Source organism: Fictibacillus halophilus (assembly GCF_042680145.1).
In the GTDB taxonomy this organism is placed as follows: domain Bacteria; phylum Bacillota; class Bacilli; order Bacillales; family Fictibacillaceae; genus Fictibacillus; species Fictibacillus halophilus_A.
In genome coordinates this window covers 288358-519043 of sequence record NZ_JBHTNQ010000001.1, presented here as the reverse complement: position 1 = coordinate 519043, position 230686 = coordinate 288358, and the positions used below count along the sequence as shown (strand labels likewise).

Sequence of the window (230686 nt, the reverse complement as noted above, 5' to 3'; positions counted from 1 at the left end):
CTACTCCTAACATTGCCATCTGCTCTTTAGCATACCTTGTTCCAGCGACTTTGTCAGCAGGTACAGCCTTTTCGATTCTTTCGAGGTCTCCGTCAGTAAGCTGTAAGTCTAACGCAAAAAACGCATCTTCTAAATGAGATCGTTTACGCGCCCCGATCAATGGAATGATGTCCTCTCCTTGCGATAGTACCCATGCAATGGCGAGCTGTGCCACTGTTGTCCCCTTTTCTTCAGCAATTTCACGCAATGCTTCAACAAGTGTTAAGTTTTGATCCAAGTTCTCACCCATAAAGCGCGGTGCAAATGAACGGAAATCGATTTGTGTTTGACGTTCTTTCGTCCATTTACCGCTTAAAAGTCCTCTCGATAATACTCCGTAAGCAGATAGTGAGATACCTAATTCACGAAGTGTTGGAAGAATTTCCGCTTCAATTCCACGGCTGAATAAGGAATATTCGATTTGCAGCCAGCTGATTGGATGAACGGCATGTGCTTTTCGTACTGTTTCAGCGTTCGCTTCAGAAAGACCAATATGCTTAACATACCCTTGTTTTACTAAGTCAGCCATTGCTCCAATCGTTTCTTCGATCGGTACATTTGGATCAACCCGGGCTGGCTGATAAAGATCGATGTAGTCCGTTCCTAAACGCTGAAGTGTATAAGCAAGTGCATTTTTTATCGCTTGAGGTCTGTTATCCATTCCAATCCAACCACCATCCGGGGATCTTAATACACCTGTCTTTACAGCGATAAATGCATTTTCTCTCTTCGTTCCTTGCAACGCTTCTTTTAATAAAAGTTCGTTGTGCCCTACACCGTAAAAATCACCTGTGTCAAAAAGAGTGACTCCTTTTTCGAGTGCTTCGTGAATTGTTGCGATGCTTTCCATTCTGTCCGCGCTGCCGTAAAGATCAGACATTCCCATGCAGCCTAAACCAATTGATGATACTTCAGAACCGCTGTTTCCCAATTTTCTTGTATTCATAATATTCTCCTCCGCTTTTATCATAATAAATCCATATTATCATCTATAATGACAAATGACAATTATTTAATTTTGTCATTTGTTACTAATAAAAAATCGTATGAAAGAATTCCTTCCTTCATACGATCTCTTTTATCCTATAGTTTTTGGTTTAATACATATTGTACGTATCGTTCAGCACTTTCTTGTACTTGTTCTTCTGATAGGAATCTCACCCCATGCACTGTAAACGGTGTGATGTAACGAGTTCCAATCAGGTTGCTTGTTGCTTGAAGTGGACGCAGCAATTCGCTGATCGTATAGTTGTTGTATCCACCTGCAACATATGAAGTATCTGGACCTGCAGCAGAAAGTGCGATTAATAGCTGTTTACCATGTAAGTTATCTCCTCCAGTACCATATGCCCAGCCATATGTCAGTACTTCATCCATCCATTTTTTTAATAGAGATGGCGTACTGTACCAATAAAGCGGAAATTGGAATACGATTCTGTCATGAGCCAGTAAAAGTTCCTGTTCTTTTTGAACATCCAGCTTTTCATCTGGGTAAACTTCATATAAACGGTGAACAGTTACATCATGCTTTTCCATTTCCTCTGCCCATGCTTTATTGATTACAGATTGTTCGATGTTTGGATGTACTACAATAACTAACGTTTTCATTTCTTAGGTCTCCTCTTTATGTTTATATTTTTTGTTGTTTGTACAAGCAACTATTGTGGGTATAAAAAATCCTAAGCAAGGACGAGCCCTAACAAAGGATTCATTTTTTTACTTTTCTAGCGTATTTCCAGCCTCACGGATAAGGATCGTCAGTTCTTTTCCAGCATCTTCACCGAGTACAGCAGAATAGTTTCGATATAGATCTTTCCACGCTTCTTTAATTTCTTCCTGCGTGTTTTCCCCTGCTTCAGTCGGGAAAATGAAAGATCGCTTCCCTTCTGCTTTCCGCTCGAGTAAGCCTTTGATAACAAGCTTATCTATGAATCGAGTAATAGTAGAAGGCATCATGTGCAGTTCTTCAGCTAACTCAGATTGTGAAATACCAGGCTTATTATTCACTAACATGAGCAAGAAGGCATGCGTTGGAGATAAACCCGTCTTTTTGAACGATTCCTCTGCCATTCTAGTAATCGCACGTGAAAGCTTATTAACTGTAAAATAAAGACAGTTATCTAAAATGCAGTTGTCTAAATTGTTATCGGCCATTAAAAACACCCTTTATTTTTGCTTGTACATACAAATTACATTAGCTTTTGAATTTTGTCAATTTCTTTTACTTAACCTTACTCCCATTAAAAAAACACTCCGATAGTGTATATCGAAGTGTTGATAATCCATTATACTTTTGGTGATAATTGCCCTTGAGTTGCCATAAACTCTTCAATCACTTCTGTATCACGCATGATATCTTTAGAAAGATTTTCGTAACCGTCTTCTGTCACTAAAATATCATCCTCAATTCGGATTCCAATCGATTCTTCTTCAATGTATAATCCTGGCTCGATTGTGATTACCATTCCTGGCTCAAGCACGCGGTCTTTGTACGACCCAACATCATGCGTATCTAGTCCAAGGAAATGCCCTACACTATGATAATAGTAATTGGAGATTTCTGAGTCCTCTTGAATCAAGCCGATTTTTCTGCACTCTTCGGATAAAACCTTTTTTGCATGCTTATCGAGTTCCGCATAAGGAAGGCCCGGTTTGATCATTGCTGTCGTTTCTTTTAGCGCTTTTAACACGATGTCATAAAGCTCTTTCTGACGGTCTGTAAACTTCCCATTTACCGGGAACGTGTAGCTGATGTCGGCATTGTAATAGTCTTTTTGTGCACCAAGATCCAGCAGAACGAGATCACCGTCGTTCGTTTGCGCATTATTGTGCTCATAGTGCAGCACCGTTGCATTTTTGCCGCTTGCCGTAATGGTTTTGAACGCATAATCCCGGATGCCATTGGATTTTAATGTGAAATCAAAATGTGCTTCTAGCTGATATTCCATCATCCCAGGTTTAGCGTTCTTCAAAATATTATAGATTCCCTCTTTTGTTATTGCGATTGCTTCTTTAATCTTCTGGATCTCTTCTGTTGTTTTGAAGACACGCAGTTCACAAATCTCAGGATAGATATTTCTGATCGTAACGTGCGGATAATGCTCACGAATGTGTTTTGCAAAAAGAGAAGTGCTCGTTGGCGCACCTGACCAGCCGCGGCGTTCTAAATCTAAACACACTTGCTTGGCTTGATTCGTAAAGAAGTTTCCTGCTACAAAGGATTCGAAGCTATCTACGTACTTAATGTCATTGATTCCGGAGATGTTTTCAGCTTCTTCTTTTGAAACTGTTTTACCGATCCACTTCTCCATTACAGGATCCGCTTTTTCGATAAAAAGAGTTTCCTCAAACTTTTGGCCGTTCTTCTTCATCAATAGAATCACGTTTGGCTCGTTAATACCTGTTAAGTAATAAAAGTTGCGATTCGGTACGAACGAATAGTGCTCATCCGCTGATTTCTGAGGTGCTTTTCCTGCAAAAAGAATTGTGAGTGATTCATCTGGAAGCAATTCCTTCAATCTGCTGCGATTTCTTTCAAAAAAATAGGACTCCATATAGATCCTCCTCATTTGTGTATGTTTTAAAACCGACTGATTAGTTTATTTATGTAATTATATTATAAATAGTTTAGCAAATTAATGACAGATATTTTTTTGAATTTTTTGATACTTGACTCCCAATAAAAGGTAAAATATGCGATGGATATTAGTTTTTATGTGATGGACCTCTATATTTATGTGATTATGACACTTTTTTATGTGGTTATCCAAGCTCTTGCCAGCTTCATTTATCCTTCATTTATCCTCTGCATCTCTTAAAAAAGCTAACCACTTCATAAAATGGTTAGCTTCAGTCTGTTTATGCTTCCTGTTCGAACAACTGAACGAGTTCGACGATGACTTGAGTCGCTTTGATCATGTTGTCTACCGAGATGTATTCGTGTCTGCCATGATAGTTCTCCCCGCCTGTGAAGATATTCGGTGTCGGCAGTCCCATATAGGATAACTGAGAACCGTCAGTTCCTCCGCGGATCGGTTTAACGATTGGCTCTATTTCTAAGTTTTTCATCGCTTTGTAAGCGAGGTCTACGATTTCTTTAACAGGTTCGATCTTCTCTCTCATGTTGTAATACGTATCTTCCATCTTCAGCTGAATATTGTCTTTGCCGTATTTTTCTCTAAGTTCATCAACGATCGCTTGCATCGTTGATTTTCTTTTCGCAAAAAGCTCTTTATCATGATCACGGATGATGTAATCCATCTCGGTCATTTCAACGTCGCCTTTTAATCCAAGCAGATGGTAAAAACCTTCATATCCTTCTGTGTATTCAGGCGCTTCTTCTGCAGGAAGTTTATTATGAAGCTCCATGGCAATTTTAGCAGAGTTAATCATCTTTCCTTTTGCAGAACCTGGGTGAATGTTCTTGCCTAGAATTCTAATCTTCGCATCTGCCGCATTAAAACTTTCATATTCCAGCTCGCCAAGAGGTCCTCCGTCCATCGTATAAGCAAATTTAGCACCGAATGCTGCAACATCGAACTTATGCGGACCGCGGCCGATCTCCTCATCGGGTGTGAATGCCACTCTGATCTTGCCGTGATTGATTTCTTGATGATCGATCAAATATTTCATGGCAGTCATGATCTCTGCGATACCTGCTTTGTTGTCAGCACCGAGCAGCGTTGTTCCGTCTGTTGTAATTAGCGTATGACCTTTGTAATCTTTTAAACTAGGAAAGTCTTTTGGTGATAGTTCGATATGTAAGTCTTTGTTTAATATGATTGTTTCACCGTCATAGTTTTCAACAATCTGAGGCTTGACGTTCGTTCCTGTAAAATCTGTTGCCGTATCAACATGCGCCAAGAAACCGATGACCGGCACTTCTTTTTCCGTATTAGATGGAAGTGTTGCCATCACGTAGCCGTTATCGTCAATCGCCGCTTCTTCCATTCCGATTTGCTTCAATTCTTCAACGAGCATATTTGCCAATGTCATCTGGCCCGGTGTAGAAGGAGTAGTTTCGCTGCCATAGTCTGATTGTGTGTCGACTTTTACATAAGAAGTAAATCTATCAATTATTTCTTGTTTCAATTTTCAATCAACTCCTCTTATTTTGTTTTATCATAGCATGTTTTGTTAATGGTTACCTATTCAGAAAAACCCCAGCAGATAGTTAACCCATTGAAATAATGTTCAGATTTCAACAGTTAATTTCATTAAATGTATGCATATATTTATAGTTGAGGGGGGCACACCTATGTACAATACTTTATTGTTTTGTGATCCTGGAATTGATGATTCACTCGCGATTATGTATGCATTGCTAGACCCTGATATTAATGTTGTAGGCATTGTTTCAAGTTATGGAAACGTGCCTCAGCAGCAAGCGACACAGAATATCGCGTATCTCTTGAAGCTTGCGAACCGTCAGGACATCCCGATCATTACTGGGGCAAGAAGTCCTTTTAGCGGAGAGATAGCGGTTTATTATCCTGAAATTCATGGGGAAGAAGGTCTTGGTCCTATCCGGCCGCCTGATACGATTCAACGAGAAATTCTTAATTTTGATGAGATCTTTAAAATTATAAAAAAATATGAAAACAACCTTGTAGTGGTGGATGTTGGAAGGTCCACCTCTTTAGCTACCGCCTTTATATTGGGTGGTGATGAGCAGATGAGCAAGGTTTCAGCTTTTTATATTATGGGAGGTGCGTTTCTTGTTCCTGGGAATGTCACCCCGCTTGCGGAAGCAAATTTTCATGGCGATTCGATCGCATCAAATCTAGTACTCAATAAAGCTAGAAACGTCTATATCTTTCCATTGAATGTGACAAACTATGCCCTCATAAAACCTGAAACAATCAATCAAATATCTTCAGCAAACTATAATTCTTTTTCACCTTTAATAAAGCCGATCTTTGATTTCTATAACGAAGCGTATAAAAAGCTGGTACCCGGAATTGAAGGAAGTCCTATACACGATGTTTTGCCATTATTTGCGCTGAACAATCCGGATAAAATGGTTTATGTGGACAGAAAAGCATCGGTTTCTACTAACATGGATCAAACAAAAGGCGAAAGTAAAGCAGACTTTAGACCAAGAGCTCCTCAAGAAGGACCTCCTGATGCTGTTGATCACATCGCAAATTGGTTTGACTATAACGCTTTTTTACAAGATTTTATAAAAATCATGACCACCAGAGGCAATCGTATATTTCACAAAAAATCTTCATCCGTCTAAACAACTTGTCCCCTCCCGCATATGATATAGTACCAGCGCTAAAGTTAAGGTGCTGTGACAATAGCGGGGGTGATTTTAATGGGTTGTTGGAATAAATGTCGGGACAAATGCGAGTCTTCTTCTTCTAGTTACATCTATCTAAAATGCAAAAAATGCAGAAAAAAGAAAAAGAAGTGCGGCTGCAAAGACAAACACTGATTTTAAATCATAAAAAGAAGGAGTCCTTAAAGGGGCTCCTCCTTTTCGCTATTTCTTTTTCTTCTTTACGTTTGATATGACAAGACTAAACACAATTCCAATTCCGATGCCAATGGCAATGTTATCAAGTGCCAGTCCGACCGAAACACCAATTGCAATACCGATTGCCAACCCGCTGTTTGAGAGATTATATGTTTTTTTTTAAAAAAAATTGACCACCATTTTTATTCATCGTTCTATTCTTGCGGATACGTATTTTGTAAAAAGGCAACTGATTGATTGATCAATTCTTTTAACACTTCGACATCAACATCAGCTATTTTATTTATGTATACACAAGCTGCTCCGGTCGTATGCTTGCCAAACTTGTTCAGTAATTCTTCCCGGTTCGGGTCTCCCGGTGCAAAATAGAGACTGATCTTCGCTTTGCGCGGCGAAAAACCAACTAGTGGTGCATCCCCTTCGTGACCAGTTTTGTACTTATAGTGATACGATCCGAACCCGATAATGCTCGGTCCCCACATCTTTGCCTCAAAACCAGTAGTTTCGGTGAAAATATCTAATAGTTTATAAGCATCCTCACGTTTTTTCGGATTATCTACGTTTTCAATAAACTCGATTACACTGTTATCGTTTACTTTTGTTTTCAGTTCGTACATATTTCCTCTCCTTTACCGTTATTTTGGTCTAGGATAAGTCTTCTACATGTAAATTCTTTCTCCTTTTAAAAGTTTGCCTTAATAACGTACAGTTTCGAACCTCGAAACTGGTCATTCCACGGTACACCCAGGGGTATATTCAGCTAACATGTGGCTTGAATCCAAAAGTTTTAGGTAGGAATCCACAAGTTTCGGACCTCAATCCACGAGTTCAACCCTTGAATCCAAAAATTTTGTTCACTTATCGACGAGATGTCATTTCCCGACAATTTCCGCCCTTTTCACACATCTCCCCAACGAAAAAACAGGCGGAATCAACATCCGCCTGATCGCAAAACAGCTAGCACTTATTACAAACGACGAAATTGCTGTACGGGAAGAACAATGCTGGATCTGCCTGCTCAAGACCTGCTTCTTGGAAATTAAATACACTTCCTCCAATAACCGAAATCTCAGCCAACCCGCATAGTACTGTACTTCCGTCCGAACTAACGTTGAAATCACCTTTTGCCGTTACGCGATAAACTGCATTACTTTCATCTTTTCCTAATCCCAAACCACGAGGAATATTTCTCTCAATTCGTGTACACGTATGGGGCTTTAAAGTGAAGTATCCTAATTTAATTTCTTTTTCTTCAATGTTTTTATATACATTTAAGGAACCACTCACAGGTTCTCTTGGTTCTAGACATACACCCAGTGTTACTTTTACTTTGAGATATTTGTCCGTCGGATTTTTCAAGATGATGATGATTCGATCGTTTTCCCTGCCTCCTTGAAGCTCTGAATCTACTTCTTCCGGAACAAGAAACGGACCTGTGGTGATTTTTACTTTACTGCCATTATGTTTATCCTTGGATTTAGATTTATCTTTCGATTCACTCATTTAGAGCCCTCCTAATTTTCTGTTCTCCACTGTCATTAAACCTCAACATATTAAATGCAGTACTCTGCAAAAAGGAATGGGCACTTAGGTAATTTTGTGGTTTTTAATCTGAGGAGTGGCTATGGACTTGGCAAGAACATATACATATGTAAGTACGTATGAATGAGGTGATACATATGAGGATTGGGGTAAATTTGCTCACTCTTTCCCAAGATAGATATGGAGGGGTTGAGCATTATGTTAAACATTTAATCGAGCATCTAAAAAAAGCAGATGAAAACGTAAAATTATTTTTGTTTCTTACAAAACCAAGCAGGGATATCTTCCCTGATTTTCAAAATCGCATTAAAAAAGTCATGTTGAAGGAATCTAAAATTCAAACTGAAGTTCACAGCCGAATTCAAGAAAACCAGATTGATGTTTGGTTTTCACCGGTCCACAAATCGTATATTCCAAATATCCAGGTGCCTTCTGTAGCGACCATTCATGACGTTCTCCATACACGCTACCCGCAATTTGTACCAGGTGAACTGCACGAAAACAACCGTTATTATGAAAAGTTCGCTCCATCCTTCGATGCCGTTTTAACGGTTTCTGAGTTCTCGAAAAAAGCTATATCCAGACACCTTCATATCCCTGAAGATAAAATTACGGCTATCTATCCTGATGCACCTGAAGCTTTCCATCTTTACAGAGATCAGTATCCAAATAACAGGATAATTGCACAGCTGGAAAGTGGATTCGCTCTTTATCCAGCGAGCTATAATCCGCATAAAAATCACCTTAATCTCTTGAAAGCTATCATTTTTCTTCGGAATCACTATAAAAAGCGTTTCCCCCTTGTTCTTACAGGTTTTGCATCGAAAGAAAACCGGACGTATAAGGCTGTCTTAACATTTTTAGAACATCATTCACTCCAGGATCAGGTAAAAATTCTCGGGTATGTTCCAACAGAAGCTATGCCTGATTTGTATGCCAACGCGTCGTTCCTTGTCTTCCCATCCCTTTATGAAGGTTTTGGCATTCCTTTGGTCGAGGCGATGAAATCAAAATGTCCGATCATCTGTTCAGACCGAGCAAGTATTCCAGAAGTTACAGGTGATGCAGCTCTTCATTTCAATCCCGAAAACCCAGAAGACATAGCAAATAAGATGTTGAAACTCCTTCATCCAGAAACAAGGAATGCTCTTATCAGTAAAGGAATGGTCCGGTCAAAGATTTTCTCATGGGATAATTGCGCCAAAGAAACACTCGCTGTGTTTCAGCAAGTTATTAAGAGGAATGATAAGCGGTGAAAAGAATGCTAGTATTAAATCATTTCCCAACCGTATATCCTCCGACCAGCGGGGGCACTTTACGCTATTTTCATATTTATCAGGAGCTCAGCAGCTATTACGATGTTACTCTTCTTTCCCAAACCTTTGGCCATAAAGGAGGTTTGTTTATATATTCTCCTACCTATAGAGAATATAAAGTTGAGAAGGATTCCTTTTATCATGAAGTGGTGGAAAAACTGCAGCACAACGAATTATCCTATGAATTCGGCTTACTCATACAGACTGAACTTTCCAATTATCCTACTCTATTAAAAAAACAGTTTGACTCTCTCTATGATTCTGCCCATCTAATCGTTCACGAATCCCCTTATTTGCTTCAATATGATCAGTATTTTGGTAAGGATCGTAAACTCAGAATCTATAACAGTCATAATCACGAATACAAGCTCGCAGATCAGATTTGGAAAAACAATCTGGCTAGAGACTACCTTCCTATGCTTTTTAACTTGGAAAAAAAGCTAGTAAGAGGTGCGGACCTCGTTTTCTCAACCTCAGAGGACGATAGTAATAGTTTGATAACGATGTACAATCCAAACTCTTCTAAAATTATGGTGGCACCTAATGGTATTCATCCATCTGAATGGCTTCCAAGAATACAGTCATCTAACGAAAAGCACACCGCTGTTTTTATTGGCGCAGATTATCCGCCTAACATTGAATCAGTGGATTATATCATTAATCATCTAGCTGACAGCTGTCCCGAAATTGAATTTGTTGTCGCTGGAGGATGCTGTACTCCGTTTGCAAATTCTAGTAAACCTAATGTGAAACTCTTGGGAAGAGTGCGCCACAAACATAAATTAAGGTTATTGGCAGAAGCTGACCTTGCCATTAATCCTATGTTCACGGGTGCTGGCGTTAATCTGAAGACATTGGAGTTTTTATCTGCAGGACTTCCGTTATTCTCAACGGAATTCGGTGTAAGAGGATTAAATCTGATCCCTATGAAACACTACATTCATGCTGAAAAAAATAACTTCGCTGATACACTAAAGCGATACACAACTGATAAAAACGTTTTACATGGAGTTTCCTTAAATGGGCAAAAATATATAAACAATCATTTTTCATGGAAAAGCATCGCCAAACAAATGAACTTTGAACTAAAAAAATTAATGTCCCATTAACCTCTCGATAGCTTTTATCATAGCCTTACCTGCTTTTTCCCATGTCATTTTCAGCATATCTTGTCTGCCTTGTGCCCCTTTTTGTTTACACAGTCTCGGATTCAAAAAGGCATACCTCATCTGCTGCTTCAGATGCTCAATATCCGCTTCTGCCCATAGCTGACCTTTCTCAGCAAAGCTAGGATAAGTTGTGGATATCGCATTTTCATTGTGCATGCTGATCGAAGGACTCTGCAGTTTATATTTCACCAAAAAGGAATTCTTTTCATTTAAGAAATCCATCTGTCCGCCCCACCCTGTTGCGATCACTGGCAACCCGCTCGATAATGCCTCTATAAAAGGCAGACCAACGCCTTCACCTCTTGTGGGAAGTACAAACGCATCGCCTCCGGTATAAAGTCCTCTTAATTGTTTTTCCTCGCAGATCCCTGTCATTACATAAAAAGGCGCTGTATTTTCACCATACCCAAGCTTTCTTTTATAATTCATAATGGCACTCCTGATCTCTTTACGCGAACTGCCATATGTTTTGATGACAAGCAGGACTTGGTCATCTGAGGTGAACGCTTCCCAGTAAGCACGCAATAGACTTTCCGGATTTTTTCGGTGCTGAAAATCAAAGACTGAAACAAAAACAAACCTTCCCTCTCCTTCAGGAAACGTTATTCGCGGATTGGCAGGATGATACATGGTCGTATCCGCCCCGTGAGGAACCAGGAAAATCGGGATAGAAACGCCGCTGTTTTTCAGTGCCTTTATATTATGGGTACACGGTACACATACGGCGTCAAATGTTCGAATGATCGCATTCCAAGATTCAGGGATTTTATTCGTTTCCCAGACAGTATTTAATAAGCAGTACTCATACTGCTCTCTTTCTTTTTTATCAATAAAAGCTGGAGGAGAATGATAGATTAAGATCTTCGGTTTATCGTTTGATGCAGGTTTTTCTATGAGCTGCTGCAGCCTCTCTTTTTTCTCTCGATTCTCTATAGTAAAAGGGAAATTCCACGTATACGTTTCAATTTTCACGTTAACGCCTTGCCTGTCTAAAGCCAGTGCATATTCCCTGCTTGCTGTTCCGTACCCTGTTGCATCTAGTACAGGTCCACGCCAAATCACTTGATAGTCTTTCATATTAATCTCCTTTTTCATTCGAGAATGAGAGACTTAAAATCTTCTGTATGACAAACGATAGATGATTTTCTTTTCAGTGCGGCATTATTGACATTCCATGTATGATGACCTGACCGGAAAGTGCGTATGCATACGTAATTTCTTTTATCTGCCGAATACAATTTCAAATTATTCTTTACACACTGCTTCAAAAAAACAGTATCTTCTCCAAGGTTCAGAGCAGGAAAATGGATGTTCTCACAGATTTTTTTATTAAAAAACAGAGTAGCTCCTTTCAGACCTTGTCTCACAAACATCTTCTCTCTGCTCGGACTATTAATAGCAAGCAATTTTTCATCTTCAAAGTACATGTAGACTGTTCGTTTCCCAATTACATCCGCTTTTGTTTCTTGCAAAGTATCCCAGGATTGCTGAAGATAATGTGGTGCGTAATAATCGTCGTCATCAAACTTTGCAATATAAGGATAGATGGCTTTTTGAATAGCAGCATTTAAACATTCACCGAGCGTCGTTTCTCCAGGGAGCTGATACACGGATACGTTTTTGAATGATCTTGCCCTTGCTTTCCATTTGGCTAAATGTAAATGATCATTATTTAATATAATGATCATTTCTTTTTCTGACATAAGCTGATTTTCGTAATTCCGAAAAACGTTCTCCATAAATTGTTCTCTCATTGTGCAGCAGATGATTGAGACCATGATCCTCTCCACCTTACGTACATTGTTGAAGTGCCTCATCCCATGAATACGTAATACGCAGTATATCGTTCTCGTTAATCTCAGCTCCAATCTGAACTTCAATAAACTTAAGAGGAGTTAACGCTTTAATTGAATGTTTAATACCTAAAGAAATTTGAATGACGTCCCCCGCTTTAATTGAGTGGAGCTGACCGTTTACAATCACTTCACCTGAACCTGAAAGGATGGTCCAGATCTCCTGTCTATTATGATGTACATGTAAACTAATATTACAGTTCGGCAGTACGTTTACAAATTTTGTAACGGACTGCTGTTCATCAGCCGCGTCTATCTTTTCTAAAACTTTATAGCTGCCCCATCGTTTTTCCACAAAGCGGGGCATTTCTTTTGTATGCTGCAGCTTTACTTCTGCACATCTGCTTTTATCCACTACAAGTATTCCATCAGCGCCAGCCACAATCATGCTATCTGAAATTCCTATCACGTGAACAGGCTGCGATAATTCGTTTACAACATGTGTATTGATTGAGTCGTCCGAGAGCATGCCCCGACCTGTAACCGTTGAAGACATATGTTCACTTATCTTCTTCCACGTACCAATATCTTTCCACTGTCCGCTATAAGGTACGACGATTGAACGCTTGCTATGCTCAGCTACTGCCACATCAAAGCTTAATTTGGGAAGATTTTTATATACGCTAAGCAGCTCATCGTATTGTGTTGGAATTCCTTTTTCCTTTTGCAACTGAAGCATAAAGCTCATATTGAAACCATAAACTCCACAATTCCAAAGAGCTTTTTTCTTTATTAGTTCAGCCGCTTTTTTCATATTCGGCTTTTCAATAAAATGAGTGACCTGAAAATAGTCATTGGACTGTTCTTTGATGTTCGGAACGATATACCCGAGTTGATCGGAAGGAAATTCAGGTTCAACTCCAATGTGCGCAAGTTCAGCCAAGGATTTCGCGAGGATAGAAGGCATCTTATTAATAAGGTGGAAAAAGGATAGGTCCGCAAATGCATCAACGGGGAGAACACAAATCGTTTCATCGAGTCCTGCTTCTTCTTTTGAGTGAAGATAAGCAACAGCTAATGATACAGCTGAAAAGGTACCTTTTTGGCTTGGTTCACTGATGATTGGCATTGGTGCTGCCACCTGGTTTTGAATTAAGTCTTGCTGACCTTGACTCGTAATAATATAAGTGTTTGAAAAAAGACCAGCTTCTTCTAATTGTCTGCATACACGCTGCAGCATGGATTCATTCCTGTTATTCTCTATGCTTAGCAGTTTTAAAAATTGCTTAGCCCTGATCTGATTCGATAACGGCCAAAGTCTTCTTCCGGCACCACCTGATAAAAGAAGAATTTTCATATCAATCCTCCATTGTGTAAAACGGCCTTTGCTATTCTATGAAGATCCATAAGATGATATGCGGTTCTCTAACAACAACCTAAGAACCGACGATTTAAAAAAGAAGATGATTTCTTCTTTTTTCGTTATGATAAAAAGGTAATGAGTAACGAGGATGGGGTGGGCTAGTGAAAGTAGTCATATTAGATGATTGGGAAAAAAGTTTTGCGAAAAATCCAGAAATAGAGCGATTGCGGCAGCACTTTCAAGTTGAGATCTATCACGATAAACCCTCTCATGATGTTCTTCTAAGCCGTATCGAGCATGCAGATGTCATTTTACCGATAAGAGAACGTACGAGGTTTTCTAAAGAAGTGCTCCAGCAACTAAAAAATATTAAGCTTATTGCACAAACAGGTGCTGGTCTTGCTCATATTGATATGGACGAGGCGAACCGGCTGAACATACCTGTAGCCACCACTCCTGGGGGATCTGCCGCTGTTGTGGAATTAATAATCGGCATGATGATCACTCACTCTCGCAATCTTTTGTCATTACATATGCAGATGAAACAAGGACAATGGGCGGAATCATCCGGTTTAGGACTTGAAAACAAAACGGTGGGTATTATCGGTCTTGGTAAAATTGGTTCAGGTGTCGCAAAAATCGCGAGAGCCTTCAATATGAATACAATCGCCTGGGGACCCCGATTAACTGAAGAACGTGCACGAGCTCAGGGTGTTGAATTCAGTGAACTGGAGGATTTGCTGCAGAGATCTCATTTTGTAATGATTACGGTGAGGCTCGTTCCAGAAACAAAACACTTACTTTCAGAAAAACATTTTAAACTTATGAGAAAAGATACTTTCCTTATTAACACGTCCCGGGGAGAAGTAGTGGATGAAGCTGCACTTGTAAGAGCATTAGAAGAGAATTGGATCGGCGGAGCTGGCCTCGATGTATTTAATCATGAGCCAATCGATCAGAATCACCCGCTCTTGAAGCTGAATAACGTAATCTTAACGCCGCATATCGGATGGAAGACAGATAATATGTTTCATCAGTTTTTATCTGTAAGCATCGATAACATCCTTTCTTTTTTAATCGAAGGTAAGCCAGAGCGGATCGTGAATCTTGAAAAAATACATATAAATAAGCCCACCGTTTAATCGGCGGGCTCTCTCTTTCTTTAAAACAGCTTTTGCAGTTCGTTTATTCCGAGGTACGCAAACATAAGGAGGCATCCGATCAAGACTGCGTTCGTCACCCATTTGTTGCGGTACTCCGCGTCCACTTTTTTCGAGTTTAATAAAATGATCAGTGAGATAGCTAAAAATGGCATGAACAATGCTCCGAGAACTCCATAGATGATAATGAGCTGCACTGGTTTCCCCAAAAAGAAAATGAGCATCGGTGGAAATGTCAGCCAAGCGAGATACGCACGGTAAGACTTATCTTTTTCCGAAACAGGTTTAACTTTATGCAAGTCTTCTTTTTTTGTCCGGATCGTTCTTAAGAAGTCTGCGAACAAGTAAGGCACACCGTTCCATACTCCTAGAAGTGAAGTAAAAGCTGCCGACCAAAAAGCAATCAGGAAAAGCCACCGCAATGGCGTTCCGAATTCCTGCCCCAATAATCCGGCAAGGTCCAATAAACCTTGGTCCCCTTCCAGTTTCACATCTGTTCCAAATAAGAATTTAGCACCGATCACAAGTGCTGCCATCGTAAAAATTCCCGTGATCACATAAGCTGCTTTCGAATCCAGCCTCATGATTGGAACAAAAGCCTTTCCTTTCCAGTCCTTTTCCTTCAGCCAGTACCCATAGGACGCCATTGTGATCGTTCCGCCTACACCTCCAATTAATCCTAAAGCGAGCATGAGTGATCCATCAGGCATTCGAGGTACAAAACCTCCTGCAAACTCCCCGATTGAAGGTAAAAAGAGGAGAGATGTTCCGATAATCGTGATAAACATAACGCCAATTAGGACAGTCATGATTCGTTCAAACAGCAAATAACGGCCCGTCCACACAAGAGCGAATCCAACCAGTGAGTGTACGATGGCCCATGCCCAGATCGGCATGATCGGCAGCATAGCGTGCATGCCTAATCCGCAAGTCATCGCTGCGGTTGCTCCATAAATATAACCCCAGATAACAGAGTAGACGCCAAAATAACTCGTTGCCCATTTTCCGAGGGAATGCCAGCCTTGCAGGATCGTTTGTCCTGTTGCGAGGTACCAGCGTCCAACACCTTCATTTAAGTAATATTTTAAAATAGATCCAATAATAATAGCCCATACGAAGGTCATGCCAAACGAGGTACCGATTACTATGGCAGTAATCATATCAGCTGTCCCCACTCCAGTAGCAGCAACAACAAATCCCGGGCCAATCATTTTCAGCTTTTGTCCTATTGTCTGTGGCGGCAATGGACTAGTGTTCGCTGTTGCGTGATGCAGATCATGATTCAAAGATGATTCACTTTTCATGTCTATTCCTCCTTTTGCTCCAATATCAGAAAACGTTTTCAAAATAGTATTTACCCATTATGACATAGTTCAGAAAATTTACTCAACTATAAGTTTAAATTTTTGATAGAAAATAAAAAAGCCCGTGAAAATAATCACAGGCTTTCTAATCTCAATTCAATTGTATTAAAACGTATGTGCTGCGTCTTTTGCTCTGGCAATGGCATTTTCCTTTATTTCACTTGCTTTGTCAGGCATTGCAGCATGTCCTTCAACAAAAATCCCTTCGAAGGAAGGGACCCCGAAAAATTGCATGATGATTCTCAGATAACGATGTCCCATTTCCATTCCTGCTGCAGCCCCTTCAGAATAAAAGCCTCCGCGGGCTTGAATGTGCATAGCCTTTTTATCTGTTAAAAGACCCACAGGACCTTGCTCTGTGTATTTAAATGTTTTTCCGGCAACGGCTACTGAATCAATATATGCTTTCATTACTGGCGGAAACGAAAAATTCCACAATGGCGTAACAAACACATATTTATCTGCTGAAACGAATTGATCACACAACTCTGTGAGTCTTCCTACTTTGGCTTTTTCTTCTGAAGACAGTTCTTCAAACCCTTTACCTGATTGAAGTTTGCCCCATCCACTAAAGACATCCACATCGATTTGAGGAACATCTTCCTTATACAGGTCGACATTCACAATCTCATGATCCGGATTTATTATTTTGTATTCTTCGATAAATACTTTTCCTACAGCCATGCTGTACGACATTGTATCATCATGCGGATGTGCTGTTATGTACAAAACTTTTGTCATATGTTGAACCTGACCTTTCTATTTATTCATTTGCTTCATGTAAGTATGGATTCCCGCGGATCTTTGCTCTTATTTCATCAGTTATTTCAAACGGCTCAGATATCACTTCCGCTTCCACCTCATTGGTTCCATGTAAACTTCCGTCATAATGAATAGGTTTGTTATCCATTTCATCACTCACCTCCCCTCTCTAGTTTAAACCATAATTTTACATATATTCACTTACAATTTATTACAAAAAGGCTACCTGCTTTAACAGATAGCCATAGCCATGTTATTTAATTATTAACGTCCGCCAAGAGCTTGTGCTACAAGACGCTTAGTGATTTCACCACCTACAGATCCGTTTGCACGAGATGTAGAGTCTGGTCCAAGGTTTACACCGAACTCAGAAGCGATTTCATACTTCATTTGGTCAACAGCTTGTTGAGCACCAGGTACTGCTAATTGGTTGTTTCTAGCCATTATTTTCACCTCCTTTTAATTATTAAACTTATAATTCCACTTCGAATTTTTCTTATACGCTTTTGATATAGGTAGTATTTGTTAAGAGAAATAAAAAAGAACGATTGAAAACAATCGTCCCTGTGAAACTAATGGCAAACCTCAAATATTCACACTTGTATTTTTTCCTAATATTTAACTATTATTCTGGCCAATTTCTTAGTAAATAGTCAGTTCATCCATACCGTAAAGTTTTCAAAACCTGATTTCTTTACTGTTTTTGGTGTTAAATCTGGATACCCAATATAGATAAAACCAGCCATTTCCCCTTTTGGTGTCAAACCGAAGAATTCCTTTATTTTATCATGATAGGTTACAGCACCCGTTCTCCAGATTGCGCCAAATCCCAATGAGTGTGATGCAAGCAGCATGTTTTGGATCGCACTGCATACAGCTGCGTATTCTTCCTTCATGATAACGTTTTTCTTATCGCCCGGTTCCACCCCCACAGCAATGATGACCGGTGCTCTTAAAGGATTATTCCTTGCTTTTTCCGCTTTGCGTTCTAACTCATCAGCATTTAAATCAGCATAATCCTTTCGTGTAGTTTCCTCTAAAACAGCTCCTAATCTCTTTCGGCTATCTCCGCTTATAACAAAAAAGCGCCAAGGTTCTGTCCTGTAATGGTTTGGTGCATATGTTCCTGCTTCAAGAATTTTTTCAATGCAGTCAGAAGGAACTGGGTCATCTTTTACTTTTCCGATGCTCCTTCGTGTTTTAATCGCATCTAACACATCCATCTCAAACACTCCCCTCCTTATTACAGATATTCTTACTTTTTGGTATATAGAATGACAAAAATATGCTGTAATCACCATTTCTGTTTAACCATCATAAAATTAATGTAAGGAATTCTAACATCAATGTGATATAATAAATAACAATATTCTGAAAATCATTTATTTGTTAGCTTTCTTTCATACTTTAAATGGAGGTTACTATATGTCTGTTGATAAAACATCCTATAAAGACAAAAAAGTCATGTCCATCGGTATCATCAGTGAGCTGACAGGTTTGTCAGAGAGGAAGATTCGTTATTATGAGGAAAGAAAGCTGATCTTCCCTGAGCGCACCGGACGCGGGACTCGAAAATATTCCTTCTCTGACGTGGAAATATTGATGGAAATTGCAAACCAGATAGAAGATGGTGTACAAACCTTTGAGATAAAAAAAGAAATGACGAAAAGACAGCAGCGGGAAGAACGAAACAAAATGATCCGTGGACAGATCAATGCACAGTTTAATATAAGAAACTAAAACAGCTGGCTCCCCACTTTAGGTTGCCAGCTGTCTTATCTTGAAAGCTTTTCATATACATCACGTAAGGTTTTAATCCCTTGCTGCTGTATTCTCGTTACATATATACTCCAAAGTTCAGCAGTCATCTTTGCATCTCCTAATGCATGATGCCGGTCTTTTACAGGGATACCGCAATGTTCACAGCAATCTTCCAAACGTATTAAGTTTGAATCGGGATCTGCAATTTTCAATATAAAAGACGTATCCACGATTCTGTGTTTGAAATGAGTTCGGAAAAGCTTCCAGTTAAAATGCTGCAGAAAGCTTTTTTCATGGCTCGCATGGTGTGCTACAAGGACATCTCCTTTTACAAATTCATAAAAGTCGATAAGTACTTTCGATAACTCTGGAGCTCCTTCAAAATCTTCTTCCTTTAATCCTGTCAGCTGTTTGATATCAGGAGTAAGTTCCATGCTGCATTTTGCAAGTGAATAAAAACACTCTTCATGCTGCACTTCGTCACCTTTTACTTTTACTGCTCCAATCGATAGGATTTCATTGCCCTGATCAGGAAAGAAACCCGTTGTTTCGAGATCGAACACTACGACATTCAATTCGTTCAGCGGAACCTCCAGACTTTCTTCTACTTTCACTTCTTTTTGCAGCTGTCTTAAAAAAGCGATGTGCTGGGCACTGGACTGTCCTTGCATCGACGCATAGACACTCGAATTGATCTTGCCTTGCATTTGTTTCATAAACTGAATGAGCGGATTAATTCTCACCTTCTCATCAACCCTTTGATGACTGACTGTGTGTAATCCTGCAGCTTCTGTCCATCCTTTAGAATCTGCTTCATTTCTTTTCTTTCATTTTTGTCTAATTCTTTTACATCAAGATAATGTATATCATCATAGTCCTCAGTCATTTTTTTATGATACATAAACCTGTAATGAAGCAGCTTCTCAAAATCACTTTTATAATTTTGCAGTTCGTGGCTATATTTCGGAATCTGGGATAATGCTTCAATCCTCGACAGCGTCGAAGCTGCCTCAACGCTTTCTTTCATGGCTAATAATCGAACAGCATTCACATAAGGAAGGAATCCAGATTGTTTGATATCAATGCTTCCGGCATGAGAACCATGTGTTTCCGGCAAAAACTGCTGAAAGAAACCGACTGCCTTTTTTGTATGGATCGTATTTTCTAAAAAACGTTCTAACAGATCTGGTTTTTCCTTGATGGCGTCGTGTATGTGCTTCTTCAAACGGAAGATGTATTCTTCATCCCCTTGGAGCACCCTCGCATCATAAAAGATCAGCAGATAACGAATACTGTCAAAGCTTTCTTCATTCAGCCATTTTGCAAGCTGGTCATTCCAGCTCACTTTCGATCGGCACCAAACTGGATTAGAACTCATCACATTTCCATCACAATACGGATAGCCTGCTTCATATAAGCCAAAGGCTAATTCTTTCCCAAGTTTTTTAAAGTATCGGCCGCTCTCCTCGTTCTCTTCCTCATAAACGATTCCGTGATCCTGATCACTAATGATTGCCTGTTCAAACCTGCCTGCACTACCCATGACAAACCAGGCATAATGACATGGCGGAGGTCCTGCTTCTTCGCTCACTTTGTTCAGAGCCGTTTCAAAAACCTGCTTCATGATTAAATCATGAAACGCATTTAGATCATATGAACTTTCTTGTTTTTCAATTTCGCTGTCGCGCCATTGTTTTATTTTTATATATGACATCAATAACACATCCAATTGTGTAAAAGCATTGAGGAAATTCCCCAATGCATTCACCACTTAATTAATTTGCAATTCTATTCTTTTCTTCATTTGCGATAAACGCTTCTGGATATCCGTAGTTGCCGTGCTCACTTACGTCTAGACCGATGATTTCTTCTTCCTCACTCACTCGCAATCCTTTCATGACTTTTTTCATGATATATAAAATAGCGAATGAGACGGCGAAAGCATAGATTGCGGAAACAGAAACACCCATAGCCTGCACACCAAGCTGAGAGAATCCTCCTCCATAAAATAATCCAGGCTGACCAACTGATGCGAGTTCTGGTGTTGCGAATAGACCCGTTGATAACGTGCCCCAAACTCCTGCTGCACCATGAACAGACAATGCGTAAATCGGATCATCTATCTTTAATTTATCGAAGAACTTTACACTATAGAATACTAAGATCCCTGCTACAAACCCGATTACAACCGATGCCCACGTTTCAACGAAAGCGCAAGATGCCGTGATGGCAACAAGACCTGCTAGTGCACCGTTTAAAATGGTTGGTATATCTGATTTCCCAAGAACTATCCATGAAATAATGAGAGCAGCTACTGCCCCGGCACCAGCAGCAATATTTGTGTTAAGTGCAACGAATCCAAAAAAACCATCATCTACAACAAACGTGCTGCCGCCGTTGAAGCCAAACCAACCGACCCATAACACGATAACTCCCAGCGCCGTATAGACTTGATTGTGGCCAAAGATGTTATTGGCTGTCCCGTTTTTATTGAACTTACCGATTCTCGGTTTTAGTAAAATTGTTGCAGCGAACGCAGCCATTGCACCTGTTAAGTGAACAACTGTCGAACCGGCGAAATCCTGCTTCCCATGTTCAGCTAACCATCCGCCACCCCAGATCCAATGTGCAACAACTGGATAAACAAGTACAGAAAAGAGTATTGCGAATACGAGATATGCAGATAACTTTGCACGCTCTGCAAAACCGCCGAACGCAATGGTTAATGAGATGCCAGCAAAAGCTAGCTGAAAAAGGAAGAAAGCAGCTGTTGAATAAGGCATGTCGCCTGCTTGTTCACCTGAATAGAAAAAGTCTGACAGACCGATAAAGAAATTTGAGTTTCCGCCAAATATAAAGCCATAACCTACTGCCCAGAACACAATCGATGCCAATCCAAACGTAAAGACCGTTTTCCCGGCAATGTGACCGGCATTTTTCATTCTTGTCGAGCCTGCTTCAAGTAAAATAAATCCACCTTGCATCAAAATAACAAGCAGTGCACCAAGTACTAACCAGACACTGTTTAAAGAAAATATGATTTCTTCCATTTTGAACGCCCCCTGTATGTGATATTTCTTTCATTCTATACAGTTCTGGCGCAGATTCTACTTTCATGTCAGAAAATCTAACATAGTTTTTTAAATGCTTGGAGTCAGCCATATTTTCTTTACTTTTCTATTACAAATACTTGAAGAATAAAGGTACAACGAACTTGAAAAGAGAATTAATTATTATTCTGAAATATGAAGGGGGTTCAATTTTGAATAAAGATCATTTTGAACTGTTTCTAGTTGAAGCTGCCATTGAAAACAGATTGCATCGCGTGATCTATACAGTTCCAACTGTACCTGAAGCCTATGAAAAGTTTATGGGAGAAATAAAGAACAATCAGGATATCCAAAAAATCAAATCACTCTCCGTAAAAAAAGGAACAATACCGCTAGACGTTTTTAAATAATATAATGATGAAGTGAAAGGGAACTTCCTTATCGGAGAGTTCCCTTTTTTAGTATTTTTGCAGGGGAGGTTTTTGTAAAAATTGTGACTTTTGAAAGTAGTTGATTTCCGTTACAGGTTGCTCGCTTTCCGCGGGGCGTGCGGTGAGCCTCCTGCCGCTCCGCACCGTTAGGAGTCTCACCTGTCACACTCGTCCCGCTGGAGTCTCTCACCTTGCACTCCAATCAACTTGCCAATGTAGAGGATGAAAAAAGTGCCCCAAAACAACAATCTTTTTGAAAAGAGTCTAAATAAAAAAAGCCTGACCACCAAATGTAAACTTTCAAGATCAGGCTTTTATTGATTGAATATGAGCATGTTATTTCTATATTAAATAACTTTCGATTTTTCTAGATCTGGATTCTGTAACGTATCTATTTGTTCCTCTTTTTTCCCCCACCATGTCGCAAGCAGCGGACCTGAAATGTTATGCCATACACTGAAAATGGCACTCGGTACAGCAGCCAGCGGCGAAAAGTGAGCAACTGCAAGAGCGGCACCCAGCCCTGAGTTCTGCATACCTACTTCTATCGAGATCGCCTTTTGATCGGCAAAGTTAAGCTTTAGCATTTTTGCTACGAAAAAGCCTAATAACAGACCTAAAACATTATGAAGGACTACGATTGAAAAGATTAATAGACCGGTTTCAGCTATTTTCCCTGCATTAACAGCTACAACAGCAGACGCAACGGCTACAATTCCAACCACAGAAATAAGCGGCAATACGGCAATGCTCTTTTCAACCTGCTTGCGGAATAAAACTTTAACCACAATTCCTAAAACGATAGGAACGAGCACAATTTGTACGATGGATAAAAGCAGATCACCTGCAGATACAGCAAGCCACTTACTCGCAAACACCAGCGTTAGAGCAGGAGTAAGGATGGGGGCTAACAATGTTGATACTGATGTTACCGCAACCGATAGCGCTGTATTTCCTTTAGCTAAGAACGTCATCACATTTGATGCTGTTCCACCTGGACAGCACCCAACTAAGATGACGCCTACTGCCACTTCTGGCTCCAGACGGAAAAGTAAAGCCAGCCCAAAAGCTAAGAGCGGCATGATCGTATATTGTGCGAGCACTCCAATAATTACGCTTTTCGGAGCCTTGAATACAGCTTTGAAATCGTCCAGCGACAGAGTAAGTCCCATTCCGAACATGATAATTCCCAGTAACAGTGCAATGTGGGGAGCGATCCATGTGAATCCTCCTGGAATAAAAAATGCTAAAATGGCGAATAGAATCACCCAAACCGCAAATGTGTTGCCAGCTGCTTTACTTACCTTCTCTAAAAAACTCATGGTCTCACTCTCCTTTTATGAGAGTATAAACTAGTTATCAGAAATTTCAATATATATTAAGTTAAAAGTTGAAATAATGTTTGTTCGGCTGCCTCTAAATGTGAAATTGTTGGTTGGTGGTTATTTTTGTTCGGTCACAGTGGTTTTTTGTACGGTCACGCCTATTTTTTGTACGGTCACATCAGTTTTTGTTCGGTTCCTCCGATTTTTTGTTCAGATCGGAAACAGCATTGGATTCATTTATTCATATTCCATCTCATCTAGCCAGTTATAACGCGGCTTTTTCGCCATATGCTCCTTTCTCTTTTGCACACCAAACATGCCACATAGTGTCCCATAGAAATATTGCACAAAAGTGGTCTTGATTTTACGGTGTTTGTAGTGAAAAACGGTTGTTTTGAAGGCATCGATGACAACGGTGATCATAAATTCAAGAGGCATATCGAAGTTGAACTTATTATAAGCGAGGCGAGCCTTATGCCAAAATCTATAAATCTCTATGGCTCTGTTATAAAAAGGTTTTACTGTTTGTATGAACTCATTTGGAACATTGCCCGGAGTGAAGGTTTCATCGAGGTCTTTAAGAGATGGATTTTCCGGTGTTGTGTTTGTTGGGACGTTTTCCTTACGTATGTTTATCTTTTGATCTTGATGATTTATTAAGAGATTTATAGTTTCCGCAGCTTTTTCCTTGTGTATAGCCTTACTGTCACCAGCGTTCTCATCATTTTCACGGTGGATCACTTTTGTTTCAGAAGGTGGGTCAAATCGCTGAAACACAAAGACGTTATGTGCAAATCCGCCACTTGCACGATATGTTTTATGAACAATTAGAATGCCAGCTTTCTTTGCTTTACGAAGCATACGGATAAATGATGCCCTGGACACTCCATCCCCCTTTTCGCTGCTTTTTTCAACAAGCGTATCGATTTTAGCGTTCGCCACACCTGGCACCACCACACTATATTGACTCAGCAGCTCAAAAGCCATGAACTCAGATTTTGTAAAAAGCTGATGATAATCCTCTAAAAAGTTTTTCTTATGTTCGTTAAACTCTCCCACATTAGTAAACTGGCTAAATCTTGTGAACTGTTTAATATTCCCTGCTCTCATTCTTCTTCCTCCTTAACATTTGACTCACCTATAAGTGTTTTGAAAAAAGGAAAAAGAGCCATGGGAGGATAAACTTTATCATCAAAATTTTCCAATAATAGGTAACTTATGTGATCAAAGGGTTTTTTTATGTGATGAGTGATGTTTTTTTTGTGATCATCACCTATTTTTATGTGATGGATTCACTTTTTTATTATAAAAAGCGACTCTTGTATTATTTTCGATGAAATTATGTTCATTTCAGACGTACAGCACATATATATGTACATGCATGAAATACAAAAAAGCCAGCTCAAAAGTTCATCTTCTGAGCTAGCTTTATTTTTATAATTCTTGCATAAGCTTCTTCTTTCTTTCCATAAAATCTTGCAAGTTCTGGTCGACTTGCAAGTATTCGTCCGTACCTGTTTTACAGAAACTGATCTTACCGAGCAATTCTGTAATTTTATTTTCTACCAGGGCAAGTTCTTCGACCAAATTTTGATGATGTGCTGTGTTTTTCTCTGCCCTCTTTTCTTCATATTCCCTTAATCCCATCTCGAAACGATTAATACGCTTATCCTCAATAATTAGCAGTTTATCGCAAAGCTTCTCGACGAAAAATCTGTCATGCGATACGATGATTAAGGTTCCATTAAACTCACTCAGTGTTTCTTCAAGCTGTTCCCTGCTCGGCAGATCGAGATGGTTGGTTGGCTCATCAAGAATAAGAACGTCATAGTCTTGAAGAATCATCTGCACAAGCTTCACACGTGTGCGCTCCCCTAAACTCAAGTGAGAAATGGGTTTTGATAGTTTCACATCATCAATCCCCATATTGGCAAAGATGGTTCGTGCCTTTGTGATTTGATACCGTTCATCCAACTCTAAATATTGATAGACGTTCTTTTCTTCAGGAAGATCACTGACATCCTGCGACAAATAGGCAATTTTCATCGATTCACTTTTCCAGATGGACCCTTTCGATAACGGCTCTTCTCCAAGCAATATTTTAATAAATGTCGTCTTCCCTGCTCCGTTCGAACCGAGCAGCCCTACCCTCTCACCATGCTTCATGTAAAAGTGACTTTTTTCGAATAAAAGATTGTCTCCGAACTGCTTTGTTAACCCGCGAGCTTCAATCAATCTCTTCCCTCTTTTTCCGGCACCATCGAAATGAAAAAACACGTCTGTCTCTTCTTTTGGCTTATCAACACCCTTTTTGGACAACTCCAAGTTCAACCGCTTCAACTTGGATTTCACTTGGTTATCCTTTTTCTTCGCTTTTGCCCGTTCAAACTGCTTGAGCCCCATCTGCCTATTTTCAGATAGAGAGCCGCCTTTACCCGCTTGTTTGTGTGCTTTTTCAGCAAAGTTCTTGATCGTGCTGACTTGTTGTTCAATCATTGCAACTTTTCTCTGCTGTTTTTCATAATCTCGTTTTTGCTGTTCATAACGGCGGCTTTTCTCTGCACGGTATGCGGAGTAATTCCCATCATATACGGTCAGCTTGCTGTCTTCGATTTCAAAAATTTTATCAACCGTTTGGTCAAGAAAACGGCGGTCATGCGAAATGATGAGAGCTGCTCCTGCATAACGGCATACCTCCTCTGTCAGCCAAGTGATCCCCTGAAGATCCAGATGATTGGTAGGTTCATCTAGAATCAAGAATTCCGGGTGGTTAGCCCAAATCTTCGCGATCGATAATTTCAACCTCTCTCCACCGCTTAGATACTGGAACTCTTCTCTTTCAATAATGTCTTTATGAAGACCAAGCCTTTTACTTGTTTGAAACAATTCTTCTGCTGAATTCGTTAATTCGTTTTCTACATTCAGCGTATAATCAGTTGATTGCGGCAGATAGCCCATTTTCAAGTTTGAAGGCCACGTTGTGATCGATCCCCTATCGTGTTCCACGCTTCCCATCAGCATATTCACAAGCGTCGTTTTCCCGCTTCCGTTCCAGCCGACAAGCCCGATCTTCTCACCTTGTCTTATTTCAAAACTTATATCATTTAAAATTTCTCGTTCTCCAAATTTCTTCTGCAGGTTCTTTACTTGTAATACGATAGCCATGCAGCATCACCTCGTCTTCTGTTATTGAGTGGGAGGTTAAACAAAAAACCTCCCTGGAGACCAGAGAGGTTGTTACCGCAAATTTGCTTTGACACGTATCCAAATAAACACAAAAACAGAACTTTTTTGTGTGAAATCATATTCGGAATGATGGTACTTGTGTACGCAAAATGGGCAGACTGATCCTATTCTCCAGGTCTCACTTTTTATGAGTTAGCCTAAGAAAATAAGATTTTTCCACATCAGCGTAGTACCATTCCCTTCCCGTATGACTTCTTACAATTTATAGTATATTTTGGCATAACCAGATTGTCAATTGGATTTAAAATAAAGGTATTTTAATCTAAATGTCTAATAGGAATACTATTCAAATTTTGTCGAGAGGTGAAAGAACCGTGAACACAGAGGTAAGTTTGTTCGGTTATATGCTGCAAATGCGAAGTCATCTGTTAGCGAATAAAATAACTGAGATTCATCAGCTAAGGAATCATTCACCTGAACCAGACAGGAAAGAAATTATTGAATGGCGCAGCAAGCTCTTCCAGCACCTCGGCTATGCATTAAGTGAAGACTATGAAAATGCCCTAGCAGAAATTCAGGACTGGGCAGACTTAAAGGAGCAAAAAGTTCCGCATGAATACTCGCTAACCTATTATTTAAATTCTGTTTTTTATACCCGCAAACTTATCTTGTGCGTATTAGAAAATGAAATTAAAGATAATACCGTATCACCAGCAGCTCTTCTTGAAATTTTAAAGGTTATTGATCCGTTATTAGATCAGGCAACAAGTTCGTTAACAAATAACTACACAAAAAATACATATAGCACCGAAACAGATGAAGACTTGATTATTACGTTAGAAGAATTGAAGGATTTTAAATTCGCATTAAATGAGGCAACCATTTTCGCGGTAACTGACCAGAACAACACGATTTCCTATGTGAATGATCATTTCTGTAAAATCTCAAAATACTCTCGGGACGAATTAATCGGAAAAGATCATGGAGAAATCTTTAAGTCTGGCTATCATACTGAAGAGTATCTTGATAATATTTTGCACTCCATCCATCAGGGAAAAGTATGGAAGGGCGAAATCTGCAACAAAGCGAAAGACGGGACTCTGTATTGGGTTGATACAACCATTATTCCTTATTTGAATTTCGATGGTAAGACATATAAGCACATCTCAATTCAATATGACATTACAGAACAAAAGAAAACGGAAGAAATGCTGCTCAAATCAGAAAAGCTTTCATTAGTAGGTGAACTGGCAGCCGGACTGGCGCATGAGATCCGAAATCCGCTCACTACGATAAAAGGGTTAGTTCAAGTCCTGCAGGAAACAACCGAAGATAAAAAAGTTTTATACTCAGATATCATTCTCACAGAAATAGACCGTATCAACTATATCGTCAGCGAGTTTATGGTACTGGCTAAGCCACATGCGATTTATTTTAATGAATGTAATTTAACCGACATCCTGAAAAAAGTCATCTATTTGCTTGAAGCTGAAGCAAATTTAAAAAATGTCGTCATCTTAAATGACTTTGCAGAAGAAGATGTGATTTTATACGGAGAAAAGAACCAGCTTACTCAGGTTTTTGTTAATTTATTGAAAAATGCGATGGAAGCATTGCCGAACGGCGGTATTATTCGCGTTTCCACATCTATAGTCAATGACAAAGTCAGAATATCAATCGAGGATAACGGTGTAGGCATGACCGAAGAACAAGTGAAGAAAATCGGTGAACCGTTCTATACGACAAAAGCAACCGGTACAGGTCTAGGACTGATGGTCAGTTACAAAATTATACAGAATCATAAAGGAAGTATTTCTGTTAAAAGCGAACTCAATAAAGGGACAACCTTTGACATCACCCTTCCGTTAATTGAAAACAACGCTATGAATACATACAGTTCTTCAAATAAAAAATGAAGAAGATGTCCCCAACTGGCTAGGGACATCTTTTTTCTTGATGTCTTAAGGATTATGTTCGAAGCATTCTTCACTAAGTTCGCCCCCATTACTTTTTTCAATTATATATTGAAGTGAATACATAAAAAAGGAAAATTTTGGGCTTGTGTCGAAATTTTAGATTAGGGGGATGAACTATGAAAAAAATAGGCTATATGCTAAAACCATTTCTTATTCCATTATTGTTTTTTCTTCTCGTTTTTTCTGTTTTAACCGGGCAGAACCTAGAAAAAGAATTAGAGCTTCCCGCTGAAGGCTGGAGCAGGTCATTGCCCTTAGAAGCAGGACACGTTGGAGAGGTAAAGCCGGTTTTCTATGAGGAGAACGGGCAGCAGTATGTGTATGTTCCGAAAGAAGATGAAGTACTGTCTTTTACCGTTAACAGTGACCTCGAAGTGAAGAATAAAAAGACCACACCTGTTACTATTCCTAGCCCACAAAATTTCTGGGTAAAAGATAATGAATTTGTTTTTGTGAAAAACAAACAGCTCATACATTTTGATGGTAAGAAAGAAAACATTCTTGATCAGGATGTTTACGGTATGGATGCCAATCAAAAGAAAATCGTATATTTTAAAGAACATGAAATTCTAAGTGTTGAACCGGGGTCTTGGAAAATAAAATCGATTGATAAAGTAAAAGAACGTTTAGAAGCTGTAGTAGTAAACGAAAAATCTCAGTCTTTTTTAGCTTCAGGAATAATAGTAGGTGATACGAAAAAAGCAAAAGCCTTTCTTTATCAATTCAATAACTCAGAGTATAAAAAACATACCATTTTAGATGCTGATGAACAGCTAAATCAAAATCACTTTGGATTTTATTTTATAGAAAATGGCCTGGATGTAACCATTTACTATAGCCTGTTTCAAAATGCATCTGGTGGCAAATCGTATTATATTTTTAAGGGAACCAATCAATTGGGTTCTGGTGCCGACTGGACATTTAACAAAATGACATTTCAAGAGACGAATGGGATGAAACTGGAGAATCCGAAATACTTGCAATACGGTGTAGATCAGAATAATCAAGCGAAGGTTCTTTTTACTACAAGAGCCATGAAGTCTCATGAAAAAGAGGCAGTGAATGTTTACGAGGCTTATGAAAGAGGCGACGTTTGGCTGACAGAAAGAAGAAGCACCACAAATAATGGATCCCTTCATTCACATTGGGTAGGTGATGAGTCAATCATCTGGATGAATATGATCTCACAACAAGAATTTACTTTTAGCGGAGCATCTTCAAAATCAGACATTATTGATAAAAGTTTGGTAAAAACAAAGGAAGATTATAAGCAGGCGATTTCAACAACGATTCTATCTTTATTTCAAGGATTAGTACTTGCCATGAGTGCATTGTTTTGGATCACACCAGCAGTACTTTTTGCACTGCTTGTCTATTTGGTTAAGATTTCGCTGATGGAGGACGAAGATAAGCGAGTTATGTTTACGATCCTTGCCCTTTATCTTGGCGTACAGCTTATTTTTATTCAAAAATTATTTAACGAGCATTATTACTATTTTGCACCAGACTTTCTTACGTTCTCTGGAAGTTCGTTTATCATTCCATTACTTCTGGCTGTATTAAGCGGAGCCGCAGTAATGTTCGGTAAAAAGAAAGACTGGAGCATGATCGCTTCAATTTCTTACTTTGTAGTAATAAACATCACATTTTTGTCCCTAACTGTTGGTCCATATATGTTCTAGTAATGGAGGTTCGTTATGAAGATTTTTAACTTTAGTAAAGAGGTCGGCAAACACATAACAAAGTTCGATTCTGACTTTGTTATGTCTCGTATTATACTAACGGATAAGCCCGCAAATATTGGGTGCATGCATCTTGATAAAGATGGCATCATCGGCTATCATCAGGCGGTTGTTCCTCAGTTGCTTCTTGTTGTTAGCGGCGAAGGCTTTGTCCGCGGTGAGGATGAGGCAATCTATCCTATCAAATCCGGAGAAGCTGCATTTTGGGTAAAAGGTGAATTCCATGAAACTACCACAAAAACTGGATTGACTGCGATAGTGATTGAGAGTGAAGAGTTAGAACCTGCTTCGTTTATGGAAGAGAAAGCGAACGTTACATCCATTTAATTATTAAAAAAGGCGTATACAAATACGCCTTTTTATTTATACCCTGCTGTATTTGCTGGTTTCCCTGCCTCCACCACTTCGACTAAATAACGAAAGCAATCAGGCTGTGAACCATCTATATCATAAAAGTTATATTTCTTTGCAAGTTCTCCGCTAGAAAAGGATTGACCGTTCAATTCATGTCGATCTTCATCCCCTGCTAGTGCTGCTACAGCTCTTCCAACAAACCGCGGTGTTTCAGAGATTGCAAAGTGAGGGTCTTTTTCTACTCCTTCTCGCCAGTTTTCCTCGGTTACACCAAATACCTCAAGCATGATTTCTGAACGCATCCAGCCGGGCGATATCGAAACCGCTGTACATTTATATGGTGAAAGTTCATGCGACAAAGCTTTTGCCATCCGGTTCACGGAACTTTTAGCAAGATCATAAAACATGGATACCCTGTAATTCTTATCGTTGTATTCTTTTGTTCCATCCGTCATCTCAACCACTAGTCCGCCTTCATTTTTAATTAATAACGGAAGTGCGTAATGGCTGGTTATAAGATGCGTATCAACAGCGAGACGAAGCATTCGCAACCCTTTTTCAAGTGAATGTTTCCAAACGGGTGTATCCCACTCGATCAAATTTTCTCCACCCCAAATATCATTAACAAGGATGTCTAGCTTGCCTTGTTCATTTTCAATCTTTTCAATCAACGCTTTAACCTGCTCTGGTACTAGATGGTCTACTTGCTCTGGAATTCCGACACCACCTAATTCGTTCACGAGATCGGCTGTTCCTTCGATCGTCTCAGGTCTTCCATATTCAGATATTTCTTTGCGTGTTGTCCTTCCCGTAATATAAACGGTTGCTCCTGCAGCTCCTAACTCCATCGCGATACCGCGTCCAGCCCCTCTTGTTCCGCCAGCTACAAGTGCTACCTTTCCTTCTAGTGGTTTCAATTTGCATCCGCTCCTTTTTTGAATTATCTTTAGTATAACCTTTAAAGTTGACACCTTATGTCATATTAAGAAAATGGGAGAATTTTATGAGAGCAGACCGATTAATCAGTATCTTATTACTTCTGCAAAATCATGAAAAGATGACTACGAAAGCATTAGCCGAAGAATTAGAAGTAACTGAACGGACCATCCATCGTGACATGGAAGCGTTGAGTGCAGCAGGTATTCCGGTACTAGCCGAACGCGGTAAACATGGCGGGTGGCGACTGGTTGATCAATACAGAACAAAACTAACAGGATTAAAAGACAACGAGCTAAAAACGTTGTTTCTTTCCCCTTCTTTTCAGCTGCTTAGTGATCTTGGCTTCACAAAGGACTGGAAAGAAGCGCGGCAAAAGCTTTTGGCATCACTTCCGAACGCTCTTCAATCACAAGCAGATGATATGTGGAACCGCGTCCATATTGATACAAATACTTGGAGACAATCTAGCCAAGAACTTTCCGCATTAAGCACTTTGCAGCAAGCAATCTGGGAAGAAAGAAAAATAAAGATGGGATACGAAAAAGCAAACAAAGAAACGTCAGAGAGAATCGTTGAACCTTTGGGACTAGTCGCAAAAGGACGAACGTGGTATATGATCGCAGTCTCAAACGGTGAACTCAGAAACTTTAGAGTATCTCGGATTAAATCTGCCGAAATGACTGACGAGACATTCACAAGACCACAAGGCTTTCAACTTGCTGAGTATTGGAATCAGTCCAAACAAAGCTTTGTTCAAAATCTTCCTGCTTTTGAAGTGGATGTTGAAGTATCTTCTTCTATCATTTCTCGTTTAACGTTTACTGGCAGATTTGTTCAGGTTCTTAACACGGGTACATCAAATGAGAATGGATGGTTTCCTGTTAAACTTTCATTTGATACCGAACAAGAAGCGAAAGCCTATATTTTAGGGTTCGGCGATCAAATCAGAATTAATCATCCTGTTTCATTAATTGAGTCAATTAAAAATATGGCGGAGTCTGTGCTCTCTCTATACAAATAAGGACTGATCCATTGGTAAAGATCGGTCCCTTCTCTATTTTACAACTCGAACCTAACTGCCAATATCCTCCTTCACTTTTATTCGTGAAGACTTATAAAATTTTTTAAAGACTTACAAAAATATTTGAAGACTTATTAAAAATTTTCAAGACTTATAAATCCATTTTAAGACTTATAAAGCAATCCTTTCAGTTAATTAACAAGAAAAATAAGGAAATTAATCCTTTTTTTTATTATCTGCTGATAACGATTTATCATTGGTAATATACTTAATGTCATCTCTTAGTTCTTGTTCTATTCTTAAACACTTTTGCAAGACGATTTCATCACGTATCGGAATTCCGTTATCTGCTGTAAGAGGTATTTCAGGTTTAATCTTTCTGGCCAGATCAACTGCATTAGCTAATACTTCAACAATCTGGTAACCTCTCTTTTGATAAAAACTTAAAACTAGCAAATTATCGTTTGTCGTAATGACTTTTATTTGTGAAGTTCCTTTTTCAAGTGCGATTTGTTCCACTTTATGAATCAGAGAAGACCCTATTCCGCTTTTTTCCACTAAACTATCTAAGGAGATGATCTCACATATTCCAGCGTGAAATTTATATGTAATGAGCCCTATGATTTCCTCTGATTCATTTAAAACCGCAAAGCCATCTAATTTATTACACTGAAACGTTCCGCTTGAAATAACCATTTCTGGACTTCCCCAATGCTCTATGAAAAAATGATTTATTTTTATTTTATCTATTTTTGAATTTGTTACGATGTTCATAATCAAACTCCTCAAAATGATCTAACAGGTGAAATCAGATGCAGATAGGATGATTTTCCTTCAGAAGATTCAATGACAATGGGTTTCATAGGTCCGAAGAATTTTATCTTAATCTCGGCATCGTTAATTGTTTTTAAGGCTTCCAGCAAGAAGTGACCATCCACGCTGATTCTTAATTCTTGTTCTCCGGCAATGTATTTTATCTCTTGATACTCCTGAATATTTCCCATTTCAGAAGATCCCGAAGAAATGCAAAGTTTATCCCCATAGATGCTTAAAGTCACATTGTTGTTTTTCCACTCTCCTGCAAATAAGCACGCACGGTCGATTCCTTTAATAAATGTTTCTCGGCATAACACGAGCGTCGTTTTTTCTTCTGCAGGAATCAGAGCTGTTGTGTTAGGATAATGCCCAGCAATTAATCTTGAATACAGGGAAATCTCATCTGTTTTAAAATGGATATAGCCTTCCGCTGACTGAATCTCTACCATGCCAGAATAATGGTTTACGAGTTTTGCCAGTTCATCTATGCTCGAGTTAGGAACGACAAAGTTTCCTTCACCTGAGCTTCGAATGTCACTTTTCTTGAATGCCAAGCGTTGTGAGTCTGTGGCAACAGATGTAAAAGAGTTCTCTGCAAATGTAAGATTCACCCCTGTTAGAACGGGTCTTGTTTCATTTTTTGCTGTTGCAAACACCGTTGTTTTCACGGCGTCCTTCAATTCTTCTGCTGGTATATGTATGGATTCGCCATCAATTAACGGAAGAGAAGGATATTCGTCCGCGCTGAAACCGTTGAGTCTGGTGCTGATTGGTCCTGCTTGAATATGTATTTGGTTATTATCAGCTTTAATATGAATTTGTTCGGGCAGCTTTTTAACAAGATCAGCTAGATATTTTGCAGAGACAACCACGCTTCCCGTCTTATGTATCTTAACTTTCTCATCAGTTACCGAAATGGTTCGTTCAATGATAATGTCTGAATTGCTGCCGATCAATGTGATTCGATCTGCTTCTGCAACGATCTTTATGCCAGATAAAATAGGTAGTAATGTCCTTGATGAAACTGCTCTATTAACATCAGAAAGAGCTTTACTGAAGAGACCTTGTGTAATCATAAATTCCATATGCTACTTCCTTCCAAATCATTATGTCTTTTATATAATTCGACAAAAAATAAGAAAGTCTTTTTTAAAAAGAAAAAAGACAGCCAATTGCAGCTGTCTTACTTGAACCTATGCTTTTACTCTTTGTTTTTTCACCGGGATATAGATATCGATCTGCTTTTCATTGCTCATACATCTTTCATCATATAGCTCAAACTCAATCGTCCCTTCTTGCTCATAGCCTGAATTCGGGAACCACTTTGAGTAGATTTCAACCCATGTAGACTGGATCGTTGATGGGAAGTTTTCTTCTATCGCTTTAGGGGTTGTAAAAACAGCATACTCCTTTTCAGGGAAGCTTCTATACACTAAGCCTTCAGGAGCCGGTGTACCCTCAGCCACTTCCATTCCAATTATATATAAGAACTCACCTGTAGTCATGTTGTAGTCTGTACATAAGCCAAGTTCATTTCTGTTAAGAGGATTCGGTATTTTTGCTCCCAAATTGTTTTGAATATAATTCACCCAAAACTTCGGGATATCACGGTTGTTTTCACCATCTGTGTTTCTCGTTTTCAGTTCATATCCGATGAGGTTAAATGCCGGTTTCGTTACTAACTTCATTTCCATAGAAATTCCTCCCGTAAAACTGCTCATATTCAGGCAAGCTTTTTGATGCAGAGACTTTGGTATAAAAGTTGTATTCCGGTACTGTCTTGGAGAGACACCGAAGAACTTTTTAAAAGCACGATTGAACGATTCCTGGTATTGAAAGCCTAGATCCAGTGCGATATCGATCACCTTCTCATCAGAGTTCAGCAGTCTTTGTGCCGCATGTGTAAGTCTTCTTTTCCTCACATAGTCCATGACGGATTCGCCCACTAGAAAATGAAACACTCGATGATAATGAAACGGCGAGAAGCAAGCGAGCTCTGCAAGCTCTTCTAATGTGATTCGTTCCTGCAAGTTCTCCTCAATATAATCCAGTGTCCGCTGAATACAAACTTCATAATCCATCTCCATCACCTACCCTGCTTCTATCATATCCACGAACAGCTATTCGTTCTTAACCTTTTTTGCTAACTTCTTCCTAATATGTATTCTACATGAATTCAATCCAAAAGTTTTATAGTTGATTCCAAAAGTTTTAGGGGTTAATCCACGAGTTTTAGGCTTGAATCCAAAAATTTCAGCTGTTTATCCACGGGTTTACAATTCTGGACACTGTAAACGTACTCATGTACACTTCTCATCAATCAACTACAATAGCTTCCAAACAAAATGAACTAGCACGTTAATGATGTGCTAGTTCAACTTGATTTAGAAGATCTAAGGGACTACATAACTTTGGAAACCCTTGAATATTGTTACTATAATCTTCAGGCAAAAACCAAGTAGCATGATATGCTTTCAACCCTGCTTCAGCTGCGCCGACTAATTCATTAGATCCACCATCGCCAAGGAATATAGATTCTTCTGGAGTTACACCAAGTTTATTACATGCTGTTTGATAGATTTCAGGACTTGGTTTTGCGACCTTTACTTCATAAGAAAAAACAACTTCATCAAAATAGTCTGCTAGTTTGCTTGTACTCCATGAAAAGACTTCTTCAGGCGCACAGTTAGAGATCAGACCTATCTTTATGCCTTTTTCTTTAAGCCGTGCAAGTAATTCTATTACTTCCGAATTTATTTGTTGAAAAGGCACTGTCTTTGCCCATATTCTTTTTTGATGAACTTTTTCAATTACATCAGGATCTGAATACTTGCCATGGGAATTCAGTATATCTATTAAAACACTCTGGTGATCTGGAAAGATTCCGTTCATCCGCAGCTCTCTTCTGTTATCCCACTCTATTTTAAAAACCTTGGGATTCAGTCCAAGCTCATCTGTGGAATATACCGCTTTTTTCTGATTGCCGTTCCACTCTGTTATAAGCGTTTCATAAAGGTCGAACAAAACTGCTTTTATCAAAGAATGCCCCTCCTAATTAAAACACCTTCGCATAAACACTCGTATCTCTTAGTATTGTGGTTGATCCTACTGCAAGGGAGTCGTTCCGATGAATCCCTTCTAATGTAAAGCCTAATCGTTCAGGTATTGCAGCACTTCTTACGTTTTTGGTGTCGCAACGGATTTCGATGCGGCGTGCTTTTAACTCATTAACTGCGAAATCTGTAATGCCCTGAACCGCTTCTGTCATATATCCTTTTCCAGCGTGACGTGAATCAATCCAATAGCCAATCTCAAACTTTGGAATATCCCAGTCAATCCGGTGCAAACCAGATGATGCGATGAGTTCACCCGTTTCTTTTAGGAAAACGAGAAGACGCAGATCTTCTCTCTTCAAAAATTTCAAATGCGCTTCTCGTATATTTACTTCAACATCTTCTTCTGTCTGATCTATATGAGCAAAGGGCAGCCATGGTTTTAGATCTTCAATAGAAGCATTGAGTGCTTCAAACATTGCCTTGCCATCACCAGGCTTCGGCATGCGGATCAGCAGTCTATCTGTTGTAAATTCTGTTGGGAAGTCTAATAGTATCGGTTTCATCGTGTTCCTCCAATTATGTCAGCTGATATGAGATAGTTTATCGGGATTTGCTACCCAATATATTTTTTCAATCAAGTCGTCTTGGACATGAAGTGAAAGCACTCCATAGACCTGGCTTTCTATATACAACACGATACCGGGGTCACCGTTAACTGTTGTAAATTCGAAGGAGAAGTCTTCAGTTGTTTTAGCCAAGATTCCCATATAAAAACGGGAGATTCGTTCTGCACCAAGAATCGGGAATAGAGCCGCTTTTGTTTTCCCTCCCCCGTCTGAAAAAAGGGTAGCATCAACGGCTAACAAGCTTAATAGTTTACTAACGTTTCCTGTAATAATCGCTGAAACAAACTGTTCAGAAAGAGCCTTCGCTTTAGCTGGCGTTAATTGATCAGATCGTCTATGATTCCCAACTGCTTTTTTCGCGCGGTGATAAATCTGCCTGCAGTTTGTACTGCTCTTCCCTACCACATCCGCAATGGCGTCATAGTCATATTGAAGAGCTTCACGCAGAAGAAATACGGCACGCTCGGTTTCTGATAGCTGTTGTAATAAAAGCAAATAAGCAGTGGAAAGAGATTCCTTCATTATATAGTTTTGGGCTGGGTCTTCCTTGGAATCTATTAAAATTGGTTCAGGAAGCCAAGGACCTGTATATGTTTCCCGCTGTTTTTTTGCTGATTTTAGCAAATCGATACAGCGGTTAGTCACAATTTTACAGAGATATGCTTTTGAGTTTAGAACATGTTCGGTTGTTGTCTCACTCAAGGTGATATAGGCTTCTTGAACAATATCCTCTGCATCCTGCACACTTCCTAACATTCGGTATGCCAATGAAAATAACAAAGGACGATGCACCGTAAATAATTGTTCCGTTTCATTCATCGTTAAGCCTCCCTCTGAACCCTCTGAGCTCCATATTTCTCGATTATGGCATGGGCTGCCCTTTTACTGCTGGCAAATGCTGCGTCCACCAACATTTCTCCATGTCCTGTTCCATCTCCTGCAATATAGAGCCCTGGAATCTCAGGAATAGATGGACCAAAATAATGTTTGTCATCGACTGTGATGGTATCATGGACAACAGTCATTTGAGGGAGAAATTGTTGAGCAATTACTTTCTCTCTCCACCCTGGCTGCATAAGATCCATGACTTCTTCAAGCTCTTGTTTATGAATCTTAGCATTGCTATTTTTTTCAGTTCCAAGATATTTAATAAGCTGCAGTACTGCCGATCCATTATTACTTAACGTTGAAGCTCTGGAGTGATTCGAAAATAAAATGTGCTGATCCACAGCTATTGCAAAGTTATGGTTCGGATTGGGAAGATTATTTAATGCTACATCTAAACATGCTGCATAAACTGGTTGTGCCTGTTCCTTCCATTCCTGAAGCAGGGTTTGTTCAGCTCCTCTAACAAGTTTAAACGTTTGTTCTGGACCAGCAGTCACGATAACGTATGGCACTTCGAGCTTTTCTCCATCTGTAAAATGGATATGTTGCATTTCTTTACAGTCTATAGATGCAACGGTTTTGTTTATCAGGATATCCACACCATTTTCTTCAGCTTTCATTCTTAAATGATCTACTATCGTCTGCCATCCGCCGTCTATATACAATACACCTTTCATACCAAGCTGAACTTGTTTAATTACAGCACTTGCTGCTTGCTGATCCGGATCTATGCAATAGGTAGATGTCCTGCATAGTGCATAGAACACATGTCTAACCATTGGATCTTTAATTTCTGTTTCTGCCCATTTTCGCAATGTCATTGGTTTAATGGAAGCTGCATGTATTTTCCGAAGTTTCATCATTAATTTGCCAAGCTCCATTTTTCCAGACCACGATAATAATTTTGTTTTTAACATGCTGCTTAACGAATCTGGCAGTTCTAAGAGTCCATTGCTCCATATGGCATATCCTTTAGTATCGGGAACTTTTCCAGAAACGTTTATCTCAAGTTCCAGTAATATTTCTTCTGCTGGTCCGCCTCTATATAATGCATGACCCCCAAGGTTAAATAGAGCACCGTTTCGATTAACGGTTTGAGCACGACCTCCAAGTTCTTTTCCTTTTTCAAAAACAACAACAGATAATCCGGCTTTAGCCAGGTACACTGCGGCTGTCAATCCTGAAACCCCGCCACCAACGATCGCCACATCATAATTTTTCAATCGAATCACCACTTTCTGATTTTATAAACAAGACGAGAAAGGGTTAGGTTTTGTGACAGAGAACGAGAATTTGTTTACATAAAATTTCAAGGGGTAATGTTTTTATAAGGTAACTATTTTGATAGAAGTTACCAAATCTGCATGAAAGGAGATCACGTGATGTTATATAAAAAGATTCTCATAGCAGTTGACGGTTCAGAAGGAAGCTTTGTTGCACTTCACAATGGCATTGAGCTTGCTAGAAACACTGGTGCTGAATTAACGTTGCTTTACGTGACGAATGAGGTAACTCTTCCCTTGTATGGCGGCGTTTACCCTGTAGGTATGGCTAACACGACTGTTGAAGTGAAAGAAGCCGCCATTACCGAACAAAGTCATGGAGAAGAAATCCTGAATAAAGCGCAAAGAAGAGTCGATCCCACGACAAAGACAACGACAGCCATTCTGCATGGAGACCCGTCTGCGACAATTTGTTCGTATGCGGATACCCATAACATCGATCTCATCGTCATCGGAAACCGAGGCCATAGCGGATTCAAAAAATTATTTCTAGGCAGCGTCAGTCAAAAAGTTGTATCCGACGCACACCAGCCAGTACTTGTAGCAAAATAATTCCAGCAAATATACGAAAGGAGCCCACTTTAGCGAAAGTGCGCTCCTCTTTTTATTCCAGCATTTCTGAAACGGTTTGAAACGTATATCCTTGAGCCTTCAAGTCCTTGATAATTCCTCTTACTGATTTCATTGATTCTTCACGGCTGTCATACATAACGTGCAGGAGTATGATGGACCCTGGTTCTATTCTATCATTTACATGCTTCACGATTTTTTCTGAATCAAAGGCTATATCTGGGTAGGAATCAGGTTCCAAGTTCCATAGAATCGTCTTTCTGTTATGGTTGTCTAAATATCGAGGAAGTCCAATGAGTTTCTTTCCGTAAGGGGGTCTGAAATGGATCGTCCCCTTGTAGCCGGCTTTTCGGATTAATTCGTCTGTTTTCTCGATTTCATTCTTAATAAATGAAGGAGTTTTTAAGACCATCCTTTTGTGGGAATAAGAGTGGTTCCCTAGTTCGTGGCCAGCTTCTGCAAGCTTTTTCGCTTCTTCAAAGTTCTCCTCAATTTCACGTCCTGTAACAAAGAATGTAGCTTTAACATCTTCTTCTTTCAGAATCAATAAAATCTCATCCGTGTTATCTGTAGGTCCATCATCAAACGTGAGTGCAACTACCTTATCTGTCGTTTCCGCTTTTGTAACAAGGCCGCCGTAAAACTGAAAATCTCTTGATCCGCTGATTTTATATAAGCTGTATGCAACCCCTAATATAACCGCGATAGCAATCAGGGTAATGATTATCTTCTTTTTCATTTTTTCTCCTTTAAGTTAAGCATGAATCTTATCAATACTCATACCTTTTCTTAAGCTGTTCGATTTCAACATAATTTACAGTCATAAATTGTTTTACTAGTTTTTGCTTTTCTTTCTCCCACAGTTTTCCTTTTTCTTCAGGATCTTGGACATCTTTTGTAACCTCATGAAACAACTTATTCTCTATTAACTTTCCACGGATCTTTTCATATGCGTAATCTTGATAATACTCCTCAATAGTTAAACCTAAAGCTTTTAGAAGTGATGTAAGTTCTGGTGAATCTATCTTTTTTGCATTCTCAATTTGAAAGTTGATTGTTTTTTGAACTTCTTCATCTAAAACACTCAGCTGCAGTTTCTTTGCCTCTTGTTGAATCGCTTTATCTTTCAATAGAGTATCCATAGCAGTTTGTGTTGCTTCTTTCTTTGATTTATTCATCACATGCTCGTAAAAATAAACGAGCTCCTTGATTTCATGATCAGGAAGAACTTCTTTGTTAGAAATTTTTGTATCCCCAAATGATCGTATGTATTGGGCAAAACTTTGATCACCTCGACTAGCAACCAAAATGAACAGAATAAGTGCAGCTGCTCCAAATAGAACTATCTTTCTATTCTTCATCCACTCGCTCCTCAATAAATCGGCGTCTGCAAAATTTCGACAAAAACATTCAAAACCCTGCTTTTCAAAAGGAAAATAGATCTTTAAGAAGAATAACTAAACAATAGAATTTATGTAAAAGGAGTAAATAATGAAAACATCTGAACACGACATATAAAAACGCTATTTATGCAGAGGGCCTCCGGTTGCTTCTAATAAAACCATAAAAAAATACGGAGGTGCAATAATGTTAAAAGATCAATCATTTAAAAGTTACTTAAAAGATACTGAAAAGCCTTTTTCAGGATGGGATTTTTCCTATATTACAGAAACCGACCGGATGAACTGCAGTTTACTCTCTTGGTCGTATGGCAGTATGGTTTTGCCTCTCATACAGAAATCAACTTCACTGCTTGATATGGGGACTGGCGGAGGCGAACTATTAGCGAAGCTCCAGCCTTTTCCGGAAAAAGTTTGTGCAACAGAAGGCTATCTGCCGAATGTTCCAGTAGCTAGAAAACGGCTTGAACCTTTAGGTGTAGAGGTATATCAGATCGGTGAGGATGACTTGCTGCCATTTGAGGATAATCAATTTGATTTGATTATTAATAAGCATGAATCGTATTCTCCGCAAGAAGTTCGCAGAGTTCTGAATGATGATGGTATCTTTGTAACACAGCAGGTTGGTGGAACCGATTATGTAGATATTAATAAAGCTCTTGGTGCCCCTGTAAATGATGAATTTTCACACTGGGAACTCGCTTATGCCGAGAAAGAATTACGTGAAAATGGATTCGAAGTTATAGAGGCAATAGAAGAATTTCCTGTACAGCGCTTTTATGATATTGGAGCTCTCCTCTATTATTTAAAAGCAATACCGTGGCAGGTTCCTGATTTTAAAAGTGAAAACTATATAGCTCAGCTTTATAAAATTCATGAGATGATCCAATTGAGAGGTTATTTTGACATAAAACAGCATCGTTTCCTATTAAAAGCAAAGAAAAGATAATCAAAAAAGCTGGCTCTTTGATGGGTCCATCCCTATCCGAGCCAGCTATATTTATATTAATCTGTCCAATTACGAAAGCAGACCTTCTTACTTCTCCACGCTCGTTACTTTCCAGCCTTTTTGGTCGACCCACTCAAGGTTTACTGTATACCTTTCACCGGGCTTTCCGTCTGGACTTACTTCTGCGACTGATTTTTGCGGTCCACCGCCGTTAGCGATCTTCCAAACGGTCATGGTTTCATCCAGTCCTGTAGCGAGACGAATAGCTTTTAGTTTCTCATTCCAGTCAACGCTGCCCTCTTCATAACTCGATGTGTGTGTTCCCGTTTGGGAAGTTCCGATCGGCTCGTTAATCTTAGGCTGTCCAGCTGCTTGTTCTTTCTTTTTGGCTTCTGCAGCTTGTTTCTTTTTCTCTTCTTCTGCTTTTTTAGCTTTTTCTTTCTTATCCGCTTCTTTTTCTGGATCTATACCGATCTCTTCAGAAGGTTCTTGCTCTTCTTCTTTCATTGCCTGAGAAGATTCAGAGCTTTTCTCATCATCTTCATATGCACTTTCATTGTCTGGCTGAAGCTTTACAACTTTATGTTTTGGTTCCTTACTTTCTTTTTTAACCGGTTCTTCTTCCTCATTGCCCATTAATAGTGCGTCTTTCGGTAAAAACAAAAGAGCTAGTAAAACTGCACCTAATGCACTGAACAGGACAACATTTCTTTTCTTCGTGCTTTTATCTTTTTGATTATATCTTCTCATCTATAAATCACTCCTTAAAATACCGTTCCCTCAATTACTGAAACAAAACAAAAAGAACTCCAAACAGAGGAGTCCATATAAATAAGAATCTCTTTTTATCACTCAACAAATATTCGTGAAAAAGGAGTAAAAAGATGAGGGTATCAAACACTTTGTAAGAAATTGCTATAGAATGTCTTCTTTCTTTTATTTGCATAGTCACTTGTACAATAAAAAAGACTGCCCAAATTAGGCAGTCGAAAAACTTTATTTGATATCTAAGACAACGGCCATCTCTTTACCGAACCTATCGCCGTTATCAACAAATCCCATACTATTATAAAGCTGATGCGCTCCTAAATTCTCTGGATGATAACCTACTACAATTCTTTTAACATTGGGCAGCGTACTCATTTCTTCAATCATTAATTGTGTTGCGATTTTTCCTATCCCTTTTTGCTGATAGTTCTTATCGATCATGATTCGATAAATCCAATACCCGCCAAGCTCTTCTTCAATCGTATTAAACATGAGAAAGCCCACTGTTTTGCCTTCGAAATGAATAGCGTAAGATTTTAATGTCGGTTCAAATTTAGATTGTGCAATAGAAACGGCATTAGGTTCAATGTGACCTGCTTGCTCTTCAGATACTTCTAACGTGCAGCATTCATACCAATTTTCTGCGTTTAGTTCCACGATCTCTACAATTTTGTTATTCATAAGTTCCCCTTAACTGTAGGCTTTTTTCATAATCATTGTGCTATTAGAAGACGTTGATTTCCACTCCAGGATGCTCGCTTTCCGCGGGGCGTGCGGTGAGCCTCCACGGCGCTTTGCCCCATAGGAGTCTCACCTGTCCCGCTGATCCCGCAGGAGTCTCGCACCTTGCGCTTCAATCAACTATTCAACGATGTACATTTTTAAAAACAGTCTGACTGTAATTATGTATCGTCTTAACAATACCATATATTCTCAAAAAGAAGGCATATCACACAAAGAAAAACAGTGCCTTCCCGTCAATGAAAGCACTGCATTTCTACTATGTTTGATTATGCCACCGACTTCTCTTGTTTTGCGGCTAATCGTTTCATATCAAAGCGTACAAGGATTGATACGATTAGTGCCACAACGAACAGTCCTGAGAAGAATGATAAACTGTTTGCATATGACCCTGTTGTGTCTTTGATCCATGCTGCGAACAGTGGTCCAGCAAGACCAGCCGCTGCCCAAGCTGTTAAGATGTACCCGTGAATCGCACCAACTTGCTTTGTTCCAAACAAGTCGCCGATGTATGCTGGAATCGATGCGAATCCACCACCATAACATGTGTAAACGACCGCAAGCATCACTTGGAAAAGGATTGATGATGTTGTTTGCGGCAGCATGAAAAAGAGTGCAATCTGTAAAACAAAGAATGTCGTGTACGTGTTTGGACGCCCGATGTAATCCGAAATGGAAGCCCAGCCGATACGGCCGAATCCATTGAACAATCCAAGCACCCCAACAAGTGCTGCAGCCTCTGCTGTAGAAAGTCCGATACTTTCTTGCGCAAGAGGTTTTGCAGCGGATAGAATAGCGATTCCGCACGTTACATTAATAAAGAGCATGATCCATAGATAATAAAAACGGCGTGTTTTTACAGCCTCGTTGGCTGTTAGTTGCGAAAGGTCTTTCTTGATCTTCACCTTTCCGCTCTCTACGTTTTCTTTAAACCCTTCCGGCAGCCAGCCTTCTTCTGGTTTTTCTAAATAAAGAGAAGACAATGTCATAATTGCAAAATAAGCGATTCCTAAAATAAAAAACGTGTTAGCTACTCCAACGGACTTTATCAGTGCATCCATAATTGGTGAACTAATCGCAGCGGCAAAACCGAAGCCCATGATTGCAAGTCCAGTCGCAAGACCTCGACGATCAGGGAACCACTTAATAAGTGTTGATACAGGTGCGATGTATCCTACTCCTAATCCTATACCGCCCAGCACCCCGTAAAAGATATAGAGCAGCGGCAAAGAGCCAATATTAACGGCTAGCCCAGATCCGGCAATACCGATCCCAAAGAAAATCGCAGCCAGCATACCTGCTTTTTTCGGACCATGCTTCTCAACAAAATGCCCTAGAAATGCAGCTGATAATCCTAAGAAAAGAATAGCGATACTGAACGTCATCTGTACTTGTGAAGCTGACCAGCCAAACTTATCAATTAGTGGATTGGTGAAGTTACTCCACGCATATACAGATCCAATTGAAATATGAATACCTACAGCTGACAATGCAATAAGCCAACGGTTTTTTGTCTTTTTCATTGTTAAAAATCCCCCCTATAAAAGTTAATTTAGTTAAGCATTATTTCTGGTTACGCCTATTGCAGCAAAATAAAAAGGCAACATCCAAAAGAACTTATACGAAGATAAGTCTTTTAAGAATGTTGCCTAACATCTCTACATACTCGTGCAGAGAGATCATTCATCATTATTTTATAAAATAGAAAACGAGCAGATCATGCAAATTTTCCATTTTCGAGTTTGCAATAGTTGTAAGCGCTTTTAATGTTATCAGATAGAACGGCAAGTCGCAATATAATTTTTTGATTTTTTTGACAAAAGAGATTTAATATGTGTTTCTTCTATTTGCACACATTTTATTTTACAGCGTTTAATTAAGTAACTTGAAAGAAAGGTTTCTCTAGATTGTGTATAATCGTCTGGCTTGTCCCAAAGTTCACGGAACACATCACATAGTATTTTTTCAGAAGCTTTTCGATCACCGGTTATTCGAACGGCAATTTGAAACAGAAGTGTGCTGTATGAATTCACTAATTTTTTAAGAGCTTCAGGATCTTTAAACATTAATCTTTCAAGAAGCTCAATTTCTACATTCTTTTTCAGCTTCATAACAGCATCACCCTTTTCACAGATTTATTTTTACATTACCCCGTAACCACATTGTTAAACCTTTGTATAATCAATGTACATATTAAGCGTTTAACAAAAAAACAGTACTGCTTTTTACACAGCACTGCTTCGATTCTTATTTCTTGCCTTTGTTTTCTATAGAATACTTAACACCAGCGACTGTACCAATTCCAAGCAATGCATACTTTAAACCTTCCAAAGTGGCACCAGGACTTGCTCCTCCTGATTCCCAAAAAGAATATAGAACTCCTAACACGATAGCTACAATAGGGATATACTTATTTGACACTCGTTCCGTTTGACGAATCGCATATAAAATCACAGCTAGACCAACATACGGTGAAAAGTCTGCTGCTAAACTCGTAAAATCCATGACTGTCCCCCCCGTTCAGCGTATTGTACTGCTTATTCACAATATATTTTTATGGTTTAAATAAAAGAACAGCAGCGCAATAAAAAACAGCATCACGATGATGTGATGCTGCCTTAGTTCCATTTAGTTGAGATCTTTGAAATCGTTGTTCTGCATTCTTGTACCAGGCATTCGATTAAATCCTTAGCAGATTGTTTTTTGCTTAATGCGGATGCTTGCCCTGCCCACATAGAGATCATCTCTTTGTTTCCTTGCCTTGCTGCTTCTTTTCGAATGTCTGATGTTAATACGTGTTGAATTGGATAGGGAGGCAAACCGGTTTCCCTCTCTAAGCTCAACATCATCTCATTCTTAAACCCTCGTGCACTTTTTCCAGAAAACGCCTGAGTTATTTTTGTATCTGTATCCTTGCTTGTTAGGATGGCGGACTGGTGAATTTCACTTGCACCACTTTCATGAACGGTTAAAAATGCTGTTCCTAGCTGTACCGCTGATGCTCCGAGCGAAAAGGCCGCAGCCATCCCTCTGCCGTCCATAATCCCTCCGGATGCGATTACAGGACATTGAACAGCATCAACAATTTGTGGAACCAATGCCATCGTGCCGATCAACGCCTCGTCTTCAACATCCAAGAAAGTTCCTCTATGGCCGCCCGCCTCACTCCCTTGTGCGACAATCATATCAACACCGTTTGATTCTAGTTCTTTCGCTTCTTTTACAGTTGTTGCTGTGGCGATCACCGTAATTCCGCTATCATGCAATTTTTCTATTAAACTTACAGAAGGTTTGTTGAAAGTAAAGCTTACAATCTTTACTCCCGCTTCTATCACCACATTAAGCTGCTGTTCAAAGACATCCCTCATATCCGGTACAGAACTGACTTCCGGGATGCCAAGCTGTTTCCGGTACGAGTTCAAATATTTCTGCATGTCCAATATCTGTTGTTCGTTTTTTTCATAGACTTGTGGAAGAAAGAGATTCACGGCAAAAGGTTCTTTCGTTAGCTTCATAATTTGCGAGAGTACATTTCGTATATCCTCTGGTGACATATACCCCGCTCCTAATGTTCCAAGAGCACCTGCATTGCTCACTGCGGCTACTAGCTCCGGAGTTGTCGGACCGCCTGCCATTCCTGCCTGGATAATGGGGTGTTTGATGTTTAGTCTTTTACAGATCATATCTTGCTCTCCCTCCACATGCTTTTTCTAAATCATATCAAAAAGAAAGAGCTTTAGTCTGTTTTGACCAAAGCTCTATTTGTATTACACCGCAATTTTCCTGTTTTCATACATTTCCTGAATCGCTTCCTCACTCTTGCCTTCATCAAATTCATTCTCACTCTTGGAAACTACGATTGTTGCGATTCCGTTTCCGATCAAGTTAACAATTGCACGTGCTTCACTCATGAAACGGTCAACCCCTAATAACAACGCAAGACCTTCAACCGGAATAACCTGCATAGCAGTCAAAGTTGATGCAAGTACGATGAATCCCCCGCCTGTAACAGCTGCCGCACCTTTTGATGTGAGCATCAATACCGCAATGATCGTAAGCTGCTGAGTCAAACTCAGATCGATTCCGAACACCTGCGCCAAGAAAACAACTGCCATTGAGAGATAGATCGATGTTCCATCCAGGTTGAAAGAATATCCTGTAGGAATAACAAGACCAACTACTGACTTCGAGCAGCCGAACTTTTCCATCTTGTTCATCATTCTTGGAAGGACGGATTCTGAAGAGCTTGTTCCGAGAACAATCAGTAGTTCGTCTTTAATAAACTTTAAGTACTTCCACAGACTGAAGCCATACATCTTACAGATTAGATTCAATACGATAAATACAAAACAGAACATCGTCGTATAAACGGCTATCATAAGTTTTCCAAGTGGAACGAGCGATTCTAGTCCGTAGTTCCCGATTGTAAAAGCCATCGCACCGAAAGCACCAAGAGGCGCAGCCTTCATGATATAGCCGACGATTTTGAAAAAGACGTTGAGTAGTTTTTCAAAGAACTCAATAATAATTTTCCCGCTGTTTCCGAGTGCTGTAAGTCCGACACCAAAAAGGATGGAAAAGAACAGCACTTGAAGGATATCACCTTTTGCAAAAGCGTCAACCATGTTGCTGGGAACGATATGTGTAACAAACTCAATCCAGTCGATCTTCCCGCCGCCTTCGGACGTATACTCGGAAACATCTCCTTTTTCAAGTTTATCAAAATCAAGTCCAGCACCTGGCTTTAACACATTAACCACGATCAAACCAATCACTAGAGCAAGTGTTGTTACAACTTCAAAGTAGATAAAAGCTTTTCCTCCGACTTTCCCTACTTTCTTCATGTCACCCATCTTTGCAATTCCAAGTACAATTGTTAAGAAGATGATTGGTGCAATGACCATTTTTACGGCGTTGATAAAGGTATCACCAACAGGTTTCATCTGCTTTCCGACTTCTGGCCAAATCAATCCAACAAGCACACCAACTGCAATCGCAGTTAACACTTGAAACGTTAAGTTCTTAAATATCCTCTTCATGTTTGTTCTTCTCCTTTCGTGATAAGTGACTGAAATTGACTGGGGTCTGTCCCGGGACAGACCCCAGTCAATTCATACACAATTCAAAATAAAAAAGCGCTATCAACATTTGTAATGTAATGATAACGCTTTCAATATTTTGTTAGAATATTATGAACTTATTGGACGTTTTGGTCTTTTTGGTCTCAGATTATCCCTTAACCAACTTGTACATTAGTACATCATCGACGTATTCATTTTCACTGAATTTAAATTCATTGATTTTACGCCCTTCTTCTACAAAGCCAAGCTTTTTATATAGTTCAATTGCTCTTGTGTTCGTCGAGAATGTACCTAATGAAACTTTTTCAATAATAGGATGCTGTTGTGCCCAATGGAGTAATTCGTTGATTAAGAGTTTACCTATTCCTTTATTTCGGTAATCTTTTTTAATCATGACAGCAAACGAACCTGTGTGATGCATTCTCTTTCGCTCTTGTGATTTGAAGACGATCCAACCTGCTACTTTCCCATCCAGTTCTGCTACGAACATGGTTTCTCTTTCGTGCTCAATAATCTTCTGAATCCATTCTTGATGCTCTTCAGTTGTTTTATTAAACTCTTCTGAAACAGCAATAAAATAATCTCTTTCTCCAACGACCTCACGCTGAATGGTTAAAACATCTTCAGCATCTCCAATACGGACCTCTCGAACTACAACTATCTGCTCATTTTTTTCAGACATCATCTAACCCCCTATCATGTATTTCACACAATAGTAAATAATATCCTTTTTTCATTCATTTAACTAGTAAAATGAATCCTATTTTTTTAATAAATAACGATTAACCGGGCGGCCGATTGTGCCATATTGAATGTCCATCTGGATGCTGCCGTTTTTCACGAGATAGTCAAGGTATCTGCGGGCTGTAACACGCGCAATGCCCACTCCTTCTGCCACTTCCTCAGCAGATTTGGATTCTGTTTGTGTATTTAGAAAACCTTCAATTTGTTTTAATGTAAGTTCATTGAGTCCCTTTGGAAGATCAGCAGTATTTGGAGCGTCCCTCTTTTCCGAAAAGAAAAGGTTATCTAGATCTTTCTGGGTAACTGATCCAGAGGGAGAAATAGCAGAATGAAAGTCTTTGTATTTATCAAGCGCTTTTTTTATCCGCTCAAAATTAAACGGCTTAATGATATAATCAAACGCTCCGTTTTGCAGCATAGATCTTATTGTGTCCAGATCGTTTGCCGCGGTAATAACGATGACATCGACTTGAATCTTTTCATTTCTAATCTGCTGGAGGGTTTTTACACCATCCAGTCCAGGCATGTAAATATCGAGAACAACAAGATCAGGCTTTAATTTTCTTACTTGTTCCATGCCTTCCGTCCCGTTGGAAGCGCACGAAATCACTTTGAATCCTTTTACTTTTTCGATAAATGCCTTGTTGATCTCCTGGACCATAGGATCGTCTTCTATAAGTAATACTTTTAATTCACACATACATCTTCACCCCTGTCTCCCATCGGAAACGCAATAACGAAGCTGGTCCCTTGATTCACTTTGGAAGTCACCTCGATTTCACCCTTTCCTTTTTCCACGATCTGTTTTATTAAAAAGAGTCCGATTCCTGAACCGTTGTCCCCTTTTGTCGTGTATCCTCTTTCGAATATGTGCTCTTGAATATCTTCTGTCATCCCAGAACCATTATCTTCTACCAAAATGGCACAGACCTCAGAATCTTGCGCAATACTTACATCAATTCGTCCATTTGAGATTCCTGATAAAGAATCGAAAGCATTCTCGATTAAATTACCTAATATCATGACAAGATCGTGTTGATCGAGATGTTCCGGAAACACTTCAAGACGGCTCTCCTTGTCGATGACAACCTTTATGCCCAGTTCTTTTCCACGACCGACTTTGCTTAACAAAAGTCCTGCTAAACTCTCATTTTTTATACGCTGATTTAAAAATCTAGTAAGCGTTCCTTTTTCTTCAGATACTTGAAAAACATACTCCATCGCTTTTTTTATTTTTCCGAGTTGAAGCAGTCCTGCAATGGTGTGCAGCTTGTTCATATGTTCATGATTCTGAACCCTTAGTGCCTCAACAAACGCTTTTACACCTGTTAGTTCTTCTGCCATTTTGGCGACTTCCGTACGATCTTGGAAAATGGCTACGGCACCGACTATCTGGTCGTTGACTTTGATCGGAACACGGTTACTCATGATAACTTTACCGCTTACCCGAATCTCCTGGTTATAGACAGGTCTGCTCAGCTCAATGATCTCCGGCAACCGTGTATCCGGAATGACTTCTCGGATCGGTTTACCGATTACATCCCCAGAAACCTTAAAAATACGTTTTGCTTTTTCATTAAAAATAGAAATATGCTCCTGATTATCGATCGCAATAACCCCTTCATGCATCGAATGGAAGGTAGCCGTCCTTTCTTCCAGCATGCGGACGATTTCATGCGGTTCCAGATAAAACATTTGCTGCTTCAGATGCCGTGCAAGAAGCCAAGAACCAATGATTCCAAAAGATAGCACAACTAAAAGAATTAGCGTCATCTCATCTTTCAAATCATAAAATACTTCATTAAATCCAGGTATAACGTGACCAACCACCACAACTCCGATCTGCTCGAGGTTTTCATTTTTGATCGGAACGAAAGCTCTTACGGCTGTTCCCATTTCCCCTTTTGCCTTAGAGATAAATGTATGATCTGCAAAAGCAGCACTCTCGTCTTTGCCTTCCGATTTAGTGCCTAGCATACCTTTTACGGGATGGGAATATCGTACACCCTCCATATTCATGACAACAACGTAATCTGCTTCATTAATCACTCGTATTTTCTCAACGACTGGTTCTATTGTCTCCCAACCATCATTTTCTTGGATATGTGTCTTTACCTCGGGAAGCTGTGCAACGGTCCGCGAAGTAATCATCGCGCGTTTGCCAAGCTCCTCTTCCTGAATGTCAAGGATCTTGCCGATAATAACGACTCCGCCAATAAGAATGGCATAAAGTATGATGCCAAAAGTTAGTATCATGATTTTTGTCCGAATCGGCAGTCGTTTCATCTTCATAGCCAAGCTTCCTCCCTTAATCTTGTCCCTATTGTATCATTACGGTTCGCATATGTTAGACTATTTAAAAAATGACGGATTCGGGGTTTATAGGATGAAAGCGTTCATAAGTATTGCGTTATTATTAATCGCTGGCTTGGCTGTATCCATTGGGATTGGTTTTCATACGAAGCTTTCAGAGGATACTCTGCCTTTTGACGATGATCAAAAAGGAATTAATGATCAAGTAGTGATCAAGTTCAGCCATGTTGTTGCTGAGAATACACCTAAAGGGCTTGCGGCTCAGCGCTTTGCAAAGCTTGTAGATAAGAAATCAAATGGACGGATAAAAGTTGAAGTTATTCCAAACGGCGGGCTTTATTCTGATCAAGAAGAACTCGAAGCCTTGGAACGCGGAGATGTTCAGTTGATAGCGCCCGCCACAACGAAACTAAGCGCATTCTCCCCAAAGTTTCAGGTGTTGGATCTCCCTTATGCGATGCCGACCCGTGAAAGTATCATTGAAGCATTAAATGGAGAAATTGGAAAAACACTTCTTCAGTCTATAGAAAAAGGCAACATGAAAGGCCTCACCTTTTGGACAAATGGCTTTAAGCAAATTACAACGAACGATGGACCGGTTAAACAGCCGTCTGATTTAAAAGGACAGACCCTTCGCATCATGCCAAGTCCGGTATTAGAAAAACAGTTTCAACTGCTGGATGCCAATGCGGTTGGATTAGATTTTAATGAGACTTATAGACTGTTAGAATCAGGTGAGCTGAATGGCGAAGAGAACACGATTTCTAACATCTATTCAAAAAAGTTCTTTAACGTTCAAAGCCACTTAACGGTCAGCAACCATGGTTTCTTGGGTTACGCGGTTATCATGAATGAGGATTTTTGGAAGGAGCTTTCAGAAGACCAGCAGACGATCATCAGTGAAGCTTTGAAAGAAACGACAAAGTGGAACCAGACTCACTCTTTTGACATGAATGAAGAGCAGCTTCGGTTGATTGAACAACAATCTGACATTGAAATCTATCGTCTAAATGATGAAGAGAAAGAGAATTGGGCAGATCAATGGGGGCAAGTTTATGATGAATTTGAAGAAGAGATCGGATCAGATTTAATTAACAAGATGAAAAAATTGCGAGTGAAGTTTTCAGATTTATAGATAAAATCAGGGCGATTGCATGATGGAAAACGCCCTGAAATATGTGTGCTCAATAATCATTTCTCATATTTCAAGGTCTGACTTATTAATTGTTTTATATCTTTTATTCGATTTTCACCGCCATGCTGATTGTTAAGCAAACTGCATAGCGCTATTAGGTCTACAAGCTTTGCGATTCGTTTCCATTCTTTATGCAGCTTAATACCGCCGAACTCCAATCCTTCTATAAAAGCAAGCTCAAAGTCAGCATAATATCGGAAATTCTCATAACGCAGCATATTGCCGATATCTACATATACAGGACCAGCAAATGCAAACTCCCAATCAATAATCGCAGTGACTTCACAAGGCTCGTTATTCTTTGAAGCCAAGATATTCAAACCATTATAGTCACTATGTACTAGTGCCGGTTCTACATCAATATCTTTTAAAAAATGCTTGTTCTTTCGCGCATAATCCCAAACTGCAGCCGTCATCTCTTTTTCAATCCAGAGACCGGTTTTACCTTTTATTAAAAATTCTTCCATAAACGCCAGAAAAGTATCTGGTGTTATTTTTACAGGTTCACATACATCTAAATTTTCATTCAAAAAACCTGATTCTGTAAATGTATGTTTCCGTATTTGTGAAAGCCAATAACCAACAGAAAAAGCGGCTTGTTTAACCGCATTCCTTTCTCCTTGATACATCACTTCTTTTAGCTGACTACCTGTTCTCCATTCCATAAATGAAAACGATCTGTCTCCATGAGATTCACTGAAGTAGATTTCAGGGACCGGCAAATTCTGTTGCAATCTGCTATGCAAGCTGTTTTCAAATTTACATAGTTTTTCACTGCTTACTCGAAGAACCAGGGGATCTCCCAAGGTTTCCACCTGCAGTTTATAGTTTGTGTTACTGTAGCCTCCCCCTAATAAATAAAAAGCCTCCAGCTTTTTTCCAGGCATAAAGGACTGCAGCATCCATTCAAGCTCTTGCATTTCCAGCAATTGAACCGGCCGGCTTCTTTCCCAGTTTTCTTTCACGATTCTCCCTCCTGCCAATCCTTTCTCAGATATCCACTTCCATTTCATGATGACAAATCCCTTTAATTTTTTTACCTAGGCAATTATAACTGCTTTTTCTTTATATATAGTTCGTTCCTTTGTAACTAGGTTGATATTTTACAAGTCTGTAAAATGAAGTTAATAGAATGATTGTAAAATAAAAGCAGTTTCAAAACACGTATCTAAAATAAGATAATGGAGGCGTTGATGATGAAAAGACATGGAAACAAGAAGTTTCTTTCTCTTTTTTCAGTAGTTATTGCTTTGGTAATTAGTACCTTGGCATTTATTCCCTCTCTTCAAGCTACTGGTGATGGTTCCTGGTCAAGCCCGTATTCTGTTTCTCAAGCGATAGCAAACCAAAACAACAGCATCAAAACGGTCCAAGGTTTTGTTGTCGGGCAGCCTACTGCTACCAATACTGTCGTGACGAGCAACTATCCGAACGACTATGCGCTCGCACTCGCGGACAGTGCATCTGAAACAAACACTGCAAACATGGTGTATGTTCAAATTCCTTCATCGTACCGTTCAGAATTTGGCTTACAATCGAATCCAAGTTTAAAAGGACAATCGATTAAAGTTACTGGGAACTTAACTGCTTATTTTTCACACGCCGGGTTAAAGAACGCAACTGCGATGGAAAAAGCATCAGGCTCTGATCCCGGAGATCCTGGCGACCCTGGTGATCCAACTGATCCGCCAGCTTATGACGATTCTTATTATGATTCAGCTAGAGGAAAAACAGGTGCAGCTTTAAAAACAGCTCTTCACAATATAATCGACGATCACACTGAACTTTCTTATTCTGAAGTTTGGGAAGCATTAAAAGAGACAGATGAAGATCCAAACAACAGCAGCAACGTAATCTTGTTATACACGGGTCGTTCCCAAAGTAAAACAACGAACGGCGGCAATGTGAACGACTGGAACCGGGAACACGTTTGGGCAAAATCTCACGGTGATTTCGGAACGACGATGGGACCTGGTACAGACATTCACCACCTTCGTCCGACTGACGTAACGGTAAACAGTTCAAGAGGAAACCTTGATTTTGATAATGGAGGCACACAGCACACTGAGGCGATTGGAAACTATTATGACAGTGATTCGTGGGAACCGAGAGATGCTGTAAAAGGTGATGTTGCACGTATGCTGTTCTACATGGCAGTACGTTATGAAGGCGACAGCGGCGAGCCGCAGCTAGAGTTGAACAACAACGTGAACAACGGAACGGCTCCATATCACGGTAAAATGTCTGTGCTGCTTCAGTGGCATTTAGAAGATCCTGTTGATAACTGGGAGCGCAACCGCAATAACATTATCTATAACGATTATCAGCACAACCGAAATCCGTTCATCGACCATCCGGAATGGGTTGAGGAGATTTGGTAAAAGAAAAAAGACAGCGAGAAATCGCTGTCTTTTTTCTGTTTTAAATCTGAAAAACAAACTACATAAACATTTCAAAATAAATCAGGCATATTCCACACGCGGCCCATGACACCATCGCAAATACAGTAACAATCATGTTTTCAGACCAGCCGTACTTTATCCCGTAATGATAATGAATTGGCGTAAAGCGGAACAGTTTCTTTTTCGTCCGTTTAAAATAAGCTACTTGGATGATAACCGATAGCTGTTCGGCAAGATAGATGATAAATAGGATCGGAATCAAGATTTCTACGTTTTCAATGATTGCGAGAAAGGACAAGGTCCCTCCTATCGCTAAAGAGCCTGTATCCCCCATAAACGCTTTTGCCGGATATAAGTTATAGATCAAGAAACCAAGAATAGTTGCAATCATCACCAGACAAAACACTTTCACTTCTGTATTCTCACTAATGACAAAGAAAAAGAAGTATGTAGGAATCGCTACCATGCCCAAAAGCCCGTCCATTCCATCGGTAAAATTGATCGCGTTGGCGGTACCCACGATAAACAGAGTGATAATCACAAGGTAAGGAATGTACGGCAACAAGATGTGATATGACTCCGTCACGCGGATGCTTGTATCAATGTTGAACAGATCGATTCCAATATATAAAAGCAAAATCGTAAATCCAAATTGAAAGATGAGCTTTGTTTTCCCTGATACCCCGCCTGGATCTTGTTTGGACGCTTTCCAAAAATCATCAAGAAAACCGATAAAACTAAAAAGGACAAAGGTACCTACAAGGAAAATCATGATGGGACTTGTGTAATAAAACAAAGCGACTATGATTCCTACGAAGAACACACTTCCCGCCATAAGTGGTGTTCCCTTCTTTTCTTGATGATCTGCAGGAAGTTCCACTCGAATAGGCTGGGTCAGCTTTAATCTTTTAAGACTAAAAATCAATACAGGTGCTATAAGAACCGTTAATAAAAACGTGATAAATGCAGGGGTAAGCTGTAGTAGCATGATAATCTCCTTTCAAGTCCGTCACGTATATAGAATTCGATAAAAGTTAAAATGTTCCTTCAAATTTTAACAAAGGGGTCTGTCCCGGGACAGACCCCCTACAATTCTGACAATTCTATAGGACCTTGTACTGTGGGTCTTCTGAGTGATGGACAGTCCTTTTCTGGATTGATACTGTAATAAAGTGTAAGAATTTTCAGAATAAGGAGATGTACATATGAGAGGAAAACGTGTTTTAGTTTGTACCATGCTAAGTACAGCCATGCTTTTATCCAGTGTAACCCCTGCAATTTTTGCCGAAGATTCTTCAATCAACAATCAAATAAAACCAGGGGATTGGAACCGTCCTGTTCAGTCTTCTGCTGTTCTTCATCCCGGAACTCCTGAAAGCGCTTCACTCAAAAGAGAGCCGCTTCAAAGAATCGATTCTTTTATCGAGAGTGAAATGGAGAAACGGACAATGCCCGGTGCGGTCGTTCTAGTCGCTCGCAGCGGAAGCATCGCAAAGCATGATGCTTATGGATACTCTGCTCTGTATACCGATGATCAGTTTACTGAAATGGACAACCCTGTAGAAATGAAAAAGGATACCATTTTTGATATCGCCTCCATCTCTAAACTTTTTACTACAACTGCCGCGATGCAGCTGTACGAACAAGGGAAATTCAACCTGGATGATCCAGTAGGAAAGTACGTCCCTGAATTCAACGAGAATGGTAAAGAATCCGTAACGATCAGGCAGATCATGACGCATACCTCTGGTTTCACAGCGTGGATCCCGCTTTACAACATGGGAACGAACCGTGAAGACAGGCTGCAGATCGCGTTAAAATACCAGTTGAAAAATCAGCCTGGCACGACTTATACATACAGTGACCTGAATTTAATCACACTTGGCGTTTTAGTTGAAAGATTGTCTGGTCAAAGACTTGATGCGTTTGTAAAAGAAAACATTACTGAGCCGCTCGGAATGAAAGATACGATGTACAACCCTCCTGCTGAACTTCGTGACCGCGTGGCAGCTACAGAATATCAGCCAAATATCGGCCGCGGCATGGTTTGGGGCAGTGTGCATGACGAAAACGCATGGAGCCTTGACGGTGTAGCAGGTCATGCTGGAGTTTTCTCAACCGCTAAAGACCTCGCAGTTTTTGGCCACATGATTTTACAAAAAGGAAAGTATGGTTCGACTCAGATACTCGAACCAGAAACAGTTCGCTTATTAACTGAAAACCAGCTTCCTCAGTTCCCTAGCAACTCACACGGACTCGGCTGGGAGCTGAATCAAGGCTGGTACATGGACTCTTTAGCAAATGAAGAGACTCTTGGTCATACTGGATATACAGGGACATCAATGGTCGTATCGCCGAAAAATCAAATGATCGTTTTAACGTTAACAAATCGGGTCCACCCTTCTCGTGCTACCGTTTCGATGAATCCGATCAGACGTGAAGTGGCTCGTCTTGCAGGAGATTCGATATCCGTCTCTATGGGGCAAAAGGATAAAGCTTGGTTTGCGGGGTATGGCGACAAACTTGCAAAGAATTTAACTTTTAAACTTGAAGAGGGTCAGAATACACTTCACTTCCAAAACTGGCTCAGCATCGAAACTGGCAGTGATAAAGGGCTGGTTCAGGTTTCTGAAGACGGTGAAACATGGACGAACTTACCTGAAGTTTACACGGGTAAGGATGAAAAATGGTCGCACGAAAAAGTGGACCTTCCTGATGGAACACAATTCGTCCGCTTTCTCTATCAAACGGATGGATCTGTAAACGGCAGAGGCTGGTATGTAGATGATGTGTATGCTACTGATTCGGACGGAAATAAAGAGAAATTAGAAGTAACCGAGAGCCAGTGGGAACAGCGCAGCTGGTAAAAAGCATGAAGCAGCTCTGCTCTCTGTAGCAGGACTGCTTTTATTTTTTTTGAAGGGTTAAGTCATCTATTACCGAAATATGTTATTAGAAAAACATAAGGAGGGATAACGATGAGTAAATCATTAATCCATGAGATGCATTACTTTAGGATACCTGTTTTTAATCTTCAAGAGTCAATAACCTGGTACACAGAATGTTTAGGTTTTCAATTAAAGCACAGTGATGGAAAACTTGCTGTTATAGAACTGAAATCTGGTCCATTACTGATATTAGTACAAGGAGATCCGGATTCCAGGGGGCATTTCACCATAAACGGACAAGCCGAATTTTCTATCGGATTTACAACTTCAAATATCAAAGAGCTGCATACATATTTAACAAATCAAAATGTGAAAGTGGATGAAATGCAAGAAGACAGGGGGCACAGCTATTTTCATTTCTTTGATCCTAGCGGAAATAAACTCCAAGTACACAATTAATTCAAAAAAGCAGTCACACCATAACGGTGGACTGCTCATTTCTCTTTACTCTTTTTCCTAATATGCTGTTCTGTCACAATGGCAAGATAGGCTACAGATAGAAATCCGATACCTCCAAAAATAATAGCAATCGTATCTAGTTTTTCAAATTCAAGATTGATAAACATAGAAAAATAGCTAAAACTTAAAATGAAGAGAGCTAACCAGTGAGAGTATCTTTTAAAAAACATTTTCATTCTGAAATAATCCTCTCCGGTCTTGTATACACGTTCATCGAGTCTCCACGGATAAACCCAACCGTCGTAATTCCGAGTTCTTCTGCTGACTGCAGGGCAAATTCGGTCGGGGCGGATTTGGACAGTACGATCTCGCATCCGATTTTCGCTACCTTCAGCAAAATCTCTGATGAAATCCTGCCGCTGAACACGAGGATCTTGTCTCCTATGAAAATATCATTCTTCAGGCAATAGCCGTAGATTTTATCAAGAGCATTATGGCGTCCAATGTCCATCCGGCTCAGCACAATTCCGTTCACATTGCATAGTGCTGCGTTATGCACACCGCCTGTTTCTTGAAAAACACCAGCTGTCCCCTGCATCTCCTTCATTAACCGGAAACAATCCTCAGGCGTTACCTTTACCCGAACCTCGTTCATGTTCTTTGCCGTAAGCGCATCGTTCGCAAACACAAAACCTTGTCTGCTCATCCCGCAGCACGAGGTTATGTATCTCTTATTCTGCAGATTTTGATATAGGGGATTGAGCCGATCCGTCGTCACATGAACATAGCTTCCATCCTCTTGCACCCAGATGTCTTTTATATCTTTATAGTTTCGTATAATTCCTTCTGAGGCGAGATAGCCGACAACCATGTCTTCTATGTATTCGGGACTGCAGACCATTGTCACAAATTCTTCCCCGTTAATTTTGATCGTCACTGGAAGTTCAGTCACGATGGTGTCTTCAACTTGAACAGCCTCGCCATTTTTAAAATGAAGAACTTCGCGCTTTGTAACAACAGGTTTCATGAGTGGTTTCTCCCCTTAAGCGATGGGTTTATCGAAAACGAATACGGAAACTGCCATGTCCTCATCCACTTTAAAATCTGAGAACAGATAAACAAACTTTGCACCCGTCACATCTTCTAATCCTTCTGGCGGTGCTGTTGCATAAATATCCTGGATCAGGCGCGTTCTAGCCGCATGCACCATCTCTTTACCTTCAGATGTTCTCGCGATAAACTTCTCAGTCGGAGTCAAGTTTCCGTACATGGTCGAGATCGCCATATTTTCTATGAACACCGTATGAATCTTCTCAGGACCTTTTCCTAACAGGTTCTTTCGCAGCTTTCGGATAATATCATTGAAGTCGTGTACCTTTTTAGACATTTGAACCATCACCACTGTTTCTCCATTTTTTACTAATCATACATGATGTACTTACTTTTCGCACGTGAAAAATTCTTATTATTGCTATGCAGCTTTTAGTTTTAGACTAGATACTTTTTACGGTACGTGTTCTTTTATTTATTACACGTTCGCCCGGTCGAGGTGGAGTTTCACCCTTCAGAAGGCTCGTTCCACTCCAACATGACTTACTTCCACCCCGTAACTTATCCGTTTTACCCGATGCGCCCTTGTTTTCGCCCCATGGCTCTCTTTACCCGAAAAAACTCCTTTAAAAAATAGTTCAAAGTAATATCATTTCTTAAAAATAACGAGTTTTGAAGATTCATTGTTCTTTTCCTATGAAAACGCTATAATAAGAGAAGAAAAGTTGGATGCAGGAATAACCTTTTGTTCTTCTTCCCTCTTACTGAAATACATAACCCGTATATTTTCACTGGAGAAAATATACTCAATGTTGGATTGGCTCGATAGTATGATCTGCTATTAAACTATTCCACCATGATACACATTTTCTGTACTTCATAGAATCTGTGCATTCGTGGTGGATTTTTGTGTACTTTCATAATTGAAAGGAAGGTCTTAAATGGATAAAATGATTCAAATCAAGATCGACGGGAAGGCGTACGAAGCTCCGTCAGGCACATCTATACTTGATATCATCAACAAAAATGAACTGCCTCATCCGCAAATCTGCTACACCCCTCAAGTGGATCCGATCGAAACGTGTGACACATGTATCGTTGAGGTAGATGGAAAACTGATGCGTTCGTGCTCGACGATGGCACTCGACGGCATGAGCATCGAACGTTCTTCTTCTCGTGCGAAAGATGCGCAAAATCAGGCGATGGACCGCCTCTTGGAAAACCACCTTCTTTATTGCACAGTCTGTGATAACAACAACGGGAACTGCAAATTGCATAATACGGCTGAACTGATGGAGATCGAACATCAGTCTATTCCCTATTCTCCAAAAGAAGAACCGGTTGATATCGATATGTCTCACCCGTTTTACAGATATGATGCGAACCAGTGCATCACGTGTGGACAATGTGTTGAAGTGTGTCAGAACCTCCAGGTGAACGAGACACTTTCGATCGACTGGGAACGTGAACGCCCGCGTGTAATTTGGGACGCTGGATCAAGTATCGATGAATCTTCTTGTGTTGGCTGCGGTCAGTGTGTAACGGTTTGTCCGTGTAACGCACTTATGGAAAAATCCATGCTTGGTGAAGCTGGTTTCATGACGGGATTAAAGGAAGATCTTCTTGAGCCGATGGTGGAACTTGTAAAAGAAGTTGAGCCTGGCTACAGCGGTATTTTCGCTGTATCTGAAGTAGAAGCTGCTATGCGTGAGACGCGTACGAAAAAAACGAAAACGGTTTGCACGTTCTGCGGTGTTGGCTGTTCGTTCGAAGTATGGACAAAAGGCAGAAAAATTTTAAAAGTGGAGCCGAGTGAAGGTCCAGTAAATGCGATTTCTACGTGTGTAAAAGGAAAGTTCGGCTGGGATTTCGTGAACAGCGAGGAACGTCTGACTACACCTCTTATCCGTAAAGACGGCGTATTTGTTGAATCCACTTGGGATGAAGCACTAAGCCTAATTGCCAGCAAGATGGGTCAGATCAAACAAGATTACGGCAGCAACGCGCTTGGGTTCGTGTCGTCATCAAAAATTACGAACGAAGAAAACTACTTGATGCAGAAGTTTGCCCGCCAAGTCATCGGTACGAACAACGTAGATAACTGCTCGCGTTATTGCCAGTCTCCTGCAACAGACGGTTTGTTCCGTACAGTAGGTATGGGTGGTGACGCCGGTACGATTCAAGATATCGCAGAAGCTGGCCTCGTTATCGTTGTTGGTGCGAACCCGACAGAAGGACATCCGGTACTTGCGACTCGTGTAAAACGTGCACACAAACTTCATGGACAAAAGCTAATTGTCGCTGACCTGCGTAAACATGAACTCGCTGAACGGTCCGACATCTTCATGAGCCCAAAACAAGGAACCGACCAAGTGTGGCTCATGGCGGTAACGAAATATATAATCGATCAAGGCTGGCATGACCAGAAGTTTATTGACGAAAACGTTCACTATCTTGATGAATTTAAAGAAGTTTTAGAGAAATACACGTTAGAATACGCCGAAGAAATTACGGGTCTAACTCAAGAGATGATGATTGACGTAGCGAAAATGATTCGCGACGCAGATGGCACATGTGTACTTTGGGGCATGGGTGTTACACAGAACACAGGCGGAAGTGATACATCGGCTGCCATTTCGAACCTCCTTTTAGCAACTGGAAACTATCGACGACCTGGTGCTGGAGCATACCCGCTTCGTGGACACAACAACGTTCAAGGTGCGTGTGACATGGGTACCCTTCCAGCTTGGCTGCCTGGTTATCAGCATATTACCGATGATGTTGCCCGCGCAAAATTTGAAAAAGCGTATGGCGTGACGATCGACAGCAAACCAGGTAAAGACAACATTCAGATGGTTGAAGGAATCGGTAAAGGCGAGATCAAGGCGATGTACTTAATCGGTGAAGACATGGCCTTAGTGGATTCCAACTCTAACCACGTACATGACATGCTTTCTCAGCTGGATTTCTTTGTTGTACAAGATATTTTCCTAACAAAAACAGCGCAATACGCAGATGTCATTTTACCGGCTGCTCCTTCACTAGAAAAAGAAGGGACATTTACGAACACAGAGCGCCGCGTTCAGCGTTTGTATCAAGCACTTCCTACAACAGGAGGATCACGACCAGACTGGGAGATTATTCAGGCAATTGCAATTCGCATGGGTGCTTATTGGAACTATTCACATCCTAGTGAGATTTTTGCAGAGATGGCATCTCTCGCTCCATTGTTTGGTGAAGCGAACTATGATGTTCTTGAAGGCTGGGGCAGCTTCCTTTGGGGAGATTTCAGCGGAAAGAGCACACCGCTTCTTTATACAGAAGGATTTAACTTCCCTGATAAAAAAGCACGCTTTGCACTTTCTGACTGGATGCTGCCAGCAGAGTTTCCTGAAGAGTTCGATCTGCATATAAACAATGGTCGTATGCTTGAACACTTCCATGAAGGTAACCTGACGAACAAATCGAAAGGGATTCAGCATAAAGTGCCTGATGTATTCGTTGAAGTGTCACCTGCTCTTGCTGAAGAGCGCGGTGTAATTGACGGTTCAGTCGTTCGCCTTATCTCTCCATTTGGAGCAGTAAAGCTGAACACACTCGTTACTGACCGTGTTAAAAATAACGAGCTCTATCTGCCTATGAACTCAGTAAACAATGAGACAGCCATCAACTTCCTGACAGGTCCAGCTGTCGATCATCGAACACATACACCAGCTTATAAACAAACAAAAGTAAGGATGGAAATCATCAGCCGTGAAGGTGAAGTGAAGCTTCCTGGCAACAACCCTAGGAACAAGAAACGCCATCCTCAAAATGGTGTAGAAGTACAGCGTAAATGGAACCGTCCGGGCTATGTCCACCTGACGGATGAAGTATAGGAGGGCTGATTCAATATGGCACAACCGATTACAGTCGTTAAAAAAAATGTGAAAACAGAAGAACAGATCCAGCAAGAAAAGCTCGCTGAATTGCAAAAGGCATTAGCTGAAAAAGATGCAGCCTTAACAAAAGCGCTTGATTTTATTGGAGAGCTGGATAAAATCGGTGCGTTGGAAGCAGCGAACGCCATGCTCGAAGCAAAAGACAAAATCGCAAGTATTGCTCTCGGCCAGGTTTCCCGCGAACCGGTCACGAACATGATCAACAACTTGATGGGTGCGGCTGGCGTCCTGACGAGGATGGATCCAGAAGCAACAACAAAACTTCTAGACAGCGTCGTATCCGGTTTGAAGCAAGGCGAAACTTTTGTAGAAAGTGAACAAAAGATTGGCGCTTTCGATTTAGTGAAGTCATTGAAAGACCCAGACATTAACCGTGCTATCGGGTTTGGTCTTCACTTTTTAAAAGGCATGGGGCAGGAATTGAAGAAATAAAGAAGAGATGACCGTCATTATTGGGGGTCATCTCTTTTATTGTGAGTACATGAGGTTAGGATTTGTCCAAAATCGTTTAAACTTTTTTATGTGTGGATAAATTTTGAATTACCCTGTATTAAATATAAATTAACAGCTTAACAATGCAATTAGCCGCTCCCTTTCTATTGAATTAACCAGCAATGGAATGCGAGGACCACTATTGCTGTTCAAAACAAGCTGATAGATGATGGTAAACAACCGTTTTTGGTAGTTTCGTTTCACTTTTGGATCATCTACCTGACAAATATCGTACACTTTTCGCATGAACTCCTCTTCAGAAAGCTCACAACCATCTTCCAGTATTTCCACAAACCTTTTAACCCACCTCTGTTCCTGATCTGTCAAAGTCTCATAATATTTGAGATTCTTCTTATCATTTATCATGATTACTTTCTCTGGACACCAGTTTCGAAGCCAAAATTCTGCTCTCTTACAAACTTCTTGAACTACTTCTATCGTGTAAGCTTCACCTGTCCGATTAAGCACATCTCTAACTAGAAAAGCATCAAAATTCACCAGTGGAAGGATACTCGCAACTTGAGCAAACTTTGGACTTTTTAAAGGTCTCGGTGTAACTACAGACAAGTCTAAAGCAACTTTGATCTCTTCTTTCAAGTGGGCTGGTTCGGCATCTCTAAATCTCTCATATTCCGTATAGTTACGAATCACATCCTCATCCAATCCAATATGAAAAGCAGCGTTCGGATTATATTTCGCAAACATGAAAAGAATGATTTCCGGAGTATAAACACTTAACAACTCTGCAGGTGTAATGTTGTTCCCGGACGAACTGGACATCTTCTCCCCGGTCCCTTTAATACTGATGAAATCATAAGGTTCGTATAGAGGTGCCTCTTGGTTAAAAACTTTTGAAGCCATTTCACTTGAAACCCTAAAGCTGCCTGTCTCGGATGAATGATCTCGACCGCCTGGTTCAAAGACCACATCTTCTGCCATCCATCTCATCGGCCAATCGACTTTCCAGTTTAATTTCACATTGGTGGCTTCCATAACTTCCACAGTGTTTGAATGGCCACACGAACACTTATAACCTAATGTTCCATTTTCAAACCCTGTAACACGTACCGTATCTTTTCGGCAGTTCTCACAATAAATATTCACCGGATAAAACCTTTCCCGCTCCTCCTCACTCGCTTCTCCGGTCTTATATTTCATAAGAATATCGTAAATTCGCACTCTCTCATTCAATGCATGAAGGATGTGTGTATTGTATCTTTTGGATGTGTATTCTTTGTTTTGATAGATGAACTCTGGAACAATACCAAAAGCTTTCAACGATTGCTCAAAATCTCTTTCAAAGTGTTCCGCATAAGAACTATGGCACCGGAATGGACAAGGAATTTCTGAGTATGGCATGCCAATGTATTGTTCGAATGAAGGATCCACATTCTTAGGTACTTTACGAAATCGATCTAAATCATCCCATGAAAAAATAAAGCGTGTTTTCTTACCTAGCTGCTGCAGAGCCCTCACTACAAAATAAGTTGTAACGACTTCACGGAAGTTTCCGATATGAACGGAACCTGATGGACTGATTCCTGAAGCGCAAACAAAGGTTTCTCGCTCAGGATGGTTACTGATTAATTCTTCTGCTATACGATATGCCCAATGCATCTCTCATCACCTCTCAGTATTATTAAGAAAAACAAAAAAGCCCTCACCCCCAAGATTATTCATCTTGAGGACGAGAGCTTATCAGCATTCGCGGTACCACCTCAGTTTGTTAACATGTCGCCATGCCAACCTCTTCAGGTACGGCAATGAAAAATAATCACTTGCATATACCCTATCTCTGTAACGGGAGATCCCGTTGTAGTATCAGCAAGGTTCTCCTCGCATCCGTACAAAGCTCGGAGGCTTTTTTCATTAAGACGATTATTGCTCTTTCACACCAACCAAGAGCTCTCTGGAAATAATACAGCTTAATTACTCGTTCTCTTCATAGCCAATTATTGTTAAATTTTTATTAGTATACGAAGATTTCTTACAGATGTCAAAGGCTTTTTGCAAAATATTGTTCAAGCGTAGATTCCCATCCTATTTGAGAGTTGGATCCGGGCAATTTATTAAGAATAGCAATAACTGCAGAGTCAATCCCTTCGCTCGTATCCACTTCGATATCATAAACCTCACCCTGATTATGCACATAGTTCAGCTGTGATTTTGCTTGTCCAACCGGCCTGTCCCTTCTGTCTTTCTCTCTTTTTTCAAGTTCAGTAAGTGAGCAATGAACACCTACAAATAATACAGGATAATCATTCAATATTTCATAACAATCCTTTATTGTATCTTCGTTATGTAAAATTTGATCAACAACAAGATTAATGCCTTTATCAGAGAACATCGCAATGTTGCGATGAAAAAAATGTTCGGTTGGAACAGGAATCAGATGATCGATATCCCGTTCCTCCATCTTTTCGATAATGGTGTCAAAATCATCAATACTGAAGTGAAAATAATCGGGCAGCTTTTTTACCAATTTTTTTGCTAAAGTAGATTTCCCTGAACTTGATACACCGTTTAATAAAATAATTTTCCCTTTGCGCATTTCATTTCCCCTCTAAAAGTCTTATAAAGATGACTTTTTGTTACTTTGAATAAAATGTTCATTCAATTTTTTAATCTCTTCTGCTTATATAAAATGAAGAGGTGAGCAACTTTCGCTCACCCTCGTTTTAAGAATAAATAACGTTATACGTTGGTTTAATAACTCCGTTGTCAAAGTGCTTTATATCGATTAAATCCAGTATTAAATTAGAGTTAACTCCGTCTAATAAAGGCTTCCCTTCACCTATAATGACTGGATTAACCTTTAAGATGATTTGGTCGATCAGATTTTCCTGGATTAATGATCCCGCCAGCATGGAACCACCGCATAGCCATAGCTTGCCTTTTTCTTTATTCTTTAGGTTTCGAATATACTCGACCGCATTATCTTTTATTAGCTCTACTTTTTCATTTGATTCAAACTGCATTGAGCTCGAAAAGATGTAATGCTTTAAATCTTTAAAAGCACTAGGTTCACCAGGTTTCAGTCCGAATTGAAAACCATATTCGTACGTTTTGCCGCCCATCAGTACAGCATCATACCTGCTAACATCTTCTAAAAAGCCAGTTACATGATCACCTTCGTATAAAAAGACAGATGGACCAGCATTTCCGTCTTTGTCCGAAATAAAACTGTCCACCGTTGTTGCTATATGATAGATAAGTTCAGCCATAAAAGCCACCTCCTTATAATTGTTATTAATCATTTTGAAATTCTTCTCTCAACAGCCCCATCACAATGGTGTCATAGTACTTTCCATCAATAAAAGCATCGTCCCTCAGACGTCCTTCAATGACAAAACCGCATTTTTCATAAGCACGAACCGCGCGCGTGTTACCGCTCCACGTATCCAGTTGAATCCGTCTTAAATTCATCGTTTTAAACAGATAGTCGATCAAAGCTTTTAGGGCATCTGTTCCATAGCCTTTGCCCCACAGCTCTTTTTCTCCAATCCCAAGACCGACAACGCACCGTCGTGCAACAATATCAAGATTTCGATAACCGATTGATCCTATGTGCCGGACATTTTCTCCGAGTGTATAGATCGAAAACTCTCCCACTTCCCGTTTATCAATGGTCCGAATATCTTTCTCATAGCATGCTTCGAGTTGTTCGAGCGGCACATGACTATAGCGATAAAGACCCGAGCCTGCATCCCACCTTGCCGTTTCTTCATCGTTCCGCCAATGGTAAGTCCGCTTATGGTCTTCTAGTGATACCGGACGCAACTCTACTTTTTTTCCTGTAATCATAGGGGTGATCCCTTCCCTTCATTTGTTGTCCAACAAACTGTTCAGAATAAATCCTGTTAACACGTACCATTGGCATCACCCCTCTCACAATCTATCAATTATTTTAGAAAAGGTCTGATTTTCGGAAAAATTTTCACTGCTGTATTATAAAAAACATCCTCATGATGCTCTTCTGGTATGATTTCTTTTACAAAGTCAATGTACGGCTGGATGGGCACAAGCGGCCAGTCTGTTCCGAACAAAAATTTCTCGTAGTTATCCGTAAAAGTAAGTGCATGCTTCAGGTGGTTAAAGAAACGGGGAGAATCTTTGTATCTATTAATATCTTCTCTCGTTCCAACGACCAGCCCGGAGAGGTCTGCATACATGTTGCGATTCTTGTAAACGACCTCTGCCCCGTCAAGCGTCCACGGATCACCGAAATGGGCCATCATAAAATTTACATCACGGTGCATCACAGCTACTTCATCAAGCGTCAACGGATGAGAATACTTCAGCAAACCACGCTCGGAATAGGTGTCACCGGTATGGAAAACAACCGGGAGACCGTACTTTGCGGCAAGTTTATAAACCGGCTGATACACTTCGTCGTACGCATAATATGGATAATAGCCTAAATAGATTTTCAGACCGACTACTTCAGGCTTTTGAATCGATTCTTCGAGTTCTGCCAATTCTTTTTCGCCTAAGTGATAAGGATTGATGCCAGCACAATACACCACATTCTCTGGAACCTTCACATCTAGATCGATTCCCATTGGCGTTGCAGCCAAGGGGTCTGGAAACCCCTCCACCTCCTTCTCGGTCAGCCCCATAGCAATACCGAGCACTACGCCTGCTTCATCGTATTCTTTTATAATTCCGTCATAGGAATAGTCCAGTTTGGACAGATCTCTAGCTGTTTGCTTAAAGCTTTCAATGTTTGAATAATGCATATGTGCGTCGATGATTTTCATGGACTCTCTCCCTTGTTGAAGTTAGCTGAAATAAATCTTTTTTAAATCTTCTAAAGCTGCATCTGGAATTACTTTATTGCCAAACAGATAGAAAACAGGTGACGTAAAGTGCTTAGCCCCATGTTCCAGATTAAGCTTCTCTGCATAGCCAAGCTCAATAACTTCTTTATTAATATAAGAATCTACAAATGTCTTATTTTTATTGGCGACAATCTGCAGCAAATTCTCATGTTCATCGGATCCAAACACTACACTTCGGTCAACTGCCATCTCTTGTTCCCCTTTTCCTCCATAAACCATCGCCCATTCACCCGTTTCAGCTTGGAAGCTAGCCCAGCTCTTCGTGAGTTCAGGTCCTGGATTCAAGAAACAACCCGTATAGAAATTCTTAGCTTGAAGGTAGCTGCCCATGTTTTGAACGATCTCTGTTATGTGGCAAAGAACAGGAACACCCGGCAGCATCAAGAAATACTTGTGGATTTCAATCCCTTTGAAAGTTTCATGCTTTTTGTATTTCGTTGAAACCTTCAATCCTTTCCACAGGTTTCCTTTGCTGTCCTCTTTCTCAACAGACTCTACGAAACTCTTTTCTTTTAAAAGTGAGTTTAGACTCGTACCTTCAATCAGCCCAGCAATCCCGCCAAACCAAGGGTTCCACCAAGATTTTGGAGCTGGCTTCGGAAAAGGTGAATCCATCCAATCATGGTTGTTGTACTCAAGAGAAAACAGACTCGGTGCAAATTGAGCAGATGCAGAAATCTTAATTTCTCCGTTATCGGCAGACAAAACTTCTAAATCCTTCTTTATGCTTTTCTCGAACTGAACCGGTTTATCCTTCATGACAAAAGCCGCAGTTTGACGCGTAATATCAATGGAATCCAGGTTCATTTTTGCTGTTAAGACTTGAACCGCTTCTTTCTCAGGTAACGGGATATCAAAAGAAGCTTCCGTTAACTCCTGGTCTGAAGCAAAGAGATGACTTTGCAGAATTTCGTCATCCATCTTCATTTCGATCATTCCATTGAAGAAGGATGATTTATGATCTTTTACTGCTGCCTTTATTTCATTTCCGCTTACAAAAGGATTACCGTCGTTAACAGAAACCGTCATATGGTTCGTTAAGCTCGGTTTGTCACTTCTTTGAACAGCGTATTGCCTGAAAGACTGCCAGTCATGAAAAGCCCCGATGGAAAGGGTAACAGGATTCGTCTGAACGGTTTGATGACCCTTCAGCTTTCCGAAGTTATGTTCAAAGTACATAAACCAAGCAGCAAAATGGATTTTGTCTTCCTGCGACCACGTAATGCCTCTTGGATTGTTCTGTCCTCTCAAGAAAATCCAATTCTCAGTTACATTGCTGCTTTTCCAGTAGTCTAGGAATGAACCCATAGAGTCATTCAGTTCCATGAATTCTCCTTTGTAAGGAAGTACCGCTCGCTCTAAGAGTCGGCTTAGAATCGGATTGTTCAGCCACACCTCTTCTGTTGTTTCCATGTCATTTGTGTTTGTAATTTCATAATGTTGCTCTACCAAACCTTCGCTGTATAATTTCACAACGGATGTTAATTGGATGCCAGGAAACGCCTTTGAAAGATAGACGGCTTTAAACCCTGCATACCCGGCATCTAAAATAGGTTCAAAACGGTCTGGACGGATGCGTGACAATTCTTCAGAAAACGGTTTTCCAAGCTTCGGCACCATAAAAGCTAACTTAAAATCATGACTGCCTTTACCCGGTGTGATCCAGTTGTTGAACTTATCAACCTTCAGGTGGTATTGACTGTTGTACACATAATAAAACGCTTCACATTCCCCTGAGAATTTTGCACCTATTCCTTTAAATGCGGTTCCTGCTTTTTTAGTAAAGACTACAGAACTGCCATCCTTTTTTATCGCTGTAATCTGAAGATCAGCCGAATAGAATCCATGTTTTAATAAGATGCAATTTACGGGGATCGATCGTTTTGCGTTCGCTGCCAATGTGACACTTACTGCCCGATTCTCTAATTGGATAAGGTCAGACTCTGGCAGTTCAAATGTAAATACAGCTTCTTCATTAAAATTATTTTCCAGATCAAGATAAAAAACGGATGGTTTCCCGGTAAACGTTAACGCATCAGAAGATTTGCAACTCAAGTTCAATGGAAACTTAGGTCTGATCCCTACTTTAAAATGCGCTTTCTTCCCGTTGATTGTCAACAGCGAACTCACAGCTGGATGCGTGCGCCAGACGCTTTGCTCTTCTTCAATCGGATTTAATGTAAACGGAACTTCAACTGTCTCTTCCTTTTGAACCATTGCTTTCTTAGAGACTTGAAATTCTATGTTTTTATCGTTCACACCTTCAATAGCCACCGTTAAGGGTTTGCCAGACTTATTGATGATGTTGTACTTCACTTTATATTCAGATCCAAAAACGAGGTTGAAGTCTTCAACAGTCGCTGAAATCAAGTAATCATCTGTTTCGATCAAACGCAGCCCTCTGCCGAAGCGTTCAAACTCCATTCTTAATTTCTCATTATTTTCGTTTTCCCATGAGTACTCATAATAGTGGAACTCATTCTCTTTATTGCCGTCAGGAACGACCTCTATTTTCCGGGTGCTGTTATCGTACCAGTTCATTTTCTGAAAGTATTCAACAACCGCTTCCGTTTGCATGACTGTCGGCATAAAGTTCATGAGGTGTGTTGTGTCGTCACGCTCTTCCCAAAAGAACCCGCACTTTTTATATAATGGAACTGCTTTTGTGTTACCCGGCCATGTATAGAGATCAAGCCTCGGCCACTTCATTTCAATCGCTCTTTCAAGCGCTTTTAGAACGAGCTTCTTCCCGATCTTTTTGCCGTGATAATCATTTCTTACATTCAATAAGGGAATATAAAGCGCGCCTTCGTCTTCACGATATTCTCCAAGACTGCAATAACCAACGACTTTATCGCCATCAAGCGCCAAGTATAAGTGGAGGTTCGTTGAGTTAGCTTCCTGCTTCATTACTTGTTCTTCGGTCATGATTGTGTTGCCGCCGCCCCAGCCGTCTCGACTTTTATTCCACATCTCAGCAACGGCAGCCGCATAACTCGAGTCATATTCTACAATCGTAATTTGATCTGTTACTTGTTTGTTTAGTACTTCCATTTCCATTACCTCCAGTTGGTTTTTATCTACCTGTGTTTCTGCGATTCCACCTTTTCTTGCGTGATTTTCTGAACTGTATCATCTTTGGCACCCCTTTGGTATTTTTGTTCCATTCTCTTCTTTGACAAGTTGATTGGAGCGCAAGGTGCGAGACTCCTGCGGGATCAGCGTGCCAACCACCTGAGTATACTTCTCAGCAAGGCATGCGACGAGGAAGCACGCTGCGATAGAATTTCTTGCAGACGCAGGAGCACATTTTTGCCTCCAGCCTAGAGGCTCACCGCACGCCCCGCGGAAAGCGAGCATACTGGAGCGGAAATCCACTTTCAAAAAGTTTGCGAAAAAAAAGATCACCCCAAAATTGCTGGATGACCTTTTGTTTAAACCATAAAAAAGCATAAAAAGGCCCCAGAATGCATACACATCCTGAGGCTCCGGTTCACGAATTTAAAAAATTATAAACGGATTCCATAAAGAAGGTTGTGTATTGGACAGTATTTAGTTGTTTTAATAGTTTTTAAGTTAAACTTTATCATGTCCAACGCCTCCTTTTTTCTACTATTTTCCTTACCTACAATATTGTAAAACAGATGGATATAAAAGTAAATATAATTTTCAGAAAAATTTATTATTTTCTTTCTATCCCTCATATGAATAATTCACAGAGCCTCTGATTCCTAATCGAACCTTAAATAACCCTCCTGTTAAGGGATATTCTCTGAGCTGCTCTTCCGTCATGTTTTTTCTGGCAGTAGTTATATAGAGAGTCTTCAAATCAGAGTCGCCAAATGTACATGAGGTAACATTCAGAGCCGGAATCGGAATCGATAGTAGCTGTTCCCCTGTTTCAGGATTCCAGCGTGAGACTCTAGCTCCGCCCCAATGCGCAATCCAAAGCATCCCCTCTTCATCAATCGTCATTCCATCTGGAGCTCCTTCTCCTTCTTTAAACTGGATAACCGCAACTGGATTTGCAATTTTTCCGGTTTCCTCATCATAATCAAATCTAGTAACCTTTTTAGTCGGCGTATCGATTAAGTACATGAATTTATGATCAGGAGACCAAGCCAGACCATTAGATATCGTAAGGTCCCCAACTTTTTTCTCCACTTTCAAATCCGTATGTAAACAGTAAAGAGATCCCCTTCCCTGCTCTTCGCTCAGACTCATCGTACCTGCCCAGAATCGTCCATACGGATCACATTTCCCATCATTAAAACGATTCTCTGGCAGATGATTCTCAGGATCAGTAATTGGTGTGAGCTTCTCAGTATCTAAGTCTAAAAAGTAAAACCCTTTTTCCATGGCCACAACTACTCCGCCTGATTTTCTCGGCACGACAGTCCCCACGAGTTGATCCACCTGAATCTCTTTATTCTCCTTTGTTTCCGGGTCGTATCTATTCACTGTTTTACCTAAAATATTCACCCAGTAAAGTACACCTTTTTGCTTGTCCCAGCATGGCCCCTCGCCTAAATCTGCTTTTGCTGGTATTACTAGTTCTGCTTTTCCCATCAATGTTTTAACCTCCTAATAGAAACAAATTGTCTATCATCTTCATTCCCTAATATCAACATAAATATGATTATGATTATATCATTTTGAAATCAGAAAAAAGTTATGGAAACGCTGTCAAACTTGTTGTAAAATAAAACTTCCGCTCATTTTAAAAATAACAAAATATGTTAGGAGCTGATTTATGGAAACGCTCAAAGCCTCTCATTTATTTAAAGTGTATCTTTGGACATTATCTTTTTTGAAGCCTTATAAATGGCTTTTTTCTCTCGTTATTCTTAGCAGTATTTTTATCACGGGAATTGAACTCTTAATCCCGAAATTCATTCAATATTTTATTGATGTGATCGTGCCAGAAAAGAACACTAAACTATTCTTCTCACTTTTAGGCGCCACAACTGGATTACTCGCGATCATGATCTACCTCAGCACAGTAAGAAATAACCTTCAGCGCATTGTACAAGAAAAAGCTTCAAGAGACATACACTTCAATATTTTTTCGCATCTTAGAAAATTAGGGTTTTCCTATTTCGAAAAGACCCCTATCGGAGAGACCCTTTCCTTAATGAATACAGAAGTAACTGCCGTTCAAAATCTTTACCGTCATTTCATCCCTTTTATGATTCAAGAAGCTATCTTTTCAATTATCGCGATTTTTATTCTTTTTACGATGAATGTAAAACTCGCACTGATCATCATTCCTGCATTTCTCCTTTATTATTTAGTCGGTCCGCGCTTTGAACAAAAAGCATCACTTCTTAGTAAAGAATTAAGTACGAACCGGATTGCACTAAACAAGAAAATCTATGAAACAATCAGCTCATTGCTCGAAGTGCGTGCCTATTCTTCTGAAAACTGGGAGTACGGCCGGCTGAACGATAAAGTACATACCTATAACAAGAGCATGATTAAAGCCTATCTTTATGCTTATATCCGTGGAACCGTCCGGCGCCTATCCTATTATGCAGGGGCTATCGCGATTTTAATCTATGGGTCTATCCTTGTGCGTTCTAACAGTCTGACTGTCGGTGAGTTTTCTGCATTTTTATTATACTATTTTACCGCTATGCACCGCTTAACCGCTGTTATCACCTCAATGACTGAACAAAGGGTACTCATGTATCAAGTGGATAAAATCTATCAAATGGTCAATATTAAACCTGATGTGAACGATCCGGAGCAGCCAGCATTATTATCAGAAGTAAAAGGACACTTAGAGTTTAAAGACGTTCATTTTCGCTATCCTGCTTCAGACGACATTTTAAAAGGATTCAAATTAACTGTTAAACCTGGTGAAAGGATTGCTTTTGTCGGTACGAGCGGAAACGGAAAATCTACCCTTTTAAAACTCCTAGGAAGATTTTATGACCCTAGCAAAGGTGATATTTTACTAGACGGTGTTTCTTTAAGAGATTTGAAGCTTTCTCAAATCCGTGATTCTATCGGCTATGTATTTCAGGAAACGTATCTGTTCGGTTCGAGTGTACGGGAGAATATACGATTCGGTAATCCTGATGCAACGGATGAACAAATTGAAGAGGCTGCCAAAGCGGCATATGCACATGATTTTATCCTGGAACTGGAGAATGGATACGACACCTTGATTGGTGAGCGAGGCATCAAACTTTCTGGCGGACAAAAGCAGCGGATATCGCTTGCGAGAATGTTTTTGAAGGACCCGAAAATTATCCTGTTAGATGAAGCTACGTCTGCTTTAGACAACGTGAGCGAAGTTGAAGTTCAGCGTGCATTGGATACCCTTTTAAAAGGAAAAACAACCTTCACGGTAGCTCACCGCCTTTCAACGGTACAAGATTATGATCAGATTGTTGTCATTGAGCAAGGAGAGGCTGCTGAAAAAGGAACTTATGAAGAATTGATGGCTCGAAAAGGCTACTTTTATCATTTATCTGAAGGGCAGCATGGGACACAGCTGTCTGTTGCTGAAAAAGAAATCGTTTAATTGGAGGGGTTAGATGGATAATATAAAATGGCTTCTTCATTATATTAAAAAGATTAAGTGGTTCTTTCTGCTTTCTCTATTGTTGTTATGTTTAGAATCGATGTCGATCATCGCGACTACAGCACTGCAAAAATACATTATTGATGATGTTTTTATAAACGGGCAATACGAAAAACTCGTTCCGATCTTGCTCATGTTCGCTGGTGCTTTCATAGCGTATGCTCTTCTTTTTACAATCGCACCGCACACCTTTCATCGCATTCAGGCGAGAATCATTGATGTTCTGACAAGAGATTTTATGAACTATATGCAGCGCATTCCCGTTAAGACTTTTCATAATGAGCGTGTGACGAAGTATGTCCATTATTTATCAAATGATGTTTCCCAAGTAGCCGGAATGATAGGAGGATATATCCCAAGGCTTATCCAGTTGTTTGTTACGATTGCAGTGCTTTCGGTCATTATCTTCCTGTCATCCCCTGTTTTGTTAGTTTCGATACTAATGTTTAGTGCTTTATACATCGTGATGGGAAGACATTTTTCACCGTTGATTCGTAAAGCAGGAAAAGAAGCTCAGGACCGTAAAACGGATCTGCTTATACATATCGAAGAAGGTATCTCCTCTACGCGTGAGGTAATGGCGTACAACCGGACTGAGTGGGAAACTTCGATCTATAACCGCCACTTCAAACGATATTTTGATGCAGTCATGAAGCAGGCCAAAATCAACAACAGACAAATCCTCGCCAGTGAACCTTTAAAATGGGGAGCCTCACTAATCGTGTTAGGGTACGGCGGGTATAGCGTTATCCAAGGAAATCTCACGATCGGTATGTTCATCATCGTTTATCAATTTACAGGACAGCTGATGGATTCGCTTCATCGTCTATTTGCTTTTTCGATGGATCTGTCCAACATTTATGCCAACGTTGACAGGCTTCGTTCCGTGATTGAGTCGCCGACCGAAAAAGATGGTTCTCTACCTTTTAATGAAGAAATTGAATCTATTACTTTTAGTGGTGTTTCGTTTTCTTACAATGAGAAATCTGAAAGCAATGTGCTTCATGATCTAAAGTTTACGATTCCATCTGGAAAGAAGGTTGCCTTTGTTGGAACAAGCGGCGGCGGAAAATCAACTATCGCACAGCTTCTTATGCGCTTTTTCAAACCATCAGAAGGAAAGATTTTAGTAAACAGCTATGCCCTTCATGACCTCGTATACTCAGATTGGACGAAGCGAATTGGCTTTGTTACACAAGAACCATACATTTTTCCAGACACAGTAAGGAATAACCTATTATTAGGAAGAGAGATTTCTAATGAGAAAATGATTGAAGCTTGTGAAATGGCTCAAATTCATGAATACATTGAGAGTCTTTCGGAAGGTTATGACACCGAGATCGGAGAAAGAGGCATCACCCTCTCCGGCGGACAGCGGCAGCGCCTTGCTCTTGCACGCGCGATTATTTCAAATCCAGAAGTTTTAATATTAGATGAAGCAACATCTGCACTGGACCTTGAAACAGAAAGGCTGGTTCAATACAACTTTGACCTTGTAAGAGAAGGAAAAACGACTATCGTTATCGCGCACAGACTTTCTACCGTGCAAAACGCGGATATCATCTATGTGATGGATAACGGTTCAATCGTTGAACAAGGAACTCATGATGAGTTAATGAAAGGAAATACCGTTTACAAAAGTTTGGTTTATGCGGAAAAAACGTTAGAACTTGGTGCATAATGAAGAAGTATAAGCTGCTTTTGTTTGATTTAGATGATACCCTTTTAAATTCAGACTGGTTTAAAACAGGATTGATTCAAACAATCAATGAACATCCTTTAACGAAAAATTTAGACGCAGCTCTTTTCCTTGAGAAAAAGCTGCTTGTTCCATCCCGCTTGATCGAAAAGCTTAAAAATCGTGAATTTACCCCTCAGGAATTTCGAAGAGCACGGTGGCAGCATGCCTTTTCTCATTTTGATATGACACCTGACGATGAGATCATCAATGGAATAGAAAATCTGTTTTTACAAAAAGGTTTTTCATGTATTAACCAAGATTCATCTCTGATTCAGCTTCTAATGGATTTGAAGAATCATTATGAACTTAGCATTGTGACGAACGCTCTTTATGATCCACGTCAAAAAGTGTATCGAATGGGATTATCGAAAGTGTTTCCAAACGAAACCATCTTTTGTTCGGAAGAATTAGGGCTAAGGAAGCCAGATTTGGAGCTTTATCATGCACCATTGAATTTTTTTGGCATAAGGCCAGATGAAACGATCTTTATTGGAGACTCTTGGATTCATGATGTAGCAGGAGCCATTGATGCAGGAATCGATGCCATCTGGATTAATTCACGAGGTGCTGTTCCTTCAACCGGTCATTCCCCTTATGCCATTCTGTCAGATGTGAAGGATATAAGAGAATTATTGCTGAAGTAATTCATTAACAAAAAAATTGGGAGGACTAACCATGAACTCTACAAAATCTATCGTCGATAAATTAAATCTTAGAAAATATGCAAGCAAGCTGATTCTTAATCTCCCCGGGGAAATCGATGAATTTAAAGAAATTGATTTTGACGCATCAATTAAAAAAGAAAAATACGACCTGATCTTTGCTTTTGTTTTTAACTTAGAAGAGTTTTCAAATGAACTTCATAAAGTCATTGAGAAACAGCTTCTCAGCGACAAAGGATATCTCTTTTTCGCCTATCCTAAAAAGAATAATCCACAATATAAGGAATACATAGAACGAGATCAGATTTTTCCTTACATAAATGTTGGTGAGGATGGTTTTGTATCCGGCAGTAATTTGAAGTTCTCTAGGATGGTCAGTTTGAACGATGTTTTTACTGTGGTTGGTTTAAAATCCGAGAAAAAGAAGGCAGCTTCTCCCTCGAAAAAAAGCCAATGCGTAGATGACTATATCGTCCATGTCGATGATATTAAAAGGTATTTAGAAAAAAATGCTGAGTTATTAAGTTTTTACACTAGTTTAACATTCGGATACCAAAAAGATTGGGCGCGTTATGTATACAGTGCCCAACGAGAAGAGACACAAGAAAAGCGATTGCTTGAGATGGAAGACATCTTGGGTGAAGGGTATAAATCTAGAGATTTGTATAGAAGAAAAATGAAATAGCGACGAATAGTGACGAGATTACATCCCGTCACTTTTTCAATAGATCGTGATGAAAAATCAATTCAATCCCGTACTCTCCATCGTAATCCTCGCCTTTATAAACAAAACCAGCTTTTTTGTACAAATTTATCGCTGGTGTATTTGTTTCATGAACGGTTAATATTATTTCGTCTTTGTCTTTGTATTGTTGATTCACTAAATTAGGCAATGCTCTCAAAGCCTCAAATGCATAGCCTTTCTTTTGATGACGGACATCAATCGATAAGGATTTTAAAAGAATAGCTCTTTCATTATTCGTGTAAATATTTCCTGATTGATCTGTGTACAATGCAAACCATCCCACTACATGCCCTTCAGAACAAATCACAAACGGCTGGTTAAATTTATCTGCCTGAAAAGTCTCTAAAATAATAGAAGGAATGGATGTATAGATCGCTTGCTCGTCAGGTAAAGTGTACTGGTTAATTGTTTGAAAATCAGCATCTTCACACCGCCTCACTTTAATATTCGGTGTCATTTTGAACACTACTCCCTTTCTAAATCATAACCTCAAGGAATTTTATCTGTATTGAAGAATACCTTTTAATATTCCATTCGAATATAGGAGGCATCTAAATTGAAGAAGAAACTCCTTATAGCAGCTGTTTTATTATTTGGATTCGCTTTTGTATCAACGTTTTTAAGAGGACAAGATTCCCAGGTAAAAAAAGCAGAAACCACAGTAAAGACACAGCACTCAATAAAAGATGGCACTGTCTTATTTAAAGGTGAAAATGACTATTGGGAAGCAGAGTTTACCATTACAAAGAATATGGTGAACCAGCTTAAGCTCAAACATAAACATTCAAAAACCAAACTTCCTCAAGAGCTTTCCTTCACTTTAAGTACAGCTTTTAGCCAAGATAAAAAACAAATTTTAATTGGTTCATTTACCGTTTCATTCGACGCATTTCCAAACGAATTATCACTTCATTTTAAAGAGAATAAGCTCTTAAAACCCATTGGTGAAAATCTGGTGTTAAAGATCAATGGAGATGGTCATTATCAGTTTTTTAATTTATATGTAGTGGAATAATTAAAGACTTCTAATTCCAATTAATATTTTGAAATCATTTCGGTTCTTTTTCGTCCTTTTATATCCCTCTTTGGAGTCCAAAATAAAAACAAATTTCCTAATCCAGATCCTTAAATAAATCGATTGGAGATTTATAGGCAGAACGATTCCTTTTTCTTCAAATTCCGCACCATTGTTTATTTCTGTTTCCGTCCTTATAAACCATTTGTTTCCTAAACCGAATTCAATAAATTTCAAGCTGGGATCTCCTTTTTTAAGGACTTAGAACGTTTTTCTTTTCTTTTCAACTTGCTTCTCTTCTAATTTTTTTACCTTGTCGTAAACTTTGAAAAGCATGGCTGCTGTAAAAGAAAATTGGACCATAAAGAAAAAAGCATATGCAAATTCTCTATCCTCACCGCCCACAAGAGCACCTAATGAAAAAAATACAAGAATGCTGCCAATCATCGTTAAAATAAAAACTACTACCTGATTATCCATAGGATTAAGCCTCCACCACTTACTTATTTTTAATTTCTTCTAAGAGGGAAATTACTTTTTCATTTTGTTCAAAAAATGGTTTGATTTTGTTTCCTGAATTTAGCCATATCAAACATAAATACGAGTAAGATGATAAAAATAAAGAATTCCATAAACCACACTCCTCATCCACTTAATTTTAACATAAATATCCAAATGATTTATTTAAATTAGGTCATAATTACCTCTTCCCTTTTCCTATCTCTACCCATTATTGTTAGAAGTAGAGAAAAACATCTGGATGGAGCTGAATGGAGTATGGAGCGGATTTATAACTTGCTTGAAAAAGAAATAGTTGTAGCTTTGGGGTGTACGGAACCTGTCGCTATTGCGCTGGCCGCTGCTGAAGCTAAAAAATTTACGACTGAAGATATCACATCGATTTCTGTTTCAGCTAGTGGCAATGTCATTAAAAATGCATTGTCTGTAGGGATACCTGGCATGAGTTTTACAGGAATCGATTTTACTGCTGCACTCGGTGTCATTGCTGGAGATGCTACTAAACAGCTTCGAGTATTAGAAGGAGTTACAAAAACAAATGAACAGGCTGCGATCCAACTCGTTCGCGAAGGTAAGGTACAAGTGGATACTGCAGATACACCAGAGAAATTGTATATTGAGGTTAATTTAGAAACTCTAACAGAAAAAATTAAGGTAATCATTTCTGGTGATCACACGAATGTGAGTTACATCTCAGTTAATGGTAATGTCCTGCTGGATCAGTCTGACACAACGAAATCCATACCCCAAAAACAAGAAAAGTTCCCTGAGCTTTCGGTTGATGACCTTTACACTTTTATCTCCGAGGTACCCGTGAACAGATTGGACCTCGTTAAAAGAAGCGTTGAGTTGAACCGGGCGATTTGTGAAGAAGGTCTTTCAAATGATTATGGTTTGAAAGTTGGGAAGACTCTTTATGATCAGACGAAATCAGGTATCCTTACAGACGATCTCGCAACTTACAGCATGGCTCTTTCTGCGGCTGGCTCAGATGCCCGGATGGCTGGGTCGACCATGCCTGTCATGGCGAACTCCGGAAGTGGAAATCAAGGAATCGCCGTTACGATGCCGGTTGTAGCCGCAGCCGAAAAAATCGGAGCAACTGAAGAAAAAATGCTAAGAGCGGTAACATTAAGTCACCTGCTCTCCATCTATATGAAGTCGAAGTTTGGCCGCTTGTCTGCACTGTGCGGAGTTACCGTTGCTGGTGCCAGTGCATCTGCTGCGATCACTTATCTATTAAGTGACGACTTGAATAAAATTAAAGCTGCTATCCAGAACACATTAGGCAATGTTAGCGGAATGGTGTGTGACGGAGCAAAAGCAGGTTGTGCGATGAAGGTTGCCACCTGTTCGAGCGCTGCGGTACAGTCAGCCATTCTCGCATCACAAGGTATATGTATCCCTTCCACAAACGGTTTCATTGAAGAAGACGTTGAACAAACGATCGAAAACTTCTGCCGTCTCGGAAACGAAACATCAGGCACAACAGACAAAGTTCTTCTGGATATGATGGTGAATAAAAATTCCTCACAAAAAGCTAACTCCTAAAATGGGTTAGCTTTTCTTTATGTGTTAAAATTATCCATGCAGTAATTTGTAAATGGGGTTGTGGTTCTCTGATGACAATAGAACAAATAATTGGTGAAGGCAGTACTGCTCAAGTGATTGTTCTGGATGAAAAAACAGTTGCCAAACAGTTCTTTGAACATGTTTCAGACTCTTCAATTGAACATGAATATTTAATGAGCAAAGCAGTGATGGATTGCGGGCTTCCGGTACCAGCAATATTTAAAAAAGTAAAACTTAATGGAACAACCGCCCTTTTATACGAAAGAATAAACGGGTTTCCACTTACAAAGAAAATATCGAAACAACCTTGGACTGCATTTAAACTAATAAATCAGATGGCAAAAATACAAGTGGTGATGCATGATAAGGAAATCTCTGAATCTCCTCAGCAAAAAGACATATTGAAGCAAAAAATAAATTTAGCAAATGAACTTACTTCTGAAGAAAAACGCTTCATAACTGAAATGCTCTCGAAACTTCCAACGGGAAATTCTTTATGTCACGGAGATTTCCATCCAGACAACATATTGGTTACTGAGGCAGGTCCAATAATCATTGATTGGGCAGATGCAACCCAAGGAAACAGATTGGCTGATTTAGCCCGCACTCTGATTATCTTACAATACGGCGGATTGCCTTCAGAAATGAAACCTTTTAAGAGCAAAGCGGTATTATATGTAAGAAATCTATTAGCTAGCCAGTACTTAAGAAGCTATAAAAGGTCCTTTGATTTCCCTATTGATTCTCTTAAAAAATGGATACTCCCAGTAGCAGCAGCTAGATTAAATGAAAACATTCCTGTTCACGAAAAAGAAAAATTAGTCTTGCTTGTTAAGCAATACATAAAAAATAATGAACTCAAATAATGGGAGGTTTCTTATGATCTACGAAATGACGGTACAAGTTCGTGTTTCTGATATAATAGAAGGCCAGCGGTTTTATGAAACACTGCTTAACAGACAGCCAGATTTTACTCCGCATGAAGGATTTGCTGAATGGGAACTGATCCCGAACTGCTGGCTGCAAGTCGCTGAGGGTATTCCAACAGAAGGCAACGGTCCGATTCGTTTGGGTGTCGTTGATCTTGTTGCTGAGAGAAAACGTTTAATGGATATTTTAACAATTGAGGAGTTTGAAATCCATGAACGTGAGGATGTTCCTGTGAAATGGGCTACTTTTTCAGATCCTTGGGGGAACCGGCTAGGTTTGTTTGAATACAAAGATGAAGAAAATAAGAAAGAGAAACTTGAACTAATAGTAAGGAGATAGTCATGAGATTTATCATTGCATCAGTTATATCTGTTCTTTTAGGAGCTCTCGTGTTCTTCGCCCTTCCAGGCGGTGGAAATTTGTTAGAAGTAGAGTGGCAAGGGGTGTTATTCAGCCTGTTTTTTGGGATAATCACAACGCTTCCTTTCTTCCTTTTTTGCACATTGCCGACTGCTTTTATCGTGGAAGGACTCGCAACGAAGTTCTGGATTAGACTTAGAATCCGCCTGATTTTATATATTCTATTAACGGCATTATTCATCATTATTTATCGATTCACACTCTTTTATTGGATGGACTTCGCAGAATCCAACCTTTTTGCCATATTCGGTTACAGCATCGCCTGTTCCGTTGCTTTTTGTTACAGTTATACCCTGCTTAAAAGAAGAAGAAAAATTGAGCCGGAACCCGAAGAGCCTAGTAGTGCTAAGAGGTATAGAGGTTCTCATTAAATTCAAAAAGCTTGAGCGGATGCTCAAGCTTTTTGATTTTTAAGGATTTCTAATTTCTAGACCGTAATTTAAATTTGTAAGCTGTAATTTTTGTTTATAAGCGGTAAATAATTTTTATAAGCCGTAATTCTCATTTCTAAGCCGTAATAGATTTTCCGACAAAAAAACAGCTTGAGCAGCACGCTCAAGCTGTTTTTTATTCTTATCCTATTATCGGTTCCTTACCGAATCTCCTTCAATAAGGCTTACATTGATCCGTTCGTGCTCTGGCTTTTTCTTTTTTATAAGGTTAATCAGAAGTTCTGATGCCAGCGATCCCCATTTGTGCTTGGAATAGTTGATCGTTGCAAGTCTTGGCTGGATATATTGAGACACTTCAATATTATCGAACCCGATGATATGAACGTCCTCTCCGACACGCAAGTTCGTCCGGCTAAAATAGTTATACATGCCGATCGCCATCTCATCGTTCAGACAAAATACTCCAACAGGTTCCGAAAATTCCTGGTGAATCTTCTTTCCGGCAGCCTCACCTGATGGTTTGTTAAAATCTCCATCCAACTCAATATACTCAACCTGAGAATAGCGCTGTACGGCTTTTTGTACGGCCTCTAGTCTTTGACGGGCATCGAAGGATATTTCAGGTCCCTTCAAAACATAGATTTTACGATGACCCTTTTCAGCTAAATGATCGATCGCAAGAGTGGCACCCGCTTTGTTATCGAGCAGAACCTGAGAAATGTTCGGATGGTCCATTCTTCGGTCCATCACCACAAGCTTGTGGCCTCGCTCAGCATGGCTTAGCAATTCCTCCGTCTCATATGTTGCATCTAGAATAATGGCACCGTCAATCATACGCTCCGGCAAGAATCGGTGCGATTCTTTACCGCTGCAGACGATCAATTCATAGCCATTTTTACTGAGAGTCTCCATCATTCCCTGAAGCAGCTCGCCATAAAAAGCACCACTGTAATTCGTCAGATAGATTCCGATAATCTTTGTTTCTCTTTTTTTCAAGGAACGTGCCGCAGCACTAGGGATATAATTTAATTCTTTCGCTATTGCTTGAATTCTTTCAGATGTTTCCTTCGTTACTTTCGGACTTCCGTTTAAGGCATAGGAGACCGTGGATATGGAAACACCTGCTTTTTTCGCAATGTCTTTAATACTTACCAACGAAACTCTCTCCTATCTCTTTCTGTAAACGTTTTCCTTTATTATACCGAATGATTATGAATAAATCTCTACCGTATTCTTCTCTTTAGTCAATTCGCTGGCAAACTCGGAGCGATTCAAGACTAATCCGCCATCACGATAAAGGTTTTGATTGGTTTCTGCTCTCACTTCTTTACCGTTAACAACAAGACGGCTTCCTTCTTCTCCACGCATACGATAGATAAACGTTACAGGTTTTTCATCAAGCATATATTCAAATTCTAATCCGTCCATATCTTCTGGAAGTACAGGGTCAATAATGAGATTTTCGCCATTCGGACGAATCCCTAAACAGTTGGAGATCAACTGGTTCATATAGATTCCTGGTCCTGATGAATAGATGCGCCATCCGCCTTTTACTTTCTCCTTGCCTTCTTTCAGCTCGCCGAAACGTTCCTGCGCTTCGTAACGCGTTTTGAAATCGCCATCTGAACTGCTGAAGTAGGCATTGCTTTGGCGTCTCTCTGCATTAGGAACTGCTTCTTGAATCATGACTGGATTGATCTTCTCAAGACCACTCCAGACTTCGCCAGACTTTCCGAGTTTCGCCATCGCTTCTACAAAACGAATGTGTGCGTGAACGTATTGAAGTCCGATCTCGCGGCCAAAGTTTGATGCTTGTTCAGCGCGCTTAAAGTGTGTGCTGACACCGCCTTTATAATGTGCAGGCTTATCCATCAGCCTCACACCATCCGGACAATAAAACTTGTCCATGATTACGCTTAGATGCTGTTCGGCTTGTTCTGGAGTTAAAAGTTCTGCGATCATACTGCGGGTCATCGGCAGCAATCGATAGTTAATACCTGTTGTATTATCGCTTGGGTGCAGCATGAGCTTTGGCTCTTCTGCATTCTCCATATAGACAAATCCTGGAATCACATCATGGCTCAGCATATATTTTTGATATTCAGACTTAATGTTTTCTGCAAGCTTCCCTAATTCGAGAGACTTCTCTTCGTCCACATTGTTCACCATTCTTGAGAACTGTGTCATCACTTGATACGTTAAAGCGACTGTCCAAGAGCTCACCATGAATTTTTTCAGCTGAGGATTTGCTGGCTGAAGCGTATCATCCCAGTCCCCGTCTCCGTAAGAAGACAAGTGAGTATCATGCAAGAAGTTCGCTTTCATATAGTCGATCTGCTTTTGTATGTGGGCCATCAAAGTAGCTTTTTTCTCGGTAAAACCGAACGAGCTCTCCGTATAAGGGATCTCCTCATTTAAAATCGAAAAATCGTTTGTTGCGGCGAGATAATCAGTCACAGCTTTTAACGGCCAAACGATGATATCTCCATGGGATTCTTCCTGCTGAATCTTGAAATACTGATCAAACATGAACCATTGCGGCCAGTTCCCTGTTTCCTCGTATTGATGTGAGTAAACAGTCAACAAGATCTCTTTTACCGCGTCATAATGCTGTGTCGCCAAGAAAAATTCAGTCGGTCCCTGGCAAACATCGCGTGTACCCCAAGCTGCACCGCCGTACTGCTCCAATCCGTGCGGAACTGAATAATGAATGAGCATGTTATGCGTATACCAGTGTGCTAATGCATTCATTTTCTGAAGTTCTGCTGTTTCTTCTCCGCCTTTTGATAAATGGAAGCCGCGATTCGTGTTTCGGATAAATTCGCGGTATCGCTCAATTTCAATTTCGGCTTCTTTTTCATTAAATGGAATTGCCTGTCCGTCAATGAGTCCTTGAACCGTAACCGTCCATTCACTTGCTGGAGCTAAGTCACATACAACGAGTGAAGCTGACAGAGGCTCAATGTTCTCACCGAAAATCGTCTCATCTGTCATTACCATCTCTGCGCCATTTACTTTCATTCTATAGCTTAAGTTTTTATATGTTTTTGCACTGTCTGATGAAGAATCTGCAGTGAACGTCAGTACATTCTCTTCTTTTTCCACTTTAAACGGCACTTCATATTCCTGGTTGTTCATGGATATTTGATTCGTTACGACGAAACGGTATTTCTTTCCGCTTTGTGTCTTCACTTGCAGCTCTACCTCAGGTGTATCAACCGTTGTGAAGTTTGTGATGATAAACATTTCATCTTCTGTTTTATAGAACCAGCGCGTATAGTTATAGCCCATCTCAAATAGTGAGGGCATCGTCAACAGCTGAAGTTTGCCGGCGAGTTTAACATAGATGCGCTGACCGGAAGTTTTCATCACATTCAATGCATTCCGCGCATTTGTCATCATTTTATGAAACGATGTGTTTCCGACAACTAGCTGGGAGTTGAAGATTCCGTACATATATGAAGTTGTTGAAATCGTATCTTCTTTTAGATGAACATTGTTGCCTGTTACTAGAATGTGCCCGTGCGGACGTTCTACGATTCTTTCTTTCTCTTTTAAAACGATATGTTCATAAGTAGGTGTAAAGAAAGACAGTAACGTGTCTCCTTCATATTCTTCTAAAATTCTTTCCGGGAATAGCAGGTCTACTTCTTCAATCGTTAGATCTTCTGTTTTTAATGTTCCTGCAAACTCTTCATTCATGCTTACTTTTGGAAGAGAAATCGTTTCTTCTACACTTTGAGATTGCACGTCTTTCCAAGCATCAAGCACTTCTGAAGTATATTCAACGGAAGTAATCGCTTCTGGATGGTCCTCTTTAAAGCAGCCATAAAATACAAACTGCTCTTTCCCATGAAGTTCAACCGCTTCTGACTGAAGAGCTATATAAGCAAACTCGTATTGATAGACTTCTTTTGGAAGATTTTCTTTATATAATGCTTCAGGTACATCCGTTTCTTTGTAAGAACGGCCAAAGAATTGGAAACCATCAGTCGCATATCCCATTGCTTTTGTCAGTGAACCTTGCTGAAGGTAAGGAAATGCTGTACCATTCGGCTGGTTTTGCCGTGAACAAACAACATAGCCTAATGTTTCTTTTTCAAAAACGCGATGGTCGATATATTGAGCAATGAACGCCTCATTTGTCCGGACTGCCCCTCTATGCGCAAGTCCAACATCCTGTCCGTAGATGATGTCGGCTTTTACATCCGATCCTTCTAATTCAATGCTCCAGAACCAGATGCCTTTCTCTGATAACGAGAATGTAACAGAATAAGAAACACCTTCAAATGATCCTTTCCAGAATACATGGCTGTCTGTATGAGAAACTGAACTATTTGAACGAACACCTAATAGCGGAGTTACTTTGATGCCATCCTTTTGAAAGAGGCGCAGATATAAGTTATTCAAAGCGCCGTCGATCGGGTTGCTCATCCATTGATTGATCATCGTATCGTTATGAGAAACTTCAAAAATATCGCCAGAGTTCAAAAAAGTAAATCGATAGTCACCGGCTTTAATTTCAAAGTTTCCTTTTGTCATAGTTGTCATAAGTTACCCCTCAATTCTCTATTTGGTAAGTTCAAATGCTGCGCTCAATACATCACGGCTGCTGCCGCCGACAAATACCGTAAATTCCCCTGCATCACTTGTAAAAGCAAGGTCAGCATGGTGATAGCGAAGCTGTTCTTCGGTTAACGTAAATTCAATCGTTTTAGTTTCACCAGGTGCTAGTGTCACCTTCTCAAAAGCTTTCAATTCTTTTAATGGGCGGACCACTTCTCCTGCCATGTCGCGTACGTATAATTGAACGATTTCTTCACCAGCCACATCACCGGAATTTATCACATTTACAGAAACATTCAGTGATTGATCAGATGTCATCGTATTTGATGAGAGTTTCAGTTCACTGTATTTATAGTTTGTATAGCTTAATCCATGGCCAAATGGATATAAGGGCGCATTTGGAATGTCCAGGTATTGAGAGACATAACGAACTTGTGCGTCAGGCGCATCTTTCGGACGTCCTGTATTGTAATTGTTGTAATAAACAGGAACCTGTCCGACTGTATATGGAAACGACATCGTTAGCTTTCCAGATGGATTACGTTCTCCAAATATGATGTCCGCTACAGCATTTCCACCTTCCGTTCCCGGATACCAAGCTTCTAAAATAGCGTCCACTTGCCCTTCAATTCCAGTCAGATCAAGCGGACGGCCATTAAATAAAACGACGGCAACAGGTTTGCCAAGCCCTTTTATTTTTGAAATAAGCTCCAGCTGAATTTCCGGCAAACGAATGTCTGCACGGCATCCTGCTTCACCGCTCATTTCAGAATCCTCTCCAAGCGCGAGAACGATGACATCTGCTTCTTTTGCTGTTGTAATAGCTTGATTAAGGAGTTCTTCAGAACCGGTTTCAACGTCACAGCCTTTTTCTACTAATAGATTTTCGGAGCTGACTTTTTTTGAAATCCCTTCAAACAAAGTAACAGCTTCATCTTTTGAACCTAACCAAGACCACGGCCCTAAAATATCTCCGCTTTTTGCAAATGGTCCGATCAGCGCAATTTTCTTTTCTTTATTTAAAGGGAGAATTCCGTCATTCTTTAACAGCACACTTGATTTTACTGCTAGTTCGTAGGCAGCTTTACGATGCGTTTCAGAAAGCACAATTTCTTTCTCACGCTCTTCATCTGCACCGCGATAAGGATTTTCAAAGAGTCCCAATTTTTCTTTTAGCTCTAAAATACGATAAACTGCTTCATCGATCGTTTTTTCTTCAACTTTTCCTTCTTCTATAAGTGATTGTAAGTGATGTGCGTAGCACGAAGTCATCATTTCGATATCGACTCCAGCCTGGATCGCTTTTTCAGCAGCTTCCTTTTCATCTCTCGCGACACCGTGCGGAATCTGTTCTTTCACAGCTCCCCAGTCGGAGATCAATACACCGTTGAAGCCCATCTCTTCGCGGAGCAGGTCACGCATCAATCTTTTGTTCCCTGTTGCTGGAATACCATCTACTGTATTAAAAGCCGTCATCACCATTTCGCAGCCTTCATCAAGTGCAGCTTTATACGCAGGAAGATATGATTCGCGAAGCTGGCGTTCTGACATATCTACCGTGTTGTAATCACGGCCGCCTTCAGCTGCTCCGTATGCTGCGAAGTGTTTCACACATGCCGCCACACGGTCTGTCTCATTTGAGAGGTCATTCCCTTGAAAGCCTCTAACCAATGCTCTTGCAAACTCGCTGTTCAGGAATGGGTCTTCACCCGTGCTTTCCATAACTCTTCCCCAGCGCGGGTCGCGTACTAAGTCAACCATCGGAGCAAACGTAACGTGAACCCCGCTTACTGACGCTTCTTTTGCAGCGATCTCTGCACTTTTTTCAGCAGCTTCTAAATCCCATGAGCAGCCAATCGCTAAAGGAACGGGGAATATGGTTTTGTAGCCATGAACAATGTCCGCCATCATTAAGAGCGGGATGCCAAGTCTGTTATCCTTTAAATGAACTTCCTGGATGCTCCTCACTTCTTTAGCACCTGATGCCCCTAATACTGATCCGCTATTTATGACATCTTCCTTCTGTATTCCAAGCTCCAGCATCGGTCCAGTAATCTGACCGCCGTTGGCTGCGCCTTCATAGAATGGCGTTGCAAGCTGAATCAGCTGGGAGATCTTTTCGTGAATCGTCATTTTATTTATTAATGATGTAATCCGGTTATTGTTCATTCACCCGCGCTCCTTAAAAAATTTATTGAAAATCTATTGCTTATCCTTTGTTGCTCCTCTAAAGGGTTAATTACCGCTACAGGACTCGCTTTCCGCAGGGTGTGCGGTGAGCCCCCTCGTCGCTTCGCGACATTGAGTGGTCTCACCTGTCCCACTGATCCTGCAGGAGTCTCGTCCTTTCGCTCCAATTAACTATCCAATGAAGAACTTCAAAAGGACTATAGTGATAACAATCTTTTAGAAAAGAACATTCTACATATCATCGAAACGTTTCTATTAATTTCAAGGCGATTATATGATGTATTTGTGAGAGTGTCAATTTCTTCTCACCCAGACACAAAATTAAAATCCACTTAAAAACCCTTTGTTTTCAACAAATAATGGAAGTTTTATATTTTTTTGAATTCTGGTGTTGAAAACGATTTCAACTTGAATTATAATGTGCTTATCGAAACGTTTCAACAATAATTTTCAAAAGAAGTAAAGAAAATAATAATATGAGATTGCTTTTTCAATTAGTTGGGAAATTATTTCTACAGCTAACCAAAAGCTAAAATTAGGGGGAACACTTATGAAAAAACATTGGTTTAAGAAGTCAATGGTTACTTCGATGGTTGGAGCATTAGTACTTTCTGGTGCACTAGCAGGCTGCTCAAAAGGTTCAAGCGAAGGAAAGACTACTTTAACAGTATGGGGTATGGGAGAAGAAGCAAAATCCCTTCCTAAGATCGCAGAAGAATTTGAAAAAGAAAATCCAAAGATCGATGTAAAAGTACAAGCTCTTCCTTGGGATCAAGCACACGATAAACTTTTAACTGCGGTTGCATCTAAAAAAGGGCCAGACGTTCTTCAGATGGGAACAACATGGATTCCTGAATTCGCTTCAGCAGGAGCTTTAAAAGACTTAACGCCTCACGTAAAAGATTATCCTGAATTAGATCCGAAAAACTTCTTTGAAGGTTCTGTTGAAACGACTAAATACGAAGATAAAATGGTTGGTGTACCTTGGTACGTCGATACACGAGTACTTTACTACCGTACAGATCTGCTTGAAGAAGCAGGTTATAAAGAAGCTCCAAAGACTTGGGATGAGCTGAAAGATGCTGCGGACAAGCTTGCTGACCGTGGTGAAGGAAAATATGGTATCTCTATTGATGCTAAAGAACAAAGCTTATCTTTCATGTTCGCTCGCCAAAACGGAGCTGAGCTTTTAGGAGAAAACAATGATCCTAAATTTAACGAACCAAAATTTGTTGAAGCAGTTGAATACCTGAACAGCTTCTATGAAAGCGGAGCTGCACCTAAAGAAGAACTTGGCATGGACATCATCCAAGGTTTCCGTGGAGACGGTATTCTTCCAATGTTTATCAGCGGTCCATGGATGATCAAATTAATCAACGACCAAGCACCTGATTTAGAAGGAAAATGGTCAACAGCTGTACTTCCGGCAAAAGAAAACAATACTTCTGCACTTGGCGGATCTAACTTATCTGTATTTGAACACACAAAACACGAAAAAGAAGCATTGAAATTTGCAGCATTTATGAGTAAACCAGAAACACAATTAAAGTGGATGGAAATGACTAACTCTCTTCCAGCAGCTCAAAAATCTTGGGAAGATGAGTCGCTTACTGGCAACGAATATTACAAAGCATTCGGTGAGCAAATGGAAAACTCACAGCCGATGCCTGTAATTAAACAATGGGAAGAAATCGCTCAAACATACTTGAAGAGCTTCGAAAAAATTTATCGTGGCGGAGCAGATGTTCAAAAAGAAATGGATGCTTTCGACAAAAAGTCTGAGGAGATTCTAAAGAAATAAGTCCGGTCTAACTTAGGTATAACGAGCAGCTAACCCTGCTCGTTACCTTTTTATTGTTACACCCGGGCAACCATGAAGGATGTGAAAAACATGAAAAGCTATTCAAAATCAACTCCTTACCTCTTCATTGGACCGGCACTTATTCTATTGGCTTTATTTTCTCTATTCCCGATCGTTGTTGCATTGGTGATTAGTTTTACAGATATTGACCTGGCTGGTTTAGCTGATTACTCGAACATCAGCTTTATAGGAATTGAAAATTATCTAAATATATTTAAAGATCCGATCTTCTTAAAATCAATCGGCAACACAATTTTTTATGTAGTGTTCGGTGTACCGCTTGTAATAGCATGTTCACTTGGAATTGCCTTATTGATTAACTTTGGTACAGCACGTATTTTCAAAGCTTTTCGACTCGTTTTTTATATGCCTTCAATAACGAACGTAGTCGCTGTAGCTGTTGTTTGGACGTATCTTTACAACCCGCAATTCGGTTTGTTCAATTATCTTTTAGGACTTGTCGGCATTCCGGCGATTCCTTGGCTGCAAGATCCAACGATCGCTAAAGGCTCTTTGATTGCCTTGGCTGTCTGGCGCGCAATCGGAGTTAACATGATTATCTTCCTTGCTGCATTGCAAGGAATTCCGAAAACGTACTATGAAGCAGCACAGCTAGATGGTGCTAACAACTGGAAACAGCTTACAAAAATCACGATTCCATTGTTGCGTTATGCGATCTTCTTCGTATCGATTACGACAATGATAGGCTGGATCCAATTTTTCGAAGAACCATTTGTTATGACAAAGGGCGGTCCATTAGACAGTACGACTTCAGTTGCCCTGTTTATCTACCGTAACGGATTCCAGCTAAGCAACTTTGGTTATGCTGCTGCAGGATCATTTGTCTTATTCATCGCTATTATTATCATTACAATGATTCAGTTCAGGTTGCAAAAGAAAGAAACCGACTTTTAAGATGTGAGGTGAGAACATGAAAACAAAAGTATCTGATGCTAAAAAAGCATACAGAACTCAACAATGGATAGCAGGAATCGTTTTAACACTTGGCGGTCTGTTAGTCGCCATTCCGTTTATCTGGATGATCCTTTCCGCTTTCAAACCTGAAAGTGAAGTACTTCAGCTTACGCCTACCTTGTGGCCTGAAACCTTTACTACGGAAAACTTCATCTATCTGTTTGAGAACATGAACTTTGGTGTTTATTTAAAAAATACAATTATCGTTGTCCTCTGTTCTTTCGTCGGACTTTTCTTTAACGCAATGGCTGGATATGCTTTTGCAAAATACAAGTTCAAAGGCAGAGACAAGCTCTTCTATCTCGTGCTTGCGACAATGATGATCCCTGGTCAGGTTACGATGATTCCTGTCTACTTGATTCTTAACCAGATGGGATTAACGAACACGATGGCTGGTGTCGTACTTCCAGGATTGGTCGGAGCGTTCAGCATTTTCTTGTTCAGACAGTTCATGTCCACGATTCCAGATGAACTGCTTGAAGCTGCACGTCTGGATGGTGCAAGTGAGTTCCGCGTTTTCATGCAGCTTATCCTTCCGATCTCAAAGCCAATTATGGCGGTTCAAGGAATCCTGACATTCATCGCTGGATGGAACAGCTTCCTATGGCCATTGATTATAGCGAACGACGAAAGCCTATATACATTATCCGTTGGTTTGAGTCTATTGAAGGGACAATACGGCGGGAACTTTGCATTGCAGATGGCGGGTTCAACCTTCATGGTCGTGCCGATCGTGATCATCTTTATCATCTTCCAAAAGCACATTATCGAAGGCTATACCATTTCAGGTATGAAATAGAAAGAAGGGCTGGCTAATCAATGTCAGCCCTTCTTTTTATTTTGGAGCTTTTACGGTACGTGTTCTTTTATTTGTTACACGTTCACGCAGAGATTCTTTCGTTCCACGCACGTTCTCATCTTTTCACGCAAAAAGTCTCTCTCTCCACGCAAGAATTCGTACTCTTCACGCACGACCTAGCTCCTTTCACGCACAAGACGATCTCCAACAGCTATTTCATATAAAAAAGCACCCTCATCCACACGGGATCGGGTGCTCACATTGCCTATTGAATCGAAAACACTTCTTTTTCAAGCAATTCTTCTGGTTTTTTACCGATTGGATCTTGGTGGAAATAGTCACGGATTACGCCATCTTTTAAATAGTTAGCGATGGATACCATGATCATCCCCTGATCTAGTGCAAGATACGCCTTTGCTATTTCGCCCGTTTCAACGTTTACTGAATCGTAAAAACCATACGTACTGTAAGTGTCTAATTCTTTTAATACTTTGATGTTTTCACGAACTGCTTCTGCATCATAATCAAGGGCAAGGAACGAAGCATGAGCTGTTACTGTCGCGCCATCTTTATATCCAGATGTACCTAGCGGTGTTGCTGCGAATTCACTGTATCCATCAGGAGTTGCTGCCGGAGAGAATCCCCATGCAGGATACCCTTTTTCTTCTGCAAATGCCTGCTGAAGTTCAACATGACGCTTGTTGTTTAAACCTAATGCATTCTTACCTAAATCCTTCTCTTTTAAAACGATTCCCGGCATAAGGCTTTCAAACATGCTTCCGCCCCAGCTCGGTACAAATTTTACTCCGTTATATTCATAATGTCCTTCAAATATAGTTACTCCATCATATACAGCATCATGTCCCTCTGGAGTTTGAGCCTGCCAATCCCAGCTTGCCGGCATCGTACGGTACATCTTCCACCAGTGCTCACTTGGTACATCGCCTTTTCCGATAGAGATATAACTCGCGACACGCGGTTCTGTATTGAACAATCCATAATGATGATCCGTTAATTTCCCTTGAGCAACATCATATCCACCACGGAACTGACCTACTTCAGGATCGTATAACGTCGTATAGTTCATGTTTTCTACTAACTTGCTCGTTTGAGGATTGAGTTCATCATAGGCTTGACCAACAACGATCAGACCAGCTGATAGCCAGCCGTTATCTACTTGAGAGATGAATTGTCCCCAATCTTTTTTGATTGATCCGTCTTTCGTGTTGTACCAGTTATAAAATAAACCATTCCATTTTTCTAGTTTTTCAAGTGTATTTAACGTGACTTGAATTCTTTTTACTGCCTCATCCTTTGTAATAATCCCTAACTGCTGGGCAGAAACCGTACTCATCATATACATCCCGATGTTAGTTGGAGATGTGTGAGTTGCATCCTTCTTTCCTTCCGCTGTATAACGCGTTTCGTCATACGTCATTCCTGTAGCAGGATCTGTATGGTCCTGATAAAATTTATACGTTTTCTTTGCAATCGCTTTCAATTCAACCTGAAAAGCAAGGTCCTCTCCGAGATCAGCCGCTGTAGCTTTCGGTGTGACAAACAAGTTCGCAAAAAGACTAAACATTAAAAGAAAGCTTATTAACTTTGCTGGTTTCATAAAATGCTGCCCCTTTCAGTTTTTTTAAATCATCGTCAATCGAAACGTTTCACCAACATTTTAACATTTACCAAGAACCAAGATAAGTACTTATCACAAGATTCGGTCATTTGGTGTATATGATTCGGACACTTACAGGTAAAAGGTATTATTAAAATGAAAATATAAGGAAAAATCCTATAAACGAAGCGACTAGAAGGAAAATAAAGGATAAGTGTCATTTTTATAGAAGAGATTATGCAAATATTTTAATAGAAAGGACAACTTCTATGAACTTCAAAATCAATGAAGCTATCGAGATAATGGAACGCACACCTGAAACGCTCTCCCGCCTTTTAACCGGCCTTTCTCCTGGCTGGTTGACGTGCAACGAAGGCGAAGACACATGGAATGCCCTTGAGGTTGTAGCTCACCTTATTGAAGGAGAAAAGGTGAACTGGATCCCTCGTATGAACATGATTCTGACAAAAGGTGAGAATTATACCTTTCCACCCTTTGATCGTTATGCGCACTTATCTGACAGCGAAAATGATATTGATCAGCTATTGCTAGAGTTTAAAAAATGCCGGGAAGAAAGTCTCGTAAGACTCCGAAGTCAGCTCGATTCAATAACCGATTTTGAACAATCTGCTCGTCATCCTGAATTTGGTCCTGTTAGATTAAGAGAATTGCTTTCGACTTGGGCAGTTCATGACTTAACTCACATCTCTCAGATTACAAGAATTATGGCAAAACGTTATAAAGAAGACGTTGGGCCGTGGCAAGCCTATTTAAGTATTTTAAAATAAGAATAACGCTGTCAATTTGGCAGCGTTTTTTTTATAAAACTTAAAAGGTAAATTATGGTTTTTGTCGAAACTTTATTAGATAAAAGAGAGATATAGATAAAAAGATTGAGGGGGAAAATTTCATGGTTGTTTCTGTCCTGCGGCATGGGCTTAATTTCTTGCTGCCTATTATTGGTGTGTTTTTTATTGGAGCATTGCCATATTTGTTTTTCAGCAATGTACAAGGTATTGAAGCTGTAGCTCGGTTATTGCAATCCGGAGCCATAAAAAATGCCCTATTTCTAAATCAAGACCTTGGTTTTTATTTTGATGCTTATCTTCATAAAATTGGTTTATTGATGGGGAAAATTCTTACCATATCGAATGTCGAATATTACGAAAGCCAGCAAATGAAATACATGTTCCCAACCATTCTTCCCTATTTTTACACTTCACTTAAACTTGTTGTCAGCGCGTTTTTTTTAGCCGTAGTTGTAGCGATTCTATTTGCATTGCTTATTAAGAGCTTGCCAGGCAAAATACAAAAACCTATTCGATTTTTCTTTTTCTCAATGGAATCTTTACCTGATATTTTTATCATAGCCATGCTTCAATATATAGTAATTCTTGTTTATCGAAATACAGGTCATCTGCTATTTTCAATCGCTTACAGCAAATTTGAACCGACTTTCTATTTTCCAGTGATCTGTCTTGCTATTTTACCGACGTTGTTTTTAGTAAGAACCTTACTCTTCTTGCTCGATGATGAGGATTCTAAAGTCTATGTCGAATTTGCCCGGGCAAAAGGAATAAAATATTCGCTGATTCTTTATGTTCACATGCTGCGAAATTCACTTGTCAGCCTTTTTTATCATTCTAAGACCATCTACTGGCTGCTTCTTTCTAGTCTTTTTATCGTCGAATACATTATGGGCATTCCTGGAATTACAAAGTTTATGCTAGATAATGGTCCTACAACACCGGATGTGGTTACAGTAAGTGTCCTATTGATGTTTGTGCCTTTTTATATCATATTTACAGCCATCTCGTATACTCTTAATCACAAACTTGGCCGCAAAGAAGAGGAGGTGGCATAATGTCTGTTTGGAAGAGCCCATTGTTTTTAATCGGTTTCCTTATTTTTTTTACTTTCTTTTTCGGCAGTATCATTTATTCAAATTATGTACCAGATGAAAAAAAGCCCGTTTTACAGATTCGGTATGATGTAAATAATAAACCAATTGATTCAGTCCCTATTGCACCATTTGAAGATATGCCTCTTGGAACAGACAGGTTTGGTGTGAGCATGCTTCATAAAGTTATAGATGGTGCGAAATATACACTTGGTTTCGCATTTTTAATAGCTTTTGCCAGGCTGCTCCTAGGTACGTTTCTTGGCCTTTTATTTAGCCAGCTGCCGAATTCGATCTTAAAAATGCTTAACAAACTCTTTGACGCCTTTTATTATGCACCTGCAACGATAATAGCGTATTTGATTCTTTTTCCTGTATTGCAGATTTTCACGTGGTCCCTCCCTCGTGATGAACAAACCATTTTTGCAATAACCATACTTGTTATAATTGCTGTACCACCGCTCATGATTACCGTTGCAAGCGAGACAAAAAAGTTCTTAGAAAATGAATTTATCTCATCTGTAAAAGTACTTGGGGGCGGAAGATTTCATACACTCCTTAAACATGTACTGCCATTTCTAAGACCTCGTCTAGGTATCTTGTACAGTCAGCAATTAATCTCTACTCTTTTGCTTGTAGCCCATTTAGGAGTTTTAAAGGTTTTTATTGGCGGAATGGATATTATCACACTTGAACCACTAAGCAATAATACGCTGCCCGTTTCTATGATTAACGAATGGTCCAGCATGATCGGTGCTTATATATACGAGATTCGAGGTAATCTATGGGTAATTTACACGCCGTTAGCTGCATTTGCCATTTCGATTCTCGCTCTAAACTTCATGGTCGAAGCGATGAAACAACAGTATCTTGCTCAAGGTTCTTATATAAAAACACGCAGTTCCAGCCGTCGTAAAAAGAAGCAGCCTGTTCCTGCAAAAAAGCTTACCCAGGAACAATTTGAAAAAATTATGAAGACCGGGACAGATGGATAAAAAAGAAGTGACTCATGATGTCTGAATTGACCTGCATGAGTCTTTTTTTGTATTCAGATACCGAGTTGTTGTCGAAAATTCGATAAATAAATTTATGTGTGGAATTATTAACTCTATCTGTGGAATTAATTCAATTTACCATATAATAATTATGATTTACCCTGTAATAATTTCTTACCCAATACTTCGTGTCTTTTCAAACTGTATATTAGTTAAGTTTGTCTTTTTCACAGAGACAGTTTCACTACTTACACGTCTGGTTTACAAAAAAAAAAGAATGACTCCAGCCGGAATCATCCTACTTTTATTTATTAATATGCACCATCTGAATAGGTCAGCTCATAGCTGTGGCTATAGATTTCGACCAGGTTGCCAAATGGGTCCTCACAATAAACCATCCGGTACGGCTTTTCACCGGGATAGTATTCGCGGATCGGCATGCGTTGCTTACCTCCATAAGCCACGATTTTTTCAACAAGTCCTTCAACATCCGGATCCTGCACGCAATAATGGAAGATTCCTGTTTTCCAATATTCAAAGTTATTCTCAGGCTTTTCATTGTTTTCGAATTCAAACAGCTCGATTCCGATCTTATCGGATGTAGCCATGTGTGCTATTCGGAACTTCTTCCAGCCTGGACCGAAAACATCGGTACACATTTCACCTATCGGACTGTCATCTTCTTCTATTATTGTCGGCTGCATAATTGTGTACCAGCCCATTACATCTTCATAAAATTTCACTGCTTTTTCTACATCGGGAACTGATAGTCCAATATGTGAAAAAGAACGCGGGTATCTCATCGTATCTCTCCTTTTATTGCTAGTCTGTAAAACAGTCTTCACCTAAGACAGGCTGATTAACCCTCTTTAAGACATGTTCCCTATGATAAGATGGGAGTAAACAAACCGTAAAGAAATCTGCCTTATTTAGGAGGAAACGAAATGTCTGCACTAATAACAATGGCGCTCTACCAGCCGCACGAGGGAAAAGACGAACAGCTTTATGAAATCTTAAAGAACCACATAAAAACGCTAGAAGCAGAAGACCTTATTACTTCACGTGAACCGATCCGTGCTCAAGCAGCTGATGGTACGGTCATTGAAATCTTCGAGTGGAAATCGGAGCAAGCAAAAGATGAAGCTCACGAATCCCCCGTTGTGATGAAGGTCTGGAATGAAATTATGGAAATAGCTGAAATCAAAAGTCTCTCATCTTTAGATGAAGCGAATCATCCGTTTCCTAACTTTGCACCATACTCTGTATAAAAAAGAAAAAGGAGATGACTCAAAAGCATAAAAACTTTTCAGGTCATTTCTATTCTGATTCAACCTTTCTCGAGAACATCCTAATTATAAGATGTAAGTTATCTAAAATTCCTGATAAGGTGCAAATCGAGGTTCTATATTTTTTATTTTGTAAAAATAAAAAATTGGGGCTGCCAAAAGTAAGTTTACCTTACTTTTGGGACAGCCCCTACTTAATTCGGTTCGTGATCTTTCATCCAGTCTACTAGAGCAGCCGTTTCCTTCTCCCCGCCCTCAAACACGTAGTATTTCATCATTCCGTTGTCTTTCCCTTTAAGGATTATATTTTTATGAGCTTCTCTATCGTTCGGATACGGTATGAACAAATCAATGTTTTCATTCTGATCATAAGGATTACTGTAGTAAATATGAATGTATTTTTTCAATGGAAATTTGTTTATTTCATGTGCAGGCGTTAACGTTTCAAGCCATGGATCAGCTAATGTTTGAATTTCATTATACGAATCCTCCACCCAATCAATACTCATATTCTTTAAGTCAAAACCAATTGGCTTACTCCCGATTAATGAATGTACACTTTCAAACACCGCACCCGAGACCTTACCGTCAATAGGTTCTTTTTTGGCAGAACAGCCTGTAAACAGAATTACAGAACATACCATCATCATGATTAATAAAAATCTTTTCTTCATCCCTCAGCACCCCTTTTAACGTTAGACGATATGATTTCCAAATGAGTTTCAAACCAGAAAAACAGAGAGGAATGTTCCTCTCGAAAGTGGAATAAATAGAATACAAAAGGAGTGATTTCTTGCTCAGTGAAGCAGATTTAAACATTATCTTCTATATTTTGTTCCTTGTTTCTGGTCTGCCTCTCAGCTACAAATATGCTGTGTTTATGGTTAAACATACAGGGATGGTTGTGCCTCATTTTTTTATAGGTATGATGTTGAATCTATGCGTTGGAATTCTCGGCATCGTTGGATGGATTTTTTTCGCGCCAAAGATCAGCATTTATTTTACGCTGGGTGGAATCTATCTAGGAGCAGGGATAACCGCTTTAAGCTTACTCCTATTAATAACCATGCTATTGTTAAAACGGAAAAACTTATTAAAAAGCTTTGAGCGCTGGATCGCATCATAAAAACACCTTCCATATAATTCAGGAAGGTGTTTAGTTCATTTTATGCGTTTACTTTTTCTTTTTCCAGATCACTTGCAGGACCGAAGAATTCAAAATGAATGTTTTCCTTTTTGATGTTTAACTCTTGCAGTGCATGGTTGATAGCTTTCATGAAAGGAACTGGACCGCAGAAATAATATTCTGCTTCTTTATTTAATGGCAATACTTTGCGAAGCCATGCTTCATCAATATAACCCGTTTGATCGTACCCAAAATCTTCTTCTAATGGTTTTTCATAAACAAAATAAGTTGAGATGTTTTCAGCATTCTCTGCCACTTTTTTAACTTCATTCTTTAATGCATGTGTCTGGCCGTTGATTGCCGCATGAATGAACGTCATTTCACGCTCAGGCTGCTTTCCTGCCGCTGTTTTCAGCATACTTACCATTGGAGTAAGACCTACTCCCCCGCTGATAAGAACTGCTGGTTTCGCACTCTCTGTGTCTAAGTAAAAATCTCCTGCTGGTGCACTTAAATATAGAACATCTCCTGCTTTTACACCTTCATGTAAATAAACAGATACAATACCGTCTGGAGAATTTAATCCTGTTTCCTTTTTAACAGAAATTCTATAATGCTCTTTTCCAGGTGCGTCAGATAAACTGTACTGGCGAATATGCGTGTTCTTTTCACCTGGGATCTCCATTCTTACGCTTACGTATTGCCCAGGATTGAATTCCGCAATCGGTCCTCCATCTTGAGGTTTTAAGTAGAATGACGTGATTACACTGCTCTCTTCTTTCTTTTCAGCAACAACAAATGCTCTGAATCCTTCCCATCCGCCGTTTTGCTGTTCAGCTGCTTCATACATGTCACGCTCAACTCCGATAAATGCATCAGCGATCACGCCGTATGCTTCGGCCCAAGCGTTGATAATTTCGTCTGTTGCAGCATCACCTAGTACGTCTTTAATCGCTTGCAGCAAGTTTTCCCCAACAACTGGATAATGCTCTGGTTTTACACCTAAACTTCTATGTTTGTGTGCGATTTGCTTTACAACTGGAATGATCATTTCGAGCTTATCGATGTTAGCAGCTGCAGCGTAAACTGCATTTGCAAGTGCTGCTTGCTGGCGTCCTTTTTTCTGATTCGCGTGGTTAAAAATATTCAAAAGTTCTGGATGCTTCGTAAAGAGCAGTTGATAAAAACGGGAAGTAATCGCTTCTCCGTGGACTTCTAGTACAGGTACGGTTGACTTAATGATCTCAATCGTTTTTGCTTGTAACATGTCAATTCCCCCTCAGTTCTTTTTACAACTCTATCGTAAAAGAATTTAAGAAGGAGGAATGTGATTTAAATCACATTTCCTTTGGACGTTTTGTGAACAAAATTTGGTGTTAGTTGTACCACTCAATATGATAAAATTGGAAAAAGACTTACAGCAATTGAAAGGAAAACTCTTATGGAAATTATTAAAACACAAGATTATGAGGCAATTGCAAAACTTAATAAAAACGTTCAGGATATACATGTTGAACTTTTCCCTGAATACTTTACACCATATAACTATGAACCGATTCGAGATTTTTATAAAGAAATCATGAAGGATCCGAAACAAATCTTCTTACTGGTGGAAGAGGATTTTAACCCAATCGGTTATGTATGGATGACACTTCGTGATTCAGCAGAAACACCCTTCAAAAAAACTTCCAGATCCTTATACATACATCAGATCAGCATAGAGAAAAACAGCAGCAACAAAGGCGCTGGTTCACAAGTAATAGCTTATATCGAGCAATTGGGAATAGAGCTTGGTGCCACTAAGCTTGAGCTAGATTATTGGATTGACAATACGATTGCTAGAAACTTCTATAAAAAAATGGGGTTTGTGATTAACCGTGAAGTCGTACATAAAGAAATGATCTAAAAATCAGGAGGTTAGAAAATGGCACATTTGCTTGTCTATCTTTATAAGATAAAACCTGAAGCGAAGGAAAAGTTCCTGGAGATATCTGCGAAAACGAATAAAAAGTTTCAGGAATATGGAGGCGTGACTGAGCAAATCTTTAAATTATCACCCTCTTCAAAAAACTATGGAATTTCATTAATTCCAGAGAAACTTGATGTGAAAGAAGATGAGGAACTCTGGATCGGGCTGCTTCACTTCCAATCAGAAGAACACGCCCGCATTACAATGGAAGACTTTGATTCAGACAAAGAAGTGAATGAGCTATTAAACGAGTTTGTTGCCCATGTCGCACCTCTCGATCATATCTTATTTGGAGAATTTGTTTCAGAACACACAACGGTAAAGAGATTGTGATAGTACCCTTTCGAAGAAATCATTAAAAAACAGACTCCTTATTCAGCAAACCACAACTTCGGTAAGTCCAACCTTGTAATCTTTACCATACATTCTCTGCATTTTAGGTACTCAATAAAAAAGGAACAGGTGTTATACTGAAAATACTATTTTTATTGAAGAGGAGCTATTTGAGATGGAAGATACTCTGAAACTGATCCTTACCGAAATGAAAGAAATTCGAAACGACATTAGCGGTTTTCAAAAAGTACAAGATGATTTCAGCAAACTTCTGGGTACTTTTGCGTCTAATCAAGACGATTTCAGCAAACGTCTGGATACTTTTGCGTTTAATCAAGAAGATTTCAGTAAACGTTTGGATACTTTAACTTCCAATCAAGAGGATTTCAAGAAACAACAATTTGTTTTAATAGCAGGACAAAAACGAATTGAAAACAAGCTTGATAAGCTTAATGCAAATGTCATCACAAGTATGGGAGATTATACAGATAAGATTATTAATCACTTTGATGATACAGCTCAAGTGTTAAACAAACGAATTTTTAAAGTTGAAACCGAAATTGAGGGCAATCGCAGACAGTAAAGACACCTTTCGAGAAAAGTCTTTGCTGTTTTTTATTTAAACAAAATTAAATACTTTGTGCTGATAGTCATAGCATATTAATATAGGAATATTTAAGGGAGGTTCTGTCATGCTTTGGTTCCTTATTTTTATTGGGGTCATTTTATTTTTAGCATTCTTAATAGACTGGCGGCGCAAAAAGAACAACAATCATTCACATCATTCTTCTGCAAATCCTGGTGACCATACAAATTATCAAATGGGTGATAACCGGTTCACAAGCGGAGGCGGAGGAATTGGCGGAGGCGGAGAACAGTAACAAACACCTCTAACAAGAAAAGAGGTGTTTATCCGAACTCTTTTTGATGTGCTTTTTTCATCTTTAAATACTCTTCATCTGTTCTGGCAAGTTTCCACTTCTCTTCAAAGATTGCAGCTGATTTTGCTTTGACAGGATCTATCTGTCTCTCATTGACCTCACCGTTTTCATCATATTTTCTGCCACCCTTGTAATTAGTGTATCGTCTTGCTCGGGTATAACCCATCTGCAGAAACTTCCTTGCCATATCGGCACCAACGAAATCTTTCTTCTTTTTATACTCCAAAAATTGTTTATAAATCTTCTCTGATGATTTTTTTGCTTCGTCCGGTGTTTTAAATCGCCAATGAGGAAGAATCTCACTTTTATATGGCTCCACCAGAAGTACTCCCTGTTCTCCCCGGCCAACTCGATATTTTTCTGGATTCTTTCTAAAGTCGATATGTTCAAAATCAAGATCATAATTAAAAGGCACTGATCTCCCTCCTTCTTTTTTATTATGGTTACCCGTTTATTAGAAGAACAAAAATAAAATCCGCTGCTCAAAGAACAGCGAATTCTTATTTCCAATTATTTGATTTCATAAAGAACTTTTGGAGCGTCCTGGATAAATGGACATGGCAACCCGTTATAAAAGACAGTCAGTTCATGCATCGCACGTGTGCAAACAGTATAAAACAGTTTTCGCTCTCGTTCATTCTGATAGCCTGAAGCGTCGTAAATGGCTGCAGCGTCAAATTCAATACCTTTCGCTAGATACGAAGGAATTACAATAATTCCTTTTTGAAATGCTGCATCTTCATTGACCATGAGTCTAATGTCTATCTTTGCCTTTAGCTTTTCATGTACTTTCATACTTTCTTTTGCAGTCCGGCAAATAATAGCTATTGTTTCATGGCCATCTTTCAGCCATGACTCTATGAGAGTTTCTAATTGTTCATGCAGCAACTCTTCTCCCTCTGCATGAACTACAGCTGGTTTATTACCGTGTCTATTAAAAGGAATAATGGTGCTTCCATCTTTTAAAAGGCTTTTCGTGAACTCAACAATTTCCTTTGTCGAACGGTAGCTTCTAGTAAGTGTTATCTTTTCTGCATTATTCTTGCCCAATAACCTTTGCAGCATGTTAAACGATTCATCGGACGCATGTGCATAGATTGATTGGTTTAAATCACCAAGTACTGTTAAGCTGGCTCTTGGGAAAATCCGCTGAATAAAAGCGAATTGAAAGGGTGAAAAATCTTGTGCTTCGTCGATAAAGACATGTCGTACAGCAGCATTTGATTGAAATCCGATTAATAATTCTTTTACATACAAGAAAGGTGTAGCATCTTCGTTTGATAAATGATTTTGTTTTAGGTTAAATAAAGTTTGATTGCAGATTTTACCCCATACATCGTACTCTTGCAGTAATTTATTATTCTTCTGAAACAGCTTAGCATATAAACTCTTCATGTCTAAAAAAGTGCATTCTTCAACAGTTTTTCGAAGTGATTTAAACGCCAGTCTTGTTAAATATGCTGACAGCACTTTCTGTTCACTGGCTAAATCGTTAAAAGAGTCATCACCATATTTGTTTCGTTTTTGCAGCTGTTCATAAAGCTTTGTGTAGACTGACTTATCTAAAAACTGAATTTCCTTTTCGACCCATGGTTTCTTACGTTCTTTTCTTTCAACTAATTTCAATTCTTTTAAAATCCATTGGGATGTTTGTTTCATGCGATAAGGAATTGTTTCACGTGAATCCAAAGAATAAAAGTACTCACTGATCTGTTTTGCCCGGATCACAGTTTTATCACGAAACTTCACATCTAAAAATTGCATACCGGATTCACTAAGCTTTTCCACGTATTGATGGATGGCATCTAAGAAATCAATAGATGCTTTAAATTTGATCCCTTCAATCCGTGAAGATTCTCCATCTCCGGAGAGAATATCCTCCATTTGTTCAAATGGCGTTTCAACTGAAAATTCCTCTGCTAAATGGTGATCGATATAAGCTTGAAAAGTGGTCTGTTCCATATTTTCTTCCCCAAGTTCAGGAAGGACGTTTGCGACATAGCTATTGAACATGTTATTTGGAGAAAACAAAACAATATGATGGGATTGTAGGGTTTCCCTGTCCCGGTATAAAAGATAGGCTACACGCTGCAATGCAGCAGATGTTTTTCCGCAGCCTGCTGCTCCTTGTACGATAAGCAAATAACTTTCCGTGTTTCGTATAATGGCATTCTGTTCTTTTTGAATGGTCGCTACAATACTTTTCATTTGAGTATTCGCCTGATTGCCAAGGACTTGCTGAAGAAGTTCATCTCCAATCGCTTCCCCTGTATCAAACATACCTTGAATCTGACCATTTTTTATAATGAATTGGCGCTTTAATTGTAAATTGCCTTTTATCGTTCCACTTGGTGCCCGAAAGCTAGCCTCACCAAGGGAGTGATCATAATACAAGCTTGAGATCGGCGCTCTCCAGTCATGAACTAAAAATTCACTTGTCGCTTCGTCATAATAAGAAGCAATACCGAGGTAGACTTCTTCCGTTTCATTTTCACCTTTTTCCTTAAAATCAATTCGTCCAAAGTAAGGTGATCTCTTTAGTTTTTCGTATGTTTTTAATCGGCTTTCCGCTGAAATATGACTTCTCTCGATCTCAGATAAGAGTTCAGATTGCTGTTTGATACTTGCTGCTGTTTCGATGGCATCATCAGCATCATCTAAGTTCACAGTAACGTCCGACCAAAAGTTTTTTCGGATTTGGACCACATCAGCCAGTTTTCCGCCTAAATGCTCTTGAAGTTTAGAAGTAGCATGAGAAAGTTCCTTGATTACTTCATTTACTCGTTCTTGTTCATTCCGCTGCTCCCGATTCCATGTCGTCATCCGATCTCTCCTTAAAAAATTTATTGTTGACACACTCTTCCATTTCGGTGTATAATATAATTGGGTATAATTAAACTTTAAAATAATTCAAAAAGTGCGTCTTTTTTATAATATCATATTCTTTTGCAAGAAGTACATAAATATTTTGTATAATTACGAAACAGTGCGAGCCGGTGAGCTTCCACTGTTTTTTTATTGTAAATTTATAGCTTTTCTCATTACGTTTCTAAAGGGTTTGTTAAAGATTCCAATTTACAATCTTCAACTGTTTGTTTTGTATTACATTAGAGCAGAACATATAGATTGGAGGAAGGTAACGATGAAAAAATGGACTAGCGTTTTATGTTTAGTCTTTAGTTTGCTCTCAATGTCCAATACTGCAGCAACAGCGAAAGAAAATTCTTCCGTTATACCACTTGCGAAAGCACATGCACACAATGATTATGAACATGATTATCCGCTGCAAGATGCATTGAACCATGGATTTACCAGTGTGGAAGCAGATGTTTGGCTCAAAGACGGTAAACTTCTAGTTGCACATGACGAAATTGATGTTAAGCCCGATCGCACATTAGAATCACTTTATTTAAACCCTCTAAAAAAAAGAATAGGTGAAAATCAAGGTGCTGTTTATAAAGATTACAAACAGCAAGATTTTCTTTTGTGGATTGATATAAAATCAGAAGATGCTGCCACCTATAAGGCTATACACGAACAACTTAAAAACTATCAAAACATGCTTACTCGTATTTCTAATGCAGGTGTGAAACAAGGAGCAGTAACTGTTATTATTTCAGGTAATCGTCCACAGGATTTAATGATGGATCAACCTGTTCGATATGCAACATACGATGGAAGAATGAGTGATCTTGGAACTGAAATGCCGAATACCTTTATGCCGGTAATCAGTGATAACTGGACAAAACATTTCACTTGGCAAGGTGTTGGTGAAATGCCTGAATCTGAACGTAAAAAACTTCATTCTATAGTGACAAAAGCACATAATAACGGTCAGATCGTTCGTTTTTGGTCAACTCCTGATGCGTCACTTCCCAATCGGGAAGCAGTTTGGAAAGAATTAATGGCTGCAGGTGTAGATTTAATTAATACAGATGACCTTTCAGGACTTCAAGAATTTTTATTAAAGCAAGATAAATACCCTACAACTCCTCATATTAAATGGTAAAAAAAAATCCGCTAACCTTAATTGGTTAACGGATTTTTTCGTCTAAGGTTGTATAACAGATGTTTTTTCAACGACTATCTTCATCGCATGTATTTGTCCTAAGTGATATGTCTCATGGAATACCGCAAAGTTAAAAAGCTCTCCAAATGTTTTGAAGTCAAAGAACTGCTTTTCCAGCTTTTCTTGCAGGCGTTCTTCTGGCAACTCTTTTATCCTTGCCATTTGATCTTTCAACTGGTCGGTAAGTTCTGCAATTGTGGGAACTTCACCCTTCCAATCAGCAGGGCTAGTTCCTCTGTTAAAGAGCTCTACGTAATTCATTGGCAGGTGAGTTGATTTTTCAGGAAATCCAAACATGAAATATTCAGCCGTTAACAAAACGTGACCAACATGCCACAGAATGTTGTTTTTGAATCCTTCAGGCTGAATGTTTGCGATTTTTTCATCCATCCCTTCTACATTCTTCAAAAAAAAGCTGCGAGAGATTTCAAAGTTTTGAAATGTTAATTTACTCATTCTTACGCCTCCTCATCATTTGTAAAGCGCTTTCATCTCTTATTATACAAATTTAGAATTTACCTGACTATGAAAATGCTACTTACCGGTATTGATTATGAATAGGACTGAACAAATCTTCGCTTGTGTTCCTCACAACTGAAAAATGATCAACATTATAATGACCGTGTAGAATTTTATTATGATGATCTATAATTTGTTGAGCTTTTAACACCGATGAATCTGTTGTTGAGTGGCCATCACCGACCAACGTCACATCCAAGCCATTCACAGTTGCCATTCTGACTGCTGTATCAATGCAGTGTTCGGTCTTGCACCCCATGATGACTAAATGGTCAATTTGCATTTCTTTTAAATGACTTAATAGAGAAGTACCATAAAAAGCATTTGTAGCTTTTTTATCAAAAATACGAACGTCTTTAGGGACTCGTATTTCACTATGAACCTCAAAACCATTCCCTTTCCCTTCAGCAACATCTACATCCCTGACAAAAATCATTTCTGCTTTCACGTCTAACCCTTTTTCAATAACTGCATTAATATTGTTTAATAGAATCTCCTTATTAATTACAGGTTTCTCATCTTTATTACCTTCAATTAGCTCTTGTTGTGCATCAATTACTAGTAGTGCTTGTTTCAATCTAACAGCTCCTTTAATCGTTGTTTCCTTTGAAATTCGTTATTTCAACCCAAAATCCTTTATTAAGAAAAAGAAACCAGGAATTTGGTTAATAATAGAAAAGACGTTATTTATTGTGCTTGCATAAAGTCGTTTTATGTCGAATAATAGAAAAGTTCAATTTTGTGAAATTTTTAGGAGGAAAAACAATGAAGTACTTAATATTCTTAGCAGGTCTGGCTTCTGTGTTTTTATTAGCCTATCTTGTCAGTAATAACCGTAAGAAAATAAAATTTAAACCTATTCTTATCATGCTGGTATTACAGCTTGTTCTTACATATTTTCTTTTGAATACGGGAATCGGATTAATCATTATTAAAGGGATTTCAGCACTATTTGAAAAGCTTTTAAGCTACGCCAGTGATGGTGTTAATTTTGTTTTTGGCGGACTCGCAAACGAAGCGGCAATGCCATTTTTCTTAAATGTACTTTTACCAATCGTATTTATTTCTGTGCTGATTGGTATTGCGCAGCATTTTAGAATCCTGCCTTTTATCATTAAATGGATCGGTTTTGCGTTAAGTAAAGTAAATGGGCTCGGTCGACTTGAATCCTATAACGCCGTCGCTTCTGCTGTCTTTGGTCAATCTGAAGTATTTATCTCTGTAAAAAAGCTTCTCGGTCATCTGCCAAAGCACCGACTGTATACACTTTGTACATCAGCTATGTCAACAGTATCTGCATCTATCCTAGGTGCGTACATGACGATGATCGATCCGAAATATGTCGTAACTGCGCTTGTGCTGAACCTGTTTGGCGGGTTTATCATCGCAAACATCATCAATCCTTACGAAGTGACTGAGGATGATGACATTATTGAAATTGAAGAAGAAAAGCAGACATTCTTTGAAATGCTCGGAGAATACATCATGGACGGTTTTAAAGTAGCGGTAATTGTAGGAGCCATGCTCTTAGGTTTCGTAGCTTTGATTTCATTAATCAACGATGTATTCAATATGGCATTCGGTATGACGTTCCAAAAAATGCTTGGATTTGTTTTTGCCCCAGTTGCCTTTCTTGTTGGTATTCCTTGGTCTGAAGCAGTTTCAGCAGGAACAATCATGGCAACTAAGCTTGTTTCAAACGAATTTGTAGCCATGATGGACCTTGCAAAATATGCAAAGGACATGTCTGATCGTACAATTGGTATTGTTTCCGTATTCCTTGTATCATTCGCTAACTTCTCATCCATCGGAATTATTACTGGTGCTGTTAAAGGGCTGCACGAAGAACAAGGAAACACCGTTGCTCGTTTTGGTTTAAAACTGCTTTATGGTGCTACATTAGTCAGTATCTTATCTGCAGCGCTCGCTGGGTTATTTTTATAATTTACACAAAAAAAAGAAGCCTAGGCTTCTTTTTTTGTTTTATTTCGTACCCATTGCTGTTAACTATTCAAAAGACTTGCGAAGATCATCTATTTTTTTCACCAGTTTCCCTCTTAAGTCTGTCATCCATTCCGGATGTTCGGAAGCGTCCTGGATATCAACAGAACGGAGAAGCTTTGCAAACATAGTAATGTTATGAACCCTCTGAAACATCGGCAATTGCTCCAGCAGTTGATCATCTAAACTGGTTTTAGTTTTATACCCTTTAATAAAATTTACAAAATTGGCGTTCGTCATGTTCTTTTCATCCAAATCCCTTAAAGCAAATGCAATATCAGCGACATACCAGTAGCAGGAACAATCATCAAAATCTAGCATACCGATCTGATCGCCTTCCCAGCGCAAATTATCCAACTCAAAATCATAATGAACGATGCCGAAGTTGTCTTTTGTAACAGGTAAGTTTTCTGCCCAACTTATTAGAATCTGTAATTCTTTTTTTGCAGCAATCTCTTGGTTTGAAAGTATTTGTTCCACTTCATGTAAATGGTCTCTCCAAGTCTTACGATTAACAAGTGAGATCCCATCAAGCTTTTTCATAGATTCATGCAGCTTCCCGAGAGCACTTCCCCATTTAACAAATTGATGAAGTTCAAGCTCTGCGATCTCATATTGTTTACCAGGAAGTGCTTCAAACACAGAGGCATAATACGTACCATACTCTGTTTCAACTGCTTCTACTTCCTTGCCGGTTAAAGATGCAACCGGCTTTGCAATGGGCAAGGATAATCCAGCAAGCGTATTTAATAGTTTCATCTCTTCTTCAAGTGCTTCAACATTTTTTTCTGACTCTTCATTAAATCTAAGAAAATAAGTTTGTTTGTTCCTTTTACAAATAAAAATAAAATTGGCACTGTAGCGAAAAGCGTAGACGCTGCCTTCATCGTATCCCCATCGCTCCAGTATTTTTTCTGCCAGTGGACTTCTCCACTCAGTGTCAACCGTGCTTGCTACTTTTAACATCGTACTCAGTTTCATCATCATGTTTAGCTCCTCGTTAAATAGTTTTTTTCGGTAAAAACTATTCAATAAGCCAGAGGAATTTCAGCAAAATAAAAAGCCAAATGAGCTTATTGCCCGCTTGGCTTTACCGTTCGTTTAATCAGAAAAAGCCTCTGGAAGCCGTGCGAATCCAAAGAGCCAGCGATTAACGATTTATTTCATAGTACCGCAGGGCAAGGACAAGACATGGCTGTACTTATTGAATTCTTCATCATCTTGTCATCACCCCTTTCATAAGTTACCTTCATTATAAACCATTTTTTGTTAAACAGGAATTATTTTTTTCTAGGTATCGTTAACGTTTGCCATTCATCAGACTTAAGCATCTTTGCAATGTAAACAATCTGTCCGATGTGATACGAATAGTGGTACATTTGACTTTCGATTGCATCCAGTACAGAGTGAACTTTGTTCCGGATATAGATTTCACGGAGCAGATCTTCTTCTTTTAATTGATCTAACATTTCAAAAAAAACGCCCCATCCTTTGTTCCAAACCTCCATCATTTCATCACGGGTAGAGAACGTATTAACAAATTCACCGTCCCGGTCGCGATCAGGCTTTTCTCCATCCGAATCAAACATATCTGTCCATCTTGAGACCATATTTCCGCTTAAGTGTTTAACAATGACTGCAATACTGTTCGAATCTTCATTAGGATACCAAAATAATTGTTCCTCAGTAAGCTGTTCAAAAGTCTTCTCCGCATTCGTTTTCGCATCTAAAAAACGTAACTTTATCGAACGCAAATACTCAGAAGAAACATCCGTATTAGAAACACTCATGAAACACACCTTCTTTAACTCTAGATTTCTTTCCTCTTTCTCATTTGTTTTTAAAATCCTATGAAACAGCATTAAAAGCTGGAGGATAGATCACTTTTCCATTAATTCCGCTTAAGGATCCTCCCTTTAGTTCTAAGGCCATGAAAACTTCTTCAGGTACCGGAAAAGGAGATTTAATTCCCATTGTTGCTGACGGTACAAATCCGAATTTCGGATAAAACCCAGGATGGCCTAAAACAACGATATGTTCAAAACCGAGTTCTTTTGCTTTTTTTATACCCTCTTATACTAACAATGATCCCACACCATTGTTTTGATAATCAGGAACTACAGCCATAGGGGCTAACGCTAAGGTCTGTACTTCGATATCTTCAGATTTAATGGAAACAATGCTGAAAAGGATATGCCCTATTAAGTTTCTATCATCCGTTTCTGCTACTAAAGAAAGCTCCGGCACGAAAAGCTCTGAATTTCGAATCGCTTCCACTAATCGGGATTCCTTGTTACCTTTAAATGCCGCATCATTTATTTGACGAATGCCTTCTTGATCCTCACTTCTTTCGGTCCTAATTCGTATCATAAAAATTCCGTCCTCCCTTATATAAAAAGAACTGCTCCCTCATGTGAGAAAGCAGTTCAGTTACTTCTATTATTGTAGTTCGTTGATGAATTTTCCAGGAATTAATTTTAAGTCTTCGTGAATCGTGTTTAACTTCTCTTCAAAAGCTGTGAACAACTCGTCAGCTTCTGTCGCTTTTGCTTCGTCATCTAAACCGGCAACTTTTGCTTCATATGACTTCTTCAGCTCTTCTAAAGCACCTTTAACAGTTGCTTGGTTTTCTTCTGATAATTCAGCTGGAACTTCAACTGATGGAATTTCAGCTACCGCTTTTTCTCCAGCTGCTTTTGCATCAGCTTTCAGCTTATCAAGTTCGTCTTTAGGAAGTGCTTCTTCGCCTTCTTTTTCAAGACCTGCTGCATATGCATTGAATGCAGCATGATATTCTCTAAGCTGTTGCATAAGTTCACCTTCAAAGTTTAGAAGAGTGATCTTTTCTGTATTAGCATTTTCTTTTTTCTCTGTAGCTGCTGCTGGTTTTGCTTCTTCTTTCGGCTTTTCTTCTTCCTTGCTGCAACCTACGCTAAGCGCTAGTACTGCAGCTGCTGTAACTGCTAAGAATTTTTTCATTGAGAATGCCCCCTATATCTATATTTCTATTTTTTGGAACTTTCTCATTTTAATACTTTTTCTTACTATTGTAAATATTAAAGTTTCGACTTTTATAAAAGTTTTTAAAAATCACTCTTAAAGCTTAATATGATTGAATTATCGGACTATTTTAAATAATCTTTATTTATTATTAAAAGTTTTATTACTATAATTATATAGTGATCTTCTTAACTTCCCTTTCGTGATTTAACAGCCATTCTTTTCTCCAAAGTCCACCTGCATAACCCGTTAAACTTCCATTGGAACCTATAATTCTATGACAGGGTATAATAATGCTCAATTTATTTTTGCCGTTAGCGTTTCCTACTGCTCTGATCGCTTTCTCGTTTTGCAGAGAGTTTGCGATGTCACGATAAGATGCCGTCTCTGCAAATGGAATCATAATAAGTTCATTCCAGACGGTTTGCTGAAATAAGGTTCCTTTCTGTTCATGAGGAAACGTAAATATTTGACGCTCTCCTTTAAAATATTCGTCGAGTTGTTTATAGCAATCTCTTAATACCTTTGGGATATCAGGCTGATGCTCAAATGATAAATCTCTATCAACAAACATAATAGATCGGATACTTTCTTCACTGCCTATGATTTCTATGACACCGATAGGAGATTGATAGTCTAGCTTATATCCCTTATTCATATAATGACCTCCAAAGATAAAACGTGGCATAAGCTTCCCAGCCACTCCAATTTTTCGCCAATTCAATAATTTCATCTTGATTCGGTTTAGCAGCCAGATTCAAATGCTTTTTTATCGCATTATGAAGCCCTGCATCCGCGACAGGAAAAGCCGTTGTCTCTAGCAGGCATTTCATCATAACGTAGTCTGCCGTCCATGCGCCAACCCCTTTTAAAGACAGAAGGATTTCATGCTGTTTCTTTGGATCGCGGATATCCATCAACATCCCTTTCGATAACTTTCCTGATGCCATCTCTTTTGCTGCACCGATCACATACTCAGCTTTGCGGCTTGTAAATTGTAATTTCCTTAAATCGTCTGTATTAAGATTTGCGATTTTTTCAGGTGAGGGATAATGCCAATAAGATGTGTTCTCATATTCTCGCTTTTCACCAAAGTTCTCTATAAAACGCTTCTTTAATGTATAGGCAAACTTCAGATTGATCTGCTGACCCATTATTGCCCACGTGATCGCTTCAAACAAATCTGGAATGCCGATGATGCGCAACCCGTAATACTTTTTTGCCAAAAGCTGCAAAATAACATCTTCGGAAGCCATCTTATAAAAATCTGTCAGGTCTCTTTTAAGGTCAAGCCAATCATATATGTAATGAGCAACTTCATCTTTGCTTCTTTCTGAGGGCTCGCCGAACGGAAACTCGATGATAAGACTATTATTCCGGTTGCTTAGCTTCAGTAGCACCTCTTCTTCGCTTGTGTCTACTAGTTTCATCAGATACTGATCATGAATATGATGCAGCTGTTCCAGCTCAGATCTTCCAAGAAAAACAAGGCATTCTCTATAATTAAATGCCTCTGGCAGCATCATCTCGATATGGTTTCCCCTATCAATCCACTGCATTTTTAGACTCCGATAATCCTGCAGATTTCCTGTAGTCGCTCGGCGAGCATTTTTTCACACGGCGAAATGCTTTATAAAAATTGGAGGGACTATGGAACCCTGCCTCAAAACAGATCTCTAAATTCGTTCGATTGGTCTTTTTTAAAAGATATGCAGCTTTATCTACTCGGATTTTCTCGAGATATTCACGCGGAGTTTCGCTCATCTCTTCTTTAAAAAGACGCTCCAAATAAAACGCACTTACACCAACATGGTCAGCTATATTTTGCAGAATGACTTTTTGATTATGGTTGTTTACCAAATAAGCGGTCGTTTTTCGAACCAAATCAATCTGTGGACAGTGTTCAATTTCCGGTTGGCACCTCTTGCATGCGCGGTAACCCGCCTCTATACATTCTGATATTGACTCATAAAACGTTACATTGATTTTTTTCGGTTTACGGGACCTGCAGGATGGCCGGCAAAAAATCTTGGTCGTTTTAACAGCCGTGTAGAACAATCCGTCATACGACCTGTCACATTCCATGATCTTATCCCACATTTCATCAAACAACATTTTTACATGCATGACATACATCCCTCCATCCGCCTTGTTTATCTTTATTTTAACAGTGCACACTTCAAATATCGTCCTCAATCTTGCTGTTATGGTCGTAAGAGAAATGTCATTTCCTTGCTTACTTACTGCGGTTTTACGGTACGTGTTCTTTTATTTATTACACGTTCACGCAAAAAAGATAGAGTTTCACGCATTCAACTATCAGTTTCACGCGGTACACATAGTATTACACGCAGAATATAGCGAGTTTCCCGCGGTAGATATGCAGTTCCACGCAAACATAGCAAAATCTCGCTTAATGACCTCTCATCTTTACTCCCAAAAGGTTGGTTGGCTAGTAAATAAGCGAGATATCCATAAAATAACGAAAAAACTGACTCCATAAAGCCGATTTATGGCCATTAGAGTCAGCATCATTACAAATTATTTTGTTACTGCAACAGGTCCACGCTTATTACGGTTCCCCTTAGCCATATACTGAAATAGAATGACAGATGCGATAATAAACGATGTGATCCCAAACCCGATCACCATGTTAAAGAATCCGATCGTATCCAGGAACAACCCTGTTAAAAGCATCAATGCCTGGAAGATAATATTATCGACCATCCCTTTGATGGAGAAGAATCTTCCATGATAGTCAGATGGTACATCTGTTTGAAAAATCGTTGTAACAACCGGAAAAAGTGTTCCAGCAGAAAGACCGAACAGTCCGAATGAAAGTATTGACATGACCGGATGATCTGCTAAATACAAGGATGTATGTGCTGCCGCGATGATAAACGTAATCGCAAACATGTATGACAGCTTGGGGTTGTCACGGAAGAATTTTTTAGACAAAAACGTTCCGATGAATACACAAACTCCTTCTGTCGTATAAAGAATTCCTTTTACCCCTGGGTTGTCCTGCAAGTCACTGATTTCAATAACCATCAAATTAAATCCTGCCAAAAATAGATAAGCAGGAATCAATAAAAAGATTCCATAAACCACTTTTGGCTGATTCTTCACGATTGGATACAGCTCACCAAGCGTTCTGAAAAAGCTTTCCTTTCGGCCGGTCTTATCTGTTTCTTTCGGCTTTTCCTCTACATTAAGAAAGAAAGTTGAGATTAAAAGAATGACATAGGAAATCAACGTTACCGTGTATACAGCGAAAAGTGACATTCCAACTAGCATAACACCGCCAAGGGCTGTTCCCACGATTCTAGATGCTGTGAAGATATTCATGTTCACGCCGTTTGCATCTAAAAGTTCTTCTTTTTTCACGATCAATGGAAGCATCGTCTGCATAGCAGGCTGCGAAAAAGTACCTGATATACCTATAACGAGCGTATAAACAACCATCCACCATACATTATTGTAGGCAATTGCCAGATACATAAAAAAGATAGCAGCGCATCTCGCAAAACCAGCATAAATAAGGATCTTCCTCTTATTGCTGCGGTCGATAATTCTGCCCGCCATCGGTGCCAGAAAAATCCCTACAAGAAATCCAGCTAGAATAATGAGAGCTTGCAAGAAGGACGACTCCACATTCTTTTGCAAAAATTCAAGATTGCCGATAATACCTACCCACAATCCCGTACTCGATACTGCCAGACCAAACATCAAAATTAAAAAATTCCGGTTTCTCCACATGTTAACTTTCCCCTCTCAGCCCCACCGAAACTGCTTTACAAAACGTCTTTTAAAAGTACTCAACAAAGTTAAGTATTCTTGTTTTAGTATACCAGTATTTTGAAAAATCGGCGTGAAAAATCTACTCATTTCTTTCCTCTTTTTATACTCTGTTATAATGACTAAAGTAGAAGTTGGAAAGGGGTTCACTATGAAACAACTGATTCTTGCTGAAAAGCCGAGTGTGGCGCGTGATCTTGCCCGAGTGCTTGGCTGTAAGCAACAAAATAAAAGTTATATTGAAGGGCCGAAACATATTGTAACGTGGGCACTCGGGCACCTTGTAGAATTGAAAATGCCTGAAGACTATGACAAACAGTATAAACAATGGCGGCTAGAAGATCTGCCGATCATCCCTAAGCATATGGGATTGAAAGTAATCCGGCAGGTTAGTCATCAGTTCCGGGCGATTGAACAGCTTGCCAAAAGAAAAGATCTAAGTGAGCTTGTTATCGCAACTGATGCAGGGCGTGAAGGTGAACTTGTCGCCCGGTGGATCATGGAAAAAGTAAGATGGCAAAAGCCGGTGAAGCGCCTTTGGATATCATCGCAGACGGATAAAGCGATTCGTGATGGATTCAACCTGTTAAAGCCGGCAAAACAATATGACAACTTGTATCAATCCGCGGTCTGCCGTTCTGAGGCCGATTGGCTGATCGGGCTTAATGTGACGCGTGCACTTACAACTAAATATAATGATCCATTGTCTGCTGGCCGAGTACAGACACCTACCCTTGCGATGATTCTAGAACGTGAGCAAGAAATCAACTCATTTCAGCCGAAGGACTTTTGGACAATTGATGCGACAGTCGGTCTCTTGAAGGCGTCGTGGGAAAACAATGGTGAAAAGCGTATTTTTGATGAGAAAAAAGCAAACGACATCGTGAAGAAAGTAAAGGGGCAGACGGCAACTGTTGACTCTCTTATAAAGAAAGAAAAAACAGAAGCTCATCCGATGCCATACGACTTGACAGAACTGCAACGTGATGCGAACCGCCGTTTTGGATTCTCAGCAAAAAAGACATCTTCTGTCCTGCAGAAACTTTATGAACAATACAAACTTGTTACGTATCCAAGAACCGACTCGCGCTACTTAACAAAAGACATGGAAAACACGATGTACGACCGTCTTCAGGGAATGTCTGCAGGATATCGTGAAGAAGTTCAGCCTCTTTTGAAACATAAAGGAAAAGTCGTTGCGAAGAAAGTTTTTAATGATGCAAAAGTTACGGATCACCATGCGATTATTCCGACAGATGAACCGCTTCATCTTGGGGATTTGGATAACGATGAGCGCAAGCTGTATGACCTTATTGCCCGCCGTTTCCTTGCTCTCTTTTACCCTGCATATAAATCAGAAACTCTTACAGCTACGCTAAAGGTTGCGGGCGAATCGTTTACTGCACGCGAAACATTAGTGATCGATCCAGGCTTTAAAGTGCTGTCCGGAAAAGAAGAAGAAAGTCCAAAAGCGTTAGGAAGCTTAAAAGAAGGACAAACGCTAACGGTAAAAGACGTAAACCTTGAGAAAAAGCTCACAGAACCACCTGCTCGTTTTACAGAAGCTGACCTTCTTTCCCGAATGGAAAAATACAGCTTAGGTACTCCTGCTACACGTGCAGATATTATTGAAAGACTTTTAGGTTCAGAGGTGCTCGACCGCAAAAACAACAAGCTTCACCCTACTCCGAAAGGAAAACAGCTCATTGAACTTGTGAACGACGAGTTAAAATCACCAGAGCTGACAGCTAAGTGGGAACAAGAGCTTGAAGCTATTGCGCGCGGCAATGGCAACCCTAAAGAGTTTTTAGAAAATATCCGCAAGCAGACGAAGCAGCTGGTAATGGAAATCAAAACGAGTTCACAGGAATACCGTGCTCATAACTTAACAGGCTCAAAGTGTCCAGAATGCGGCAAGCTTCTTAAAGAAGTTAAAGGGCGTGACGGTAAAGTGCTCGTTTGCTCTGATCGTGAATGTTCATACCGCCGCCGTAAGGATCCGAAGCTGTCTAACCGGCGCTGTCCACAGTGCAAGAAAAAGATGGAGCTGCATAACGGAAAGGCCGGAACGTACTTCCAGTGCAAGCCATGTAACGTGGTTGAAAAAGCAGATGAAATGAAAAAGAAAGTCACAAAGCGTGAAGAACGGCAACTTATGAAAAAGTACAGTGCAAACAGCAAAGAGGAAGAAGGATTCGGAAACAGCTTAGCTGATGCGTTAAAAGCTGCGATGAAAGATAAAAAATAATTAAAAAGCTGACTCGTTCAGAAAAAACAGCCGGTAATTAGCTGTTATGACCTGTTTGAGTCAGCTTTCTTTGATCTATTGAAAGAATCTGTCCATTTACTTTTTATTTGCTGCAGGGGCACCTTCTTTTGTCCTGCCTAGTGCTTTGATAGAGTTAGCACTGATATTGTCAAAAGCATCAAGTGCAAATACTTCAACTTCATAAGTCGTTTTTGGCGATAACCCTTCAAGTTTCAATGTTAATGGATTAGGTACTGGGTCTTTATAAAATTCTGAGAACCCTAAATACTCTTTAGCTACTTTCCCATTTTCTGTGTTTTTCACAATGATCTTATAATCATGAACAAGTAGATTATCTTTTGCCTGCGTGAACATGATCGATAGACTAGTAGCCGTAGTCATTTCGTTATTAACAGAAAGCATAGAGTCTCTAGTAAAGAAAGGAGCCTTTTTATCTCTTCTTGCATCGGTATATTTAAACTTATCTCTTTGTGCAGGATAACTGATTTCAAATGGTTCCCTCGTCCAATCGTTGTTATGTATATCACGAGGTTTGATCAGCACTTTATCCTGATAGACTTCAACAACTAAAGCTTGGTTAAGTATATCAGCTCCTTCAGGAACCTCCCCTTGAATCCTTCCTGCATCGAGCCATAAATATGCTCCTGTAGAAGTACCGATTGTTGTAAAATCCTTTTGGTGAATAATCTTTGGATCATCTAAAGGATAATGCGTGTGTCCAGAAAACGTGATGGCTTGAGGGTATTTCTTCAATGTATCGTAGAAAAGATCTCGATTTACAGTGAAACCCCATTCGCTTCCATAGATCGTGTCTTTAATCGGCTGATGATGGAAAACAAATATTGGCTTGGTCGGATCATCAGCTTTCGCCTGTTTTAACTTTTCAGAGAGCCATTCTATTTGTTTTACTGAAAATGTTCCTTCTGTCTCTCCATCTTCTGTTCCTAAAACAATAAAGTGATAACCCTTGATAACCTTATGGTAGTAAATCGATGGCATGCCTGTTTCCTCTAGGAATCGCTTTTGTGCGTCAGCTTCCGGAAGATCGTTCCAATAGTCATGGTTCCCAATTGCAATTAGTGAAGCTGCACTTTTTTGTTTGTGGGCATGATAAGCTGATTTAAACTTTTCGTATTCTGGCATCAAACCATTATCAGTCAGGTCACCTACGATAACAAACGCATCTTGTCTTGGTACAACATCATTTAATTGTTTAAGTGTCGTTTTAAATTTTTCAAACGTTTGATCAGAGTTTGCATTCATATGTATATCACTAATGACAGGAAAAATTAAAAGCGGCTTTCGACTACTGCTTCCATTTGAGTTTCCAGTGTCTGCAAGAACCTGCAATGATTGCATTGGATTTGCAAACGTTAATCCTAATGACAAACCTGCTACCTTAGTTGTTCGTTCAATAAATGTTCTTCGTGTGATCTTTGGCTTCTGTTCTGCTTGTTGATTATCAAAGGATTTTCTCATTTTGTTCGCTCCCATCAAGATGTTTTTCCACATCCATAATTATAGAGTCGTAATATATAATCCTTATTACATGAGGGTAAATGATTATTAAGATAAATTAAAGAAGCATCCACAATCGTGGATACCTCTTTAACAAGTTATTGTCCAATATTTATTAAATTCTTCTTCATCTGCTTCTCATGCGCTTTTCCATGTGCCAAGTTGCGGTCTTCTTCCACTTCCGCTGAAATCTTCACTCCTGCAGGCACCACATTCGAACCTGCTTGTTTCAACCCTGTCTGATCCTTTTGATACACAAAGGATGCACGAGTTGAAATATCCGCTCCAGGCGAGGTAACAAACGGCAGTACCCGATAGTCTGTACGCCACTCTTCTGGTGTTACCGTACAGCGTACGTATCCGCGATAATCATTAAAGAACTTGATGTGCGGATTTAGTCCCATGATCTTATCTGTATCCGCACGCTTATCGGCACCATTACCACCAGAAGTGATGGAAGTGCCGACGAATTCTGCGCCGATCACTTTTGATGCCGGATCATCATAGTCTGCTTTCAAATCACAGGCCCAGCTCGCATGTACATCCCCTGTTAAGACGATGATGTTATTTAAATTTTTCGATTGAACAAAATCTGTAATTCTTTGTCGTGATGCCGTATATCCGTCCCATGCATCCATGCTGAAACGAGGTGCAGTACTTGTCCCATAGTTTCGCTGTGCAAAAAAGACTTGCTGTGCGAGAATGTTCCAATGGGTTTTTGAGTTGCCTAGATTAGAAATCAGCCAATCTTCTTGCTCTTGACCGGTCAGAGTTCTGTTTGGATCCATTGATTCCTCTGAAGGCGGTTTACTTCCGTCACCATTTGCCTGATCATCACGGTATTGGCGTGTATCCATAACATTAAAAGCTGCTAAATTACCATAAGTAAAATCACGGTATAACAGCATGTCTGCACCATGCGGCAAAGAAGATCGTCGCAGCGGCATATGTTCGTAATAAGCTTGATAGGCAGCCGCACGGCGTTTCACGAATGCTTCGACAGACTGTCCTTTTTCGGGAATCATATTTGCATAGTTGTTTTCCACTTCATGGTCATCCCATGTCACCACCCAAGGAAAAGCAGCATGAGCAGCTTTAAGGTTAGTATCTGAGCGGTATTGCGCATAACGGTTACGGTAGTCTTCTAGTGTGATAATTTCCGGACCGCTATGTGCGCGAACATTTCCTGAAGGAGATACATATTCATTTGGCCCATATTCGTAAATATAATCACCGAGGTGAATAACAAGATCAAGTTCTTCCTCAGCCATGTGCTGAAATGCCGTGTAATAACCGTGTTCATATTGCTGACAGGATGCAAATGCAAAAGTCATGCTGGAAACCTCTGCCCCTTTTTCAGGAAGAGTCTTTGTCTTACCTATCGGACTGTTTTCATTTCCGCTTCTGAAACGATAATAATAAACTTTATTCGGCTTTAATCCCTCTACTTCTACATGAACAGAATGAGCAAGATTCGGTTGTGCTAACTCTGTCCCATGTTGAATTACCTTTGTGAAATTTTCGTCATTAGCTATCTCCCATTTCACAGGAACTGCCTGATTTGGCATTCCTCCGCCATTCTGCGGATCTGGCGCAAGTCTTGTCCAGAGCACAACACTGTCAGATAACGGATCACCAGAGGCAACTCCTAGTGTAAATGGATAGTTTCTGAACCGAGGTGCTGCATTCACTTCAAACGCCCCAATTGATTGTGCAATCGTCAACCCTAATGAGAGACCTGCAATTTTTCCTGCACCTGCTAAAAATTTTCGGCGGTCCAGCTTTCGCTTCTCCAAGCTGTCTTCTGTCAGCTTCTTAATCCATTCATCCATTGGTCTTTCATCTTTCATGATGTTTCCCCTTTCAAAATGAATTTTCAAACATCACTCATTATAAAGATGGTTTGTTAAGAAACTATTTCCTTTGTAAACCGTAAAAAAATATGAAAAAGAAATAGCTGGGACTTTTTCATTACTTTTTTTATAAGAAGAATTGAAAATCGAATGAAAGAATAAGAAATCACCAGTGAAAGATTAAAAAGCATCGACACTTTCTGCTTATTTTTTTTAACAATTCCTTTAAACAAAAAACAAGAGATATTTTCTACAGGAAATTGTTATAATTAGTCATAATACCTTCAAAGGAACAGGTGGTCCGTGATGGCATTTAAGCGAAGGAAAAAGAGAAAAGAACAGTACCAGCATTACACTTGGTTTGACTTCTTATTTGATGTATTGTTCTTTGTTCCAGAGTTGTTGATTGGAATAATCCGATTGCTTGGAAGAGGCATTTGGAGAATGTTTGACGGCATATAAAAGGACCGGATTTCACTTAAGGAATTCGGGTCCTTTTTATTATTAATTAATTTCATCGCGCCATTGCTGTTTCCATGCCTCAACTTTGGCGTTAATTTCTTTTTGTACACGCTCTGCTTCAGCTTGTTTTTCTTCTTTGATTTTCTTAAAATGTTCATTTCTTAATTCTGCGCTGGCGTCTGCAAGATCAATTACTTCATTTCCTATCTCCCTTGGAATAAGGTTATTCTGCTGAAGAAAGTATACAGCATTCCTTATACGATTTCCTTCGTTCGTAGAGATATGAAATAAAGGGTTATAAATATCATTCATTCGTTTTTGTGCATCAATATAGTCCTGGCCGCTTACTCCCTGCGTCCAAACGAGCTGGCCAATGGTCGGGCGCCATTTCTTCAGCACCTGATCTTCGAGAGATGCTTTATCACGAACAGTGGCATACTTTCCATTACCTGCATCCGCTACTTTCATTAGTTGCTGCTGACCTTTATCATCAACGTCAAATCCGATAATGTTCAACTTTGCTTTAATGTTTTTGTCTGACAGCTTGTTTGCCGCTGCAACTGGATCACCGCCGCACGTTTCAACCCCATCACTGACGATATAAACGATATTTTCGTACTCACTCTCAGGATATTTACTTAACAGCTCATTTGCTTTGTCAATTGCTCCTGCTAGAGGTGTCCATCCACTTGCCTTAAAAGAATTCAACGATGCATCAAACGCTGCTTCTTCATATACTTTTAACGGATATGCTTCCTCAATGCCCTCACACGATTTCGCTTTGTCTGAATCATCCCCTGACCCTATGTGTCCATAGGCAAATAGTGAAACACTTGTATCATCTGGAAGGTCATCCGTGAACTTTTTTATCGTTTCTTTTGCGAGGTCCATCTTTACCCCGCCATCAACTTCCGCTTTCATACTTCCGCTGGCATCAACTAGAATGACAACATTCGTTTTCTTAGGTTTCTTTTCTTCTTCAATTTCATCAGGCCCAGATGGCAGTTCGGGCATTTCGTAGCCATGTTCATATGACAACAATTGCTCATAATAAGATTCATACTGGCCAGATGCCAATTGATAGACTAAATAATTGTAAATCTCCTGACTTGATAGGTCTTTATTTTTTGAAAAGTAACTCTTAATCTCTTTTTCTGCTAATGGCTGGAACTCGTCCTTATAGAAATTGATATAGTCATAGCCCGCCCAGCCGCTTAATCCTTCCAGCTTAGGATTCATATATTTTTCCATCAAGACACCCGGATGTTGTTTAATCATGTCCTCCAGCTCTTTTGGCGCTTCGGGAATCTTTTCTGTCGCTTTCTTTTCTGATGTTTTTTCTGTTTTATTATTAATCTCTTTTTCAGCAGCCTTTTCTTCTTTTTCAGAACATCCGGCAAGCATTGCTATTGATAAAAACAAGAGAACGGCCATCATATGTATTTTTCTGTTCATATGAACCCCCTAATTATTCACAAAAATTATACCGTTTCATTCATTCCCCTAAACAGGAAAATCGTAACATATTGTGGAAGACTTTTAAAATGATAAAATGGATTTGAATGGGGTGTGAATCTATGAAACTCGAAGAAGTAATGACTAAACTTGAAGAAATGGGCAATGAACAGACCCGCAGCACTTGGATACGTCATGGAGCACAAGGATCCGTTTACGGTGTGAGGATCGGGGACATGAAGAAACTTGTAAAACATGTGAAAAAGAATCAGGAACTTGCCCTCTCACTATATGAAACTGGTAATTTTGACGCGATGTATTTAGCAGGTCTTACAGTAGACCCTAAAAAGATAGAAAAAGAAACGCTGCAAGAATGGGTAAAGAAAGCGAATTGGTACATGCTGGCTGAATATACGGTTGCAGGTGTTGCTGCTGAAAGTGAATATGCATTGGAACTTGCCCGTGAATGGATAAATGCTAAGGATGAAATGGTTGCCACATGCGGTTGGAGCACCTATGCAAATTATATGACCATTACTCCTGATGACAAACTTGATCTAAAGGAGATTCATAAGCTCCTCCAGCAAGTTGAAGAAACAATCCACACACAGCAAAATCGTGTCCGCTATACGATAAACAGTTTTGTAATGGCTGTAGGAATTTGTACAACACCATTAAGTGAAGAAGCAAGAAGAGTCGCAGAGCATGTAGGCAAAGTGCATGTTGATGTCGGCAATACAGCCTGCAAAGTCCCTTATGCGCCTGACTATATTGAAAAAGCTATAGCTCGAGGCAAACTTGGTCAAAAAAAGAAAACCGCCATCTGTTAGGAAAAAAATAAAGCTGGATTAACCACACTATGGTTACACCAGCTTTTTATTATTTACATTTTTCTTTAATGTGACAGCTACAGTCGTACCTTGACCAGGAATACTTTCCACTTTTAAACTGCCTTGGTGTTCAGTAATAATCTTATTACTGATAGTAAGACCGAGACCGATACCCTTTTCTTTATTTGTAAAGAACGGAACACCAATCGTTTTCAGACGTTCCTCTTCAATGCCGACTCCAGTATCCGCAAAGATAAGTTTAACAGCTCCATCCCTCTCCTCTTCTATCCCGATCGTTAAAACTCCGCCATTGTTCATCGCTTCAATCGCGTTTTTAATGATGTTTATAAACACTTGTTTAATTTGATTTTTTTCACACGCTACAAACAAAGTCTTCTCTTTAAATAAAAGACGAATCTCAACATTGTACAGATTAGCTTCTGTTGCCAGGAGCATGACAGTATCCTGCAGGAGCTGGACAAGATTTACTTCTTTCTCCATTTGAAGAGCATCTGGTTTTGCCAGAGCCATAAATTCATTGACGATTTGCTCAATTCGGTTCAATTCATCATAAATCACTTCTTGATAAAAGTGCTGTTTCTCTTTTTCAATCTCACTATCCTTTAATAAGCTGAATAACCCTTTGATGGATGTGAGCGGATTACGAATCTCGTGAGCTACACCTGCTGCAAGCTCACCTAACACAGCCAGCTTTTCACTGTTGCGAATATATTCTTCTGCCCTTTTCTTTTCCGTGATATCTCTGGAAATAAACACAATCCCTTCAACTATTCCGTTTTCCGAAAGCATCGGCATCCCTTTACCTTCAAGGAGAACTTCCTTCCCGGATGCATGGATTTTCCGATATATAAGCGGCTGCGGATCTTTTGAAGAAGCAAGAAGCTCTATATACTTCTGAACAGAAGCGTGATCTTCACCGTGAATAAACCTAAATGCGTCTTGTCCAATTAAAGTTTGCGGATCGATGCCTAGTATGTCCTGATATGAAAGAGATGCAAACAAATACTTCCCTCTAGAATCAATTAAACAGATTAAATCGTTGCTATGTTCAAGGATAATACGGTGAGTGTGTTCACTCTTTTTCAACGCATACTCTGCTTGTTTACGCTTTGTAATATCCCTTGTAGCCACAACGGCATAGCGGATAGAGTTTTCTTCATTTACTGGAGTTCCTTGTGATTCAAGCCAAATATATGAGCCATCTTTTTTCTGATAACGGTATTCTACAGTCAGAGGGGTTTGTTCAGTTATCATTCTCATAAACTCTGATATCACGTATGAACGGTCTTCAGAATGCACTAAATTAAAAGGAGTTGTTCCGATTGCTTCAGTTTGTGAGTAACCTGTAACCCATTCATAAGAAGGGGTCAGATAAGTAAATACACCTCTGTCGTTGACCAGACCAATGATATCAATCATATTCTCTGTAATTAGGTTTAAGTGATCTAACGTTTCTTTCTTCTCAAGCTTTTGCTTCGTGATATCCCGGATAATGATTTGTGTAGCATCTGATGAAAACATGAGCGGGAATCCAATCACTTCTAAGATAATACGGTTTCCTTTTTGAGTAATCCAAGTCTGTTCGCTAGGCATCGGTGCAACGCCATTTTTACAAGACTGAATTCTTTCTTCGACTAAACCATGTATTTCCGACGGGAGATTGTCCCAGATTGGTTTACCGATGATGTCTTCTTCTGCTTCTAAAATCTTTTTTGCTGCGGGGTTTACATAAATCCACTTACGGTCTTCCTGAATTAGAAAAGGAGTCTCAGATTGCTCAAATTTCTTTGCATATCTTTTAATTTGGCTTATTAGTACGTCTGCTGCTGGATGACCATCTGGAATTCTCATATCCACCCTCCATCGCAAAACGTCTGTTCCAAGAGACGTTTATTTAATTAACTAAATTATAAACATATGTTCTTTTATAAATAAAGAAATTTTTACACGATTATCCTTAATATTGAAAAAATTTACAATCAGAAAATACCGGAGAGTTAACTAAGAACTGGTGGGGTTTTATGTTTCTTTTCATAAAGGATTTTAGTCTGCAGAAAGGAAAAACTAGCAAGTCTTAAGGCTGTTCTTCTGTCTGAACTTGTTTTAGAGACCATAATGATGTGTTCTTGTTTATAATAAAGCATACTGATAACCACTGTAGTTTTGTCGGGATATTGGAATATATCAATGTCTAATAAATCACCTCCTGAAATCACTCGAAAAAAGCGGTAACGCGAAGAACTTTTCATCTTCTTCAACCCCTTTATATTTTCTCAAGCTAGATGCCTTGTATTTAAAAGTTTTATTAATTAAATAATAAAATCCGCTGGTTAAATTGTCAATAAATTCTGTCAATTAAAGTCGATTTCCTGGGAAATTAGTTGTGCTATTTTGTAATATTTTCGATAAAAAAGGAAAAAAGACGGACAATACCCGTCTTTTTTTAATTTTTATTTGGCGGCTTTTCATTGTCAGGTGATGTCTGCCCGCCTGCACCAGATGAATCCTTATCATCTTTAATAGGTGGATTCTCACGTTCTTTATTAGAGGAATGGTGTGACACGGATATAACTTGGAAGCCCGTTCCATACAGCTGCTCGTTAAGTTTTGATTCTACTTCTCGCCCTTCATGCAGTAGTCTTTCATCATATTCAAGCTCGACAGTAATTGATTTCATTGTGTATCTCCTCCTTTTATAGATTCGTACCCGACTCCGAGATTTGTAAACAAAAGGGCTGTCCCAAAAGTAAGTAAATAAGTAATTCCTTCGAATTTCAGCTATCTAATCGATAATTTTGTCTAAAAAGGTTTAAATAGAAAGGAGCTGACTCAAAAGTATAAAAACTTTTGAGTCAGCTCGTTTTAATGTTTAAGCCTCTTTTTCAATTAGTGTATGTTCAGCATCTTCAACTGACGCATCACTTTCTTTATCCACTTCTCTTTTAGAGATTTCAATTTTCTTAACTTGGTGTCCATCGATTTCAATAACTTTGAAATCATAGCCTTCATATATGATAACTTGCTGTTCTTGAATCTCGGAATTCTGAGATAGCACCCATCCGCCAATCGTGTCCAGTTCACTATCATCTATTTGAAGTCCATAAATATCATTTACTTCTGATATCAGCACTTTCCCGTCAAAATGTTTCACATTCGGGCTTATAGCTTGAATCATAGGAGATTCATCTTCGTCAAACTCATCTCGAATTTCACCGACAAGTTCTTCCAAAATATCTTCAATGGTTACGATACCTGCTGTACCTCCATATTCATCAACAAGGACAGCCATATGAAAGCCTTTTTTCTGAAGCTTTAACAATGTTTCTTTAATTGGTGTATTTTCAAAAACGCTAAGTGTTGGTCTTATATAATGCTCAAGAGGATAATCCTTTCCTTTAATCAGATCAAAGAATAATTCTTTTGCATTGACCATACCGAGCACATTATCTTTATCTTCACCCACAACTGGGTAACGTGTATATTTTTCTTCAGCAATGATGTCGATGTTTTCCTGCATAGTATTATGAAGATACATACAAACCATCTCAGTACGAGGGACCATAATCTCTTTTGCAGTTCTGTCATCAAATTCAAATACTTTTTCTACATAGCTGAATTCTGACTTGTTGATTTCACCACTTTTGTAGCTCTCACTTAAAATTAAACGGAGCTCTTCTTCTGTATGTGCCATGTCATGTTCTGAAGCTGGCTTCAAGCCAAACATTCTCACTAGAAGCTGTGCACTTCCATTTAAGAACCAGATGAATGGATACATTACTCTGTAGAAACCAATCAAAGCAGGTGATAGCATCAAGCTAATTGACTCAGCTTTTTGAATCGCTACAGTTTTTGGTGCTAGTTCACCAAGAACCACATGTAAAAAAGTAATAGATGAAAAGGCAATAGCAAATGACAGAGTATGAACAACTGCCGAGCTTAATTCCATGCTTTTAAATACCGGACCGAGTATGGCTTCTACAGTTGGTTCACCCAACCAGCCAAGTCCTAAAGCTGTGATTGTAATCCCTAGCTGACACGCTGATAGTGACCCGTCAAGGTTCTCTATGACCTTCTGGGCGGCAATCGCGCGCTTGTTTCCTTCTTCGGCTAGCTGATCGATCCGTGATTTTCGGATCTTTACGATCGCAAACTCTGCTGCTACGAAAAAAGCTGTTAGTAGAATTAATACGGCTACTGCAAATAATTTCAATAAGGTCAAACTGTCCAAAAAGACTCCTTATACCCCAAACACTCTGGAATATAAGTTGTCACCTCCTAGGGTTTATAAATTTTATTTATTTAGAAAAGTATATCATAAAATACAAGAACTGACTGAAAAAACGACTTTCCATATCTTCCAGCTAAATTTTTCCCGATAAATTAGAGGTTGAATTTTCATTTCTTTTTCTAAAATGTTATATTTACGTTGATTTCTATGATTGAAAGGTGAACTTACATATGGATTTAAAAGAATTATTGATTTACATTTTTTTCGGCATGGTTCAAGGTTTCACTGAACCTATCCCTGTATCTTCAAGCGGCCATCTCGTAATCGTTCAATACTTTATGGGTATTGAAGTAAAGGACTTAAACTTTGAGGTACTTGTTAACTTCGCTTCTCTTCTGGCTGTTCTGCTTGTTTATAAACATGACCTATATGAGCTTATTAAGAATACATTTGCTTTTTTATCCACTCGTAAAGAGGAATATAAATCAGATTTTATGTTCTCGGTTTATTTAGTACTTGCGACCATTCCAGTTGCGGTTCTCGGTATTCTTTTTGAAGAAATGATTGGAGAACATTTAAAAGGAATCCAGCAAGTTGGCTTTGCCCTCCTTACAACAGCAGTTGCATTGTATTTAATCCGAAATTTAAAAGGATATAAAGGAGACAAAAGCCTGACTGTAAAAGATGCTGTTATCGTTGGATTCGCACAAGCTGTTGCGCTGATTCCGGGAATCAGCCGTTCAGGAGCAACGATCGTTGCCTGTATGGCTCTCGGAATGAAACAGGACACAGCTCTTAGATTTTCTTTCTTCTTATATATACCTGTAAGTCTTGGAACATTTTTATTGTCTATAGGAGACATCGCCGGATCATCTAACTTCAGTGAGATGGCATTGCCTTACGCAGGTGCATTTATTGCATCTCTTATCTTCTCCTATTTCTCATTGAAATGGTTCATGGGGATTATGAAACGCGGCAACCTTGGTTATTTTGCTTTATATTGTCTTGTTGCTGGATTGTTTATTGTGTTTTATTTCTAAAGGAAAGTGCTTGAGAAATTGTTCTCAAGCACTTTTTGTTATTCTTCAGTCAATTCTACGGTATCCAGGTTCACATCTCTCATAAGTACCATTTTGTTTTCTTTTTCATTATAGAAATAGACTTTCATTTGATTATCCTCTACCTGTTCAGTATCACCGCTAAACAAACCGAAATACCCATTTCCAAGCGGAACAAGGTTTTTATGAAATTTACTTTCTTGATATGACATATCGTCGTAGTTATGATCAACTGTTACATTGCTGCCGCCCGAAGAGAATACCATAATAATCGCAATTACGATTAATGTAATGCGAATTCTGCGCAGTTCATCACTAAAGTCATAATACATATATGTCCCCTCTTTCTTTGCCCACTTCTAATTTTACCATAAAAAGGAATGTTCGATTAATTCATGACTTTTTAAAATTGATACAATTGATGGAAGACTTACCCATTTAGAAGTGGTATTCTTATTACTGGAAATTAAATACCAGATTTGAAAGGATGCTGACTTCAAGTGGATTTTATTTTGGACAATAAGTGGGCGTTTCTTATTCTAGCGGAAGTCATTTTCTGGGTATCTACTCTTTCGTTTTTGATCGTAAGATACTGGTTTAATCTGAAAAGACTCAGCACCGCCTTCTTTGTATTATTTATCGTAAACGATTTATGGATTGCCACAATGGGTTATTTTGATTATTTGAGGACTGACGAGTTTTCTGCTTATCAAATCATCATTTTAATCGTAATCGCGTATGCATTTCTTTATGGAAAAAGTGATTTTCAAAAACTTGATGGTTTTATACAACGAAAAGTGGCAAATTGGCGCGGGCTGCTAGAACCTGAAATAGCGAGCGTAAAACCACTTTATGGAGTAGAACATGCAAAACAAGAAAGAAAAAATTTGTATGGACACTTACTTATCTTCTCAGCTGTCCAGGTACTGTTCTTTTTTATGTTTGGTTTATCTGAAGCTGTTTCCTCTATTCAGCTAGATACCCTGTTTGAAGATTGGTATGATCAGAAGGAAACAGATTTGTTCTATAAAAATGGTACAGCCAATAACGTTACCCGTATATGGGCTCTCATTCTTGCCATTGATTTCGTCATTTCATTGTCGTATACCATTTTTCCGAAAAAAGAAAAACAACTTACACATTCAGCTTAAAACGCATCTCTTTTGAGGTGTATTTTTTTAGCTGTTTTTGTAAACTTTGTTGTATGTAAGAGGTTAATTTCCGCTACAGGACTCGCTTTCCGCAGGGTGGCCGGTGAGCCCCCTAGTCGCCTCGCGACATTGAGTGGTCTCACCTGTACCACTCATCCTGCAGGAGTCTCGTCCTTTCGCTCCAATTAACTATGCAATGAAGATTTTCGGGCAAAATCTCTCAGATGCAACAATCTTTTAGAAAAGAGTTCAGCCCAGAGTTTTTTTGATCTCATTGTAATATATAATTGACATTTTTAATATATATATTACAATTAAAGTGTATATTTGGAAAGGATTGGTGTTTTTCTTGAGTGAGTTCACAATAAAAAACAAAGTGAAAATCGTCCGAATTGAAAAAGAAAACTTAACTCAAGGTGATTTTGCCAAACTTGTTGGAGTCACACGGCAAACGATGAATTTAATTGAAGCACAGAAGTACAATCCCACGATCCGTGTATGTTTGCTCATAAGCAAGTACTTAGAAACACCAGTAGATGAATTGTTTTGGATTGAAGAATGATGCAAAAAGGGGTGTCTTGTTATGAAGCTAAACTATTTTAACTTTTTTATCTCAGCAGTTGTCTGCTTTAGTTTAATGAGCTTAGTAACATCCGATTTACGCTGGGGCTTTCTTGCAGGTCTAGTTGTTTTAGTTAGCGGGTTAAAATACCTCCGCGTTCAAAAAAGAAACGCAAATGATGAAATCGAGTATGACGAAAGAGTCAATGACAACCTCAGAAAGTTCACCCTTCAATCTTTTGCTTTTTCCAATTTAATTCTTCTTGTTTATTTACTAGTCTCCCAGCTTCTGTTTAAACAACACTTGATTCAAGTTGACTACTTAATTATTTATATCAGTTTAACTTTCATGATTAGCTTTTTTATTGGACCTTCTATTGTTAGAAAACGATAAAAAATGAGGGGGATTAAAAGATGAACAATACTTTATTAATTACTGCCGCTGTTCTGTTGGTATTAGCCTTTCTGATAGGCGTAAAGAAACAAACATGGATTTTATCTGGCTTTAATCAGCGAAGAGTACATGATCAGGACCGATTGGCTAAGCTTGTAGGTTCTTATACTTTCATTATTGGTCTAGCCATGTTAGTGGGTGCATTCATTGATAGCCCTAATACACAAATTCTGTTTCCTGTTATGGTAATCGGTTACGTAATCCTCTTAGGTTATGTAAATACAAAAATGGTTAAATAAATAGGCTATTTTCATAAGCTTTGTTGCTATAAGAAGTGGTTGATTTCCGCTCCAGGATGCTCGCTTTCCGCGGGGCGTGCGGTGAGCCTCCTCGGTGCTTTGCGCCATAGCGAGTCTCACCTGTCCCGCTGGTCCCGCAGGAGTCTCGCACCTTGCGCTCCAGTCAACTCGACTTCGAAAGTTATTCACAAAAACAACAATCTTCTAGAAAAGAGCCAATAAATAAGAAGACGCTTGGTATCGAATCCAAGCGTCATTTTTAATGCTATTCAGATTTTATATTTTCTTTTGCAGAGGTTTTCACTCGCTCATTCCCCATTAACAAAATCACAACGGCAGATATGGCTATCGGAATAAGTGCATACGTGAAAACAGTAGCGATTGAATCTGACACCGAAGCAGTTATACCTTCAAGAATATCGGCAGGTATTTTGGATCTCTCTTCGGGTTGGAATACTTTTTGAGGATCTATGCTGCTAAATGTTCCTTTCGCTGCTTCACCCTGTCCTTGCAGGTTCTCACTTAATTTCTCATAGAAAACGCGGTTCTGAAGTGCTCCAAAGATTGTTACACCTATCGTCATCCCTAAAGAACGAAGAAATGCGTTTGTTGAGTTGGCAGATCCGCGGTGACGGAACTCCATACCGTTGATCGTTGCGGTCGGCAACAATGAAAACGAAAAGCCCATACCAAAACCAACAAGTATCATAAATAAGGTGAGCATCAACCTTGTAGTATCAGGTGTTATTCCACTAAGCAAGTACATCCCTGTGAAATACGCAATGACAGAAACAATCATAAGATTTCGGAAGGTAGTCTTGGTCTGGAAGATACCACCCACCATGCTTCCGGCTACAGACCCCAGCATCATTGGCGTAAGAATCATTCCAGCACTCGTTGCTGACCCGCCATAAACTGCCTGAACAAAGATCGGTATAAATACCGCCAAAATAATAAATGTGCCTCCATATAAAAAACCTAGAATTTGAGACGTTGCAAAAAGGCGTCTTTTAAACATCCAAAAAGATATAATCGGTTCAGTCGCTTTTTGCTCCACTGCAAAGAAAACGATAAAAAAGACGGTGAAGATCGTGAACAAAGCAACGATTGGTGTTGAGTCCCATGCGTATGTCTTCCCGCCAAGTTCAAGGGCGAACATTAAACTAACAACGGCAGCAACAAGAGTGATCGCACCCCACCAGTCAATTTTTTGTTCGCGGTGTTCAAGGGTTTCACTATAATAACGGTAAATGAGATAAAAGGATGCAGCACCAATCGGAACATTAATATAAAACACCCAATGCCAGCTGATGGCATCCGTAATGAACGCTCCTAGCAAAGGACCAAGAACACTTGAAGTTCCAAAAACTGCTCCCAGAAGCCCTGTCATCTTCCCCCTTTTCTCAGGTGGAAAGATGTCAAAAACAATGGTAAAGGCGATCGGCATAAGTGCTCCGCCGCCAATTCCCTGAATAGCACGGAACGCGATCAGCTGCTCCATACTTTGAGCCAGTCCGCAAAGCATAGACCCCATGAGGAATACCACTAGTCCAAAGATAAAGAACCGCTTTCTTCCATACATATCCGAAAGCTTGCCGTAGATCGGCATTCCTGCCATAACAGCAACCATATAAGATCCTGTTACCCAAACAAATTTATCAAAGCCGCCAAGATCTGCAACAATCGTCCCCATCGCGGTAGCAACGATCGTGTTGTCCATTGCAGCCATTAAAATACCCAGCAATAAACCAGCAACAACCAATTTCAGATTGCTTTCCTTATGTACCATCTTGCCATCTCCTAAATTATCCTTAATAAGCTTAAGTATACATGAGGGACTGACCCCCAACAATTTATTTCCCACTCTGGTTTTAAGTTTTTGCTAAGGGTGTTTGCTCCATTTCACACCCATTTCGACCTCAGTTTTATTTTATAACCATACAATCTATAAATTACACGACAAATATTTCTTCATAAACAGCAAATGTGACGTGTCAGTTAATATGCTTTACACTAGAGATATGTTAAAAAGGGTGGGATATCAGATGGCTCAACATATTTTTCATTTAAAAGCACATTGGCCTGGAGGTCGTAATGACACAGGATCGATTGCAACGAAGAATCTTAAAACAATTGTATCGATCCCGCCAGAAATGGACGGTCCTGGAATTGGAACCAACCCGGATGAAATGCTTTTAGGAGCGGCTGCTACTTGCTATATCATCACACTTGCTGCCATGATAGAGCGAAGCAAGGTTGATAAAATAGATTTAACGATGGAATCAGAGGGATTTGTAGATGTTACGGGTGGTGTAATCACTTATGAAAAGATTACTCATAGACCAGTCGTCACCATCAAACAAGAGCAGTCAAAAAAACTTTCGACATTGCTGCAAAAACTCGCTATAAAGGCCGAGCATTCGTGTATGATTTCACGAGCATTGAAAGGTAATGTCGAAGTAGAAGCGATTTTGACGATAAAAACCCAGTAAATCATGAAGAATAGGTCTTGTGTTACCTGTACTTTCCAAATTTATTATGATACCATAAAAGTTAATCAAGGAAAATATTTTATTATTTGGGTTCTTAGGTGATCCCCCATAATAGGAAGGGGACGATGTATCATGAACCAACAAGATGTGAAAACTATACTTTTAAACTTGCAGAACAAACAATATATTGAATCTGATATTACACACACCTTTAGTGAAAACAATAATGCCGTTTTTTCTGTCAAGTACTCCAAGAACGAGAAGACTTTCGAGGTTATTCAGATTGAGACTAACTCCCTAGAGAAGTTTAAAGACGTAGAATCTGCCGTTCAGTCCATTAGCACAATGATTATCAAATAGAAAAGCAGTTGATTCTCCATTTATATTAAAAGAGGTTACCATGATTCATGGCAGCCTCTTTTTTGTTTGTCTTTTTATTTTTTGCGTAAAATCCAGTCATTCCCGTCTATCTTGTTAAAATGGTCTTTTATTGAAGTCATCACATAAACAATTGCTTCTTGTTCTCCTTTTTCCGTTGTAACTTTAGTTATTATCCGCTCATACAAATTATTTGCACCATTCTCTTCATAATCTTCAAGCCTATCGAGTTCTTTTAACTGTTCAGATGATACTCTATAAAGCTCACCTTTCACATGAACTTTACCGCTTTCTAATAATAATGCCGGATAGCCCCAGCCAGTATCATAAAGCTGTCCTTCAATCATACAATTCTCTTCCAAGCACTCCGCTTTGTTCAGGTAATATGAATATTTCTCACCTTTTCGCAAAGTTCCATATACAAATACAAGATGATCTTTCATTTTTATAGGAACCTCCTTGTCCAAATACTATACCCTCATTGGTATTTATCAGCAGAAAAAATATTTTCTAAGCCCTAAATTAAAAGTTATAGACCGTAATAATAATTTATAAGCCGTAATTTTATTTTATAAGCCGTAAATGATCTTTTATAGACTTTTCGACACCAACCCAAATTCTTTTCGTCAAGAATACCCCGCACATACAAAAACCTCAAACACTTTCCATGTTCAAGGTTTCATTTCATTATATTCTATTTAGGCTGTAAAATAGTCCGCTGTGTGGGAACTTCGCCAATCGGTACAGTTCGGTCACTAAATTCATAAAGCTTCCCATATTATGAAATTAGCTCCTCTTCTAGAACTGGAAAATTTCTATTTCACATCAATAATATTTTCATTCTTCTTTTTACGCCCGCCTCGTGCAGCATCCACAAACAATACAAGAGCTGTTACAATATGCATGGCCATACCTAAAAACGGTATAAAACCTACAACAGATGTTATTAATCCTAAAACGCTGCCGTAAAACCTTTCTTTTTGCACCACACAAATAATCAATGTAATCAAGTGGAGAACGAACATAAACTGAAGCGGTGCCCAGCCAGAACCTACAATGATGAGTCCGCCTAAGAACGGAATTCCAAGAAATGCTTCAATTCCGCCTGTTACCCATTTCAAAAGTCTCGATATACCCATGAGACAACCTCCTCGATAATTTCTATCCTATCTTACGGCTTACAACTGAAAAAGTTTCCTTTTGCAAAATTTTAGCAATTACTTTAAAAGTAATCATTCCAATAAATGTTCCTGCAGAGTTTAGGATTAGATCATCTACATCGAAAGAGCGATATCCCATTTTTAATTGGCACAGCTCCATAACAAGTGAAACCAAAAAACCGATTGAAATGCCTTTCCAAAATTTCATCCTATAAAACCTAAGCAATAACGCAAAACCAAAAGGCACAAATAAGAGAATATTCCCGCCTAAATTACGAATCGGAACCATGTAGTAAAAGTGATTGAGGGAATCAACTATACTCTTAAAAGGTATTACATTATGAGACCGTTCTATTCCAGTACCAACAAATTGATATGGATTAAAAAAAGGAAAAGGAAATGCTGTTACAAAATAAATAAGCATAAAGCCAAAAGGTATAGATGCAGCCATTATTTCTCTTTTCATCGAAAACTCTCTTCTCCATGCAAAGATAACTGCCCTTACAAAAATCCAAAGTATTGTAAAAAGCATCATTAATATAAGTAAATCTTTCACATTATCCACTACCCTGTTTTCTTTTAATCGTAACAAAAAACCCCCAACAATTGGAGGTTTTTGTAAAATCTATTTCTTAGTATTACTTGCTGCTTCAATAAAGGTTGTGATGATCGCCATCATGTTTTTATTTTCATGTCTAAGTTCTTCTGGATGCCATTGTGTTCCAAGCAAGAATGTAGCTTCTTCGTCTTCAAGCTCCAGCGCTTCAATTATACCGTCTGCAGCTCTTGCTGCCACGCGCAAGCCTTTACCTACTTCTCCAATTGCCTGGTGGTGGAAGCTATTAACCGCTACTTCCTTCTCACCAACGATTTTATAAAGTTTACTATTTTCATCGATCGTCACAGTGTGAGATGGCTCAGTTCTCGTTGCAGATTTTTGGAAGTGGTTGATGCTGTCCTCGAATTCACTTACGACATCCTGAACAATCGTACCGCCATAAGAGACATTCAATAAGTGATACCCTCGGCACATCGCCAAAATCGCTCTTTCATTTTCGCGTGCTTTTTTTACTAATTCAATTTCAAAATCATCACGATGTTTATTCACTTTTTTTACTTTAGGATGTGGCTCTTCCCCATATGTTATGGAACTGATATCCTCACCGCCTGTAAAAATAATTCCGTCACACAGTTTTGCATAGTAATCAGCTTCCTCAGGTTTTCCCATCGGAATTACGACGGGAACTCCTCCAGCATCTCTGACGGTTTCCGCAAATTTATTATAAACAACGATCGTATCCACATTTTCACTCTGTGTTTCAATTGTATTTATAGACATAACAGTACTTGTAAGTCCTATCAATGGTTTCTTGTTCATCGTTATACTTCCTCTCAATTTGTATTACTTCCTCATATGTATCCCTTTTGACCGATTACTAAACACCCATTATTTATCATTCCAATAGGGAGTATGAAATTATTCCCTTAAAATAATCATTATGAACTTATGTTTTCCTGATGCAGTGTCTTTGAACCGCATAGAAAAACAGCTCACCCGCGTGAGCTGTTTCTTCTTGTTCTTAATATGACCCATTATTGCATGGGAGTCTGCTGTTTATTTGCTGAATATACTAATTCAATGTCACCGTTCTCTTTCACACTTTTGACGATATATGTTTTCTCAACACCTTGTTCGGTATTGTGAAAGGTTATTTTATCGCCCTCTTCAAAATCTGATGTACCAGTATCCCATATCTTCTCGTCATCTTGTTTTCTCATTACCCTTCACCCCTCAATCTTCCGAATAAATAGCCTCTGTAAATATGCAAGACAACATTCTTTTCGCTATTTTCCCTCTTCACAGGAAAAATAACCGTCAAACTTAACATTTAAGTCTTAAGTTGCATAATTTACGTCTCGTTATTGAGAAATCCAGTGTACACTCTCCTTTAGGCACTGGAAATAGAGTCCGGCTCAATATCGGAATAGGTGTGTCGGTGTAACAGAACGAAACTCTCTCACCAACCGGTTTTGACAAGAATTTATGGGTACCTCTTCAAAATTTAAGTACAAAAATAAACAAGAATGTTGTAAAAAAATGGGTACCTTACTCTTTATAGTTCTACTAAGGCTATTAAATACCTTTAAAAACATTTAAATTCTTTAATTATTTACGAACATATATTTATTAAACAGTCAGGAGATCCAATTCCTTAGCTACGAATTCCATTAGTTCCGCTATTGTTTTTGATGAAAAATCAAATTTCACCCCTGCCGCCTCATACACTTCAGGCAGTGATTTAGAACTCCCAAGCTTCAGTGCTTCGATATAATTCTCTATCGTTTTTTCAGGGTTCTCTTTGTATTGTTTATACAATTGCAGTGCTCCAAGCTGAGCGATTGCATATTCAATAAAATAAAAAGGAACCTCAAAAATGTGAAGGATTTTCAACCAGTTCTTTTCTTTCCAATCCTCATAACCATCCCAATTAACAATTGAAGAATCGTATCGTTCCTTTATCTCGCCAAACTTTTTGTTTCGTTCTTTCCAAGAATGATTTGGATTTTTATATAGCCAATGCTGGAATTGATCAACGACCATGATATATGGAAGAAGCATCACTGCTGATTTTAAATGATCCTTTTTTGCACGCTTAAGTTCTTCTTCACTTTTATAGAATTCGTTCCAGCGGTCTGCTGTCAGCAACTCCATACTCATACTAGCGAGTTCAGCTGACTCCATCGGTATTTGTTTGTTCGCATAAACTTCCTGGTCTCTTTTCAGCATATCATGAATGCCATGGCCCATTTCATGCATGAAGACTATTAAATCACTGTCTGTGTTTGACAGGTTCATAAAGATAAAAGAAAGTCCTGTTTCCGGCAAAGATTCACAAAAACCGCCTTGCGTTTTACCCTTTCTGCTCTTTAGATCCAGAAGTCCCTTTTCATTCATTTCATGTACGAGGGAACCAAATGACGGATGAAGTTCACCTAGCACTTTAGCTGATTTGTCTATCAATTCTTCATAAGAGTCTATAGGTTTCAAAGGCTTTTTGCTGTCAGATACACCCGTCACATCCCACGGTCTGTATACCTCAACATTCAGTTCTTTCTTATGCTCCTTTTCTAATTGCAAAGTAAGAGGCACGACATGTTCTCGGATTGATTCAGCAAGCTGATTGCAATCCTCTGGCGTGTAATCAAAACGGTTGTATTTCTTAAACATATACTCTGTAAAGTTTGGAAGGCCTGCGTTCTCAGCTTTTTTCACACGAAGCTGAATCAGTTCATCCAAGATTTTTTGCACCTTTTCTTCTTCCTTTAAGATTGGAGTATATATTGCACCCCAGGCTTTTTCTCTCGTACCCCGATTGGAATCTCTCGCATGCACATAAATATCACTTAACGTTACCTCTTCACCTTCCCAGTTCGCAGTCAAGCTGCCTGCAATCTCGAAATACTGATTGACTAAGATATCTTCCTGCTTTTCAATCTCGAGGTTCGCTTCCTGAAAAAGTGCAAACTGTACGCGCAGCTTCTTTTTAAATTCACCATATTCACTATCCGGAAGATCGCTTAAGAAAGGTGATTCTAACAGCTTCTCATCTAGTATAGATTGATACTTTTTGTACAGCGGCTTTATATGCTGCTGATCGAACTCATATTTCCTTTTGTTCTCCTCATCATCACTCTGACATTGAAAGGCGATATAGTGCCTCATCATCTTTTCTTCAACTTTTTCGTACAATCTCTTTTGATCAGATAAAAAAGTTTTCAAGTCTTCAGCAGAACCGATTTGCACGTTTACAAGGCTATCAAACTCTTCCTTTAAACTTTCAACATTTAACTGGTCCAACCTAATCCCTCCCTAGTCATTCTATCTATCACTTTATCATAGAGCAGGTAAAATATGTAATTCTTAAATATGAAGAAAAGCTAACTCTCTTCAGCATCATTACTGCCTTTTTGAGTTAGCTTTTAATCGTTAATCTAAATACCACGATAAAATCCCGTATTCAAATATGTTTATTTCGTATTGAAAATCAATTTTCTCATCATTTTTATAATCTTCAAACTCTTACCGCTTCTGGAATAGAGCTTCCTTTTTTCTCATTATTATCACTGCATAAGCGAATCACAAAATAATCGCAATGATTGTTATGACAATATAAATGAGTTTTCTCACACATCACACCGTCGTTTTTTTTGCCGCAAATTGTTTTTTCATATAATCCATAAGTACATCTTTTATCATGATATCTTTACCGAGTTCGATCAGTTTGTTGCCTATAACACTCGGATAACCGCAGACCTCTTCATACAAGAGTGGTGTTCCCGTCCCGATTTTATACGTTTTTGTCAAATCGATCTCTTCTCCGTTTACACGTATATCTGACACACCTTCACCCTCGCCGGTCCAGCTTATTCCTGAAAACTGAAGCTTGCCAATTGGAATCCCATGCGGCCGAAAACCGCCTCCGTAAACGCGTTTGTTCGTCACATCCTCTATGTATGTTTCTTTGATGAGACCCGCAATCTGTTTCCCGGTTAGCTCCATGATGATTGGTGTATGCATGCTTTTACAAACGTTCAGAACATTCTCCTTCGTTATTTTCCCGCTGCTTAAGCCATCTGTGAAACCACCGCCATACATGATTCCTGCATCTGCATTCCAATACTCTTTTAAACTATGAGCTGTCATTGTCACAAGCTGTTCGTGTGAAAGGTTATCCACTGATTCTGTAAGGACTTCTGATAAAAATTGTTCCGCTTGTATTCTTCCGTTCTTCAGCACTTCTTCAAAATCAGGATCGCTTTCATCTTCCAAGCTTATCTCTGCTAACTTGCCATCATGATCGGTAACTTTCTTAGTTTCAAGATCCACCGTGATCGTGAGTTCCCCAACATACTGACCATAACAGCCTGCCTGTACGATGATCACATCTGAAACGACCTCTGGCTGCAGCAAAACGTTATGTGTATGGGCACCAACAATTACATCCACCAATCCAGAAAGCTTCTCTGCTAGTTCACGGTCAGCCTCGAGTCCCAAATGAGAAAGAAAAACAATGAGATTCGTTCCTTCATGTCTTAATTTGTCCACTTCATTTTTTATTTCTGTTAAAGTGTCCCGGTTTTTAAAACCATGTTTGCTCTCATATAGATCTTCAAACAGATCAGTCGCACCAAATAAACCGATTTTCAGATGTTCTCCCGCTTCAAGCATGATCGATTTTTTGGTGCCCCCTATTTGTGAGCCATCCGCTTCTCCAAGATTAAGCAATAACCAAGGAACTTTTGAATCTAAGCTTAATTGCCGAATCTTTTCTTTTGGCAGACGAAGCAGTTCGTTATTACCAACTGACATTGCGTCATAGCCCGCAGCTGACACCATATCGAGATGGATGTACCCACCTGTTGCAAGACACTCATTCATGCTCATGTCCATATGATCACCGCCATCCACAACGATAACGTTTTGATTTTGACTCAATAGTTCCTGTTTTCTTTTCTTAATAAAAGCAGACTGTCTTGAAGCTTGGTCATAATGTCCGTGCAAATCATTTGTGTGAAGAATCGTCAGCGTTTCTTTCATAAAACAACCCCCGTTTTTGTTAGCAGTTACATATCATAACAACATTTCCATCAGGATCTTCCACATTGAACCAAGCGACTTCCCCATGCCATTCGATCTCACGGATGATCTTGATGTTTTTTTCTTTTATGTCGGCGTAAGCTGCGTCAATGTCTGGCGCATATAAATTAAACATCGGCCCTGACCCTGGTGTGCGATGAAACGACGGATCAAACGAATGGTCATCAAGTGATAAACCGGTTTGACCAGTGACAGGGATGTTATGAACAGGTGACTGTACTTTATCCATATCAATCGTGATCCCAAGCAGCTTCGCATACCACTCTACTGACTTTTTCAGATCAGACACGTGAACAAAAACATTATTAATGTGACTTTGAATCGGAGCAATGCTTGTTACTTTTTCACTCATAACGAATGCCTCCTAATAATTTGTTATTCCTCATACGTTTTGCGAAAACCATAAAAAGGTCTGAAATTCTTAGCTTCATAGAAAGTATGTGAAGTACTTGATGCGAGCATTTCCATTCTTGTTCGCGGATACAAACTATGCACATACTTTAAAAGCTTTCCGCCTAACCCTTTGCCCCTAAATTCTTCTGAAATAAGCATTTCACAAATATAAATCGTGACATTTTTGTCTGTTAGACCACGAATGTAACCTGCTGCTTTCTCGTCAGGTCCGACTACGACATACGCTGCATTTGAATTTTTCCATGCATCAAATGTTTCTTCATAACGCTCAACAAGCTGATTCCAGCCTTCCTTTTTGTTCAGTTCCTGTATTTCCGAAAAGTATTCTTCAGAAAAAGGTACAATCTTTAGTTCTTCCACTAATCTATCTCCTTATAAAAGTGCTTTAATGTTCAGAACCCCTTTTTCAACTTCCATAAGCGGATTTCCTTCAAAATACTCCTGTTCGATAACGCAGTAATCTATCTTTTCTTCATCCGCAAGCTCTAGAAATCCTCTCATGTCCAAAATACCTGAACCCGCGATCGTGCTTACCTTCTTATCGTCTTTTGTTGTCATATCTTTTAAGTGAAGAGAAACACAGCGATATTTATATTTCTTTAATAATTCTTCCGGTTCAAACCCTGCATATTTTGCCCAGTATGTATCAAGCTCCATTTTTACAAGTTCAGGGTCGGTTTCTTGAAAAATAACATCAAACGGCAGTTTTCCTTCTAACTTATAAAACTCGAAATCATGATTATGATAAGCCACCCGAATTCCGTACTCTTTGCTTCTAACGCCCGCTTCGTTCAGCGTATCAGCTACCCGCTTATAATCATCAATCGACTGTCTCTGTTCTTCTGTTAAATATGGCATGATCATCAAATCGTTGCCCAGCACCATCTGTTCTTCCATATGCCGCTTAAATGCGTCTCCTGAAAAACGGTCCAATGGAATATGCGCACCCGCAACGGTCAGACCTGCTGAATCGAGTACCTTCTTTACTTCTTTCGCTGATATTCCGAAAAGGCCAGCAAACTGAACACTGTCATAGCCCATGTCACTAACTTTTTCCAATGTCCTGAGCAGATCTTTTTCAGCCTCTGATTGTATGGAGTATAGCTGCAATCCGATTTTACGCATGTTTACCCTCTCCTTTTTTATTCGATTACAAAATTTTGTTCATAGAAACAGATGCCTGCTTAAACCCTGATTTCCTATAAAGTTCAATTGCATTTTCGTTGCTACCGAACACATGTAAACCTAGTGACGCTGCACCAAGCTTTCTGGCTTCTTCTTCAAAAAAACGCAGCGCTTCACGGGCAATTCCCTGTTTTCTAAAAGCATTCAGGATGTAAATATGATAGAGAAATGCTTTTTTCTCCTCTTTCATAACATGAAACCAAAGGTAGCCTGCGAGCCTTTTTTCACTCTTAATATGATAAAGATATTGTCCCTCTGTATTCTCTTGATCTGGCAGCAAGCTTTCGATCTGCTTTTCTGCCTTTTCGTTTGCCTCTTCCATCGACATCAGATAGTGCTCAGCCGTATCTTTTGCGTAATCAGGAATCATAAACCCTATGTAGCTCTGAAACTCTTTATTGTTCATTTTTTCAAATGAGATCAATACTTTCAGCTCCTTATTTCATCAAGTATTCAATAATTTCGGGCATTCTTTCACGCCAAGCTGATTCATGATGCTTTCCGCCCTCTGCTACTTCAAAGCGTACTTCTATACCCTTTTCCTTGAGCTTCTCGTATACTTTTTCTGAAGAACTGATGTAATGTCCTGCATCTACTTTTGATGTATCTTCATCTGTTCCTATGTCCATATAAAACTTTTCTACAGCACTCAAGTCACTTTCTTCTATGAAGCTTTCAATTTCCTGCTGGTTAAACCAAAACGCAGACGACAAGCTAGCTATTCTGCTATAAATGTGCGGATAGCGGCATGCGGCATAGGTGGAAATCAGCCCGCCCATTGAACTACCTGCCATTAAAGTAACATCGGGTTTCGTTCGGTACTTTTCATCAATTAACGGCTTTAAGGTATAAAGCAAAAATTCAAGATACGCTTCCCCTTTTCCGCCAAAAACACCTTCGATTTGAAGCAGCTCTGGTCCAACTGAAGGGTTTTCCCAAGGACCATATTCATTAAGGCGTTCAAATCCTTCATGATTGCAGTCAATCCCGACGATAATAAGCGGTATTTTACTTTCTTTCAGATAGTCAGCAAGCCCCCAAGATACGCCATAACTAGCATCTTCATCACGAAAAAGGTTTTGCCCGTCATGCATATACAAAATGGGATAGGTTTCATCAGTTTCCTCATACCCAGCGGGGAGGCAGACCCGGATCTGTCTTTCAATACCACCGAACTGTTCTATCTTAATCTTAAATTCTTGTATCATCTTATTCTCCTAATCTTGATTTTCTTATTGATGTCTTGAAAGTGGTTGGTTTCCGCTCCAGGATGCTCGCTTTCCAGGGGGCGTGCGGTGAGCCTCCTGCCGCTTTGCGCCATTAGGAGTCTCACCTGACCGCTCGTCCCGCAGGAGTCTCGCACCTTGCGCTCCAATTAACTTGTCAATGAAATTTTTCACAAAAGCAGCAGGACCTTTAGAAAAGTTGCTGTAAGTTATTGATATAACTCATAGCCATTCACAAAAAACTGAATCGTCTCGATTTCATCTTCATTCAGTTCCCGGCCGATCCACTCTCTATAGGCTTCTGTAACGGCTTGCTTTTCCCCTTTAAATTTTTCAGTAAGATTCGCCACACTTCTTAATGTCTTTGCCTCTTGGTTATACTCTGATTTTGAAACTGGTTTCCAATGAGATAGAATATACGTTTCTGCATCAAACGTATCTATAACATCCAAAAGTTTAATTGTGTTCGATACCGTATAGTTATTTTGCGGTGCGTACATGTTCGCGTATATGCAATCTGCTAAAAATAAAATCTTTTCTTCTTTTATGTAGACGATTGAAGAATCCGTCGTATGATCTCCCCCCACATGCTGCACGATGCATGTCACACCGCCAAGATCAATTTCTGCTTTTTCATCAAACGTAATTGTTGGAAGCTTAACAGTAATCTCTCGGTGTTCTTGGCCTTGGAATTCGTTCTTGATAGCGGTTGCACAAAATTCAATTTCAATCCCTTGCCTTACCCTCTCATCCAGCGCTTCATCTAACCATGAAAAAGGTATGAGTTCTTTTATTTTAGCTTTCGTTTGGCTGGAGGCAATTGACGGAAAATCTAAGGCTGACATGCCAAAAATATGATCCCAGTGCCAATGCGTAATAACAGCAAGACCCGGCTTGCGTATGCCTTTTTTATGTAATTCTTCTAAAAAGTATTTTGCATGATTTTCTGAGTTCCCAGCATCGATCATCAGCGTCATATCGTCTCCAACAACTGCCCCTAAAATCGGTCTGTCTGTTTCAGAGACAGGTGTTTGATACCAAAATCGCTCACTTAATTTCTCCAGTGTTTGCAATACTTTCATCTCCCCATGAAACGATCTGTATTTTTCTTAATTGTACATTTTTATTATCTTTCTGGGTTAGAAAGATGCACATTCTGCTCTATATGGATTTCTTTCGGCAGACTGGTTGGTGCATTAGGTACTTTTTTTGTTTTCATATTAATCACATCAGAGGAATAGAGCTTTACCATCATACTTCCTCCATATTTTTTAGCCCTGATTAATATAGGCTGATTGTATTGATTCTTAAATTGAAAATCAGGACCGTACCAGCTGACCGTTGCATCTCTGCCAGAAGGAACATACGGAACCCTTTTACTATGAGAATAACGCTGCACGATCTTTAATCCTGCCCGGTCAACCGCATTAAACAGTGTAGAAGACACTTGGCAAATCCCCCCGCCAACACCTTCAGATAATTCACCCCTGACGATAATAGGAGCACGCATATATCCTTTAGCTATTGTTCGATTTCCTACAACTTGATTAAAAGAAAATGTTTCGCCTGGGAAAACAACATGGCTGTCCAATGCTTTTGAAGCCAGTTCAATATTGTTGGAGCGGCTTTTGTTATTAGAATTAAAGTACGTTATGTATTGCCCGATTTGCTGGGTTTTAATATGTGCGAGGAGCTCAGTATCCACCTTTGGATAAATATTAACCTCGGGAACATCTATCTTCGCGGAGCCTTTACTGAAAAAATAGGTGTAAAAGCTTTCTTTAAACATGAGCCGATTTAATTTGTAGCCTACTTCTCCAGGAACGACACTTCCTACATCATTGATTTTGGCGTTAACGGGAGCTTTGAAGGTTTGTTTTTCTAGTTTATCTACAAATCGGTCGTATTTTTCATCATCGATCATGGGTATGCCTGGTATCGGGGCAGAAAATTGAGTGCGATCAACCTCGACGATCGTTTTCCCTTGCTGGTTCACTGTTAAGCTATCAGGCTGAATGACGGGCTGTGCGATTAATAACAATCCAGTTAACCACTTTAGGAACATTTTAGTACTCCTCCACTCTTTTAAATAGGCTGTTTTCGTTGTTGTTTTTGAAAGAAGTTGATCTCCGTTTCAGGATGCTCGCTTTCCGCGGGGTGTGCGGTGAGCCCTCTCGGTGCTTTTGCACCATGAGTGGTCTCACCTGTCCCACTGATCCCGCAGGAGTCTCGCACCTTACACTCCAATCAACGTGCCGATGGAGGCAAATTACAAAAAAACCACCCAAAACAACAATCTTTTAGAAAAGGTTATATAAGTCATACCTAGCGTTTTTTACTTTTTCCTAATTTGCAGTTTTTATTACAGATTTCAATAAAAAAAACGCCTGAATCAAAGTTTGATTCAAGCGTCATTCCTTTATTAAGCTTTTGTATTTAACGGCTTAAGTCTTGCTTCTATTTCTTCACGCTGCGGTTCAAGAAATGGCGGCAGCGCCAGTGATTCTCCAAGATGTTCCATTTCCTCGTCTGTATCAAAACCTGGTCCGTCAGTCGCAAGCTCGAAAAGAATGCGATTAGGCTCCCGGAAATAAAGTGATTTAAAATAGAAGCGATCTACGAAACCAGAGTTAGGGAATCTGGATGTTCTTACTTTTTCAATCCATTCACGCAGTTCATCTTCATTATCTACACGGAACGCGACATGATGCACTCCACCGCGGCCAAGTCGTTCCTGCGGCAGATCTGTCCGTTCTTCAATATGAATTTCAGCACCTGATCCGCCTTCTCCTGTTTCTAAAACAATAATATCTGGCTGACCTGAAACTTCTGCAGAGTAAGTTCCGCTTTTACGGAACCCTAAAAGTTCTTTTAACACTTGTATGGTTGGCTCAGCTGCAGGAACAGTTAATCGAACAGGACCCAGTCCAATAATCGCTGTTTCCTCTGGAGTTGTACTTTTACCCCAAGGAGTTCCGCCTGCTACACCTTTGTTATTTTCATCAGAAACTAAGATAAGACGCTGTCCTTCGAAGTCACGGAACGCGAGAGTCTGCCGTCCCGCACGGTCTTTGATCCCTTCTGTTTCAATTCCATGTTCTTTTAATCGTTTTTCCCAGTATGTTAATGAGGCATTATCTTTTACACGAAGAGAGATTGCAGAAATAGAATTGTTGCCGTCATGATTGCGGCCAGCCATCGGTATCTCAAAAAAAGTGAGCTCCGTTCCCGGATTTCCTTTTTCATCACCATAAAACAAATGATAAACACTCGTGTCATCCTGGTTCACGGTTTTCTTGATCAGTCTAAGCCCCATCACTTCTGTATAAAACTTAAAATTCTCAGGAGCTTTTGCCGTAAGCGCAGAGACATGGTGAATTCCTTTTAGTTCCATCTATAAAACCTTCTTTCACACTTTTTCTATATTATCTGCTTTTTTGTGAAAAATGCCCAATGAAACGGCCCGGTGTTTTAGCATATATACAAAATGTTAACTCCTCGGTGCCCAAAGCATGACAGAGACTCCTATTAAGCAGATACCTGCACCAAGCCAGTCATACATATCTGGAGCTTTTTTATCTATCAGCCATCCCCATAGTACCGCTAATATGATAAACACACCCCCATATGCTGCATAGACCCTTCCGAACGTCGGGAAATTCTGCAAAGTCGGAATCACGCCATACGCGACTAAAATTAAACTTCCAGCTATTCCATATGGAATCGGCTTAGATTCCCGGAGCCAAAGCCATACGAGATATCCTCCGCCAATCTCGGCAATTCCAGCGATTATAAATAAAAAAATTGCTGTAAACATCTTGAACCTCCCTTTAAAGCATTCTCCATTCATTGTAAAAGAAAAAAAGACCGAAAACAAAATTCGGTCTTTTTACCTTTATATGACTTCAAGATAGTGAATGCTGAACCACTGCCTTTCATCGCACCAAACTTTCTTTGGTTTAAATCCGCACATGGCAGCGATCTGGTGGAACTCTTCAATCGTAAATTTATAGGAGTTTTCTGTGTGAATGGTCTCTCCTTCTTGGAAGGCAATCTGTACGTCACCAATTGTAATCACCTGATTCTTCAAGCTTACAAGATGCATCTCAACCCGGCCTTTTTCCGCGTGGTAAAAAGCATGATGACTGAAATCTTCAAGCTTAAAGTTTGCCAGCAGTTCACGGTTTAATCGATTGAGCAAATTCAAATTAAAATCACGTGTAACTCCCTTTTTATCATTGTAAGCAGCATTCAAGACTGCTTGATCTTTTTTCAAGTCCACTCCAATCAATAGACCTCCGCCTGGTTTTAATAGTTCAGCCGTTTGTTTTAAGAACTCCTCCATTTCATGCGGCTCAAAATTTCCAATTGTTGAACCTGGAAAAAATACAACTTTTCGTTCTGATTCAAGTTTTGGCATTTGAAATTTTGCGGTATAATCCGCTGAGACAGCATGAACGTTTAAGCCCGGGTATTCCATTGATAACGCTCTAGCAGATTGATATAGAAAATCTTTTGAGATATCGATCGGTACATATTCTTTCAACTCTGGCATCGCCTCTAAAAGAGTTCTTACCTTTTCGCTGCTGCCGCTTCCAAACTCAATGAGTGCACTATTTGTTCCTGCTGCATTCGCCATTTCGCTTTTATATTTATTTAAGATAAATAATTCTGTGCGTGTCGGATAATATTCCCGCAGCATGGTGATCGATTCAAAAAGCTCGGAACCTTTTTTATCATAGAAGTATTTGGGTGAGATTGTTTTAGGTGATGATTTTAAACCGTGCAAAATTTCACTGTACATATCTGATTCGTTTTCATTCCCGACATGATAATGCACGTTCTGTTTAACGGTTTTCATGATTGGTCCTCCGCTAAACGCAAACCGCTGAACTGCCACCTTTTGTCCGCTTGAAAGAAGTTGCGGTATGTCGGACGAATATGGGACTGTGAGGTTGCACAGGATCCGCCTCGTAAAACAATCTGGTTGCACATGAACTTCGCGTTGTACTCGCCAAGTGCACCATCAAGTGGTTTGCTTCTTGGATAAGAGGTGTACGGGCTGCTCGTCCATTCCCATACATCCCCATAAGCTTGTTTAAACGGAGCAAGAGTCTCTGAACGATCCACAACAGGGTGATAGCACTCACTTTCCGCAAAATTGCCTTCGATTGGAATCGACGCCATCGCATGTTCCCATTCAGCTTCAGTCGGGAGCCTTTTCCCGCTCCATCTTGCAAATGCATCTGCTTCATAAAAACTGATATGACAAACCGGCTCATCCAGGTTGAGTTTCTTTTCACCTGTTAAGGTAAAAGTATACCAGCCATCCTCGGTTTTTCTCCAATACAGGGGGTGCTTCCACTTCTCTTTTTTTACGGTTACCCAGCCATCAGACAGCCAGTGCTCCGGCTGCTCATAACCGCCAGCTTCTATAAACGAGATATATTCACCATTCGTTACAGGATGCGAACTCAAACGGTAAGGCTCAAGCCATACTTTATGACGCGGCCGTTCATTATCGAACGAAAAACCTGCTCCAGAATATCCGATCTCTACAAGACCGCCTTCAATATTGATATACGTTGTTTCGGTATTTGATTGTGGAAGCTGGACAGTCTTAGGTTCAGCAAATTGAGGCAATATGGGATTGCAGGAAAAATTATATTTCACATCTGTTAAAAGAAGTTCCTGATGCTGCTGTTCATGCTGAAGACCGATTTCGATCAGATCGTGTATCTCCTGAGGAAGCTGACTTGCATATTGATTGACAAGGTGAATGATGGCTTCGTCAACATGTTTACGGTATTCATAGACTTCATCCATCGACGGCCTGGATAGCACCCCTCTGGAGTGACGCGGGTGATAGGAACCGATCGTTTCATAATAGGAGTTAAATAGATAATCAAACTGGGGATTATACGGGACATAAAATGAATCGTTTTCTTTTAAAATAAATCGTTCAAAAAACCATGTTGTATGGGCAAGGTGCCATTTTGGAGGACTGACATCAGGCATAGCCTGAATGATCGTGTCTTCATTTTGAAGTTTTGAAGCTAGTTTTTCTGATAAGGACCTGACCTGTTGATATTGTTCGCTTAACTTTTCAACTGCAGCATGCTCAATCGGCATAAGTATCCTCCCTTAACTTTTCATTTCATGACATTGCATCTTGATATATATATTGATGTCGTTCAGTCGTCATTCCACTTGAGTAAAAAGGTTTATCTTGCTTTTTCTTTTAAAGAACATATTAAACTATAAATAACCGAAATATAGGAAATTAAAACAAACTAAACGATTTCTTAACAATATAGGATACTATAAATGGAGAGAAGCTGGATGAGGAAGTGTACATATTGGAGGGACCCGAAAAAAATTTGTTAGGACCATATAAAAAAAGTTAAGCGGACCGAACAAAAAAATTATACTAAATAAAAAGGGAATATCCGCAAATGCAGACATCCCCTCCAATTTAATCTCTTAAAAACTTACGGTCAAAGATAAAAGGACCAAACGGCACTACAGATGAAAGTCCAGCAAGAAACGCTCTCATGAACGGCCATTTTTTAACGTTCCACACATAAAGAATAGCTAATGCATATAGAACAAACAGCAGACCATGCAGTGCACCGACAATCGTTACTGCCATCGGCTGATCCATAAAATACTTTAAAGGCATTGCGATAAATAAAAGGATAAGGAATGACCAGCCTTCTAAAAATCCAATTGTTTTCAGCATTTTAATTGGGTTCATAAAATAAATACCTCCAATATTACAATTCTATCTTTAGTTTTATCATAATTTGTATAAAGATAGACTCCTCAACCCTAACTATTGTGTGAACAAATGAAGGGAAATAAATTGTTTGGGGTCAGTCCCCAAACAATTTATTTCCCTTTTCATTATTGAGTATTTCTATCGGGTGTTTGCTCGATAATACCAAGCACATCTCAGCCATTTTGTTATTATGTCATAAAGCAAATTGCTTTCATTCAAAATAAACATTTAATATATAACATAAAAAAACCGGACGCATATTGCGCCGGTTTAGGTAATTCCTGCATTTTTCTTTAATCTTTCATAAATTTGATAAAAATCTTCCTGCGAGATACCTGGTGCAAACTCTTCTGATATCGACCTTAATTCAGGCATAGGAGCACCTTCTGGAGCACCGATTACGGTTTCCAGCTTCCCTCCTTGCGGATGCTGGCCTGCCCAAATTAATGCAATATCCCTATAATCCGTATCACTGAACGTATAAAGTTTCCGGTGAACACCTTCCGCCTCAAACTTTCTCGTCGTCTCAAATGCGGCGTTTTCGAGATCCGGAACAGGCAGCATTTTCTTGATATCTACACCTGTTACCATTTCAATCGCTTTTGCATAAGCAAGAACGTGAACACCGCCGCGAACGAGCAGATAGCCAATCATTTCACGTGCTACTGGATTGCTGGTCATTTCATATACTCTCATTTTGTGGGTCCGCGCCCCGCATTCCAAGAAAAAATTATGAAGCAGATCCAGCAATAAGTTGCCGCTGCTGAACACATAATCTCCATTCCATGTTTTCCCCATCGAATCAAACGGAAATGAAGTTTGTGCGGTTGCAATAAAATGCTGCGTGTTTCTTTTGTCAGTAGCTGCCGCCATCGGTGCCGAATTCACATCACCCGGCTGCGTCGTACCGTAAATCATTAGATTAATCGTATGGGAAACGAGTTCAACATGGCCAAATTCTTCTGCAGTAATACTTGAAACGAGATCAAAGAACGGCTTAAGCTTTCCCCTTTTTCTAAAATTAAAAGATTGATACATATAGTTATTGAGCGTAGACATCTCTCCGAATCTACCGCCTAATAACTCCTGAACAGCTGCTGCGGCATTCGCATCAGGGTTCACAGGTGTCGGCAATTCGATGGCCAGTCTGTTAAAACGCTTAATCATCAAGTTCCCTCCTCACGATAGCATATCGCTTAAAGGTATGAGAATTGAAGATTGTACTATTCCTGTTTTACAAGAAGCTATCTTGAGCTATTCATTGCCGATTGCGCTCGCAAACTTCCAGAACGGCTCGTAAATCTCGAGAACCGCTCGTAAATCTTAAAAACCGCTCGTAAATCTCAGCAACCGCTCGTAAATCTTAAAAACCGCTCGTAAATCTCGAGAACCGCTCGTAAATCTCAAGAACCGCTCGTAAATCTCAAGAACCGCTCGTAAATCTCAAGAACCGCTCGTAAATCTCGAGAACCGCTAGTAAATCTCAAGAACCGCTCGTAAATCTCAACAACCGCTCGTAAATCTCAACAACCGCTCGTAAACAAAATTTTTTTCAAAAAAAAAGACCCTTTGTCATCAAAGGGTCTCAACTTTGCTTTGGTTTTCCGCCTACTCCCCAGTGTTTGTTCGGAACTTCCTGAATCAGTACACGTACTTGCTCTTTTTTAACATCTAAACTTTCAGCAGCTGCATTGGTTAAGCTTTCCATCAGCTCACTCAGCTGCTCGTCTGTTCTGCCTTCTATAACATGTACGTGAATAATCGGCATCTGCAAATTTCTCCTATTTCACATATCTGGAAGACAGCGTGACAGAACCTAATCCGTCAAATTGAGCAATAATGGTGTCATCCATATCAAATGCAATGGCTTCTGATAATGCTCCGCTCAGTACGATATCTCCTTTTTTCAATCCTTCGCCTCGCTTAGCGAGCTTTTGCACAGCCCATGCAACAGCTTCTGCTGGATGGCCGAGAACGGCTGATCCAGCACCTGTTGCAACCATTTCGCCATTTTTGCTCATAACCATTCCGATGCTTGCCAAATCCAGCTCCTCCGGTTTCACCATCTTGCTACCCAATATCAATTTGGCTGAAGAACAATTATCTGCTACGACATCTGGCAGTGTAAAACGGAAATCCTTATAACGGCTGTCGATCACTTCAATGGCCGCGACAACATACTTTGCAGCTCTCATCACATCATCTGCCGTTACATGTTCCCCCATCAAATCTTCCTTCATAATAAATGCAATCTCTGGTTCTGCTTTTGGATGAATCAGTCTGTGTTGCTGAAGCGGCTCCCACTCGAACGCAAGCATATCACTTAACAGATATCCATAAATCGCCTCATGAACGCCCATCATTTCCTGTTTCGCCTTACTCGTCAGACCAAGTTTGATTCCGAGCCGTTTTGTTTTCGTTTTCTCCATTCTTCTTTCAATCAGCTTTTTTTGCAGATCATACGCTTCATCAATAGACAGATCAGGGTACTGATCGGTTATTTTCACTACTTCTTTCACGTCGCTTTCCGCTCGCAAAAGATAATCGACCACTTCAATATCAGACCTGTTCGTTACTGTCATGCTTTACACCTCCAGTTTCGTTTTCTTTGCTAATTCAGCCGCAACTTCAATAATGAGATCTTCTTGCCCACCGACCGCTTTTCGTTTACCTAATTCTATTAAAATATCTCTTGGGTCTAAACCAAATCGTTTACCCGCGCGTTCAGCATGAAGAAGAAAGCTAGAATAAACGCCTGCGTAACCCATCGCGAGGCTGCCTTTCCGGATTTCCTGCGATCCAGGAAGCATCGGTCCGATCACGTCCTCAGCTAAATCCATCATTTTATATAGATCAATTCCTGTTTCAATCCCCATCCGGTCCAGCACTGCAAGCAGCACTTCAGTCTGAGTATTCCCTGCACCTGCTCCAAGACAGCGAACACTTCCATCGATTCGGGTCGCACCTTCTTCGATTGCCACTAAAGTGTTAGCCACAGCAACAGATAAATTGTTGTGTGCGTGGAATCCGACTTCAATATCAAGTGAGTTTCTTAACGCAGATATCCGCTCCTTCACTTCATGAGGAAGCAAGGCTCCTGCCGAGTCCGTTACATACACACCTTGTGCACCATAAGACTCCATGAGTTTTGCTTGTTCGACCAGTTTTTCTGCCGGAGCAGAATGCGCCATCATCAAAAAGCCCATTACTTCCATGCCAAGTTCCCGTGCCATGTGGATGTGCTGAGCAGAAACATCAGCCTCGGTAACATGAGTAGCCACCCTGACGAGACTGGCACCTAATTTATGTGCTTGCTTTAACTCTGAGACTGTACCGATGCCCGGAAGAAGAAGAACTGCCACTTTTGCCTGTTGGCACGCACCAACCGCAGTTTCGATCAGCTTCATCTCATCAGTAAGCGACCGACCGTATTGAAGCGTTGATCCGCCTAACCCATCACCGTGGCTAACTTCGATATAATGCATACCTGCATCATCAAGAGCTTTAGCTGCATCAAACACTTGTTTTTCCGTGAACTGGTGAGCCATCACATGACTGCCGTCACGAAGGCATACTTCTGTGAATTTCAGCGGCAAAGAACTATTTCGTTTCATGAGTTGCCACCGCCTTGTTCAAATGATTCTCCTGGCCAAGCAGATGCTTAGCTACCATTTCTCCAGCTTGTTTTGCAGCAGCTGTCATGATATCCAGATTGCCTGCGTATTTTGGAAAATAATCTCCAGCTCCTTCTACCTCAACAAAAACAGTTACACGGCTGCCGTCAAATAAGGGTTCTTGTTTTAAGCGGTAACCTGGTACATAACTCTTAACCTTTTTCTCCATTTCAGCGATTGACTGTCTGATCTTCTCTTCATCCAGAGTCTTCACTTCACAGTAGATGGTTGCCCTCATTAAAATTGGAGGGTCTGCAGGGTTTAAGATAATAATCGCTTTACCTTGATCGGCACCGCCGACTTCTTCAATGCCGCGCCGCGTTGTGATGGTGAATTCATCAATGTTCGCACGAGTTCCAGGACCTGCGCTTAATGATGAAATCGTCGCAACAATTTCACCGTACGTCACATCAGCAGCTTCGTTAATCGCATGCACGATTGGAATCGTAGCCTGACCACCGCATGTGATCATATTAATATTACATGGTTCCAGATGATCCCCTAAGTTAACGGGTGGACATACAAACGGACCGACAGCAGCCGGTGTCAGATCGATCACCGTCTTCCCCATATCTTTTAAAATGTCAGCATGTCTTAAATGCGCTTTAGCAGAAGTCGCATCAAACACGATGTCAGCAAGATCCGGTCTTTCAATAAAATCATCGATCCCATTCGTGAATACTCGGTAACCTGCAGAGTTCGCACGTCTTAGACCATCAGACTCTGGATCGATGCCGATCATCGCTGTCAGTTCCAGACAATCACTTTTTTGAAGTTTATACATGAGATCAGTGCCAATGTTACCCGATCCGATTATAGCTGCTTTAATCTTTTTCACTGATTTTAGTCCTTTCTGCACATAATTTTAGTCACGAAACGAGATGGTTACAGAACCTAGCTTTCCGAAAGCTGCGGTTATTTCATCACCTGAATCTACATCGATTGCAGCAGACAAGGCACCTGGAAGAATGAGTTCTCCTGCTTTTAAAGATATATTGTAGTCTGCTAGTTTGTTAGCAAGCCACGCAATTGCATGTGCCGGATGTCCAAGAGCTGCAGCCCCTGATCCCGTCGCGGTTACTTCCCCATTTTTTATGAGTGTCATGCTTAATGTACGAAGATCTATTTGCTCAATCTCATAAAATGGTTCACCGATAACTGCTCTTGCTGATGAACCGTTATCGGCAACCGTATCCACAAGCTGAATCTTCCAATCTTCTATTCTGCTGTCTATGATTTCTAACGTGGGAACTAACGCATCTGTTGCCATTAGAACATCGACATACGTAATATTCGGGCCGCACAAATCTTCTTTTAAAATAAATCCGATCTCTGCTTCCACTTTTGGTTTAATAAAATCCTTTCTCGAAAGCACACTGCTAGTCGTAACTTTCATATGATCAAGAAGGTGCCCATAATCCGGTTCATTGACACCAAGCATGTTCTGCATGGCCTTACTCGTCAGTCCCACCTTTTTCCCGATTACCACACGTCCTTCTTCCAGTTTCTTCTGAACCCATTCCAGCTGAATTTCATATGAGTCTTTTACAGATAATTCAGGATATCGTACGGATAACGGCTCAACAGGGACCAATTTTTCTTCAGCTTCCATTAGTTCTGCTGTTAACTTAGAAATGATTTGCTGTTGCATCTTTATAAATCCTCCCTTCTCTATTCAAAGAGCAAAACGCGACTGGAATCCAATCACGTTTTAAAAAGACTGTATAAGTACTTTGTTTCTATCTAATCGCAATGACAGGTGATTCGATTGTAACTTTCAAAAGTTTTTTTAAAAGCTTCGCTGAAGTTGATTGGAGCGTAAGGTGCGAGATTCCTGCGGGATCAGCGGGACAGGTGAGACCATTCAATGTCGCAAAGCGACGAGTGGGCTCACCGCACGCCCCGCGGAAAGCGAGCATCCTGTAGCGGAGATCAACTCCCCCTCTAAAGCTTCATCGTTATCGTCTTAGCTTCTGAATAAAACTCGAAGCTATGTCTCCCGCCTTCTCGGCCGATTCCGCTCGCTTTTGAACCGCCAAATGGTGTGCGAAGGTCACGGATGTACCAGCAGTTCACCCATAGCAAACCAGAATCGACTGCGGCTGAAACTCGCTGTGCTCTGCGGATATCGTTTGTCCAGACAACTCCTGCCAAACCATACTGTGAGTCGTTTGCAATTCGAATCGCATCTTCCTCTGTTTTAAATGGAATGACGACAAGAACCGGTCCGAAAATTTCCTCCTGTGCCACACGCCACTTATTGTTCACATCATAAAGAACAGTAGGTTCATAGAAGTTTCCTGCTTCGAGTCCTTTAACTCGCTTACCTCCGCATGCGAGTTTTGCACCTTCTTTTAATCCAATATCTACATAGGTTTCAACCGTTTCAAGGTGACTCTTCGATACGAGCGCTCCCATATCGGTATCTTCCTGAGTTGGATCTCCTACCTTTATTTTCTTAACTGCTGCAACAAACTTGTCCAAAAACTCGTCATAGATGCTTTCTTGCAGAAGCAATCTGGATCCTGCCAAGCATATTTCCCCTTGATTCCGATAGATCGCATCAATGGATCCTTTAACCGCTTCATCTAAATCAGCATCTTCAAAAACGATATTTGCAGACTTGCCGCCTAACTCCAGTGATACAGGTATCAAATTTTCAGCAGCGTTTTTCATAATCGTTTTTCCTGTGTTTGATTCTCCGACAAATGAGATACGGCGGACGTTTGGATCAGTCGTCATCGCTGCTCCCATTGTGCTTCCAGGACCTGTAATGATGTTCAGAACACCTGGCGGGAGCCCTGCTTCATTCGCAATTTCTCCAAACATAACGGCAGAAAGAGGCGTATACGAAGCTGGTTTTACAACGACCGTATTTCCAGCAGCAAGTGCCGCTGAAGCTTTCCATGTCATCTGCATAAAAGGAAGATTCCACGGGATGATCAGACTCGTAACCCCTGCAGGACTATACTTGGCGTAGGACATAATGTTGTGTTTGTCATAATGCTCACTAACCATGTATTTTGACATCTCGGCAAAAAATCGGAAATTAGATGCGGCACGGGGAATATCGAATCCTCGGCTTTCTTTAATTGGCTTTCCAACGTCAAGGGTTTCAACCATCGCAAGTTCATCGACATTCTTCATGATGAGATCGGACATCTTGCATAGAATATCTGACCGTTCTTCTACTGGCATCTTGCTCCAGACTCCGCTGTCATAAGCTGTTTTAGCAGATTGAATGGCCCGCTTCGCATCTTGCTCACCGCCGTTTGCTACAAGGGCGAGTTTTTCATTAGTTGCCGGGTTAATGGATTCAAAAGTTTCACCAGAAAGTGCATCGACATATTCTCCATCAATGAACAGTTTCGCATTTTTAACTTTTACCGTCTGTGCAAGGGTTTCTGATTTCACTTCCTAGTCCCCCTTCTCTTCTTCAATCTCAACAATCATCTCTATTTCTATTGCTGTTCCGCCCGGAAGCTGCGCCATTCCAACTGCCGATCTGGCATGCCTTCCTTTTTCGCCAAAAATATTAACTAAAAGATCAGACGCCCCGTTGATAACTTTCGGCTGGTCTGTAAAATCCTCTGTACAGTTCACAAATCCAAGGAGCTTCACAATGCGTTTTACTTTGTTTAAATTTCCGAGTTCATGCTGAACAACAGCCAGCAGATTCAGCATGGACTGCCTTGAAGCCGCGTAACCTTCTTCAAGCGTCAGGTTTTCCCCAAGCTTTCCGTGATATTGATCAACACCCTGTCCGGCTGTAAATAGGAGATTGCCCACTCTCACACAGCTCACATAATTACCGACAGACGGGCGCACTTCTGGCAAAATAAGCCCTAGACTTTCAAGCTTATCCTCCGGTGTTTGAATGACTTGCAACGGCTGCACCCCGCTTTCGTTTTTCGAGATTTAAGAAGGCTGCTGCGTTTCCGCCAAGCATGGCCTTGCGCTGTTCATTTGTCAGTTCCAATGTTTCATCCAGCACTTTTCCTGGATTCACTTCACGCAATAAAAATGGATAATCAGATCCCATAAAAATTTTGTCAGAACCAAAACGCTCCATCATATAACGGATGTTGATCGGATCGTAATTTAGTGAATCAAAATAAAATTGCTTCGCATAATGACTCGGAGGATGTGTAGTCAAACGAAGATGCGGCCACACATGCCATCCCTGATCTAGGCGCGGGATTAAATACGGAAAAGACCCTCCGCCATGAGCAAAACAGATCTTCAGTTTTGGAAACTTCTCCATCATACCGCTCCAGATCAACGAAGCTGCAGCAAGTGCAGTTTCACTTGGCATCCCGATTGTATACATAAAGTTATGGTTTGGCATGCGTTCTTTCCCTAGCGTTTCCCAAGGATGAATGAACAGAGGAACTTCCCACTCCTCAGCTTTTTTAAAGAACTCAATAAACGAAGGATGATCCAGGTTCTGACCGTTCACGTTCGTTCCGATTTCAATACCATGAAGACCGAGTTCGTTCATGCAGCGGTCCATTTCCCTGATTGCGGTATCTGCGTCTTGCATCGGTACGGTCCCAAGTCCAGCAAAGCGGTCAGGATATTCATTCACCGTTTCTGCGATAAAATCGTTCTGGATTCGCGCCATCGCTTCGGCTTGTTCCGGCGGTGCCCAGTAAGAGAACGTCACAGGGATCGGGGATAGAACTTGAATGTCTACCCCTTCACGATCCATGTCATCGATCCGTTTTTTCGGATCCCATACTTGATCTGTTACGTCTCTAAAGTTTTTGCCTCCGACCATAATTGCAGCACCGCATGCACACGTTCTGTTTAGAACCGGCCATCTCTCCCCACCATACTTTTCAGCAAAGTCAGGAAACGACTCTGGAATGATATGTGTGTGAAAGTCGATTCTTAGCACTTCCATTCCTCCACGTTCTCTGGCATCTGATAGCCGCAGTCCTTGCACAAACGGACACGTTCGTTGGAGTTAAAGCTGTGAATCGCTTCTTTAACTTGTTTTTCAATATCACTTAACTGGACCGTTACACGGTGCATCTCAGAGTCACAGCGGTCACAGAACCAGACAAAGTCTTCCAGCTCACCTTCTGCACGTTTTCTCTCAATAACCAAACCAAATGAATCTGCAACACGGTGCGGTGAATGCGGAACCATTGCCGGAAGCATGAATACATCGCCTTCTTTTACTTCAACTACTTCGCGCTTGCCTTGTTTATTGATGATTTCTACATAGCAGCTGCCTTTGATCTGAAAGAAGAATTCATCTGACGGATCCACATGGAAATCACGTCTTTTGTTCGGTCCTCCTAAAATCATCGCGATAAATTCTGAGTCCTGCCAAATCACCTTATTATTTACGGGCGGCTTAAGAAGATCCTTGTTTTCTTCGATCCATTTTAATAGGTTAAAAGATTTTAAAGTTGTCGTTGTACTCATCCTTATTGCCTCCTTTTATTTAGCCAGCTTAGGCTGGTCAGCTACAAGATCATGTGTTACAGAAAGGGCTTCATCAACCATGGAAAACTTAGCTTTTCTTTTATAACCGTTATAGAAGATTGCTCTCTTACGGATTGGATCTCCTGTGTAATAGCGCTCATATTGAACAAGACGCTGTCCGAACGCTTCTCCGCAAAGATCCCATGCAAGCTTAAACAGCTTTACACGTTCGAGCGAATCTACACCTTCACGGCCTAAGTAATACTTATCAATCTCACTTCGAATTTCCGGTGCGTTAAAATCATTTCCTGTTGGTGACATGAGCAACCCGCCAGCTCCGATAATCTGGATTACTTCAATTGCTCTGGGATACATTTTTGGAAGCATGCCGCGAATTGTTTCAAGGGCTGCGGCATTCGGCATCACTTCACCAGAAGCTGTCGTTTCATACTCATACTCTGCTACTCGCAATAACGAGCGGATCACTTCCACGTTCTGCACGAGTTCACCCAAGTCGTTTTGTACATTCAGGTATCCATCAACACCGATAGAGTCTGCTAGTTTACAAGCTACTTCTGTTGCAAACGCCAGTTTCACATAGCCTCTTACACCAGATTGGTGAGCAGGCTGCTGTGCGATCCCTGTCTTAGGGTAAAGAAGATTAGCTGCTTCAACATTGTTATAAAGGAATACACGGTCCCAAGGAACAAGTACGTCATTAAAGACGAGAAGTGCGTCCATCTCTTCAAAGCGTGATGCCAATGGATGGTCAAACTGAGAACGCTTGCCGTCCTGCATCGGCTCACGGCAAATAAGCTTAAGTCCAGGAGTGTCCACCGGCACCGCAAATGCCAGAGCATAACGCTCGTCTCCAGGTGCGAATCCAGGGAACGAATAGATGATTACTTCGTCCGTGATCGGCGCGAGTGTCGCCAGCATTTTTGCTCCGCGGACGACCAGCCCATCTGGAGTTTCTTCAACAGCCCCAAGATGTGTGAACATATCTTTTTGTCCATGAGAGTTTTTGCTGCGGTCATTTTGCGGATTGATGATCGCATGTGTCAAAAACAGATCGTTATCTCTTATGTAGTTATAGTAGTTTTTGATATTTACAGACCATTCGGGATTATACTGATCTAGGAACCATCCATTATGGGCCATGCCTGTTACAACAACGTTTAAAAAGTCAGGCGTACGTCCCATGAGTCCAAAAGTAGATTTTGCATAGATTTCAAACAACTGGCTTCTCGCCATCATTTCTTCATAGCTCGTCGGGTGCAGGAACGCATTGTTTACCCTCTCGCCCGTTTCTTTGCAAATATGTGTAATGGAATCTTGATATTGCGGATCATGCTGCATGTCGTAAAGTTTGGCAATCTCTTGGATCGGCTGTTTAAAAACAGGTTCGTTCACAACATCTGTAACTCTCCTGCCCTCTAACCAAATTTCTGGTGAACGAGATTTCAATGCTTGAATATATTGAGCACCAGTTCTAATTCCCATACCATCTGCCTCCTCTATGAATAGATGTTTGAATTTGTAACCACTATATAAGAAAGCGCTTTCGACTCTCAATACTGAAATTTCATATTATGAAATTATCAGAAAATTAATTTAATATTATGAAAGTTTGTTTTCGCAAACTTTGTCCCTCTTGGAAGTGGTTGATTTCCGTTCCAGGATGCTCGCTTTCCGCGGGGCGTGCGGTGAGCCTCCTCGGTGCTTTGCACCATTAGGAGTCTCACATCAAGGAAGCATTTGTGCTCCTGCATCTTCAAGTAAACCCAGCGAAGCGTGCTTCCTCGTCGCATGCCTTGCAAGAAGTATATTCAGGTGGCTGGCACGCACCTTGCACTCCAATCAACTTGTCAATGATGAAAAAAGAGCCCTCACTCAGAATGGCTCTTTTTTGTTTTAAAGACCGATCATTCTTGGAATCCAAAGAACCGCATCTTCTAAATATGTGATTAAGAACAAAATGGCTATCGCTACTACTAAAAAAGGTCCAGATGCTTTTACAAGCCTTTCAAAACGTACTTCAGCAATAGACGAAACGATAAACAATCCTGTTCCAACTGGCGGTGTTAACAAGCCAATGGTTAAGTTGATACAGATGATTACACCAAAATGGATCGGATCAATTTCAAACGAAGTGACAAGCGGCATAAATACCGGAACTAAAATAATTAAAGCCGCAATTCCATCAAGCAGCATTCCGACAATTAACAACATAATGTTTACGAGTAATAAAAATACAAAAGGATTCTCTGAAATAGATAGCATGCTGTCTGCAAATAGTTGAGGGATTTGCTCAAATGCAATCAGCCAGCCAAAGATATTAGCCATTGCGATTAAGAACGTAACCGTTGCTGTGCTTACTACTGTATTGATCATAATTTGAGGAATAGACTTCCACCTTAATTCCCTATAAAAAAACACCCCTATAAAAAAGGCAATCACACAAGCTACAGCTGCTGATTCTGTTGCTGTAAATGCACCGCTAAGTATTCCAAAAATAATAACAAATGGAACCAAAAGCGCCGGCAATACTTTCACTGTGCTTTTCCACATTTCTTTTCCTGTTGCTCTCTTACTCTTAGGAAAATTATGCTTATAACCCATATAAGCGATTAAGCTGATAAAGCCTGCTCCGTATATCAAACCCGGTACTATTCCGGCCATAAATAGACCGCCTATTGATGTTCCTGAAAGGGTTCCGTATATGATAAAAATCATACTAGGCGGAATGATCGGTGCAATGATGGATGAAGCAAGCGTTAAAGAAGATGAAAACTCTTTTGAATACCCTTCCCTCTCCATTTCAGGAACCATGATTTTACTCATCATTGCTGCTTGTGCGTTCGCAGAGCCTAATATAGAAGCTAAAAACATATTAGCAACCACCGTTACATAAGCCAGACCGCCGCGCACATGACCAACGAAAACTTTTGCGAATTTCACAAGGCGAGTCGTGATTCCTCCGCTGTTCATGAGCTCACCTGCAAGCATAAACAAAGGAATAGCTAGCAAACCAAAATTATCAAGACCAGAATAAAGTCTCATTGGTGTTGAGTCTAACAAGGCGGTATTTCCATTGAGGAAAAAATAAACGACCGTAATCATTCCTAAAACTAAAGAGATTGGAATTCCCATTAATAAAAACAGAATAAAAATACCAATGATGAGAGCAGTTGTCATAGCTCCGCCCCTTTTGTTTTAATAACTTGAACTAATTGAGCCAGTACATGTATGCACGCAAACGTTAAGCCAATCGGAACGGCACTATACGGAATCCACATCGGTAATAAAATAGCCGTAGATTTCTGAAAAGCAACTCCATCCGATAAAATCCATGTGTACGTATACGACAAAATTAAAACAAGAAAGATAATGATAAACACTTGACTGAACACTGCTATCCACATTTTCATCCTTTTCGGACAATAATCGAGTAATAACGTAACAGCAGCCTGAGACTTGTTTTTAAGCCCCAGACTTCCGCCAATAAAACTGATCCAAATCAAAAGAAACACAGCAACTTCCCCCGACCAAGATAAGGGTGCATTCAAAAAATATCGAAATGCCACTGAAATGGCGACGATTATTGCTAAAGCAAACATGAGGATAGCAGCTAGAAATTTTTCAATACGAGATATTCCGTTGCTGAAGCTTTGAATCATGCCGATTCTCTCACCAATCGGAGGTTTTATATTCTGATTAATATTCCTGTCGTAGTTAATCTTCATATCACTTAACCTACTTTCTTACAGAGTCAATAAATTCTTGAATAAGCGGGTCAGTAGGTCCGTATTTTTTATCAAATTCTTCTATATAAGGCTTGAATAATTCTGTATCGATCTCATAGATTTTCATTCCATTGTCAGCTAATTCTTTCTTAAACTCTTCTTCTTGACTAGAACGAGTCTCTACAGCATAGTCAGCTGCTGCTTTCAACGATTCACGCACGATCTTTTGATCTTCTTCTGACATGCCCTCAAATGTCCCTTTGTTCATCATAGCAACCGCAGGCCAAACCATGTGATTCGTTACCGCTCCATATTTAGCAACTTCATAATATTTGTTTGTGATCGCTGCATCCAAATCCATATCCATACCATCAATTACACCTGTCTGAACCGCAGAGTAAACCTCAGGAAGCGGAAGACCTTCGGTGGATGCACCAGCAGATTTGTAGAAATCCTGCATAGGCGGGCTCGGTGTAACACGAAGTTTCAAGCCTTTCATATCTTCAGGCTTCTTTACATGCTTGTCCTTAAATAGCATTACACGCTGTCCTGCAAACAAATAATCCAAACCTGTGATTCCCTGTTCATCAAGTGTTGCGAGAATCTTTTTTGCTGGTTCTGATTCTCTTGCTTTATGTGCTGCTTCTAGATCTTCAAATGCGTATGGAGCGAACCATGCCGCAAATGAAGGAGAACGTGAACTTGTATAAGCTGCTGTAATAAAACCAAAATCAACGGAACCTGATTCAATCTGCTGCATCATGTCTGCTTCACTGCCGAGCTGGGATGATGGATAAATTTCTAGCTCAATTCTTCCATCAGAACGCTTAGAAAGCTCCTCTTTGAATTTTTCAGCAGCTTTATGCCACATGTGTGAAGGCGGTGTAATATGAGCCAGCTTGAATTTATATGTTTTCCCATCAGCTGATGCATCTCCAGAACTTGGTGAATCTTTTGCTCCACTGCTGCATGATGTCAGAAGGATTAATGCTAAAAAAAGAGCAAGAGCTACCTTTAACCTTTTCTTCATATTTAACTCCTCCAATACAAATTTAAAAATGTAAGCGCTGTCATAAAACGCTGATAAAACCTAGTTCTTTTGAAATGGATTCTGCTGTCTTCACGACATGATGAATCATGGAAGGGGTGTCCTGTCCAAGCATATATGACACGGGTCCTACCATATTAAGAGCTGCTATCGTCTGTCCTGTGTACGACTTTATGGGCGCGGCTATACCATACAGCCCCATTTCGTTTTCATTATTACTAATGGCATATCCGTTTGCTCTTATTGCGGCAAGCTCATCTTTTAGTTTTTCAACGCATGTAATGGTGTTAGGTGCACGTCGAAGCAGTCCTCTTGATATAGTGGGTTTAATCATTGAGGTATTGTAAGCAAGCAAGACTTTTCCAGTACTTGTACAATAAGCAGGCTTCGTATCACCAATAAAAGTCGGGACTTGTACTGAATTCGATGATGCAACACGCAGAACAAATCGCACTTCTCCACTATCCAGCATTCCGATATGTACAGTTGTATTGAACCTTCTGACAAGACCTTCACACAGCGGAAGAGCTTCAGTGTTTATGTCTTGCTGATACATGACATGGTTGCTCCATTCTAGAAGCTTCCATCCTAATCTATATTTTTTCTGACTGTCTTGAATTAGTATGCCTTCTGAGCAAAGTGTCCTGACAAGGTGGTGGACAGTACTTGCGTTCATATTTAATTTTTCAGCTATTTGCAAGTTTCCTAGTGCTGGTTCATCCTTGGTGAAGCAATTTAATATCCTTGAAATTTTTTGAACAGATGAGATCACAAATTCTCCCCCTCAAACGGATACGTTATTTAGAATGTCAGCTTAAAGACAACCACCCCTTTCAATATGCGTTCATCGTATTGAAAAAGATAGCTTTATACAATCGTCTAATTTCACAATGTGAAATCTCTTAAAATATTTTTAGAATTATTAGAAAATTTAGCGGACTTTTGAAGGATAGCTTTTGTTAGTAAAGAAGAAGTATAGGTATTGAAGTTCATTTATAGATTTCGTTATAAACTATCAAATTACCTACCTTATTTTTTCCCTTTTCTATGAAAAAATTGTAAACTGTATATAGCATTTTATTCATATTTCAATTACTATATGTAGTAGCGATACTTTTACATAGCAAATAAATTCTCTTCATATTTCATCATTTCATGTTGAAAGAGGTGCGGGCGTTGGACATTACGGAGAGTCTGATTACATATATGGATGAAAATTTGCCTAATTATTTAAACGATTGGCATAAGAAAGTCGTGATCTCTAACCATGATATACATAAGGATAAGGTCATCGAAAATGCTTTGCACATGGTTGAGCTCGTTAAGCTTTCCTTACGCGACCAGCTTTCACCTGAAAAAATTAAGCAGCTCGCACGTGAAGTTGCCATTCAAAGATTAGAAGCAAAAATTAATATTGGCGAATTTGTATATAATGTAAATTTAGGCCGAAGTGAAATTGTCAGGTTCGTCACGGGTTCAGGTATTTCTATTGAACAGCTTCAGCCGGTCATTGAAACGATTAATTCTCTTTTTGATGAGTTTTTATACCACGCAGTTAAAAAGTACACCCAATTAAAAGACGCAGAAATTCAAGAGAAGACACACTTTATCGACCAAAGCCACAAAGAGCGCCTGACCATTCTCGGACAGATGTCATCGAGCTTTGTTCACGAGTTCCGAAATCCGCTAACTGCGGTTATGGGGTTTGTAAAACTCATGCAGCAAGAAAACCCGCGAATGAAGTATATCGACATCATCAGCCATGAGCTAACTCAACTTAATTTCCGTATCTCTCAATTTCTTCATGCTTCTAGAAAAGGGGTTCAGGAAAGAGATGCAGAGGAATTTGCGCTCGAGGATTTATTTTCAGACATACTGGACTTTATGTATCCAAGTCTGGTAGATGCTGATGTGAATGTGGTCCCTCGGATTGACCCGACCATTACGTTGTGGGCACACAAAGATGAGTTGAAACAGGTTCTGCTTAACCTGATCATGAATTCCATAGATGCTCTGCGGCAAAAGAAACACGATCGCCGTATTATGATTTACAGTAAAACCGAGTCAGATTCGAACGTACATATTACGATTTCAAACAACGGTCCTGCTATTCCTCCTGAAACGATTAAAACGATTTTCGAACCGTTTTTCACAACAAAGGAGTTAGGTACCGGAATAGGTCTTTTTGTGTGCAAAAAGATCATAGAAAAGCATAAAGGAACAATCAGTTGTACTTCTGATGAAAACATTACTACATTCACCATTGTCTTGCCGCTGCATGCAAAGGTTGATGAAAAGCAGCAGGCTGAAATAAAAATGACGTAAAGAGCTGAAGCGTTCAGCTCTTTTTTTATTCGCAGCTTGTTAGCGCTCGTAAACTTCAAGAACCGCTCGTAAATCTCGAGAACCGCTCGTAAATCTCGAGAACCGCTCGTAAATCTCGAGAACCGCTCGTAAATCCCGGGAACCGCTCATAAATCTCAAGAATCGCTCGTAATTTCCAAGAATCGCTCATAAATCTCAAGAACCGCTCGTAAATCCCGAGAACCGCTCGTAAATCCCGAGAACCGCTCATAAATCTCAAGAATCGCTCGTAATTTCCAAGAATCACTCATAAATCTCAAGAACCGCTCGGAAATCTAAAGAATCTCTCATAAGGCATAAAAAGCCTCTTCCTATTTGGAAGAGACACTTTTACATCCTTTAATGTACCGATTCCCTGTATAAGGGCATCGAACAGCAGCGAAATGAACCCCCTGATTTAATGATTTCCGAAATATCTACTTCTAGTACTTCATATCCTCGCTCCTGCAAAGCACGATTTACATTTTTGTTGCACGGAAGGCTTAATACTTTTTTGTTTCCGATCGATAAGACGTTTGTTCCCATCGTAAATTGCTCGTCTTTATTTACTTCGATTAATTCAAAATGAGATGCAAGAAGTTTTAAGTCTTTTTCTTCAAACGCGTGCGGATAAACAAGGGCTTCTTTATCAGATAAGATGTTAAACACACAATCTAAATGTAAATAGATGGGGTCAAATGGAACAGCGATAACTTCCATATGCGGAAGCTGAGACTGCAATTCTTGTATGGTTTCTTCTGTAGTCCTTCCGCTTACGCCAATATAAACTTTATGGCCATGAACAATTACATCTCCACCTTCAATTCGGTCTCCTTCTATTAAAGAGAGATTCACTTGATGCTCAAGAAGCCAGTTTCGGAGAATCTTTTCTTCACCATCACGAATGTTACTTCCCATTCTCGAAACAAATACTGTTTCACCAATTGTAAATCCGATATCCCGGGTAAAAACCTGTTCCGGGAATTTTTCCATTGGAGGAAGCTTATAAACATCTACCCCATGATTGGTCATCATTTTCACAAAATCCTGGTGCTGTTTCATCGCACGTTTCATATTAATATTGTCTTTCGCAAAATGACGCTGGGTTTCATTAATAATTTCATCAATCTTCATATATCTAGGTTCACATACAATTACTTTTTTTAATGTTCCATATTCACTGTCACAATTCACGAGCTTATATTCTCCTTTAATTACGGTAGCCATTCATAATCCTCCATTTAAGGTATATATAAGGCTCTTCCCTAAATCATCTGTACCGTAAACGTTTTTTACACCTTCAACTATTCTATTTTCATTTTTTCCAAAAATGGCTAAAAGTTATCTATTTTCACAAAAAAACCACCCGAGCAGACGAATCCACCCGGATGGCTATCACTATTTTGTATTTATTTCACATTATTTATACGTCATTTACTGGTCGGACAAAAGCCATTTTTTCTTTGTATGATTCCAAAAATTCGAGATGAGGATTATGCTTTTCTACAAGAAGGAAAACCTCGTGGATTAAAAGCTCCAACTCTTGCACACTGTTATGTACATCTCCTATAAAAATAGCAGAAAATCTTTCATCCATATTTTCTGGCTTAATGTTAAAAATCTCGCTATATTTGTGCATCCATTTAAATGATGGATGATGAATATACAATTTGTTCAATCCAAATAGCACACCCATTAGCTTTTTCTGGACCGATCCCATCAGATCATACAGCATCAGCCAGTCTTTTCGGTCTAATAATGCTTTGCGATTGTTCCATCTGTACCAAAGGACCAAGTTCTCTTCGATCATCTTTTCAGCAAGTTCATCTGGATAAATTTGAACTTTATTTTTTAATTTATTGATCACTTGATCTCCATATAAACTTTGTCCGTAATAGATAGAAGAAACCATACATTGTTTTCCGTAATCCATATCAAACTCATTCACCACATCGTTAATCAAAGTTTCAGCAGTACTTGTTAAAAAGCTGCTGATTTCCAGCTTCACATTCTCAGGTGTTAAATAGCTTTCTGCCCATTCTTCTTCCTCAAATGCGTGAAAATCAATCACTGAACCACTGATAGCTTGAATGGGATGCATTCGGTCTTCATCTGTTGGCGGTTCAGACCAGAAGATATTCAGCTCGATGTCTGAATATTTATCTTCCCATCCTCTTGAAACGGAACCTGCGAGTAAAACAGCCTCTATTTTAGGATTTTTCTGATAAATTGATGCCATTTTAATAGCCATTTCTTTTAATCTCATAAAAGTAATCTCCCAATTATTAGATAACATTCTATTTCTATTTTAAGAAAAAAAATTATTAAATGATAGGAATTCATTTGTTCCCTATAGAATTCGTTTTTAGAAAGTTTAAGGAGGCTTTTATGATTTCAAAGAAAACCTTATATTATTATGTGCTTCTAATGATTCTTTCTGTCCCCTTGATTATGGCAGCTAAACTTGGCTATCATATTTGGATTAAAGGCTATAATATTGAACAATTCGATTTTAACAAAGCCTATTTTACATCTACTATTATTAGTATCGTTATTTTCATCAGCAATATCAGGTTTTACAAAGATACAAAGAAGAAATTTTCCATATAAAAAGGACTCCAGCAAAAGAGTCCTTTTTTTATATTTCATTTTTATTTATGATGAAACGGACATTTTCCTGTAATCGGTTCTACGTCATCCCCGATGAAGTACTGCTTCCATTCACGATGCTCAGGGTCACCGTAATGGCTGATATTCGGATGCGTCGGCAAGTTATCCCACTTCTCGACACGTTCACGTACTTTTTCTCGTGACATGCTTCCGCCTGGGGATGTTCCTTCTAAGCCTTCGAAAATTCGTCTTGGCTGGAATCCTAAAACTAAGCTGTTTCCGAGATCCCTCGTTTTACGCTGTTTATATGCTGGTGCATTGCCAAACACAAAGTAGGGTTCATTATCCACTGAAAAAGCAAACAAGTGATGATCGGGATCTTTTGGAATATGTTCTGGCCATGGCTGATCATCTGTTTCGTGAAGGTATTTAAGGATGTTCCAGAAATATTCACGATAATGGGGAATGTCTTTTTCTTCTTTTTCAGGCTCGACGAAAACAAACAAACCATGACGAATCAGTTTAGGTGCGTCAAATAGTTTATTGAATTCTTTAATGGCTTCAGGCAGATTTGACCAGTCATCATGAGTCACATAAGCATAGCGAAGCTCACCTTTTTTCTCGGCGGCCATACCAAAGTAACAAGGAAACGTTTTGTCAGTTACTGTTTCATGAAAGGTCTTATACTCTTCAATGACCCAAGCTGGAACTCTATCTGGATTTGTCATATCTTCTTTAGTAAGCAAAGTTAATTGTTTCGTTTCCACTTAACCACTCCTCTGATCTGATAATGAGGAATTTCCCTTAAGCTGAATGATTAAAACGTGATTTGCCTTGCTTATTTTTTCCAAGCTAAAATTTCTTCTAGATTGCCTAAATGTTGTGCCAGCCAGTTCATTTCGTGTGCAAACCTTTTAGGAGGTTCACCTTCATGCTCGATAACTGAGATCCACCACGTACTCTCCATGTACCAAACTAATTTTAGCGAATTAATTAACCTCTCAAGCGATAATTCATTTGTATGGCAATATCCTTCAATAAATGCATGTACCGCTTCTCTATTTAAAGTATCATTATGTAAGCAGGCTGAGATAATAATTCTGCCAATGTCTAATTCAAGGTAGTCATAATTCATCCGGTCAAAATCCAAGATAGCTGTTACGGAGTCCATTGAAAACAATATATTATCCACCCACAAATCCCGATGACACCATCCTGGAGTTAAATTTTCAAAGTCCTCTTTACCTATTTTACTGGTTGCTTCTTTTTGAATATGTATTAGGGATCTTAATTCTGTTAAATTTTTTTCATCGCACTCCAATAAAACAGAATTCCAATAATCAACACGATCTTGGATTGCCGGCATATTAAACATTGTTTCTTTTTTGGGAGGAAGAATTCCATCATTCAATAGTTTGTGAAGCTTTCCTGCAGTTGAGCCTAATGATTTCATCTGTTGTGGGTTAGCTTTTCCAGCCTTTATTAAATTTCCTTCCATAAAACGCATAATCGTATAAAGCTCACCATCCGCAGACTCATGTAAAAGTTCCCCTCCAAGCTCCAGCAGTTCTGGACAGAGAACTCCATGATGAAGACAGCGATTTTGTGTCTGAAGTGCGGTTCGAATGGTATCAAGGTCATATTTTTTAATGCGTTCCCTGTTGTATTGCTTTAAAAGAAAGGTCCCTTTATTCGTTTCTATTTTCCACTTTTGATTTAGCCAGCCGCGTTTAATGGGCATATTTTTATAAATATGCAAATCAAAACGGCATTCTGCATCGTTTTTTAGATGTTCCCATAAAGATTGTTCTGCAGCTCGTTTTTCTAAACTAACGACACCCATCGGTTTACTTCAGCTCCTGCCACTTCACCCACAATGATTCTTCTCTTTTTTTATAAAAGCCTGCGTCTCGATCCATATAACCATTTACAATAAACTCTCTTCGAATTGTACAAAAATCCTCATGGTATTGTTTGATGAATTGATTGATCTGAAGTTCACTGTAAGTTTCGCCCTCTAATTTGCGTACCAAGTACTCTAGTATCACTAACTTTTTCTTCTTCTGTGAAGGTATGTTTTTCAGTTTCCCTTCTTTATTTAAGAAAGCATTTAATACACCTGATTGATAATTCTCTAGTTCTGTCGTCATTTTATTCACAACTCCATCTATATAGATTCTGTTTGTCTATTTCGTTCGAACCCCAGATAACGCGTACCCTGAAAAGTAAGATTACCTTTGTCACCTTCAACCAGCTGTCCATAATCTTGCGGTTTCACCTGCAATTCCATACGGTCTCCGCTTTCCACTTCGAATGTCACAAAATAACTCGTATGCGCTGACGTATCGTTCGCGCCTCCGCTTACATTGCTTCGCTTTGTTTTCACATCAGCAGGAACCGTTAGCTGCGGTTGATTGTTATTGTGGCTCCATTGACTGATACCTTTAAAAATCACGAATATAAACGTCCCTATAACAAGTACAAAGATTACCCCCATGAACATCGGTCCAAAATCAAAAATCCAATCCCCTGAACCTAAACCAGGTTCTTGAAACTCTTGAAAGTCTTCAAAGTCATCCATTATATAGCCCCCCATCACACCTCTTTTACATATTATTACATACGAAAATAAAAAGACAGAAGTTTCAGTTTTATTTTACCGTACGTGTTCTTTAATATGTTACACGTTCACGCAAAAGGAAAGCAGTTACACGCAGAATTCCCCCGGTTTTCACGCAGGTTGACCTTCGTTTCACACGGAGTAAGGAGATTGTAACGCAGGCGGGAAAGATTCCAGTTCAATTTTCGCGGATAATTACGATTGTTTTCTGGCGAAAACACAGGAAAACAGCTCTCAAAAACGGTGATTCTAAAATACTTGAATTCATATACGTGAAAGTGGCTGTTTTAACCTGAGAAAAGGTTGGACAGGGCTATTTTTTATCGGGTAACAGTGATTCCAAAAGTTTGGAAGTTGAATCCAAAAGAATTGGTCTTTAATCCACGAAAAATGGATCTCAATCCAAAAATTTTCAGGGTTTATCCACGAGTCGATACTCGCCGACATTTTTCGTCATCGCCGCCCTTCACCTTCCAACTAAAAAAGACTGCATTCTAAAAAAATGCAGTCCTTTCTTACCTTTTAAACAGTTACTTTGCTTGCGCGGATTCCATGAAGGCATTCTTTACTTTGCCAAATTCAGATGCATGCGGGCGGTCATCTCCATCACCATACCCGTAATCCACCATCCGGTTTCGGTTCAGACATAGTTTTGTCAGCTCTGGCTTAAAGAAATCAAATAGTTTGAAACGTTCTTCTAAGTGAGAGAACCTCTCTTGATACGCTTCAATACTGTCAGCTAGATGTGACCAGAAAGCAGTTTCTTCAATTATTTCATTGCGTACAAGCACATTTGACATGTAGCGGAGATGGCAGATAAAGAGTCCTGTGAAGATAAATTGCGTTAAACCTTCTGGCGGCTCACTGCGCAGAACCTTTCGCAATTCTTCTGTCACTCCCTCTAATTCAGGGAAAGGCTGATCAGAAATGTTCACATCATCCACATAATCTTTTACCGCAAGTCTTTCTGGCTGATAATCTTTTAAAATTAAGATCGTATTCTGCCCATGAGGCGAGAAAACCGTTCCATACTGATACAAGAAGTGCAGCAGCGGCGGCATAACAACGCCAAAGAACTTTTTCACCCATTCGTCCGCACTCATGCCAGACTTTTCGATTAAGCTTTGGACATATGGCTTTCCATTCCCATCAACATGATGAAGAGCAGCTAGTGTAATCGGCTGTTCCCCCGGCTTCAAGTATGTGTAGATGCTTTCACGCCAGATTGTTCCGAGCATTTCTAGATACTGATAAGGAGCACCTTTTAATTCGCTGTAATGCGCGTGATTAACATTAATGCTCGCCACTTCGCCAGGCAGCACTACTTCACACTCATCTTTTAAAAAGCTGTCTCGTTCAAAGATACCTTTAATGTGCTCTGTAACTTGAGGAGCGATCACTGTTCGCTCTGAAGGCAGGCCGCGATACACGAGCGTATTTAAAATACTCATAGGAAGTTTCACATGTGCCTTCAACGGATTCGTTCTGTTCACAAACGTACGAATCGACTGCTGAGGCAAATAGTGATCTGTTCCTTCTTCTAAAGGAACGATCATGCCGTTTGCCAAATCTTCTGGGAAGTTTTGAATCAGAACATTTTTCCACTGCCATTCGTGAACAGGCATGAAATAGTAATCCATCGGCAGTTTTCCATTCTCACGTAAAATTTCATTAAAGCGCTGAACAAGAACACCATCTAGCTCTCTTATGATCAGTTTTTCATAATGTAATGCGCTCACTGATTGAAATTGTGCACGATCACGATGAACGGCGATCCAGAACAGTTTTGTTTCCTGCTGATTTTCAGGTGCATATTTGCTATAGTCATCAAAGCCGAAACCGATGCGCCCTTTGTTGTACGTAATCCATGGGTGTCCTGACATCTCGCCTTCTAACTCCGCATAATCAAGATCCACCAATTCATCAGATGTTTTTTTATGATTGTTTAATAGATTGGCATCAGCGATCAGTGTATGATTCAATTCTTTAATAAGGTGACCGGCGGTTTCGGCAGACATTCCAATCATCGGCTGAATATCCATTAAGAAACGGATCGCACTCCTTGCCGGAATCCACTCACCTTCTTCTAACACTTCAATCGATGCCGCATCTACATCATAGCTGTCAAAAAAACGGCTTTCAGCAGTAAAACGGTATTTACGCTCTTCATTAACGGTGAAAACAAACCCGTCTTCATTTTGTTCAGGAAGAATCATGTCTTCATACATATACTCAGCCAGCATCTTAGCCAGCAAATTTTTGTTTACGGTTTCCCACGTATCTTTTTTAAGAATCGATTCTGTTTCATTTATATAAAGCATGCTTTTCCTCCTTATGTAACTGAAGTTTCCCTCTGTTTCTTTCTCTCGTGAACGTTCCCCATAAGAAAACAATTAAGTGGAGAACGACAAACAAACTTGCATAGATAAACACGTCTGATATCGTACGGGTGTTAACGATTGATGATGCCGCAACAGGTGCGAGCAGGAGTCCTACGTTTTGAATCGCAGAGACCTTGCTGTAATCTCCATGCGAGTTCTGACTCCATTGAAAAATAAACACATCTAATTTTGCGAGACACCAGGCCGCTCCTATTCCAAACATACAGCGGAACAGGATCAAACATACGATGCCCGTATCAATTCCCTGAAAAAACAATCCTGTAATAATCATAACGGTTGCTGCTATATAGCCGTTCCAGCCAAGTCTCTCACTGTATTTACGAATAAGCGGCAAAGATACGATCGCCATAAGACTAGGTATCAAGTACAATACACTGCTCGTCATTGTATCAGTGTTATACACATTTTCGGTGTACGTTGTAAAAAACGGACGAATCATATTTACAGCTAAATGTAAGGTCAGTACGACAATTCCGAACATCAAAAATTGCGGCAGCTGACTGCGCTGACTCTTGTCTTGTAACGATGCATCTATCACTTCACTTGTGTTCACATTTTTTAACATGAAATAACTGACGAGACCCAATAAACATTCCATGGTTCCAACCATCCAAAAGATCAACAGCGGATCTTTCATCTGTATGACCCATCCTGACAATAAGGTCGCCGTTACGATCGCACCTTGCAGAACAGCATGATAGCTTGCAGCAGCACCTGTCGATGCTTTTCGGTTCTCTTGCATCAGTATCGTGTACAGCAAAAAGTAGCTGCTCTTAAATATGAGCAAAAGAACACTCGCTGCGACGAACATCTCAAACGTCTGTGAAACCGCCATCCAGAAGCAGGAAAGTCCTGTTCCCCATTGACCGATGATCAGCAGAGTAGAACTGTTTTGCCATTTGTTAGCGATCAGTCCCCAAATCGGGGTGAAGACCACAACAACTAGCCTGCACGTCATAATGTAAAATCCCGTTAAGTCCGGGTCTGTTATACCAAATACCTTCCTGAAAAATTGCGGATAGAACGGTGATAACAATACTTCTGTACATACGAACAGAAAGACACAGCTTAATAGAAATAGGTTTAGCGTACGGTTGCGGGCTTCCATGCCGGTTCCGTTCCAAAGTTTTGAAACACGTTCCTATGAGTTACAGGATAGATTTCCTGCTCAAAAAGTTTATTGATGATAACTGCGTTTCTGTGTGCACCGAGACCAAGATCTGGAGCACCGACACCGTGAGTGTGAAGCTCACCATTCTGAATAAAGATATGGTTATTCTCAAGGTCTTTCGTCTGCAATCGGTAATCTTGAGTGATCTGGTAGCGGTTCTTGTGATCCCACTGGATTCTTTCTTGCATATCCATCAAGAAGTGCGGGAATGATGGTGCATAGCCTGTTCCTAAAATGACAACATCAGATTCGAGCTCAAAGACTTCCCCCGTAACATTTTGGCGAAGTGAGAGCAGATGTGTATCTGCATCTTTCTCTAAATGAACAAGTTCAGTCATCGCCTGTAAGTGAATTTCAGGTTTTTGTTGCCCAACTGATTTTTCATAAAGCAGATCATAGATATCCGCAATCGTATCCATGCTGATTCCTTTGTATAAAAGGTCTTGCTTTTGCAAAAGCTCGTCCTTCTTGGATGAAGGAAGCTGATAAAAGAAATTCGTATAATCCGGTGAAAAATATTCAAGCCCAAGCTTTGAATACTCCATCGGGAAAAATCCTTTTGAGCGCGTGAACCAATTCAACGAATACGCATCGTTATCCTGAAGCTGAGCAAGATCATAGAACACCTCAGCAGCGCTCTGTCCTGATCCGACCACTGTAATCGATCTAGCATTCAATATCTCTTCTTTGCGTTCTAAATATTGTGAAGAATGGATGATTTTTGCACCAAGTTTCTTCTCAAGATGTGAAGGTATAGAAGGAATAGTCCCGATTCCAACAGCGAGATGCTTCGTGTAATACGTTTCTGTTTCCCCTGTATCTTCAGACCTTACGATGACTTCATAAAGTGGAAACTCTGCAAATTCAACAGGCAGAATCTGTTCCACTGCCATTCCAAATCGGCAAGAGTTAAGCTGACTTGCTGCCCAGCGGCAATAATGATTGTATTCCTTCCTTGGGATATGGAAGTTTTCTAGAAAATAAAAGTGATACAATCTGTTATGTTCCTGAAGATAGTTCAAGAAAGTGTACTTGCTTTTTACATTTACCATACTTACCAAATCTGCGAAGAAAGGAACTTGCAAAGTTGTACCGTCGATCAGCATCCCTTTATGCCAATTGAACTCTGTTTTTTTCTCAAAAAACAGTGCTTCTTTTCCCCCGGTTTCATCGAGCATTGCCGCGAGCCCAAGATTAAATGGACCGATGCCAACACCCATGATGTCATACACTTTTTCAAGTTGTGGCTGTTTCAAAGACATCTTCCCATCTCCTCTTAAACGTTTCTCTATGGCAATACATAAGCATTCCGGTCTTATCCGGCAAATTGATCGGCTTCACTTTTTTAAAGCCGCATTTTTCAAAAACATGAATCATCTTTTCATTTCGTATGTCAGGCTCTGCGATTACTTTCTCAGTTCCATGTGACAGGAACTGAAAATGTACAATGGTCCGCAATAGTGGCAGCGCGCAGCCTTTCCCAAGATAAGCTTCTTCTCCGATTAAAAGGTGAATTCCCTGATCTTCTGGGTGAGGATCATAGCAATCTTCGACGACATCCCCTTTTACCCAATATGCTTCCCAGTAGCTCATTGGAACGCCGTCGATCAAGCCCAAATACAAGGTCTGATGCTTGTCTGCCAAAAATTCCTCTAAATGCTTTTCGTATTTTTCAAAGGAAATATCCAGCTTCCAAAACGGAATAACATAAAGCTGCTGCTGCCACTTATGCAAAAGTGAAACATCCCTCTCCAAATCTACTTTTACAAATGATAGCGTTTTTCCAATCGTTGAGTCGTAGAAACTAAATTCTGGCTGCATCTAAAGTCAACACCTTTTGCAATGGGTTTGGAATGTTCGTATAGACAGACTGAGTTTCAAGTGAACCAACAAGCTCGTCCATGTCATGAAAACGTGTAAGCAGGTTAGCTTTGCATGGCAGATGTTCTGAATCTAGCAAACTTCTTAATAATCCGGATTTGCCGCCAGTCAGATTATCATGATGCAGCAGCCTGTTTCTTAACATTTTCATAAGCTCTGATTCTTCTATTAAGCCTGCTGAACCGAATCCGTTGATCAGTCCGAACAAATGATTCATGAAAAAGTAATAGCGGAACCGTCCTATGGCGACTTCGTCGCTGCAGATCGTAACACTCTTCCGATTCAAGTCTGGCACTTGTTTCACCAATAAATCCGCCTTCGATTCACTATAATAGTAGCCTTGGTTGTCACGATAATAGAATCTGGATGGATAACCGTTTTCGAGCTGAACAATTGAGTTCTGCTGATGAGCTTCAAGTGCTACACCATATGTTTCATACAGCCATAACATAGGATCCATGCAAATCGTTAAGTATTCCGAGAACCAGTCTTTGCTAACTTCTTCAGTTGATCTGTTTTCTTTTTTGGCAAGATCCTGAATGATGGCAGCAATTCGCGAAAGCCCGCCAAATCCATGATCCTGGCAAAGCCCCGCAAGCAAACTAGCATTTTGATCGTTCTCATAGAATGGATTTTCCCTGATTACTACTTCAAAGCCCGACGTTTCTTTTTCCAAAGGTATGTTTAAGAAGGCTGGATCTTCAATGATTTTAAAAGAAGGAAATACTTCTACAAGTTCTTGTCCGATCTGGGACTGCATCAGTCTCGTCACTTCTACTCCTCGATGTAGTTCTTTTTCTAAGTTGACGCGAAGAGAGTTCGTAATCTTCACCGGAACAGAGAACTTGAACATGTATTTAAAATTCCGGCTATACACAGAACGCATAGATGAAGTAGCTGAAAAAGATTCCCCATATGGTCCGATGTAGCTCAGCTTGCCCACTTCTATGTATCTTTGTACGTGCTGATCGTTTAATAAAACGGGTACTTGTAAAGGATGCACGGGTATAAAGACAGACTGGTCATCCTGCTCAATTGTGTTGATAAACTTTTCATCTTGTTTAAGAAGCTCCAGCGTAATCTCTTCTGCTGTCAAATCATGAGCCGAATCTTGAGCAACAATAGAACGGTCTGCTTTAAAGAAATGCAGCTGGAACGTACCTTTTAATTCTGGTGAATAAAGTGCTTCTTGCTCCACATTCATGCCTTGCTTACTCTTTGGTGTCGGATGAAGCAGATGGCCGAATAAAAGAGACTGTTCTGCTTCAATAAACGTAAACTCACTTTTCTCTAACTGATCTGCGTCATCCTCACGTTCTTTTAAATAACGGTGAATGTTTCGGCAACTAAGTATTGTGCGAAGCATCAGCTCATCTTCTGCATCTTCCCGTTCTTGATCAATTAATAATTCTTTAGATAGCAGCGAAACCAATGTGACGTAATCAAGCGGAATCATTTTTTCACTCGTTTTATAATAAATCGGGAAGTGGAATAAATGACGCCCTGTTAATGAATAATGCTTAACTGCTGCAAATATGGATGTATCTTGATTTGTTAATGAGATCTTCAGCCATTTTTCCGGTGTGTCACCGCGCCATTCCACTCCAGCTGGATGATCTTCCGTGAAATTTTGTGTTTCTCTAAGGTAACAGTTTAAAAAACTTTGCATGCTCGCATTTTCTGCTCGTAATTTATGATTTGTCATTGGGTGATCCCCCTGTTTTCGTACTCTGCTGCAAATTGAATAATGCTATGAAGAATATCTTCAATATCCACGATAGTCGTTCGAGGATTCAGCAACGTAAATTTCAAAAATACTTGGTCCTTCACTTTTGTTTTTGCAACCAATGCCGTACCTGTATGAAGAAGTTTTTTATAGATAAAAGTGTTGATATCATTTTGAGTTTCAGGATTGTCATTTTTATAGCGGAATACAACGGCATTAATCTCTGGGTTCTGATTGCACACTTCGAAATTACTTTTTTGACTCATGACTTTAACCGTTTGTTCCGCAAGGTGAAGCGTGTAATCGATCATGCTTGCAAAATTCTTATCACCGACGATTCGAAGTGACATAAAAAGTTTTAATGCGTCAAACCGTCTTGTTGTCTGAACCGATTTGCTTACCAGATGAACGAGACCGTCTTCCTCATCGTTTTCAGGATTTAAATAATCAGCATGATGCGCAACATAACGGAAGTTTTCTTTATTTTTAACGAAGAATGCACCACAGCTGATCGGCTGATAAAACTGCTTATGAAAATCAATGGTGATTGAATCGGCTTGTTCAATACCAGCGAGTTTGTTCGAATGCTTTTTACTCAGCATCAATGCCCCGCCATACGCAGCATCAACGTGCAGCCAAAGGTTCTTCTTAGCCAGTTGTGCAATATCCTGAATCGGATCGATGCTCCCGAAATCAGTCGTTCCCGCTGTTGCAACAACACACATTGGATATAATCCTTCAGATTTTAACCGTTGAATTTCTTCATTTAGGACATTGGCATTCATCTTTTTATTGTGATCGGTTTCGATGGTTACAACTGCCTGTTCCCCAAGCCCTAGCTGAAAAGCTGACTTTTTCACCGTAAAATGAGCATCTTCAGAACAAAGAATGCGCATCTTATTTGCTTCAGGCGGCAGACCTTTCACCTTCACGTTCCAGTTCCACTCTTTATCGCAGAAATGGTCACGTGCTAACAGCAATCCCATATAGTTGGATTGTGTGCCTCCACTCGTAAATGTGCCGTCAGCTGTATGGGGTAGCTTCAGTTTTTCGCTTACCCAATGAATCAGCTTTTCTTCCAGATAAGTTGCTGCTGAACTTTGGTCCCAAGAGTCCATTGACTGATTAAGCGCACCGATAATCAGTTCCGCTGCAATTGCTGGAACAAGTGGAGGGCAATGAAGGTGCCCTATACTTGTCGGGTGTGAAACGTGAATGCTGTTCTTAACAATCATTTCTTGTATGTCTTCAAGAACTGCAAAAGGATCTTCTCCATCATTTGATGTGATTGATAAAGCATTTATTTCTTTTTCAATGTCATGTGGATGCTTGCCGTTAAAGGCATCTGTATTGTTTTTATAAAATTGGCTCAGCAAGTGCTGTGTTTTAAATACGATATGCTGAAAGTTCCGCAGTCCTGCTTCACTGTTATTTAGGAAAAAACGGTCAAAATCAGTTGTGTTCATTCTGCACCCCTACTTGAGCGCGGCTCTTACCGCATCTTTAAATATCGCAATCACATCATCAAGCTGTTCTTCAGTAATGATAAGAGGCGGAAGGAATCTGATGACACTTCCATGTCTGCCTCCGACTTCCAAAATCAAGCCTCTATTAAAGCATTCTCTTTGAATGCGGCTCGCGAGTTCAGGATTTGCAGCAAATGTCCCTTTTTGCCCAGACGGGATTTTGGGATTCACAATTTCTGCTCCAACCATCAATCCACGTCCGCGGACATCACCGATCTCAGGAATTTCATTTTGAAGAATAGATAGTTCAAGCATGAGCTTTTCTCCGAGCTCTTTCGCATGCTGTGACAAGTTATTTTCTTTGATATACTTTAGTGTTGCTGTTCCTGCGGCCATCGCCATCTGGTTGCCCCGGAACGTACCGATATGTGCACCTGGTGCCCATTTATCAAGTTCTCTGTCATAGATCACAACCGATAACGGCAAGCTTCCTCCTATTGCTTTTGATAAAACTACAACATCAGGAATGATGCCTGCATGCTGGAATGCAAACAGTTCACCTGTTCGGCCGATTCCAGTTTGCACCTCGTCGATAATAAGCGGAATGTTGCGCTCTTTCGTGATTCTTCGTATTTCACGAAGCCACTCAACTGGTGCAGGAATGGATCCACCTTCACCTTGTACGACTTCCAAGATCATAGCTGCTGGAGGTAAGATTCCGCTTTCTGGATCATATAAAAGGTTTTCGATATATTTGGCACTGATTTTATGAGTGTCATCTCCACCCATCCCAAATGGACAGCGATATGCATATGGGTATGGCATGAAGTGAACATCTGGCATTAGCCCTTGAACATTCTGTTTCGGCCCTAAGTTACCTGATAAAGCCATCGTTCCGTGTGTTGCCCCGTGATAGCCGCCCTGGAAAGATAGAACGCTTCTTCTTCCAGTTGCAGTTTTTACAAGTTTGATCGCAGCTTCAATTGCATCTCCACCAGTAGGTCCGCAAAATTGAATCTTTGCACGTTTCGCAAACTCTTCTGGTAAACTATCAAATACTTCACTTACGAATTCTTCTTTTACTGGCGTCGTTAAATCCAGTGTATGTAATGGGCGCTTGTCATGAAGCACTTTTTCAATCGCATCGATCACAACCGGATGATTATGACCAAGTGCCAGCGTCCCTGCCCCTGCCAGACAATCTATGAATTTTCTTCCGTCTGCATCTTTTACATAGATTCCTTCAGCTTCTTCTATAGCAATAGGTATGCGTCTAGGATAGGATCTCGCGTTTGATTCCCGTTTTTCCTGCTGCTTCAGATAAAGTTCGTTCATTTCTATTTGTAAGGTGCTCATTTTTGCTCCTCCTTGAGATATTGATTTAATTTACGTTACTGAAAATGATTCTCATTATTAATTACATGTATAACCTTAAATGATAATGATTATCATCGTCAATGATATATTTTCCCTAAGTTCTTTCCATAAATTTTTAAGGCTGGCAATGGAGTATGGGTCTAAAGTCCTTCTGATTGACTTGCAGAGGGGAGCTTGAATACTGTGGACGAGCATAAAATCTCTTGAGCGAGCATAAATCCCCGCGAACGCGCATAAATCTCCGTGAACGCGCATAAATCCCCGCGAACGCGCATAAATCCCCGCGAACGCGCATAAATCTCCGCGAACGCGCATAAATCTTCCTGCGCTATATTCCTCAAATAAAAAAGCCGCCTCTAGGGCGACTTCTCACGTTATTTTTTATCAAAAAATCAAACGAGCACTTCCTCTTTCTTCAATTCAGACTGGATAAGTTTCAAAAATTGAATGGAGCTCCACTGAGCGAGTCTTAAAATAATTTTTATCCTACTTTTCGGGTTAAAAAGACATTTTTTACGACCATACTAAATGCATCAAGTTTATCGGGGTGCTAATATGCTGGATTTTTATCAAGCTCAAGAGAATTTATTGGCGATCGAATGGATTCTAAGGGCAATCGTTGCCTTTTTCTTTATGCTGTTTGCTGTAAAATTGATGGGACAGCGATCTTTTTCACAGCTTCGTTTATTAGATTTCATTATGGCTCTCATCTTTGGAAACATCATTGCCCATCCCCTTTCTGACCAGCACCTTGGTCTTAAAGGTTCCCTTATCACAATGACCGTTCTGGTTATTCTTTATGTGACTACAACCATGACTGGCCTTCATTGGCACTCGCTAAGAAAATTAATAGACCCGGCCCCTATTCCGCTAGTAAAGAATGGACAAATATTATATAAGAACTTAAAAAAAGCTCGAATTTCAATAGACGTTTTATTTTCTGAACTGCGCAAACATAGGGTAATAGATGTTCAAGAAGTCGCACTCGCTTTGTTTGAATCAAATGGTACCATTACTTCATTTTTACAGCCGCAATACCAAACCGTTATTCAAAAGGATATAAACTTGCCTCCAAAGCCTTTCGATTATCCTCAGGTTGTCATTAAAGAAGGAAAAATCAATCAACAAGAGCTTTTGGAAACAGGAAAAAATGAAGCTTGGCTTTTAAATCAAATCCAAAAACAAAATACAAAGCTTCCTGATATTTTACTTGCTACCTTGGATCACCATGAACATCTTCATGTGATGTATTACAAATGATTAAATATTATTTTTACACAACAAACTGAGAAAGCTCTCTGTTCACTTTCTCCCACTCTTCCCAAAAAAGTCCGTGCCCGCTGTTCTCAAACGGAACCAGTTTCGAGTTCCGTATTCCTTTATTCATCGCCAAAGCAAAAGGATATGGACAAACCTGATCATGAACACCATGCAGAATCAGAGTCGGGACTTGAATTTTACCTAGGTCACCAAAAAGCGATTCATCACGTAAAGAGCCTAAGACCGCTGCAGTCGAATATCCTGCAGCTTCTAAACCTAACTGAAAGAACCAGTCGGAAAAAGGAGCCGTTACATATTTAAAGAAAAAAATATCTCCAAACCCCTGAAGCATTTTTGGCCGGTCTTTATACGTATCAGAGATAAAAGTATTCACTTCTTCTCTCGTATGACCATATGGAAAATCGGGACGCTTCGTAAAACTAGGAGCTGCAGCACCAAGCAAAGCAAGCTTTGAAACACCAAAGCCGCCTTGTCTTGCCATATACCTGATCGAAATCGCCCCTCCAACAGAGTGCCCAATAAGTGTGAAATCCTTTAATTTCAATGTCTGAACAACAGCATAAATATCATCTGCTAATCGATCATATGAATAGCCAGAGTACGGTTTATCAGACTTGCCGAATCCTCTAAGGTCAATGCCTATGCATCTAAAACCCATCGATGGCAGCTGATTAAACTGATACTCAAACAGCTTGTGATTTGCAGGCCATCCATGAATAAAAAGGATCGTTTTCTCTGCGCCAGGGTTGACATCTTCCACATAAATTCTGACGTTCTCCTCAACTCTAATATAGAAACCCACAAGATTTCCCCCTAATCAAAAATGTCTTTATTAAAATACTCACATTTTTTTCATAGGTGAATATCTAAAGAAAAACGACCAGCAAGAGCCGGCCGTTTCGTAAATTGTATGTTATTGTTTATCAAGAACTTCGATCATGCGAAGCGCTACACTTCTGCTGGACTGCGGGTTTTGCCCGGTAACAAGATTTCCGTCTGTCACGGCAAAATCTTCCCATTTTCCAGCTCGCTGAAATTCTGCACCAAGTTCGCGAAGTTTTGCTTCGAGCAAGAATGGCACTTCTTTCGTAAGCTGCATTTCTTCTTCCTCTTCATCGGTAAAGGCTGTAACGGTCTTTCCTTTTACTATAGAAGATCCATCTTTCAGTGTCGCTGTTGTAAGTCCAGCAGGTCCGTGACAAACACTGCCGATTACCTTATTGGTCTGCGCCATCTGGCTTACCACTTCCTTTAGAGCTTCACTTTTCGGAAAGTCAAAGACTGTCCCATGTCCGCCTGGCAAGAAGATTGCGTCATAGCTTACTGCATCATCTGCACTAAGTTCAGCTGTATCTTCCAAGAGTGATAATGCCTCCTTATATTGATCTTGTTCGACTCCATCTAAGCTGTTCGGATCTAAAGGAATACTGCCGCCTTTAATACTTTTTACTGTAATGTCATATCCTTTATCGCGAAATTCGTTATAAGGTACTGCAAACTCTTCAAGCCAAAGGCCTGTTTTATTATTTCCGATATTTTGGTGATTTGTTACGACAATCAATATGCGTTTTGACATGTTAGCACTTCCTTTCTGTCATCTACGTATATCATTTTTCCCGTTATTCTTTTTTTAAAACTACGGGCATCGCCTGATCTGATCTTTTTTCTTTTTAATAGGCTATTTTCGCAAACTTTGTTGCTCTTGAAAGGGTTGATTTCCGCTCCAGGATACTCGCTTTCCACGGGGTGTGCGGTGAGCCTCCTAGCGCTTTGCGCTGTCAGGAGCATCACCTGTCCTACTCATCCCATAGGAGTCTCGCACCTTGCACTACAATCAACTTTTCAATGAAGAGAATCGAACAAAAATTCCTATTAAGCAACAATCTTTTAGGGTAGAACCTTTAAATAAGATTTTGGCACCTTTATTAAATAAAAAAACAGTCCTCTCATCTGAGAAAGACTGCTTTTACATCTATTCAAACTGCTTATAAAATTCAGGATCGTCAGGATCAGCACCGTTCCGCTTGTCCTGATTCAGGGCAGAAATCCGCGTCATATCTTCATTCGTCAGCTCAAAATCATAAATATCAATATTTTCTTCAATACGGTGTTGAGTTACCGATTTTGGAATCGTTACAACTCCATTTTGAAGATCCCATCTTAAAATAATCTGCGCAACGGTTTTATTGTGCTTATCAGCAAGTTCCACCAAAGTTGGTTCCTCAAAAATTTCACCTTTTAGCAAGGGACGCCAAGCTTCAAGCTGTATTCCCTGCTGTTTGCAGTATGTTAAAAGATCTTCCTGTGTCAGACGAGGATGATATTCAACCTGATTCACCATCGGCTTAATCTCTGCATCTGCGATCAGATCTTCAAGATGATGCTGCTTGAAGTTACTTACACCAATTGCCTTTGCACGGCCCTCGTTATAAATCTTCTCAATAGCTTTCCATGTTTCCTTATACTTGCCAGGAACAGGCCAGTGTATGAGGTAAAGGTCCACATATTCCAGTCCGAGCCTTTCTAAGCTCGCATCAAAAGCCGCTAGTGTTTCGTCATAACCTTGATCTGTGTTCCAGACCTTTGTCGTGATAAAAAGGTCTTCTCTCGGTACATCTGACTCAGCGATAGCTTGCCCGACTCCTGCTTCATTGTTATAAAGACTGGCTGTGTCGATGCTTCTATACCCTGCATCAAGTGCCCATTTAATGGACTGGATGACTTCATCACCATCTTCTGCTTTATAAACACCTAAACCAACCCAAGGCATCTGAACACCGTTATGCAGAACCGCTCGATCATGAATACTCGTTACCATATATCTGAATCCCTCCTTAGTAATCATTGTGGCACACTTTTTCATACAGATAAAAATATTAGACCGCTCCGAGCATATCTGCTGTTTCAGCTAATCTCTTATGAGCACCATCCTGAATCGTTGACTCACTCCACGTAAACCCGTCATTTTCATACCTTGGAATGACATGCATGTGAAAATGAGTCAGATCACTAAATTTTCCCCCATTTTGATTGATTGTAATCCCATCCGGTTTTAAACAAGTGTTTAACTTTTCAGAGATTAATTTAGCAGCACCCATAACAGCAAGCGTTTCTTCGTGCGTTAATTCAATAAGTTCCCTTACGTGTCTTTTCGGTAATATTAATGTGTGTCCTTCATTAAAAGGATCAATGTCCAGAAAACAGCGGACAAGTTCATCTTCATACACGGTATGTACAGGCAGTTTCGCATTTGCTAAATCGCACCCTAAACAGCTCATTTAGATCAATCCCTTCAATCGTGCAAGCAGCAATCCATGCGCCAGCTCGCTATCTTTCCAGATGCCTTGCTCAATATTACGGAACGCCCGCTCTATAGGAATATGAAAAGCTTGAATAGAAGCTTCTTTTTTCTCTAGTTTCTGCGACCTGTACTCAAGAATGTCTTTCGTAAAATATACATGTGTAACGCAATTACTGTAGCAAGCACTCGGCTGAATGCTGCCTAAAAACATGGCATCCCCGCATACAATACCAGTTTCTTCAAGCAGCTCACGTTTCGCTGCTTCCTCAGGTTCTTCATTAACGTTCATTCCACCGCCAGGAAGCTGGATAATGACTTCTTCCACGGCAGGACGAAACTGACTGATTAATATTAAACTATTATTTTCAACAGCAACCATCACAGCTGCTTCGTGTGGTATCTCTTTTAAAGTAATCTTGCCAAACTCATCTTCAAATACTTCTATCTCTTTATCTTTACTTTGATATACAAGTTCTTTCTTCAATCGGTCCCCCACCTTTTTACAACAGTGTCCTCTTAACATTATCCAAACTTGGAAACATTTACAACTATGAACGAATTGGAAATTTAGACCAGTTAACTATTTTTCTTCTTGTGGGAAAAAACAGGCAGTTTTATACTGTAAATGGATATGTGGGAACTTTTATGAAAACTTATTCGTATTAACCATTAGACAAAATAAAGGAGTTTTCAACAATGAAAAAGAAAACTGGAATTATATTTATCATTCTCTCATTTGTCCTATGGATTTTTATTCCCATTATTCCCTTTTTATCATTTAGTGCTGCTGCCAAGACAGGCATCGTGAGTGGATTATTTATTGGAGGAGAAGTCTTCTTCTGGCTCGGTGCACTTTTAGCTGGGAAGGATATCGTAAAAAAGTTCATTCAAAAATATTGGCGTAAGAAAGAAAAAGAGGATGATCTCTCTTAATTCCATTTAGGAGGCTTTTATATGAAATGGGTGGCTGGAATCGTTACTTTGCTGTTTATGTTCGGTTGTTCATCTCCTTCACCAGAACTTGAAAGTTTAATGAAGAAATACCCTGACATACAAAAAGAAATGCACACTCTTCCAGACGAAGAATTATCACAAGTGAAAATTCCAAGCCATTTGCCCTTCATACCTGATTCCATCTCCTCAACAGTTGAAAAGAATGCCGGATTTCAACCAAGATTTGCAGAAGTCGTATACCATAAAGACAACAATGCCAGTTTATCTGTTGCTACCTATTTTAATAGAGTTGAAAATATTGATCCTGACTTACCCTTGTCATTCAAACTAAAAGATGGCTCGATTGCAGATATGAGAATGAATCATGTGGATACGCGGGAATTAGTCTGGTCGAAAAAGAATCAGAAGCTGACCTACAAGATTACATTGAATGTTGTTCCAGAAACGAACAATCCATGGACAACAGAAGATATGATAAAAATTGCAGAATCAATGAAGTAAGGAGCTAACGATGGAGGGAATACTTCTAGGTTTTATTTATACTTTTTTGATCGTGATATCTTTTGAAACCATTTTTAGCAGAATACTGGCTACCGGATCTAAACACTCAGGAAAGAAAATATTTGTTCTTGCTATACAGAGCTTAGTCATCAGCTTGTTTTTCTTTGCTGTTTTCTGATAGATTTGCTTTTGGATGTTTATTAAACGGTCATCGTTGAATAGTTGATTGGAGCGCAAGGTGCGAGACTCCTGCGGGATCAGCGGGACAGGTGAGACCCTGCAGGCTTGAAGAGCCTAGGGGGCTCACCGCACGCCCCGCGGAAAGCGAGCATCCTGGAGCGGAGATCAATGCCTTCTAATAGCAACAAAGATTACGAAATACGCTTTTTCTTTTATAACTAAAGCCCGGCAGCTTATGGCTGCACGGGCTTTTCTTTCATTTGGTTCTTTAAAATATGATCAGATCTCATTAAGATCACAGCAGATATCAGATATAAGAATGAAGCGATATAAAAAAGGCTTCCAATCGTCAGGAAATCTATTAAATATCCGGTTGCCATTACCGCAGCAGCTCCCCATACACTCGTCCATAAATGGTAGTTTCCTATTTTCTGCCCAGTATGTTCACCTGCAGTTTGTCTTGCAAGTGCTGTCTTTTCAGTGGTTTTCTGTACGGCTCCTAATACACCCATTACAATTTGTAAAAGATAAAGCGCTGAGATGGTTTCAATGATCGGAACAATAATCATTACTCCAGCCATACCCCACGTATATAACAGCAATAATGAACGGTCTCCTATTCTATCTGATAGTCTTCCGATTAAAGGGTGAACTAGTGCCGCTGTAAGAGCGAATAGTCCATATGCCAATCCAAATTGTGAGTAGCTGTCACCGATATTCCTTATAAGAAGCAAATAAAACGGAAACACCATAGAGCTAGCCGTCATTAAAATACTCTGCGATGCTACGAATGTTCGATAATTCATTGTCCATACCTCTCGTAAAACAGATTTTTAAAACGTTCTTCGGGATCGAACTCTCTTTTCTTTTCAAAGAATTCATCAATGCGAGGATATGCTCTTTTTAGCTGTGCATCCGATGGATACGAATAATACGGTAAATAATAGCTTCCATTGTGATCCAAAGTCACATCAATTAATTTTTGCAAGACTCTTTCTGTCTGTTCAATGTCCTGTTTTGATCTACCTTGATTGATTAATAAAACGAGAGCAAACATGTCATCCTTCGCATAAGAGAGGACAGCATCCTCGTCATGCCCTACGTATCTTATTGTTATGTTTAGTAAGTTTAGTTCTTCTTTTTCTAAAACTGCTCTTAAATCAGTGATATACTCAGCAAATTGATCAACAGGGACAAAGTATTCTTGCAGCACTTCTGTCTGGTTAGGGTTTTCGTATTCCATAAATTCGCTGTCTGACCTCATCACATTATTACGAGTTTCATACTTCCCGTCATTATTCATAAAGTATTCTTTTTGCGTTTCCCAAAGCAGACCTTTACCCCAATCACTGTATCTGGACAAACCAAGCATAAATTTAGGCAAAGCCACAATTTCTTCTTTTTTTAATTCCATGTATTTTTCTCGTTTACGCTGATCTTCAGCAAGCACGTAGTCAGTAACATACATCTCTTTTAAGAAAGATTCAGGTGCCACTGATATTCGTGCAAGGTGCATTTTAACTGAATCATCATGTTTCACTTTTTCATTAAAATACATTTCATACTCTTTATAATTCATTGCCGCTGATCGATGCTGATACAGTTCATCATCAGCAAGTTCCAATGTCACATCGAGTATTACACCGAATAAACCGTACCCCCCAATTACATAAGGAAACATATCACTGTTCTCAGTGCGGCTGACATTGATTATTGCTCCATCTGGTTTTAACAATCGGAAAGATTTTACTGAGTCAATTAACGAACCGTATCGAATATCACGCCCGTGAACATTAACACTCAAAGAACCTCCAACGGTAAAAATATTCTGTGACTGCATCACTTTTATCGAGAGACCATACGGGTTTATCTTTTCTTGAATGTCAGCCCATGTCACACCTGATTGTACCGTGATCTTTTTTTCCTTAGGACTAAAATTTAAAATTTTGCTGTACCCTGTCATGTCCAGCAAGGTTCCATTTGGATACAATGTATGACCTCCCTGGCTGTGCTGCATACCTGCAATAGCAATCGTTTCTCCGGTTTCGCGCGCTTCTTTTAACCATTGTTGAATTTGTTTAGTGGAATGAACATCTCGAAAATATTTCATTTTAACCGGCAGAAGTTTGCCTGCATCTTCTGCAGTTTCTTTTGCACTTTGGCGAGAATATACGTGCCAACTTGAGTAAAAGGCAGATCCATAGATTAATAAACAAATTAAAATCCATTTTAATTTCAACTTTGGCACCGCCTTTTTCTCTTTAGTGTAAATTTACACTTTAATTATAAAAGGTCTATTTTTTTCTGGCAAGAATTTTTTTCCAATAAAAGAATCGGCTCATCTGGTCACTTTACGGTACGTGTTCTTATATTTATTACACGTACGCTCAGAAATTCTGATTTACGCTCAGCCTGATACCACATACGCTCAAACTACTCTAGCACCGCTCAAGATTTTCAAGCTACGCTCAAACATCCACTGTTTTCGCTCAAGATGCCTTCTGCTTTTGAGCTTTCACCGTTCCTCCCCTACCCAACGGAAGATAATCAGCATTTTACTAGAGTTATCTCGTAATTTTTTTAAAAAATATAAAAAATAGTGATTCGTACAAGCACTCATCTCCCCCTTTCATATAGTAATAGTGGGGGTGATACTAAATGAGCAAGAAAAGAAAAAAGCGGAACGAAGGATCTCCTAATGGCAAAGGCGCAAATGCTACTGCTGCATCTGCAAATGGTACAGATCTAGGTAATCTTATTGAAAAGAAGTTACGTAAAAAAACCTCTACTACTGGTACGTCTACTCCAGTTGCAGCAGCTGCTGCTAACGGGACAGGCACTGGCGGTGCTGTAGAAGCGCTTCGTGCTTTGTTAGATTCTGGTCTTTCAGAAAAGAAGTCTAAAAAGTCTTCAAAGAAATCTTGTAAGAAGTCTAAGAAGTGTAAGGATAACTCTGACGACAGCTGCTGGGAGTAATCCTTAGTAAATAAAAAAAAGCCCCCTATTGAGGGCTTTTTTACTTATTTTGTAACACCGATTTTTTCTTCTGCATTTTGCTTTAAGTACGTCAGTGTTGCAGCTCCTAATAGATTAGCAGCAATCAATAATGCATCTTCATTAATTTTGAATTTCGGATGATGATGAGGGTATGTTTCATCCCAAGCTGAGTCTTCTGCACCAGTAAAGAAGAATGTACCAGGTACTTTTTCTAAATAATACGCATAATCTTCCCCGCCCATTTGCGGTTCGATCTCTTCAAGCTCCAGCACACCTGGCACCTTTTTCGCCACATCGACTACAAACTCTGTATCTTCTTTATGATTTACGACTGCTGGATAGCCGCGCTTAAATACATATTCATAAGAAGCATCCGCTGCTAAACACGTTCCTTTTGCAATGCGGTCAATTTCCTGTTCGATCGCAACACGTACATCCTCTTTAAAAGTTCGAACTGTACCAGTCAGTTTAGCTGAGTCAGCAATTACGTTAAATGCATTCTTCGCTTCAAATGCACCGACGGATACAACGGCGGCATCGAGAGGATTCACTCGGCGGCTCACAATTTGCTGCAAGTTTGAAACAAGCTGTGCTCCGATCACGATACTGTCTTTCGTTTTATGAGGCTGGGCGCCGTGTCCGCCCTTCCCCTGAACTTTTATTGTAAAAGAGTCGGCGGCTGCCATTACTGGGCCAGTTCTGTACCCGATTGTTCCGGTTGGCATTGTTGCCCAAAGGTGGGTTCCAAAAATGACGTCAACCCCGTCCAGGCAGCCGTCCTCGATCATGACAATCGCTCCGCCTGGTGCTAATTCTTCTGCGTGCTGATGGATAAATACAACATTTCCTTCGAGTTCATCTTTCATTTCATTTAATACTTTTGCCAATACAAGAAGTGTAGCTGTATGGCCATCGTGCCCGCAAGCATGCATGACACCTGGAACATTTGATTTATAAGGAGAATCGTTTTCTTCCTGAATTGGAAGTGCGTCAAAATCAGCTCGCAGTGCGACGGTTTTGCCAGGCTTTCCTCCTCTTAAGGTAGCCACTACACCCCTTCCGCCTACTCCTTTTCGAACGTCTAATCCTAATTTTTCATGATAAGCAGCAATATAAGCTGGTGTTTCCACTTCTTCAAATGATAGTTCAGGATTTTGATGAAGATGTCTACGGATCTCCACCATTTCATCTTGATAGTTTGCCAACCGACTGAATAATTGTTCCAAACCCGCTCACTCCTTCTATATAATTTACTTTTTTATATATTCGCCAGGACCCAATGGAAGTCCTAGCACGTACCAGACAGCAAATAAGATACACCAGAAAATCGTGTAGGCAATCGTGTACGGTAGCAAGGATGAAATGAGAATCCCCATCCCCATATTTTTGTCGAACTTTTTAGCAAAAGAAAGCAATATAGCAAAGTACGCAAGCATCGGAGTGATCATATTTGTAATTTGTTATTATTATTCAGAAAATTGAATTTCTTAACATTCTACAGGCTGTTCGACATGCTTTCAAGGGGGATTTAAGAACACAACTTTTTTACTACAAACCAATACAGGAAAGGGGCGAGAGGAATGTAAGGGCTTTCCTTTACTGAATTTTCTTTCATTTTAAAATTTACCAGTCTGACATCTTTCGCTATAATGAATCTATCATTTTGCTTTTCGAACATATCTTTTTTAAGGAGCGAACTTCATGGATCTTTTGTTAAAAGAAAGTCTGAAAGCAAGCTATAACGAGCAAGCTCATTCAAGAGACAAAGCCGATATAGACGAGTGGAAGATCGTTGAGCTGAAATCTTATATAGATGCTCTTAGCAATGAAGAAATAAGTGCAGTTCTAGATATCGGCGCAGGCTCTGGACAGCACGGGAAATATTTGCTGGATCACGGCTTTGATGTAACGTGTATCGATCTTTCTCCAAGCATGGTCGAAACATGCCGTATGAAAGGATTAAAAGCAGAAGTGATGGATTATTATACGCTGGATTTTGATGCTGAATCCTTTGATGCTGTATGGGCGATGAATACACTGCTTCACGTTCCAAAGGTGAGCTTGCCTGCTGTTCTCAAAAACATTCATACAGTTCTTAAAGACGATGGATTGTTTTACATGGGAGTATACGGCGGAAAAGATTCAGAAGGAGTTTGGGAAGACGATACATATATACCAAAACGATTCTTTTCTTTTTATACAAACGAAGACATTCAAGAGGTAGTATCGCCATTATTTGAAGTGCTGAACTTTCATGTCGTTCCTGAAGCCGGCGGGAGCATGGACTTTCAATCCTTATTGCTGCGTAAAAAAACCGTGGATGAATAACAAAAAAGCTCCTCGATGGAGGGGCTTTTTATATTTTTCTCATATAACGGAATGAAATGTGATGGGTTCGTTTACTTACCTTTTCGGATTGTTTTACAAATCCCCTTGCTTCATAAAAAGGAATTCCTTTTTCATTACCCTTTTGCGCTGAAAGCCATTGCTCTTTTATTCCAAGACTTTTTTGATAATCTGTATAAAAGCTCAATAGTTTACTTCCGATTCCTAATCCTCGCTTATCTGGATCCATGTAAAAGACGAAGATTTCACCTGTTTGGCTGCCCGTTGTTCCGCCCCCAATTGCACCTACTACTTGACCTTCCTCTTCCGCAATAAAGTAGCCGTGCCACTGTTCACTGAACTCCGTGACTTCTTTCAAGACCCTATCCTGGTTAAAATACTCTTCTATAACCTGCTCTACATACGCTTCATCTTCCAAATAACCATATGTTGCTCTCCATCCTTCTGAGCAAACTTTAGCTATTCCTGCCACATGCTCAGTTCCTGCTTTTTTTAATGTAAGACCCGCTAAATCTTTCACTTTTTCCACCTCTTTTATTCACTCTTCACCCCAATTATAATCTATTTTTTGGTAAAATAGAGATATACATCTCAGTCAGTCAGAGGCCTATTTTAACTATGAAAGGCGGACGATTTTTTGACAAAATTGATTACTAAAAATGAACATGTTTATGACATGCTGGACTCGCTTTTACGTGATGAAGGTGCATTCTGGAATTCTTTTTATGAAGATCGAAATAAGAAGATTCCTTTTTTTATTGACGCACCTGACGAAAATCTAGTGAACTATATTGAAAACGGGATGATTAAGCCCGGGCGGGTTCTTGAGCTGGGATGCGGACCTGGACGAAATGCGATCTATCTTGCAGAACTAGGGTTTAAGGTTGATGCTGTTGATCTTTCGAGTGAAGGACTTCAATGGGCACGTGAACGAGCGGAAGAAAAAGGCGTTCAAGTAAATTTCATTCAAGGCAATATCTTTAAACTCGACATCCCTCATGATGAATATGATTTAATCTATGATTCTGGCTGTTTTCACCATGTTCCTCCTCACAGAAGGGTGAGCTATCTTAATCTATTAAACAACTGTTTAAAAACCGGCGGGTATTTTGCGATTACGTGTTTTGATGCAGAAGGCATGGGACTTGATGTACCAGATGAGGCAGTTTATCGTGAGCGGACGATGAAAGGCGGCCTCGGTTATACGTTTGAGAAGATGCGTGACGTGTTTTCAGATTTTGAAGTGCTCGAACTTCGTAAAATGAAAGAAATGAAGCAGCCGGCAGACACATTTGGTCTGCCATTTTTATGGGCTGGCTTATATAAAAAGTAAAAAGAAAGGGGCTGTCCCAAAAGTAAGGTAAACTTACTTTTGGCAGCCCCGAATTTTTTATTTTTCCAAAATAAAAAATAAATAACAACCCCGAAATTCAGCTATTTAATAGGATTTATATCCAATTAAAGTTGCTTGGCCGGTGCCAAGCAACCTAAAATAAGTATGATTTCATTTATGAGCCTTCGAGGAGATTTATGAGCCCTTAAGAAAGTTTATGGTCCTTTAAATTTTTTTATGATCCTTCAAAAATTTTTATGAGCCTTCAAAATGTTTTATAGGCTTTTCGACAAACCACCCGCAAAAATCCTACCCTTTCAGCACAACAAAATCCCGCCATTCTTCAGGCAGCATCTCCACATACTTACGGCTTAAAAACCGGTCATCCACAAGTACGAGCGTTCCGCGATCCTCTTCAGATCTGATTACCCTGCCCCCAGCCTGCAGCACTTTGTTCATGCCCGGGTAAACGTATGCAAAATCATAGCCATTCTTCCCTGCGCTTTGAAAATAATCCTTCATCGTATCGCGCTCTAATCCAACTTGCGGCAATCCGACTCCGATTATTACTGCTCCTGTTAAGCGGTCTCCTTTTAGATCAATTCCCTCTGAAAAAATACCGCCCATGACAGCGAATCCAACAAGCGATTGCTCTCCAGCCGTATCAAAGTTAGCCAGGAATTTCTCACGCTCCTCCTCTGACATAGCAGGGTGCTGAACAATAGGGTGAAATGCTGGATCTTCTTCCAGAAGCCGATCAACCAAATCGGTCATATAACGATATGACGGGAAAAAGACGAGATAATTCCCCGGCCTCTTATCCACAAGATCGATAATCATTTCCTTTATAGGTTCAATTGTCTTTTCTCTATCTCTGAAACGAGTAGAAAGAGGCTGAATAAAAACATCCAGCTGTTCCTTCTCATAAGGTGAAGGCATGCGAATTACATAGTCTTCTTCCCCGCCGCCAAGCATCTCCCGAAAATAGGATAGTGGAGAAAGAGTGGCAGAAAAGAAAATGCGGGACCCATATTTTTTCCCGGTTTGAAAAAGAAGCTGGGACGGATCCATACAGAACAAACGAACCTCTACTTCACTTTTAAAGACATCAATAAATGTAACAAACCGCTCATCATAAAACTCTGATATCTTAACCATTTGATTCGCAGCAAAATAGGCTTCAAGCAATTGTTCATCACTTTCACCGCTTGCCAGGAGCTGTTCTGCCTGAACCAGAAAATCCTCCAAACAGCTGATAAAATCTTCAGGAAGATCAGGAACGGCAACCTGTTTCTCTCCATGTTTTTTTTTAAGTTTCAGCATTTCATCATTTATCGTCTTAGCCGTTCCCCAGAGCCCGTCGTTCTTTCCTTTGTATTCCCGAGACAGCTGCAAGAATGCAGATTTCTGCAATTCTGCAGAATACATACTGCGTGCACGATCTACGAGATTATGCGCTTCATCCATGAGCAGTACCGTACGTTTCTTTTGTTCTTCAAACAAACGTTTAAAAGATACACGTGGATCGAACACGTAGTTATAGTCACAGATCACACCATCTGCCGCATATGCCAGATCAATCGAAAATTCAAACGGACAGACTTTATGTTTTTGGGCATATTGAGAGATGACATCACGATTCATTATCGTTTCATTTTTTAAAATATCTAGTACCGCATCGTTGATTCGATCAAAATATCCATCCGCAAATTCACAGTAAGAAGAATCGCATCGTGTCTCCTCTTTAAAACAAACTTTGTCTTTCGCCGTTATGGTTACACTTTGAAAAAATAGACCTTTCTCATTCATAAGTTGAAGGGCTTCTTCCGCATTCTTTCGATTCAGCGTTTTCGCTGTAAGATAAAAGATCTTTTCTGCCTTTTCCTCTCCCATGGCTTTAACAGCAGGAAAAAGGGTAGAAATCGTCTTCCCAGTCCCCGTTGGCGCATTGGCAAACAGTGTTTTTTTATCAGCGATCGTCTTATAAACGGCTCCTGCAAAATTTCGCTGTCCGTTTCGATATTGATCAAACGGAAATGGAAGTTCTCGGATGCTCTCGTTTCTCTGCTGCAGATTCTCCAATCGAAGTTTCGCATAAGGAGCATAGCTTTTTATGAGATGAAGCATGAACTCCTCTAGATCTGCCATGGTACAGTTTTCCTGAAATCTTTTTTGTTCACCTGACTCCACCTGTACGTATGTGAGCTGAACCTTTACTTCGTCTTTTTCTACTTTTTTCAAGTACATATAAGCGTAGCACTTTGCCTGAGCCCAGTGGACGGGATAAGAATCTTTCTTTATATCATCTAACTGTTTTGCAGTTGATTTGATCTCATCAATCGTTACAAGATCTTCTTCCAGCAAAAGACCATCACAGCGGCCTTCCACCACGTAATCGATCTCTTCATACGCATAGCTCATCTGCAAGAATACTTCCGCAGCATCTGCTTCACCGTATGTTTTTTGTATCGTTTGATGAGCTTTCGTTCCCTCTATTAATGAGGATGTGGTTTTAAATCCTGATTCAATGCTTCCTGAACGGAATACATATTCGACAAGTGTCCGAACGGATATTTTTACAGATTGAGGCATGAATTCACCTACCGATTCCAATCAATAATTTGTAGTTTAATAGTAACATAATGCACCTGAATTTCACTCAACGACTTCCAGTATCTTGTATTTCCATGCTACCGATGTTTAAAAATAGTACTATTCTTTAAAATAGCTATTGCTACTCAATACTTTTATGATAAAATTTAAACTGTTTGAAAGCGATTTCATAAATGTCTGGGGGCTATATTAAATGTCTACACAAACTCAATCACTAGTTAAAACATTAAACCTGAAAAACTTTACACACGGTACTTCTGAACAGCGCAAAGAATTCGCTGCTCAATTTGAAGCAGGTCTGAAAGAAACAGGTTTTATTATTTTAGAAGGTCATGGTGTAAACACTCACCTAATCGAAAGAAACTATGAACTTTGGGAAAAGTTTTTCACACTTGATACAGAAATTAAGCAAAAGTATGAAGGTGTTGAAGGCGGAGCACGCGGATACACTGGATTTGGAAAAGAACATGCAAAGAATCGTTCAGTTGGAGATTTAAAAGAATTCTTCCATGTGGGTCAAGAGCTTCCTGTTGGACACCCGCTTTCAAGTGATTATGCAGCTAACGTTTGGCCTGAAGAAGTGGCAGAGCTTCGTCAATATGCGTTGAACTTCTATCGTGAGTTAGAGCGTGTTGCTCGTAACATGCTTGAAGCACTTGCAATTCAAATGGACCTTCGTCCAAGATTCTTTGCTGACATGATTCAAGACGGAAACAGCATTCTTCGTGCAATCCACTACCCGCCACTTGATGATTCAATGGATAAAGGTGCGATTCGTGCTGGTGAGCATGAAGACATTAATTTGATCACTCTTTTAGTAGAATCAACAGCTTCTGGTTTGGAACTTCTAACTCGTGAAGGAGAATGGGTTCCTGTTAAAGCTGAAAAAGGACAAATTATCGTTGACGCTGGGGACATGCTTTCCCGCATCACGAACGAAGTAATCCCGGCAACTACTCACCGTGTAGTAAATCCTGAAGGCGAGAACACATCTCGTTATTCCATGCCGTTCTTCGTGCATCCATACCCGAATTCATTGTTGGAGACGATTCCTTCATGCATCTCTGAAGATAATCCTGAGAAGTATCCGCCGATCACAGCTGGCGACTTCTTATATGAGCGTCTTGTTGAAATCGGTCTTATCAAAAAATAAGCAAGAAGAAGGCTGGTCCCAATGGGCCAGCCTTTTACTTTACTGCTTGTTTTTTACGGTACGTGTTCTTATTTTTATTACACGTTCGCTCAAAAAGAGTGAGTTTCCACTCCAAATCCGCCTCGTTCCACGCAGACTTACTGGAGTTTCACGCTAAACATACCTAGTTTGACGCAAACTGCATAGAGTTTCACGCGATCAGGAGGAGTTTTGATCAAAGTCCTCTACACTTTTCCTATCAATGTCGGTTCTATCTGTAAATAAAACGTAAAAGTGTTCGAATCTACTAATTTATTGAACAACATGCCCGCTGAAAGCTTTTTCCCAATCTCTTTCATGCATGCTTTGCATCATTCCTATTTTCCACTTATCTCTTTTATTAAACGCTAAATGTACATCTTTATATTTTATTACTTTTCCGTTTTCCACCATCACTAGATCCACATTGCCGGATGGCCAACCGTCATTCGTCCTAATTTTTAAATTCTCGTATGACTTTATATACGTCCCCTCTGTAAACAATTGTTTGTTTCTTTTAATCCAGCTGTTTTTTGCCGCATCCTCCGTTATAGTTACGTCCTCGTCATATGCTCCATTAAAAAAGTAAATTTGATCAAATGCTTTTTCAAAATCTTGATTGGCAGCATGTTTTAAAAACTGTGACGCCTGCTGCTTCGCTTGGAATTTCACCCATAGGTCTGGACCAAAAAGGAAAGAAAAACCGACTAAGAAAAATCCCGTTACTATCCAAATAACTTTTCTGAAGTTCTTCAAAAAAATACCCCTATTCCGTTTTCTTCATATTATCCATTTATTGTAATTAATTCTATGTTAATTCCATGATAGATACATGATATAGAAAACTTTGCTGACGTCTTAAAATGCAAAAAACAGCCCTCTCATTCTGAAGGCTGTCTAACTACTGCATCATCATTTAAATCTGCTGTACAATTTTGACACTTAACTGCTCTTAATGGAATTGTAGTTAAGCAATATTTACATTCTTTCGTATCCGGTTCTTTCACTTCTTCTTTTCTTTTTAAACGATTAATCTGCTTCACAACTAAGAAAATAACAAGAGCAATGATAAAGAAATTTATGAGCGTATTAATAAAAAGTCCATAATTCAGCGTTGCCGCTCCCGCTCTTTTTGCTTCAGCCAAAGAGGAATAATCCCCTTTTCCGAGGTTTATGTATAAGTTGCTAAAATCTACCTTTCCTAGCAATAGACCGATCGGAGGCATAATTACATCTTCAACTAAAGAAGTTACAATCTTTCCGAATGCTGCCCCGATGATTACCCCAATGGCAAGATCCATCACATTGCCGCGCATAATAAAAGTCTTAAATTCGTTCCACATCAATTCGATTCCTTTCTATATGGCTATTTATATGTATAACCATACAATAGATCCTTTAAAACTTCAGCTATCAAATCTCTTTAAATCTACTGTAAAAATATCCTTCATGTCTGTACAAACATCTTCATCAAACACAAGCTCGAGCAATTCTACACTTTCAATTCTGGCAGTGAAAGGCTCCAGATATTTCACCGAGTAATCAAAAGCTTCCACCAGCTTTTCATGTGTCAAATGACTGGCAATTGTACAATGAGGAACCCACTGTGCTGGGGCATATAAAGATTTCGGATCGGTTATTCCCATAAACCGTTCATGATACCTAGAGTGAAAGTCTGTTAAACTTGGATCTTTAGTTGGGGCTGCGTACAATGTACCACTGTTTAAAAACATTCCAATTGACGGTATAAATAACTGCACAGCAGACTGATTTTTAAAGTACTTTTCCATTTCTTTTTTAAATAACTCAACTTCCAGCTCATTGTGAGTCGCAATTGTAACGTGCGGTCTCATCCCATAATCAGTTATACCTGCCTCTTTCATTCCTTGCCTTAATTCATCTATTTTTTCTTCTGTATCACGATCAAAAAAGCCAAGAATTCCATACATCTTATCAGCTCCTGAAAAAAGATTTTATTAAACGTACAAGACGGTTTACGCCGTAGATAATTAATACATCGATTATTAAAAATGCCGCTGCACCACCTAAATCCCCTTCAGGTGTCAGTGATGACGACCAGTAAATATAGAAACCTGCAAAAATCATTGCACCGGCTAATGCTGTCTTCCAGCTGGCGACGTTCAAAAGACCGCCAAAAAGACCTAACAATAAGCTCAAAACCGGAAAGACAAAGAACAGATAAAGCATAATATCTAACATAAAATACCCCCAGAACAAATCCTCTAATCCCACATTAATGTTGTTGTAATTATACCTTAATCCAAATTTCGGTAGATACAACTTTTATCTTTTTCAAGTATGATCACTATTCCGCTCTTGTCCCGAAAAAATGGGCTAATCCCGCCCAAACCTTTAACTTGTACGCTTAATAATCTGTCATTGTAAAGAAGGAGGTGGGTTATATGGGATTTAAGTCACACGGAAACAGCTTTGCTTTGATCGTAGTGCTATTTATCTTGTTAATCATCGTTGGGTGTTGCTGGTGCGGTGGTTACGGCGGCGGTTACGGAGGAGGCTGGTGTTAATCACCACCTTTCTTCCAAGCTGGAAGTAATGCGCTGAATTAATCTAGCAATCAATTGCGTTAAAACCTTTTGCTTAGAACAACCCCTCGTATGAATACAGAGATAGAGAACTAGAGAGAGAAAAGGCCTGTACTCTTAGGAGGGCAGGTCTTTTAAACTTTAGGGTTGTACCAGAAAATAATCATTTTCGTATCTGTGACTCCTAACCTATTAAAATTGGACAACTTTCGCCCTATTGTTTCTAGCAAGTTAGTTTTTTAGTATAACTATATAACATAATTACAAATTAATAACATTAAATTAATATTTTTCCATTATCGTAAACCTGTATGAATAAACTAGCAAGTCCAAAAAAATGTTTACAGGAGGAAGAAATGAAAAATAGTTGGAAAATGAAACTGCTCCCCTCTGCCCTTGCTTTATCAGTCATTAGCAGTACAATCTCACCAGGTTTAACATCAGCTTTAGGAGAGTTCGACTTAACATCTGAAATTGTTCAAACTCCTATTAATGAATACCGTGCAGACCTGGCTCCAGGTGTAAAAGAAAAGCACTATAGTTTTGAAGGAAAAGAAGGTAAAAAGATTGAGAGTTTTGTAGTAGACGTTGATTTACATAATCCTAATGTAGCAATAGAAGCAGGTACACCTAATGATGGAGACGGTTTTGGTCTGCAGCCGGTCCGGGCACAAGCGGATGCTGCAGATGGAGAAAACCACAAAGTAGTTGCAGCTGTAAATGCAGACTTCTATAACATGGCTACAGGTGAACCACATGGAATCGTCCATAAGGATGGAAGAGCCATTAAAGATTACAACGGCCGAACATGGAATTTCTTTGGAATAAAGAAAGACGGCGGCGCAATTATCGGTAACTCCACTGATTATGAAGCAGTAAAAAATGAACTAAAAGAAGCACTTGGCGGCAATGCAGTCCTCGTAAAAAATAGCCAAATCTATCAAACTCCACAAACCGGACAAGATAAAGAACCTAGAACGGCTGTAGGCATTAAAGCAGATGGAGATATTTTCTTCGCAGTTATTGATGGCAGGCAGGAACCTTATTCAGCCGGTATTTCCATGAAAGACTTAGCACAACTAATGATTGATCTCGGCGCAGTTTCCGCTCTTAACCTTGATGGTGGCGGCTCATCTACTTTCACAACACGTCAGCTAGGCGGTGACGATCTTGAAGTCGACAACCAGCCTTCTGACAGAAACGAAAGAAGTGTCGCAAACTCCTGGCTGGTTGTAACAAAAGAACCTTCTGATCACGTTTTCCATTCAGCATATATTGAACCATACGACAAATCTTTTACCCCGGGGTCAACAATAGAATTCAAAGCTAAAGGACGGGACAAGTCTTTTGCCTCTGCTCCGCTCCCTGACAATGGTTTGACTTGGGAGTTATCTGATTCCTCTTTTGGAACAATCGAAAATGGGGAGTTCATTTCAAATGGAAAAACCGGTCAATTTCATATCCTATTAAAACATGATGGTTTAGAGGTAGGCAGAAGTATCATTGAAATTGAAAACCCGGATGAAATGTTTTTTGGTTCAAATGAGCTGACCGTAGCCAGAAACAGCGATACACAATTAGACCTCATGACTCGTTTTCAAAAAAGAAACGTGAAATGGAATATGCAAGATATTGAATTTGAAATACCTGAGGGAATGGGAACTGTTGATGAAAATGGGGTTCTCCATACCGGTAATCAAAATAGCAAAGGCACCATTACAGCTCATTTAAAAGGTTCATCTCTTGAAGCAAGCATAAACGTAACGGTTGGACAGCTCCCGATCGTTTTATATGATTTTGAAAATGGTTTAGGAAACTGGAAAACATCGACTGCCAACCGTGGTGAAAAAGGAACGTTGACTCTTTCTGAGTATCCTGATCCTGTCCGATTCGATGAACAGTCTTTAAGGTTAGATTTTGATTTTACAAATGCCCAAAAAGGAAGCACGTTAGGTGTTTACGCAGGTTCTGGCACACATACAGCAATTGAAGACAATCCTTCAAGCATTGGAATGTGGGTTTATGGAACACCTGAAGCACAAGGATACTGGCTAAGAATGTACATAGTTGATGGCAATGGTAAAAATCAGACGATTAACCTTACCGAAGAAAACCCAGGTGTTGACTGGACTGGCTGGAAATATATCGAGGCAGAAATTCCGTCTTCTTTTACCGGTCCATTTAAAATCTCAGGAACACAAGCAATCAGAATGATGTCTACGAAGTCAGGTATAACGGGACCTATGACGAAAGGATCTATCTATTTTGATAATATCCGGGCAGTATACGGTGAAAAAGTGGATGACCTTTTCCCTCCGGTTATACATTCCGTTAATACGGACGGAAAAGACTTTACAGCTAATGAAGTTACGATCACAGCAAAAGTAAACGAATATGAAGAAGATCCATTTAAGACGGGCATTGACTGGGAGAAAATTCGTTTTCTTGTGGATGGCGAAGACTACGCAAAAGCACAAGGACATTTTTCTTACGACATGGACGGTTCTGTTTCATTAAGCGGCTATAAATGGGCAGACGGCACGCATAAGGTAACTCTAATTGTACCCGATAAGTTTGGTAATCAGGCGATTCATACAAGTTATTTTACAGTGAACACAGGATCTGCAAAAGTTGAAATTCATCACGGACAGGAACAAGCATATTTAGGAGCTGGTTTGAACCTAGTGGTGAATACAGTCCAAAACGATAAGCTCTCAAGTTCTTCTATTCAAATGAAGATCGATAAGCACTATCCTGTAAAAGAAGTTCTTTTCTCAGATCACTTCAAGTCAAGTACTTCAAGTTATAACGATGAAACTGGAATCCTTACATTAGATCTAGTAAATTCAGGTGAAACGGCTGAAAGTGCGGATGCTGCCACGATAAAAGCTGAAATCCCTGCTTCAACGAAGGAAGGCAGTCACTTAACGTACGAACTAGTAAAAGGAGACATTACTTACAGTGCACCAAAGGAAGAAAATTTCATTTCCACTTTTTCAATGAAGCCTGTAAGTATACCAGTTAAAGCAGTATTTGGATTGGATCATGAACCCATATTAATTGGAAAACCAACACTGCTCACAGTTAAAGATAACAATGGCGGACCAGTAGAGAATGCGGAGATATTAGCTGTTATTGAAGGAGAAGAAGATCAGATTTCACTTGGAGCGACAGACTCGAACGGTACGCTTCAAGTTGAATCTCTCACAGATGAAATTAAAAAAATCACTTTATATGCAGTTAAAGACGGAAAGTATTCTTTTAAAATCGAAACACAGTCTTACCCTGCTCTAGTTAGTGAAACAGAATTTAAGAATATCCTTTCTACCACCACAGGCAACCCGTATCAAACAAAAGGATTCACATGGATGTCAAGCCCGCTTGCAATGGATCAATCAGCTTTCGTCCAGTACGCAAAGAAGGATGACTTTGAAAGAAAAGGTGCTTCTATTTTTATAAAGCAAATCGGATCTTCAAGTGATCAGGTTTTCAGTGGTGAACTGGATATTAAGAAAAATGGGATCGTAAGGGTTAATGAAGTATTACTTAAAAAGCTGCAGCAAGACACGACTTATGTTTACCGCGTCGGTGATGGTGAACACTGGTCGGAGTTGAAGGAATTTACTACTTTAAAAAGAAAGCAAACCTTTGATTTTGCTGTGTTAGGAGATACACAGTCCCCTTCTGACTTAAGTCATTTAGACAAAATTCTTGGGGAGTTGGATAAAAAAGAATCAGCGTTCATGATTCATGTTGGAGATATCATTGATGAATCTTCAAAGTTCAATCAATGGGATCAAACGCTAGGGGTATTTAACAAATACGAAAATATTAATTCAACCGACTTAGTTGCTGCTCTGGGTAACCATGAATATATGGGAGATGGCGATGGCTCGCTAGCAAAAGCGATCTTAAACTTTCCAGAGAATGGACCTGAAATCGATAAAGGCGGAACGTATTCTGTTGACTACAATAACATGCACATCAGTGTTTTAGGTTATTCAACGGATGCCAATATTTTAGATCAGCAGCTTCAATGGCTAAAAGAAGATATGATTCATTCGGATAAGCCCTGGAAAATTCTCGTTACACATCAACCTCCTTATTACACCAATCCGTTTGGCGGTAACGAATTGATGAAAGAAAAAATACCGCCTGTAGCTGATGAATTAGGGATTGATATCGTCTTCTCCGGCCATGATCATTCCTATGGGAGAACAAAGAAATTAAAAAATGGACAAGAAGATTCAAATGGAACTGTATATGTCGTTGCAGGAACTACAGGGAACAAGCATTACGATGCTGTGGTTGATGAGAAGTTCGATTTCGTTAACACCGACAATATCGCAGTATCCATGAGTGCACATGTAGATAAAGGTCGTATAACGTTTACAACAACCTCTTCTGATGGAAATTTAATTGATGAATTTACTGTTGTGAATGAGGATTATGTGGATGAAGATTAATAATTAATAATAAAACTGGCTCTATGCATCAATGAGCCAGTTTTTCAATGTTTGTGAATTTTTTTATGTTTATTTGCCTAGATTCACGCTTGTTTATGAAAATTTCTGCGCGTTCTAGGCAATTTATGAGATTTATGCGCGTTCACGAAGTTTTATGCGCGCTCAGAAAGTTTTATGCGCGTTCACGGAGATTTATGCGCGCTCAGGAAGGTTTATGCGCGTTCACGGAGTTTTATGCTCGCCATTCAGGTTTTATGCTTGCCATCAGTACACACAAAACAAAAAAACACTGCAGGAGCCACTCTGCAATGTTTTCAACATCCACTTGATGAAGCATTTATTTTTAAAGATTAATCACTCTTTGAAGCACGAGATCTCTTTCTTCCCCCTTTACTTCCGCTGGTTCCAACTTCCCCGCCACTTCATATACAACAATATCAGAATTTGCTTTTAACGATTCAGCTGTTTCTTCGTGACATCTGATCAACAAATAAACCAAGTCTCCTCTAACATCTTGTTTTAGAAGCTGTATATCATCTGATCCATTAAAACCTACGGATGAACCGATTACGGCGTATTCCCCAACTAATGATCCGACTGATTCACTACTCGAAGAATCAGCTTTCAATACAGACTGCTTCTTTCTCACAGCTGCTCCTGAATTAGATTGAAGCACATAAGTCAAATCTTCAACCATCGCGCTTGCAGTTGGGAGTTTGCCTGCGCCTGCACCTTGAACAGTCACTTTGCCCGCAAGACTTGTTTCTACCATGATCGCGTTTTGTACATCTTCCACACCGTATAGAGGATGCTCCGTATCAACAAGCACCGGCTTTACAGAAGCTGTGAATTGACCGTGGTCACTTCTGATCCGCGCCAAATGCTTCACCTTATAGCCCCAGCGGGTAAACACTTCAATCTGCTCAGACGAAACTTCAGTAATTCCTTTTCTTTCTACCTCATCCCAGTTTGGAGAACTTCCAAAAGACAATTCGCTAAGAATCATGAGCTTATAAAAAGCGTCAAATCCTTCTACATCATTAACGGGATCAGCTTCTGCATACCCAAGATCTTGAGCTGTTTTTAACACATCTTCAAAAGCTGAACCTTTTTCGCGCATGTTAGTCAGAATATAATTAGAGGTACCATTTAATATAGCTTCGACCGATAGAATATTATTTACCTGCAACAGCTGTGAAATGCTGCGGATAATCGGTGTTCCCCCAGCAGTCGTTGCTTCAAAGCCCACTGAAACACCGGCTGTTTCTGCCTTTTCCAGCAATGTTTTACCGTGTCTGGCAAACATCACTTTGTTGGCCGTGATAACGTGGCACCCTTTTTCAATGGCTTTGCTTAAATAAGTAAAGCCTGGTTCTTCTCCCACAATGGCTTCGAAAACAATCTGCAGATCTGGAATGTTTAAAACTTCATCAAAGTTAGTCGTTACAAGGATATGTTCATCAACATCCCGCTTTTTAGCACCATCTTTTACTAAGATGGCTTCGATAATGACTTCCTCACCCAGTACAGATTTCAGTTGTTCCCTGTGAGTCTTCAACGCTTCATAAACACCTTGCCCGACTGTTCCAAAACCAAGCAATGCCGCTTTAATAGGTGCCATATTGCAGCCTCCTCTCCTGATCTAATGCATTCATTACATAAGGTCCCCACTTATCGAACTCTACTAAGAAACCATCATGCCCAAAGTCTGTTTCAATCGAATAAAAAGTTCCATAACGAGTGTGTTTTACAAAGCCCTCAATCACTTCTGGCGGATAAAGCAGGTCGCCTTCGTATCCGAAAGCATGGACTTCCGCTTGAATCTGTGAGGCTGCCCGTTCCCAGCCGCCCAGCTTATCACCGATATCATAAGCATTCATCGCATATAAAAGGGTCAAATAACTATCTACATCAAATCGTTTCGTCAATTTTTCTCCTTGATAATTTAAATAGGAATCCACTTGAAAATAAGGCTTTCCTTCAATATCTGTCTCACGTACTTCCCTTTGAAATCTGTCATTAAAGAGCTTCGGCTGACGATATGTTAGAAGTCCTGCCATCCTTGCAATCTCCAAACCTACTAGTCTTTCTCCTTCAGCACGTCTGCCGCTTCTATAGACAGGATCATTTACAATCGCGTGAATCGCCATCCTGTTAAAACCTACACCATAATCATTTAGGTATGGTGTAGCTGCGAAAATGAATACTTTTTCCATAAAATAAGGATACTGAACGGCCCATTCCATCGATTGCATGCCGCCAAGGGAACCGCCTAAAACAGCAAAAAGCCTTGGTACGCCTAGAACATCTAACGCCTGCCGCTGAGCACGAACCATGTCTCGGACCGTAACAAAGGGAAACGTTTTGTGATAGGGATTTCCTGTTTCCGGATTAACCTTCGCTGGACCTGTTGAACCGCTGCATCCTCCAAGAACATTAAACGTAATAACCTGATAAAGGTTTGTATCAATATATCCTTCGGGTCCGATCAGTCCTCTCCACCAGCCTGGCTCTTCTGCTGAACCGTATGCATGCTGATTTCCAGTAAGAGCATGACATAGCAGGAGCACTGGTCCCTTCGTATTTCCAGTTATCTCAAAAGCCAACTCAGCATCCGTTATTACTTGACCTGACTCTAAGGCAAAATCACCGATTCTTACTTTGCCGATTTTCCGGTTTGGTTCAAGCAAGTTTTTGCAGCTCACGGGCCTTCAGCTCTCTTCGCAAAATTTTTCCGCTGATCTTTGTTTTCGGGAGTTCCTCTACCACTTCGATCTCGCGCGGTGCTGCATGTGCCGCGAGTTCTCCTCTAACATAGACACGGATCTCTTCTAACAGATCACTGCTCTGTGAATAGCCATCTTTCAGCACGATAAACGCTTTAACGATTTCTCCCCGAATCGGATCAGGCTTTCCAATCACTCCTGCTTCAGCCACAGCTTCGTGCTCAATAAGCTTGCTCTCGACTTCAAACGGACCGATTCTTTCACCTGATGAATTGATCATGTCGTCCGAACGTCCTTGGAAAAAGATATAGCCATCGTCATCACGGTAAGCAAGATCACCCGAAACGTACCAGTCACCCCATCCAAAATAAGAATTATACTTCTCGGCGTTCTGCCACACTTCCCTCATAATGGCCGGCCAAGGTGCTTTGATCGCTAAATGGCCAACAGAAAACGGAGGCAGTTCTTTTCCTTCTTCATCTAAAACAGTTGCCGTAATTCCCGGAAATGGTTTTCCCATCGATCCTGGCTTGATCGTTTCATTCGGCAGGTTCACGATAAGCTGTGCACCTGTTTCTGTCATCCACCACGTATCATGAATTCTTTTTCCAAGAATATTTTTGCCCCAAAAAATAACCTCTGGATTTAACGGCTCACCGACACTTAAAAGATGACGCAGTTTCGAAAGATCATATTGTTCAGGAAGCTTATTCCCTTTTGCCATCAGCATCCGATATGCAGTAGGAGCACTATACCAGACTGTTACGCCGGCATTTTGCAGCGTTTCATACCATTGCTCTGCTTTAAAACGCCCGCCGTGGACCACGATCGTCGCTCCATTTAGAAGTGGTGCAAATACGCCATACACTGTTCCTGTAACCCAGCCTGGATGCGCCGTGCACCAATATACATCGTCTTCCTGAATATCAAGCACCCAGCGGCCGGTTAGATATTGCTGTGTCATTGCTCGGTGAGCATGAATGATCCCTTTCGGCTTTCCAGTTGAACCAGACGTATAGTGGATATTCAAACCATGTTCAGGATCGACCCACTCTATCTGGCTCTCAACGTCTCCAATTGCTTTAAGCTCCTCTTGCAGCGAGATCTCTCCGTTTTCACCGTTTCCACCTGTTAAAAAGACAGTATGGAGACTTGGAAGCTCATTCCGTGGCACGCGCTTATAGAGGTCTTGGTCTGTAATTAAAAAAGTTCCTTCACAGTCTGCAATGCGGTCTCTTACCGCATCAGACATAAATGCCTCAAACAAAGGACCTACAACTGCTCCTAGTTTAATAGCCGCTAGCATTGCAATATGGCAATCAGGATGTTTTGGCAAAAAGACAAATACGAAATCTCCTTTTTTTACACCATGCTTAGAAAGTACTGCTGCCCATCTATCTGTTGTTTCCTTGAGTTCTTGGTACGTGATCTTAAACTCTTGTGAATCGTCCAAGTAATACAGGGCTGCCTTTTCTCCGCGTCCCTCTTCCACATGGCGGTCCACACATTCATATGCCATGTTCGTCTTCCCATCATTTCTTCTGTTGAACCTTTCTGTTATGGAGTCCCAAGAAAATGGTGCCCCATCTCTGTCAGTCACTACATTATAGATCCCGCTTACAGGCTCAATGGCTCCTAGTTTTGTCATCGCTGATCACCTGCTGCTTTCTTTTCAACATTTAATAGATTCAATATATGTGCCTTCTGTTTTGAGAGATATGCATCTCCACGCGTCCTCGGTTTTGGTTTCTCAACAGCTACTTCAGCAAAAACTTCTCCAGGCTGCCCTTTTAAGATGAAGATTCGATCGCAAAGGTAGAGAGCTTCATCGATATCATGTGTGACAAGCAGCATCGTCGTTTGCTTCTTTTGCCAGATTGATAGAAGGAGATCTTGCAGCTGCATTTTTGTAAATGCGTCTAGTGCACTGAAGGGTTCATCTAAAAGAAGCACCTCAGGATCTGTGATTAGCGCTCTTGCGATTGCTGTCCGCTGCGCCATCCCGCCAGAGAGATCTTTCGGATAATGATTTTCAAAACCAGTCAATCCTACAAGATCTAAATACGTTTGATATTTGTTTGATTTCCGTTCTTCTTTTACTAAACCGAATGAGATATTATCTTTCACAGACAGCCATGGCAGAAGTCTCGGTTCCTGAAACATCATTCCGATATTGTCGTTTCCATCTTTAGAAGAAATTTTCCCTTCGTAGTTTGGATCGAGTCCTGAAAGTACACGAAGTAAAGTACTTTTACCACAGCCGCTTGTACCTAAGATACCGATGATCTCTCCCTTAGCCACGGAAAAATTAATGTTCTGAAATCCAGCCTGGTTATTGTTAAACGTCCGTTTTAATCGGTTAATCTGAAGCATCTGTTTTCCCTCCTTCTACGCTTGGTTGCTTATGCTGTCCTGCCATCTAAGAGAGCGGTATTCAATCCATTTAAGTATCGCGTCTGTCACTTTCCCTAATACGGCAAAAAGCAGGATACTGGCAATGACCGTGTCAGGTGAATACGTGTTTTGGCCGACCACCAGCAAATACCCTAAGCCTTCACTAGCTCCCATCAGTTCTGCTGCGACAACAAACATCCAGCCAAGTCCAAGGCCGCTTCTCATCCCTGTAATAAAAGATGGCAATGATGCTGGTAAAATGATGCGTTTCGTCAGCTGAAATGGAGATAGCTGATAAATCTTGCCTACTTCTATCAGCTTTCGGTCAACTCCTTGAATGCCTGCTACGATGTTCAAATACACCGGGAAGAAAACGCCGACTGCAATCAATGAGATCTTGGAAGGCTCACCGATTCCCATCCATAAAATAAATAACGGTACCCATGCGAGTGAAGGAATGGAACGAATCGCTTGAAACAATGGGTCAAGAAGCTGTTCAGCAGTTTTGGCATACCCGACGACGGCTCCAATCACAACCGCAGCGCCCGTACCGATCGCAAATCCTAAGAACACGCGTGTTAACGTAATAGAAACATGGCCGAATAGAGAACCATCCTTATACATGCTTAATATCTTCTCTAAAATAACGCTTGGTGCCGGAAGCAGGTGCGGCGCAAGCAATCCAGCTTTCGCAGCCAGCTCCCAAGCAATAAGAAGGACGACTGGCAAAATTGAACCAAGAACGATACCGCGTCCTTTTTTAAATAACCCTTTCGGAGAAGAGAGCTTATCAGTTGCTGCTCTCTGCCCCGCTTTCCATTTTTGAGTTTCTGAAATCACTGGCACTTCCTCCTTCCTTTTTCGTTATTTTTTGATTACTTTTTCAGCAAACTTTGGATTTATTAATTCTTTTACGAGTTTCTCAATGTCTGTATCCTTTTTGACAATCTCTTCTGTCTGAAGTACTTCGCCTGCAGCCGATATAGCTTTTTCGTGCTGTGATCCTGGAACAGGTTCCGAGAAGTTATTTCGTTCGAGTTGTTTTTTAGCGACATCTTCTTTAATCCCCGCCTCCTCAGATAAAAGTTTTGCTGCTTCTTCTGGATTTTCCAGTGTCCATTTTCTTGCTTTTTCGTAAAGCTCAATCACTTGTTCCACTTGCTTTGGATGATTCTTAGCAAAATCTGAACGTACATTCAGCGTTCCGTACGTATTAAAATCAGGATTTCGGTAGATATACTTTCCTCCAGATTCTAACTCTGTTCTTGCCATGTGCGGATCCAGTCCTGCCCATGCATCAACTTGGCCTTTGATTAGAGCGTTTGCACCATCAGCATGCTGAAGGTTTACGATTTGAACATCTTTTGCTGAAAGTCCAGCTTCACTAAGTGCACGTAATAAAAAGATGTGAGGATCTGTTCCGAATGTTGCGGCTACCTTTTTTCCTTTAAGATCTTTTACATCCTTAATTGCGCTTCCATCTTTTGCAACTAATGCTGTCCATTCAGGCTTTGAATAGATATATACAGATTCGATCGGTGCCCCTTTGTCTTTTGCAATAAGTGCAGCTGCCCCCGCAGTGGAACCAAAGTCCACACTATCGGAATTCAGAAACTCCAGCGCTTTGTTGCTTCCCTGACTTTGCACCCATTCTACTTCAATACCATCTTTTTTAAATTCCTCTTCTGCCCAGCCAAACTTTTTCAGTGCCAGACTTGTTGGCGAATAGAACGCATAATCCAATCTGATTTTTTCCGGTTTTTCTCCTTCTTTTGCTGAGCTCGAACAGCCCGCTAATAACAGTGCAGCTGCTAAACTAACGAGCAGCGTTCCTTTCCACCAACTTTTCATATCAATTTCCCTCCACTTTTGTTATCTCTATTTTTTTTATCTCTTTATACTTCACACGCATACGTTGCAATCGTACCTCTTAAACGCTGGGCTTCCTTATAGGTACAGCGGTTATGAACAACATCGATCCCCGCTTCTTTTGCGATCCTCGCTGCTTCCGGTGAGATGACTCCTTCTTGAAGCCAGAATACTTTTGGCTGGGTGATCGCAGCTTCTTTCGCAAGTTCAATAGCTGCTTCAGGACTTCTAAATACTTGAACCACATCGATCGGGAACGGAATGGACTTTAGATCTGGATAAGCTTTTTCATCGAGCACTTCCGTTTCTCTCGGATTTACCGGTACGATCTTATATCCAAGACGCTGCATTTTACGTGCAAGTCTGTGGCTAGGTCTTGCCGGATTGGAACTTAACCCGACGATTGCAAGTGTCTTTGGCCGCTGAATCTCCTGGCCGTTTTCTACTGCTCTGTATAGTGACGACTGCAATGCCCAGCGGATTACTCCTTCATCGTTGATCGTGATCTCTCTATTTTCCGATTCAATTCCCGTTGCCGCCTGAATCGCGCGGTCCAGATCGTTCGTTAAATCTTTTACCGATTCGAGACCGATTGATAAACGGATAAGTTCCTCAGTTACTCCGGTGGCTTTTAACTCTTCATCACTCAATTGCTGATGAGTCGTAGATGCTGGGTGGATGATCAGAGATTTTGCATCACCAACGTTCGCTACATGTGACCATAACGAGATGTTGTTGATTACTTTACGCCCAGCATCACGCCCGCCTTTTATTCCGAAGTTCACGATCGAACCAAAACCGTTGCTTAAATATTTTTTAGCCAGCTCATGACTTGGATGTGCCTCAAGCCCAGGGTATGATACCCAATCGACTGCAGGATGTTTGTCGAGATACTCTGCAACTGCCTGTGCATTTTTCGCATGTTTTTCAACACGAAGATGCAGCGTTTCTAATCCTTGTAAAAGGAGGAATGCATTGTGCGGGCTCAAACAAGCACCAAAATCACGTAAAAGCTGAACCCGAAGTTTTGTAGCGAATGCGAGTGTTCCAAAATCAACAGCATATCTCAAACCGTTATAACTGCGATCCGGTTCAGTGAATCCTGGGAATTTTTCAGAGTTCCAATTAAAGCGTCCGCCATCAACGACCACTCCGCCGATTGCTGTGCCGTGTCCGCCAATCCATTTTGTAGCCGAATGAATAACAATATCTGCTCCCCAGCTTAATGGCTTTGTGACATATGGAGTTGCGAACGTATTGTCGATTAAAAGCGGCACTCCGTTTTCGTGTGCAATATCTGCAACAGCCTCAATATCAAGTACGTTTAAACTAGGATTACCGATTGTTTCAGCAAAGAACGCTTTCGTGTTCGGAGTTACTGCTTTTCTGAAATTCTCTGGATCCTCGGCATCAACAAATTTTACGTTGATACCGTATTTCGGAAGAGTGATAGAAAATAGATTGTAAGTGCCACCATAAAGGTTTGTCGCAGCTACGATCTCATCACCCGCTTCTGCAATATTTAAAATGGCGAGTGCGATCGCTGACATACCTGAGGAAGTTGCGACTGCAGCCACTCCGTCTTCAAGAAGTGCTACTCTTTTTTCAAATACGTCAACTGTCGGATTACCGATTCGGCTGTAAATGTTTCCTGGCTCTTCAAGAGCAAATAAGCTCTGTGCGTGGTCCGTATCCGAAAAAACATAAGACGTTGTTTGGTAGACTGGTACAGCCCGCGAGCCTGTTGTTGGATCAGGCGCTTGCCCTCCGTGTAAAAGCAATGTGTCAATATCGTATCCATCAAAAGATTTTGTCATATAAACCTCTCCTTTTTGTGTTTTATACCGATAAAATGTATAGGAAAACTAGGGATATAAGTTATAACTTTTCCCTTAACCGATATGCAATTTCAAAAATGAAAAATAAAAATTTGAGATGAAGTTGTTGTGAAGTTTAGAAGAGGAAAAAAAGAAAAACCCCCTTCCTAAGAAGAGGGTTTTGGGCCTCCTCTTATCTGCCAGATCAAAAAAATGATCTGTAGGAATTGGCACCTTTCCAAACCTAATGTGGTTTGTTGGTTGCCGGGCTTCATCGGGCCTAGTCCCTCCGCCTCTCTGGATAAGAGATATCAAATTATATTTAACACATTAACGTGTTGATGTTTGTTTTGTTCTTGAATAGGATTATAGTCCATTCGGTTTTTAAAAGTCAACCGTTTTTTGAAAACTTTAAAAAGTCGTACAAAAAGCTTATGGTTCAACTGTCAGTTTTCAAATTAAGAATATGCCTATGCTATGCACGTTATGCCAACTTCGTTCCGCTTTTTTCATCATCCCATTGAAATTCTTCTATTCTTTTAAGAAGTACAGGTATTCTGTTGGCGATCGCAGCTTTTTCTCCGTAACGAATTTTCTGTTCTAACGTCATGTCAGAATGCAAGACTTTATGCTGAAAAGCAGTTAAGCTTGTCAGTTTAATAAACTCCTCTTGTTTGACCCGTCTTCTTACAGCAGCATCACCATTGCAATAGCCTTCCATAAATCCATCAGCTATGGTTTGCAGCTTTTCTTCAAAACGGTCAAACTGATGTTTCGCATAACGGGGTGCATTAAAAAATGCAGGGTACAGTGTATGATAATTGTTTAAAAAGTTACCAGCTAAAGAATCTCCGCTGTATAAAAGCGGAACGGGGTCAATTAGACTTACCCTTCCATCTGCATGAAGCAATATATTTTCAGGAGAAGTATCCTGGTTTGTAAGTACAATGTGTGAATCAATCTCCCTGTTATTCATGCATTCTTCTAAATAAGTCATTGCTGATGGGAGAATCGGCTGATCGTAATTTTGGATAAACTCTTTAAAATCGCATAAGTATTCTTGATTTTCTTCCTTCATAAAATCAGTGACACTCGACTGAAACTGTCCTTCAACGGCTGTACCATTCCACTTCAAGTATCCGAATCCCTTTAAACCGTGCTGGGCCGTGTTCATATTTCGGAAAAATTCACCCATTTCTGCACCAGCCTGAAATGCTTCCATGAACGTAAAGCTCTCAAGTTTTATCGCTTTTCCAGCATACGATTCAACGGTAAACGTCTTATCTTTTTCAACATGATAATGAAAAAACTCCGGACAGATACCAGGTTTCACGCTGTTTGCCAGTTCGTAATAGGCTTTTGTTCCTGCGTATTCTGCAAATGTTGCCGCCTCGTCAAATGCTACCTTCTTCCCGTAAGCTTCCGCCTTTGGAAACCGTACAACAACTGCTTCTCCAACACGCAGCTGAACAAGATATGCCTGATGCCATGCGCCTTCACCTAAGTATTGAACCTGAGTGGTATCTTTAAGAGATTCAAGACCGCTCTTTTGCAGCGCAAAGTCTATTAAATCAAAAGTTTCTTTCATAGATGTTCCTCTTTCTTTATTCATCATACTTTTATCCTGCATATATTCGCTAAATGTCGAAAAAAATCCTTTTTCCATTTTTTTCTGATGAAGATGTCGCTCATAAATCTTAAAAAGCGCTCGTAAATCTTAAAAAGCGCTCGTAAATCTTAAAAAGCGCTCGTAAATCTTAAAAAGCGCTCGTAAATCTTAAAAAGCGCTCGTAAATCTTAAAAAGCGCTCGTAAATCTTAAAAAGCGCTCGTAAATCTTAAAAAGCGCTCGTAAATCTTAAAAAGCGCTCGTTCAGTGAGCATAAATCCTCGCGAACGAGCGCCAATTTCCCTTACAAAACAAAAAACCGGCTGCTCCAGGTCAATAACTAACCCAGATAGCCGGTTTCATATTAATCTACATAGGTTACAATCTCTTCAACTGCTTTTCGAGCCAGTTTTTTCGGCTGGTCTTGCGGATGGCCTAGTGAGATTACCATATTGATCTGCTTTTGAGCAGGAATATCTAAATATTCACGGATGGCGTCCTGTGCGAGCAAAACTGGTCCTGTCATCGGACATGACCCTAGACCACGAGCGTGGGCTGCGAGCATTAAGTTCTGGATAGCAAGGCAGCTGCTCTTGATGCCTTCTTCTTCCCAAACGGACTCTTCTGCAAGCTCGATCGGATCAAAGATTTTATCACGGAATTTAGATTCATACGGAGTTGCTAAACAGATGATTAAAACGGGAGCTCCCGAGAATGCAGTAGCATAAGGGCCAAAGGAACGTGTTAGCAGTTTCGCTTCCTTCGTCTTTCCGTTCTCTTCTGCTTTTGCGGCAAGTTTGTGAATGGCATCCCAAGTCATTTCTTCGATCTTTTTCACTTTATCTCTATTACGGATCACAATAAATTCCCACGTCTGTGAGTTTGTGTCACTAGGTGCATAGCGTGCACAATCCATGATTTCATATAGATCTTCCTCTGCAACACCTTCATCTGTAAACTTACGGACGCTTCTTCTGCCGTGTACAATTTCTTTAAAATCTTCGTATTTCATGTTTGTCTCCTCTGACACAATTAATAGTTAACTACTCGTATTATACAAAAGATTGGTATGACCTACAAAAAACGTTAAAAACAGTGCTTATTTTGCACTGTTTTTAGGAGTTATTGCTTTACTTTTATTACCCTTAATCCTTAATCCGACAGCGATTAGAGACGCTCCTAATAAAACACTGACGATATAAAGTGAATCCGTATTAAAGCTGCCTTGCTGTACTACTGCTTTTTCTGCTTGGTTTCCAATAAAAAATGTGCTGAGAAGAACAATTACGCCAGCTGTGATTAAACCTGCTTTGATCCATGGTTTCATATTTGGAACCACCTTTTCCCTTTTACATTTAACTTATTCGAGGAAAAAAACAGAATACCCTTTTACAACAAAAACAAATCCATTGACCTAGTTCGCTTTTGCGAAGTTCATCTTCTCTTCTACAAATGACCGTACTTCCTCTTCTGCTTTTTTCTTAATAATAAATTCAACGTAACGGCTGCCTGTGTGAAAACGAACAAGCCCCCAGCTTGGATATCCTGGATTTTCTGCTTGAAGTCCCGTGATCCATTCCACAGAATCAACTTGTCTCCACTCATAAAAGTGTTTCGCAGACACAATGCCGTTCTTCCCGATCGCACCGCGCAAAATTTGTGTAAAGTATAAAAGCGTAAGAATTACAATTAAACAAAGCATCATGCTGTTCACAGCTAAAGATAATTTTAAGAAGCCAAATCCTTGTGTAATAATCACAATTATTACAATCTCATTCGTCCAAAAGTTCTTTTGCATATATTCACCGCTATATGATAATCCATACACTGGCTCTGATTTCTTTTTATCATTTATGTTCTTAAAAAAATAATAAATAGCCATTCCCATGCCTGCGAAAATTATAATAGCAAAAACGATATCTAACATCCCCATAAAAATCTCCCCCTATACTCTATACTCCCTATTCTCTCTAGTTTGTTTAACGTTTTCGGAATGGAAAAAGTTTCAAATAAAAAACGCTGAAACAAAATCAGCGTCGGAAGAACAATTTGTATGTTTTAATGCTTAACAGGTTTAAAAATAAACCGCCGGTAATCCCAGCAATCATATCTAGAATATAGTGAATTCCCAGCTTTATACGGCTGACTCCAATCATAATCAAAAAAATGACTGATACTAAAAGAGCCCACAAGTTTCTCCACATTCCTGATAAAAAGAGCAATAATCCATAAAACCCTGCAGCATTCATTGTATGTGCACTTGGATAGCCATACTTGCTTGCTTTAATTAATCTTTCCCATTCCGGAGGCTTTCTTTTAAACAACTGTTTAAAAAGTGCATTCAAAATCCTTATCCCAATCACATTAAAAAGAATTAATTTGCTCTTGTCTCGATTCCCTGTATTTTGATAGCTAAAGAACAGCATTAACCCAAGAGGTACAGTGAAAAATCCTGATCCGATTCGAGAAAAAAACACCATTAATGGATTTGAAAAACTATTCGAGTCATAAATGGAACGACTCCACCTTTTATCAAGTGAACGGTAAGGCTCTTGATTTCTGATCGTTGTTAAAAACGCAAAAAATCCGCCGGTAAATACCAGGCCCAGTAAAGGAAGCAGTGTATAACTTGTTCTTTTTTTCCGCCGTAACATATAGCATCACCCTGCTTAGGTCAAAGTTTGAGTTTATTTTCTCCCTATGCCTGTATTCTATTCGAATAAAAAAGAGCACCCTCTCAAGGCGCCCTTTTCAATGATTTATTTATGTTCGACCATCACGATAATTTTTCCGTCTTCTAAATCCTGCATATAACGTTCTGCTTCATCTTCTGAAACATCCATTTTCACAAGAATTTCTTTCATATCGTTTTCCCCGTCATCAAACATCGCTGCAAAAGGACCTGCGGCAAGAAGCGGTCCTACTCCTGGAACACCCAGCCCAGGAACGGCGATTCCCCCGCCGATGCCAGTTAAGAAACCTGCGATGGTGCCATATGTAGCACTATCAATATCATCATCCAACACTTTTTCTTCATTCACATGTGTTTCATCTGCCACATTGTCAACGATTTCATCATCTTTAGCGACGATCGAAATTTCAGACGGCTTGTAACCTTTTTCAACAAGTGCTTTAATAGCCCCAACTGCCTCTTCTTCTCTTGCATATGTACCGATAATATCTTTTTTCATCTGTTTCCCTCCAAACGGGTTCTTTACAAGTAGGTTCCCCTGTTCAGAGGGTTTTAAACAGTGAGTTAATCCTGTTCAAACCAGCCTTTTTTCTTAAACCATAATGACATCATGACTCCTAATAGGATCATGAACCCCAGCACATAAAAATATCCATTTTCAGATTTCAGTTCTGGCATATAAACAAAGTTCATCCCATAGAGACCCGCGATAAAGGTTAAAGGCATGAAGATTGTTGTGATTACCGTTAATGTTTTCATGATGTTGTTCATCCGGTATGAGTTAAGAGATATATAATTGTCGCGGATATCAGACGTCATCTCACGGGCAGAGGTCATCATATCCGTTAATCTTAAAAGGTGATCATAGATATCATGAAAATAAGATCTTTCTTCTGCATCCAGTCCAACGCGCTTTGACTCCAGCATTCGATAAAGAAGTTCTCTCATCGGTACAACCGTTTTCCGCAATGAAAGCAGATCAGCACGTATATCAAAGATCTGGTTAATCAGCTTAGGTGCTTCATCATCCTCGTTGCTTTCAATCGAGATAACGCGCTCTTCAAGCTTATGCATGATTGGAAAATACATATCTACAAGCTTGTCCATTAATTTATGAATGAGTTCATTTTTCCCAAGTTCAGGCGGAACGGTCTTTAGATCTTTTAAATAGTTCCACACAAAATCAATCTCTGGAACTTCTGTTTTATGAAAAGTGACCACCATGTTTTTTGTCGTAAAGATGTCCACTTCTGTAGCTTCCAGAGTTTCTTCATCCAATGCATGAGCGACGTAAAACAAGTGCTCTTCATAAAACTCTACTTTTGGTCTCTGCAAATTATTTACACAGTCTTCCACAGCCAGTGGGTGGAAATTAAAAAAGGATCTCAGCAGGTTTGTTTCTTTTTTTATCGGACTGTCAAAATCAACCCAAACCCAGTCTGCCTGCATCTCATCTAAGCGCTCTAAAGGAGGATTTATTATTACTTTTTGATCAACTACCGCTAACGTGCGAATCATAGGCAGCCCTTCTCTCATCTCTTTTTATTATCATTACCCTTTTTATCATAATCATTGAGCATTCATTTACAATAATCCAGGAGGGTGAGATTTTCAAGAAAACCAATTGCATGTGCGGGAAATAAATTGTAAGGGGACAGTCCCCATTTCCCATTTTATTCTAATTCTTCTTTTACCATTTATTTTCCTTTGAATTTTGAGTTATAGTGTATATGCTTAGTTGATTATTGTCTTGTTTTGAAATCTATATTTTGTTCGTTAAAGAAGTTACGAGTTTGGAGGATATTCGGATGCTCGACAAAACGTTTTTACAGATGAATACCGTATTTATTAGCATCCTCATTGAAGCACTTCCTTTTGTTCTTATAGGAGTGCTCATTGCCGGAGTTATTCAGATGTTTGTTACCGAAGAAATGGTGGCACGCATCATGCCGAAAAACAAAGTTTTGGCTGTTTTATTTGCAGTTTTTTTAGGTGCTATATTCCCTGCTTGTGAGTGCGGCATTGTCCCCATCACACGCAGGCTGATTGCAAAAGGCGTACCTGTCTTTGCAGCGATTCCATTTATGCTTACAGGTCCTATCATTAACCCTGTTGTCTTATTTTCTACTTTTGTTGCTTTCGGGAATCAGTGGGACGTTATGATTTACAGAGGCGGACTCGCGATGGTTGTTGCTATACTGGTCGGATTTATTCTCGCTGTTCAATTTAAGAATGCAAAAGTCCTTAAAAACGAGATTCGTGATTTGTCCAAGAATCCGGCAGCTAACGAAACGGCTGCAGCAATCGAAGCACAGCCTGTTTCATTTTTCAACAAACTTAAAGGTACGTTTGTACATGCGGTTGAAGAATTTTTCTCAGTTGGAAAGTACCTCGTGATCGGTGCTTTAATTGCTGCAGGAATGCAGACGTATGTGAAGACATCAACACTTTTAGCGATTGGACAAGGGGAAGTGTCTTCATCCCTTGTTATGATGGGCTTAGCTTTCGTATTATCTCTTTGTTCTGAAGCAGATGCATTCATCGCATCCTCATTCCAAAGCACCTTTACAATCGGTTCCATCGTGGCGTTTTTAGTGTACGGACCGATGCTTGATATCAAAAACGTGCTTATGATGCTCGGTGCTTTTCAGAAAAAATTAGTACTAAGCCTTATTGGATATATAACCGTGCTTGTATTGATCGGATCATTATTTTTATAAAAAGGAGGTGCCATTGTTATGATACGCATCCTGATTTTAATCGGATTTACCTTTTTGTTTATGCATCTGCATGCCACAGGTGATATCAGCAAATACATTAACATGAAATATTCGTATATCTCTTTTTCAGCTATCTTTATCTTAGGTTTTCTAACGCTTGTCCAGTTTTATATATATGGAAAAAGCGAAGACGATGATCACCAGCATGACGAAACATGCGCGGTGCCTGATTGCGGTCACGATCATCACAAAAAAACGTCCCGATTAAAAAATATGACGGTTAACAGCCTTCTGATTTTCCCAATCATTTCGGGGTTATTTTTCCCAATCGCTTCTCTGGACTCAGAGACAGTTAAAACGAAAGGATTTCACTTTAAAGGTCTCGAGAATGAAGGTGATTTTGGAGAGCACCAGTTTTTAAAGCCTGACACCAGCGTGTATTACGGGAAAGAAAGCTACAACACCATTATGGACAAAGAGTTAAAGCCTTTTACAAAAGGCGATAAAGTCGTGCTTAACGACAAGAATTATTTAAAAGGAATGGAAAGCATCTACTACAAACCAGGGATTTTCCTTGGCAAAGATGTTCAGTTTAAAGGTTTTACCTATAACGCTGAGGATCAATCGAAAAATAAAAGCAACGAACTCTTTCTTCTTCGTTTTGGTGTGATTCATTGTATTGCAGATTCTGGGGTTTTCGGTATGATGGTTGAATTCCCAAAAGGGACTACCTTCCCGAACGATAAGTGGATCGAAGTCGATGGCACCATTGAAACGATGTATTATCAGCCCTTTAAGGCTGATATCCCTTATGTAAAAGTGGAAAGCTGGAAAGAAATCGACAAGCCTGGAGAGGAATATGTTTATAGAGGGTATTAAAAAAACCGGACCGCTGCGTCCGGTTTTTCTTTATATATTCTGCGATTTTATCAGGTTTACAACAATCTGCCCGAGCTGCCTGCCGAGCGCGAGACCCTCGTCATTATCCACTTTAAAGTGTACTCCTGCATATAGACGGGACATCGCACACTCTTCCATCCATTGATTGATCCGATACCTCTCTTGAGGAAAATAATAACTTAATATTATCTCTGAGCAGCCAGCCATAACAGCATGTGCTGAAGGATAACCCGGAAAACGAGGAGTGAATAAAACGGGTACCAAATTGCGGTCATATTGACAAGGACGCGCCACATCCCAGAGATACTTAAAGTGCCATGCCATTACAAAAGCATCATTAATAGCCGCATGATAAAAACCTAAAAACCTGGCTGCTTTCGTTGAAGCAAGACCATACGTTTCCATCATGTTATAGATGACTGGTAAGACCTGTTTACTTACCTCTCCTGTTCCCCAGCTTTGAGCAATACGAATCTGCTGAGGGGTAATATTTTGAAGTGTTTGTTTGACTATAATTAGCTCACTTTCCCAATTAATCGTATTTGGGTTTTTGATGTTCCATCGTATTTTCTGCCCAAAGGGATCCAGGAAATCTTGACCTCTTCTTGACACGAAAAACATCGGCCACGAACCTGCTTCAGGCGTAACAGCATTCATTGGGGGATATTGCTCTCCTGGATAAGGAATTTGAGACCACCTTAAGTAATTTCTGCCGCTCATTTTACCTCCCCCTCAGAAGTTATTCATCATCCCATCATATGTAGGGAGGCAAATCCTATAGAACATAAGGGAAAATGAACGAAAAATAACAGGGGGGTCTGACCCGGGTCAGACCCCCTACAATTTAGACACAATTCACCCTATTCAACCAGCCTGAAATTTGGTATCATTTTCCTCAAATCTCTCAGAAGGTGCTGATTACATATGAACGCTCTTAAACAATCGTTTAATTTTGTTGCCTCATCCTATGAAAAATATCGTCCGAATTACCCTAATCAACTTTATAAAGATATTTTTCATTACGCTAATTTACAGCCAGATGATCAACTTCTTGAAATCGGCTGCGGAACTGGAAAAGCAACGGAAGGTTTTATCAAACAAAACTTTACGAACATTACATGTATCGAATATGGTGAGAACCTCGCTAAGCTCACACAAGACAAGTTTTCAGCATATCCAAACATTCAAGTCGTTCATTCAGATTTTGAGGACTGGAATTCAGCTGAACATCAGTATTCTCTTGTTTTTTCAGGTACAGCCTTTCATTTTATACCGGCTGAGATTGGTTCTAATTCAAGCGGAACAATCACATATAAAAACAGTTTAATCACATAAATATTACTAATAATCACATAAAAAATCGAATTCATCATATAAAAATGATCCTTCATCACATAATTTACCAATCACTTCTATAAAATAGCAAATCATTTCTCCATCCATTGTCCTGCAATTTGCTTCTCAGTTATTTATCTAGGGAACGAGTACTATTGTTTCGACATTTTGGAGGATTTTTATCGATTAGGCGAGAAATATGGAGAAAACCAAGAAAGGGGGAAAAGAAAAATGAGTGAAGTGATTATTCGAAATCTGGTAAGACGTCATTTCACCAAGAAAAACATCCATGACCCGCAATTGCAGCAGCTGCTCGTTCACTTTCTTCTTTCAGTCAGGAAAGAACGAAATTAGATAAAGGTTACAGCCATACTTTGTAATATTTACTTATACATTCATTTTAACAGAGTATCTGATATATTCAGGTGCTCTTTTTGTTAGACTCTTTTAAAAGATGATTGCTTGAAGACACATCGTTGACCCTAGTTGATTGGATCGCAAGGTGCGAGACTCCTAATGGCGCAAAGCGCTGAGGAATGCGAGCATCCTGTAGCGGAAATCAACCCTTTCAAATAGCAACAAAGGTTACGTAAACAGCAAAAAAAAGAAAACCCAAAAATGGTTTTCAGAAGTTTTGAATGAATTTACTATCATAATACCTTGTTGCTTCTTAATTGCCCCATAGCCCTAGTTAAGATCTTTAGTGAATGAATGACAGTATCCCGTTCAAATTCATTCATTTGTGAAAAAATATCATTTAAATTAGAAATAACCAAGATGTTAATCTCATCTGCAGTCCGCTTCCCTTTTTCCGTTAAAGATAAGAAATAAAATCGTTTATCTGACGGATTGGCACTTTTAATCACAAGTCCCATTTTTATAAGCGTTTGGATCTGCCGGCTGAAAGTTGTAATATCAATTTTAAGCAAATCTGCAATCTGCTGCATGGAAGGTGCGTTATGCTTATCAATTTCGTAGAGAATATGACTATGTACAAGTGAAATACCTGTCCCCTCAATACGGCAGCAATCTTTTTCTAGACGATTATATCTTCTGTTCAGAACATGAAATAAGCTTCTTACATCCTCCATTTATGACACCACCTTTGCTATCACTATAAGTGAAGATCTTTCAAAAAGAAAAGAATATACTTCTTTGATACATTATTTGTGTCCCTATAAATTTTTCCACAAGAATAATTAACGGCTTAACATGTATTTTTGAATAGCAACATTCGAAAAGCCTTTTCTATCAAAGCTTTTTCTTTATCTCTAAAGGAATTCCTGCATCAAATTAAATAATTTTAACCCCTTAGTTTTAGGATTTTTTTACTATAAAATCTTTATCTATTAATCCTAAGCAGTTCCCATTTTAGTTCAAAAGTTGTATAAAATTGCATAAAAAGGTTTATGTTTTTTACAAGCGGGTAACAAATAGTATAGAGAAAAAGGAAAATGACTTGGGGGTATCATCGAAATGAATAGAGTGGAGCAGAAACGCAGTAAGCTTGGCATTTGGCTCGAACGGCATAATAGAGATACTGACTGGTTAACACGAACTTCAGGTTTAGAAAGAAAAACAATAGAAGAATTAGCATCGAATCCTAGAAAAAGTCCAAGAATGATAACCATACGTAAAATCTTATCCGCTGTCAAAAGAGTCGATCCAACCATTAAAGTTAGTGATTTATGGGATATGAACTAAAACGTGCACTCATGAAATATTGAGTGCACGTTTTTTTATCTCCTTTTTCTGTTCATTCATTTTTCTTTGAAAGGCATTCATCAACTTTTAATTTCATGGATGAGATTACTGTTTTTTTATATCTCATTGCTAAGATTAATATCTTTGTTTTTTGAATGTGTGACAAACGTTTGAAACGTGGTTCCTCTTTTAGAAAGGAGCGCAAAATTGAAACACTTTTAGGATTCAAATACCACGATTCGTGTTTATTATTTTTCTCAGAATTCTTTGGATTGAATACTCGATAATACCAATACTTTAGTTCAGCAGTAAATCTGCTTTCATCTATAATACATGGCGCATATTTCGTTTTTGTATGCTTTTGAAGATATTCGAATCTGTCATTTCCGCTAATGATTGTGAAACTGCCATCTTTGTCTTTTTTTACAACTAAAATGTGCATGCAGTCCCACATTATATTTCTGAGCTTTTTAACATGCTCGTTAATTTTTATGGATATGTTTGGCTTTATTTTGTTCATAGGAATATATTGTACATTTAACCTCATTTGAACCCTCCTCCTTATAATAGGTAGGCATATAACCAATATATGAGTAGGAGGTAAGGAATGGTACTTTAATTAAAAAAGAGCCACCTGGGCATCCCGTCTCTTACAACGGATTTCCAGATGACTCAATATCATTTATGCTGTTTTATTTTTACGGATAAAGTTGCGGATATCTCTGTTTCCGATAAACTTCTTCGACTGTTCATCCCACAGCTTAAACGTCAATGACTTTAAGCTTGTTAAAAGCGTTAGTGTTGGAACATCTTGAAGCCTCGGGTCACTTTTATGCGCTTTTTCAAGGTGGTAGTTAGGAACTCGGGAATTCAAGTGATGCACATGGTGGAATCCGATGTTTCCTGTGAACCATTGCAGTACTTTAGGAAGCTTGTAGAACGAACTTCCCTTTAATGCAGCTTCTACATAGTTCCACTTTTCGTTATGCTCAAAATACCCATCTTCAAACTGATGCTGTACATAAAACAGCCAAACGCCAGAAAATGTAGCAATATAAAAGATCGGAAGTTCAACTAGCAAGAATGCTTTCCATCCAATCGCAAAGCCTACTGATAAAACAATTGCTACTAGTGCAACGTTTGTCAGCCAAACATGGATCTTTTCCTTTTTCGAAGCATTTTTCGCATTAAAACGGTAATCGATTAAAAAGATATATAATGGGCCGATCAAGAAAAGAACGATCGGGTTGCGATATGTTCGGTATTGCAATCTTTTAAACCATGAAGCTTCTGCATATTCTTGCAATGTCATCGTCCAGACATCACCGACGCCTCGCTTTTCCAAGTTTCCGTTTGTAGCATGATGAGTTGCATGGCTGTTTTTCCATTGTTCATATGAACAAAAAGTAAATAGCCCTGTGAAGATACCAACGATTTGATTAGCTCGTCGGCTCTTAAAAAATGAATAGTGTGTGCAATCATGAAAAATGATAAATGTGCGGACTAAGAAGCCTGCCGCTGGAACTGCACAAAGAAGTGTCAACCAAAACGATATATTTAAACTCAGATAAGCTAAAACCCATAAGATCAGGAATGGACCTACTGAATTAATTAACTGCCATACGCTTGCTGATATACGCGGGCGCTCAAATGGTGCTAATTTCTTTTTCCATTCACGAATGTCGTACTTCGAATGTTCGCTCATAAAATCAGTCTCCTTTATTTCACATCTTAACTATCTTAACACAGATTATGTGTTTAGCATCTACTTATATTTGTCGAATTATGAACAAATTATATGACCAGGTACTAAACAACACAAAAAAACCGGTTCCCCCTAAAAGAAGGAACCAGCATAATCATTTTTTTTACTAATCTTATTACATTTTCTTCGTATTAATATACAGTTTTCCTGCTGCTCTTTCGTGTGTCTCATTGCCGTAGTCATCAGAAGCGATTACTTCAATTACAGCTCCTGGTGCTTTTACATTGGAAGTTGCTGTGTAGTAACCTTCATAATGTCCTTCTGAAGTTTCACGCATCGGGAGCTCAGTAGCGTTAGCCACTTCCCCTGCATTTGTCAGCGGCATGTGGATTACAAATACTGCATCAAGACCTGGCTCACTGTCAAACTCAATTTTTACAGACTCACCGCTCTTCAGCTCTTTATCTGTATCTGGCATTAAGTTCTCAATGACTGGTGCTTCAAACTTCGCATACACTTTCACAGTCTTCGCATGACGGTTTCCGGCTTTATCAAGCGCTACAACTTTAATTACATTCTCTCCTTCATTCAGGAGCATGCGATGGCTATAGTTGCCTTCTTCATCAACTTGAGCTCTTTGACCATTTACTTTTACCCAGTCAAGGTTAGCTTCATCAACTGTACCTGTTACGGTTACGGATTCACGATTTGTCTTCATATTGTTTTCTGGTGAAGTGATGCTCACTCTTGGTTTTGTCTGATCAAGCGTGATCGTTACTGGAGCCGATTCATCCGTTGAACCTT

General features: G+C 39.9%; 232 protein-coding genes, 2 pseudogenes, 1 riboswitch and 1 other annotated feature (2 of these 236 running past the window's edge). Of the genes and pseudogenes, 67 read left to right on the top strand and 167 right to left on the bottom strand.

Going from position 1 to position 230686, the window contains the following annotated elements:
• From ACFQ4X_RS02650 to pepT, 5 genes are all read right to left on the bottom strand, one after another.
• Positions 1 to 985 carry the 5' portion of an aldo/keto reductase gene (locus tag ACFQ4X_RS02650; protein WP_379833015.1) on the bottom strand. It extends 5 nt beyond the left edge of the window, so the window shows 985 of its 990 coding nt (coding positions 1-985); the start codon lies at positions 983 to 985; its stop codon lies off the left edge, out of view.
• Between the two features lie 137 nt (positions 986 to 1122).
• The gene (locus ACFQ4X_RS02645; RefSeq protein WP_379833014.1) at positions 1123 to 1647 is read right to left on the bottom strand and encodes an NAD(P)H-dependent oxidoreductase; all 525 of its coding nucleotides are present in this window, start codon (positions 1645 to 1647) and stop codon (positions 1123 to 1125) included.
• Positions 1648 to 1755: 108 nt separating this feature from the next.
• Positions 1756 to 2193: a MarR family winged helix-turn-helix transcriptional regulator gene (locus ACFQ4X_RS02640; protein ID WP_379833013.1), complete on the bottom strand. Its 438-nt coding sequence runs from the start codon at positions 2191 to 2193 to the stop codon at positions 1756 to 1758.
• Between the two features lie 131 nt (positions 2194 to 2324).
• The gene (locus tag ACFQ4X_RS02635) at positions 2325 to 3593 is read right to left on the bottom strand and encodes an aminopeptidase P family protein (RefSeq protein WP_379833012.1); all 1269 of its coding nucleotides are present in this window, start codon (positions 3591 to 3593) and stop codon (positions 2325 to 2327) included.
• A gap of 304 nt (positions 3594 to 3897) precedes the next feature.
• On the bottom strand, positions 3898 to 5130 hold the full coding sequence (gene pepT / locus ACFQ4X_RS02630; RefSeq protein ID WP_379833011.1) for a peptidase T: 1233 nt from the start codon (positions 5128 to 5130) through the stop codon (positions 3898 to 3900).
• A 166-nt stretch (positions 5131 to 5296) separates the two neighbouring features.
• Between pepT and ACFQ4X_RS02625 the strand changes: the two genes are divergently transcribed.
• Positions 5297 to 6280, top strand: a complete 984-nt coding sequence (locus ACFQ4X_RS02625) for a nucleoside hydrolase (protein WP_379833010.1) — start codon at positions 5297 to 5299, stop codon at positions 6278 to 6280.
• A gap of 246 nt (positions 6281 to 6526) precedes the next feature.
• Here the strand turns inward: ACFQ4X_RS02625 and ACFQ4X_RS02620 are convergent, their stop codons facing one another.
• The 3 genes from ACFQ4X_RS02620 to ACFQ4X_RS02610 all read right to left on the bottom strand — a co-directional run bounded on the left by ACFQ4X_RS02620 (position 6527) and on the right by ACFQ4X_RS02610 (position 8023).
• On the bottom strand, positions 6527 to 6649 hold the full coding sequence (locus tag ACFQ4X_RS02620) for a hypothetical protein (protein WP_379833009.1): 123 nt from the start codon (positions 6647 to 6649) through the stop codon (positions 6527 to 6529).
• Positions 6650 to 6714: 65 nt separating this feature from the next.
• Entirely contained in the window at positions 6715 to 7137 is a 423-nt protein-coding gene (locus tag ACFQ4X_RS02615; protein WP_379833008.1) for a DUF1801 domain-containing protein, read from the bottom strand.
• A gap of 340 nt (positions 7138 to 7477) precedes the next feature.
• A complete protein-coding gene (locus ACFQ4X_RS02610) occupies positions 7478 to 8023 on the bottom strand; it encodes a hypothetical protein (protein WP_379833007.1) in 546 nt (181 codons plus the stop codon).
• Between the two features lie 176 nt (positions 8024 to 8199).
• Between ACFQ4X_RS02610 and ACFQ4X_RS02605 the strand changes: the two genes are divergently transcribed.
• Together ACFQ4X_RS02605 and ACFQ4X_RS02600 are read left to right on the top strand one after the other, a co-directional pair.
• Positions 8200 to 9318, top strand: coding sequence for a glycosyltransferase family 4 protein (locus tag ACFQ4X_RS02605; protein WP_379833006.1), 1119 nt, complete (start codon positions 8200 to 8202; stop codon positions 9316 to 9318).
• A 5-nt stretch (positions 9319 to 9323) separates the two neighbouring features.
• The gene (locus ACFQ4X_RS02600) at positions 9324 to 10487 is read left to right on the top strand and encodes a glycosyltransferase family 4 protein (RefSeq protein WP_379837004.1); all 1164 of its coding nucleotides are present in this window, start codon (positions 9324 to 9326) and stop codon (positions 10485 to 10487) included.
• Here ACFQ4X_RS02600 and ACFQ4X_RS02595 read toward each other — a convergent pair.
• Genes ACFQ4X_RS02595 through ACFQ4X_RS02585 form a run of 3 tightly spaced genes read right to left on the bottom strand, consistent with a single transcriptional unit; the run spans position 10473 to position 13697 of the window.
• A complete protein-coding gene (locus tag ACFQ4X_RS02595) occupies positions 10473 to 11624 on the bottom strand; it encodes a glycosyltransferase (RefSeq protein WP_379833005.1) in 1152 nt (383 codons plus the stop codon). The two genes, ACFQ4X_RS02600 and ACFQ4X_RS02595, sit on opposite strands and share 15 nt — an antisense overlap.
• A 14-nt stretch (positions 11625 to 11638) precedes the next feature.
• Positions 11639 to 12325: a glycosyltransferase family 2 protein gene (locus ACFQ4X_RS02590; protein WP_379833004.1), complete on the bottom strand. Its 687-nt coding sequence runs from the start codon at positions 12323 to 12325 to the stop codon at positions 11639 to 11641.
• A 13-nt stretch (positions 12326 to 12338) separates the two neighbouring features.
• On the bottom strand, positions 12339 to 13697 hold the full coding sequence (locus ACFQ4X_RS02585; RefSeq protein WP_379833003.1) for a sugar phosphate nucleotidyltransferase: 1359 nt from the start codon (positions 13695 to 13697) through the stop codon (positions 12339 to 12341).
• Between the two features lie 167 nt (positions 13698 to 13864).
• Here ACFQ4X_RS02585 and ACFQ4X_RS02580 point away from each other — a divergent pair, with 167 nt between their 5' ends.
• Complete coding sequence (locus ACFQ4X_RS02580; protein ID WP_379833002.1) at positions 13865 to 14845, top strand: D-2-hydroxyacid dehydrogenase family protein; 981 nt, start codon at positions 13865 to 13867, stop codon at positions 14843 to 14845.
• Positions 14846 to 14865: 20 nt separating this feature from the next.
• Here ACFQ4X_RS02580 and ACFQ4X_RS02575 read toward each other — a convergent pair whose 3' ends face one another.
• From ACFQ4X_RS02575 to ACFQ4X_RS02555, 5 genes are all read right to left on the bottom strand, one after another.
• Positions 14866 to 16167 (bottom strand): Nramp family divalent metal transporter, encoded by a 1302-nt coding sequence (locus tag ACFQ4X_RS02575; RefSeq protein WP_379833001.1) that lies wholly within the window; start codon positions 16165 to 16167, stop codon positions 14866 to 14868.
• Between the two features lie 165 nt (positions 16168 to 16332).
• The gene (locus tag ACFQ4X_RS02570; protein ID WP_379833000.1) at positions 16333 to 16968 is read right to left on the bottom strand and encodes an FMN-dependent NADH-azoreductase; all 636 of its coding nucleotides are present in this window, start codon (positions 16966 to 16968) and stop codon (positions 16333 to 16335) included.
• Positions 16969 to 16990: 22 nt separating this feature from the next.
• Entirely contained in the window at positions 16991 to 17137 is a 147-nt protein-coding gene (locus tag ACFQ4X_RS02565) for a hypothetical protein (protein WP_379832999.1), read from the bottom strand.
• A gap of 116 nt (positions 17138 to 17253) precedes the next feature.
• The gene (locus ACFQ4X_RS02560; protein ID WP_379832998.1) at positions 17254 to 17433 is read right to left on the bottom strand and encodes a small, acid-soluble spore protein, alpha/beta type; all 180 of its coding nucleotides are present in this window, start codon (positions 17431 to 17433) and stop codon (positions 17254 to 17256) included.
• Between the two features lie 209 nt (positions 17434 to 17642).
• Positions 17643 to 18212, bottom strand: coding sequence for a nitroreductase family protein (locus ACFQ4X_RS02555; RefSeq protein ID WP_379832997.1), 570 nt, complete (start codon positions 18210 to 18212; stop codon positions 17643 to 17645).
• A 202-nt stretch (positions 18213 to 18414) separates the two neighbouring features.
• Between ACFQ4X_RS02555 and ACFQ4X_RS02550 the strand changes: the two genes are divergently transcribed.
• Positions 18415 to 18729, top strand: a complete 315-nt coding sequence (locus ACFQ4X_RS02550; protein ID WP_066287352.1) for a MerR family transcriptional regulator — start codon at positions 18415 to 18417, stop codon at positions 18727 to 18729.
• Positions 18730 to 18764: 35 nt separating this feature from the next.
• Here the strand turns inward: ACFQ4X_RS02550 and ACFQ4X_RS02545 are convergent, their stop codons facing one another.
• The 3 genes from ACFQ4X_RS02545 to ACFQ4X_RS02535 form a co-directional block, all read right to left on the bottom strand.
• On the bottom strand, positions 18765 to 19493 hold the full coding sequence (locus tag ACFQ4X_RS02545; protein ID WP_379832996.1) for an exonuclease domain-containing protein: 729 nt from the start codon (positions 19491 to 19493) through the stop codon (positions 18765 to 18767).
• Complete coding sequence (locus ACFQ4X_RS02540; RefSeq protein WP_379832995.1) at positions 19490 to 20464, bottom strand: DUF294 nucleotidyltransferase-like domain-containing protein; 975 nt, start codon at positions 20462 to 20464, stop codon at positions 19490 to 19492. Before ACFQ4X_RS02540 ends, ACFQ4X_RS02545 begins: the two co-directional genes overlap by 4 nt.
• Before the next feature lie 61 nt (positions 20465 to 20525).
• Complete coding sequence (locus ACFQ4X_RS02535) at positions 20526 to 21800, bottom strand: ammonium transporter (RefSeq protein WP_379832994.1); 1275 nt, start codon at positions 21798 to 21800, stop codon at positions 20526 to 20528.
• Between the two features lie 212 nt (positions 21801 to 22012).
• Here ACFQ4X_RS02535 and ACFQ4X_RS02530 point away from each other — a divergent pair, with 212 nt between their 5' ends.
• The gene (locus ACFQ4X_RS02530) at positions 22013 to 22210 is read left to right on the top strand and encodes a hypothetical protein (protein WP_379832993.1); all 198 of its coding nucleotides are present in this window, start codon (positions 22013 to 22015) and stop codon (positions 22208 to 22210) included.
• A 368-nt stretch (positions 22211 to 22578) separates the two neighbouring features.
• Here the strand turns inward: ACFQ4X_RS02530 and ACFQ4X_RS02525 are convergent, their stop codons facing one another.
• The 3 genes from ACFQ4X_RS02525 to abc-f all read right to left on the bottom strand — a co-directional run bounded on the left by ACFQ4X_RS02525 (position 22579) and on the right by abc-f (position 26721).
• Entirely contained in the window at positions 22579 to 23553 is a 975-nt protein-coding gene (locus ACFQ4X_RS02525) for a bile acid:sodium symporter family protein (protein ID WP_379832992.1), read from the bottom strand.
• Between the two features lie 240 nt (positions 23554 to 23793).
• The gene (locus ACFQ4X_RS02520) at positions 23794 to 24666 is read right to left on the bottom strand and encodes a hypothetical protein (RefSeq protein ID WP_379832991.1); all 873 of its coding nucleotides are present in this window, start codon (positions 24664 to 24666) and stop codon (positions 23794 to 23796) included.
• 324 nt (positions 24667 to 24990) lie between these two features.
• Entirely contained in the window at positions 24991 to 26721 is a 1731-nt protein-coding gene (gene abc-f / locus ACFQ4X_RS02515; RefSeq protein ID WP_379832990.1) for a ribosomal protection-like ABC-F family protein, read from the bottom strand.
• Positions 26722 to 27116: 395 nt separating this feature from the next.
• On the opposite strand from abc-f, the gene ACFQ4X_RS02510 reads away from it, so the two are divergent.
• The 3 genes from ACFQ4X_RS02510 (at position 27117) to ACFQ4X_RS02500 (ending at position 30787) form a co-directional block, all read left to right on the top strand.
• Positions 27117 to 28658, top strand: a complete 1542-nt coding sequence (locus ACFQ4X_RS02510) for an ATP-binding protein (RefSeq protein WP_379832989.1) — start codon at positions 27117 to 27119, stop codon at positions 28656 to 28658.
• Between the two features lie 176 nt (positions 28659 to 28834).
• Complete coding sequence (locus ACFQ4X_RS02505; protein ID WP_379832988.1) at positions 28835 to 30400, top strand: hypothetical protein; 1566 nt, start codon at positions 28835 to 28837, stop codon at positions 30398 to 30400.
• Between the two features lie 15 nt (positions 30401 to 30415).
• Positions 30416 to 30787 (top strand): cupin, encoded by a 372-nt coding sequence (locus tag ACFQ4X_RS02500; RefSeq protein ID WP_379832987.1) that lies wholly within the window; start codon positions 30416 to 30418, stop codon positions 30785 to 30787.
• Positions 30788 to 30819: 32 nt separating this feature from the next.
• Here ACFQ4X_RS02500 and ACFQ4X_RS02495 read toward each other — a convergent pair whose 3' ends face one another.
• Positions 30820 to 31731 carry an SDR family oxidoreductase gene (locus tag ACFQ4X_RS02495; RefSeq protein WP_379832986.1) on the bottom strand — a complete coding sequence of 304 codons (912 nt, stop codon included), beginning with the start codon at positions 31729 to 31731 and terminating at the stop codon, positions 30820 to 30822.
• An 86-nt stretch (positions 31732 to 31817) separates the two neighbouring features.
• On the opposite strand from ACFQ4X_RS02495, the gene ACFQ4X_RS02490 reads away from it, so the two are divergent.
• Positions 31818 to 32774: a helix-turn-helix transcriptional regulator gene (locus ACFQ4X_RS02490; protein ID WP_379832985.1), complete on the top strand. Its 957-nt coding sequence runs from the start codon at positions 31818 to 31820 to the stop codon at positions 32772 to 32774.
• 297 nt (positions 32775 to 33071) lie between these two features.
• On the opposite strand, the pseudogene ACFQ4X_RS02485 reads toward ACFQ4X_RS02490, so the two are convergent.
• From ACFQ4X_RS02485 to ACFQ4X_RS02455, 7 genes and pseudogenes are all read right to left on the bottom strand, one after another.
• Positions 33072 to 33548: pseudogene (locus ACFQ4X_RS02485) on the bottom strand (GNAT family N-acetyltransferase); the annotation flags it as partial.
• 11 nt (positions 33549 to 33559) lie between these two features.
• Positions 33560 to 34675: a DNA polymerase III subunit beta gene (gene dnaN, locus ACFQ4X_RS02480; protein ID WP_379832984.1), complete on the bottom strand. Its 1116-nt coding sequence runs from the start codon at positions 34673 to 34675 to the stop codon at positions 33560 to 33562.
• Positions 34676 to 34783: 108 nt separating this feature from the next.
• Positions 34784 to 35671: an AraC family transcriptional regulator gene (locus tag ACFQ4X_RS02475; protein ID WP_379837002.1), complete on the bottom strand. Its 888-nt coding sequence runs from the start codon at positions 35669 to 35671 to the stop codon at positions 34784 to 34786.
• A 277-nt stretch (positions 35672 to 35948) separates the two neighbouring features.
• On the bottom strand, positions 35949 to 36629 hold the full coding sequence (locus ACFQ4X_RS02470; protein WP_379832983.1) for an HAD family hydrolase: 681 nt from the start codon (positions 36627 to 36629) through the stop codon (positions 35949 to 35951).
• A gap of 16 nt (positions 36630 to 36645) precedes the next feature.
• Positions 36646 to 37209: a GNAT family N-acetyltransferase gene (locus tag ACFQ4X_RS02465; protein ID WP_379832982.1), complete on the bottom strand. Its 564-nt coding sequence runs from the start codon at positions 37207 to 37209 to the stop codon at positions 36646 to 36648.
• Positions 37210 to 37227: 18 nt separating this feature from the next.
• Positions 37228 to 38091: an RNA polymerase sigma-70 factor gene (locus ACFQ4X_RS02460; RefSeq protein WP_379832981.1), complete on the bottom strand. Its 864-nt coding sequence runs from the start codon at positions 38089 to 38091 to the stop codon at positions 37228 to 37230.
• A gap of 2 nt (positions 38092 to 38093) precedes the next feature.
• Positions 38094 to 39383 carry a phytoene desaturase family protein gene (locus ACFQ4X_RS02455; protein ID WP_379832980.1) on the bottom strand — a complete coding sequence of 430 codons (1290 nt, stop codon included), beginning with the start codon at positions 39381 to 39383 and terminating at the stop codon, positions 38094 to 38096.
• A gap of 159 nt (positions 39384 to 39542) precedes the next feature.
• On the opposite strand from ACFQ4X_RS02455, the gene ACFQ4X_RS02450 reads away from it, so the two are divergent.
• On the top strand, positions 39543 to 39995 hold the full coding sequence (locus tag ACFQ4X_RS02450) for a universal stress protein (protein ID WP_379832979.1): 453 nt from the start codon (positions 39543 to 39545) through the stop codon (positions 39993 to 39995).
• A gap of 52 nt (positions 39996 to 40047) precedes the next feature.
• Here the strand turns inward: ACFQ4X_RS02450 and ACFQ4X_RS02445 are convergent, their stop codons facing one another.
• Together ACFQ4X_RS02445 and ACFQ4X_RS02440 are read right to left on the bottom strand one after the other, a co-directional pair.
• Positions 40048 to 40752, bottom strand: coding sequence for a polysaccharide deacetylase family protein (locus ACFQ4X_RS02445; RefSeq protein ID WP_379832978.1), 705 nt, complete (start codon positions 40750 to 40752; stop codon positions 40048 to 40050).
• 31 nt (positions 40753 to 40783) lie between these two features.
• Positions 40784 to 41374, bottom strand: a complete 591-nt coding sequence (locus ACFQ4X_RS02440) for a SurA N-terminal domain-containing protein (protein WP_379832977.1) — start codon at positions 41372 to 41374, stop codon at positions 40784 to 40786.
• A 226-nt stretch (positions 41375 to 41600) separates the two neighbouring features.
• On the opposite strand from ACFQ4X_RS02440, the gene ACFQ4X_RS02435 reads away from it, so the two are divergent.
• Complete coding sequence (locus ACFQ4X_RS02435; RefSeq protein WP_379832976.1) at positions 41601 to 42362, top strand: class I SAM-dependent methyltransferase; 762 nt, start codon at positions 41601 to 41603, stop codon at positions 42360 to 42362.
• A gap of 87 nt (positions 42363 to 42449) precedes the next feature.
• On the opposite strand, the gene ACFQ4X_RS02430 is transcribed toward ACFQ4X_RS02435, so the two are convergent.
• The 10 genes from ACFQ4X_RS02430 to ACFQ4X_RS02385 all read right to left on the bottom strand — a co-directional run bounded on the left by ACFQ4X_RS02430 (position 42450) and on the right by ACFQ4X_RS02385 (position 51988).
• Positions 42450 to 43112, bottom strand: coding sequence for a YrrS family protein (locus ACFQ4X_RS02430; protein ID WP_379832975.1), 663 nt, complete (start codon positions 43110 to 43112; stop codon positions 42450 to 42452).
• Positions 43113 to 43358: 246 nt separating this feature from the next.
• Positions 43359 to 43811: a GNAT family N-acetyltransferase gene (locus ACFQ4X_RS02425; RefSeq protein ID WP_379832974.1), complete on the bottom strand. Its 453-nt coding sequence runs from the start codon at positions 43809 to 43811 to the stop codon at positions 43359 to 43361.
• Positions 43812 to 44140: 329 nt separating this feature from the next.
• On the bottom strand, positions 44141 to 45394 hold the full coding sequence (locus ACFQ4X_RS02420; RefSeq protein WP_379832973.1) for an L-lactate MFS transporter: 1254 nt from the start codon (positions 45392 to 45394) through the stop codon (positions 44141 to 44143).
• Between the two features lie 249 nt (positions 45395 to 45643).
• A complete protein-coding gene (locus tag ACFQ4X_RS02415) occupies positions 45644 to 45982 on the bottom strand; it encodes an RNA polymerase sigma factor (protein ID WP_379832972.1) in 339 nt (112 codons plus the stop codon).
• Positions 45983 to 46118: 136 nt separating this feature from the next.
• Positions 46119 to 46376, bottom strand: coding sequence for a hypothetical protein (locus ACFQ4X_RS02410; RefSeq protein WP_379832971.1), 258 nt, complete (start codon positions 46374 to 46376; stop codon positions 46119 to 46121).
• 113 nt (positions 46377 to 46489) lie between these two features.
• Positions 46490 to 47554 carry an NAD(P)H-dependent flavin oxidoreductase gene (locus ACFQ4X_RS02405; RefSeq protein WP_379832970.1) on the bottom strand — a complete coding sequence of 355 codons (1065 nt, stop codon included), beginning with the start codon at positions 47552 to 47554 and terminating at the stop codon, positions 46490 to 46492.
• Between the two features lie 84 nt (positions 47555 to 47638).
• Positions 47639 to 48910, bottom strand: a complete 1272-nt coding sequence (gene dctP / locus ACFQ4X_RS02400; protein ID WP_379832969.1) for a C4-dicarboxylate transporter DctP — start codon at positions 48908 to 48910, stop codon at positions 47639 to 47641.
• A gap of 190 nt (positions 48911 to 49100) precedes the next feature.
• Complete coding sequence (locus ACFQ4X_RS02395; protein WP_379832968.1) at positions 49101 to 49637, bottom strand: GNAT family N-acetyltransferase; 537 nt, start codon at positions 49635 to 49637, stop codon at positions 49101 to 49103.
• 75 nt (positions 49638 to 49712) lie between these two features.
• Entirely contained in the window at positions 49713 to 50396 is a 684-nt protein-coding gene (locus ACFQ4X_RS02390) for a response regulator (protein ID WP_379832967.1), read from the bottom strand.
• Entirely contained in the window at positions 50384 to 51988 is a 1605-nt protein-coding gene (locus tag ACFQ4X_RS02385; protein ID WP_379832966.1) for an ATP-binding protein, read from the bottom strand. Before ACFQ4X_RS02385 ends, ACFQ4X_RS02390 begins: the two co-directional genes overlap by 13 nt.
• Before the next feature lie 94 nt (positions 51989 to 52082).
• Between ACFQ4X_RS02385 and ACFQ4X_RS02380 the strand changes: the two genes are divergently transcribed.
• Complete coding sequence (locus tag ACFQ4X_RS02380; protein ID WP_379832965.1) at positions 52083 to 53144, top strand: DctP family TRAP transporter solute-binding subunit; 1062 nt, start codon at positions 52083 to 52085, stop codon at positions 53142 to 53144.
• A 56-nt stretch (positions 53145 to 53200) separates the two neighbouring features.
• Here the strand turns inward: ACFQ4X_RS02380 and ACFQ4X_RS02375 are convergent, their stop codons facing one another.
• Positions 53201 to 54169 carry a phosphotransferase family protein gene (locus tag ACFQ4X_RS02375; RefSeq protein WP_379832964.1) on the bottom strand — a complete coding sequence of 323 codons (969 nt, stop codon included), beginning with the start codon at positions 54167 to 54169 and terminating at the stop codon, positions 53201 to 53203.
• A gap of 231 nt (positions 54170 to 54400) precedes the next feature.
• Here ACFQ4X_RS02375 and ACFQ4X_RS02370 point away from each other — a divergent pair, with 231 nt between their 5' ends.
• Positions 54401 to 55585, top strand: a complete 1185-nt coding sequence (locus tag ACFQ4X_RS02370; RefSeq protein ID WP_379837000.1) for an endonuclease — start codon at positions 54401 to 54403, stop codon at positions 55583 to 55585.
• A gap of 58 nt (positions 55586 to 55643) precedes the next feature.
• Here ACFQ4X_RS02370 and mraY read toward each other — a convergent pair whose 3' ends face one another.
• The gene (gene mraY, locus ACFQ4X_RS02365) at positions 55644 to 56594 is read right to left on the bottom strand and encodes a phospho-N-acetylmuramoyl-pentapeptide-transferase (protein ID WP_379832963.1); all 951 of its coding nucleotides are present in this window, start codon (positions 56592 to 56594) and stop codon (positions 55644 to 55646) included.
• A gap of 217 nt (positions 56595 to 56811) precedes the next feature.
• Between mraY and ACFQ4X_RS02360 the strand changes: the two genes are divergently transcribed.
• Together ACFQ4X_RS02360 and ACFQ4X_RS02355 are read left to right on the top strand one after the other, a co-directional pair.
• Positions 56812 to 58473: a serine hydrolase gene (locus tag ACFQ4X_RS02360; protein ID WP_379832962.1), complete on the top strand. Its 1662-nt coding sequence runs from the start codon at positions 56812 to 56814 to the stop codon at positions 58471 to 58473.
• Positions 58474 to 58584: 111 nt separating this feature from the next.
• Positions 58585 to 58953, top strand: a complete 369-nt coding sequence (locus tag ACFQ4X_RS02355) for a VOC family protein (RefSeq protein ID WP_379832961.1) — start codon at positions 58585 to 58587, stop codon at positions 58951 to 58953.
• 35 nt (positions 58954 to 58988) lie between these two features.
• Here the strand turns inward: ACFQ4X_RS02355 and ACFQ4X_RS02350 are convergent, their stop codons facing one another.
• Genes ACFQ4X_RS02350 through ACFQ4X_RS02340 form a run of 3 tightly spaced genes read right to left on the bottom strand, consistent with a single transcriptional unit; the run spans position 58989 to position 60340 of the window.
• Complete coding sequence (locus tag ACFQ4X_RS02350; protein ID WP_379832960.1) at positions 58989 to 59189, bottom strand: hypothetical protein; 201 nt, start codon at positions 59187 to 59189, stop codon at positions 58989 to 58991.
• Positions 59186 to 59980 (bottom strand): formate dehydrogenase accessory sulfurtransferase FdhD, encoded by a 795-nt coding sequence (gene fdhD / locus ACFQ4X_RS02345; protein WP_379832959.1) that lies wholly within the window; start codon positions 59978 to 59980, stop codon positions 59186 to 59188. Before fdhD ends, ACFQ4X_RS02350 begins: the two co-directional genes overlap by 4 nt.
• A gap of 15 nt (positions 59981 to 59995) precedes the next feature.
• On the bottom strand, positions 59996 to 60340 hold the full coding sequence (locus tag ACFQ4X_RS02340) for a DUF2294 domain-containing protein (protein WP_066287265.1): 345 nt from the start codon (positions 60338 to 60340) through the stop codon (positions 59996 to 59998).
• Between the two features lie 613 nt (positions 60341 to 60953).
• Between ACFQ4X_RS02340 and fdhF the strand changes: the two genes are divergently transcribed.
• Together fdhF and ACFQ4X_RS02330 are read left to right on the top strand one after the other, a co-directional pair.
• Positions 60954 to 63881 carry a formate dehydrogenase subunit alpha gene (gene fdhF / locus ACFQ4X_RS02335; protein WP_379836998.1) on the top strand — a complete coding sequence of 976 codons (2928 nt, stop codon included), beginning with the start codon at positions 60954 to 60956 and terminating at the stop codon, positions 63879 to 63881.
• 15 nt (positions 63882 to 63896) lie between these two features.
• A complete protein-coding gene (locus tag ACFQ4X_RS02330) occupies positions 63897 to 64376 on the top strand; it encodes a DUF1641 domain-containing protein (RefSeq protein ID WP_379832958.1) in 480 nt (159 codons plus the stop codon).
• Between the two features lie 129 nt (positions 64377 to 64505).
• On the opposite strand, the gene lysS is transcribed toward ACFQ4X_RS02330, so the two are convergent.
• The 7 genes from lysS to ACFQ4X_RS02295 all read right to left on the bottom strand — a co-directional run bounded on the left by lysS (position 64506) and on the right by ACFQ4X_RS02295 (position 73849).
• Entirely contained in the window at positions 64506 to 66053 is a 1548-nt protein-coding gene (gene lysS, locus ACFQ4X_RS02325; protein WP_379832957.1) for a lysine--tRNA ligase, read from the bottom strand.
• Between the two features lie 63 nt (positions 66054 to 66116).
• Positions 66117 to 66391 (bottom strand) — a binding site (T-box leader).
• Between the two features lie 41 nt (positions 66392 to 66432).
• Positions 66433 to 66987, bottom strand: a complete 555-nt coding sequence (locus ACFQ4X_RS02320; RefSeq protein ID WP_379832956.1) for a chloramphenicol phosphotransferase CPT family protein — start codon at positions 66985 to 66987, stop codon at positions 66433 to 66435.
• Positions 66988 to 67114: 127 nt separating this feature from the next.
• A complete protein-coding gene (locus tag ACFQ4X_RS02315) occupies positions 67115 to 67660 on the bottom strand; it encodes a dihydrofolate reductase family protein (protein ID WP_379832955.1) in 546 nt (181 codons plus the stop codon).
• A 25-nt stretch (positions 67661 to 67685) separates the two neighbouring features.
• Positions 67686 to 68240, bottom strand: a complete 555-nt coding sequence (locus tag ACFQ4X_RS02310; RefSeq protein ID WP_379832954.1) for a GNAT family N-acetyltransferase — start codon at positions 68238 to 68240, stop codon at positions 67686 to 67688.
• A 98-nt stretch (positions 68241 to 68338) separates the two neighbouring features.
• Positions 68339 to 69196: an amidohydrolase family protein gene (locus ACFQ4X_RS02305; RefSeq protein WP_379832953.1), complete on the bottom strand. Its 858-nt coding sequence runs from the start codon at positions 69194 to 69196 to the stop codon at positions 68339 to 68341.
• Positions 69197 to 69217: 21 nt separating this feature from the next.
• Positions 69218 to 72331, bottom strand: a complete 3114-nt coding sequence (locus ACFQ4X_RS02300) for a GNAT family N-acetyltransferase (RefSeq protein ID WP_379832952.1) — start codon at positions 72329 to 72331, stop codon at positions 69218 to 69220.
• 639 nt (positions 72332 to 72970) lie between these two features.
• Positions 72971 to 73849: an SMP-30/gluconolactonase/LRE family protein gene (locus ACFQ4X_RS02295; RefSeq protein ID WP_379832951.1), complete on the bottom strand. Its 879-nt coding sequence runs from the start codon at positions 73847 to 73849 to the stop codon at positions 72971 to 72973.
• A gap of 181 nt (positions 73850 to 74030) precedes the next feature.
• Between ACFQ4X_RS02295 and ACFQ4X_RS02290 the strand changes: the two genes are divergently transcribed.
• Genes ACFQ4X_RS02290 through ACFQ4X_RS02275 form a run of 4 tightly spaced genes read left to right on the top strand, consistent with a single transcriptional unit; the run spans position 74031 to position 78957 of the window.
• Positions 74031 to 75809: an ABC transporter ATP-binding protein gene (locus ACFQ4X_RS02290; protein WP_379832950.1), complete on the top strand. Its 1779-nt coding sequence runs from the start codon at positions 74031 to 74033 to the stop codon at positions 75807 to 75809.
• Between the two features lie 13 nt (positions 75810 to 75822).
• Positions 75823 to 77550 (top strand): ABC transporter ATP-binding protein, encoded by a 1728-nt coding sequence (locus tag ACFQ4X_RS02285; protein ID WP_379832949.1) that lies wholly within the window; start codon positions 75823 to 75825, stop codon positions 77548 to 77550.
• Positions 77550 to 78254, top strand: coding sequence for an HAD family hydrolase (locus ACFQ4X_RS02280; RefSeq protein ID WP_379832948.1), 705 nt, complete (start codon positions 77550 to 77552; stop codon positions 78252 to 78254). Before ACFQ4X_RS02285 ends, ACFQ4X_RS02280 begins: the two co-directional genes overlap by 1 nt.
• A 31-nt stretch (positions 78255 to 78285) precedes the next feature.
• A complete protein-coding gene (locus ACFQ4X_RS02275) occupies positions 78286 to 78957 on the top strand; it encodes a YdeI/OmpD-associated family protein (RefSeq protein WP_379832947.1) in 672 nt (223 codons plus the stop codon).
• 28 nt (positions 78958 to 78985) lie between these two features.
• Here the strand turns inward: ACFQ4X_RS02275 and ACFQ4X_RS02270 are convergent, their stop codons facing one another.
• Entirely contained in the window at positions 78986 to 79474 is a 489-nt protein-coding gene (locus ACFQ4X_RS02270; RefSeq protein WP_379832946.1) for a GNAT family N-acetyltransferase, read from the bottom strand.
• A gap of 99 nt (positions 79475 to 79573) precedes the next feature.
• Here ACFQ4X_RS02270 and ACFQ4X_RS02265 point away from each other — a divergent pair, with 99 nt between their 5' ends.
• The gene (locus ACFQ4X_RS02265; RefSeq protein WP_379832945.1) at positions 79574 to 80032 is read left to right on the top strand and encodes a hypothetical protein; all 459 of its coding nucleotides are present in this window, start codon (positions 79574 to 79576) and stop codon (positions 80030 to 80032) included.
• On the opposite strand, the gene ACFQ4X_RS02260 is transcribed toward ACFQ4X_RS02265, so the two are convergent.
• Together ACFQ4X_RS02260 and ACFQ4X_RS02255 are read right to left on the bottom strand one after the other, a co-directional pair.
• On the bottom strand, positions 80033 to 80269 hold the full coding sequence (locus tag ACFQ4X_RS02260) for a DUF3977 family protein (RefSeq protein WP_379832944.1): 237 nt from the start codon (positions 80267 to 80269) through the stop codon (positions 80033 to 80035).
• 24 nt (positions 80270 to 80293) lie between these two features.
• The gene (locus ACFQ4X_RS02255; protein ID WP_379832943.1) at positions 80294 to 80512 is read right to left on the bottom strand and encodes a hypothetical protein; all 219 of its coding nucleotides are present in this window, start codon (positions 80510 to 80512) and stop codon (positions 80294 to 80296) included.
• A gap of 297 nt (positions 80513 to 80809) precedes the next feature.
• Here ACFQ4X_RS02255 and ACFQ4X_RS02250 point away from each other — a divergent pair, with 297 nt between their 5' ends.
• From ACFQ4X_RS02250 to ACFQ4X_RS02235, 4 genes are all read left to right on the top strand, one after another.
• Positions 80810 to 82102, top strand: coding sequence for a serine dehydratase subunit alpha family protein (locus ACFQ4X_RS02250; RefSeq protein WP_379832942.1), 1293 nt, complete (start codon positions 80810 to 80812; stop codon positions 82100 to 82102).
• 71 nt (positions 82103 to 82173) lie between these two features.
• Positions 82174 to 82989, top strand: a complete 816-nt coding sequence (locus ACFQ4X_RS02245; RefSeq protein ID WP_379832941.1) for an aminoglycoside phosphotransferase family protein — start codon at positions 82174 to 82176, stop codon at positions 82987 to 82989.
• 13 nt (positions 82990 to 83002) lie between these two features.
• Positions 83003 to 83392, top strand: coding sequence for a VOC family protein (locus tag ACFQ4X_RS02240; protein WP_379832940.1), 390 nt, complete (start codon positions 83003 to 83005; stop codon positions 83390 to 83392).
• Between the two features lie 2 nt (positions 83393 to 83394).
• Positions 83395 to 83844, top strand: a complete 450-nt coding sequence (locus ACFQ4X_RS02235) for a hypothetical protein (RefSeq protein WP_379832939.1) — start codon at positions 83395 to 83397, stop codon at positions 83842 to 83844.
• 210 nt (positions 83845 to 84054) lie between these two features.
• On the opposite strand, the gene ACFQ4X_RS02230 is transcribed toward ACFQ4X_RS02235, so the two are convergent.
• The 3 genes from ACFQ4X_RS02230 to ACFQ4X_RS02220 are packed head-to-tail and all read right to left on the bottom strand — an operon-like array spanning position 84055 to position 90600.
• A complete protein-coding gene (locus tag ACFQ4X_RS02230) occupies positions 84055 to 85020 on the bottom strand; it encodes a LacI family DNA-binding transcriptional regulator (RefSeq protein ID WP_379832938.1) in 966 nt (321 codons plus the stop codon).
• Between the two features lie 54 nt (positions 85021 to 85074).
• A complete protein-coding gene (locus ACFQ4X_RS02225; protein ID WP_379832937.1) occupies positions 85075 to 88416 on the bottom strand; it encodes a GH36-type glycosyl hydrolase domain-containing protein in 3342 nt (1113 codons plus the stop codon).
• An 18-nt stretch (positions 88417 to 88434) separates the two neighbouring features.
• On the bottom strand, positions 88435 to 90600 hold the full coding sequence (locus tag ACFQ4X_RS02220) for a glycoside hydrolase family 3 N-terminal domain-containing protein (RefSeq protein ID WP_379832936.1): 2166 nt from the start codon (positions 90598 to 90600) through the stop codon (positions 88435 to 88437).
• Positions 90601 to 91171: 571 nt separating this feature from the next.
• Here ACFQ4X_RS02220 and ACFQ4X_RS02215 point away from each other — a divergent pair.
• From ACFQ4X_RS02215 to ACFQ4X_RS02205, 3 genes are all read left to right on the top strand, one after another.
• Positions 91172 to 92422, top strand: coding sequence for a sugar ABC transporter substrate-binding protein (locus ACFQ4X_RS02215; protein WP_379832935.1), 1251 nt, complete (start codon positions 91172 to 91174; stop codon positions 92420 to 92422).
• A gap of 90 nt (positions 92423 to 92512) precedes the next feature.
• Positions 92513 to 93397, top strand: coding sequence for a carbohydrate ABC transporter permease (locus tag ACFQ4X_RS02210; RefSeq protein WP_379832934.1), 885 nt, complete (start codon positions 92513 to 92515; stop codon positions 93395 to 93397).
• A gap of 16 nt (positions 93398 to 93413) precedes the next feature.
• Positions 93414 to 94256: a carbohydrate ABC transporter permease gene (locus ACFQ4X_RS02205; protein WP_066287214.1), complete on the top strand. Its 843-nt coding sequence runs from the start codon at positions 93414 to 93416 to the stop codon at positions 94254 to 94256.
• A gap of 265 nt (positions 94257 to 94521) precedes the next feature.
• Here the strand turns inward: ACFQ4X_RS02205 and ACFQ4X_RS02200 are convergent, their stop codons facing one another.
• Positions 94522 to 95874, bottom strand: coding sequence for a glucoamylase family protein (locus tag ACFQ4X_RS02200; protein ID WP_379832933.1), 1353 nt, complete (start codon positions 95872 to 95874; stop codon positions 94522 to 94524).
• A 269-nt stretch (positions 95875 to 96143) separates the two neighbouring features.
• On the opposite strand from ACFQ4X_RS02200, the gene ACFQ4X_RS02195 reads away from it, so the two are divergent.
• From ACFQ4X_RS02195 to ACFQ4X_RS02185, 3 genes are all read left to right on the top strand, one after another.
• Complete coding sequence (locus ACFQ4X_RS02195; protein WP_379832932.1) at positions 96144 to 96662, top strand: DinB family protein; 519 nt, start codon at positions 96144 to 96146, stop codon at positions 96660 to 96662.
• 122 nt (positions 96663 to 96784) lie between these two features.
• Positions 96785 to 97738, top strand: a complete 954-nt coding sequence (locus ACFQ4X_RS02190) for an ABC transporter permease subunit (RefSeq protein WP_379832931.1) — start codon at positions 96785 to 96787, stop codon at positions 97736 to 97738.
• The gene (locus ACFQ4X_RS02185; RefSeq protein WP_379832930.1) at positions 97738 to 98769 is read left to right on the top strand and encodes a hypothetical protein; all 1032 of its coding nucleotides are present in this window, start codon (positions 97738 to 97740) and stop codon (positions 98767 to 98769) included. The genes ACFQ4X_RS02190 and ACFQ4X_RS02185 overlap by 1 nt, the downstream gene beginning before the upstream one ends.
• Before the next feature lie 311 nt (positions 98770 to 99080).
• Here the strand turns inward: ACFQ4X_RS02185 and ACFQ4X_RS02180 are convergent, their stop codons facing one another.
• A complete protein-coding gene (locus tag ACFQ4X_RS02180) occupies positions 99081 to 99572 on the bottom strand; it encodes a lactoylglutathione lyase family protein (RefSeq protein ID WP_379832929.1) in 492 nt (163 codons plus the stop codon).
• Between the two features lie 141 nt (positions 99573 to 99713).
• Here ACFQ4X_RS02180 and ACFQ4X_RS02175 point away from each other — a divergent pair, with 141 nt between their 5' ends.
• Positions 99714 to 100037, top strand: coding sequence for a hypothetical protein (locus ACFQ4X_RS02175; RefSeq protein ID WP_379832928.1), 324 nt, complete (start codon positions 99714 to 99716; stop codon positions 100035 to 100037).
• A 212-nt stretch (positions 100038 to 100249) separates the two neighbouring features.
• Here the strand turns inward: ACFQ4X_RS02175 and ACFQ4X_RS02170 are convergent, their stop codons facing one another.
• Entirely contained in the window at positions 100250 to 100729 is a 480-nt protein-coding gene (locus tag ACFQ4X_RS02170) for a hypothetical protein (protein ID WP_379832927.1), read from the bottom strand.
• A gap of 119 nt (positions 100730 to 100848) precedes the next feature.
• On the opposite strand from ACFQ4X_RS02170, the gene ACFQ4X_RS02165 reads away from it, so the two are divergent.
• The gene (locus ACFQ4X_RS02165; protein ID WP_379832926.1) at positions 100849 to 101181 is read left to right on the top strand and encodes a hypothetical protein; all 333 of its coding nucleotides are present in this window, start codon (positions 100849 to 100851) and stop codon (positions 101179 to 101181) included.
• A gap of 40 nt (positions 101182 to 101221) precedes the next feature.
• On the opposite strand, the gene hmpA is transcribed toward ACFQ4X_RS02165, so the two are convergent.
• Positions 101222 to 102448, bottom strand: coding sequence for an NO-inducible flavohemoprotein (hmpA, locus tag ACFQ4X_RS02160; protein WP_379832925.1), 1227 nt, complete (start codon positions 102446 to 102448; stop codon positions 101222 to 101224).
• A 174-nt stretch (positions 102449 to 102622) separates the two neighbouring features.
• Between hmpA and ACFQ4X_RS02155 the strand changes: the two genes are divergently transcribed.
• The 4 genes from ACFQ4X_RS02155 to ACFQ4X_RS02140 all read left to right on the top strand — a co-directional run bounded on the left by ACFQ4X_RS02155 (position 102623) and on the right by ACFQ4X_RS02140 (position 104364).
• On the top strand, positions 102623 to 103087 hold the full coding sequence (locus ACFQ4X_RS02155; protein ID WP_379832924.1) for a GNAT family N-acetyltransferase: 465 nt from the start codon (positions 102623 to 102625) through the stop codon (positions 103085 to 103087).
• 18 nt (positions 103088 to 103105) lie between these two features.
• Positions 103106 to 103483 carry a hypothetical protein gene (locus tag ACFQ4X_RS02150; RefSeq protein WP_379832923.1) on the top strand — a complete coding sequence of 126 codons (378 nt, stop codon included), beginning with the start codon at positions 103106 to 103108 and terminating at the stop codon, positions 103481 to 103483.
• Between the two features lie 175 nt (positions 103484 to 103658).
• Positions 103659 to 104066, top strand: coding sequence for a hypothetical protein (locus ACFQ4X_RS02145; RefSeq protein ID WP_379832922.1), 408 nt, complete (start codon positions 103659 to 103661; stop codon positions 104064 to 104066).
• A gap of 109 nt (positions 104067 to 104175) precedes the next feature.
• Positions 104176 to 104364 (top strand): hypothetical protein, encoded by a 189-nt coding sequence (locus tag ACFQ4X_RS02140; protein ID WP_379832921.1) that lies wholly within the window; start codon positions 104176 to 104178, stop codon positions 104362 to 104364.
• A 28-nt stretch (positions 104365 to 104392) separates the two neighbouring features.
• Here ACFQ4X_RS02140 and ACFQ4X_RS02135 read toward each other — a convergent pair whose 3' ends face one another.
• Positions 104393 to 104839, bottom strand: a complete 447-nt coding sequence (locus tag ACFQ4X_RS02135) for a DUF4385 domain-containing protein (protein ID WP_379832920.1) — start codon at positions 104837 to 104839, stop codon at positions 104393 to 104395.
• A gap of 95 nt (positions 104840 to 104934) precedes the next feature.
• A complete protein-coding gene (gene helD / locus ACFQ4X_RS02130) occupies positions 104935 to 107247 on the bottom strand; it encodes an RNA polymerase recycling motor HelD (protein ID WP_379832919.1) in 2313 nt (770 codons plus the stop codon).
• A gap of 319 nt (positions 107248 to 107566) precedes the next feature.
• On the opposite strand from helD, the gene ACFQ4X_RS02125 reads away from it, so the two are divergent.
• Positions 107567 to 108433, top strand: a complete 867-nt coding sequence (locus ACFQ4X_RS02125; protein WP_379832918.1) for a phosphatidylinositol-specific phospholipase C/glycerophosphodiester phosphodiesterase family protein — start codon at positions 107567 to 107569, stop codon at positions 108431 to 108433.
• Positions 108434 to 108475: 42 nt separating this feature from the next.
• Here ACFQ4X_RS02125 and ACFQ4X_RS02120 read toward each other — a convergent pair whose 3' ends face one another.
• Both ACFQ4X_RS02120 and ACFQ4X_RS02115 read right to left on the bottom strand, forming a co-directional pair.
• Positions 108476 to 108949: a DinB family protein gene (locus ACFQ4X_RS02120; protein ID WP_379832917.1), complete on the bottom strand. Its 474-nt coding sequence runs from the start codon at positions 108947 to 108949 to the stop codon at positions 108476 to 108478.
• An 82-nt stretch (positions 108950 to 109031) separates the two neighbouring features.
• The gene (locus ACFQ4X_RS02115) at positions 109032 to 109589 is read right to left on the bottom strand and encodes an isochorismatase family protein (protein ID WP_379832916.1); all 558 of its coding nucleotides are present in this window, start codon (positions 109587 to 109589) and stop codon (positions 109032 to 109034) included.
• Between the two features lie 188 nt (positions 109590 to 109777).
• On the opposite strand from ACFQ4X_RS02115, the gene ACFQ4X_RS02110 reads away from it, so the two are divergent.
• Positions 109778 to 110956, top strand: a complete 1179-nt coding sequence (locus tag ACFQ4X_RS02110) for a NupC/NupG family nucleoside CNT transporter (RefSeq protein WP_379832915.1) — start codon at positions 109778 to 109780, stop codon at positions 110954 to 110956.
• Between the two features lie 63 nt (positions 110957 to 111019).
• Here ACFQ4X_RS02110 and ACFQ4X_RS02105 read toward each other — a convergent pair whose 3' ends face one another.
• The 8 genes from ACFQ4X_RS02105 to ACFQ4X_RS02070 all read right to left on the bottom strand — a co-directional run bounded on the left by ACFQ4X_RS02105 (position 111020) and on the right by ACFQ4X_RS02070 (position 117772).
• On the bottom strand, positions 111020 to 112000 hold the full coding sequence (locus ACFQ4X_RS02105) for a phosphotransferase enzyme family protein (RefSeq protein ID WP_379832914.1): 981 nt from the start codon (positions 111998 to 112000) through the stop codon (positions 111020 to 111022).
• A gap of 293 nt (positions 112001 to 112293) precedes the next feature.
• The gene (locus tag ACFQ4X_RS02100; RefSeq protein WP_379832913.1) at positions 112294 to 112803 is read right to left on the bottom strand and encodes a DUF1572 family protein; all 510 of its coding nucleotides are present in this window, start codon (positions 112801 to 112803) and stop codon (positions 112294 to 112296) included.
• Between the two features lie 283 nt (positions 112804 to 113086).
• Entirely contained in the window at positions 113087 to 113383 is a 297-nt protein-coding gene (locus ACFQ4X_RS02095) for a GNAT family N-acetyltransferase (protein WP_379832912.1), read from the bottom strand.
• Between the two features lie 69 nt (positions 113384 to 113452).
• Positions 113453 to 113992 (bottom strand): hypothetical protein, encoded by a 540-nt coding sequence (locus ACFQ4X_RS02090; protein ID WP_379832911.1) that lies wholly within the window; start codon positions 113990 to 113992, stop codon positions 113453 to 113455.
• A gap of 193 nt (positions 113993 to 114185) precedes the next feature.
• Positions 114186 to 114671 carry a methylated-DNA--[protein]-cysteine S-methyltransferase gene (locus ACFQ4X_RS02085; protein ID WP_379832910.1) on the bottom strand — a complete coding sequence of 162 codons (486 nt, stop codon included), beginning with the start codon at positions 114669 to 114671 and terminating at the stop codon, positions 114186 to 114188.
• A complete protein-coding gene (locus ACFQ4X_RS02080) occupies positions 114664 to 115572 on the bottom strand; it encodes a DNA-3-methyladenine glycosylase family protein (RefSeq protein ID WP_379832909.1) in 909 nt (302 codons plus the stop codon). Before ACFQ4X_RS02080 ends, ACFQ4X_RS02085 begins: the two co-directional genes overlap by 8 nt.
• Complete coding sequence (locus ACFQ4X_RS02075; protein WP_379832908.1) at positions 115559 to 116140, bottom strand: bifunctional transcriptional activator/DNA repair enzyme AdaA; 582 nt, start codon at positions 116138 to 116140, stop codon at positions 115559 to 115561. Before ACFQ4X_RS02075 ends, ACFQ4X_RS02080 begins: the two co-directional genes overlap by 14 nt.
• A gap of 414 nt (positions 116141 to 116554) precedes the next feature.
• Positions 116555 to 117772 (bottom strand): MFS transporter, encoded by a 1218-nt coding sequence (locus ACFQ4X_RS02070; RefSeq protein ID WP_379832907.1) that lies wholly within the window; start codon positions 117770 to 117772, stop codon positions 116555 to 116557.
• Positions 117773 to 117962: 190 nt separating this feature from the next.
• On the opposite strand from ACFQ4X_RS02070, the gene ACFQ4X_RS02065 reads away from it, so the two are divergent.
• Positions 117963 to 120059 carry a DNA topoisomerase III gene (locus ACFQ4X_RS02065; protein WP_379832906.1) on the top strand — a complete coding sequence of 699 codons (2097 nt, stop codon included), beginning with the start codon at positions 117963 to 117965 and terminating at the stop codon, positions 120057 to 120059.
• A gap of 96 nt (positions 120060 to 120155) precedes the next feature.
• Here ACFQ4X_RS02065 and ACFQ4X_RS02060 read toward each other — a convergent pair whose 3' ends face one another.
• Both ACFQ4X_RS02060 and ACFQ4X_RS02055 read right to left on the bottom strand, forming a co-directional pair.
• Positions 120156 to 121559 carry a metallophosphoesterase family protein gene (locus ACFQ4X_RS02060; RefSeq protein ID WP_379832905.1) on the bottom strand — a complete coding sequence of 468 codons (1404 nt, stop codon included), beginning with the start codon at positions 121557 to 121559 and terminating at the stop codon, positions 120156 to 120158.
• Between the two features lie 137 nt (positions 121560 to 121696).
• The gene (locus ACFQ4X_RS02055; RefSeq protein WP_379832904.1) at positions 121697 to 123448 is read right to left on the bottom strand and encodes an alkaline phosphatase D family protein; all 1752 of its coding nucleotides are present in this window, start codon (positions 123446 to 123448) and stop codon (positions 121697 to 121699) included.
• Between the two features lie 309 nt (positions 123449 to 123757).
• Here ACFQ4X_RS02055 and ACFQ4X_RS02050 point away from each other — a divergent pair, with 309 nt between their 5' ends.
• Positions 123758 to 123913, top strand: a complete 156-nt coding sequence (locus ACFQ4X_RS02050) for a hypothetical protein (protein ID WP_379832903.1) — start codon at positions 123758 to 123760, stop codon at positions 123911 to 123913.
• Positions 123914 to 123955: 42 nt separating this feature from the next.
• On the opposite strand, the gene ACFQ4X_RS02045 is transcribed toward ACFQ4X_RS02050, so the two are convergent.
• On the bottom strand, positions 123956 to 125368 hold the full coding sequence (locus ACFQ4X_RS02045; RefSeq protein WP_379832902.1) for a VWA domain-containing protein: 1413 nt from the start codon (positions 125366 to 125368) through the stop codon (positions 123956 to 123958).
• A gap of 122 nt (positions 125369 to 125490) precedes the next feature.
• On the opposite strand from ACFQ4X_RS02045, the gene ACFQ4X_RS02040 reads away from it, so the two are divergent.
• Positions 125491 to 126198 (top strand): DNA alkylation repair protein, encoded by a 708-nt coding sequence (locus tag ACFQ4X_RS02040; protein WP_379832901.1) that lies wholly within the window; start codon positions 125491 to 125493, stop codon positions 126196 to 126198.
• Positions 126199 to 126231: 33 nt separating this feature from the next.
• On the opposite strand, the gene ACFQ4X_RS02035 is transcribed toward ACFQ4X_RS02040, so the two are convergent.
• The 4 genes from ACFQ4X_RS02035 to ACFQ4X_RS02020 form a co-directional block, all read right to left on the bottom strand.
• Positions 126232 to 128070, bottom strand: coding sequence for a PAS domain S-box protein (locus ACFQ4X_RS02035; RefSeq protein ID WP_379832900.1), 1839 nt, complete (start codon positions 128068 to 128070; stop codon positions 126232 to 126234).
• A 146-nt stretch (positions 128071 to 128216) separates the two neighbouring features.
• Positions 128217 to 128468, bottom strand: a complete 252-nt coding sequence (locus ACFQ4X_RS02030; RefSeq protein WP_379832899.1) for a hypothetical protein — start codon at positions 128466 to 128468, stop codon at positions 128217 to 128219.
• 194 nt (positions 128469 to 128662) lie between these two features.
• Complete coding sequence (locus ACFQ4X_RS02025) at positions 128663 to 128896, bottom strand: hypothetical protein (protein ID WP_379832898.1); 234 nt, start codon at positions 128894 to 128896, stop codon at positions 128663 to 128665.
• 192 nt (positions 128897 to 129088) lie between these two features.
• A complete protein-coding gene (locus tag ACFQ4X_RS02020) occupies positions 129089 to 130438 on the bottom strand; it encodes a hemolysin family protein (RefSeq protein ID WP_379836996.1) in 1350 nt (449 codons plus the stop codon).
• A gap of 239 nt (positions 130439 to 130677) precedes the next feature.
• Between ACFQ4X_RS02020 and ACFQ4X_RS02015 the strand changes: the two genes are divergently transcribed.
• On the top strand, positions 130678 to 131487 hold the full coding sequence (locus ACFQ4X_RS02015; RefSeq protein WP_379832897.1) for an undecaprenyl-diphosphate phosphatase: 810 nt from the start codon (positions 130678 to 130680) through the stop codon (positions 131485 to 131487).
• Between the two features lie 38 nt (positions 131488 to 131525).
• Here the strand turns inward: ACFQ4X_RS02015 and ACFQ4X_RS02010 are convergent, their stop codons facing one another.
• Complete coding sequence (locus tag ACFQ4X_RS02010; RefSeq protein WP_379832896.1) at positions 131526 to 131837, bottom strand: hypothetical protein; 312 nt, start codon at positions 131835 to 131837, stop codon at positions 131526 to 131528.
• A 180-nt stretch (positions 131838 to 132017) separates the two neighbouring features.
• On the opposite strand from ACFQ4X_RS02010, the gene ACFQ4X_RS02005 reads away from it, so the two are divergent.
• The 4 genes from ACFQ4X_RS02005 (at position 132018) to ACFQ4X_RS01990 (ending at position 133910) form a co-directional block, all read left to right on the top strand.
• Complete coding sequence (locus tag ACFQ4X_RS02005; protein WP_379832895.1) at positions 132018 to 132656, top strand: hypothetical protein; 639 nt, start codon at positions 132018 to 132020, stop codon at positions 132654 to 132656.
• Between the two features lie 349 nt (positions 132657 to 133005).
• Complete coding sequence (locus tag ACFQ4X_RS02000) at positions 133006 to 133218, top strand: helix-turn-helix transcriptional regulator (RefSeq protein ID WP_172827331.1); 213 nt, start codon at positions 133006 to 133008, stop codon at positions 133216 to 133218.
• Between the two features lie 21 nt (positions 133219 to 133239).
• On the top strand, positions 133240 to 133611 hold the full coding sequence (locus tag ACFQ4X_RS01995) for a hypothetical protein (protein ID WP_379832894.1): 372 nt from the start codon (positions 133240 to 133242) through the stop codon (positions 133609 to 133611).
• 20 nt (positions 133612 to 133631) lie between these two features.
• Positions 133632 to 133910, top strand: coding sequence for a DUF3784 domain-containing protein (locus ACFQ4X_RS01990; RefSeq protein ID WP_379832893.1), 279 nt, complete (start codon positions 133632 to 133634; stop codon positions 133908 to 133910).
• Positions 133911 to 134175: 265 nt separating this feature from the next.
• Here ACFQ4X_RS01990 and ACFQ4X_RS01985 read toward each other — a convergent pair whose 3' ends face one another.
• Positions 134176 to 135699 carry an MDR family MFS transporter gene (locus ACFQ4X_RS01985; protein WP_379832892.1) on the bottom strand — a complete coding sequence of 508 codons (1524 nt, stop codon included), beginning with the start codon at positions 135697 to 135699 and terminating at the stop codon, positions 134176 to 134178.
• Positions 135700 to 135955: 256 nt separating this feature from the next.
• Between ACFQ4X_RS01985 and ACFQ4X_RS01980 the strand changes: the two genes are divergently transcribed.
• Entirely contained in the window at positions 135956 to 136402 is a 447-nt protein-coding gene (locus ACFQ4X_RS01980; protein ID WP_379832891.1) for an OsmC family protein, read from the top strand.
• 132 nt (positions 136403 to 136534) lie between these two features.
• Positions 136535 to 136762, top strand: coding sequence for a hypothetical protein (locus ACFQ4X_RS01975; protein ID WP_379832890.1), 228 nt, complete (start codon positions 136535 to 136537; stop codon positions 136760 to 136762).
• A 74-nt stretch (positions 136763 to 136836) separates the two neighbouring features.
• Here ACFQ4X_RS01975 and ACFQ4X_RS01970 read toward each other — a convergent pair whose 3' ends face one another.
• The 34 genes from ACFQ4X_RS01970 to ACFQ4X_RS01805 all read right to left on the bottom strand — a co-directional run bounded on the left by ACFQ4X_RS01970 (position 136837) and on the right by ACFQ4X_RS01805 (position 167881).
• Complete coding sequence (locus ACFQ4X_RS01970) at positions 136837 to 137223, bottom strand: gamma-glutamylcyclotransferase family protein (protein WP_379832889.1); 387 nt, start codon at positions 137221 to 137223, stop codon at positions 136837 to 136839.
• Positions 137224 to 137595: 372 nt separating this feature from the next.
• Complete coding sequence (locus tag ACFQ4X_RS01965; RefSeq protein ID WP_379832888.1) at positions 137596 to 137919, bottom strand: hypothetical protein; 324 nt, start codon at positions 137917 to 137919, stop codon at positions 137596 to 137598.
• Positions 137920 to 137941: 22 nt separating this feature from the next.
• Positions 137942 to 138532 carry a VanZ family protein gene (locus ACFQ4X_RS01960; protein ID WP_379832887.1) on the bottom strand — a complete coding sequence of 197 codons (591 nt, stop codon included), beginning with the start codon at positions 138530 to 138532 and terminating at the stop codon, positions 137942 to 137944.
• A 33-nt stretch (positions 138533 to 138565) separates the two neighbouring features.
• The gene (locus tag ACFQ4X_RS01955; protein WP_379832886.1) at positions 138566 to 139318 is read right to left on the bottom strand and encodes a gamma-glutamyl-gamma-aminobutyrate hydrolase family protein; all 753 of its coding nucleotides are present in this window, start codon (positions 139316 to 139318) and stop codon (positions 138566 to 138568) included.
• A 215-nt stretch (positions 139319 to 139533) separates the two neighbouring features.
• Positions 139534 to 139719, bottom strand: a complete 186-nt coding sequence (locus tag ACFQ4X_RS01950) for a hypothetical protein (protein WP_379832885.1) — start codon at positions 139717 to 139719, stop codon at positions 139534 to 139536.
• 409 nt (positions 139720 to 140128) lie between these two features.
• Positions 140129 to 141799, bottom strand: a complete 1671-nt coding sequence (locus ACFQ4X_RS01945) for a M3 family oligoendopeptidase (protein ID WP_379832884.1) — start codon at positions 141797 to 141799, stop codon at positions 140129 to 140131.
• A 333-nt stretch (positions 141800 to 142132) separates the two neighbouring features.
• Entirely contained in the window at positions 142133 to 143539 is a 1407-nt protein-coding gene (locus tag ACFQ4X_RS01940) for a bifunctional metallophosphatase/5'-nucleotidase (RefSeq protein ID WP_379832883.1), read from the bottom strand.
• Positions 143540 to 143558: 19 nt separating this feature from the next.
• The gene (locus ACFQ4X_RS01935; protein ID WP_379832882.1) at positions 143559 to 143951 is read right to left on the bottom strand and encodes a VOC family protein; all 393 of its coding nucleotides are present in this window, start codon (positions 143949 to 143951) and stop codon (positions 143559 to 143561) included.
• Positions 143952 to 143974: 23 nt separating this feature from the next.
• Positions 143975 to 144373, bottom strand: a complete 399-nt coding sequence (locus tag ACFQ4X_RS01930; protein WP_379832881.1) for a GNAT family N-acetyltransferase — start codon at positions 144371 to 144373, stop codon at positions 143975 to 143977.
• Between the two features lie 12 nt (positions 144374 to 144385).
• Positions 144386 to 145138 (bottom strand): sugar phosphate isomerase/epimerase family protein, encoded by a 753-nt coding sequence (locus ACFQ4X_RS01925; RefSeq protein ID WP_379832880.1) that lies wholly within the window; start codon positions 145136 to 145138, stop codon positions 144386 to 144388.
• A 25-nt stretch (positions 145139 to 145163) separates the two neighbouring features.
• Positions 145164 to 145622, bottom strand: a complete 459-nt coding sequence (locus ACFQ4X_RS01920; protein ID WP_379832879.1) for a GNAT family N-acetyltransferase — start codon at positions 145620 to 145622, stop codon at positions 145164 to 145166.
• A gap of 13 nt (positions 145623 to 145635) precedes the next feature.
• Positions 145636 to 146406, bottom strand: a complete 771-nt coding sequence (locus ACFQ4X_RS01915; protein WP_379832878.1) for an alpha/beta hydrolase — start codon at positions 146404 to 146406, stop codon at positions 145636 to 145638.
• A 227-nt stretch (positions 146407 to 146633) separates the two neighbouring features.
• Positions 146634 to 147497: an MBL fold metallo-hydrolase gene (locus tag ACFQ4X_RS01910; protein ID WP_379832877.1), complete on the bottom strand. Its 864-nt coding sequence runs from the start codon at positions 147495 to 147497 to the stop codon at positions 146634 to 146636.
• A gap of 53 nt (positions 147498 to 147550) precedes the next feature.
• The gene (locus ACFQ4X_RS01905) at positions 147551 to 148489 is read right to left on the bottom strand and encodes a VanW family protein (RefSeq protein ID WP_379832876.1); all 939 of its coding nucleotides are present in this window, start codon (positions 148487 to 148489) and stop codon (positions 147551 to 147553) included.
• Between the two features lie 357 nt (positions 148490 to 148846).
• Positions 148847 to 149818 (bottom strand): ring-cleaving dioxygenase, encoded by a 972-nt coding sequence (locus ACFQ4X_RS01900; protein ID WP_379832875.1) that lies wholly within the window; start codon positions 149816 to 149818, stop codon positions 148847 to 148849.
• 96 nt (positions 149819 to 149914) lie between these two features.
• Positions 149915 to 150241: a YnfA family protein gene (locus ACFQ4X_RS01895; protein ID WP_379832874.1), complete on the bottom strand. Its 327-nt coding sequence runs from the start codon at positions 150239 to 150241 to the stop codon at positions 149915 to 149917.
• Between the two features lie 78 nt (positions 150242 to 150319).
• Positions 150320 to 151285: an L-histidine N(alpha)-methyltransferase gene (egtD, locus tag ACFQ4X_RS01890; RefSeq protein WP_379832873.1), complete on the bottom strand. Its 966-nt coding sequence runs from the start codon at positions 151283 to 151285 to the stop codon at positions 150320 to 150322.
• On the bottom strand, positions 151282 to 152556 hold the full coding sequence (egtB, locus tag ACFQ4X_RS01885) for an ergothioneine biosynthesis protein EgtB (RefSeq protein ID WP_379832872.1): 1275 nt from the start codon (positions 152554 to 152556) through the stop codon (positions 151282 to 151284). The genes egtD and egtB overlap by 4 nt, the downstream gene beginning before the upstream one ends.
• 343 nt (positions 152557 to 152899) lie before the next feature.
• Positions 152900 to 153181 (bottom strand): DUF3817 domain-containing protein, encoded by a 282-nt coding sequence (locus ACFQ4X_RS01880; protein ID WP_379832871.1) that lies wholly within the window; start codon positions 153179 to 153181, stop codon positions 152900 to 152902.
• A gap of 294 nt (positions 153182 to 153475) precedes the next feature.
• A complete protein-coding gene (locus tag ACFQ4X_RS01875; RefSeq protein ID WP_379832870.1) occupies positions 153476 to 154372 on the bottom strand; it encodes a manganese catalase family protein in 897 nt (298 codons plus the stop codon).
• A 418-nt stretch (positions 154373 to 154790) separates the two neighbouring features.
• Entirely contained in the window at positions 154791 to 154973 is a 183-nt protein-coding gene (locus ACFQ4X_RS01870) for a 4-oxalocrotonate tautomerase (protein WP_379832869.1), read from the bottom strand.
• 13 nt (positions 154974 to 154986) lie between these two features.
• On the bottom strand, positions 154987 to 155787 hold the full coding sequence (locus ACFQ4X_RS01865) for a 2-keto-4-pentenoate hydratase (protein WP_379832868.1): 801 nt from the start codon (positions 155785 to 155787) through the stop codon (positions 154987 to 154989).
• A 3-nt stretch (positions 155788 to 155790) separates the two neighbouring features.
• Positions 155791 to 156819 carry a 4-hydroxy-2-oxovalerate aldolase gene (gene dmpG, locus ACFQ4X_RS01860; protein WP_379832867.1) on the bottom strand — a complete coding sequence of 343 codons (1029 nt, stop codon included), beginning with the start codon at positions 156817 to 156819 and terminating at the stop codon, positions 155791 to 155793.
• Complete coding sequence (locus tag ACFQ4X_RS01855; RefSeq protein ID WP_379832866.1) at positions 156806 to 157717, bottom strand: acetaldehyde dehydrogenase (acetylating); 912 nt, start codon at positions 157715 to 157717, stop codon at positions 156806 to 156808. Before ACFQ4X_RS01855 ends, dmpG begins: the two co-directional genes overlap by 14 nt.
• A 27-nt stretch (positions 157718 to 157744) precedes the next feature.
• A complete protein-coding gene (locus tag ACFQ4X_RS01850) occupies positions 157745 to 158530 on the bottom strand; it encodes a 2-keto-4-pentenoate hydratase (RefSeq protein WP_379832865.1) in 786 nt (261 codons plus the stop codon).
• A 293-nt stretch (positions 158531 to 158823) separates the two neighbouring features.
• The gene (locus tag ACFQ4X_RS01845) at positions 158824 to 160293 is read right to left on the bottom strand and encodes an aldehyde dehydrogenase (protein WP_379832864.1); all 1470 of its coding nucleotides are present in this window, start codon (positions 160291 to 160293) and stop codon (positions 158824 to 158826) included.
• A gap of 3 nt (positions 160294 to 160296) precedes the next feature.
• Entirely contained in the window at positions 160297 to 160767 is a 471-nt protein-coding gene (locus ACFQ4X_RS01840) for a RidA family protein (protein ID WP_379832863.1), read from the bottom strand.
• Entirely contained in the window at positions 160739 to 161785 is a 1047-nt protein-coding gene (locus tag ACFQ4X_RS01835) for an amidohydrolase family protein (RefSeq protein WP_379832862.1), read from the bottom strand. The genes ACFQ4X_RS01840 and ACFQ4X_RS01835 overlap by 29 nt, the downstream gene beginning before the upstream one ends.
• Positions 161773 to 162315, bottom strand: coding sequence for a 3-hydroxyanthranilate 3,4-dioxygenase (locus ACFQ4X_RS01830; RefSeq protein WP_379832861.1), 543 nt, complete (start codon positions 162313 to 162315; stop codon positions 161773 to 161775). The genes ACFQ4X_RS01835 and ACFQ4X_RS01830 overlap by 13 nt, the downstream gene beginning before the upstream one ends.
• Before the next feature lie 15 nt (positions 162316 to 162330).
• Positions 162331 to 163818 carry a 4-hydroxyphenylacetate 3-hydroxylase family protein gene (locus ACFQ4X_RS01825; RefSeq protein WP_379832860.1) on the bottom strand — a complete coding sequence of 496 codons (1488 nt, stop codon included), beginning with the start codon at positions 163816 to 163818 and terminating at the stop codon, positions 162331 to 162333.
• Between the two features lie 411 nt (positions 163819 to 164229).
• Positions 164230 to 165513, bottom strand: a complete 1284-nt coding sequence (locus tag ACFQ4X_RS01820) for a TRAP transporter large permease (protein WP_379832859.1) — start codon at positions 165511 to 165513, stop codon at positions 164230 to 164232.
• A complete protein-coding gene (locus ACFQ4X_RS01815; RefSeq protein ID WP_379832858.1) occupies positions 165510 to 166061 on the bottom strand; it encodes a TRAP transporter small permease in 552 nt (183 codons plus the stop codon). Before ACFQ4X_RS01815 ends, ACFQ4X_RS01820 begins: the two co-directional genes overlap by 4 nt.
• A 10-nt stretch (positions 166062 to 166071) precedes the next feature.
• Positions 166072 to 167091: a TRAP transporter substrate-binding protein gene (locus tag ACFQ4X_RS01810; RefSeq protein ID WP_379832857.1), complete on the bottom strand. Its 1020-nt coding sequence runs from the start codon at positions 167089 to 167091 to the stop codon at positions 166072 to 166074.
• Positions 167092 to 167131: 40 nt separating this feature from the next.
• Entirely contained in the window at positions 167132 to 167881 is a 750-nt protein-coding gene (locus tag ACFQ4X_RS01805; RefSeq protein WP_379832856.1) for an IclR family transcriptional regulator, read from the bottom strand.
• Positions 167882 to 168285: 404 nt separating this feature from the next.
• On the opposite strand from ACFQ4X_RS01805, the gene ACFQ4X_RS01800 reads away from it, so the two are divergent.
• Entirely contained in the window at positions 168286 to 169434 is a 1149-nt protein-coding gene (locus ACFQ4X_RS01800; protein WP_379832855.1) for a histidine kinase N-terminal domain-containing protein, read from the top strand.
• Positions 169435 to 169812: 378 nt separating this feature from the next.
• Here ACFQ4X_RS01800 and ACFQ4X_RS01795 read toward each other — a convergent pair whose 3' ends face one another.
• The gene (locus tag ACFQ4X_RS01795; RefSeq protein WP_379832854.1) at positions 169813 to 170679 is read right to left on the bottom strand and encodes a dimethylarginine dimethylaminohydrolase family protein; all 867 of its coding nucleotides are present in this window, start codon (positions 170677 to 170679) and stop codon (positions 169813 to 169815) included.
• Positions 170680 to 170875: 196 nt separating this feature from the next.
• A complete protein-coding gene (locus tag ACFQ4X_RS01790) occupies positions 170876 to 171718 on the bottom strand; it encodes a DUF4037 domain-containing protein (RefSeq protein WP_379832853.1) in 843 nt (280 codons plus the stop codon).
• Between the two features lie 122 nt (positions 171719 to 171840).
• Here ACFQ4X_RS01790 and ACFQ4X_RS01785 point away from each other — a divergent pair, with 122 nt between their 5' ends.
• On the top strand, positions 171841 to 172062 hold the full coding sequence (locus ACFQ4X_RS01785; protein WP_379832852.1) for a hypothetical protein: 222 nt from the start codon (positions 171841 to 171843) through the stop codon (positions 172060 to 172062).
• Positions 172063 to 172103: 41 nt separating this feature from the next.
• Here ACFQ4X_RS01785 and ACFQ4X_RS01780 read toward each other — a convergent pair whose 3' ends face one another.
• The 11 genes from ACFQ4X_RS01780 to ACFQ4X_RS01730 all read right to left on the bottom strand — a co-directional run bounded on the left by ACFQ4X_RS01780 (position 172104) and on the right by ACFQ4X_RS01730 (position 184684).
• Complete coding sequence (locus ACFQ4X_RS01780; RefSeq protein ID WP_379836994.1) at positions 172104 to 172790, bottom strand: YqcI/YcgG family protein; 687 nt, start codon at positions 172788 to 172790, stop codon at positions 172104 to 172106.
• A 110-nt stretch (positions 172791 to 172900) separates the two neighbouring features.
• Positions 172901 to 173905 (bottom strand): phosphotransferase, encoded by a 1005-nt coding sequence (locus tag ACFQ4X_RS01775; RefSeq protein WP_379832851.1) that lies wholly within the window; start codon positions 173903 to 173905, stop codon positions 172901 to 172903.
• 4 nt (positions 173906 to 173909) lie between these two features.
• Positions 173910 to 174212: a DUF2087 domain-containing protein gene (locus ACFQ4X_RS01770; protein WP_379832850.1), complete on the bottom strand. Its 303-nt coding sequence runs from the start codon at positions 174210 to 174212 to the stop codon at positions 173910 to 173912.
• 17 nt (positions 174213 to 174229) lie between these two features.
• On the bottom strand, positions 174230 to 174643 hold the full coding sequence (locus ACFQ4X_RS01765) for a DUF2500 domain-containing protein (protein WP_379832849.1): 414 nt from the start codon (positions 174641 to 174643) through the stop codon (positions 174230 to 174232).
• 569 nt (positions 174644 to 175212) lie between these two features.
• A complete protein-coding gene (locus ACFQ4X_RS01760; RefSeq protein ID WP_379832848.1) occupies positions 175213 to 177003 on the bottom strand; it encodes an IucA/IucC family protein in 1791 nt (596 codons plus the stop codon).
• A complete protein-coding gene (locus tag ACFQ4X_RS01755) occupies positions 176987 to 178192 on the bottom strand; it encodes an MFS transporter (protein ID WP_379832847.1) in 1206 nt (401 codons plus the stop codon). Before ACFQ4X_RS01755 ends, ACFQ4X_RS01760 begins: the two co-directional genes overlap by 17 nt.
• Positions 178168 to 179517, bottom strand: a complete 1350-nt coding sequence (locus tag ACFQ4X_RS01750) for a lysine N(6)-hydroxylase/L-ornithine N(5)-oxygenase family protein (RefSeq protein WP_379832846.1) — start codon at positions 179515 to 179517, stop codon at positions 178168 to 178170. The genes ACFQ4X_RS01755 and ACFQ4X_RS01750 overlap by 25 nt, the downstream gene beginning before the upstream one ends.
• Positions 179492 to 180076 (bottom strand): GNAT family N-acetyltransferase, encoded by a 585-nt coding sequence (locus ACFQ4X_RS01745; RefSeq protein ID WP_379832845.1) that lies wholly within the window; start codon positions 180074 to 180076, stop codon positions 179492 to 179494. The genes ACFQ4X_RS01750 and ACFQ4X_RS01745 overlap by 26 nt, the downstream gene beginning before the upstream one ends.
• Positions 180060 to 181841, bottom strand: coding sequence for an IucA/IucC family protein (locus tag ACFQ4X_RS01740; protein WP_379832844.1), 1782 nt, complete (start codon positions 181839 to 181841; stop codon positions 180060 to 180062). The genes ACFQ4X_RS01745 and ACFQ4X_RS01740 overlap by 17 nt, the downstream gene beginning before the upstream one ends.
• Positions 181838 to 183328, bottom strand: a complete 1491-nt coding sequence (locus ACFQ4X_RS01735; RefSeq protein WP_379832843.1) for a pyridoxal phosphate-dependent decarboxylase family protein — start codon at positions 183326 to 183328, stop codon at positions 181838 to 181840. The genes ACFQ4X_RS01740 and ACFQ4X_RS01735 overlap by 4 nt, the downstream gene beginning before the upstream one ends.
• Before the next feature lie 9 nt (positions 183329 to 183337).
• Complete coding sequence (locus tag ACFQ4X_RS01730) at positions 183338 to 184684, bottom strand: aspartate aminotransferase family protein (protein ID WP_379832842.1); 1347 nt, start codon at positions 184682 to 184684, stop codon at positions 183338 to 183340.
• Positions 184685 to 185263: 579 nt separating this feature from the next.
• Between ACFQ4X_RS01730 and ACFQ4X_RS01725 the strand changes: the two genes are divergently transcribed.
• Positions 185264 to 185965, top strand: coding sequence for a DUF421 domain-containing protein (locus tag ACFQ4X_RS01725; RefSeq protein ID WP_425589402.1), 702 nt, complete (start codon positions 185264 to 185266; stop codon positions 185963 to 185965).
• A gap of 13 nt (positions 185966 to 185978) precedes the next feature.
• Here ACFQ4X_RS01725 and ACFQ4X_RS01720 read toward each other — a convergent pair whose 3' ends face one another.
• The 5 genes from ACFQ4X_RS01720 to ACFQ4X_RS01700 form a co-directional block, all read right to left on the bottom strand.
• Entirely contained in the window at positions 185979 to 186788 is an 810-nt protein-coding gene (locus ACFQ4X_RS01720; RefSeq protein ID WP_379832840.1) for an alpha/beta fold hydrolase, read from the bottom strand.
• A gap of 111 nt (positions 186789 to 186899) precedes the next feature.
• Positions 186900 to 187562 (bottom strand): type 1 glutamine amidotransferase domain-containing protein, encoded by a 663-nt coding sequence (locus ACFQ4X_RS01715; protein WP_379832839.1) that lies wholly within the window; start codon positions 187560 to 187562, stop codon positions 186900 to 186902.
• A gap of 396 nt (positions 187563 to 187958) precedes the next feature.
• Positions 187959 to 188804, bottom strand: a complete 846-nt coding sequence (locus ACFQ4X_RS01710; RefSeq protein WP_379832838.1) for an aldo/keto reductase — start codon at positions 188802 to 188804, stop codon at positions 187959 to 187961.
• A 58-nt stretch (positions 188805 to 188862) separates the two neighbouring features.
• Positions 188863 to 189264: an HIT family protein gene (locus tag ACFQ4X_RS01705; RefSeq protein ID WP_379832837.1), complete on the bottom strand. Its 402-nt coding sequence runs from the start codon at positions 189262 to 189264 to the stop codon at positions 188863 to 188865.
• Positions 189265 to 189771 (bottom strand): NUDIX hydrolase, encoded by a 507-nt coding sequence (locus tag ACFQ4X_RS01700; protein ID WP_379832836.1) that lies wholly within the window; start codon positions 189769 to 189771, stop codon positions 189265 to 189267. It lies immediately after the preceding gene.
• 212 nt (positions 189772 to 189983) lie between these two features.
• Between ACFQ4X_RS01700 and ACFQ4X_RS01695 the strand changes: the two genes are divergently transcribed.
• Positions 189984 to 190220 carry a transporter suffix domain-containing protein gene (locus ACFQ4X_RS01695; protein ID WP_379832835.1) on the top strand — a complete coding sequence of 79 codons (237 nt, stop codon included), beginning with the start codon at positions 189984 to 189986 and terminating at the stop codon, positions 190218 to 190220.
• A gap of 21 nt (positions 190221 to 190241) precedes the next feature.
• Positions 190242 to 190742 (top strand): hypothetical protein, encoded by a 501-nt coding sequence (locus ACFQ4X_RS01690; RefSeq protein WP_379832834.1) that lies wholly within the window; start codon positions 190242 to 190244, stop codon positions 190740 to 190742.
• Between the two features lie 36 nt (positions 190743 to 190778).
• Here the strand turns inward: ACFQ4X_RS01690 and ACFQ4X_RS01685 are convergent, their stop codons facing one another.
• From ACFQ4X_RS01685 to ACFQ4X_RS01675, 3 genes are all read right to left on the bottom strand, one after another.
• Positions 190779 to 190979: a hypothetical protein gene (locus ACFQ4X_RS01685; RefSeq protein WP_379832833.1), complete on the bottom strand. Its 201-nt coding sequence runs from the start codon at positions 190977 to 190979 to the stop codon at positions 190779 to 190781.
• A gap of 176 nt (positions 190980 to 191155) precedes the next feature.
• Entirely contained in the window at positions 191156 to 191728 is a 573-nt protein-coding gene (locus ACFQ4X_RS01680) for an MFS transporter (protein ID WP_379832832.1), read from the bottom strand.
• Positions 191725 to 193161, bottom strand: a complete 1437-nt coding sequence (locus tag ACFQ4X_RS01675) for an FAD-dependent oxidoreductase (protein ID WP_379832831.1) — start codon at positions 193159 to 193161, stop codon at positions 191725 to 191727. Before ACFQ4X_RS01675 ends, ACFQ4X_RS01680 begins: the two co-directional genes overlap by 4 nt.
• Positions 193162 to 193580: 419 nt before the next feature.
• Between ACFQ4X_RS01675 and ACFQ4X_RS01670 the strand changes: the two genes are divergently transcribed.
• Positions 193581 to 193898 carry a hypothetical protein gene (locus ACFQ4X_RS01670; protein ID WP_379832830.1) on the top strand — a complete coding sequence of 106 codons (318 nt, stop codon included), beginning with the start codon at positions 193581 to 193583 and terminating at the stop codon, positions 193896 to 193898.
• A 44-nt stretch (positions 193899 to 193942) separates the two neighbouring features.
• Here ACFQ4X_RS01670 and ACFQ4X_RS01665 read toward each other — a convergent pair whose 3' ends face one another.
• Positions 193943 to 195103: a M20 family metallopeptidase gene (locus ACFQ4X_RS01665; RefSeq protein WP_379836992.1), complete on the bottom strand. Its 1161-nt coding sequence runs from the start codon at positions 195101 to 195103 to the stop codon at positions 193943 to 193945.
• Positions 195104 to 195169: 66 nt separating this feature from the next.
• Positions 195170 to 195376: pseudogene (locus ACFQ4X_RS01660) on the bottom strand (AbgT family transporter); the annotation flags it as partial.
• A 244-nt stretch (positions 195377 to 195620) separates the two neighbouring features.
• Between ACFQ4X_RS01660 and ACFQ4X_RS01655 the strand changes: the two are divergent.
• Positions 195621 to 196247, top strand: coding sequence for a class I SAM-dependent methyltransferase (locus ACFQ4X_RS01655; RefSeq protein ID WP_379832829.1), 627 nt, complete (start codon positions 195621 to 195623; stop codon positions 196245 to 196247).
• A gap of 28 nt (positions 196248 to 196275) precedes the next feature.
• Here the strand turns inward: ACFQ4X_RS01655 and ACFQ4X_RS01650 are convergent, their stop codons facing one another.
• On the bottom strand, positions 196276 to 196785 hold the full coding sequence (locus ACFQ4X_RS01650) for a GNAT family N-acetyltransferase (protein WP_379832828.1): 510 nt from the start codon (positions 196783 to 196785) through the stop codon (positions 196276 to 196278).
• Positions 196786 to 196902: 117 nt separating this feature from the next.
• Between ACFQ4X_RS01650 and ACFQ4X_RS01645 the strand changes: the two genes are divergently transcribed.
• Positions 196903 to 197598, top strand: a complete 696-nt coding sequence (locus ACFQ4X_RS01645; RefSeq protein ID WP_379832827.1) for a class I SAM-dependent methyltransferase — start codon at positions 196903 to 196905, stop codon at positions 197596 to 197598.
• Between the two features lie 309 nt (positions 197599 to 197907).
• Here the strand turns inward: ACFQ4X_RS01645 and ACFQ4X_RS01640 are convergent, their stop codons facing one another.
• Positions 197908 to 200190, bottom strand: coding sequence for an ATP-dependent DNA helicase (locus ACFQ4X_RS01640; RefSeq protein WP_379832826.1), 2283 nt, complete (start codon positions 200188 to 200190; stop codon positions 197908 to 197910).
• Positions 200191 to 200404: 214 nt separating this feature from the next.
• On the opposite strand from ACFQ4X_RS01640, the gene ACFQ4X_RS01635 reads away from it, so the two are divergent.
• Positions 200405 to 201364 carry an isopenicillin N synthase family dioxygenase gene (locus ACFQ4X_RS01635; protein WP_379832825.1) on the top strand — a complete coding sequence of 320 codons (960 nt, stop codon included), beginning with the start codon at positions 200405 to 200407 and terminating at the stop codon, positions 201362 to 201364.
• Between the two features lie 291 nt (positions 201365 to 201655).
• Here ACFQ4X_RS01635 and ACFQ4X_RS01630 read toward each other — a convergent pair whose 3' ends face one another.
• The 4 genes from ACFQ4X_RS01630 to ACFQ4X_RS01615 form a co-directional block, all read right to left on the bottom strand.
• On the bottom strand, positions 201656 to 202138 hold the full coding sequence (locus ACFQ4X_RS01630; RefSeq protein ID WP_379832824.1) for a hypothetical protein: 483 nt from the start codon (positions 202136 to 202138) through the stop codon (positions 201656 to 201658).
• A 125-nt stretch (positions 202139 to 202263) separates the two neighbouring features.
• A complete protein-coding gene (gene mscL, locus ACFQ4X_RS01625) occupies positions 202264 to 202725 on the bottom strand; it encodes a large conductance mechanosensitive channel protein MscL (RefSeq protein ID WP_379832823.1) in 462 nt (153 codons plus the stop codon).
• Between the two features lie 63 nt (positions 202726 to 202788).
• A complete protein-coding gene (locus tag ACFQ4X_RS01620; protein ID WP_379832822.1) occupies positions 202789 to 203331 on the bottom strand; it encodes a 2'-5' RNA ligase family protein in 543 nt (180 codons plus the stop codon).
• A gap of 4 nt (positions 203332 to 203335) precedes the next feature.
• On the bottom strand, positions 203336 to 203602 hold the full coding sequence (locus ACFQ4X_RS01615; RefSeq protein ID WP_379832821.1) for a hypothetical protein: 267 nt from the start codon (positions 203600 to 203602) through the stop codon (positions 203336 to 203338).
• 203 nt (positions 203603 to 203805) lie between these two features.
• Here ACFQ4X_RS01615 and ACFQ4X_RS01610 point away from each other — a divergent pair, with 203 nt between their 5' ends.
• Both ACFQ4X_RS01610 and ACFQ4X_RS01605 read left to right on the top strand, forming a co-directional pair.
• The gene (locus ACFQ4X_RS01610) at positions 203806 to 203928 is read left to right on the top strand and encodes a YjcZ family sporulation protein (RefSeq protein WP_130296567.1); all 123 of its coding nucleotides are present in this window, start codon (positions 203806 to 203808) and stop codon (positions 203926 to 203928) included.
• A 374-nt stretch (positions 203929 to 204302) separates the two neighbouring features.
• On the top strand, positions 204303 to 208412 hold the full coding sequence (locus ACFQ4X_RS01605; protein ID WP_379832820.1) for a phosphodiester glycosidase family protein: 4110 nt from the start codon (positions 204303 to 204305) through the stop codon (positions 208410 to 208412).
• 343 nt (positions 208413 to 208755) lie between these two features.
• On the opposite strand, the gene ACFQ4X_RS01600 is transcribed toward ACFQ4X_RS01605, so the two are convergent.
• The 14 genes from ACFQ4X_RS01600 to corA form a co-directional block, all read right to left on the bottom strand.
• Positions 208756 to 210033 carry a homoserine dehydrogenase gene (locus ACFQ4X_RS01600; RefSeq protein ID WP_379832819.1) on the bottom strand — a complete coding sequence of 426 codons (1278 nt, stop codon included), beginning with the start codon at positions 210031 to 210033 and terminating at the stop codon, positions 208756 to 208758.
• Positions 210020 to 211117 carry a homoserine O-acetyltransferase MetX gene (gene metX / locus ACFQ4X_RS01595; protein ID WP_379832818.1) on the bottom strand — a complete coding sequence of 366 codons (1098 nt, stop codon included), beginning with the start codon at positions 211115 to 211117 and terminating at the stop codon, positions 210020 to 210022. The genes ACFQ4X_RS01600 and metX overlap by 14 nt, the downstream gene beginning before the upstream one ends.
• Positions 211095 to 212786 carry an acetate--CoA ligase gene (gene acsA, locus ACFQ4X_RS01590; protein WP_379832817.1) on the bottom strand — a complete coding sequence of 564 codons (1692 nt, stop codon included), beginning with the start codon at positions 212784 to 212786 and terminating at the stop codon, positions 211095 to 211097. The genes metX and acsA overlap by 23 nt, the downstream gene beginning before the upstream one ends.
• On the bottom strand, positions 212783 to 213511 hold the full coding sequence (locus ACFQ4X_RS01585; protein ID WP_379832816.1) for an ABC transporter ATP-binding protein: 729 nt from the start codon (positions 213509 to 213511) through the stop codon (positions 212783 to 212785). Before ACFQ4X_RS01585 ends, acsA begins: the two co-directional genes overlap by 4 nt.
• Before the next feature lie 15 nt (positions 213512 to 213526).
• On the bottom strand, positions 213527 to 214372 hold the full coding sequence (locus ACFQ4X_RS01580) for an ABC transporter permease (protein ID WP_379832815.1): 846 nt from the start codon (positions 214370 to 214372) through the stop codon (positions 213527 to 213529).
• 24 nt (positions 214373 to 214396) lie between these two features.
• Positions 214397 to 215383 carry an aliphatic sulfonate ABC transporter substrate-binding protein gene (locus tag ACFQ4X_RS01575; protein WP_379832814.1) on the bottom strand — a complete coding sequence of 329 codons (987 nt, stop codon included), beginning with the start codon at positions 215381 to 215383 and terminating at the stop codon, positions 214397 to 214399.
• A 44-nt stretch (positions 215384 to 215427) separates the two neighbouring features.
• Entirely contained in the window at positions 215428 to 217218 is a 1791-nt protein-coding gene (locus ACFQ4X_RS01570) for a PLP-dependent aspartate aminotransferase family protein (protein WP_379832813.1), read from the bottom strand.
• Between the two features lie 190 nt (positions 217219 to 217408).
• Positions 217409 to 217526: riboswitch (SAM riboswitch) on the bottom strand.
• Positions 217527 to 217702: 176 nt separating this feature from the next.
• Positions 217703 to 218833, bottom strand: a complete 1131-nt coding sequence (locus tag ACFQ4X_RS01565; RefSeq protein WP_379832812.1) for a hypothetical protein — start codon at positions 218831 to 218833, stop codon at positions 217703 to 217705.
• A gap of 357 nt (positions 218834 to 219190) precedes the next feature.
• Positions 219191 to 219838, bottom strand: a complete 648-nt coding sequence (locus tag ACFQ4X_RS01560) for a nitroreductase family protein (RefSeq protein WP_379832811.1) — start codon at positions 219836 to 219838, stop codon at positions 219191 to 219193.
• Positions 219839 to 219925: 87 nt separating this feature from the next.
• Positions 219926 to 220153: a hypothetical protein gene (locus ACFQ4X_RS01555; RefSeq protein WP_379832810.1), complete on the bottom strand. Its 228-nt coding sequence runs from the start codon at positions 220151 to 220153 to the stop codon at positions 219926 to 219928.
• A gap of 87 nt (positions 220154 to 220240) precedes the next feature.
• Entirely contained in the window at positions 220241 to 220759 is a 519-nt protein-coding gene (locus ACFQ4X_RS01550) for a hypothetical protein (RefSeq protein WP_379832809.1), read from the bottom strand.
• Between the two features lie 97 nt (positions 220760 to 220856).
• A complete protein-coding gene (locus tag ACFQ4X_RS01545; RefSeq protein ID WP_379832808.1) occupies positions 220857 to 221480 on the bottom strand; it encodes a phosphatase PAP2 family protein in 624 nt (207 codons plus the stop codon).
• A gap of 105 nt (positions 221481 to 221585) precedes the next feature.
• On the bottom strand, positions 221586 to 222017 hold the full coding sequence (locus ACFQ4X_RS01540) for a general stress protein (protein ID WP_379832807.1): 432 nt from the start codon (positions 222015 to 222017) through the stop codon (positions 221586 to 221588).
• Between the two features lie 65 nt (positions 222018 to 222082).
• Complete coding sequence (gene corA, locus ACFQ4X_RS01535) at positions 222083 to 223036, bottom strand: magnesium/cobalt transporter CorA (RefSeq protein WP_379832806.1); 954 nt, start codon at positions 223034 to 223036, stop codon at positions 222083 to 222085.
• Positions 223037 to 223326: 290 nt separating this feature from the next.
• On the opposite strand from corA, the gene ACFQ4X_RS01530 reads away from it, so the two are divergent.
• Positions 223327 to 224238: a permease gene (locus ACFQ4X_RS01530; RefSeq protein ID WP_379832805.1), complete on the top strand. Its 912-nt coding sequence runs from the start codon at positions 223327 to 223329 to the stop codon at positions 224236 to 224238.
• A gap of 18 nt (positions 224239 to 224256) precedes the next feature.
• On the top strand, positions 224257 to 225117 hold the full coding sequence (locus ACFQ4X_RS01525; RefSeq protein WP_379832804.1) for a TIGR03943 family putative permease subunit: 861 nt from the start codon (positions 224257 to 224259) through the stop codon (positions 225115 to 225117).
• Positions 225118 to 225147: 30 nt separating this feature from the next.
• Here the strand turns inward: ACFQ4X_RS01525 and ACFQ4X_RS01520 are convergent, their stop codons facing one another.
• Positions 225148 to 225858: a vanadium-dependent haloperoxidase gene (locus ACFQ4X_RS01520; protein WP_379832803.1), complete on the bottom strand. Its 711-nt coding sequence runs from the start codon at positions 225856 to 225858 to the stop codon at positions 225148 to 225150.
• Positions 225859 to 226062: 204 nt separating this feature from the next.
• On the opposite strand from ACFQ4X_RS01520, the gene ACFQ4X_RS01515 reads away from it, so the two are divergent.
• Positions 226063 to 226473, top strand: coding sequence for an rRNA adenine N-6-methyltransferase family protein (locus ACFQ4X_RS01515; RefSeq protein WP_379832802.1), 411 nt, complete (start codon positions 226063 to 226065; stop codon positions 226471 to 226473).
• Between the two features lie 231 nt (positions 226474 to 226704).
• Positions 226705 to 226827, top strand: coding sequence for a hypothetical protein (locus ACFQ4X_RS01510; protein ID WP_379832801.1), 123 nt, complete (start codon positions 226705 to 226707; stop codon positions 226825 to 226827).
• Between the two features lie 296 nt (positions 226828 to 227123).
• Here ACFQ4X_RS01510 and ACFQ4X_RS01505 read toward each other — a convergent pair whose 3' ends face one another.
• Entirely contained in the window at positions 227124 to 227564 is a 441-nt protein-coding gene (locus tag ACFQ4X_RS01505; RefSeq protein WP_379832800.1) for a MarR family winged helix-turn-helix transcriptional regulator, read from the bottom strand.
• Between the two features lie 385 nt (positions 227565 to 227949).
• Between ACFQ4X_RS01505 and ACFQ4X_RS01500 the strand changes: the two genes are divergently transcribed.
• A complete protein-coding gene (locus ACFQ4X_RS01500; protein ID WP_066286900.1) occupies positions 227950 to 228177 on the top strand; it encodes a hypothetical protein in 228 nt (75 codons plus the stop codon).
• A gap of 52 nt (positions 228178 to 228229) precedes the next feature.
• Here the strand turns inward: ACFQ4X_RS01500 and ACFQ4X_RS01495 are convergent, their stop codons facing one another.
• The 3 genes from ACFQ4X_RS01495 to ACFQ4X_RS01485 all read right to left on the bottom strand — a co-directional run.
• Positions 228230 to 228724 carry a hypothetical protein gene (locus ACFQ4X_RS01495; RefSeq protein ID WP_379832799.1) on the bottom strand — a complete coding sequence of 165 codons (495 nt, stop codon included), beginning with the start codon at positions 228722 to 228724 and terminating at the stop codon, positions 228230 to 228232.
• Positions 228725 to 228859: 135 nt separating this feature from the next.
• Positions 228860 to 229882 carry a fatty acid desaturase gene (locus ACFQ4X_RS01490; protein WP_226536593.1) on the bottom strand — a complete coding sequence of 341 codons (1023 nt, stop codon included), beginning with the start codon at positions 229880 to 229882 and terminating at the stop codon, positions 228860 to 228862.
• A gap of 175 nt (positions 229883 to 230057) precedes the next feature.
• Positions 230058 to 230686: the 3' end of a S8 family serine peptidase gene (locus tag ACFQ4X_RS01485; protein ID WP_379832798.1), read on the bottom strand. It continues 3718 nt past the right edge of the window; 629 of the gene's 4347 nt are visible here — the last part of the coding sequence; its start codon lies beyond the right edge, outside the window; its stop codon occupies positions 230058 to 230060.

Excerpts from the sequence above, each read along its gene's own strand:
- ACFQ4X_RS02095 (WP_379832912.1), bottom strand. The coding sequence starts at position 113,383 with ATGATACGAATTAGGACCGAAAGAAGTGAGGATCAAGAAGGCATTCGT.
- fdhF (WP_379836998.1), top strand. The coding sequence starts at position 60,954 with ATGATTCAAATCAAGATCGACGGGAAGGCGTACGAAGCTCCGTCAGGC.
- ACFQ4X_RS02595 (WP_379833005.1), bottom strand. The coding sequence starts at position 11,624 with ATGAAAGACTATCAAGTGATTTGGCGTGGACCTGTACTAGATGCAACA.
- acsA (WP_379832817.1), bottom strand. The coding sequence starts at position 212,786 with ATGACAAAACTAGGAGCCATTGAGCCTGTAAGCGGGATCTATAATGTA.
- ACFQ4X_RS01985 (WP_379832892.1), bottom strand. The coding sequence starts at position 135,699 with ATGGTACATAAGGAAAGCAATCTGAAATTGGTTGTTGCTGGTTTATTG.
- ACFQ4X_RS02450 (WP_379832979.1), top strand. The coding sequence starts at position 39,543 with ATGTTATATAAAAAGATTCTCATAGCAGTTGACGGTTCAGAAGGAAGC.
- ACFQ4X_RS02410 (WP_379832971.1), bottom strand. The coding sequence starts at position 46,376 with ATGGATTTTACGAGTTTAGCAGCAGACTTTTCACCGTATGTTGGTCTA.
- ACFQ4X_RS01615 (WP_379832821.1), bottom strand. The coding sequence starts at position 203,602 with ATGTTAGATATTATGCTTTATCTGTTCTTTGTCTTTCCGGTTTTGAGC.
- ACFQ4X_RS02645 (WP_379833014.1), bottom strand. The coding sequence starts at position 1,647 with ATGAAAACGTTAGTTATTGTAGTACATCCAAACATCGAACAATCTGTA.
- ACFQ4X_RS01680 (WP_379832832.1), bottom strand. The coding sequence starts at position 191,728 with ATGAATTATCGAACATTCGTAGCATCGCAGAGTATTTTAATGACGGCT.
- ACFQ4X_RS02525 (WP_379832992.1), bottom strand. The coding sequence starts at position 23,553 with ATGAGTTTTTTAGAGAAGGTAAGTAAAGCAGCTGGCAACACATTTGCG.
- ACFQ4X_RS02015 (WP_379832897.1), top strand. The coding sequence starts at position 130,678 with ATGGATTTAAAAGAATTATTGATTTACATTTTTTTCGGCATGGTTCAA.
- dmpG (WP_379832867.1), bottom strand. The coding sequence starts at position 156,819 with ATGAAACGAAATAGTTCTTTGCCGCTGAAATTCACAGAAGTATGCCTT.
- ACFQ4X_RS01655 (WP_379832829.1), top strand. The coding sequence starts at position 195,621 with ATGGATCTTTTGTTAAAAGAAAGTCTGAAAGCAAGCTATAACGAGCAA.
- abc-f (WP_379832990.1), bottom strand. The coding sequence starts at position 26,721 with ATGGCTATCGTATTACAAGTAAAGAACCTGCAGAAGAAATTTGGAGAA.
- ACFQ4X_RS01555 (WP_379832810.1), bottom strand. The coding sequence starts at position 220,153 with ATGAAACCATGGATCAAAGCAGGTTTAATCACAGCTGGCGTAATTGTT.
- ACFQ4X_RS01705 (WP_379832837.1), bottom strand. The coding sequence starts at position 189,264 with ATGAGCTGTTTAGGGTGCGATTTAGCAAATGCGAAACTGCCTGTACAT.
- ACFQ4X_RS02290 (WP_379832950.1), top strand. The coding sequence starts at position 74,031 with ATGGAAACGCTCAAAGCCTCTCATTTATTTAAAGTGTATCTTTGGACA.
- ACFQ4X_RS01870 (WP_379832869.1), bottom strand. The coding sequence starts at position 154,973 with ATGCCGATTATTCACGTACATGTTATAGAAGGCAGAACAGACGAGCAG.
- ACFQ4X_RS01495 (WP_379832799.1), bottom strand. The coding sequence starts at position 228,724 with ATGAGGTTAAATGTACAATATATTCCTATGAACAAAATAAAGCCAAAC.
- mscL (WP_379832823.1), bottom strand. The coding sequence starts at position 202,725 with ATGTGGAACGAATTTAAGACTTTTATTATGCGCGGCAATGTGATGGAT.
- ACFQ4X_RS02560 (WP_379832998.1), bottom strand. The coding sequence starts at position 17,433 with ATGGCTAGAAACAACCAATTAGCAGTACCTGGTGCTCAACAAGCTGTT.
- ACFQ4X_RS02185 (WP_379832930.1), top strand. The coding sequence starts at position 97,738 with ATGTCTGTTTGGAAGAGCCCATTGTTTTTAATCGGTTTCCTTATTTTT.
- dctP (WP_379832969.1), bottom strand. The coding sequence starts at position 48,910 with ATGAAGAGGATATTTAAGAACTTAACGTTTCAAGTGTTAACTGCGATT.
- hmpA (WP_379832925.1), bottom strand. The coding sequence starts at position 102,448 with ATGTTACAAGCAAAAACGATTGAGATCATTAAGTCAACCGTACCTGTA.
- ACFQ4X_RS02575 (WP_379833001.1), bottom strand. The coding sequence starts at position 16,167 with ATGAAAAGTGAATCATCTTTGAATCATGATCTGCATCACGCAACAGCG.
- ACFQ4X_RS01515 (WP_379832802.1), top strand. The coding sequence starts at position 226,063 with ATGAACGCTCTTAAACAATCGTTTAATTTTGTTGCCTCATCCTATGAA.
- ACFQ4X_RS01765 (WP_379832849.1), bottom strand. The coding sequence starts at position 174,643 with ATGGATGACTTTGAAGACTTTCAAGAGTTTCAAGAACCTGGTTTAGGT.
- ACFQ4X_RS01905 (WP_379832876.1), bottom strand. The coding sequence starts at position 148,489 with ATGTTCCTAAAGTGGTTAACTGGATTGTTATTAATCGCACAGCCCGTC.
- ACFQ4X_RS01510 (WP_379832801.1), top strand. The coding sequence starts at position 226,705 with ATGAGTGAAGTGATTATTCGAAATCTGGTAAGACGTCATTTCACCAAG.
- ACFQ4X_RS01975 (WP_379832890.1), top strand. The coding sequence starts at position 136,535 with ATGAACCAACAAGATGTGAAAACTATACTTTTAAACTTGCAGAACAAA.
- ACFQ4X_RS02220 (WP_379832936.1), bottom strand. The coding sequence starts at position 90,600 with ATGAACAATAACCGGATTACATCATTAATAAATAAAATGACGATTCAC.
- ACFQ4X_RS02625 (WP_379833010.1), top strand. The coding sequence starts at position 5,297 with ATGTACAATACTTTATTGTTTTGTGATCCTGGAATTGATGATTCACTC.
- ACFQ4X_RS02175 (WP_379832928.1), top strand. The coding sequence starts at position 99,714 with ATGTCTGCACTAATAACAATGGCGCTCTACCAGCCGCACGAGGGAAAA.
- ACFQ4X_RS01745 (WP_379832845.1), bottom strand. The coding sequence starts at position 180,076 with ATGCAGCCAGAATTTAGTTTCTACGACTCAACGATTGGAAAAACGCTA.
- fdhD (WP_379832959.1), bottom strand. The coding sequence starts at position 59,980 with ATGAAACCTGTTGTTACAAAGCGCGAAGTTCTTCATTTTAAAAATGGC.
- ACFQ4X_RS01640 (WP_379832826.1), bottom strand. The coding sequence starts at position 200,190 with ATGCCTCAATCTGTAAAAATATCCGTTCGGACACTTGTCGAATATGTA.
- ACFQ4X_RS02105 (WP_379832914.1), bottom strand. The coding sequence starts at position 112,000 with ATGATGATGAAACTGAGTACGATGTTAAAAGTAGCAAGCACGGTTGAC.
- ACFQ4X_RS01995 (WP_379832894.1), top strand. The coding sequence starts at position 133,240 with ATGAAGCTAAACTATTTTAACTTTTTTATCTCAGCAGTTGTCTGCTTT.
- ACFQ4X_RS02125 (WP_379832918.1), top strand. The coding sequence starts at position 107,567 with ATGAAAAAATGGACTAGCGTTTTATGTTTAGTCTTTAGTTTGCTCTCA.
- ACFQ4X_RS02030 (WP_379832899.1), bottom strand. The coding sequence starts at position 128,468 with ATGAAAAGTTCTTCGCGTTACCGCTTTTTTCGAGTGATTTCAGGAGGT.
- ACFQ4X_RS02190 (WP_379832931.1), top strand. The coding sequence starts at position 96,785 with ATGGTTGTTTCTGTCCTGCGGCATGGGCTTAATTTCTTGCTGCCTATT.
- ACFQ4X_RS02550 (WP_066287352.1), top strand. The coding sequence starts at position 18,415 with ATGTCTGTTGATAAAACATCCTATAAAGACAAAAAAGTCATGTCCATC.
- ACFQ4X_RS02340 (WP_066287265.1), bottom strand. The coding sequence starts at position 60,340 with ATGTCTAAAAAGGTACACGACTTCAATGATATTATCCGAAAGCTGCGA.
- ACFQ4X_RS01570 (WP_379832813.1), bottom strand. The coding sequence starts at position 217,218 with ATGACAAAATCTTTTGATGGATACGATATTGACACATTGCTTTTACAC.
- ACFQ4X_RS02520 (WP_379832991.1), bottom strand. The coding sequence starts at position 24,666 with ATGAGAGCAGGGAATATTAAACAGTTCACAAGATTTAGCCAGTTTACT.
- ACFQ4X_RS02415 (WP_379832972.1), bottom strand. The coding sequence starts at position 45,982 with ATGAAGCTGAAAAAGAATGTAGAAATTGAGCTTCTTGAAAGATTAATG.
- dnaN (WP_379832984.1), bottom strand. The coding sequence starts at position 34,675 with ATGGAATTTATGATTACACAAGGTCTCTTCAGTAAAGCTCTTTCTGAT.
- ACFQ4X_RS01525 (WP_379832804.1), top strand. The coding sequence starts at position 224,257 with ATGATACGCATCCTGATTTTAATCGGATTTACCTTTTTGTTTATGCAT.
- ACFQ4X_RS02505 (WP_379832988.1), top strand. The coding sequence starts at position 28,835 with ATGAAAAAAATAGGCTATATGCTAAAACCATTTCTTATTCCATTATTG.
- ACFQ4X_RS01795 (WP_379832854.1), bottom strand. The coding sequence starts at position 170,679 with ATGGCTACCGTAATTAAAGGAGAATATAAGCTCGTGAATTGTGACAGT.
- ACFQ4X_RS02215 (WP_379832935.1), top strand. The coding sequence starts at position 91,172 with ATGAAAAAACATTGGTTTAAGAAGTCAATGGTTACTTCGATGGTTGGA.
- ACFQ4X_RS02600 (WP_379837004.1), top strand. The coding sequence starts at position 9,324 with ATGCTAGTATTAAATCATTTCCCAACCGTATATCCTCCGACCAGCGGG.
- ACFQ4X_RS02050 (WP_379832903.1), top strand. The coding sequence starts at position 123,758 with ATGGCATTTAAGCGAAGGAAAAAGAGAAAAGAACAGTACCAGCATTAC.
- ACFQ4X_RS02065 (WP_379832906.1), top strand. The coding sequence starts at position 117,963 with ATGAAACAACTGATTCTTGCTGAAAAGCCGAGTGTGGCGCGTGATCTT.
- ACFQ4X_RS01740 (WP_379832844.1), bottom strand. The coding sequence starts at position 181,841 with ATGACAAATCATAAATTACGAGCAGAAAATGCGAGCATGCAAAGTTTT.
- ACFQ4X_RS02310 (WP_379832954.1), bottom strand. The coding sequence starts at position 68,240 with ATGATTACAGGAAAAAAAGTAGAGTTGCGTCCGGTATCACTAGAAGAC.
- ACFQ4X_RS01895 (WP_379832874.1), bottom strand. The coding sequence starts at position 150,241 with ATGTTTACAGCAATTTTTTTATTTATAATCGCTGGAATTGCCGAGATT.
- ACFQ4X_RS02635 (WP_379833012.1), bottom strand. The coding sequence starts at position 3,593 with ATGGAGTCCTATTTTTTTGAAAGAAATCGCAGCAGATTGAAGGAATTG.
- egtB (WP_379832872.1), bottom strand. The coding sequence starts at position 152,556 with ATGCCGATTGAGCATGCTGCAGTTGAAAAGTTAAGCGAACAATATCAA.
- ACFQ4X_RS02275 (WP_379832947.1), top strand. The coding sequence starts at position 78,286 with ATGAACTCTACAAAATCTATCGTCGATAAATTAAATCTTAGAAAATAT.
- ACFQ4X_RS01950 (WP_379832885.1), bottom strand. The coding sequence starts at position 139,719 with ATGAGAAAACAAGATGACGAGAAGATATGGGATACTGGTACATCAGAT.
- ACFQ4X_RS01760 (WP_379832848.1), bottom strand. The coding sequence starts at position 177,003 with ATGCTTTATATAAATGAAACAGAATCGATTCTTAAAAAAGATACGTGG.
- ACFQ4X_RS01540 (WP_379832807.1), bottom strand. The coding sequence starts at position 222,017 with ATGAAAAAAGATATTATCGGTACATATGCAAGAGAAGAAGAGGCAGTT.
- ACFQ4X_RS01620 (WP_379832822.1), bottom strand. The coding sequence starts at position 203,331 with ATGTATGGAATTCTTGGCTTTTTTGATCGTGATACAGAAGAAAAAATA.
- ACFQ4X_RS01770 (WP_379832850.1), bottom strand. The coding sequence starts at position 174,212 with ATGACGACAGAACTAGAGAATTATCAATCAGGTGTATTAAATGCTTTC.
- ACFQ4X_RS02315 (WP_379832955.1), bottom strand. The coding sequence starts at position 67,660 with ATGGCTGAACTTATCTATCATATAGCAACAACGGTGGACAGTTTTATT.
- corA (WP_379832806.1), bottom strand. The coding sequence starts at position 223,036 with ATGATTCGCACGTTAGCGGTAGTTGATCAAAAAGTAATAATAAATCCT.
- ACFQ4X_RS02080 (WP_379832909.1), bottom strand. The coding sequence starts at position 115,572 with ATGCAGTGGATTGATAGGGGAAACCATATCGAGATGATGCTGCCAGAG.
- ACFQ4X_RS02555 (WP_379832997.1), bottom strand. The coding sequence starts at position 18,212 with ATGGATGTGTTAGATGCGATTAAAACACGAAGGAGCATCGGAAAAGTA.
- ACFQ4X_RS02010 (WP_379832896.1), bottom strand. The coding sequence starts at position 131,837 with ATGTATTATGACTTTAGTGATGAACTGCGCAGAATTCGCATTACATTA.
- ACFQ4X_RS01900 (WP_379832875.1), bottom strand. The coding sequence starts at position 149,818 with ATGGAACTAAAAGGAATTCACCATGTCTCTGCGCTTACGGCAAAAGCT.
- ACFQ4X_RS01990 (WP_379832893.1), top strand. The coding sequence starts at position 133,632 with ATGAACAATACTTTATTAATTACTGCCGCTGTTCTGTTGGTATTAGCC.
- ACFQ4X_RS02405 (WP_379832970.1), bottom strand. The coding sequence starts at position 47,554 with ATGATCTGTAAAAGACTAAACATCAAACACCCCATTATCCAGGCAGGA.
- ACFQ4X_RS02370 (WP_379837000.1), top strand. The coding sequence starts at position 54,401 with ATGAAAAGACATGGAAACAAGAAGTTTCTTTCTCTTTTTTCAGTAGTT.
- ACFQ4X_RS02140 (WP_379832921.1), top strand. The coding sequence starts at position 104,176 with ATGCTTTGGTTCCTTATTTTTATTGGGGTCATTTTATTTTTAGCATTC.
- ACFQ4X_RS01810 (WP_379832857.1), bottom strand. The coding sequence starts at position 167,091 with ATGAAGAAAAGGTTAAAGGTAGCTCTTGCTCTTTTTTTAGCATTAATC.
- ACFQ4X_RS02110 (WP_379832915.1), top strand. The coding sequence starts at position 109,778 with ATGAAGTACTTAATATTCTTAGCAGGTCTGGCTTCTGTGTTTTTATTA.
- ACFQ4X_RS01970 (WP_379832889.1), bottom strand. The coding sequence starts at position 137,223 with ATGAAAGATCATCTTGTATTTGTATATGGAACTTTGCGAAAAGGTGAG.
- ACFQ4X_RS01865 (WP_379832868.1), bottom strand. The coding sequence starts at position 155,787 with ATGACAGTAACGAACAGGTCTGATATTGAAGTGGTCGATTATCTTTTG.
- ACFQ4X_RS02390 (WP_379832967.1), bottom strand. The coding sequence starts at position 50,396 with ATGTGTGAATTAAAAGTATTACTTATAGAAGACGATCCTATGGTCCAG.
- ACFQ4X_RS01830 (WP_379832861.1), bottom strand. The coding sequence starts at position 162,315 with ATGAGTACAACGACAACTTTAAAATCTTTTAACCTATTAAAATGGATC.
- ACFQ4X_RS02170 (WP_379832927.1), bottom strand. The coding sequence starts at position 100,729 with ATGAAGAAAAGATTTTTATTAATCATGATGATGGTATGTTCTGTAATT.
- ACFQ4X_RS01575 (WP_379832814.1), bottom strand. The coding sequence starts at position 215,383 with ATGAAAAGTTGGTGGAAAGGAACGCTGCTCGTTAGTTTAGCAGCTGCA.
- ACFQ4X_RS01610 (WP_130296567.1), top strand. The coding sequence starts at position 203,806 with ATGGGATTTAAGTCACACGGAAACAGCTTTGCTTTGATCGTAGTGCTA.
- ACFQ4X_RS01690 (WP_379832834.1), top strand. The coding sequence starts at position 190,242 with ATGAAATGGGTGGCTGGAATCGTTACTTTGCTGTTTATGTTCGGTTGT.
- ACFQ4X_RS01585 (WP_379832816.1), bottom strand. The coding sequence starts at position 213,511 with ATGCTTCAGATTAACCGATTAAAACGGACGTTTAACAATAACCAGGCT.
- ACFQ4X_RS02355 (WP_379832961.1), top strand. The coding sequence starts at position 58,585 with ATGAGTAAATCATTAATCCATGAGATGCATTACTTTAGGATACCTGTT.
- ACFQ4X_RS02245 (WP_379832941.1), top strand. The coding sequence starts at position 82,174 with ATGACAATAGAACAAATAATTGGTGAAGGCAGTACTGCTCAAGTGATT.
- ACFQ4X_RS02060 (WP_379832905.1), bottom strand. The coding sequence starts at position 121,559 with ATGAGAAAATCCTTTGATAATCAACAAGCAGAACAGAAGCCAAAGATC.
- ACFQ4X_RS01835 (WP_379832862.1), bottom strand. The coding sequence starts at position 161,785 with ATGGAAGTGCTAAGAATCGACTTTCACACACATATCATTCCAGAGTCG.
- ACFQ4X_RS02460 (WP_379832981.1), bottom strand. The coding sequence starts at position 38,091 with ATGAATGAAACGGAACAATTATTTACGGTGCATCGTCCTTTGTTATTT.
- ACFQ4X_RS01560 (WP_379832811.1), bottom strand. The coding sequence starts at position 219,838 with ATGAAATACGAAGATTTTAAAGAAATTGTACACGGCAGAAGAAGCGTC.
- ACFQ4X_RS01500 (WP_066286900.1), top strand. The coding sequence starts at position 227,950 with ATGAATAGAGTGGAGCAGAAACGCAGTAAGCTTGGCATTTGGCTCGAA.
- ACFQ4X_RS01915 (WP_379832878.1), bottom strand. The coding sequence starts at position 146,406 with ATGATACAAGAATTTAAGATTAAGATAGAACAGTTCGGTGGTATTGAA.
- ACFQ4X_RS01775 (WP_379832851.1), bottom strand. The coding sequence starts at position 173,905 with ATGGGTGTCGTTAGTTTAGAAAAACGAGCTGCAGAACAATCTTTATGG.
- ACFQ4X_RS01605 (WP_379832820.1), top strand. The coding sequence starts at position 204,303 with ATGAAAAATAGTTGGAAAATGAAACTGCTCCCCTCTGCCCTTGCTTTA.
- egtD (WP_379832873.1), bottom strand. The coding sequence starts at position 151,285 with ATGAAAACCGTTAAACAGAACGTGCATTATCATGTCGGGAATGAAAAC.
- ACFQ4X_RS02360 (WP_379832962.1), top strand. The coding sequence starts at position 56,812 with ATGAGAGGAAAACGTGTTTTAGTTTGTACCATGCTAAGTACAGCCATG.
- ACFQ4X_RS01520 (WP_379832803.1), bottom strand. The coding sequence starts at position 225,858 with ATGAGCGGCAGAAATTACTTAAGGTGGTCTCAAATTCCTTATCCAGGA.
- ACFQ4X_RS01715 (WP_379832839.1), bottom strand. The coding sequence starts at position 187,562 with ATGTCAAAACGCATATTGATTGTCGTAACAAATCACCAAAATATCGGA.
- ACFQ4X_RS01550 (WP_379832809.1), bottom strand. The coding sequence starts at position 220,759 with ATGGGGATGTTAGATATCGTTTTTGCTATTATAATTTTCGCAGGCATG.
- lysS (WP_379832957.1), bottom strand. The coding sequence starts at position 66,053 with ATGCATTGGGCATATCGTATAGCAGAAGAATTAATCAGTAACCATCCT.
- ACFQ4X_RS02285 (WP_379832949.1), top strand. The coding sequence starts at position 75,823 with ATGGATAATATAAAATGGCTTCTTCATTATATTAAAAAGATTAAGTGG.
- ACFQ4X_RS02490 (WP_379832985.1), top strand. The coding sequence starts at position 31,818 with ATGAGAGCAGACCGATTAATCAGTATCTTATTACTTCTGCAAAATCAT.
- ACFQ4X_RS01815 (WP_379832858.1), bottom strand. The coding sequence starts at position 166,061 with ATGAAGATTAACTACGACAGGAATATTAATCAGAATATAAAACCTCCG.
- ACFQ4X_RS01850 (WP_379832865.1), bottom strand. The coding sequence starts at position 158,530 with ATGCAACAGCAAATCATTTCTAAGTTAACAGCAGAACTAATGGAAGCT.
- ACFQ4X_RS01880 (WP_379832871.1), bottom strand. The coding sequence starts at position 153,181 with ATGAACCCAATTAAAATGCTGAAAACAATTGGATTTTTAGAAGGCTGG.
- ACFQ4X_RS02615 (WP_379833008.1), bottom strand. The coding sequence starts at position 7,137 with ATGTACGAACTGAAAACAAAAGTAAACGATAACAGTGTAATCGAGTTT.
- ACFQ4X_RS02305 (WP_379832953.1), bottom strand. The coding sequence starts at position 69,196 with ATGAAAATCATCGACGCACATATGCATTATTCAAACATTGAAAGCTTT.
- ACFQ4X_RS02070 (WP_379832907.1), bottom strand. The coding sequence starts at position 117,772 with ATGTGGAGAAACCGGAATTTTTTAATTTTGATGTTTGGTCTGGCAGTA.
- ACFQ4X_RS02090 (WP_379832911.1), bottom strand. The coding sequence starts at position 113,992 with ATGAAAAAATTCTTAGCAGTTACAGCAGCTGCAGTACTAGCGCTTAGC.
- ACFQ4X_RS01755 (WP_379832847.1), bottom strand. The coding sequence starts at position 178,192 with ATGGAAGCCCGCAACCGTACGCTAAACCTATTTCTATTAAGCTGTGTC.
- ACFQ4X_RS02475 (WP_379837002.1), bottom strand. The coding sequence starts at position 35,671 with ATGGATTATGAAGTTTGTATTCAGCGGACACTGGATTATATTGAGGAG.
- ACFQ4X_RS02025 (WP_379832898.1), bottom strand. The coding sequence starts at position 128,896 with ATGAAATCAATTACTGTCGAGCTTGAATATGATGAAAGACTACTGCAT.
- ACFQ4X_RS01875 (WP_379832870.1), bottom strand. The coding sequence starts at position 154,372 with ATGATTAAGCGTTTTAACAGACTGGCCATCGAATTGCCGACACCTGTG.
- ACFQ4X_RS01545 (WP_379832808.1), bottom strand. The coding sequence starts at position 221,480 with ATGTTACGGCGGAAAAAAAGAACAAGTTATACACTGCTTCCTTTACTG.
- ACFQ4X_RS02500 (WP_379832987.1), top strand. The coding sequence starts at position 30,416 with ATGAAGATTTTTAACTTTAGTAAAGAGGTCGGCAAACACATAACAAAG.
- ACFQ4X_RS02085 (WP_379832910.1), bottom strand. The coding sequence starts at position 114,671 with ATGAATAAGGGATATAAGCTAGACTATCAATCTCCTATCGGTGTCATA.
- ACFQ4X_RS01665 (WP_379836992.1), bottom strand. The coding sequence starts at position 195,103 with ATGGTGGAGATCCGTAGACATCTTCATCAAAATCCTGAACTATCATTT.
- ACFQ4X_RS01730 (WP_379832842.1), bottom strand. The coding sequence starts at position 184,684 with ATGAGCACCTTACAAATAGAAATGAACGAACTTTATCTGAAGCAGCAG.
- ACFQ4X_RS01635 (WP_379832825.1), top strand. The coding sequence starts at position 200,405 with ATGTCTACACAAACTCAATCACTAGTTAAAACATTAAACCTGAAAAAC.
- ACFQ4X_RS01965 (WP_379832888.1), bottom strand. The coding sequence starts at position 137,919 with ATGGGTATATCGAGACTTTTGAAATGGGTAACAGGCGGAATTGAAGCA.
- ACFQ4X_RS02040 (WP_379832901.1), top strand. The coding sequence starts at position 125,491 with ATGAAACTCGAAGAAGTAATGACTAAACTTGAAGAAATGGGCAATGAA.
- ACFQ4X_RS02640 (WP_379833013.1), bottom strand. The coding sequence starts at position 2,193 with ATGGCCGATAACAATTTAGACAACTGCATTTTAGATAACTGTCTTTAT.
- ACFQ4X_RS02200 (WP_379832933.1), bottom strand. The coding sequence starts at position 95,874 with ATGAAACCAGCAAAGTTAATAAGCTTTCTTTTAATGTTTAGTCTTTTT.
- ACFQ4X_RS02570 (WP_379833000.1), bottom strand. The coding sequence starts at position 16,968 with ATGACAAAAGTTTTGTACATAACAGCACATCCGCATGATGATACAATG.
- ACFQ4X_RS01670 (WP_379832830.1), top strand. The coding sequence starts at position 193,581 with ATGAGCAAGAAAAGAAAAAAGCGGAACGAAGGATCTCCTAATGGCAAA.
- ACFQ4X_RS02300 (WP_379832952.1), bottom strand. The coding sequence starts at position 72,331 with ATGGAAGTACTAAACAAACAAGTAACAGATCAAATTACGATTGTAGAA.
- ACFQ4X_RS01955 (WP_379832886.1), bottom strand. The coding sequence starts at position 139,318 with ATGAACAAGAAACCATTGATAGGACTTACAAGTACTGTTATGTCTATA.
- ACFQ4X_RS02420 (WP_379832973.1), bottom strand. The coding sequence starts at position 45,394 with ATGAAAAAGACAAAAAACCGTTGGCTTATTGCATTGTCAGCTGTAGGT.
- ACFQ4X_RS01820 (WP_379832859.1), bottom strand. The coding sequence starts at position 165,513 with ATGACAACTGCTCTCATCATTGGTATTTTTATTCTGTTTTTATTAATG.
- ACFQ4X_RS02465 (WP_379832982.1), bottom strand. The coding sequence starts at position 37,209 with ATGAAACCGATACTATTAGACTTCCCAACAGAATTTACAACAGATAGA.
- ACFQ4X_RS01735 (WP_379832843.1), bottom strand. The coding sequence starts at position 183,328 with ATGAACACAACTGATTTTGACCGTTTTTTCCTAAATAACAGTGAAGCA.
- ACFQ4X_RS02100 (WP_379832913.1), bottom strand. The coding sequence starts at position 112,803 with ATGAGTGTTTCTAATACGGATGTTTCTTCTGAGTATTTGCGTTCGATA.
- ACFQ4X_RS01825 (WP_379832860.1), bottom strand. The coding sequence starts at position 163,818 with ATGGGAATTAGAACTGGTGCTCAATATATTCAAGCATTGAAATCTCGT.
- ACFQ4X_RS01940 (WP_379832883.1), bottom strand. The coding sequence starts at position 143,539 with ATGAAAGAAACGCTGACGATTCTTCACACAAATGATTTGCACGGACAT.
- ACFQ4X_RS01780 (WP_379836994.1), bottom strand. The coding sequence starts at position 172,790 with ATGACAAATCCAGATAGAGTTCCAGCTTGGGTCATTGAAGAGTATAAG.
- ACFQ4X_RS02535 (WP_379832994.1), bottom strand. The coding sequence starts at position 21,800 with ATGGAAGAAATCATATTTTCTTTAAACAGTGTCTGGTTAGTACTTGGT.
- ACFQ4X_RS02330 (WP_379832958.1), top strand. The coding sequence starts at position 63,897 with ATGGCACAACCGATTACAGTCGTTAAAAAAAATGTGAAAACAGAAGAA.
- ACFQ4X_RS01785 (WP_379832852.1), top strand. The coding sequence starts at position 171,841 with ATGATTTCAAAGAAAACCTTATATTATTATGTGCTTCTAATGATTCTT.
- ACFQ4X_RS02440 (WP_379832977.1), bottom strand. The coding sequence starts at position 41,374 with ATGAAGAATAGAAAGATAGTTCTATTTGGAGCAGCTGCACTTATTCTG.
- ACFQ4X_RS02180 (WP_379832929.1), bottom strand. The coding sequence starts at position 99,572 with ATGAGATACCCGCGTTCTTTTTCACATATTGGACTATCAGTTCCCGAT.
- ACFQ4X_RS02270 (WP_379832946.1), bottom strand. The coding sequence starts at position 79,474 with ATGACACCGAATATTAAAGTGAGGCGGTGTGAAGATGCTGATTTTCAA.
- ACFQ4X_RS02280 (WP_379832948.1), top strand. The coding sequence starts at position 77,550 with ATGAAGAAGTATAAGCTGCTTTTGTTTGATTTAGATGATACCCTTTTA.
- ACFQ4X_RS02150 (WP_379832923.1), top strand. The coding sequence starts at position 103,106 with ATGGCACATTTGCTTGTCTATCTTTATAAGATAAAACCTGAAGCGAAG.
- ACFQ4X_RS02155 (WP_379832924.1), top strand. The coding sequence starts at position 102,623 with ATGGAAATTATTAAAACACAAGATTATGAGGCAATTGCAAAACTTAAT.
- ACFQ4X_RS01710 (WP_379832838.1), bottom strand. The coding sequence starts at position 188,804 with ATGGTAACGAGTATTCATGATCGAGCGGTTCTGCATAACGGTGTTCAG.
- ACFQ4X_RS02380 (WP_379832965.1), top strand. The coding sequence starts at position 52,083 with ATGAAAGCGTTCATAAGTATTGCGTTATTATTAATCGCTGGCTTGGCT.
- ACFQ4X_RS02565 (WP_379832999.1), bottom strand. The coding sequence starts at position 17,137 with ATGGATAACAAACCTATTCATTATGACGGAAGTTTACATGGAACCAAT.
- ACFQ4X_RS02350 (WP_379832960.1), bottom strand. The coding sequence starts at position 59,189 with ATGAAAATGTTTTTTAAAAGATACTCTCACTGGTTAGCTCTCTTCATT.
- ACFQ4X_RS02225 (WP_379832937.1), bottom strand. The coding sequence starts at position 88,416 with ATGACAACTATGACAAAAGGAAACTTTGAAATTAAAGCCGGTGACTAT.
- ACFQ4X_RS02320 (WP_379832956.1), bottom strand. The coding sequence starts at position 66,987 with ATGCGCAAAGGGAAAATTATTTTATTAAACGGTGTATCAAGTTCAGGG.
- ACFQ4X_RS02585 (WP_379833003.1), bottom strand. The coding sequence starts at position 13,697 with ATGAAAATTCTTCTTTTATCAGGTGGTGCCGGAAGAAGACTTTGGCCG.
- ACFQ4X_RS02145 (WP_379832922.1), top strand. The coding sequence starts at position 103,659 with ATGGAAGATACTCTGAAACTGATCCTTACCGAAATGAAAGAAATTCGA.
- ACFQ4X_RS02250 (WP_379832942.1), top strand. The coding sequence starts at position 80,810 with ATGGAGCGGATTTATAACTTGCTTGAAAAAGAAATAGTTGTAGCTTTG.
- ACFQ4X_RS02235 (WP_379832939.1), top strand. The coding sequence starts at position 83,395 with ATGAGATTTATCATTGCATCAGTTATATCTGTTCTTTTAGGAGCTCTC.
- ACFQ4X_RS02435 (WP_379832976.1), top strand. The coding sequence starts at position 41,601 with ATGTTAAAAGATCAATCATTTAAAAGTTACTTAAAAGATACTGAAAAG.
- ACFQ4X_RS01600 (WP_379832819.1), bottom strand. The coding sequence starts at position 210,033 with ATGGCACCTATTAAAGCGGCATTGCTTGGTTTTGGAACAGTCGGGCAA.
- ACFQ4X_RS01490 (WP_226536593.1), bottom strand. The coding sequence starts at position 229,882 with ATGAGCGAACATTCGAAGTACGACATTCGTGAATGGAAAAAGAAATTA.
- ACFQ4X_RS02045 (WP_379832902.1), bottom strand. The coding sequence starts at position 125,368 with ATGAACAGAAAAATACATATGATGGCCGTTCTCTTGTTTTTATCAATA.
- ACFQ4X_RS01695 (WP_379832835.1), top strand. The coding sequence starts at position 189,984 with ATGAAAAAGAAAACTGGAATTATATTTATCATTCTCTCATTTGTCCTA.
- mraY (WP_379832963.1), bottom strand. The coding sequence starts at position 56,594 with ATGCTACTACAGCTTACCCCTGCATTTATCACGTTTTTATTAACGGTT.
- ACFQ4X_RS01925 (WP_379832880.1), bottom strand. The coding sequence starts at position 145,138 with ATGCGTAAAATCGGATTGCAGCTATACTCCATACAATCAGAGGCTGAA.
- ACFQ4X_RS02055 (WP_379832904.1), bottom strand. The coding sequence starts at position 123,448 with ATGAAAGATGAAAGACCAATGGATGAATGGATTAAGAAGCTGACAGAA.
- ACFQ4X_RS02590 (WP_379833004.1), bottom strand. The coding sequence starts at position 12,325 with ATGGTCTCAATCATCTGCTGCACAATGAGAGAACAATTTATGGAGAAC.
- ACFQ4X_RS01565 (WP_379832812.1), bottom strand. The coding sequence starts at position 218,833 with ATGATGAATAAAGAAAGAGGAACATCTATGAAAGAAACTTTTGATTTA.
- ACFQ4X_RS01750 (WP_379832846.1), bottom strand. The coding sequence starts at position 179,517 with ATGTCTTTGAAACAGCCACAACTTGAAAAAGTGTATGACATCATGGGT.
- ACFQ4X_RS02035 (WP_379832900.1), bottom strand. The coding sequence starts at position 128,070 with ATGAGAATTCCAGATGGTCATCCAGCAGCAGACGTACTAATAAGCCAA.
- ACFQ4X_RS01935 (WP_379832882.1), bottom strand. The coding sequence starts at position 143,951 with ATGAGTGAAAAAGTAACAAGCATTGCTCCGATTCAAAGTCACATTAAT.
- ACFQ4X_RS02210 (WP_379832934.1), top strand. The coding sequence starts at position 92,513 with ATGAAAAGCTATTCAAAATCAACTCCTTACCTCTTCATTGGACCGGCA.
- ACFQ4X_RS02195 (WP_379832932.1), top strand. The coding sequence starts at position 96,144 with ATGAACTTCAAAATCAATGAAGCTATCGAGATAATGGAACGCACACCT.
- helD (WP_379832919.1), bottom strand. The coding sequence starts at position 107,247 with ATGACGACATGGAATCGGGAGCAGCGGAATGAACAAGAACGAGTAAAT.
- ACFQ4X_RS02445 (WP_379832978.1), bottom strand. The coding sequence starts at position 40,752 with ATGAAAAAGAAGATAATCATTACCCTGATTGCTATCGCGGTTATATTA.
- ACFQ4X_RS02075 (WP_379832908.1), bottom strand. The coding sequence starts at position 116,140 with ATGCATGTAAAAATGTTGTTTGATGAAATGTGGGATAAGATCATGGAA.
- ACFQ4X_RS02205 (WP_066287214.1), top strand. The coding sequence starts at position 93,414 with ATGAAAACAAAAGTATCTGATGCTAAAAAAGCATACAGAACTCAACAA.
- ACFQ4X_RS02385 (WP_379832966.1), bottom strand. The coding sequence starts at position 51,988 with ATGAAGATGAAACGACTGCCGATTCGGACAAAAATCATGATACTAACT.
- ACFQ4X_RS02395 (WP_379832968.1), bottom strand. The coding sequence starts at position 49,637 with ATGATGTCTGAAAAAAATGAGCAGATAGTTGTAGTTCGAGAGGTCCGT.
- ACFQ4X_RS02540 (WP_379832995.1), bottom strand. The coding sequence starts at position 20,464 with ATGTCATATATAAAAATAAAACAATGGCGCGACAGCGAAATTGAAAAA.
- ACFQ4X_RS02430 (WP_379832975.1), bottom strand. The coding sequence starts at position 43,112 with ATGAGAAGATATAATCAAAAAGATAAAAGCACGAAGAAAAGAAATGTT.
- ACFQ4X_RS02610 (WP_379833007.1), bottom strand. The coding sequence starts at position 8,023 with ATGAGTGAATCGAAAGATAAATCTAAATCCAAGGATAAACATAATGGC.
- ACFQ4X_RS02425 (WP_379832974.1), bottom strand. The coding sequence starts at position 43,811 with ATGAATAACAAAATTGTAGAGATCGTGGAACTAAACGCAGAAAATTGG.
- ACFQ4X_RS02605 (WP_379833006.1), top strand. The coding sequence starts at position 8,200 with ATGAGGATTGGGGTAAATTTGCTCACTCTTTCCCAAGATAGATATGGA.
- ACFQ4X_RS01980 (WP_379832891.1), top strand. The coding sequence starts at position 135,956 with ATGGCTCAACATATTTTTCATTTAAAAGCACATTGGCCTGGAGGTCGT.
- ACFQ4X_RS01505 (WP_379832800.1), bottom strand. The coding sequence starts at position 227,564 with ATGGAGGATGTAAGAAGCTTATTTCATGTTCTGAACAGAAGATATAAT.
- ACFQ4X_RS01530 (WP_379832805.1), top strand. The coding sequence starts at position 223,327 with ATGCTCGACAAAACGTTTTTACAGATGAATACCGTATTTATTAGCATC.
- ACFQ4X_RS02120 (WP_379832917.1), bottom strand. The coding sequence starts at position 108,949 with ATGAGTAAATTAACATTTCAAAACTTTGAAATCTCTCGCAGCTTTTTT.
- ACFQ4X_RS02240 (WP_379832940.1), top strand. The coding sequence starts at position 83,003 with ATGATCTACGAAATGACGGTACAAGTTCGTGTTTCTGATATAATAGAA.
- ACFQ4X_RS01790 (WP_379832853.1), bottom strand. The coding sequence starts at position 171,718 with ATGAGATTAAAAGAAATGGCTATTAAAATGGCATCAATTTATCAGAAA.
- ACFQ4X_RS02255 (WP_379832943.1), bottom strand. The coding sequence starts at position 80,512 with ATGGATAATCAGGTAGTAGTTTTTATTTTAACGATGATTGGCAGCATT.